The organism is Pantoea sp. X-Soil-YNGN-844 (genome assembly GCF_059730595.1).
In genome coordinates this window covers 115,344-346,029 of the sequence record NZ_AP036007.1, presented here as the reverse complement: position 1 = coordinate 346,029, position 230,686 = coordinate 115,344, and the positions used below count along the sequence as shown (strand labels likewise).

The window sequence follows — 230,686 nt, the reverse complement described above, 5'->3', positions numbered from 1 at the left end:
GCACTTCCAGCTCTTCCAGCAGCCACAGCACCCGATGCGAGCGCGATTTCTCAAGATGGTGAACGGTGATCATCATGATTCCCTGTGTGTTGACCTTCACCAAGTATAGACGTCACTCTACAGGCGGATGTTTATCATCCTGTTCCGGGTCAAGCAGCACTGCACCCGAGCCCTGCTGACCCAGCCGGTCGCCAGGATTGCGCAGCGGACAGTCGCGCATCGACAGGCAGCCGCAGCCGATACAGCCATCCAGGTCATTGCGCAGGCGAGTCAGGGTTTCAATGCGCTTATCCAGCTCTTCGCGCCAGTGCCGGGTCAGTGCATCCCATTCCGTCGTCGACATGCGCTTATCGGGCGGAATGTGGTCAAGACTGTCACTGACCGTCGCCAGCGGGATGCCAATGCGCTGCGCAATCTTGATGATCGCCACGCGTCGCAGCACGTCGCGGCTGTATCGGCGCTGATTACCGCTGTTACGGGTGCTGAAAATGAGGCCTTTGGTTTCATAAAAGTGCAGCGCTGAGACCGCCACACCGCTGCGGCGCGCCACTTCACCGGGTGTTAAAACCGGTTTTGGATAGTTGCGTTCTTTTTTCATCAGACCCTTTACCTCAAGTTAACTTGAGGAATTATACTCCTTCTCCATTGAAACCCCTAAACTCCCATTACCCCTTATTAAGCACCAGAAGGATGAGGCCATGATGCAAGAAGAGATCATTCATTCCCTGACGGACTGGATTGACCAGAACCTCGATAAGAGCCTGTCGATTGATGAGGTTGCGGCAAAATCAGGCTATTCGAAATGGCACCTGCAGCGTATGTTCCGTTCCGTGACGAAACAGACGCTGGGTGGCTATATTCGTGAGCGCCGCCTGACGCTGGCCGCAGAAGCACTATCGCAGACACAGCGTCCGGTGTTTGATATCGCGATGCAATATGGCTATGACTCGCAGCAGACCTTCTCCAGGGTGTTTCGTCGTCAGTTTTCACAGACCCCGACCGCTTACCGCCACACCATGCGCCGCCAGGCGATTCAGCGCCCTCGCCTGCTGAGTTTTGGCTTTAACGATCCGATCAACAGCTTTACTCAGCGCACCACCGGCGAGTGCTGCCCGGTCCGTTAATTCTTTGCTGCGCCCGCTCCGGGCGCATCTGCCTGATTTCCGCGCCGTTCTTCTTCTGCTGCTCACTTTTTCTGCACGCCACTACCATACAAGAGTCAAATTTTGTTCAAAATTTAAAATCGGGTGATATAATGTGACACAAGTCACACTTTGAACCTGGGTTGACGGCAAAAAAGTCCTACCTGACACACTTTTTTGTCGCCGGTGATGTCCGCAGATTGTCAGGAATACTTACTGATATTGAGGTCCGGCCGATGGCTACGTTAACCGCCAGTTTTCTTGTTATGCGTTGGGAACTGCTGAGCGCAATCATGATGTTTTTTGCCAGCACCCTGAAAACCAAACTTCGTCAGGACAGCCGTCACGTGATGGCCTTTATGTGTGGCGGGATTGGTTTAGGCATGACCTGCTGGTTTGTTACCGGTCTGATGGGCATTACCCTGAGCATGGAAAACGTGCATAACTTCGTGGAAATCTCAAAGCACGCCTTTATTGATGCGATGAGCCAGGCGCCTGCTGACTGGCCGATGCCCTGATTTTTACGCATAAAAAACCCCGCTAAGCGGGGTTTTTTATATTGCTGTGTGAACTTAAATTTTCTTCAATATGGCAGGGATATTAACATCCTGCACTGTAACGCCCGGGCTCTGCGTTCCGCGGCGGTCCTGAATCCACATATCTCCCATCATCTGGTTTAAACCACGATCCAATCCGGTAACCAGCCCTGCACCTGGGGTGAAGGTCAGCTCGCCAAAGTAGATATGCTCGTCATGGATATACCAGTCCACACGCACGTAGTCGAAATCACTGGCCAGCTTTTTGCTCAGTTCGAGCGCATGTTCCAGTGACGGCATAATCGGTGAAACATCCAGACCGGTATCGCGAATCTTGTGATAGGCCTCATTGAGGTTATTCACGTAGAAATTCATCGACAGCAGCGGCTGACAGCGGTTGTAGATCACCTGCAGCACATATTCGAACCGGCCATCACGCTTGTTGAACATATGGAACTTGTAATCGATCGGTGCACTTTTGCCATCACCAATGTACTTCTCAACCAGGATGCGTGGCTTGATGTAGCGGTAGTGAATCTCGCGCGCTTCGTTGGCGAAGTCGGTCTTCAGCCAGCGATAGCAGTCATGAATGATCTGCTGCTTACGCAACGCGTCCGGCTCTTCCAGCAGAATTTCTACCATGTTGGAAGCGTGGTTCGGCTTGATCACCGTTCCCTTCCAGCAAGGCAGGCTGTTCAGCGTGGTCGGGTCAGTGGTTTCGTGTACCAGCGGGATCAGGTATTCATTACCGATTTTTTCAGCAATGAATTCGCGCACCGAGTACTTATCTGACAGACGACCGTAGTTCTGGTAATCGCCGAAGATAAACTTACGGTACAACACCTTCTCGTTGAACACTTTTGGCTGACGCAGATTGGGCAGCTTTCTGAACTTATGGAAGTAGTAGATGCGGTCCTGATAAGCCCAGGGCATCTTCTTGATAAAGTACTGCACACTTTTTCTGAGTTCTTCTTTCAACTTGAGCATATCTGACCTCATTTGTATGTTTTGTAGTTGAGTGAGGAAACCTGAATCTTTTGAATGACGCCGTTTTTAAAGAAGTAATTCATTACGGTCAGGGACAAAAGTTCTGAAAGGAAAACGCTCCACGCGGCCCCCATGATGCCGTGACCCTGGATCAACCACCAGGAGAGCGGCAGACTGATGACCATCAGGCAGATGATTTTCCTCAGCAAATAGTTAAATCCTCCCTCTTTGACCATGTAGCGATACGCTACGGTCCCCATTGCCGAAAAGCTGGTCGCTATCGACAGCAACGTAATGAGACTTCCTGACTGTGTGTATTCCGGTCCGTACAACGCGATGATGATCTGCTCGCCGTAAAGCGAAATGACCAGCAGCATCAGCAATGAAACTGCCATAACGTAGCCATTGAGCCGGGCAGCCAGCTTAATAGCCACCTCGCCGCGCTCCCTGAAGATTTCAGTGAAGCAGGAGGTGATCAGCGCAACCGGGATAAAAATCCAGGAGGCGGAAATGGTATTCGCCGCCGCAAACAGACCGAGGTCGCGCGCAGGCGCCGTACCTGCCAGGAACATCTGTGCCGCTTTAACCTGCACCGAGATAAAGATGCTGGAGATCGCCAGCGGCAAACCGGCGTACATCAGATAGCGCAGATAGGCGGTGCGCTTTTCGCGCGGCGGCATCTGATCCTGATGGTCCTGATAGAAGTTGTGACGCTTGATCAGGTAAGGCACCAGCGTCACGGCCACAATCGACAGCGTCAGCCAGAGCGGATTAAGACGCAGCCAGGCGACGGTAAAGCTGATGCCGAAACTCAGCAGCATGCCCACAGCGTTAGCAATGGTGTTGAGACGCGAGGCAAGACGCGCGTTGTTATAAACGCTGAAAGTGTCCTGGGTGACAAAAACCGAGGCAACAAATGAGGCCAGTGCAAACGCCAGGAAGTTTTCCTGCATGTTGTACCAGACCCAAATTAAGACTGGCACCGACGTGACCAGCAATAGCACCATGCGCAGCGTACGGGCGATGGACATCAGGCGCAGGCCTTTCGACGCATTTTTGCTGACGCGCTTAAACAGAATGGTTTCGGTGCCAAAGATTGCGACGGTTTGCACCATGGCAAATAGTGAAGTAGAAAACGCCATCTGGCCAAACACCGTTGGACCAAAGGATTTAGCCACGTAAGACGTCACAAAAATGACGCCAAAAACGGAGATGATCTTCTCAGACATCATCCAGGCGGCATTAGACATTACGCTCAATTTCATCGACTCTTCCTTAGTATTACTCAACTACAACCGCTTCGGTACAACATCCCTGTAACGAATTAATAAGCGCTCAGTGGGCCTGGCGAAAATGTAAGACTTCAGACCAAACTGGTCCGAAAATTGAGATGTAAATCATGATCCGGAGAGTGAATTCAGGATAATTCTTATTATAAATGGCGCGAATCACTTCTGATGGAAACGATTTCAGGCTGAAAATAAAACAACCTTAAAGAGCTACACCGGCATATTAATCAAGTCGGCGAAGCTAAATATCCAGTGTACGTAGAATTTTTTCGTATTTTGGATGCGATGAATTTATAACAAAAAACCGCCTCCAGGAAGGCACGCCCCCCGGATAAGAATAAAATAAGATTTATCCCATGATGATATTTCTTCTAAATATCTTAATTTAGGCTTCGCAATTCAATTCGCGCACTTTAATACTGCCTTAATAAAATCTTACAGTGCCAGAAATTATTAAAGTCATTCTCATCCATTAATCGATAAGAAAGGTAAGAGCATTTATGAGAAAGTCACGATACAGCGAAGATCAAATCACAAATGCCATTAAAGCTTCTGAATCGGGCGTGAAAGTCAGAGAGATTTGTGAAGAGTTAGGCATCTCTGAAGCCACGTTCTATAGCTGGAAAAAGAAGTTTTCTGGGTTGTCTTCGGAAGAAGGCAGAAAAATCAAGGAGCTGGAAGAAAAGCTGCAGAATGTCACACGTGAACTGCAGACGCTCAACTCGGACAAAGAGATGCTGCAGAGCGTTCTGAAGCACTTCTTTACGACTAATGAAAAACGACAGGCTGTGGATTTCCTGCAGACTACCTTCGACATTGGCACCCGTCGCAGCTGCCGCTTATTAGATATCAGCCGCAGCGTATACCACTATCCGTCAGGCACGGAGAATCGCTAAACCTAATGCTACCGCGCTTTTTAGACTTAACGCTGAGATTTGTTCTTACCAGAAGAGATGAAGATCATTTAACAGGACAATTGCGGCACCCTTTTCCGCTCCATTTATAACTAATGAATGGCTTCACGGCTAAGCTTCTTTTTTTGCGGTAAAATTGATTCACAACAGCAAAAGTCTCGCATTCCACGCCTTATCTTCCCCTCCCAATCCCGTTTACGCGGGATTGGGCCTTCCCTTTTTTAGTTTAGTCCTGCTAATCGTCGGAACTAAATCGTCTCAATATCATTAAGCCGCTTTAAACATCGCACAAACAATAATCACCGTAAATTTGAGTTAATGGTGGACCTGCCTGAAATTTTGCGGCTGCGCTTTAATTCCCGATGATGGGTTTATTGCATTAACTTACTCCAGGATTAATCCGGGTTAAATAGTTTATTGCTCCTTATCACTAACGTTATGGGTCTATCTTTTCACTCTCTTCATTGCGCATCATTGATGCCAGAGATTAATCTTTATTTATTAACGCAGCGGCGGAATTCTCTTACTCATTTAACACTGAGTGAAGTTAATGGTGGTTTTTAGTCCCCTTTTCTCAGGACCCTAACGCAATAAACAGCAGTGGGTAAAAGCGTAACGTCCATAATGCTGCGCTATTTTTCCTGATTAATGACCGATATCTGACCAGTGAAAGGTTGCCAGCGCTGGAACAGGCCACTTTCAGGTGCCAGAAAGGGCCGTTTTTTTACTGACAAAGGGAGGATGAAGGAGGTTATCGGGGGATACCGGACAACAGTGCGGAACCATGAAATCGATTTCGCGGTATAAATCTGCCGGAGAGCGAGCAAATCAGGATAGGGTTTAATCTTAAAAAGCCGCGCGGCGTGTTGTCCGCGCGGTAAAGGCATTCAGGTGAGCTTTACGGTTTACTCTTTAATCGCGACGACCTGAGGTTGCGGTTTGATGCGCATTGCCCAGATCACACCCGCCATCAGACAAACAATGCCCATCAGCGTGAGCTGCGGCGGCCAGCGTTGATACCAGAGAAAAGTCCATAACAGGCCAAAGAGTATTTCGAAAACGATCAGCGGCCCCATCAGTACGGTAGGCAGACGCTGGCTGGCAGCATTCCAGCATAAGGTGCCAAGCCAGGAACAGAGCAGGCCAATCGTCAGCATCAATGCGATGAATACCGTGGGGCGCGGCCCGAACGGCAGCGAAAAATCGGGCTGTTGCCAGGCGAGCTGAACGCTGACCAGCACGTACAGGATCAGTGCCATCGGCAGCGTCACCAGTCCCTGCGCGGTAGCCCAGGTTGAGGGGCGCAGTTCAGGATGCGTGCGCAGCCAGCGGGCATTACGCAGCGGGTACCAGGTCCAGCAGACTACCGCCAATAGTGCCAGCACGATACCGGTCAGATAACGACTGAGATCCAGCGTGGCACCCTGACTCTGCAGTTCCGCCGCGTTCACGCAAAGCAAGCCAGCCGCCATCATGACCAGTGCCGGGAACAACCGCCGCCACGGCAGTCGTCCTTCAAGATGGCCATAACAAAGATTAGCCGTGACGGCGATCACCACCGGCAGCGTGCCGATAATCATGGTGGAGACCGGCCCGCCGGTACGCTGAATGGCGTTCGCCAGAAACGCATAGTAGAAGAGGTTTCCCACCAGCGAGAGCTTTACGGCCTCAAGCCAGTCAGCGCGTGACAGCTGACGCAGACGACGACGGCTGTGCCAGGCCAGCGGCAGCGCAATCAGCCCAAACGCCACATAACGTCCCGCCGATTGCAGCGCGCCAGGATAGTCCGGCACCAGCAGCGGCCCGACAAAGATCAGCCCCCACATCAGCCCGGCGGTGACGGCAAACATAATTCCCGCAAACATGATTTCTTCCTTATACAGACTTTTGGCAGAGTGTGGCGGGTTCGGGCGGGAAATGCTTGTAGCAGATTGCGGTGGTATCAGGGCTGGCGAACCTGCTTTTGATAGCGGCCCGGCGTAATGCCATAACGGTGAGCAAAGGCGCGGGTAAGATGAGCCTGATCGGTTAATCCGACCGCCGCCGCGACGCTGGCGGCCGCTTCACCCTGAGCCAGCCTTTGCTTGGCGTCATAAAGCCGGAAAGCCATCAGCATCTGATGCGGCGTAACGTGATAGTGCTGGCGAAAAGCGCGTAAGAAGTGCCACGGCGACAGTGAAGCCAGCGCCGCCAGCTCCTCCAGCCGCACCGGTTCTGCGAGGTTTGCGCGCAGAAAATCTCTGACCTGGTCGAAACGATGCCGGGCATCGGGTCTGCTCTGTGAAGACATACGCGCCAGCGGACGGATTTGCAGCAGCAGCTCAGCAATCAGGCTCTGGCGCGCCAGTTCAGACTCTGCCTGCCAGAGTGCGGCAAGCAGGCGGGAGAGCGGCTGCGCCACGCGCGTATCGGTCAGCAGCGCCTCGTTAAACCACCAGCCGCGGTCGCCGGTCAGTTCATCCATCAGCTGCGGCTGAATGTAGATCATCTGATAGCGCCAGCCCTCTTCGCACGCTGACTCACCCGTGTGCAGCTCATCCGGGTTCATCATGACCAGTGAGTTCTCCGGCGCAGTATATTCGGTGCCGCGATAGCGAAAGCGCTGTGCGCCCGCTTCAATGGTGCCGATCCCAAAGGCTTCGTGGGTATGGGGTTCAAAGGCGTAGCGGGAGATGTGGGCCTGATAGAGTTCCACACCGGGCAGCTCTGCGAGTTGCCGGAACCGGGCGCGATCTTTCTCACAGGGGAAACTTGCCGGAACACCGTCCACTTCTCTCTCCTTATTTAACCAGTCTGCTAAGCATGCCTGTGACCGGGTCTGAAATGCAAAAGATTGCTATCCGCAATGCCACAGGTAACACTGTTTTTTTCAGACGGATGGGGTTAAGCATGGCACAGCGTGTGGCAGTGGTTATCGATATGCAGAATGGGGTCTTCAGCTCGCCGCGCTTCGACCAGGCGGGACGGGTGGCGCAGATTAACCGGCTGACTGAACGCGCCGATATCACCATTTTTATCCAGCACCGCGAAGGCGCAATGTGCGAGGGGAATGAGGCTTTTAATCTGCTGCCGGAACTGGTTCAGCCTCCTGGCGCACATTACGTGACAAAAACCGCCTGCGACAGCTTCTGGCAGACTGAGCTGGCCGCACTGTTAAAGAAGCTGGCGGTGGAGGAGTTTGTGGCGTGCGGTTGTGCCACTGACTACTGTCTGGATACCACCATAAAAGTGGGTGCCAGTGCGGGCTATGCCATTACCGTGGCTGCTGATGCGCATACTACCGCCGATCGTCGCTGGGTCAGCGCTGAAGCGTTGATAAACCAGCACAATGAGGTCTGGTCCTCATTGTCGATTCCCGGCCACGTGCCGCGCGTGTTGAGCACAGATCAGATTGTGGCGGAATGGTCGTAACCGCCCGCGAAAGACGCACATAAAAAAGCCCGCATAAGCGGGCTTTTTTGCACTCTCTGTCCAGCGGGATCAGAACGGAATATCGTCGTCGAAATCCATTGGTGGTTCGTTGTTGTTGCTGGCCGGTGCGCTCTGTGGCTGCTGCTGCGGACGGGACTGCGCGCCGCCACTGAACTGGTTGTTGTTGCCCTGCGGCTGCTGCGGCTGACCCCAGCCATTGTTGTTGCCACCGCCCTGCGCGCCACCACCTGCTGGTGCACCCGCGTTGCCGCCCTGCTGACGGCCACCCAGCATCTGCATGGTGCCGCCAACGTTGACCACGACTTCGGTGGTGTAACGTTCCTGGCCGCCCTGATCCTGCCATTTACGGGTACGCAGCTGACCTTCGATGTAGACCTGCGATCCTTTTTTCAGGTATTCGCCTGCGACTTCAGCCAGTTTGCCAAACAGCACCACACGGTGCCATTCAGTGATCTCTTTGTTTTCACCGGTCTGCTTGTCGCGCCAGCTTTCCGACGTAGCCAGCGTAATGTTGGCAACCGCGCCACCATTGGGCATGTAACGTACTTCCGGATCCTGACCCAGATTCCCGACAAGAATCACTTTGTTAACGCCACGACTGGCCATGTTGCTGTCTCCCGATGAGTTAATGCATACAGTCTAATCCATCAATTCTAACACGTCCTGCGGACTGTTTCCCACTTTCGAGCGGGGTTCCAGTTTTAATCCCTCTCCGCTTCCAGACCCGAGAGTACTGGATATATATTCAGTCTATTTTTTGTGCCATAATGACACGTTTATTCTGGCCGTGTCGGCAAGGCACGGTGAGTGCAGCTAATCCGGGAAAGGTGAATGGATAAGATCGAAGTTCGTGGTGCCCGCACCCATAATTTGAAAAACATCAACCTGACCATCCCACGCGACAAACTCATTGTGGTAACCGGCCTGTCAGGGTCCGGTAAATCCTCACTGGCGTTTGATACGCTGTATGCGGAAGGTCAGCGCCGCTATGTGGAGTCGCTCTCTGCATATGCGCGCCAGTTTCTTTCGTTAATGGAGAAGCCGGACGTCGATCATATCGAAGGTTTGTCGCCCGCCATTTCTATTGAGCAGAAATCCACCTCGCACAACCCACGCTCGACGGTGGGAACCATCACCGAGATCCACGACTACCTGCGTCTGCTGTTTGCCCGCGTAGGCGAACCGCGCTGCCCGGATCATGACGTGCCGCTGGCGGCGCAGACCGTGAGCCAGATGGTGGATCAGGTGCTCTCGCAGCCGGAAGGCCGTCGCCTGATGCTGCTGGCCCCGGTGGTGAAAGATCGTAAGGGTGAGCACACCAAGACGCTGGAGAATCTGGCGACGCAGGGCTACATCCGTGCGCGTATCGATGGCGAAGTGTGTGACCTCTCCGATCCGCCGAAGCTTGAGCTGCAGAAGAAGCACACCATTGAGGTGGTCATTGACCGCTTCAAAGTGCGTGAAGACCTGGCAACCCGTCTGGCAGAGTCGTTTGAAACCACGCTGGAGCTTTCCGGCGGCACGGCTATCGTGGCGGACATGGATGACAGCGACGCAGAAGAGCTGCTCTTCTCGGCTAACTTCGCCTGTCCGATTTGTGGCTACAGCATGAGTGAGCTGGAGCCGCGCCTGTTCTCATTTAACAACCCGGCGGGCGCGTGCCCGACCTGCGACGGCCTGGGCGTACAGCAATATTTTGATCCTGACCGCGTGGTGCAGAACCCTGAACTTTCGCTGGCGGGCGGCGCCATTCGCGGCTGGGATCGTCGTAACTTTTACTATTTCCAGATGCTGCGTTCGCTGGCGGAACACCTCGATTTTGATATCGAAGCATCATTCGGCAGCCTGCCAGACAATGTGCAGAAAGTGATTCTGTATGGCTCAGGCAAAGAGAGCATCGAATTTAAGTACATCAACGATCGCGGCGATACCTCGGTTCGTCGTCATCCGTTTGAAGGCGTGCTCAATAATATGGAGCGCCGCTATAAAGAGACGGAATCCTCTGCGGTTCGCGAAGAGCTGGCGAAGTTTATCAGCAACCGCGCCTGTGCCAGCTGTGAAGGCACCCGTCTGCGTCGTGAAGCGCGCCACGTCTTCGTGGAGAACACCACGCTGCCGACCATCTCTGAGATGAGCATCGGCCATGCGATGTCCTTCTTTGAAAACATGAAACTCAGCGGCCAGCGTGCGCAGATCGCCGAGAAAATTTTGAAAGAGATTGGCGATCGCCTGAGCTTCCTGGTCAACGTCGGCTTGAACTATCTGTCGATGTCACGCTCTGCGGAAACTCTGTCCGGGGGGGAAGCACAGCGTATCCGTCTGGCCAGCCAGATCGGTGCCGGTCTGGTCGGCGTGATGTATGTGCTGGATGAGCCTTCTATTGGCCTGCACCAGCGTGACAACGAACGGCTGCTCGGCACCCTGATTCATCTGCGCGACCTCGGCAACACCGTGATTGTGGTTGAGCATGATGAAGATGCGATTCGTGCCGCAGACCATGTGATCGACATCGGCCCGGGTGCAGGTGTGCATGGCGGTCAGGTGGTCGCAGAAGGTACCGTTGATCAGATTATGGCGCAGGAAGAATCGCTGACCGGTCAGTACCTGAGTGGCAAGCGTGGCATTGTGGTGCCAGAGGAGCGCGTCAAAGGCGATCCGGCCAAAGTACTGAAGATTACTGGCGCACGCGGCAACAACCTTAAGGATGTTACGCTGACGCTGCCGGTCGGGCTGTTCACCTGTATTACCGGTGTGTCCGGTTCGGGTAAATCGACCCTGATCAACGATACGCTGTTCCCGATTGCTCAGCGGGCGCTGAACGGTGCGACCATTGCCGAACCGGCACCTTACCGTGACGTGGCAGGCCTGGAGCACTTCGACAAAGTGATCGACATCGACCAGAGCCCGATTGGTCGTACACCGCGCTCCAACCCGGCCACGTATACCGGCATCTTCACGCCAGTGCGTGAACTCTTTGCGGGCGTGCCGGAAGCGCGTTCGCGCGGCTACAATCCGGGTCGCTTCAGTTTCAACGTGCGGGGCGGACGCTGTGAAGCCTGTCAGGGCGATGGCGTGCTGAAAGTCGAAATGCACTTCCTGCCGGACATTTATGTGCCGTGCGACCAGTGCAAAGGCAAACGCTATAACCGTGAAACGCTGGAAGTGAAGTACAAAGGCAAGAGCATTCACGAAGTGCTGGAGATGACGATCGAAGAGGCGCGTGAGTTCTTCGATGCCGTGCCAGCGCTGGCGCGTAAGCTGCAGACGCTGATCGATGTGGGTCTCACCTATATCCGCCTCGGTCAGTCCGCCACCACCCTTTCCGGCGGTGAAGCCCAGCGTGTGAAGCTGGCGCGTGAGCTGTCGAAGCGTGGCACCGGTCAGACGCTCTACATTCTGGATGAGCCGACCACCGGCCTGCACTTTGCCGATATCCAGCAGCTGCTGGAAGTGCTGCATAAGCTGCGCGATCAGGGCAATACTATCGTGGTGATTGAGCACAACCTCGATGTGGTCAAAACCGCAGACTGGATTGTCGATCTTGGTCCGGAAGGCGGCAGCGGCGGCGGTGAAATCCTGGTGGCGGGTACGCCAGAAACCGTAGCGGAGTGTGAGAAATCCCACACCGCGCGCTTCCTGAAGCCCCTGTTGCAGAAGTAATTCTCTCAGGCCCGCCGCGTGCGGGCCTTTTTTATCCCCTGCCGATTCAGCCAGAAAAATGCAGAATCAGGCAAGATTCAGACATGTATAGGCATATACGCTTTTCCTCACGCTGACTATCCTTAAGCGGTTCCTCTTTGGCACGCCCCTGGCGTCGCCCTGTTTTCGCAGCACATCCACGCTGCTGCACATCATCAAAAAACACTCACGACACATCGAAACTGGAGACACCATGAATATTACGCATGCGTATGCTGCTCAGGATGCAAAATCCAAACTGGCACCGTTCGATTTTAAGCCGCGTGAGCTGCGCGCCCATGACGTTCAGCTTGAGGTGCTGTTCTGTGGCGTTTGCCACTCAGACCTGCATCAGGCCCGTAATGAGTGGAAAAACACCATTTTTCCCGTCGTTCCGGGGCATGAAATTGTGGGTCGCGTAACTGCTGTTGGTCCACAGACGCAGAAATACAAAGTCGGCGATCTGGTTGGCGTCGGCTGTATGGTCGATTCCTGCCGCAGCTGTCCGAGCTGTCAGCAGGGTCTGGAGCAGTACTGCGAAAACGGCTTTGTCGGCACCTATAACGGCGAAGATCGCGAAACCGGCGCCATTACCTACGGCGGCTACTCAACGTCGATGGTGGTTGATGAAAGCTTTGTGCTGCGGATCCCGGAAAACCTGGAGCTGGCGGGCGTGGCACCGCTGCTGTGTGCCGGTATCACCACCTATTCGCCGCTGCGTCACTGGAATGTCGGTCCTGGCAAGAAAGTGGGTATCGTAGGCTTAGGCGGCCTGGGCCATATGGGCGTGAAGATTGCGCATGCCATGGGCGCACATGTGGTGCTATTCACCACTTCGCCATCCAAAATTGAAGATGGCAAACGTCTGGGTGCCGATGAAGTGGTGATCTCCAAAGATGCGGATCAGATGGCGCAGCACGCGAACAGCTTTGACTTCATCCTGAACACCGTGGCGGCTCAGCACGATCTCAATCCGTTCATCACCCTGCTGAAGCTGGATGGCAACATGACGCTGGTGGGCGCACCGGAGCACGATCATCCGGCACCGCAGGTCTTCAACCTGATCTTTAAACGTCGCAGCATCGCCGGTTCACTGATTGGCGGCATCGCGGAAACCCAGGAGATGCTCGATTTCTGTGGCGAGCACGGGATTACGTCAGACATTGAGCTGATCGCGATGGACCAGATTAACGAAGCCTATGAGCGCATGCTGAAAAGCGATGTGAAGTATCGCTTTGTTATTGATATTAACACCCTGCGCGATCAGTCTGCCGCGTAAGCGGTCTGATCTGAAACCCTCCTGCTCAGGTAAGAGGGTTTTTTATTGCCGTTTAACGGGCAGCCGCCGCCTGCTGGTATGAGGCATCGACCAGATAGTAGATCTGTGAATCTTTCAGCGAACCGTCGAGGAACAGCGTGCTCCAGTGAGACTTATTCAGATGCTCGCTGGGAATGATGTCGCTGTGCTCTTCGCGCAGCAATTCGGCCAGCGCTGGCGTCGATTTCAGCGAGACGGCGGGCCGCCCTTTTACCTCGTGCACCATTGCAAACAGCACGCCGTTACTTTTAATCTGTGTAGCCTTCCAGTCATTGTGGACGCTCTGCTCCGCGCCCGGCTTGCTCATGCAATAGGTCAGTAAGTCTGAGTTATTCATTACGACTCCCCTTGTAAAGTGGCGACAATCCGCCTGGCACCGCCATCAATGCGATGCTCGCCCAGCCAGATACCCTGCCAGGTGCCCAGCACCAGACGTCCCCGCTGAACCGGTAATAACAACGAAACCCCTAAGGTCGATGATTTGATGTGCGCTGGCATATCATCACGTCCTTCGTAGTCGTGCTGATAAGGCGCATTCTCCGGCACGTGCCGCATGAAATGCTGCTCCATGTCGCTGCGCACCGTCGGGTCGCAATTCTCGTTTAAGGTTAACGACGCCGAAGTGTGCTGCAACAGCAGATGCAGCAGTCCGGTTTTGATATCACGCAGTCCGGAAAGCGAATTTACGACCTCATCGGTGACCAGATGAAACCCGCGCGACTTCGCACTCAGCGTTATAGTTTGTTGATGCCACATAGCTTATTCCTGAAACGGTTATCCCGTTTAAGTGTGCAGCATGTCGCCGAAAGGTAAACCCTGACCCATAAAAAAACCGCCAGAGAAAACCCTGGCGGTCTTGTTTACAGCCTGGCTGCTGTTACATCACGGCGGCAAACGCTTCCGCTACCTGATGCACATTTTTGCTGTTCAGACCGGCCACACACATGCGGCCGCTGCCCACCAGATAGATGCCAAATTCGTTACGCAGGCGATCAACCTGCTGCACACTCAGGCCGGTGTAGCTGAACATGCCGCGCTGCTTCAGCAGGTAGTCGAAGTTTTTACCTGGCAGCGCGGTGCTCAGCACGTCCACCAGCGACTGGCGCATCGCGAGAATGCGCAGACGCATCGCCTCCACTTCAGCCAGCCAGCTGGCCTTCAGCGCCTCATCGTTGAGGACGCGTGCGACAACCTGCGCACCGAAATTCGGCGGGCTGGAGTAGTTACGGCGAACGGTAGCTTTTAGCTGGCCCAGCACGCGTGCTGACTCTTCGGCACTGTCACAGACGATAGAGAGACCGCCTACGCGCTCGCCATAGAGCGAGAAGATTTTGGAGAAGGAGTTGCTGACCAGCGCAGGCAGGCCCGCCGCCGCGACCGCGCGCAGGGCATACGCATCCTGCTCCATACCGGCACCAAAGCCCTGATAGGCGATATCCAGGAAAGGAATCAGCTGCTGTGCTTTCAGCACCTCGACGGTCTGATCCCACTGCGCATCAGTCAGGTCAGCGCCGGTCGGGTTATGACAGCAGGGATGCAGCAACACGATGCTCTGCGCGGGCAGGGTTTTCAGGGTGCTGATAAAGGCATCAAACCGCACACCGTGGGTTTCGGCGTCATACCAGGGATAGGTATTTACCTCTAAACCTGCGCCGTTAAAAATCGCGATGTGGTTTTCCCAGGTCGGATCGCTGACCCAGACGGCAGACTGCGGGAAGTAGCGCTTGAGGAAATCCGCGCCGACTTTCAGCGCGCCAGAACCACCCAGGGTCTGAATCGACGCAATACGGCCCGCCTTTAACACCGGATGATCGGCACCAAACAGCAGCGGTGCAATCGCACTACGGTAGCTGTTCAGTCCTTCCATTGGCAGATAGAGCGATGCCTGATGCGGCTCGGCATAGATCTGCTCTTCGGCAGCCGCTACAGCCTTCAGCTGCGGGATAATGTTCTGTTCGTCGTAATAGAGCCCGATACTCAGGTTAACTTTGTGTTCGCGTGGGTCTTGTTTGAAAGCTTCCATCAACGACAGAATCGGATCGCCAGCATAGGCATCAACGTTTTGAAACACGGTGTAGGTCTCCATGATTGGTCCGTAAGCGGCGGATTAAACCCGATAGCGTCCCGGACGGTGGTTCATTGCAATAATCAGGTTCAGGATCACCGCACCCGCAATCGACGCGAGCAGGATGGGGCCACTCACCACAAATAGTGACGCCAGCACGACGCAGGTATCGACTGCCATCTGCAGTTTACCCGCGCGGATCCCAAAGCGATCCTGTAGCCACAGCGCCAGAATATTGATGCCGCCCAGGCTCGCCTTATGACGAAATAACACTATAAACCCGATTCCCATGATGACGTTACCGAACAGTGTCGCATAGAAGGGGTTAAGGTCAGAAAAGTGAACGAACAGCGGGTGCAGCTGGGTGAAGAGCGACACCAGCCCGACGGCGCAGAAGGTTTTCAGGGTAAATTCCCAGCCCATGCGTTTTACCGCCAGCCAGTAAAACGGGATGTTGATCAGGAAAAACGCGCTGCCGAACGAGAGCGGCGAGAGATAGCTGATCAGAAAGGCGATACCTGCGGTGCTGCCGGTCAGCGCGCCCGCCTGTTTCAGCATAATGACGCCGAACGAGACCATCAGGGTGCCGAGCACCATCGCCAGCGCATCTTCAATGCGCGAATGCGGGACGCGGGTGGGTTCTGCGATGTTATCCATGGGGGGTTTCTCAGTGCAAATGATGCGGTTCCGATGCAAAAAACGCACCATCGTCACAGCACTGAACGGCTGTGAAGCGGATGCCAGCGATATCCCATTGATATCTAAGGCGCTTTATAACGGAACTTTGTGCATGAATCTCGACTGATTCCGTCAACCTATGCGCCAAAGCCATCTTAAATGCGCGTTATTTGCATTAACTGCCGCCAGTGTGCACCAAAATCGCACAGCACGCACTCTTTTAGCGCGTCTTCTCTCCGGGGATCATCATCAGCCCGTTCTCTTTCATTCGCCCAAGCACTACCGAGGTTTTCACATGAGAAACGCTCTGGTGACCGGCAACCAACTGGCTGATTAACGCACTGAGGGAGTTGAGATCGGCCACCGCCACTTTGAGGAGATAGTCTGCATCACCCGTGGTTTTGTAGGCATCCACGATCGCCTGCTCCTGCTCCACCATGCGGTGAAAGCTCTCAACATATTCCGCGGTGTGGTTAATCAGGCGCACCTCTATTAATCCCACCATGCCAAGCCCGATGGCATCGGGTGACAGCCGGGCGTGATAACCCAGAATGAGGTTAGCCTGTTCCAGATTGATACGGCGGCGGGAACATTGAGAGGCAGAAAGGCCGACCAGATCGCTGAGTTCCTGATTGGTCAGCCGGCCGTTAGATTGTAATAAAGTCAGGATTTTAAGGTCGTAATCGTCTACGTGAGTCATTCCGTTTCCACAGCGTAATGGGCGTCGCTTTGTTACAGATAACCCGATAACCCGAGAGGTTGTCCAACACTATTTTCTGATGATGAGGGCTGCCATGCACAGATCGTGCATGACAGCACAAAGCAGAGATTATTCATCGTCGTATTGCGGACCCGCGTAGTTGTCGAAGCGTGACCACTGGCCATTAAAGGTCAGGCGCACTGTACCGATCGGGCCATTACGCTGTTTACCCAGGATGATCTCGGCGATCCCTTTCAGATCGCTGTTCTCGTGGTAAACCTCATCGCGATAGATAAACATGATCAAATCCGCATCCTGCTCGATCGAACCCGATTCACGCAGATCCGAGTTGACCGGCCGTTTGTCAGCACGCTGCTCCAGTGAACGGTTAAGCTGCGACAGCGCCACCACCGGCACATTCAGCTCTTTGGCCAGTGCTTTCAGCGAGCGGGAGATCTCCGCAATCTCCAGCGTACGGTTGTCCGACAGCGCCGGCACGCGCATCAGCTGCAAATAGTCGATCATGATCATACTTAAGCCGCCGTTTTCCCGGTAGATACGCCGGGCGCGCGAACGCACCTCGGTGGGCGTCAGGCCAGAAGAGTCATCAATGTACATGTTCTTCTTCTCCAGCAGGATGCCCATGGTGCCGGAGATGCGCGCCCAGTCCTCATCATCCAGCTGTCCGGTTCGGATGCGGGTCTGATCGACGCGGGAAAGTGACGCCAGCATACGCATCATGATCTGCTCGCTGGGCATCTCCAGACTGAAGATCAGCACCGGCTTCTCCTGCAGCATGGCGGCGTTTTCGCACAGGTTCATCGCAAAGGTGGTTTTACCCATCGAAGGACGGGCGGCAACTATAATCAGGTCAGAGCCCTGCAGGCCGGCAGTTTTTTTATTGAGGTCCTGATAGCCGGTATCCACGCCGGTGACGCCGTCATGCGGTGTCTGATAGAGCGATTCGATACGGGAGACGGTTGATTCCAGAATCTGCTCGATGTTTTTCGGGCCAGCATCTTTATCCGCACGCGCTTCCGCAATTTTAAAGACGTTCGACTCTGCGAAGTCGAGCAGCTCTTCGCTGTTACGTCCCTGCGGATCGTAGCCGGCATCAGCAATCTGGTTGGCGACGGAGATCATCTCACGCACCACTGCGCGTTCGCGCACAATGTCGGCATAAGCGCCGATGTTCGCCGCACTCGGGGTATTTTTCGCCAGCTCAGCCAAATAGGCGAAGCCACCGGCCATCTCCAGTTCGCCACGGGTTTCCAGCGATTCAGAGAGCGTAATCAGGTCGATGGGTTTGCTGTTTTCCAGCAGCCGCTGCATCTCGGAAAAAATCAGCCGATGCGAGCGGTTGAAAAAATCATTCGCGACGACGCGCTCAGAGACGTTATCCCAACGCTCGTTATCCAGCATTAACCCACCGAGCACCGACTGCTCCGCTTCCAGAGAATGCGGGGGCATTTTCACGCCTGCGAGCTGGCGATCCTGCGTTTCGTTCGATTTGTTGGTGGGTTTATTTCCTGCCATAGTGAATGCATTACCGATCTTCTGTGGGGACGCGCAAGTATACCTTAGTTGGGGTGCGCGCCTCACCCTCATGATGAAACAATCACAGGAGTCAGAATGGCAAAGCGTATTCAGTTCAGCGCGCATGGCGGCCCGGACGTCTTAGAGTGGACAGATTTTGAACCTGCTGACCCGGCTGAACATGAAGTGCAGGTTGAGCATCGCGCTATCGGGATTAATTACATCGATACCTATGTTCGCAGCGGGCTCTATCCGGTTGCCGCTTTTCCCTCTGGCCTGGGAACGGAAGCCGCAGGTGTGGTGTCGCGGGTTGGCCGTGGCGTGACTCTGTTTAAACCCGGCGATCGCGTAGTCTACTGTCTGGCATCGATGGGAGCCTATAGTGAAGTGCACAACGTAGCGGAAGATCGCCTGATGCATCTTCCGGAGGCGATCAGCTTTGAACAGGGTGCAGCAAGCTATCTGAAAGGGCTGACTACACAATATCTGCTGCGTCAGACCTATAAAATCAGCGCCGGTGAGACCTTCCTGTTTCATGCCGCGGCGGGCGGCGTCGGGTTAATCGCCTGTCAGTGGGCAAAAGCGCTGGGTGCGCATTTGATCGGCACCGTGGGTTCAGCAGAAAAAGCCACCATGGCGAAAAACGCCGGTGCCTGGGCCACCATTAACTACCGCGAAGAGAATATTGCACAGCGCGTCAGCGAACTGACGGAAGGGAAAAAAGTGGGTGTGGTGTATGACTCCGTGGGTAAAGATACCTGGGAAGCATCGCTGGATTCGCTGCGCCGTCACGGTCTGATGGTCAGTTTCGGTAATGCATCGGGTCCGGTGACCGGCATCGATCTGGGCATTCTGAATAAGAAAGGCTCGTTGTTTGTAACCCGACCTTCCCTGTTTGGCTATATCACCAATCGCCAGGAGCTGGAAACCGCCAGTGCCGAGCTGTTCTCCCTGCTGGCGAGCGGCGCGATCAAGGTTGATGTGCCGGAGCAGCAGAAGTTTGCGCTGAAAGAGGCCAGCCAGGCGCACCAGATGCTGGAGAGCCGTGCCACGCAGGGATCCTGCCTGTTAATCCCGTAACAGCCAGCACCCCGTAAGCAGCAAAAAGGGCTTCCCGTGGGAAGCCCTCTTCTTTTTTTTATTTTTTGTTCGCGCTGGTGTAGGGACAGCGGCGATGAATTCATGTCGAGTCGATGGCACATCGATTTGACGACAGGCATCCTGCCAGAAAACATAAGTAAAAAATATGTTTAATTGCAGATCAGCGCCGAACAATCTCTCACACTGTGATCGCTACCGCATTTAGCGCCAGCCTTTGCGATCTAACCTGTTGATCTTACGTCTCAGCTTACGGCGCGCGCGTTCATCGCTATCGCCAAAAAAGGCACGATGCAGCCATACAGCGATGACCGCCAGCACCAGCCACGGCAACACCTTGATAACAATTGCGAACAGTCCACCGACAAACATCACGAGGGTTGCGACCACCAGTGCTGCCAGCACGCCCAGCAGTGAAACGCCGGTCAGCAACAGCATCAGGAAAAACCCTAATACGAATAAAATTTCCACGTCAGCGCTCCTTTTTGAAATCAGTTGTTATAGCTATTACAAAAAGCGTGCCAACTGATAACTTATTGATTTAACGCTGATAAGGATTAAAAAAAGTGTAGCGACCTGGTGAGAAAAACCACATTCTGGCGTAAAAAAACCAGCTGATCAGAGCTGGTTTTTCAGGGTTACGATTAGGGATCAGGCTTCCTGTGGGATCTTATCCGCCACCAGCGCCAGCGCGGCTTCCAGTACGCGAACATCCGCCCCCGGCTTGTGAGCGTTTTCACTCAGGTGACGTCGCCACTGGCGGGCGCCCGGGATCCCCTGGAACAGTCCCAGCATATGGCGCGTGACGTGTCCCAGATATGTGCCCTTCGCCAGTTCCACTTCGATATAGGGATACATGGCGCGCACCACTTCCACCGGGTTTGCCGCCGGGTGCTGACGACCAAACAGCGTCTGATCGACCTGGGCCAGAATGCCGGGGTTTTGATAGGCTTCGCGTCCCATCATCACACCGTCCAGGTGCTGCAGGTGGGTCTGGGCTTCTTCCAGCGTTTTTACGCCGCCATTAAGCGCGATCGTCAGATGCGGGAAATCGCGTTTCAGCTGATAGACGCGTGGATAGTCCAGCGGGGGAATTTCGCGGTTCTCTTTGGGGCTGAGGCCAGAGAGCCAGGCTTTGCGCGCATGGATGATAAACGTCTCACACTCACCGCGACCTGCCACCGTGCCGATAAAGTCCGTCAGGAATTCATAGCTGTCCAGCTCATCAATCCCGATGCGGGTTTTCACCGTCACCGGAATCGATACCACATCGCGCATCGCTTTAATCGCATCCGCGACCAGATTCGCCTCGGCCATCAGGCAGGCACCAAAACGACCATTCTGAACCCGATCCGAAGGACAGCCGACATTCAGGTTTACTTCATCGTAGCCGCGCTGCTCTGCCAGCTTCGCACACTGCGCCAGCGCCGCCGGATCGCTACCGCCAAGCTGCAACGCGACCGGATGTTCCGCCTCGCTGTATGCCAGGTAATCCCCTTTGCCATGAATGATCGCGCCTGTGGTCACCATTTCGGTGTAGAGCAGCGTGTCACCGGTCAGCTGACGATGAAAATAGCGACAGTGACGATCGGTCCAGTCGAGCATGGGGGCGATAGAGAAACGTTGCGAAGAGAAATTAGGCATGAAGCGCAGACAATCCGGTAATTAAGGGTGATGGAATTCTGTGCAAGGATAACACAAGGGCGGGCGATAGTGCATCGCCCGCCCCCGAACAGCCGGAATAACGTGCTTAGAAGTTAAAGCCCAGCTGCATCATCGCGCCCCAGGTGTTGTTAGCCCCCACCGAGCCAGCCAGATCCAGATGGACAGCTTTGTTAAACGGTGACAGACCAAAACCTGCGGTGGCAACATTTTCGTCGTTAGACCGCATGTCCGCCCGATAACCGGCACGCAGTTGCAACCAGTCAAGCACGCGGTACTCCGCGCCCACTGCCGCATACTGGCTGTTATCCTGGGTTTTGAAGCGTTTGGTTTCAGTCAGATCCACATCGCCTGTCACGGTAAACGGCCCTTTATCCCAGGATAGTCCGGTGGTGACCAGCGGGCGAATCTGGTAGGTATCGCGGAACCCGTTGACCTCTTTGGTCTGCAGATCGCGCGAAACCAGGTTCTGTCCGGTCACGCCCAGCGTCCAGTTTTCAGCAAAGGTGGTCGCCAGACCGGCATCAACGTTAAAGCCGGTGTCGGTGCTGCGATACTGGCTATTGTTGATGTCGTTCTTGTCGTAGTTATAGATGCTGGCAGTGTAGTTATAGAGCGAGGTTTTCTGCACTTTCGGCGTTACGCCCACCGAGACCGGCTGACCGGCGATGGTGAACTCATGCGCGACCGCCACACCATAATCAATGGTCAGTGCCGCTAAGCCATTTGCACTGGAGCGAAGGTTATTTTGATCGCCTGGACGTGGCAGCACCGTTCCGTTAGCAACACCGCGCAGGTAGTCGATATCACCCTGGACCACGTTGGCACGGACGTGCGCCGTACCGTAGGCTTTGGTAATAAACGCAAAAGGCAGGGTCTCATTAGGGATCGTGACGGCCACGGCCACGCCTGCACTGCCGTCCGCTTTGTTACCGCGCAAATCGCTGAGCTTGTCAGCGACGTCGCCGGAGGCAGCACGCAGTTCAGGGTAGCCACGCAGATAATCCGCAAAAGTCAGGTTACCAATCACGTCGCGATAGCGATCCACGGTGTCGGTAATATCATCGACTTTATCGATCAGCTTATCTTTGTCAGTAACCTGAATACCTGCCGAGGGAATAATAATGCTGACGTTATCGTCAGATTTAGCACGCGTCATTAATGCCGGGTTCGCCAGCACTGCTGAGCCATAAACAGAAGATGCTACGCCGGTGCCACCCATGGCGTCATTACGTGCATCATACCAGGTCCCTGCCGCCATGGCGGAAGAAGAAAGGAAAAGCGCGGTCGCTGCAGCGGAATAATTCAGCGCTGAACGTTGAGCGGATTTTTTCACCATTTGCCTGCCATCACCTGAGAAATTGTCATTGAAACATTCAACGACTGAATAGTTTGTTAGCCCTATTGTGAACCCTGGCTAACGCGTTATTGCTGTGAATTCAAAGGAAACAGTGTCTTAATTCAAAGGATTGGACGTTTTCCAATCAAAAAACCGTTGTAATTGTTCAGACTGTGTCGGGTTATTTCAAATACTGCCAGACTTTCCTTAAGTCTTTCTGAACATTACTTCTTAACTCAGTGAGATGCAAAGCAAAATGCCAACAAATTCCGCTTCATGTCGATTGAGAATGGATCTGATTTCTCGTCAGATTTGAGATAGATAGCGGCTGAAATTCTTAAAATGCTGCTTTATCAGGCAAATAATGCTGTTTTAACAGGCGAAAACGAACATCGGCGCCGCAAAACTATGTGTGATAAAATAACATCACTTATCCAGCGGAGAATTTTTCATGACAAACATGACGTCGCAGCAAATTTTGATTCAGGCTGAAAAAATGTGCCTGCAGCGCGGTGTACGTCTGACTTCGCAGCGTGCTGAGGTATTGCGCCTGATGGCCGAACAGCCAGGCTCGATCAGCGCTTACGATCTGCTGGATCAACTCCGCATCAACGAACCGCAGGCCAAGCCCCCCACCGTATATCGGGCACTCGATTTCCTGCTGGAGCAGGGTTTCATTCATCGGGTGGAGTCCAACAATAGCTACGTCATGTGTCACCACTTTGAGGCACCGGCGCATACCTCAGTGATGCTGGTCTGCGACCGCTGTGCAGCGGTAACGGAGAAACAGGCGCAGGGCGTGGAGAAGATTATCGCGACGCTGGCGGGTGAAGCGCAGTTCGCTTTACGCCACAGTGTGATTGAAGCGCATGGCCTGTGTGAAAATTGTGCTGCAGTAGAAGCCTGTACGCACCATGAAAGCTGCGAACACGATCATCAGGATGAGGGTAAAAAGCGGGGAAAACGCGGGTAACTGGCGCATCTTTGTGTGGTTCCGGTGCGGGTGCACCGGAACGTGTTAACTGATCAGCGCTGCATTACCAGCGGTGGTCTTTATTCTGGCCTTCCCAGTCCGTCACTTCACGCTCTGCTTCATCTTTCGCATAGCCATAACGTTCCTGGATTTTGCCGACCAGCTGATCGCGTTTGCCTTCGATAACCTGCATGTCATCGTCGGTCAGCTTGCCCCATTTCTCTTTCATTTTGCCTTTAAACTGCTTCCAGTTGCCGCTCGCTTCATCTTTATTCATGGCAGACCTCCAATCCTCGGGGTTTAATGATTATCTTGTTACTTAACAAAATAACGATATAAAGCGCTGGTTAACTGCGCCGGATAAAGTTAATTGTAGTAGCCAGATTCACAAACCCGGAATAATACGGAATAATCTGTATCAGCCTGTACAGCGTCAGGCATCAAACCAGCTGTTCTGACGCCAGTGCCTGCGCCAGATGAGCCACAGTGACAGACCGCGCAGCGCCAGGAAAACCGTTACCGCCAGCCACAGTCCGTGATTGCCCAGCGCCGGTACGCTCAGCAGCGTCAGAAAGTAGCCTGCTGCTGCTACCACCATGCTGTTACGCATCTCACGTCCGCGCGTCGCGCCGATAAACATCCCATCCAGCAGATAACACCAGACACCGATCAGCGGCATAACGATCTGCCAGACCAGATAGCGGTCAGCACTTTGTTGCAGCGAAGGAAGGGAGGTCAACAGGGTAACAATCTGCGGGCCAGCAATGGCATAGATCAGCGAGAAGAACAGCGCCACCACCACCGCCTGCCGACAGGCAGAGTGCCAGACGCGCCGCAGTTTGCCGCCATCTTTTGCACCATGCGCCTCGCCGGCAAACGCTTCAACCGCGTAGGCGAAGCCATCCAGCGCATAGGCCGTGAACGTGATGAACATCAGCAATACCGCGTTAACTGCCACCACATCCGGGCCCAGCCGCGCGCCCAGCACGGTCAGCGAGGCGAAACAGAGTTGCAGCATCAGTGAGCGCAGCATGATATCCCGGTTCAGCCGCAGCAGCCGGCCGCTGTCACCGCGCCAGCTCTGCTTCAGCAGGCTCAGGGGAATACCACGCAGCTTCAGGACCCGCCAGACCATGATGCTGCCGACACCCAGCGTAATGTACTCCGCCAGCGCCGTGGCGGTTGCCGCACCCGCGACACCCCAGTGCAGGCCTATGACCAGCCAGAGATCGAGTACGATATTAACCACATTGCCCACCACCAGCAGGATCACCGGCGCGCGCGCATACTGCACGCCCAGCAGCCAGCCCAGAATGACCAGATTTGCCAGCGTAGCAGGCGCACTGAGCCAGCGAATCTGAATAAACAGCGCCGCCTGTTCCAGTACCGCGGGATTACCGCCAACCAGATGGGTCGCCAGCTGAATAATCGGATAACGTAAAGCGATGAACAGTACACCTGCCAGCAGCGCAATGATCAGCGGCTGCGTCAGTGCGCGTGCCAGCGCGGTTTTATCGTCCGCACCAAACGCCTGCGCCGTAAGGCCAGTCGTACTCATTCTAAGGAAAAGCAGCAGCATAAAGAGGAAGCTGGTCACCGTGGTCCCGACCGCAACCCCGCCAAGATAGACAGGGCTGTCGAGATGACCAATAACTGCAGTATCGACCACTCCCAGTAAGGGAACGGTGATATTTGAAAGGATCATCGGCAGCGCAAGCCGCCAGAGATTTTTATCGGTTGCCGTGATAAAGCGCATTCGCCGTTCCGTGCTCGGTGTCGCTGCGCAAAACAGTCAGCGACAAAATTAGGGCAGACAGAATAGCATCAGAAAAGGCGAATGCACGCAGGCCTAAAATCAGAGCCACTCGCCGTTGCGCACCACGCCAACCGCCAAACCTTCAATGGTCAGGGACTGTGCACGGGTATCGACAACAATCGGGTCAAAATCACTGTTTTCAGGCAGCAGATGCACGATAGCACCCTGCTTTTTCCAGCGCTTAACGGTGACTTCATCATCGATGCGGGCAACGACAACCTGGCCGTTGCGCACATCCTGGGTTTTATGTACCGCGAGCAGGTCGCCATCCATAATCCCGATATCTTTCATCGACATTCCGCTGACGCGCAGCAGGAAGTCGGCAGACGGCTTAAACAGGCCCGGATCGACCTTGTAGTGGGTTTCGATATGTTCCTGCGCCATGATCGGCTCACCGGCAGCAACCCGGCCAATCAACGGTATGCCTTCTGAGGCTTCTTCTTCCATTAACAGACGAATGCCGCGCGATGCACCCGAAACGATCTCAATGACACCTTTACGCGCCAGCGCTTTCAGGTGCTCTTCTGCCGCATTCGGTGAGCGGAAGCCCAGTTGTGCAGCAATCTCTGCGCGCGTAGGCGGCATGCCTGTTGAAGAAATATGGTCGCGAATCAGGTCATAGACCTGCTGCTGCCTGCTGGTTAATGCTTTCATCCCGCCCCCTGGTTGTTTATACAGTCGCTGTGAGTATATACAGGTATTGGCGAAATGGAAACCGATTGTCAGGCAAAACGCGGCTTCCGGCGCGATATGGAACGCTTATCGCAAATGTGTCCAGAGCAGCGCGATCCAGACAAACAGTGCCAGTAAGATGCTGATCAGTACCGCCGCAGAGCCCATATCTTTGGCCCGGCCCGCCAGCGGATGATGCTCCTGACCGATGCGGTCAACGACCGCTTCAATGGCGCTATTAAGGATTTCAACAATGACGACCAGCACCACTGCCCCGATCATCAGGATGCGTGAGACCACATCGACATCCAGCCAGCAGGCGATAATAATGGCGACCAGCGCAGCCAGGGCTTCCTGACGAAACGCCGCTTCATGTTGCCAGGCGGCACGCAGTCCCTGCCAGGAGTAACCTGCGGCTTTAACTATTCTGATAAGTCCGGTGGCATTATTTGCCATGATGTGGGAACCCTTTTATCGGATTGACGTCAATGTCTGGGCTGCGTGCAATTGGCACCACCACAGATCTTCGCTGCACTTTCTGGTATGCTTGCGGCGCTTTGCTAACAAGAGGCTTCATGTTGTCTATGTCAGGTTGGCGTAAACTCTATTACAAATTGCTTAATTTACCACTGTCGTTTTTGGTAAAAAGTAAGGCCATTCCGGCCGATCCCGTGTCTGAACATGGTCTGGATCCGACCCGACCTATTATGTATGTTTTGCCTTACGATTCGAAGGCCGACTTACTGACTTTACGCGCGCAGTGTCTGCGGCATCATCTGCCTGACCCGCTCTCTCCGCTGGAGATTGATGGTTCACTGCTGCCGCGCCACGTATTTATCCACGATGGCCCGCGCGTCTTCCCCTATTTTGTGCCCAGCGTGGAATCGGTGAAAATCTTTCACGATTACCTCGATCTGCATCGCAATAATCCTACGCTGGATATCCAGATGCTGCCGGTAACGGTGATGTTTGGTCGCGCACCAGGACGTGAAGTTCAGGGCGAAGCCACGCCACACCTGCGGGTGCTGAACGGCGTACAGAAATTCTTTGCGGTGATCTGGCACGGACGCGACAGTTTTGTTCGCTTCTCGCCGACCGTTTCGCTGCGCCGCATGGCCACGGAACACGGTACGGATAAGTCGATTGCCCAGAAACTGGCTCGCGTGGCGCGCATCCATTTTGCCCGTCAGCGGCTGGCGGCGATTGGCCCGCGGTTACCGGCGCGTCAGGATCTGTTTAACCGTCTGCTGCAATCCAAAGCGATTGAAAAAGCCGTCGAAGATGAAGCACGCAGCAAAAAAATCTCCCATGAGAAAGCGCAGCAGAATGCTGTCGAGATGATGGAAGAAATTGCCGCCAACTTCTCTTATGAAGCGATTCGCGTTACCGACCGCGTGATGGGCTGGCTCTGGAGTCGTCTCTATCAGGGCATCAACGTCAATGGCGGCGAAAAAGTGCGCCAGCTGGCGCAGGATGGCCACGAGATTGTCTATGTGCCGTGCCATCGCAGCCACATGGATTATCTGCTGCTCTCCTACGTGCTCTATCATCAGGGCCTGGTCCCGCCACACATTGCTGCCGGTATCAACCTCAACTTCTGGCCAGCCGGCCCGATTTTCCGTCGTCTGGGCGCATTCTTTATTCGTCGTACTTTTAAAGGCAACAAGCTCTACGCCACGGTGTTCCGTGAATATCTCGGCGAGCTGTTTACCCGCGGCTATTCGGTTGAGTACTTTGTCGAGGGTGGTCGTTCTCGTACCGGCCGCCTGCTGGACCCGAAAACCGGCACCTTAGCCATGACATTGCAGGCGATGCTGCGCGGCGGTAACCGCCCGATCACGCTGGTGCCGATCTACATCGGCTATGAGCACGTGATGGAAGTGGGTACTTACGCCAAAGAACTGCGCGGCGCGGCGAAAGAGAAAGAGGGCTTCATGCAGATGGTGCGTGGCTTGCGCAAGCTGCGCAATCTCGGTCAGGGTTATGTTAACTTTGGCGAGCCGCTGCCGCTGGTCAACTATCTCAATAAGCAGGTGCCGGAATGGCGCGATGCCATCGATCCGATTGAGCCGCAGCGTCCGAGCTGGTTAACACCGACGGTCAATGATATCGCGGCCAGTCTGATGGTGCGTATCAATGAAGCGGGCGCGGCCAATGCCATGAACCTCTGTGTTACCGCTTTGCTGGCGTCACGTCAGCGCTCACTCACCCGTGAACAGCTGATTGAACAGCTGGAGTGCTATACCCAGTTGCTGCGCAATGTGCCTTATTCACCTAACGCGACCGTACCCGATCTTTCAGCGGAAGCGCTGCTGGATCACGCCATGGGTATGAATAAGTTTGAGAGTGAAAAGGACAGTATTGGCGACATCATCATTCTGCCGCGTGAGCAGGCGGTGCTGATGACCTACTATCGCAACAATATTCATCACATGCTGGTGATGCCGTCGCTGATTGCCGCCATAGTTCAGCAGCATCAGACGCTGACTGAAGCCGAACTGCTGCGTCAGGTGAGCCTGATCTACCCGATGCTGAAGAGCGAACTGTTCCTGCGCTGGCAGACCGATGAGCTGCCGCAACTGCTGACCGATATCAGTCAGGAGCTGGCGCGTCAGGGCCTGATTACCTTCGAAGCCGGTGAGTTGCGCTTTACTGCGGCACGCTACCGCACGCTGCAACTGCTGGCTGCCGGTGTGCGCGAAACGCTGCAGCGTTATGCCATTACCTTCTCTATTCTCAGCGCCAAGCCGACGATTAACCGTGGCACGCTGGAGAAAGAGAGCCGGACGCTGGCGCAGCGTCTGTCGGTACTGCACGGTATCAACGCGCCGGAGTTCTTCGACAAAGCGGTCTTTACCTCACTGGTGCTGACGCTGCGTGACGAAGGGTATATCAGCGACAGCGGTGATGCCGATGTCGCGCAGACCCTGGCGACCTGGCATATCCTGGCTGACCTGGTCACCAGTGATGTCCGCATGACGATTGAAACCGCGGTGGCGCACGACTGACACCCGCGCCCAGTAAAAAGGCGACCTCATGAGGTCGCCTTTTTTATAGACCAGGTCTGGTCCGATTCGCTGTAAGACGGTGCCTGCTCAGGGAACATGGTCAGATCGGAAAGACGCAAAAGCGTCATCCCTGACTGCTCGGCCCGCGCCGTCCCTGGCGCGGGACGCTTTCCTCTTCTGCCCATGTTCCCTGCTCGTTGAGCTTATCCATTGCTGCCAGATTCACCCTCATCAGGTTTGGCGACTTCCCGGATCGCCTTTTTATGTCTGGAATCTCTCTATCAGAACAGCTGGCTGAACGGCGGAGAATTCATCAGCACACCGAGGAACAGCACCATCCCGACATAGTTATTATTGAGAAAAGCCTGGAAACAGGGCTGGCGCTCGCGTCCGGCGATCAGCTTCTGCTGATAAACAAACAGCGCAGCCGCCAGCAGCAGCGTCCAGTAGAAGGCGCCGTTCAGATGCAGCATCATGCCCACCAGCGCCATCAGCAGCAGGGTTGCCAGTTGCAGCAACCCGATGATCAGCTTGTCGAAACGACCAAATAAAATCGCCGTCGACTTTACGCCAATCTTGAGGTCATCATCCCGATCAACCATCGCATACTGGGTGTCGTAAGCGACCGTCCAGCAAATGTTGGCAATAAACACCAGCCAGCAGACCAGAGGTAAGGACTCACTAACTGCGGACCAGGCCATAGGAATCGCCCAGCCAAACGCGGCCCCCAGCACCACCTGCGGCAGGTGGGTGTAGCGCTTCATAAAGGGATAGACCCAGGCCAGCGCCAGTCCCACGACGGAGAGCATGATCGTCATCAGGTTCATGGTCAGCACCAGCGCAAAAGCCACCAGCGCCAGGATCACGAACAGCAGCTTCGCCTCTTTTGCACTCACCGCGCCGCTGGCCAGTGGCCGGTGCTTCGTACGCTCCACATGACCATCAACTTTGCGGTCGGCGTAGTCATTGATCACACAACCCGCCGCGCGCATCACAAACACCCCGGCAACGAATACCACCAGCACCGGCAGTGGCGGGATCGCCCTGTCAGCCAGCCATAATGCCCAGAGCGTGGGCCACATCAGCAGCAGCGTCCCGATCGGTTTGTCGATACGCATCAGGCGAGCGTAGGCCCGCCATTTATTCATACTTAAGCTCGTTTGCACCACAAAATCCTCAGACCAGATCGCGATAAAGCGGCGATGCCGGTAAAAACAGTTCAGTCAGCAGCAGCGGTTTGCCGGAGAGACGCAGACGGGAACGTCGTCCCCACAATCCCTCCACCTGCCCCGGCTCAATAAAATCGCGGGTCAGCGTCGACGACGAAAAAAGATAGCGCCCAAGAGGACGGGTGCCGAGCTGTTGCAGCATTGCCTCTGGCCCGTTAAGGGTGCTTTCCGGCACCAGCGTGCGGCCAGCCAGCCAGGGCTGATCGTCGCCGGACAGCAGCACTTCGCGCAGCCAGAAGCGTTCATCACCTGGCAACAACGCCCTTTCCTCACCTAACTCGCTGGCGTCGATAAAGCCTTCACGCAGCGGCTGAACCGTGACCCGCTGACAGTGCTGCTCAAAGCGGCGCGTCATCGAATCCTCCTCCATCAGCCAGTCGAGCAAGGGCGGCGCAAGGGTGGCCTGCGACGGAGAAAGCCAGTTGAGCGAACGTAATAAGCTGAGTGCGTCTTGCGACATGGCACCACTCCCGATAATTTTCAGGACGCTAGTTTAGCGCAGAGCGGCGATGCGAACACCTGCCGTCGTGTCAGACGGCAGGGGGATTACTCGCGTTTCAGCCGGTTACTGTTGGCCAGCCACAGCGTGACAACCAGAATCAGAATCGCCGCTGAGTAGCAGAGGGTATCGAAGGGATTTTTATGGTCGACGATAATCAGGCGGATAATGGCCGTGATACCGATATAGACAAAGTAGCGCAGGGGAAAGTGATAGCCCGACTGAAAGTACTTAACAATCAGGGCAATAAATTCGAAGTAGAGGAAATAGATAACAATTCCCTCAATCAGCAGGTATGAAGAGGCCTGCTCGCCGGTGTTAAACAGGACGTTTGCCAGATGAATAGTCTCTTTGCCTAAAAAGACGATCAGGATGATCGCCAGACTCAGCAGACCCAGATTCAGCACCCATTGCAGAACCGTTGCAAGGTGGCGGGCCAAAGGATTTTTGTCACTCATGTTGCGCCTTTAAAAAGGAGTTATCAGCGCGCAACATCATGCGTGAGTGTGATGCAAATCACAATAACCCTAAGCCTCCACATCCACACAGAGCGCGTCGTACCGCCAGTATTCACAGTCGCAATCAATCACCTCTTTTTGCTGATTGCGGTTAATACGGGTGATCAGCAGACCGGGGCTGCCCGGCGCGACATTCAGCGTAGGTGCAGCAATCTCCGGCAACGGGCCGGGCAGAATCGTGAAGCGCGCGCCGCCGTAGCGAATGCCGTAGCGCTGGTCATAAAGATCGGTCAGGGAGCGGGTCAGATCTTCATTGAGCAGGCCAGGGAAAAAACGCGGATTAAGGTAGTGTTCTACATAGAGCACCGCACGCCCATCAATGCGCCGCAGGCGGCGAATACAGTAAACCGACGAACCTGGAGCCAGACGCAGCGCGGCTGCTACGCTGTCGTGCGCCGCAACCTGTTCTGCGGCGATGACTTCGGTGGTCGCCTGCCGTCCCTGCTCCCTCGCCATGGCATGAAAGTGGCTGTGATGCAGCGGGTTGTAAATCAGACGTGGTGGCGCGATAAACCAGCCGCGACGCAGTTCCCGGTAGATCATCCCCTGGGCCTCCAGCTTACCCAGCGCTTCCCGCAGGGTAATCCGCGTGGTGCTGAAAGCCTCGCTTAAGGCACGTTCCGCTGGCAGTCGCCCGCCGCTGAACTCACCGGCCTGGATGCGCGTCAGCAGTGCGCTGGCAATCGCATCCGCCGTTTTGAGTGCTATCGACTCCACAACAGTAGCCTCATTTTGGTGCGACTTCGCACTCTTACTGTTCAGGTAAACGCGCCTGAGGTGGGCGAACGGTCCGCGTCTTTTGTCGTCCCTTCCCCGCACCGCGCCGCCTTGTCATAAATCGTTCATATAGAGGAGCTACATTGGCTCGGTTCTTGCTGGACTAGTCCAGCCAGGCCCATCAACTTACACCCGGAGCAACTGAGATGAAAGCGTTTATCGCCTCTGTAGTAGCCAGTGCTGTAGTCCTCACCCTGCCCGTTGCGCAGGCCGCCGATAACGACCTCGCCGCACTCGAAAAAGCCGCGCGCAGTGAAGGTCAGGTCAACAGCGTCGGGATGCCGGATAGCTGGGCCAACTGGAAAGATACCTGGAACGACATCAGCAGCAAATATGGCCTTAAGCACAGCGATACCGATATGTCATCGGCGCAGGAGCTGGCGAAATTCGATGCAGAGAAAGAGAACGCCAGCGCTGATATCGGTGACGTGGGCGCCGCCTTTGGCCCGATTGCCGTCGCCAAAGGGGTAACCCAGCCTTACAAACCGACGCACTGGGATCAGATTCCGGCCTGGGCCAAAGATAAAGACGGTCACTGGGCGCTGGCCTACACCGGCACCATTGCCTTTCTGATCGACAAGCAGCAGGTGAAAGATATTCCCCACAGCTGGGCCGATCTGAAGAAAGGTAAGTATGTGGTTACTATCGGCGACGTCGGTGTGGCAGCTCAGGCGGCTAATGGCGTACTGGCTGCAAACTACGCCTTAGGCGGCGATGAAAAGAACCTGAAACCGGCGCTGGCGTTCTTTGCCGATCTGGCCAAACAGGGTCGTCTTGGCGTGACCGATCCGGTAATCGCTAACATCGAAAAAGGCGAAGTGCAGATGGCGGTGGTATGGGACTTTAACGCCCTGAACTACCGTGACCAGATCGACAAAAATCGCTATGAAGTGGTAATCCCGTCTGACGGCTCCGTCACTTCCGGCTACACCACTATCATCAACAAATATGCGAAACACCCTGCCGCCGCAAAACTGACGCGCGAATATATCTTCTCAGACCAGGGACAGATCAATCTGGCGAAGGGCTATGCGCGCCCGATTCGTGCCGAGCATCTGACACTGCCAGCGGACGTTCAGGCTCGCCTGCTGCCGCAGTCCGAATATAAAAATGCCCGTCCGGTTAAGGATCAGGCTGCCTGGGATAAATCGTCGAAAATGCTGCCGCGCCTGTGGCAGGAAAACGTCATCATCAACATGCAGCAGTAATTCACGGCAGGGAGAACGGAATGAAAACCATCCTGGTGGTACTGGACGGACTGAGCAATCAGGTCGCACAACATGCAATGGGTTACCTGCATGCCGAGTGTTCGCAGGGCAACGGGTTCTATTACCGTATGACCTGTGAATTACCGTCGCTGTCGCGCCCGCTTTATGAGTGCATTCTGACCGGCGTTCCTCCGGTGAGAAGCGGCATTATTCATAATGGCGTCAGCCGGTTAAGTCGCGAACGCAGCGTGTTTCACTTTGCGCGCGCGGCAGGGCTGACGACAGCGGCGGCGGCCTACCACTGGGTAAGTGAGCTTTATAACCGCACACCGTTCGTTCCGGCGCGCGATCGTCACACCGACGCGCCAGACCTGCCGATTCAGTACGGCCATTTTTATTCTGACGATAGCTATCCCGACTCACATCTGTTCGAAGATGCAGAGAGCCTGCGGCTGCGTCACGATCCCGATTTCCTGCTAATCCACCCGATGAATATCGACGATGCCGGTCATAAGTCGGGGCTCTCCTCGCCGCAGTACCGCAACCGGGCACGCATTGCCGACGGCCTGCTGTCGCAGTGGATGCCGCTGTGGCTGGCCGAAGGCTACCAGGTGATGGTGACGGCCGATCACGGCATGAATGACGATCGCTCCCACGGCGGAATTCTGCCGGAGGAGACCACGGTGCCGCTGTTTGTCTTTGGCCACGCTTTCTCGCTGCAGCCTGACCTTGCGCCGCAGCAGACCGATCTGTGCGGCACGCTGTGTGAACTGCTGGAAGTGGCGCATGACAAGCCGGTCTGTCGCGGGCTGCTGGCGGAGCCGCAAAGATGAAGGGAAAAGGATTCGCACTGCTGCTGCTGTTGCCTTTCACCCTGTTCTGGGTCGCCATTCAGCTGGCCCCGCTGCTGTGGATCGCCATCAACAGCTTCTGGAGTGACATGAACAGCCAGTGGGGCTGGGATAACTATCACGACATCCTCACCTCACCGTTCTACCAGCAGGCATTTCGCTTCTCACTGGATATCTCGCTCTGGTCCAGCGTCTGGGGACTGCTGATTGCGCTCATCACTGGCTATTCGCTGCATCAGCTCGGCGGCGGACGACTGCAGCGCTTTCTTATCTCTTTTACCAACATGACCAGCAACTTTGCCGGTGTCCCGCTGGCGTTTGCCTTTGTGATTCTGCTGGGGCTGAACGGCTGCCTGACGCTGCTGCTGCGCCATTATGGTGTGATTGAGAGCTTCCGACTCTTCTCGCGCAACGGCATGGTGCTGGTTTACACCTGGTTTCAGATCCCGCTGGGCGTATTGCTGCTCTTCCCGGCGTTCGACGGGCTGAAAAAAGAGTGGCAGGAGTCCGCTGCGCTGCTGGGTGCCAGCCGCTGGCGCTACGTCTGGCACATCGCTCTGCCGATTCTGTTCCCGGCGCTGCTCGGAACCTTTGTGATCCTGCTGGCGAATGCGCTGGGCGCTTACGCCACGATTTATGCGCTGACCACCGGTAATTTCAACGTGGTGCCGGTGCGCATCGCCGCGCTGGTCTCCGGTGATATTTCGCTCGATCCCAACACCGGCAGCGCGCTGGCGATGCTGCTGGTGGCAATCATGGCGCTGATCACCCTGGTGCAGCAGTATCTGGTGCGCCGCAGCTATCTCAATGCGAAACAGCCATGAAAGGAGCCGTCATGTCACGTGCTGAGCATCTCTATCACCGGATCATGGTCGGGTTACTCTTTACTCTGCTGGCGCTGCCGTTGCTGGCGACGCTGCTCTATGCGATTTCGTCCGACTGGAGCAATACCATTCTGCCGCAGGGCTATAGCCTGAAGTGGTTCATCCAGCTCTGGAGCGATCCACGTTTTCTGACGGCGCTGGGCCATTCGCTGCTGATTTGCTTTGGTGCGCTGCTCTTCTCGCTGGTGCTGGTGCTGCCTGCCATGTTTGTAATCGCTTACTACTTTCCCCGACTGGATTCGGTGATGAACATCCTGATCCTGATGCCTTTTGCCGTGCCGCCGGTGGTGTCATCCGTGGGATTACTCCAGCTCTACTCTTCGTCACCGCTGATGCTGACCGGCACGCCGTGGATCTTAATCGGCTGCTACTTCACCATCGCACTGCCCTTTATCTATCGGGCGCTGGCGAACAATATGCAGGCGATCAACCTTAAAGAGCTGATTGATGCTGCACAGCTGCTGGGTGCCAGCACCTGGCAGGCGGCGCTGTGGGTGGTGCTGCCTAACCTGCGCAAGGGGATGCTGATTGCCGTGCTGCTCTCGTTCTCCTTTCTGATTGGTGAGTTTGTCTTCGCTAACCTGCTGGTCGGCAACCGCTATGAAACCCTGCAGGTTTACCTGTTCAATATGCGGAACGGCAGCGGTCACTTCACCAGCGCGCTGGTGATCTCCTACTTCTTTGTGGTGTTGCTGGTCACCTGGCTGGCCAACGCCCTGAATCCTGAACGAGGCTGAATATGAGTTACCTTGAGGTCAGAGAGCTGAACAAGTCCTATGGACCGACGCCGATTTTTGAGCAGATCGATTTCAGCGCCGCCGAAGGAGAGTTCGTCACCCTGCTCGGCCCCAGCGGCTGCGGCAAATCGACGCTGCTGCGCTGTCTGGCGGGATTAACCAGCGTCGACAGCGGTGAAATCAGGCTGGAGGGCAAAGATATCGTGCCGCTGGCCCCACAGAAACGCGCCATTGGCATGGTGTTCCAGAGCTATGCGCTTTTTCCCAACATGACGGTGGAGAAGAACGTCGCGTTTGGCCTGAAGATGCAGAAGCTGCCCGAGGCACAGATCCGCCAGCGGGTGCTGGAGGTGCTGGAACTGGTGGAACTCAGTGAGTATGCGCGTCGTTATCCGCATCAGCTGTCAGGCGGCCAGTGTCAGCGCGTGGCGCTGGCGCGTTCGCTGGTGACGCGTCCGCGTCTGCTGCTGTTGGATGAGCCGCTGTCGGCGCTGGATGCGCGCATCCGTCGCCATCTGCGCGATCAAATCCGGCGCATTCAGCGCGAGCTGAATCTCACCACCCTCTTCGTCACCCACGATCAGGAGGAGGCGCTGACGCTCTCCGACCGCATTGTGCTGATGAACCGGGGCAAAATCGTGCAGAACGGCGATGCCGAAGCGCTCTATACCCAGCCGGTCGATCTCTTTGTCGCCGGATTTATTGGCAATTACAACCTGCTGAGTGCCGAGCAGGCGACGCGGCTGACCGGCCAGCCTTTCCACAGCCAGGTCGCCATTCGCCCGGAATCGATGCTGTTTACCGCGCCGGGCCAGGGTATTCCTGCGGAAATCCTCAGCCACAGCCTGCTGGGCAACGTCATCCGCTACCGTATCCGGGCGCATGACGTGGAGCTTTCGGTCGATGTGCTTAACCGATCGGCGGCGGATTTGCACCCCGCTGGCAGGCAGATTGGTCTACAATTAGAGCTGTCGACTTTGCGCCAGGTGGCTTAAAACACAGGAAAAAATCACGCATAGCACGGCAATCCCCTTCACAGATTGCTCTTGCTGTCAGGCTGGCAGTCTGTGCTGTTTGAAGCCTGACAAACGAGGAGCGATACCCCGTGTTAACTCTGCTTAATCTGCTTTCTGCAGTGGCCCTGCTGGTCTGGGGCACACATATCGTGCGAACCGGCATCATGCGGGTTTACGGTGCCGATCTGCGCCGCGTGCTGAGCCGCAGTATAGAAAAAAAACCAATGGCGTTTCTGGCGGGTCTCGGCGTGACTACGCTGGTACAGAGCAGCAATGCCACGACATTGCTGGTCACCTCGTTTGTGGCACAGAATCTGGTCAGCCTGACGCCCGCGCTGGTGGTGATCCTGGGCGCGGATGTCGGTACCGCTATCATGGCGCGCATCCTGACCTTTGACCTCTCCTGGCTCTCACCGCTGTTTATCTTCTTTGGCGTGGTGTTCTTCCTCAGCCGCAAACAGACCCGCGCCGGTCAGTTAGGCCGTGCCAGTATCGGCCTGGGCCTGATATTGCTGGCGCTGCAGCTGATTGTCGAAGCGGCGCGTCCGATTACCCAGGCCGCCGGTGTGCAGGTGCTCTTCTCCAGCCTGACCGGCGACGTGATGCTTGATGCGCTGCTGGGCGCAGTGTTTGCCATTATCAGTTACTCCAGTCTGGCCGCTGTGCTGATTACCGCGACACTGACTGCCACCGGCGTGATTTCGTTCAAGGTCGCGCTCTGTCTGGTGATTGGTGCCAATCTCGGTAGCGGTCTGCTGGCGATGATCAACGCCAGCGGCTCGAATGCCGCGGGCAAACGCGTAGCGCTCGGCAGCCTGCTGTTCAAGTTCATTGGCTGCGTCCTGATTCTGCCGTTTGTCGATATTGTGGCGACCTGGCTCGATAAGCTGCCGGTCAACGATGAAGAGTTAGTGATTTTCTTCCATGTGTTTTACAACCTGATCCGCTGCGTGGCGATGGTGCCGTTTGCTGACCTGATGGCGCGCCTCTGCCGTCGGCTCATTGCCGACGACGTCGACAACGCGCTGCAGCTTAAGCCAAAGCATCTCGATCGCAGCGCGCTGGATACCCCGGCGCTGGCGCTGGTGAATGCCGCCCGCGAAGCGCTGCGAATAGGTGACGTGCTGGAGCAGATGCTGGAAGCGTTTAATAAAGTCGTGCATGGCGAGTCCCGCGAGGAGCGCACGGTGCGTCGGCTGGATGATGATGTCGATGTGCTCTATACCGCCATCAAACTTTATCTCGCGCGGATGCCCAAAGAGGATTTGCCCGAAGAGGATTCGCGCCGCTGGGGTGAAATTATTGAGATGTCGCTGAATCTGGAGCAGGCCGGTGACATTATTGAGCGGATGAGCGGCGATGTCGCTGACAAGTCGCTGGCAGCGGGCCGCGCGTTTTCTGCCGAGGGATTAAAGGAGCTGCAGGAGTTGCAGGAACTGTTGATCGCCAACCTCAGAATGAGCCTGTCAGTCTTTCTTTCGCACGATGTCACCAGCGCCAGACGTCTGCGCCGCGCAAAACATCGCTTCCGCCTGATGATTCGTCGCTACTCTCACGCCCACGTTGATCGCCTGCATCAGCAGAACGTGCAGAGCATTGAAACCAGCTCGCTGCACCTCGGTTTACTCGGCGACATGAAGCGCCTGAATTCCCTGTTCTGCAGCGTGGCCTATACCGTACTGGACCAGCCCGACGATGAACGAGATTATGAATAAGGGGTGTGAACAGACAATTACGCCGGAGCACTCGTCCGGCGCAACAGCAGTGAGAAGCGGCGCATCGCAATAATGCGCCGCCACAGTTACTTCTTCTTAATCGGCTTACCGGACCAGTAACCCGCCAGCAGCGAACCTGACAGGTTGTGCCACACCGAGAAGAGTGCGCCCGGCAATGCCGCCAGCGGCGAGAAGTAGAGTTTGCCCAGCGTCGCCGCCAGACCGGAGTTCTGCATGCCGACCTCCAGCGCCAGCGTACGGCAGGTTGACTCATCAAAGCCAAACAGTTTGCCGCCCCAGTAACCGCCAAGCAGACCAATCGCGTTATGCAGGATCACCGCCGCGATCACCATCAATCCTACCGATCCGATGAAGCCCTGACTGCCCGCCACCACCGCGCTGATGATCAGCAGAATGCAGACCATCGAAAACGCAGGCAGCCACGGCTCCACCCGGCGAACCACGCTGTTCATGCTGTGATGAATGATCAGTCCGAGGCTGATTGGGATCACCACGATCTTCACGATGCTCAGCAGCATGCCCACCACATCAACCTGAATGTGGGTATCCACATAAAAGCGGGTTAACAGCGGCGTAGCGAACACGCCCACTAACGCAGAGACGGAAGAAATGGTTACCGACAGCGCCACATCGCCTTTCGCCAGATAGATCATCACGTTGCTGGCGGTGCCGCTGGCAACTGAGCCGACCAGAATCATACCGGCGGCCAGATCGGGCGGCATATGAAACAGTTTTGCCAGCCCCCAGGCGGCTAACGGCATCACCAGATAGTGCAGAAAAGTGCCGGCAATCACCGGTGCAGGCCGGGTCAGCACCCGTTTGAAATCGTCGATATTCAGGGTCACGCCCATGCCGAACATAATCAGCATCAGCAGATAAGTGACCCAGGGGCCGATGCCGAGAAAGGTACCTGGAGAGTAATAAGCGGCGACAGACAGCAGCACGGCCCAGAGCGGGAACAGGCGGGTTAACGTGGCGAGCATAGCCAGACTTCCTTATAAGAATGTTATGTTTAGTGCAGATTTGCCATAGAGCGTCATCATGCAGGAACGACTGCCGTGACGAGGCCGGGATCATAACACTTCATTATCATGGCGTAAGGCGAAGATGGGGCGAGGCAGGAAAATGCGGATCGACTGCTGCCGATCCGCTGAATATCGACGAAATTACGCTGCTTTATCCTCTAAACCGCGGTAGATCAAACCACCAATCACGGCGCCGATAATCGGCATCAACCAGAACATCCACAGCTGAGCGATCGCCCAGTCCCCCTGGAAGAGGGCTGCTGCGGTGCTGCGTGCCGGGTTAACAGAAGTGTTAGTCACCGGAATGCTGATCAGGTGGATCAGGGTTAACGCCAGACCAATCGCGATCGGCGCAAAGCCTTTTGGCGCGCGTTCGCTGGTCGCGCCCATGATCACAATCAGGAAGATAGCCGTCATCACGACCTCAGTGATCATGCCTGCCTGCAAACTGAAGCCGCCCGGCGAGTGTTCGCCGTAACCGTTCGCCGCAAAGCCGCTGGCCGCTGCGCTGAAGTCGCCTTTACCGCTGGCGATCAGATAAAGCACCGCGCCAGCAGCAATGCCGCCCACCAGTTGTGCGATGATGTAAGGAATGGCCTGCGAGGCGGAGAAACGTCCGCCTGCCACTAATCCCAGAGTGACCGCCGGATTAAAATGACCGCCTGAGATATGACCAACTGCATACGCCATGACCAGTACGCTCAGACCGAAAGCCAGCGCGACGCCCATGAAGCCAATGCCCAGTTCCGGGAACGCCGCTGACAGTACGGCACTACCACAACCGCCTGCGACCAGTACAAAAGTCCCCAGCGCCTCTGCGACTAACCTTTTCATGATATTTCCTAAATTTGGGTGAATTGATTCAGCGGCGGGATTATAAATCTGAGGAAAGAGAGCGCAACGCCGGTACACGAAATGCGCAAAGAAAGGGGTTGCCATTTGGCAATAGTGGGCAATAAGACGTTGGATTAATTGAATTATCTGGGAGAAAGAAACCAGCGGAGGATCAGAACGAAGTGAAGTTTTTTTGCCGCTGTTCAGGCCGCGCAGACGCGGCCTGAACAGCAGATAAATTTACTCGAACAGATTGCGGTGCAGCGTACGGACTACGCTTTCCGCGTCGTTGCCCGGCACCAGGAAGCAGAGATTGTAGCTGCTGGCCCCATAGCAAATCATCCGCAGGTTGAACGGGTCGAGCACACCAAACACCTCTTTGCCGACACCGCAGGCTTTTGACAGCTCATTGCCGATAATCGCCACCAGCGCCAGATCTTCCTCCACTTCTACCCGGCACAGCGACGAGAGTTCAGTCAGCAGCGCCTGGGTCAGCAGACTGGCGCTGGTTGAGGTCGATCCGGTGGTGTCCAGCGTCAGCGCCACGCTCACTTCGGAGGTGGTGATCAGGTCAACGGAGACGTTATGACGCGCCAGAATGTTAAACAGTTCGGCGAGGAAACCAAACGTATGCAGCATGTTAAGGCTGTGCAGCGTTAACAGCGTCTGCTTACGACGCAACGCCAGCGCCCGGAACAGCGGCGGATTGCGGGTTTCGTTGCAGACGCGGGTACCGCCTGCGGCCGGATCCTTGCTGGAACCGACGAAGACCGGAATACCCCGGCGCACGGCGGGCAGCAGCGTCGCCGGATGCAATACTTTGGCACCAAACGTCGCCATCTCAGCGGCTTCTTCGAAGGTGATTTCATCGATACGCTTCGCCGTCGGCACGACGCGCGGATCGGTGGTATAGATACCCGGCACATCCGTCCAGATATCGACTCGCGCCGCATTCAGCGCTTCGCCCAGCAGCGCGGCGGTGTAATCACTGCCGCCACGCCCTAAAGTGGTGGTACGCCCTTCGCTTTCACTGCCGATAAAGCCCTGGGTAATCACCAGCGCCTGCTCAATGCGCGGCTGCAACTGCGCCGTCGCCTGCTCCGCCAGCACCTGGACATCCGGGACTGCGCGGCCAAAATGATCGTCGGTGCGCATCACTTTGCGAACATCAAACCACTCTGCATTCACCTGACGTTCACGCAGAATTTCAACAAACAGCAGTGAAGACATCAGCTCGCCGTGGCTGACCAGTTCATCGGTCAGGGCATTTGAGGTGGCGAGTGACGCCGCTTCTGAGAGCATGCTGATATTGTCGATCATCCGATCAATTTCATCGCGGATCACGTCCGGACGCTGCAGGCGATCGACGATGGCGTACTGGATACGGCGGATATCATCAAGCAGAGCAGCGCGCTGGGGTGCCTGCTGGCCTTCAGCCAGCGCAACCAGAAGATTGGTAATGCCTGCCGAGGCAGAGAGCACCACCAGACGCGTGCTGGCGTCCTGCAACACCACATCGGCGCTGCGGTTCATCGCTTCAAAATCGGCTACGCTGGTGCCGCCAAATTTTGCCACTATCAGAGTTTGAGACATGTAGGACCTCGTGTCAGGTTATCTTGTTCTCGCCGATGAAAGGGTCGAGAAACATGCTTTCAGCCAGGCACAAGGAAAGAGCAGAAACGGGCGGACAAGATCGGATAGACGAGTCACCCAGAAGCGCCCCACCTTGCAAAACGTCGACTGCAGACGTTTCTGGTGACAACCCAGAGGATTCAGCCCCTGTAGCCGACAGGCAACACACCGCGTGCTGACCCACCTCGGCGTCGCTCCCCATGATGTGTTTTCACCGGATACGGTTCCTCCAACACACTGCCTGGGCGACGCGCCTCTTCTGGCTTGCACACAGGTGCGCAAGTAGGCGCATAGATCTAGCCTTTTCTGGACCTGCTGTCAATGTCAGCGATGGCCGGAGAGCCGCATTAGAAAACAAATGACCCTGCGCCGCAGGGGCTACAGTGCTTAATGGGTTCAGCCCCTGCAACAATCCCTGACACGGCACAACGTTTTGCGCAGACTTTCGCGTCACACTTTAGCGCGTGATACTGCGGCCATCCGCAGGCTGTTCGCGCCAGTGAATGCTGACGTCAGATCGCAGCGTTCACCTCGCCTGCGCGGCGTGCGCTGACAAAATTTTTCCTTTCAGTTACAAGTGTGGTCATACTGAAACGCTAAACGGGCATGATGTGCCTCCGATGGAATGACGGTTCTTAATATCAACAAGAGTGTTGCCATGAAAAATATCAATCCGACACAAACCGCAGCCTGGAAAGCGCTGCAACAGCATTTTGAGCAGATGAAATCGGTAGAAATTGCCGATCTGTTCGCTCAGGATGCCGATCGTTTTGCCAAATTCTCTGCCACCTTTGATGATCAGATGCTGGTGGATTTCTCCAAAAACCGCATCACCCAGGAAACCCTCGATAAGTTACAGGCGCTGGCCAAAGAGACCGATCTCAGCGGTGCCATTAAGTCTATGTTCTCGGGTGAGAAGATTAACCGCACCGAAGATCGTGCGGTGCTGCACGTCGCACTGCGTAACCGGAGTAACACGCCGATTCTGGTGGATGGCAAAGATGTGATGCCAGAGGTCAACGCGGTGCTGGACAAGATGAAAGGCTTCTCAGAGCGCATCATCAGCGGCGAATGGAAAGGCTATACCGGTAAAGCGATCACCGACGTAGTGAACATCGGTATCGGCGGCTCCGACCTCGGCCCGTTTATGGTGACGGAAGCACTGCGCCCGTACAAAAACCATCTAAATATGCATTTTGTCTCCAACGTTGACGGCACCCACATCGCCGAAACGCTGAAAGATCTCAGCCCGGAAACCACCCTGTTCCTGGTTGCATCGAAGACCTTCACGACTCAGGAAACCATGACCAACGCCCACAGCGCGCGCGACTGGTTCCTGAAAACCGCAGGCGATCAGCAGCATGTAGCGAAACACTTTGCTGCACTGTCGACCAATGCCAAAGCGGTGGGTGAATTCGGTATCGACACCAATAACATGTTTGAATTCTGGGACTGGGTTGGCGGCCGCTATTCACTGTGGTCAGCGATCGGCCTGTCGATCATTCTCTCGATTGGTTTCGATAACTTCGAGCAGCTGCTGAGCGGCGCACATGCCATGGACCAGCACTTCGCCTCTACCCCGGCGGAGCAGAACCTGCCGGTGCTGCTGGCGCTGATTGGTATCTGGTACAACAACTTCTTTGGTGCCGAAACCGAAGCGATTCTGCCTTACGACCAGTACATGCACCGCTTTGCCGCCTATTTCCAGCAGGGAAATATGGAGTCAAACGGCAAATATGTGGATCGCGACGGTCACCCGGTGGACTACCAGACTGGCCCTATTATCTGGGGCGAACCCGGCACTAACGGTCAGCATGCGTTTTATCAGCTGATCCATCAGGGTACCAAACTGGTTCCGTGTGACTTTATTGCGCCGGCTATTACTCATAACGCGCTGGCGGACCACCATCCAAAACTGCTCTCTAACTTCTTTGCCCAGACCGAAGCGCTGGCGTTTGGTAAGTCACGCGACGTCGTGGAGAAAGAGTTTACCGATGCCGGCAAATCTGCAGAATCTGTGGCCCACATTGTGCCGTTCAAGGTGTTTGAAGGTAATCGCCCGACTAACTCCATCCTGCTGCGTGAGATTACGCCGTACAGCCTGGGCGCGCTGATTGCGCTGTACGAGCACAAAATCTTCACGCAGGGTACCATCCTGAATATCTTCACCTTTGATCAGTGGGGTGTGGAATTAGGTAAGCAGCTGGCGAACCGTATTCTGCCGGAACTGGAAAATGAGGACGAAATTACCTCTCATGACAGTTCCACTAATGCTTTAATTAACCGCTATAAATCCTGGCGTTAATCGGCGTTAATTTCATCGGGCGGCAACGTTGCCGCCCTTTTTTTGTCTCTTTTTCCATCTGGATGACCTGATTATCGATTCTGTCATTCACGCCAGCGCGGGAAAAGTCTTAAAATACCCTAAGATAATTCTGAACATCTGGTGACAAAACAGAGTGTAATCCAGTATAAAATGGATCTGAAAACAGGCGGTACGCAGGGTTAGCTGTTGATTTATAGTCATATTTAATTTAAGCCCTTCTGAGTAAATTCTGATTATTCTTATTCCGTACCAGATATAACTAAAAAAGAACATTCCGCTTTGCATTTGCCTTACCCGTAGCGAAATATAGGGTATCAACCGGAAAAACTCCGATATAAAAAGTAGTTATCCCCAATCCAGCTGATTAAATCACGCAATCACCCCGCTATTTGCCCTGGTTTTTATGGCACTGAACTCTGATATTTTGTTGCCCTATAATGAACGCGCCCGCAATGGGACTGTCCGTCGCTCTGGTTGCAGCCTGTCTGTATTGCCATTGTCGCCGGTCAGAGATCCTTCATTCACTCAATGCAGGAAACGTTGTTATGAAAAAAACTATGGTTGCCGGTGCAGCCCTGATCCTCGTTGCCGCTTCTTCCAGCGCATTTGCTGCGCCGCAGGAAGCAGGTGAAGCAGGTACTGCAGCTGGCGCGCAGGCGGGAGCAATCTCTGCTGGCACGTCCACAGCTGTGGGTATCGGCGCACTTGGCGCGCTGGTCGGGCTCGGCATTGCTGCTTCTGGCGGTGGTGACGGCGCAAATACCGGTACAACAACCACGACCACGACGAGCACCACTCGTTGATGGATGCCCGACTCCCGTCTGATTGCTGATGTGCAGCAAACGGGCCGAGGCTGAATCACTGACTCAGTTAAGTGATGACGCTGAGCCTTGTAACCTGTATCTCTGCAGCCAGCCGTGACGGGCAGAGCACCTTTAAACATAACCACACGCCTGTGTGGTTATTTTTTACTTTGGCATGACTTATCAGGGACACACAGTGCGCCGACTTCCTCTGCTGCTCGCTTGCCTGCTGCTGCAGGCCTGTACACAAACGCAAAAAGGTCTTGAACAGACCCTGCTGCTCGCGGTTAACGGTCCGGATGACGTGACCGTCACCGATCAACAGGTCAACAATCTTCCCTATGCCAGTCTCTATGCTCGTCTGAATGACGGTCCGCGCATTTTTGTGGTGCTGGGCTACAGCGAGAAGGGGCAGCAGAAATGGGTGACGCAGGATCAGGCGATGCTGGTGACACAGCACGGCCGCCTGGTTAAAACCCTGGGCTTACCGGATAACCTGCTGAGCGTCAGCAATCTGCAACAGGATCCGCTTGCTGACAGCCTGCATATCAGCAGTGGCGCAGGCTGGACCCGCATCGTGCAGTGGACCGAGCAGGGCAAGGTTCGCGGCGCGACCGTGCGTTCCACCTTCCAGCGCGGCACCGACGACGTGCTGACCGTGGCGGGCAACCGTATCCCGTGCCGTGTCTGGCATGAGCAGGTAAGCATCGACAGCAGTAACCGCGAGTGGGAAAACACCTTCTGGATCGACAACAGCAGCGGTGATGTGGTGCAGGCCCATCAGATGCTGGCGGCCGATGCCTTCCCTGTCGATATCACTATTCTGAAGCCGGCGAAATCATGAAAAAAATCACTATTTTGCTGGCCGGGCTGAGCCTGCTCAGCGCCGCAGAAGCGCAGGCGACTGCGCAGGTTATCGTTCATGCACCGCACAACGGCGGTCAGGCTGAGCTGAACCAGATCGCGGATCTCTCTCAGTTGGTGACACTGCCTCCGCTGCAGGCCAACACGGACTGGCGCCGTACCGTTATTGCCGAGCGCGGTGCCAGCGCCGTCGCACAGCAGCAATATCAACAGACGATGGGGGCTTTACGTGCCTGGCGTGCTGACAGCAGCGGCGATCGGGCGGCGGCCATTGATGAGGTCATTCGCCAGCTGAGCGCCATCAACGTGACAGGTCGCCAGTTCACCCCGCTTGACCCGGACTGGATCCGTCTCCATCCGGCGGACAACCGTCGGCTTGAAGGCAGCTATGACCTCTGGCTGCAGACGCCATCCGATTCAGTGCTGCTGCTCGGCGCACTAAGCGGCGCAGGCAAAGTGAGCTGGCAGCCGGGTAAATCAGTACGCGACTATCTGGAGGGTCACCCGTCACTCTCCGGCGCAGAACGCAATTTTGTCACGGTGATTTCGCCTTCCGGCGCCACACAGCAGGTGCCGGTTGCTTACTGGAATCATCGCCACGCGGAAGTGGAGCCAGGCAGCGTTATCTGGCTCGGCTTTTCCTCATGGAGCCTGCCAGGCAGCTATGAAGATCTGAACGATCGCATTCTTTCCGTACTGACTCACCGGATACCAGACTGATGAAAAAACGTTATCTCTTCAGCCTGTTGGCTGTTTCCGTGGCGGCAGCCTGTCAGGCCCAGGCCGACACCTTCCCCGCGCCGGTGGGCCCGTCACAATCTGATTTCGGTGGTGTGGGCCTGATGCAGGTGCCGACGGCGCGCATGGCCAAAGAAGGCGAGTTCAGCCTCAATGCGCGCGATAACGATCAGTACCGCTATTACTCTGCGTCACTGCAGCTCTTTCCCTGGCTGGAGACGACCGTGCGTTATACCGACGTGCGCACCCGGCAGTACAGTGCAGTGTCAGAATTCAGTGGCACGCAGAGCTATAAGGATAAAGCCTTCGACCTGAAACTGCGTCTGTGGCAGGAAGGCTTCTGGCTGCCGGAAGTGGCGGTGGGAACGCGCGATCTCGGCGGTACCGGCCTGTTTGACAGTGAATATGTGGTGGGAACCAAAGCCTGGGGACCGTTCGACTTCACCCTGGGCCTCGGCTGGGGCTATCTCGGCAACAGCGGCACCGTGAAGAACCCGTTCTGCTCCTATAGCGACAGCTATTGCCAGCGTCCACGGGTGGGCGAAGCGGGTTCCATCAATGGCTCGCAGATGTTCCACGGTCCGACAGCATTTTTCGGCGGCGTGGAGTATCAGACGCCCTGGCAGCCGCTGCGTCTCAAGATGGAGTATGAGGGCAACGACTACCAGAATGACTTTGCTGGCCGCCTTGATCAGCGCAGCAAGCTCAATGTCGGCGCGATTTATCGTGTGACCGACTGGGCTGACATCAACGCCAGCTACGAGCGCGGCAACACCTTTATGTTTGGTGTCACCATCCGTACCAACTTCAACGATCTGCGTCAGGCGCACATCGACAGCGAGAAGCCGGCCTACAATCCGCAGCCGCAGCCTCAGTTGCTGGAACCGACGGTAGTCGGAACTCAGCTGACCGATCTGAAATACAACGCAGGTCTTGATGGTCCGCGGATTCAGACTCAGGGCCACACGTTGTATGTGTCAGGCGAGCAGACGAAGTATCGTGATACCCGTGAAGGCGTTGATCGCGCTAACCGCATCATCATGAACCACCTGCCGGACGGCATCGACACCATCAATGTGACCGAGTCGCGCTTTAACATGCCGCAGGTGACTACTGAGACGAAAGTTGCCAGTCTGCGTAACGATCTGGAAGGCTACCCGCTGGGCCATGAGCAGCGGCTGCAACAAACCCGCAAAGAACCGGTCGATCCGGGTAACACCGAGCAGGGGATGTTTATCCGCCAGGATCGCCTGAACTATAGCCTCTCACCGGTGCTGAATCAGTCGGTGGGCGGCCCGGAAAGCTTCTACATGTATCAGGTTGGCGTGATGGCCAGCGCGGATTACTGGCTGACGGATCACCTGCTGGTGGGCGGCAGTCTGTTTGGTAACCTCGCTAACAACTACGACAAATTCAACTACAACGGCGCACCGGCGGACTCTTCGCTGCCGCGCGTGCGTACCCATATCCGCGACTACGTTGAGAACAACGTCTACGTTAACGATCTGCAGGCGAACTATATGGGCCACCTCGGTAACGGCTTCTATGGTCAGGTCTACGGCGGCTATCTGGAGACGATGTACGGCGGCGTGGGCGGCGAGTTGCTTTATCGTCCGGTCGATGCGAACTGGGCGGTGGGCGTCGATGCCAACTACGTCCGTCAGCGTGACTGGGACAATATGATGCAGTTTAACCGCTACAAAGCGTCAACCGGCAACCTGACCGGTTACTGGCGTCCGTGGTTCATGCAGGATGTGCTGGTGAAAACCAGCGTCGGTCAGTATCTGGCGAAAGATAAAGGTGTGACGGTCGATGTGTCGAAGCGCTTCGACAGCGGCGTGATGGTCGGTGTTTATGCCACCAAAACCAACGTGTCGTCTGAAGAGTATGGCGAAGGCGACTTCACCAAAGGCTTCTATATCTCCATCCCGATGGATCTGTTCACCGTGACGCCAACACGCGGTCGCGCGCAGGTGAACTGGGTACCGCTGACGCGTGATGGCGGTCAGATGCTGGGTCGTAAATACCAGCTGTATGATCTGACGTCGGATCGCGACGCTCGCTTCAACTAAGCAGAGGCGGCCTCCGGGCCGCTCAACACTGTTTACAGACGCAGGCTCAGGGTAAATCTGGCCGCAACACCTAAGCTCAATGCGCAGGGAACACGGTCAGAAGAGGAAAGCGTCCCGCGCCAGGACGGCGCGGGCCGAGCGTGTCATGGATGACGGCTTTTGCGTCTTTCCGATCTGACCGTGTTTCCTGCGCTGGCTCGATATCACAGCTGACAGGCCCCGAGTTGATTCCCCTCCCTTCAAGCAGCCTTCTGCCCGCTTTTTTTATTTAATCCGCATCGTAGCCGAGATTGGGTGCCAGCCAGCGCTCCACTTCGCTGACCGACATGCCTTTGCGTGCCCCATAATCCTCTACCTGATCACGCTGAATCTGCGCCACGGCGAAATAGCGGCTGTCAGGATGGCTGAAGTACCAGCCGGACACCGCCGCACCCGGCCACATGGCAAAGGATTCGGTCAGTTTCATGCCGGTCTGCTCTTCAACCGCCAGCAGACGCCAGATGGCAGCTTTTTCAGTGTGATCAGGGCAGGCCGGATAGCCTGGCGCCGGACGTACCCCCTGATAATTTTCGCGAATCAGCTCTTCATTGCTGAGGTTTTCGTTGGGCGCAAAGCCCCAGATCACCTTACGCACCCGCTCGTGCAGGTATTCAGCAAAAGCTTCCGCCAGACGGTCAGCCAGCGCTTTCACCATGATCTTGTTGTAGTCATCGTGCTGACGATCATAGGCCTCCGCCAGCGCATCCTCTTCCAGTCCGCCGGTCACCGCGAACGCGCCAAGGTAATCCGCTTTTCCCGCTGACTTCGGGGCAACGAAATCCGCCAGACAGTAGTTGGCGAAGTCGGTTTTCTCTGTCTGCTGACGTAAGTGATGACTCACACACAAAATTTCATCGCGTCGCTCGTCGCGGTAAATATGGATATCATCGCCAACCCGGTTAGCCGGGAAAATACCGACCACGCCACGCGGCTTCAGTAGTGACTCCTCACTTAATCTGTCGAGCATCGCACTGGCATCGGCAAACAGACGCTGCGCCTCTTCACCCACCACCTCATCTTCAAGAATGCGGGGATATTTACCCGCCAGCGACCATGTCATAAAGAACGGCGTCCAGTCGATGTAGTTGCGTAGCGTCGCAATGCTGGCCTCCACCTGACTGACACCAGCGCGATGCGGCACCGGCGGCGTGTAGCTTTCCCAGTCAATCGACGTGGCGTTGTCGCGCGCCGCCTGCAACGAGACCGGCGGCGTGCGTGGCTTTTTACGTGCATGCTGGATGCGCACGGTCTCATACTCTTTGCGGGTTCGGGCAACGAAGTCGTCTTTCAGCGTGGCGGAAAGCAGCGACGACACCACGCCAACGGTGCGAGAGGCGTTCTGCACATAGACCGTCGGGCCGCTGTAGTGCTGTTCAATTTTGACGGCAGTATGCGCCTTCGAGGTGGTCGCGCCGCCAATCAGCAGCGGTAAGGTAAAACCCTGCCGCTCCATCTCTTTCGCCATATTGACCATCTCATCCAGCGACGGCGTAATCAGGCCAGACAAGCCGATAATGTCCGCCTTCACTTCACGCGCCGTTTTGAGGATTTTCTCGCCCGGCACCATCACGCCAAGGTCGATAATTTCGTAGTTATTACACTGCAGCACTACGCCGACGATATTCTTGCCGATGTCATGCACGTCGCCTTTAACCGTGGCCAGCACGATTTTACCGTTGCTGCGCCCCGCCTCTTTGCTGGCTTCGATAAACGGCTCCAGATACGCCACCGCCTGCTTCATCACGCGCGCCGATTTCACCACCTGTGGCAGGAACATTTTGCCTTCGCCGAACAGGTCGCCGACCACGTTCATCCCGGACATCAGCGGCCCTTCAATCACCTCTATCGGGCGTGGCACCTGCTGACGCGCCTCTTCGGTATCCTGCTCGATGAACTCCGTGATGCCTTTGACCAGCGAATATTCCAGCCGCTTCACCACGTCCCAGCTGCGCCACTCGGCGAGCTGCTTGTCCTGCGTACCGTCACTTTTGCCGCCACGGTATTTTTCCGCCAGCGCCAGCAGCCGCTCAGTACCATCATCCCGTCGGTTGAGGATCACATCCTCCACCGCCTCGCGCAGTTCTGCCGGCAGATCGTCATAGATGGCCAGCTGGCCTGCGTTGACGATGCCCATGTCCATGCCGTTACGGATGGCGTAGTAGAGAAACACCGCATGTATCGCTTCACGCACCGGGTCGTTGCCACGGAATGAAAACGACACGTTAGAGACGCCGCCGGAGATCAGCACATGGGGCAGTTCACGCTTGATGTCTTCACAGGCACCGATGAAATCCATCGCGTAGTTGTTGTGCTCGTCGATGCCCGTAGCGACCGCAAAGATGTTGGGATCGAAAATGATATCTTCCGGCGGGAAGCCGACCTGTTCGGTCAGGATCCGGTAAGCGCGGCGACAGATTTCGATTTTACGGGCGCGGGTATCCGCCTGGCCCACTTCGTCAAACGCCATGACCACCATCGCCGCGCCGTAACGCCGCACCTGGCGCGCATGGTGGATAAAGGCCGCTTCACCCTCTTTCATAGAAATCGAGTTCACAATACCTTTGCCCTGAATGCACTGCAGCCCTTTCTCAATCACCTCCCATTTCGAGGAGTCGATCATAATCGGCACGCGGGCAATATCGGGTTCGCCCGCAATCAGATTCAGAAACCGCACCATCGCCGCTTCGGCGTCGAGCATTCCTTCATCCATATTGATGTCGATAATCTGCGCGCCGCTCTGCACCTGCTGCAGCGCCACTTCCAGCGCGTCGTTGTACTTCTCTTCTTTGATCAGCCGCTTAAATTTTGCTGAGCCGGTGACGTTGGTGCGCTCACCAACGTTAACAAACAGCGACTCTGCGGTGATGTTCAGCGGCTCCAGACCGGAGAGGCGACAGGCCACCGGAATCACTGGCAACCTGCGCGGCGCGACGCCTTCAACCGCCGCGACCATAGCCGCAATATGTTGCGGCGTAGTGCCACAGCAGCCGCCAATAATGTTCAGGAAGCCCGAGGTAGCCCATTCACCAATCTGCTCCGCCATCAGTTCTGCATCGAGATCGTATTCGCCAAAGGCGTTCGGCAGACCGGCGTTGGGATGGGCAGTGACGTATCCCTCGGCGATGCGCGAAAGCTCCGCCACATACTGACGCAGCTCATCCGGCCCCAGCGCGCAGTTCAGGCCAAAAGAGAGCGGTTCGGCATGACGCAACGAGTTGTAAAACGCTTCCGTGGTCTGGCCGGAGAGCGTCCGGCCGGACGCATCGGTGATGGTGCCGGAGATCATCAGCGGCAGTTTCACACCCAGCGCGTCCATCTCGGTCTTCACCGCATAAATGGCCGCTTTGGCATTCAGCGTATCGAACACCGTTTCAATCATGATGAGGTCAGCACCGCCCTCCACCAGCGCACGGGTCGATTCACGGTAGGCTTCCACCAGCTGATTGAAGGTGACGTTGCGGTAAGCAGGATCGTTGACGTCGGGTGAGATCGAGCAGGTACGGTTGGTCGGGCCGAGTACACCCGCGACATAACGCGGGCGATCCGGCGTTTTCGCCGTCCACGCATCGGCGCAGGCGCGCGCCAGCCGGGCCGCTTCGAAATTGATCTCCGCCGACAAGCTTTCCATCTGGTAATCCGCCATCGCAATCGACGTGGCGTTGAAGGTGTTGGTTTCCAGGATATCTGCACCGGCAGCCAGATAGGCGTCGTGGATCTCGCGGATCACCTCGGGTTTACTCAGCACCAGCAGATCGTTGTTGCCTTTGAGATCGCAGGGCCAGTCAGCAAAACGGCTGCCGCGATAATCCTCTTCCTCCAGCCGGTAGCTCTGGATCATGGTGCCCATGCCGCCATCTAACACCATAATGCGTTGTGCGAGCTGCTGATGTAGCGCGTCGATTTTAGTGCTCACTGTTGCCCCATTCACGTCAGTCTGCTGGCGGAAAACCCTGTTTTTCATTCTGGCACAAGCCTGTCTGGCGACAAAGTAACCTCTTCTGCGACAGGTTCCAGCCATGGTCATACAGGTCTGACCAGAAAACCAGCGTTTGCAAACGGTGTGATTAAAACGAAAATGATTTCCACAATGCAAAAGGAGAGACAACGATGGCAACGCCCGTTCCTGTTAAGCGCGGTAAGAAACCCCGCGGCACCCCTGTCGCCGCACCGGCGGGCGGTCAGGTTCAATCGCTGACGCGCGGCCTGACCCTGCTGGAGCTGATTGCGGATTCTCATGGCAGCGTGGCGCTGACCGAGCTGGCACAGCAGGCGGGCCTGCCTAACTCCACCACGCATCGCCTGCTCAGCACCATGCAACAGCAGGGCTTTGTCCGTCAGGTGGGCGATCTCGGGCTGTGGACAATCGGCGCGCACGCCTTTGTGGTCGGCAGCAGTTTCCTGCAAAGCCGCAATCTGCTGGCGCTGGTCCACCCGGTGCTGCGTAGCCTGATGGAACAGTCCGGTGAGACGGTGAATCTGGCGGTGCTGGATCTCAGCGACCACCAGGCGGTGATCATTGATCAGGTGCAGTGCACCCAGCTGATGAGGATGTCTGCGCCGATTGGCGGCAAACTGCCGATGCACGCGTCAGGCGCAGGCAAAGCCTTTCTGGCCCATCTGGGTGATGAGCAGATCACCGCCCTGCTGCATCAGAAAGGATTGCACTACTACACGCCGAAGACCCTGATGTCGCCGCAGAGCCTGAAAGAGAATCTGGCCCAGGTGCGCAAAGCCGGCTTTTCACTGGATGATGAAGAGCATGCGCTCGGACTGCGCTGTGTCGCCGCGCCCATTTATGATGAACATGGCGAAGCGTTTGCCGCGCTCTCTATCTCCGGTCCCATCGCGCGCATGACAGACGATCGGATTACGGAATTAGGTGCGCTGGTCATCCGCGAAGCGCGTCAGGTTACGCTGGCGTATAGCGGCCGTTGACCGTCTCTGCCGCATAGCGGACGCTGAAACGCTGCGTCTGCCGCCAGGCGATCACCTCTTCCACATGACCCAGAGCGAGGCGCTGCTGCTGCGCGCGCCACCAGCGGGCGTCGAATATCTCCGGATGCAGTTGCAGCAGCAAGGCACCGGTCGCAGCTTCACTGCATAACGCATAGCGGAAGGTTTCCGGGAAGACATCGTCCGGCCCGACGCTGTACCACGGTTCGGCGCTGAGTTCATCCTCCTCATAGCGCGCCGCAGGCACCTCGCGAAAATTCAGCTCCTGCATCGGGCGGATCTCATCGTAGTCGTAGAAAATCACGCGCCCATGGCGGGTTATGCCGAAGTTCTTAAACAGCATGTCGCCAGGAAAGATGTTGGCGGCTGCCAGCTGTTTAATGGCATTGCCATACTCCTCAATGGCGTGTCGTCGCTCAGCGTCGCTGGCCTGCGCCAGATAGAGATTAAGCGGCTGCATACGACGCTCCAGCCACAGATGACGGATGATCAGGCGATCGCCTTCGATATGCAGCTTTTCTGCCACGCAGGCGTGGAGTTCCGCCAGCAGCGCCGGTGAGATACGCGACAACGGCAGCGCAAACTGCTCGAACGCCTGCGTATCCGCCATCCGTCCCACGCGATCGTGCTCTTTGACCTGCTGATAACAGGCGCGGACCTGCGCTTCCGTCACCTCTTTTTGCGGTGCGAAGCGATCTTTGATGACCTTGAACACCCAGTCAAAGCCCGGCAGCGTGAAGACCAGCATCACCATGCCGCGCACGCCGGGCGCGATCTCAAAAGCGGTGTCACCCTCTGCCAGCGCCTGAAGATATTCACGATAGCTTTCAGTTTTACCGTGCTTCTGGCAGCCAATCGCCATATAGCGCTCCGCCAGCGTTTTGCCAGGCAGAATCGGTTGCAGCCAGGCGACCAGCGCCGCAGGCACCGGGGCATACACCATGAAATAGGCACGGGCAAAACCAAAGACAATGCTGGCGTCATTCACATCAGTCAGGCAGCTGTCGATCCACAGCTCGCCGCTGTCAGTGCGCTGGATCGGCAGCAGACAGGGAAAAATGCCTTCCGGCTGATGCAGGCGCGCCACCAGCCAGGCGGTTTTGTTGCGATAGAAGAGTTCACTGTTAACCTCAAGCCAGCCCTGATCCAGCCGGGGGAAATGCGACTGCAGGTGGCGGACAATCCAGCCGACATCACGCGCGCGGTGCTGCCAGGGCAGCGTCAGCGGTAAATCTCCCAGCACCTGATCCACCAATGCCTGCCAGCCCCGCTCCGGCTGATAATGGCGCGACAACGGTCGCAAAGGTGCCACCGGCGCAGTCCGGGACTGAGAGCTGAAAATAAACAGCCGGTCAGGCTGCAGGTCGGTATGTCCATGCAGCCGGCAGTAAACCGAGTTAAAGAAGCTTTCAGCAATTTCATGCCGGGGATAGCCGGGCAGCAGACTTTGATAATGATCCTTGACCCGCAGCCAGAAAATCTCATCCCAGCTGGCCGCGCCATTCAGCACCCGCAGTTGATCGGCGACCAGACTGACGTGATGATCATAGAGATGAATACGGGCCTTCATCGCATGCTGCACTGCCTGCCATTCTGCCTGCTCGAACCGCTGCTGCGCCCCGGCGGTAATATCCAGAAAACGGCCATACTGAGCATCAAAACCCTGCAGGATAGTGTGGGCGATCAGGGATTCACGTGGCGGCATAGTCAGCTCCGGTCAATGCCCGCCCGCGTGGTGCGGGCGGGGAATCCGTCATAGCAGAAGCGTCAGAACTGATGCTCTTCAGTCGAACCGGTGAGCGCGGTGACCGAAGACTTACCGCCCTGAATGATGTTGGTCACCTGATCGAAATAGCCGGTGCCGACTTCCTGCTGATGTGACGAGAAGCTGTAACCGCGATCGCGGGCAGCGAACTCAGGCTGCTGAACCTTTTCAACGTAGTGACGCATCCCTTCGCCCTGGGCATAGGCATGCGCCAGATCGAACATGTTGAACCACATGCTGTGGATGCCCGCCAGCGTGATGAACTGGAAGCGATAGCCCATGTCGCTAAGCGCCTGCTGGAACTTCGCGATGGTGCGGTCGTCGAGGTTCTTCTTCCAGTTGAACGATGGCGAGCAGTTGTAGGCCAGCAGTTTGCCGGGGAAGCGCGCATGGATGGCGTCGGCAAAGCGCTGCGCCATCGCCAGATCCGGCGTCGAGGTTTCGCACCACAGGATGTCAGCATAAGGGGCATAGGCCAGCCCGCGGCTGATCGCCTGTTCAATGCCAGCGTGTGTGCGGAAGAAGCCTTCTGCCGTCCGGTCGCCACGGATAAAAGGACGATCGTATTCATCGCAGTCTGAGGTAATCAGATCCGCGGCGTCGGCATCGGTGCGGGCCAGCAGTACCGTTGGCACGTCCATGACATCCGCAGCCAGCCGCGCCGCCACCAGTTTCTGAATCGCTTCCTGAGTCGGTACCAGCACTTTGCCGCCCATGTGACCGCATTTTTTTACCGCCGCCAGCTGATCTTCGAAGTGAACCGCAGCCGCGCCCGCCTGAATCATCGCCTTCATCAGCTCATACGCATTGAGTACTCCGCCAAAACCGGCTTCCGCATCAGCGACAATCGGCAGAAAGAAATCGGTATACCGGCTATCACCCTTTTCGATACCGCTGGACCACTGAATCTGATCGGCGCGCTGAAAGGTCTGATTGATGCGGGTCACCACTTCCGGCACCGAGTTCACTGGATAGAGCGACTGATCGGGATACATCTGCCCGGCTACGTTGGCATCCGCAGCCACCTGCCAGCCAGAAAGGTAAATTGCTTCAATACCCGCTTTGGCCTGCTGCAGTGCCTGCCCGCCGCTGAGCGCCCCCAGACTGTTGATGTACCCTTTCTTCGCTTCGCCGTTCAGCAGCGCCCATAACTTCTCCGAACCGCGCTCCGCCAGCGTACAGGCGGGCAGGACTGAACCGCGCAGATTGACGACCTCTGCGGCGCTATAAGGGCGGGTAATGCCCTGCCAGCGTGCGGTCTGCCAGAGTTGTTCCAGTTGTTCTATCTGTTGAGTTCGTGTCATGGCAATAGCTCCTCTGTTCAGGGGATCAGGCGGTAGCCTGGCAGGGTAAGAAAGGAAACCAGCTCGCGCTCGGTAGTGATCTGCGCCATCAGCTGCGCCGCGTCGTCATAGCGACCGGCACTAAAGCGGGCTTCGCCCAGCGCGTTTTGCAGCAGATGCAGCTCTTCGTTCAGCCAGCGCAGAAACAGTTCGGCCGTGACCTGCTGACCACTGTTCAGCATTTGCTGATGACGAATCCATTGCCAGATTGAGGTGCGTGCAATCTCAGCAGTAGCGGCATCCTCCATCAGCCCGTCAATCGGCACACAGCCGTTACCACTTATCCAGGCTTCAAGGTATTGCAGCGCGACGCGGATGTTGGCGCGCATCCCCGCTTCGGTGCGCTCACCCTGACAGGGTGCGATTAACTGCTCCGCCGTGATCGGGGCATCTTCTTCACGCATGACATGCAGCTGGTTGGGTCGGTCGCCCAGCACGGCATTGAAGACTGCCATTGCGGTATCTGCCAGGCCCGGATGCGCAATCCAGGTGCCGTCATGCCCGTTGCCCGCCTCCCGTTGTTTATCTTCCGTTACGCGCTGCAATACCCAGGCATTGCGCGTCGGGTCTTTAGCGGGGATCAGGGCTGACATTCCGCCCATCGCGAATGCTCCCCGGCGATGACAGGTTTTAATCAGCAGACGCGAGTAAGCATCCAGAAACGGCTGAGACATGGTGACGGACTGGCGATCCGGCAGGACGCGATCCGGATGCTGTTTCAGGGTTTTGATGTAGCTGAAGATGTAATCCCAGCGGCCACAGTTGAGTCCAACGATGTGATCGCGCAGATTCCACAGGATCTCATCCATCTGAAACACGGCGGGTAAGGTTTCAATCAGCACTGTTGCTTTGATCGTGCCGCGCGGCAGATCGAACTGATCCTCGCTGAAGCTGAAGATCTCACGCCACCATGCGATCTCCTGCCAGCTCTCGGTCTTAGGCAGATAGAAGTAAGGTCCGCTGCCCTTAGCCAGCAAAGGCCGGACGTTGTGGAAGAAATAGAGCGCGAAATCAAACAGTCCGCCCGGAATCGCCTCACCCTGCCAGCTGACATGTTTTTCTGACAAATGCAGGCCGCGAACCCGGCACATCAGCACCGCTGGATTAGCGCCGAGCTGATAAATTTTGCCCGTGTCGCTGGTGTAACTCAGGGTGCCCTGCACCGCTTCGCGCAGTGTCAGCTGCCCGTCAATCAGCTTTGACCACTCCGGCGACAGCGAATCCTCAAAGTCGGCCATAAAAACTTTTACGTTTGCGTTCAGGGCATTAATCACCATTTTTCGCTCGGGTGGCCCCGTAATCTCGACCCGACGATCTTCTAAGTCTGCCGGAATGGGTTGAATATGCCACTCACTGGCTCTTATGGAAGCGGTTTCCATATCGAAGCCTGGCAGATAGCCCTGGTCATATTGCTGCTGACGCTGCTGGCGATCTGATAACAGCACGTCGCGTTGCGGTGCAAAGCGCGCAACCAGCGCCTCCAGAAAAGAGACGGCCTCGGGAGTTAACAACTGCTGTTCAGCATGGTTAAAGGGCTGGCTGAAAGAGAGGGTATGGCTGATCACTGAGTCTGTCATGCTGGCTTTCTCCTGTATTCAAAGGATCGAATGCAGCGGATCCACATGGTGTTCGTTTTGTGAGCGACAGGATCAGAGCATAATCATTTATTTTTCTAAATCAAAAACTATTTCCATTTTTATATATAAATAATTCTATCCCAATGTTTTACATGCAATTAAATTTATTTTTATTAAAGGAACGGATTTCATTAGCGTTTTACAGACGAAAAAAAACCGTGTTGCCTTTGGCTAACACGGTTCAGTTGATCGTCAGGTGGGACTATTCCAGCGTTGGATTCATGCGGCGCAGATCGAACGGGGTGATCTGGTAAACATAGTAGTTAAGCCAGTTCGAGAACAGCAGATTGCCGTGACTTCGCCAGGTGGCGCGCGGTGGCAGAGCCGGATTATCCTGCGGGAAGTAGTTATACGGGACTTCCGGGCTTACTCCCGCTTCATAATCACGATGATACTCACCCGACAACGTCAGCGCATCATACTCCGGGTGACCGGTAACAAACACCAGACGTTTGTCTTTACTCGCCATCAGATAGGCGCCGGTTTGTTCCGATTCAGCAAACAGCTCAAGATCGGTGTAATCCGTGATCAGCTGAGTAGGAAAATCAGCATAGCGTGAGTGTGGCGCAAGGAAATTATCATCAAAACCCCGGGTCAGTAACGCATGGGGATGCAGAATCTGGTGCTCATAGACGCCAGACAGCTTGTTATGCCGGGTTTGCTTGGGAATGCCATACAGAATATTAAGCGCAGCCTGCACAGCCCAGCAGACAAACAGGGTGGAGGTGACGTGCTCATTGGCCCAGTGCAGTACGCGCTGAATCTGGGGCCAGTAGGCGACATCATTAAAATCAACCAGTCCCAGTGGTGCACCTGTCACGATTAAGCCATCGTAGTTGTCGTGCTGGATATCTTCAAAATTGCAGTAAAAATTGTTGAGGTGCTCCGTGGGCGTATTACGTGACTCGCGGCTGTCGATGCGCAGCAGCTGAATATCGATCTGTAAGGGCGAGTTGGAAAGCAGACGCAGAAACTGATTCTCCGTTTCGATCTTTTTCGGCATCAGATTCAGTATAAGCACTTTAAGCGGTCGGATCTCCTGAACACTGGCGCGCGACGATGTCATGACAAAGACATTTTCGTCGCGCAAAAAATTCACTGCCGGTAATTCGTCGGGAACCCTGATTGGCATAACCTGCTCACCTCTCGCAACCATATAAACGTTTAGACATCTGGATGCCCAACATTAGCCTGATCGTTGTAAGATGTCGAGGTTTCATGCAGAAAATGAAAAGGTTTCAGCTTAAAGTGGCAAACAACAGACGTAAAAAAGCCCCGCACTCGCGTGCGGGGCTTCTTCACTTATTTAATGCCTGGCAGTTCCCTACTCTCGCATGGGGAGGCCCCACACTACCATCGGCGCTACGGCGTTTCACTTCTGAGTTCGGCATGGGGTCAGGTGGGACCACCGCGCTAAAGCCGCCAGGCAAATTCTTTGTGCACGAAACGAATCTTTCACGCCATGACCGCGTTGCCATCGCTCGGCCGCACCGGTCACATACTTCAGTATGCTCCCGCTGACGTCCTCGCTCTGCGCCTTGTCACGCCGCAAAATCTTTCGTTTCCGCTAATTTTTATCCGGTACAGGCTGAAAATCGTGTCTCTCAAAAACGCCTCTGGCGTTGTAAGGTTAAGCCTCACGGGTCATTAGTACCGGTTAGCTCAACGCATCGCTGCGCTTACACACCCGGCCTATCAACGTCGTAGTCTTCAACGTCCCTTCAGGACTCTCAAGGAGTCAGGGAGAACTCATCTCGGGGCAAGTTTCGTGCTTAGATGCTTTCAGCACTTATCTTTTCCGCACTTAGCTACCGGGCAATGCCATTGGCATGACAACCCGAACACCAGTGGTGCGTTCACTCCGGTCCTCTCGTACTAGGAGCAACCCCCCTCAATTCTCCAGCGCCCACGGCAGATAGGGACCGAACTGTCTCACGACGTTCTAAACCCAGCTCGCGTACCACTTTAAACGGCGAACAGCCGTACCCTTGGGACCTACTTCAGCCCCAGGATGTGATGAGCCGACATCGAGGTGCCAAACACCGCCGTCGATATGAACTCTTGGGCGGTATCAGCCTGTTATCCCCGGAGTACCTTTTATCCGTTGAGCGATGGCCCTTCCATTCAGAACCACCGGATCACTATGACCTGCTTTCGCACCTGCTCGAGCCGTCACTCTCGCAGTCAAGCCAGCTTATGCCATTGCACTAACCTCACGATGTCCGACCGTGATTAGCTGACCTTCGTGCTCCTCCGTTACTCTTTAGGAGGAGACCGCCCCAGTCAAACTACCCACCAGACACTGTCCGCAGCCCGGATTACGGGCCTACGTTAGAACATCAAACATTAAAGGGTGGTATTTCAAGGTTGGCTCCACGCAGACTGGCGTCCGCGCTTCAAAGCCTCCCACCTATCCTACACATCAAGGCTCAATGTTCAGTGTCAAGCTGTAGTAAAGGTTCACGGGGTCTTTCCGTCTTGCCGCGGGTACACTGCATCTTCACAGCGAGTTCAATTTCACTGAGTCTCGGGTGGAGACAGCCTGGCCATCATTACGCCATTCGTGCAGGTCGGAACTTACCCGACAAGGAATTTCGCTACCTTAGGACCGTTATAGTTACGGCCGCCGTTTACCGGGGCTTCGATCAAGAGCTTCTCCTTGCGGATAACCCCATCAATTAACCTTCCGGCACCGGGCAGGCGTCACACCGTATACGTCCACTTTCGTGTTTGCACAGTGCTGTGTTTTTAATAAACAGTTGCAGCCAGCTGGTATCTTCGACTGGCTTCGGCTCGGGGAGTAAATCCCTCCACCTACGCGCCAGCGTGCCTTCTCCCGAAGTTACGGCACCATTTTGCCTAGTTCCTTCACCCGAGTTCTCTCAAGCGCCTTGGTATTCTCTACCTGACCACCTGTGTCGGTTTGGGGTACGATTCTGTGTTACCTGATGCTTAGAGGCTTTTCCTGGAAGCTGGGCATTTATCACTTCAGCACCGTAGTGCCTCGTCGTCACGCCTCAGCGTTGATAAGGGACCGGATTTACCTGGACCCTCCGCCTACACGCTTAAACCGGGACAACCGTCGCCCGGCTGATATAGCCTTCTCCGTCCCCCCTTCGCAGTAACACCGAGTACAGGAATATTAACCTGTTTCCCATCGACTACGCCTTTCGGCCTCGCCTTAGGGGTCGACTCACCCTGCTCCGATTAACGTTGAACAGGAACCCTTGGTCTTCCGGCGAGCGGGCTTTTCACCCGCTTTATCGTTACTTATGTCAGCATTCGCACTTCTGATACCTCCAGCATGCCTCACAGCACACCTTCGACGGCTTACAGAACGCTCCCCTACCCAACAACACATAGTGTCGCTGCCGCAGCTTCGGTGCATGGTTTAGCCCCGTTACATCTTCCGCGCAGGCCGACTCGACCAGTGAGCTATTACGCTTTCTTTAAATGATGGCTGCTTCTAAGCCAACATCCTGGCTGTCTGTGCCTTCCCACATCGTTTCCCACTTAACCATGACTTTGGGACCTTAGCTGGCGGTCTGGGTTGTTTCCCTCTTCACGACGGACGTTAGCACCCGCCGTGTGTCTCCCGTGATAACATTCTCCGGTATTCGCAGTTTGCATCGGGTTGGTAAGCCGGGATGGCCCCCTAGCCGAAACAGTGCTCTACCCCCGGAGATGAGTTCACGAGGCGCTACCTAAATAGCTTTCGGGGAGAACCAGCTATCTCCCGGTTTGATTGGCCTTTCACCCCCAGCCACAGGTCATCCGCTAATTTTTCAACATTAGTCGGTTCGGTCCTCCAGTTAGTGTTACCCAACCTTCAACCTGCCCATGGCTAGATCACCGGGTTTCGGGTCTATACCCTGCAACTTAACGCCCAGTTAAGACTCGGTTTCCCTGCGGCTCCCCTATACGGTTAACCTTGCTACAGAATATAAGTCGCTGACCCATTATACAAAAGGTACGCAGTCACCCCATAAAGAGGCTCCCACTGCTTGTACGTACACGGTTTCAGGTTCTGTTTCACTCCCCTCGCCGGGGTTCTTTTCGCCTTTCCCTCACGGTACTGGTTCACTATCGGTCAGTCAGGAGTATTTAGCCTTGGAGGATGGTCCCCCCATATTCAGACAGGATACCACGTGTCCCGCCTTACTCATCGAGCTCACAGCACGTGTGCTTTTGTGTACGGGAGTATCACCCTGTACCCTGCGACTTTCCAGACGCTTCCACTAACACACATGCTGATTCAGGCTCTGGGCTGCTCCCCGTTCGCTCGCCGCTACTGGGGGAATCTCGGTTGATTTCTTTTCCTCGGGGTACTTAGATGTTTCAGTTCCCCCGGTTCGCCTTGCAGCACTATGTATTCATGCTGCAATGATGCACAGAGTGCACCGGGTTTCCCCATTCGGACATCGACGGCTGTAGCGGTTCATATCACCTTACCGTCGCTTTACGCAGATTAGCACGTCCTTCATCGCCTCTGACTGCCTGGGCATCCACCGTGTACGCTTAGTCGCTTAACCTCACAACCCACAGGCGTTTTTCAACGCTGTAGGTCACGAGCATTTGAGAGACTCGAACGCATCGCTCTGTCATTCCTTATTACGGAGGAATGACGCGCTGCGTCGTTTCAATTTTCAGCTTGTTCCGGATTGTTAAAGAGCAATATCTTAAACATGACTCGTAAGTCATCTTTAAGATATGTGGGCAACATCTTTCACCTGTCACCAAGCTTTGGCGTCCCCTAGGGGATTCGAACCCCTGTTACCGCCGTGAAAGGGCGGTGTCCTGGGCCTCTAGACGAAGGGGACAATTAAGTCTGTCTTCGAAAGACACTTTGCTCGTTATTTTCTATCAGACAATCTGTGTGGACACTGCGCGGGAAGGTATCTTCAGGTAAGGAGGTGATCCAACCGCAGGTTCCCCTACGGTTACCTTGTTACGACTTCACCCCAGTCATGAATCACAAAGTGGTAAGCGCCCTCCCGAAGGTTAAGCTACCTACTTCTTTTGCAACCCACTCCCATGGTGTGACGGGCGGTGTGTACAAGGCCCGGGAACGTATTCACCGTGGCATTCTGATCCACGATTACTAGCGATTCCGACTTCACGGAGTCGAGTTGCAGACTCCGATCCGGACTACGACGCACTTTGTGAGGTCCGCTTGCTCTCGCGAGGTCGCTTCTCTTTGTATGCGCCATTGTAGCACGTGTGTAGCCCTACTCGTAAGGGCCATGATGACTTGACGTCATCCCCACCTTCCTCCGGTTTATCACCGGCAGTCTCCTTTGAGTTCCCGACCGAATCGCTGGCAACAAAGGATAAGGGTTGCGCTCGTTGCGGGACTTAACCCAACATTTCACAACACGAGCTGACGACAGCCATGCAGCACCTGTCTCACGGTTCCCGAAGGCACTAAGGCATCTCTGCCGAATTCCGTGGATGTCAAGAGTAGGTAAGGTTCTTCGCGTTGCATCGAATTAAACCACATGCTCCACCGCTTGTGCGGGCCCCCGTCAATTCATTTGAGTTTTAACCTTGCGGCCGTACTCCCCAGGCGGTCGACTTAACGCGTTAGCTCCGGAAGCCACGCCTCAAGGGCACAACCTCCAAGTCGACATCGTTTACGGCGTGGACTACCAGGGTATCTAATCCTGTTTGCTCCCCACGCTTTCGCACCTGAGCGTCAGTCTTTGTCCAGGGGGCCGCCTTCGCCACCGGTATTCCTCCAGATCTCTACGCATTTCACCGCTACACCTGGAATTCTACCCCCCTCTACAAGACTCAAGCCTGCCAGTTTCAAATGCAGTTCCCAGGTTAAGCCCGGGGATTTCACATCTGACTTAACAGACCGCCTGCGTGCGCTTTACGCCCAGTAATTCCGATTAACGCTTGCACCCTCCGTATTACCGCGGCTGCTGGCACGGAGTTAGCCGGTGCTTCTTCTGCGGGTAACGTCAATCGATGCGGTTATTAACCGCACCGCCTTCCTCCCCGCTGAAAGTACTTTACAACCCGAAGGCCTTCTTCATACACGCGGCATGGCTGCATCAGGCTTGCGCCCATTGTGCAATATTCCCCACTGCTGCCTCCCGTAGGAGTCTGGACCGTGTCTCAGTTCCAGTGTGGCTGGTCATCCTCTCAGACCAGCTAGGGATCGTCGCCTAGGTGGGCCATTACCCCGCCTACTAGCTAATCCCATCTGGGTTCATCCGATAGTGAGAGGCCTGAAGGTCCCCCTCTTTGGTCTTGCGACGTTATGCGGTATTAGCCACCGTTTCCAGTGGTTATCCCCCTCTATCGGGCAGATCCCCAGACATTACTCACCCGTCCGCCACTCGTCACCCAAGAGCAAGCTCTCTGTGCTACCGTCCGACTTGCATGTGTTAGGCCTGCCGCCAGCGTTCAATCTGAGCCATGATCAAACTCTTCAATTTAAGTTTGATTTGCTTAAACAAGTTAAGCGGTGCTCATCTGTAAAACGTCATAATGAATTTCATTATGTGTTCACTCGTGAGGCTTTGATATTTTGCTGCGTCCGGAGACGCTGATATCAATCCTGCGAGTGCCCACACAGATTGTCTGATAAATTGTTAAAGAGCAGTGCGAACAGTGCGTTAGCGTCCTGTCGCGAGGTGGCGTATATTACGCTTTCCTCCTGCAGAGTCAACTTCTTTCTCAGAAGTTTTTCTCCGGCGGCGCAGTCTCCTGTGCCTCTCAACCCGTTTCCCGTTGCCGGTGTTCCGTGTCGATGGAGGCGCATTATAGGGAGTTCGCGCAGAGGCGCAACCCATAAAATGCATAAAAAAGCGCGTTCGCTGCATTCCACAGCAAAAGCCGCTGTTATACGCAGTTACGCACAATGTTATCCACACAGAGCGGGCTAATCGAATTTAGGCGAGCATCACGCAAACGTTTTCGCTACAATGCCGGGCAATATTCCGGACCCCCTTATCGGGGCGTTACCTGAGGTTTTTGATCTTTTCTTCTTATATAGAAGAGAAAACCGCGATAAAACCTGATGTAACGCTCTTATATACGCGAAACAAAGCCAAGGGATAAACCACCATGCAACAACCTCGTCCTGTACGCCGCGCATTGCTCAGTGTCTCTGACAAAGCCGGTATCCTCGAATTTGCTCAGGCGCTCTCCCAGCGCGGTGTCGAACTGCTCTCCACAGGTGGAACCGCTCGCCTGCTGGCGGATGCGGGCCTGGCTGTCACCGAAGTCTCTGACTACACCGGTTTCCCGGAAATGATGGATGGACGCGTCAAAACCCTGCATCCGAAAGTGCATGGCGGCATTTTAGGTCGTCGCGGCCAGGATGATGCCATCATGGCGCAGCACGACATCAGCCCAATCGACATGGTGGTCGTTAACCTCTATCCCTTTGCACAGACGGTCGCCCGTGAAGGATGTTCACTGGAAGATGCGGTGGAAAACATCGATATCGGTGGCCCGACCATGGTGCGCTCTGCTGCCAAGAACCATAAAGATGTCGCCATTGTGGTCAGCAGCAGCGACTACAACGCCATCATTGCTGAAATGGACGCTCACGAGAACGCGCTGACACTCGAGACCCGTTTCGATCTGGCCATCAAGGCCTTCGAACACACCGCCGCGTATGACAGCATGATCGCTAACTACTTCGGTACCCTGGTGCCTGCCTATCACGGCGAACGCAATCAGCCCGCCGGCCGTTTCCCACGGACGCTGAATCTGAACTTCATCAAGAAGCAGGATATGCGTTACGGCGAGAACAGCCATCAGGATGCTGCCTTCTATATAGAAGAGAATATCACTGAAGCCTCAGTAGCGACCGCGCAGCAGGTTCAGGGCAAAGCGCTCTCCTATAACAATATTGCTGACACAGATGCGGCACTGGAGTGTGTGAAAGAGTTCAGTGAACCCGCGTGCGTCATCGTTAAGCATGCCAACCCTTGTGGTGTCGCAACCGGTGACGATCTGCTGGCAGCCTACGAGCGTGCTTACCAGACCGACCCCACTTCCGCGTTTGGCGGCATCATTGCCTTTAACCGCGAGCTGGATGAAGCAACGGCGCAGGCCATTATCAGCCGCCAGTTTGTTGAGGTGATCATCGCGCCCGCCGTTTCCGAAGCCGCGCTGAAAATTACCGCTGCGAAGCAGAATGTCCGTGTCCTGATCTGCGGCCAATGGCAAAACCGTACCGCCGCGCTGGATTTCAAACGCGTCAACGGCGGCCTGCTGGTCCAGGATCGCGATCTTGGCATGGTGGAAGCCAGCCAGCTGCGTGTCGTCAGCAAGCGCCAGCCAACCGGGCAGGAACTGCGCGATGCACTGTTCTGCTGGAAAGTCGCGAAGTTCGTTAAGTCCAATGCCATTGTGTATGCACGCGACAACATGACTATCGGCATTGGTGCGGGTCAGATGAGCCGCGTTTACTCCGCAAAAATTGCAGGTATTAAAGCAGCCGATGAAGGTCTGGAAGTGAAAGGCTCAGCCATGGCGTCAGATGCCTTCTTCCCGTTCCGCGATGGTATTGATGCTGCCGCCGCGGCAGGCGTGAGCTGCGTTATCCAGCCAGGCGGCTCCATCCGCGATGAAGAAGTGATTGCGGCAGCGGATGAGCATAACATTGCGATGATCTTCACCGACATGCGTCACTTCCGCCATTAATCGATTCGGAGAGTAACAGATGAAAATTTTAGTAATCGGCAACGGCGGACGTGAACATGCTCTGGCCTGGAAAGCGGCCCAGTCGCCACTGGCGGAAACCGTATTTGTCGCGCCGGGTAATGCGGGCACGGCATTAGAGCCTGCGCTGCAGAATGTCGCAATCGGAGCCACCGACATCCCTGCTCTGCTTGAGTTTGCTCAGCGTGAAAAGATCGATCTGACGATTGTCGGACCGGAAGCGCCGCTGGTGATTGGCGTCGTAGATGCCTTCCGTGAAGCGGGGCTGGCTATCTTTGGTCCGACGCAGGCCGCGGCACAGCTGGAAGGCTCTAAAGCCTTTACCAAAGATTTCCTGGCGCGTCACCAGATCCCCAGCGCAGCGTATCAGAACTTTACCGATGTTGAGCCTGCTCTTGCGTATCTGCGTGAGAAAGGCGCGCCCATCGTTATCAAAGCCGACGGCCTGGCCGCAGGTAAAGGCGTCATTGTCGCGATGACGCTGCAGGAAGCTGAAGATGCGGTTCAGGATATGCTGGCCGGTAACGCCTTTGGCGATGCCGGACACCGTATTGTGATTGAAGAGTTTCTGGATGGCGAAGAAGCCAGCTTCATCGTGATGGTGGACGGCGAGAATGTGCTGCCTATGGCCACCAGCCAGGATCATAAACGTGTCGGCGATGGCGATACCGGTCCGAACACCGGTGGCATGGGCGCTTACTCACCGGCACCGGTGGTCACCGATGAGATCCACCAGCGCGTGATGGATCAGGTTATCTGGCCGACCGTGCGTGGCATGGCGGCTGAAGGCAACGTCTACACCGGTTTTCTCTATGCCGGCCTGATGATCGATCACACCGGGCAGCCGAAAGTGATCGAATTTAACTGCCGCTTCGGCGACCCGGAAACGCAGCCGATCATGCTGCGCCTGCAGTCGGATCTGGTCGATCTTTGCCTGGCTGCCTGCGACGGCAAGCTGGATCAGAAAACGTCACAATGGGATCCCCGCCCTGCGCTGGGTGTGGTACTGGCGGCCGGCGGTTATCCGGGTGATTACGCTCAGGGCGATCAGATTCATGGCCTGCCACTGGAAGAAGTGGCTGACGGCAAGGTTTTCCACGCCGGAACACGTCTGGAAGAGGATCGGGTGTTGACGAACGGTGGCCGCGTGCTGTGCGTCACCGCACTGGGTGACGATGTGGCTGCGGCACAAAAGCGGGCTTACGAGCTGACAAAGCCGATCTCCTGGCAGGGCAGATTCTGTCGCCGCGATATCGGCTATCGCGCTATTAATCGCAAATAAGCAAAGGGGGCACATGGTGCCCCCTCTTCAATTCACATATCGTCTTCTGTCGGCTGCTGTGAGCAGTCATCCTGCTGGCTGACCCGCAACAACTGTATCCCTTCAGGCGCTTCAAGCCATGACACCATCAGCGGTGCCGATGCGCTACGCTGCTGCTGTATCAGCATCTGCAGATCGTCAGCATCAAAAGCGGGTCTGACCTGCTGGCCTTCACAACTCTCCAGCACATTATTTCCCAGCCAGTGTCCCTGTTTCAGAAACACCTGACCGCTTAACAGCGCATCGCTGAGGTTACGCATGCGCTGAGCATCAAACTTATAGAGTTCAACTGCATCCGGGCTGACCGCTTCACGTCGGCCTGCAAGCTGGCGCTGCATGAAGTTGAGACCACCTGCCTGGTCAAAACGCAGGGTCACATCGTCAGGTTGCTTGCCCTTTACCTGACGCTGAATGCTGACCAATGACTCTTCCAGCCAGACATAGTCAGTCACTTCACCTTCCCCGCCACTGAACGGCGTATAGAGGGTGCGAATATGAACCGACTGATGGTCGCTATTTTTGCGCCAGATACGCACAACACCACGATCGGCAAGATAGCCACTGGCAGAAAAGGGAGGAATATCCGGAGTCGAGCTGCAGCCGAAAAGAAACAGAGAGAGAAACAGAACAGATAAACGCGGTAACAGCGAAGTCATGATGGCTGGCCTCTTAAAAACAAAAGGGGCGAAACGCCCCCTGTTTTAAAGCTTAACCGCAGTGCGACGTCTTACTTAACGGCGTCTTTCAGCGCTTTACCAGACACGAATGCCGGTACGTTTGCTGCAGCGATTTTGATCTCTTTGCCAGTCTGCGGGTTACGACCGGTACGCTCAGCGCGGTGGTTCACTTTAAAAGTACCAAAACCAACCAGTTGTACAGCATCACCATCTTTCAGAGACTCAGTGATCGCAGCCAGAGTAGATTCCAGCGCTGCCTTTGCCTGGGTTTTAGACAGGTCAGCTTTTTCTGCGATCACATCAATCAGTTGAGTCTTGTTCATAAGTTATCCTTAAAGTGTATTTATCGCTTGCTAAGCAACGAGTGCGAGGGAAAAGCCATATTCTGGCACTCTTCTGCCTGCACGCACCGATAGCCACAATTTTCAGCCCCCCAAATGTAGACCAGACAGGGGGCCAATGTGAAGCCTTCAGGCGCGCTAATTCGGGCCTGAAGTCACGTTTTATCGCCTTACTGCTGGAAATTTATACCGATGTTGCTAATTCCCGCTTCACGCAGGTCAGATCGCAGACCTTTAATCAATTCAAGGTCGCGCTCTTCACACTCCGCCAGCAGACGGAAAATCTCCCACTGGAGGTCCCACTCATCGATGATAGCCGGGTTTTCACGCAGCTCTTCATCGGTCATTTCGCGTCCAGCCTGGGTCATCTCCAGCATAGCGACAGTGGTAATTGAGGTCTCGCTGACTTCAATAGCATGCTCAAGCGTTTCGCCGCTCAGCTGCGCATGGACGACTTCGCTTAATGCCACACAGGCATCGATAGCCGGATAAACGCCGTAAACCTCAAATGCATCGCCATCAGGAATGGCGGCTTCGAGTTTTTCCAGCTGGCTGTCGAAGTTAATCTTCGCATCTTTAACCGTCAGGTTTTCCCAGATCAGATCAAGAATCCGGCGATAGAGTGCCGGATCGGCAAATTCAGTCTGCTCGCAGAATGCGCGATAGTTGGGATACATGCGTTCGCACAGGCAGGCCATAAAAGTCAGGTGCTGCCAGCTTTCCAGCTTCGCCAGACGCAGATGAACGGGGTTCTGTAACATAAAGGTGGCTCTTATTCGTTTCTCTGGCCGCAGTGTAACTGCAAAACCGCAGCACAAACAGTGTTAAAGCGCGTTTTGCCAGCGCTGGAAAGCGGTTCGGTTAGAGGCAACCGCATCGGCCCAGCGGGTCGGTTCCGGCAACCGGTAACCGCGCGTACAGTTTTCGACCCACTGCAGCGCCGTATCCAGGCTGACACGATGACCGGTGGCGACAAACAGCGGATTACAACGCAGCTTGCTGCGCCATACCCAGCCTATCTGCTCACCTTTGTCGATCAGCGGCTGACGGCTGCCAGGCTGCGCATCCAGATCGTCAAAACGACCGCAGAGACGACTTTTCGCAACGCCAATCGTGGGCACATCCACCAGCAGGCCAAAATGCGATGCAACGCCCAGTCGTCTTGGATGCGAAATACCGTGTCCATCCACAAACAGCAGATCAGGCTTTTGCTCCAGCATCTGCCAGGCAGCCATCAGCGCCGGATATTCACGGAAGGAGAGAAAGCCCGGAATATAGGGCATGGTGGTCTCAACGCGAGCGATGCGATGCTCCACCAGCTTTAACGAGGGATATTCCAGTATCACCATCGCCGCCCGCGTGATGGTGCCGTCCTGCTCAAATCCAACGTCTGCCCCGCCAATAAAGCGGGGCGGCAGCACGTCAAAGTCATCTTCACGCACCACGTCAGCGGCGCGTTGTAACTGCTCAGCGCGAAGTGCGGCAATGTCCATGATTACTCCTGATGCCAGGGACGTGATAAACGATGCACAGCCTCAACAAAGACACCGGCATTTTCGGGCGGAACATCCTGATGAATGCCATGCCCCAGATTAAAGACGTGACCAGTGCCTGAGCCAAAACGCTCCAGAATACCAGCCACCTCCTGTTCGATACGTTCAGGTGCCGCATAGAGCATAGAGGGATCCATGTTGCCCTGCAGCGCAACTTTGTCGCCTACGCGACGGCGCGCATCATCAATATCGGTGGTCCAGTCGAGACCCAGCGCATCACAACCGGTGGCTGCCATCGCTTCCAGCCACTGTCCGCCGCCTTTGGTAAAGAGCGTCACCGGCACGCGGCGGCCGTCGTTTTCACGCAGCAGGCCATCGACAATCTTGTGCATGTAGTGCAGGGAGAATTCGCGATAGTCACGACCGGTCAGCACGCCGCCCCAGGTATCAAAGACCATGACGGACTGCGCACCTGCGCGGATCTGAGCGTTGAGATAGAGGATGACACTGTCGGCCAGCTTATCCAGCATCGCGTGCAGCGTCGCGGGATCGGCATACATCATCTTCTTAATTTTGGTAAACGCCTTGCTGCTGCCGCCTTCCACCATGTAGGTGGCCAGCGTCCACGGACTGCCGGAGAAGCCAATCAGCGGCAGATCGCCATTCAGGTTTTTACGGATGGTGCGGACCGCATTCATCACATAGCCCAGCTCCATTTCAGGATCGGGCACCGGCAAACGCTCAACGTCGGCGCGACAGGTGACAGGGTTAGAGAAACGCGGGCCTTCGCCAGTTTCAAAGTAGAGACCCAGTCCCATCGCATCCGGAATGGTCAGGATGTCACTGAAGAGGATGGCGGCATCCAGCGGATAACGGCGCAGCGGCTGCAGGGTCACTTCACAGGCCAGCTCGGCGTTTTTACACAGCGACATAAAGTCACCCGCCTGGGCGCGTGTCGCTTTGTACTCCGGCAAATAGCGCCCGGCTTGTCGCATCATCCATACCGGCGTGACATCGACCGGCTGACGTAACAGGGCACGCAAATAACGATCATTCTTCAGTTCACTCATCTCAACACTCTCTCAATAACAGGCGTGTAGTGTAGCACTTTCACGCTTCGGCGCGGCACAGGGCGACGGTATCTTCAATCAGGCGGCGTGCCACGGTGCCTGGCGGTGGCAGCAAAGGCAGCGCATCAAAACGGAACCAGGCGGCATCCAGCAGCTCTTTACCGTCGTGTTGCAGATCGCCACTGTCATACTCCGCCATAAAAGCGGTCATTAGCGATTGCGGGAAGGGCCACGGCTGGGAGGTCACGTAACGGACGTTTTTGACGCGGATATTGCTCTCTTCCATCACTTCCCGGGCAACGGCCTGCTCCAGCGTCTCGCCGACCTCTACAAAACCGGCCAGCACGGTGTAGACCTTGTTGCGATGGCGGGCATGATTCGCCAGCAGGATTTCATCGCCGCGACGGATAGCCACAATGATGCAGGGCGCGATCTGCGGATAGTAACGCTCACGGCAATGGCTGCAGAGACAGGCAAATTCATGTTTGCTGTGGTGCATCTCATGGCCGCAATAGCCGCACCAGCGATGAGAACGGTAGAACTCCGCCAGCTGTACACCGCGACCCACCAGCTGAAACAGCTCCACATCCTGATCGATCAGCTGTCGCACGGAGAACATATCGGAAGAACGCGGCTCACAAATCAACCAGACTTTTTCGCCCTGCCATTCACCAATGGTCCGGGCCTTACTGCCGGTTAAACCAAATTTTTCGGCGTTTCCGTGGGGTAAATCACCTTGTGGCAACCAAAGTTTCTGTTCATGGCTGACAATCCACCATCCAGCGTCTACGCTTGAGATTTCGCATTGCATTTATTTCGTCATCCTTAGCGTCAACCCGCACGCTGAAGCCCTGATGTTAAGTGTGTAGATAAACAACTATAACTCACATGGAGTTAGATATGCTTAACCAGTTAGACGTCCTGGCTGAACGCGTAGGTGGCAGTAATGAACTGGTCGATTCGTGGCTTGAAGCGCGCCGCCAGCTACTGGTGACCTATTATCACCTGGTCGGTCTTAAACCTAAAAAAGAGGCGCTGACGCGTCTTGACGAGCAGGCGCTCGACAACTTCTGTCACGGCCTGGTCGACTATCTTTCTGCCGGTCACTTCAGTATCTATGAGCGCGTAATCAGCGAAATGAGTGGCGACAGCCCGATGATCGCTGCCGCGCAGATCTACCCTCCGCTGGAAGCGAATACTGAGCGTCTGATGCAGCTGTATGACGGTCACCTGCAGCAGGCGATTGACGATGAAAACTGCATGACCTTCCAGCAGGCACTCTCCGAAGTGGGCGAAGTGCTGGAATCACGCTTTACGCTGGAAGATAAGCTGATCCAGCTGGCCTGGGATAACCAGCTTGCTACGCCGCCAGTGGCGAATGACAGCCATATCGCGCGTCCGGCTTGATGGTTAACAACGGCAAAGGGCTTGAGATTATCCCGTAGCCCTTTTATGCTGAACAGGTTCTGAGGAGTACTTTCCAAAGAACCTTTTTTATTTTAGCGTTGAAATGTAAGGTTTTTACGCCCGGGTCTGTTATCAGACACCCGCGTAAAAACTGCTTCTTGTCGGAGTGCCCAGTTGGGCTGAGACCGTTAATTCGGGATCCGCGGAACCTGACCAGGTTAGAACCTGCGTAGGGAACAAGAGTAAAAATTCTCTGTATGCCAGCATGCCTGTGCTGTCTATACGGTTACTCCTTCCGAACTCCGGACAAGCATCGTTCCCCCTTAACAGGAAGATTGCTATGTCTGACCCAAAAATGACCCGTCGTGAACAACGTGCCCAGGCGCAGGAATTTATCGATTCCCTGCAAAGCGGCAGTGCTTTTCCCCAGTCCCGTCGCATCTGGATTACCGGCAGCCGGGAAGATATTCGCGTGCCGATGCGTGAAATCACCCTAAGCCCGACCCACATCGGCGGCAGCAAAGAACAACCTCTCTATGAGAAAAATGAAGCGGTGCCGGTCTATGACACGGCGGGTGCTTATGGTGATACCGCGGCGCAGATCGATGTGCATCGTGGTCTGGAAAAGCTGCGCGCTCGCTGGATTGCTGAGCGCGACGACAGTGAGCTTCTCGAACAGAACAGCTCGGGCTATACCCAGCAGCGGCTGGCTGACGAGGGGCTGGATCATCTGCGCTTCGATCACCTGCCGACACCGCGCCGCGCCCGTGCAGGCCGTCGTGTCACGCAACTGCACTATGCCCGTCAGGGCACGATTACCCCGGAGATGGAGTTCATCGCCCTGCGGGAAAACATGGGCCGTGAGCGAATCCGCAGTGAGGTACTGCTGCAACAGCATCCGGGGCACAGTTTTGGCGCACATCTGCCCGCCGACATCACCCCCGAGTTTGTCCGTCAGGAGGTCGCTGCCGGACGCGCCATCATCCCTGCCAATATCAATCACCCGGAATCGGAGCCGATGATCATTGGTCGTAACTTCCTGGTTAAGGTCAACGCTAATATCGGTAACTCGGCAGTCACCTCTTCTATCGAGGAAGAAGTGGAAAAGCTGGTCTGGTCGACCCGCTGGGGTGCCGATACGGTGATGGATCTCTCTACCGGTCGCTATATTCATGAAACGCGAGAATGGATTTTGCGAAACAGCCCGGTGCCCATCGGTACCGTGCCGATTTATCAGGCGCTGGAAAAAGTGAATGGCGTGGCTGAGGCGCTGAACTGGGAAATATTCCGGGACACGCTGCTGGAGCAGGCGGAACAGGGCGTCGATTACTTCACTATCCACGCGGGCGTGCTGCTGCGTTATGTCCCGATGACGGCGAAACGTCTCACCGGGATTGTGTCGCGGGGGGGATCGATTATGGCGAAATGGTGCCTGTCGCATCATCAGGAGAGCTTCCTGTATGAGCACTTCCGGGAGATTTGTGAAATCTGCGCCGCTTACGATGTCTCCCTGTCGCTGGGTGATGGTCTGCGTCCGGGTTCCATTCAGGATGCCAACGATGAGGCGCAGTTTGCCGAACTACGAACCCTGGGTGAACTGACGCGTATTGCCTGGGAGTATGACGTTCAGGTGATGATTGAAGGTCCGGGACATGTGCCGATGCATATGATCCGCCGTAATATGACCGAACAGCTCGACCTGTGCGATGAAGCCCCCTTCTACACGCTTGGCCCGCTGACCACTGATATCGCGCCCGGCTACGACCATTTCACCTCGGGTATCGGTGCCGCCATGATTGGCTGGTTTGGTTGCGCCATGCTGTGCTACGTCACGCCCAAAGAGCATCTGGGTCTGCCGAACAAAGAGGACGTGAAGCAGGGATTGATCACCTACAAAATCGCGGCGCATGCTGCCGATCTGGCGAAAGGCCACCCCGGTGCGCAGATCCGTGATAACGCCATGTCCAAAGCGCGCTTTGAATTCCGCTGGGAAGATCAGTTTAACCTGGCGCTGGATCCCCATACGGCAAGGGCAATGCATGATGAAACCCTGCCGCAGGAGTCGGGCAAGGTGGCCCATTTCTGCTCGATGTGCGGCCCCAAATTCTGCTCGATGAAAATTTCCCAGGAAGTGCGCGAGTTTGCAGCACGTCAGGATGCCCGCACCGAACCGGTAGAGGTAGGCATGGCGCAGATGTCAGACCGTTTTCGCAGCCACGGCGGTGAACTGTATCACCCCGCCGATGCCCTTAAGGAGGAGTAATGATGCCTGCATTCCCTGCAACCGCCCAACGCCTGGGACTTTATCCGGTGGTTGATAGCCCCGAGTGGATTGAACGCCTGCTGGAGATGGGCGTTCGCACGCTGCAGCTGCGCATCAAAGATCAGCCTGATGAGGTCGCCGAACCCGCTATTGCTCAGGCAATTGCGTTGGGCAAACGCTATGACGCGCGCCTGTTTATCAATGACTACTGGCAGCTGGCGATTAAACATCAGGCTTATGGCGTACATCTGGGTCAGGAGGATCTGGATGTCGCCGATCTTGCCCGCATTTATCAGGCCGGATTGCGTCTCGGACTCTCTACCCACGACGATGCGGAACTGGATCGCGCACTGGCAATCCAGCCCTCTTACATCGCACTTGGGCATATTTTCCCGACGCAGACCAAAGAGATGCCTTCTGCACCGCAAGGCATTGCACAGCTGAAGCGGCACCTGACACGTCTGTCGCATATTCCCACCGTGGCGATTGGCGGTATCTCGATTGCGCGCGCACCCGAAGTGCTGGCCACCGGCGTCGGCAGCATTGCGGTGGTGAGTGCCATTACTCAGGCAGATGACTGGCGTGCCGCAACGCGCACCCTTCTGGCGCTGGCAGGACCAGGCGATTAAGCATTTATGGAACCTGCCGCGCATATTGGCTGCAAAATCGGTAACGCCAGCGTTCTTCCGGGAAAGCAGCGCGCAAAGGTGCATGTTGCCGCTGGCGTGCTGTGATCCAAAACCTTAACGTGGCATCCGTCAGGTTAAGGTTATCTGACCAGGGCCGGTTCCCTCCTCTTGCCGGCCCTGCTTCTTCTCTTCGCTACGCGAGCGTAGAGGCTGAAGTCTGGGTCTCATGCTGGCACGAGAGCATGGCACGTTCGACGGCCGCACCCACCAGCGCCAGCGCCTGTTCAGTCTGCTCGTTGATCGGCAGCCCGTAGTTTAAGCGCAGACAGTTACGATATTTCCCCGACGCTGAAAACAGGGAGCCTACAGCAATCTGAATTTTTGACTCGCGCAGTTCGCGGTTAAGCCGGACCGCATCAAACGCTTCGGGGAGTTCTATCCACATCAGAAAGCCGCCCTGAGGACGGGAAACGCAGATGCCGCAGGGAAAATAGTGGCGTACCCAGCAGCTAAAAGTTTCATAGTTGCGGTGGTAGAGTTGCCGCATCCGGCGCAGATGAGGCTGATAATGACCCTGGCGGACAAACTCGGAAACCGCATGCTGAGGCTGCGTGGCGGTGGAGCCGGTGACGATATATTTCATGTGCAGCACGCGATCGCGATAGCGGCCTGGTGCAACCCAGCCGACGCGCAGACCCGGCGCCAGCGTTTTGGAAAAGGAGCTGCACAGCAGCACCCGGCCATCGAGATCCAGCGCTTTAATGGTGGTCGGACGCGGATATTCCCAGGCTAACTCACCGTAGACATCATCTTCAATCACCGCCGCATCAAACCTTTGCGCCAGCGCCAGTAGTGCCCGCTTACGCGGCTCAGGCATGATAAATCCCAGCGGGTTATTGCAGTTCGGCACGACAACGACGGCTTTAATGGGCCATTGATCAAAGGCCAGCTCCAGCGCTTCCAGACTGATGCCGGTGACTGCATCGGTCGGGATCTCAATGGCACGAATGCCAAAGCCGCGCAGGGTTTGCATAATGCCGTGAAACGACGGTGATTCAACAGCAATGATATCGCCCGGCTCACAGACCGCGCGTACGGCGACCGATAACGCTTCGTGGCAGCCTGTCGTAATGACAATGTCATCGGCCGTGAGCTGACAGCCGCTGTCTATCGCCAGCCGTGCAACCTGTTGCCGCAGCGCGAGCACACCATAAAGGTTGTCATAATTCAGCAGCGCCATGTCCTGCTTCTGCGCCTGGCGGCTGAAAGCTTTCCACAGTGGCTTAAGCGTCGGCTGGGTCAAATCGGGCATGCCACTGCCCAGCTGCAACACATCATCTTCCAGACGGCCGTTAATCAGTTCCAGCACCGCATCCCACTGTGTCACCTCAACCGGCCGCTGTGCGGGACGGGTCAGCGCAGGGATCGGCGGCGTTGCTTTGCGTGACGCCACAAAATAGCCCGAGCGCGACTGTGGCGTAATCATCTGCTTCTCTTCCAGCAGATGATAAGCCTGCTGCACGGTACTGATACTGACGCCATGCTCCGTACTCAGACTGCGTACTGAAGGCAGGCGCTCACCGCTGCGATATAAGCCTTGTTCGATACGCTGAGCCAGCAGCGTAGCCAGATGTTCATAGCGGGTCATTGTATCTCCAGAGGCTCACATGCTGAGCAGTAACCAGTACAGTTCCGTCTCTTTTTTACCATTCAGATCGTCCTGACGGCAATCTGTATGTTAAATAAAAGTGATTTTTGCGTCTGTATCATACAGAGCAATCTACTGAAAATGGTCCTCAGACACTTCACTGAGGGCACTATCATGGGATATGACGAGAATCGCGCAGCTAAACCGTTTACAGGCACGCCTTACCACCTGGTTCGTTATCTGTGGCGCAGTTACAAACGCTGGCAGCTGCGGCGTGAGACACGCCTCATCCTGTCGAAGTTAAGCGATAGTCAGCTGAAAGATATTGGTATCAGCCGCAGTGACTGGAATGGCTGAATCTGAGACAAAAAAAACCCTGCCGAGGCAGGGTTTTTATCAGGCAAAGGACGATTAATCGTCTTTGTTGCCGCCGAGACCGGCGTTCAACAGTTCAGCCAGACTGGCTGAGGCTTCATCCGCAGTCACCTGCGGTGCAACCGGAACTTCACCTGCCGCTTTGCGGCGCATACGATCCTGATGGTACGCATAACCGGTACCGGCCGGGATCAGACGACCCACGATCACGTTCTCTTTCAGGCCGCGCAGTTCGTCACGCTTGCCTGCTACTGCTGCTTCGGTCAGGACACGTGTGGTCTCCTGGAACGAGGCTGCAGAGATGAACGATTCGGTAGCCAGTGACGCTTTGGTAATACCCAGCAGGTCACGCATGAAGGTTGCGCCGACTTTTCCGTTCGCTTCCAGATCACGGTTAGAGATCTTGATGCGAGAGAATTCAGCCTGCTCACCTTCCAGGAAGTCTGCACTTCCTGCGCTCACGATGGTTGCTTTACGCAGCATCTGACGAACGATGACTTCGATGTGCTTATCGTTAATCTTAACGCCCTGCAGACGGTAAACTTCCTGCACTTCGTTAGTGATGTAACGGGTCACCGCATGCACGCCACGCAAGCGCAGGATGTCATGTGGAGACTCTGGGCCATCGGAAACCACGTCACCGCGCTCAACACGTTCACCTTCGAACACGTTCAGCTGACGCCATTTCGGAATCATCTCTTCGTATGGCTCACTGCCATCCAGCGGAGTAATGACCAGACGACGCTTACCTTTGGTCTCTTTACCGAAGGAGATGATGCCGCTGATCTCCGCCAGAATAGCTGGCTCTTTCGGACGACGCGCTTCGAACAGGTCAGCAACGCGTGGCAGACCACCGGTAATATCCTTGGTACCGCCAGATTCCTGCGGAACACGCGCTAACGTATCACCGGCACTGATCTTAACGCCATCTTCCAGCTGAACAATCGCTTTACCTGGCAGGAAGTACTGAGCCGGCATGTCGGTGCCCGGGATCAGAACGTCGTTGCCGTTGGCATCAACAATTTTCAGCGCAGGACGCAGATCTTTACCGCCTGCAGTACGTTCAGCACTGTCCAGAACCACCAGCGAAGACAGACCGGTTAAGTCATCTGTCTGACGGGTAATCGTCTGGCCATCAACCATATCCGTGAAGCGAATGAAACCACCCACTTCGGTGATGACTGGCATGGTATGCGGATCCCAGTTTGCGACGGTTTCGCCCGCTGCAACCTGCTCACCATCACCTTTCGCCATGGTAGAACCGTAAGGAACTTTATAGCTCTCTTTGGTACGACCAAATTCGTCGATCATTTTCAGTTCAACGTTACGCGAGGTGATCACCAGCTTGCCTGCCGAGTTCGTTACCGACTTGGCGTTGGTCAGCTTGATGGTACCTTTGTTCTTCACCTGGATGCTGGATTCAGCAGCCGCACGTGATGCCGCACCACCGATGTGGAACGTACGCATCGTCAGCTGTGTACCTGGCTCACCGATGGACTGTGCCGCGATAACACCGATCGCTTCACCTTTGTTGATGATGTGACCACGTGCCAGGTCGCGACCGTAGCAATGCGCACACACACCAAAGTCGGTTTCACAACCTACTACCGAGCGGACTTTCAGGCTGTCGACTGAGTTCAGTTCCAGCACGTCACACCAGTGCTCATCGAGCAGCGTGTTGCGTGGGACCAGAATATCAGCAGTACCCGGCTTCAGAACGTCTTCAGCAGTCACACGACCCAGTACACGTTCACGCAGTGGCTCTTTAACGTCACCACCTTCGATGACAGGCGTCATCATGATGCCTTCGTGTGTACCACAGTCATCTTCGGTAACCACCAGATCCTGAGCAACGTCAACCAGACGACGCGTCAGATAACCGGAGTTCGCTGTTTTCAGTGCGGTATCCGCAAGACCTTTACGTGCACCGTGGGTTGAGATGAAGTACTGAAGTACGTTCAACCCTTCACGGAAGTTCGCCGTGATTGGTGTTTCGATGATGGAGCCATCTGGCTTCGCCATCAGACCACGCATACCGGCCAGCTGACGAATCTGTGCAGCAGAACCACGCGCACCGGAGTCAGCCATCATAAAGATGCTGTTAAAGGAAACCTGGCGCTCTTCTTCGCCGTCACGGTTAATGACGACTTCGGTAGAGAGGTTTTCCATCATCGCCTTGGCAACACGTTCGTTGGCTGCGGCCCAGATATCGATGACTTTGTTATAACGTTCGCCTGCGGTTACCAGACCAGACTGGAACTGCTCCTGAATCTCAGCCACTTCAGCTTCCGCTTCGGTGATGATTTCCACTTTCTTCTCTGGAATAACCATGTCGTCGATGCCGACAGACGCGCCTGAACGGGCAGCGTAAGCGAAACCGGTGTACATGGTCTGGTCAGCAAAGATAACGGTCGGCTTCAGGCCCAGAATGCGGTAACAGGTGTTCAGCATTTTGGAGATAGCTTTTTTGCCCAGCGCCTGGTTAACGATGGAGAAAGGCAGACCTTTTGGCACGATCATCCACAGGATGGCACGGCCAATCGTGGTATCGATGATGCTGGTTTTAGCAACCCATTCATCCTGCTCATTCTTCTCGTGTTCGGTGATACGCACCTTAACGCGAGCATGCAGAGAGGCGAGACCGGCGCGATAAATACGCTCAGCTTCTTTCGGGCCAGTCAGCACCATGCCTTCGCCTTTGGCGTTAACACAGTCACGGGTCATGTAATACAGACCCAGTACAACGTCCTGAGATGGAACGATGATTGGCTCGCCGTTCGCAGGTGACAGGATGTTGTTGGTCGACATCATCAGCGCACGCGCTTCCAGCTGGGCTTCCAGCGTCAGCGGTACGTGAACAGCCATCTGGTCACCATCGAAGTCGGCGTTATAAGCCGCACAAACCAGCGGGTGAAGCTGGATCGCTTTACCTTCGATCAGAACCGGTTCAAAGGCCTGAATACCCAGACGGTGCAGCGTAGGCGCACGGTTCAGCAGAACCGGGTGCTCACGGATCACTTCGTCGAGGATATCCCAGACAACCGCTTCTTCACGCTCAACCATTTTCTTCGCGGCTTTGATGGTGGTGGCCAGGCCACGCAGTTCCAGCTTGCCGTAAATGAACGGTTTGAACAGTTCGAGTGCCATTTTCTTCGGCAGACCGCACTGATGCAGACGCAGGTATGGACCAACGGTGATAACCGAACGACCAGAATAGTCGACACGTTTACCCAGCAGGTTCTGACGGAAACGACCCTGCTTACCTTTGATCATGTCAGCCAGCGATTTCAGCGGACGCTTGTTGGAACCGGTGATCGCACGACCGCGACGACCGTTGTCCAGCAGTGCATCGACCGCTTCCTGCAACATACGCTTTTCGTTGCGCACGATGATGTCTGGCGCAGCCAGATCCAGCAGGCGCTTCAGACGGTTGTTACGGTTGATCACGCGACGATACAGATCGTTCAGATCCGACGTAGCGAAACGACCACCATCCAGCGGTACCAGCGGACGCAGATCCGGTGGCAGAACAGGCAGCACGGTCAGGATCATCCACTCTGGCTTGTTGCCAGACTGGACGAACGCTTCCAGTAGCTTGATGCGCTTAGTCAGTTTTTTACGTTTGGTTTCAGAGTTAGTTTCGTTCAGCTCTTCACGCAGCTGCTCGCACTCCTGCTCCAGATCCATGTTTTTCAACAGGGCCTGGATCGCTTCGGCGCCCATTTTGGCGTCGAACTCGTCACCGAACTCTTCCAGAGCGTCAAGGTACTGCTCTTCAGTCAGGATCTGACGCTTCTCGAGGTTGGTCATGCCACCTTCGATTACCACGTAAGATTCAAAGTAGAGCACGCGCTCGATGTCACGCAGTGGCATATCCAGCAGTAAGCCGATACGCGATGGCAGTGACTTCAGGAACCAGATGTGCGCAGTCGGCGACGCCAGTTCGATGTGGCCCATACGCTCACGGCGTACTTTAGTCTGGGTCACTTCAACGCCGCACTTCTCACAAATCACACCACGGTGTTTGAGGCGCTTATACTTGCCGCACAGGCACTCATAGTCTTTTACCGGCCCGAAGATACGGGCACAGAACAGACCATCGCGCTCTGGCTTAAAAGTACGGTAGTTAATGGTTTCTGGCTTTTTCACTTCACCAAAAGACCAGGAACGGATCATGTCTGGCGAAGCCAGCGCAATTTTGATCGCATCAAACTCTTCGGTCTTAGTTTGCGCTTTCAGAAACTTAAGTAAGTCTTTCACGGATTAGCTCCCGTCGGAGTGAGACTCAGGGGGCGTCCAACCGAAATTGAACGCCCCGTAACCAGTACAATTGCGAGCGCTTTAAACCCTGCGCTTTCAGGCGGCGGCGAACCGTAGCCTGAAAAGGGGTTACTCGTCTTCCAGCTCGATGTTGATACCCAGCGAGCGAATCTCTTTCAACAGTACGTTGAAGGATTCCGGCATGCCCGGTTCCATCTGATGGTTACCGTCAACGATGTTTTTATACATCTTGGTACGGCCGTTGACGTCATCAGACTTAACGGTAAGCATTTCCTGCAGGGTATACGCGGCACCGTATGCTTCCAGTGCCCATACTTCCATCTCACCAAAGCGCTGACCACCGAACTGCGCCTTACCACCCAGCGGCTGCTGAGTAACCAGGCTGTAGGAACCGGTAGAACGTGCATGCATCTTGTCATCAACCAGGTGGTTAAGTTTCAGCATGTACATGTAGCCAACGGTTACCTGACGTTCGAACTGCTCACCGGTACGGCCGTCAAACAGGGTAATCTGACCGGAAGAAGGCAGGCCGCCGAGCTGCAGCAGCTCTTTGATCTCGCTCTCTTTCGCACCATCAAACACCGGCGTGGCGATTGGCATACCTTTCTTCAGGTTCTCAGCCAGACGCAGTACTTCGTCATCGGAGAAGGTGTTCAGATCAACTCGCTGACGCAGATCGGTACCCAGATCATAAGCGCGCTGGATGAATTCGCGCAGTTTCGCGACTTCTTCCTGCTTCTTCAACATGGCGTTAATTTTCTCGCCGATGCCTTTCGCTGCCATACCCAAGTGGGTTTCCAGAATCTGACCGATGTTCATACGCGATGGTACGCCCAGCGGGTTCAGAACGATGTCAACCGGCGTGCCGTTTTCATCGTAAGGCATATCTTCGATCGGGTTGATCTTGGAGATAACACCTTTGTTACCGTGACGGCCTGCCATTTTGTCACCCGGCTGAATCTGACGCTTAACTGCCAGATAAACCTTAACGATTTTCAGCACGCCTGGTGCCAGATCATCGCCCTGGGTGATCTTACGACGCTTACCTTCGAGTTTTTTCTCGAACTCGTGCTTAAGTTCGTCGTACTGCTCTGCCAGCTGCTCCAGCTGGTTTTGCTTGGCTTCATCAGTCAGACCCAGTTCCAGCCAGCGCTCGCGCGGCAGCTTGTCCAGTTTGTCTGCTTCAACGCCACCCGAAATCAGTACGTTCTGGATACGGCTGAACAGGCCCGCTTCCAGGATCTGCAGTTCTTCAGACAGGTCTTTTTTGGCCTGCTTCAGCTGCATCTCTTCGATTTCCAGCGCGCGTTTGTCTTTTTCCACGCCATCGCGGGTAAAGACCTGAACGTCGATCACGGTACCTGACACGCCATTCGGCACGCGCAGTGACGAATCTTTTACGTCAGAGGCTTTTTCACCGAAGATAGCGCGCAGCAGTTTTTCTTCTGGCGTCAGCTGGGTTTCACCTTTAGGCGTTACCTTACCAACCAGAATGTCGCCACCGGTCACTTCAGCACCGATGTAGACGATGCCTGACTCATCCAGTTTAGAGAGTGCAGCTTCACCCACGTTCGGGATATCAGCAGTGATCTCTTCCGGCCCCAGTTTGGTGTCACGCGACACGCAAGCCAGTTCCTGAATGTGGATAGTCGTAAAGCGATCTTCCTGAACCACGCGCTCGGAGACCAGGATGGAGTCTTCGAAGTTGTAGCCGTTCCACGGCATGAACGCCACGCGCATGTTCTGGCCCAGTGCCAGTTCACCCAGATCGGTGGACGGGCCATCTGCCAGCACGTCGCCGCGCTCAACCGGCTCACCCAGAGAAACACATGGCATCTGGTTGATGCAGGTGTTCTGGTTAGAACGGGTATATTTGGTCAGGTTGTAAATGTCGATACCGGCTTCGCCAGCATGCATTTCGTCTTCGTTAACTTTGATAACGATACGTGATGCGTCAACGTACTGTACGGTACCGCCACGTTTCGCCACGGCTGTTACACCGGAGTCAACGGCAACAGCACGTTCCATGCCGGTACCAACCAGCGGCTTATCAGCACGCAGAGTCGGAACGGCCTGACGTTGCATGTTCGCACCCATCAGGGCGCGGTTGGCGTCATCGTGTTCCAGGAACGGGATCAGGGATGCACCGACAGAAACCACCTGCTGGGTGGAAACGTCCATGTAGTCAACCTGATCGCGGCTGAACAGACTTGATTCGCCTTTGCTACGGCAGGTGACCAGGTCATCAACAAACGCGCCGTTGTCATCCAGAGGGGCGTTCGCCTGAGCGATAACGTAGTTACCCTCTTCGATAGCAGAGAGGTAGTGAATCTCGTCAGAAACCAGACCGTCGATAACACGGCGATAAGGTGTCTCAAGGAAACCGTACTCATTGGTCTGTGCATAGACAGACAAGGAGTTGATCAGACCGATGTTCGGACCTTCAGGGGTTTCGATTGGGCAGACACGACCGTAGTGCGTTGGGTGTACGTCACGCACTTCGAAGCCGGCACGCTCACGCGTCAAACCACCCGGGCCGAGAGCAGAGATACGACGTTTGTGCGTAATCTCTGACAGCGGGTTGTTCTGATCCATAAACTGAGAAAGCTGGCTTGAACCAAAGAACTCTTTCACCGCAGCAGAAATCGGCTTCGCGTTGATCATGTCCTGTGGCATCAGCGTATCAAGGTCGCCCAGAGACAGACGCTCTTTAACCGCACGCTCAACACGCACCAGACCTACACGGAACTGGTTCTCAGCCATTTCACCCACTGAACGAATACGACGGTTACCGAGGTGGTCGATATCGTCCACTTCGCCTTTACCGTTACGGATGTCGATCAGCTTCTTCATCACTTCGATGATGTCATCTTTGCTCAGGATGCCTGAACCTTCGATTTCATCACGCAGCAATGAGCGGTTAAACTTCATACGACCGACCGCAGAAAGATCGTAACGATCTTCTGAGAAGAACAGGTTCTCAAACAGGTTCTCTGCAGCTTCGCGTGTTGGCGGCTCACCAGGACGCATCATGCGGTAGATCTCAACCAGTGCGCTCAGGCGATCGCTGGTTGGGTCGACACGCAGGGTCTCGGACATATATGGACCGTGGTCCAGATCGTTGGTGAACAGCGTTTCGATGCGCTTGTGACCGGACTGGCTCAGTTTAGCCAGCAGATCCAGTGACAGTTCCATGTTCGCTGCAACAATCAGCTCACCGGTGCTCTCATCGATGTAATCTTTAGCGACCACTTTGCCCGCGATATATTCAACCGGGACTTCGATGTGCTGAATGCCATCTTTTTCCAGCTGACGAATATGGCGCGCAGTAATGCGGCGACCTTTTTCGACGTAGACGGTGCCGTTCGCTTCGATATCGAAGGTAGCGGTTTCACCGCGCAGGCGCTCAGGCACCAGCTCCATCTGCAGCTTGTTGTCACGGATTTCAAACACCACTTTCTCGAAGAAGATATCGAGGATCTGAGGTGTCGTGAACTGTAACGCGCGCAGGATGATAGTGGCCGGCAGCTTACGACGACGGTCAATACGGACAAACAGGTTATCTTTCGGGTCAAACTCAAAGTCGAGCCATGAACCGCGGTAAGGGATGATACGTGCGTTGTACAGCACTTTACCCGATGAGTGGGTTTTACCCTTATCGCTATCAAAGAACACGCCGGGACTACGGTGCAGCTGAGAAACGATAACGCGCTCGGTACCATTGATAACAAAGGTACCGTTGTCGGTCATGAGCGGAATCTCGCCCATGTAGACTTCTTGTTCTTTAATGTCTTTTACGGTGCCTTCTGGCGCTTCACGCTCATAGATCACCAGACGCAGTTTAACGCGCAGCGGTGCCGAATAGGTCACGCCACGGATCTGACACTCTTTCACGTCAAAGACAGGTTCACCCAGGCGGTAGCTGACATACTGCAACTCAGAGTTGCCGCTGTAGCTCGCAATAGGGAATACAGAGCGGAATGCAGCTTCCAGTCCGTACTGACCTTCTGGATCTTGCTCGATAAACTTCTGGAACGAGTCGAGCTGGATGGAAAGGAGATAAGGTATGTCCAGTACTTGCGGACGTTTACCAAAATCCTTACGAATACGTTTTTTCTCGGTATAGGAGTAAACCATAGGGTTCCTCAGCTAGCTGACAAGTCGACCCACGCTGTCCGTCCTGACAGGACAGTTCATGCAACACGATTTTGTTTGATTCACTGGCTGCGCGGCAGCAGTGCAATACCTCTTTCTATCACGCTTAAATCATTTCATCGCTTTTGTGAAGGCAGGGAACCCGCACAGGAAAGCGGTATATTAAGTCGTCGATAGAGAAAGATATTGAAGAGTAACAATGGACAAACAGTGTGAAACCCCATTGAAACCCTGTAGCGCAAAAAGGCTGGTGACCAAAAAGTCACCAGCCATCAGTCTGAAACTACTCAGACTGCAACCCGAAGGCTGTCTTACTTAACTTCAACTTCAGCGCCAGCTTCTTTCAGAGCAGCTTCAAGTGCAGCTGCGTCATCTTTGCTGATGCCTTCTTTGATTACGCCAGTTGCTTCAACCAGGTCTTTCGCTTCTTTCAGGCCCAGACCAGTTGCAGTACGTACGGCTTTGATAACTGCTACTTTGTTCGCGCCAACAGCTTTCAGTACGACGTCGAATTCAGTTTTTTCTTCAACAGCTTCAGCCGGGCCCGCAGCAACAGCTACAGCAGCAGCAGCAGAAACGCCGAATTTTTCTTCCATAGCAGAAACCAGCTCAACAACTTCCATTACGGACATCGCTGCAACAGCTTCCAGAATTTGGTCTTTAGTGATAGACATGACAATTGTTCCTAAGAATCAGAAAAAGTTTATACGTAAGCAGGTACGAAGAAAAGAATAAGGCCTTAAGCCGCTTCTTTTGCATCGCGTACAGCAGCCAGAGTGCGGACCAGTTTGCCGGCAGCGGCTTCTTTCATGGTCGACATCAGACGTGCCAGTGCTTCTTCGTAGGTCGGCAGCGTTGCCAGACGGTCAATATTGGCCGCCGTGATCAGCTCACCTTCAAAGGCTGCAGCTTTGACCTCAAATTTTGCATTCGCTTTCGCGAAATCTTTGAACAGACGAGCAGCAGCGCCCGGGTGTTCCATAGAATATGCAATCAGGGTCGGACCAACAAACGTGTCTTTCAGGCACTCAAACTGAGTACCTTCAACGACGCGGCGCAGCAGGGTGTTACGAACAACACGCATGTAAACGCCAGCTTCACGGCCTGCTTTACGCAGTTCGGTCATTTTATCAACGGTAACGCCACGGGAATCCGCAACAACCGCTGAAAGCGCACCTTTGGCTACTTCGCTGACTTCAGCAACAATCGCTTGTTTGTCTTGAAGATTTAATGCCATTAGCTTTTGCTCCTGGATTTGACCGGGAAAGGATTTCCCCGGAACTCACTTCACTTACTCACCCCGAAGGGTAATAAGCGCTCGAACACGGTGAGCAGAATCCAGCTAAGAAAAAATTCTTTTGGTTCTGTCACCGTCTACGCAGGGGATTAAGCGGAATATCCGGAGATAAACAGCGCCTGCGGTCTTGGACGGAGGCCAGGATAAGGCCTGGCTCCAACCTAAATTCTGTGCGACGCAGCAGAGTCAGAGGGAATGGCGATAAACGCAACAGTCGGTTCTGGCTCTCTGGTGTCCTGTTCTGCTAATAACAGAACAACGGGCGTAAGATTCTAGGTGAATTTTTCGCCCGTTTCAAGCAGCAATTAGTTTGCTGTTGCGTTCAGACCAGCCTGGTCAACGGCAACGCCGGCGCCCATGGTGGTTGAAAGGCTGACTTTCTTGATGTACACACCTTTAGCCTGTGATGGTTTAGCTTTTTTCAGCGCAACCAGCAGGGATTCCAGGTTTTCTTTCAGTTTGTCAGCGTCAAAGTCCACTTTACCGATGGTAGTGTGGATGATGCCGTTTTTGTCGTTACGATAACGAACCTGACCTGCTTTAGCATTCTTAACCGCTTCAGCAACGTTAGGGGTTACAGTACCGACTTTCGGGTTTGGCATCAGGCCACGTGGCCCCAGAATCTGGCCCAGCTGGCCAACAACGCGCATTGCATCCGGAGAAGCAATAACAACGTCAAAATTCATTTCGCCTTTCTTGATCTGATCAGCCAGGTCTTCCATGCCTACCAGCTCTGCGCCAGCTGCTTTAGCAGCTTCAGCGTTAGCGCCCTGGGCGAAGACAGCAACACGTACTGAACGACCAGTACCGTGTGGCAGAACGGTCGCGCCGCGAACATTCTGATCAGATTTACGTGCATCAATGCCGAGGTTGACAGCAACGTCAACGCTTTCAACGAACTTGGCAGTTGCCAGTTCTTTCAGCAGAGCAACAGCTTCAGCAATGTCATACTGCTTGGTCGCGTCAACTTTGTCGCGAATTACGGTCATGCGCTTGGTCAGCTTAGCCATTTCTTAGTCCTCTACTACCAGGCCCATGGAACGAGCAGTACCTTCGATTGAGCGAGTCATCGCTTCAACGTCAGAACCAGTCATGTCCGCAGCTTTGGTTTCTGCGATTTCACGTACCTGAGCACGAGTCACTTTACCGACTTTATCTTTGTTCGGCTTACCAGAACCAGACTTGATGCCCGCTGCTTTTTTCAGCAGTACGGCAGCCGGAGGCGTTTTGGTAATGAAGGTGAAAGAACGGTCGCTGTATACGGTGATAACAACAGGAGTCGGCAGACCTTTTTCCAGAGATTCGGTCTTAGCGTTGAACGCTTTACAGAATTCCATGATGTTAACACCCTGCTGACCCAGAGCTGGACCAACCGGTGGACTTGGGTTCGCCATACCAGCTGCAACCTGCAGCTTGACGTAGGCTTGGACTTTCTTAGCCATGATATTTCCTCAATTGGGTTATAGCGCCTGTAAAGGCTCCCCGTGATAACGATTTATGCGCTGGCAACAGCACATAAAAACAAAAGGCGCGAAATTGTAGTTAAATTTCGCGCCTGCTGCAACAGCTAATTTGTGAGCGGAAAGAGGTTAACCTTTCTCCACCTGACCGAAGTCGAGCTCAACCGGTGTTGCACGACCAAAGATGGAAACGGATACCGTCAGGCGGCTCTTCTCGTAATCCACATCTTCAACCACACCGTTAAAGTCAGCGAACGGACCGTCATTAACACGAACCATTTCACCTGGTTCAAACAGCGTTTTAGGACGAGGCTTGTCGCCAACCTGCTGCAGACGATTCATGATCGCATCAACTTCTTTATCGCTGATAGGTGCAGGACGGTCAGAGGTACCGCCGATGAAACCCATCACGCGCGGGACGCTGCGTACTAAATGCCAGCTGGCGTCATTCATCACCATCTGAACCAGTACGTATCCCGGGAAAAACTTGCGCTCGCTCTTACGACGCTGGCCACCACGGATTTCAACGACTTCTTCAGTCGGAACCATGACTTCACCAAACAGCTCTTCCATGTTGTGCAATTTGATATGCTCGCGCAGCGATTGGGCTACGCGGCCTTCAAAACCGGAAAACGCCTGTACGACGTACCAGCGTTTCTTTGGAGCTTCAGACATCTCAGAACCTCAGGCCAGTGATAAACGATACCAGACGGACCAGAATACCATCCAGCCCCCACAAAATCAGTGACATCACGGCAGTAACCGCGGCAACGATTAACGTGGTGTGCAGCGTTTCCTGGCGGGTTGGCCAGATAACCTTACGCATTTCTGTTCTTGCTTCACGAGCAAAAGCCACGGTCGCTTTGCCTTTGGTCGTTAAAAGCGCAATGCCGCCAGCCGCTGCAATCAGTACAACTACGGCTAATGCGCGCAGTGGCAGTGACACATCACGATAGAGGTAGTTACCTACAATCGCTGCAAGCAGCAGTAATATAACACCTACCCACTTTACCGCTTCCAGGCCACGCCCGCTCCCTTGAGCTTCGGTATTCGCACTCATAAACCAACCTGCCACAATAATTCAGAAACTATTCTGCCCCGCAGTGCGAGGCGTCCAAACCGAATGAGCTTTTGGGGCGTAACTCGGTATCCAACGCCGCATAACAGAGCCTGTCTCAGCAATGATTATGATTCAAAAAATCACTGATGAGCCAGGTTCTATGAAACAGCGTGCAAAAAGGGCATCAAATGATGCCCTTTCCGTGTGCATTGCGTCAAACGTTATCGGTAATTATGCGATAACTTTAGCAACAACACCCGCGCCAACGGTACGGCCACCTTCGCGGATTGCGAAGCGCAGACCTTCGTCCATTGCGATTGGGTGGATCAGGGTAACAACCATTTTGATGTTGTCGCCTGGCATGACCATTTCAACGCCTTCTGGCAGCTCTACTGAACCGGTTACGTCAGTTGTACGGAAGTAGAACTGTGGACGATAGCCTTTGAAGAACGGAGTATGGCGGCCACCTTCGTCTTTAGACAGAACGTAAACTTCTGACTCGAACTGGGTGTGTGGCTTGATTGAGCCTGGCTTAGCCAGAACCTGGCCACGCTGGATGTCTTCACGCTTGATACCGCGCAGCAGAACACCACAGTTTTCGCCTGCCTGACCCTGGTCCAGCAGCTTACGGAACATCTCAACACCGGTACAGGTTGATTTTGCAGTATCTTTGATACCCACGATTTCAACTTCGTCGCCGACTTTAACGATGCCGCGCTCAACACGACCGGTAACAACGGTACCACGGCCAGAGATTGAGAATACGTCTTCGATTGGCAGCAGGAACGGCATGTCGATCGCACGGACTGGATCCGGGATGTAGTTGTCCAGGTGTTCAGCCAGCTCAATGATTTTCGCTTCCCACTCAGGAACGCCTTCCAGCGCTTTCAGAGCAGAACCACGAACGATTGGCGTGTCGTCGCCTGGGAAGTCGTACTGTGACAGCAGGTCACGTACTTCCATCTCTACCAGCTCCAGCAGCTCTTCATCATCAACCATGTCGCACTTGTTCAGGAACACGATGATGTAAGGAACGCCAACCTGACGACCCAGCAGGATGTGCTCACGGGTCTGTGGCATCGGGCCATCAGTCGCAGCAACAACCAGGATCGCGCCGTCCATCTGCGCAGCACCGGTGATCATGTTTTTCACATAGTCGGCGTGGCCTGGGCAGTCAACGTGAGCGTAGTGACGTGCAGCAGTCTCATACTCAACGTGAGCGGTGTTGATGGTGATACCGCGGGCTTTTTCTTCAGGCGTGCTGTCGATCTGGTCGAATGCACGAGCCTGGCCGCCGTTGGTTTTAGCCAGTACGGTAGTGATAGCTGCAGTCAGGGTGGTTTTACCGTGGTCAACGTGACCGATGGTGCCCACGTTTACGTGCAGTTTGTTACGTTGAAATTGCTCTTTAGCCATCGCTAGTCCCTCTAAGACACGGATATATCAATGATATCATCACATTAACCAGGCAATGCCTGACTGCAAGGAAGTTACAGAGAAAATCAGGAGGGAGATTAAAGGAAGTGGTGCTGATACCCAGAGTCGAACTGGGGACCTCACCCTTACCAAGGGTGCGCTCTACCAACTGAGCCATATCAGCACATCTGGAGCGGGCAGCGGGAATCGAACCCGCATCATCAGCTTGGAAGGCTGAGGTAATAGCCATTATACGATGCCCGCATCCTGGAACTCGGCTACCTGTTCTTTCTGTAGCTTGCAGAAAACAGAGAATGACTCTCTGTTATCTACTGCCTGCCAGCGAAGCTGACCGGCTTTGACTTCGCTAACGCTCAGTCTGAATTCAGGGTGATAAATGACTCACCTGACAGATAAACAGGCCGTTTATCTGTACTCAACCGCGAGGCTGAGATGGTGGTGGGAGAAGGATTCGAACCTTCGAAGTCTGTGACGGCAGATTTACAGTCTGCTCCCTTTGGCCGCTCGGGAATCCCACCTACTTGATTGGTGCCGGCTACCGGAATCGAACTGGTGACCTACTGATTACAAGTCAGTTGCTCTACCAACTGAGCTAAGCCGGCATCAAGTGGTGCGCATTCTAGGAAGGTCGGGCGTCGGATGCAACTAAAAAATCGCATATTTTTTTCTATCGCTTACTATTTGTGCAAATTGTCGCATTTTAACGTTTTTATGCAGATTATTTGTGCAATCTGGCTCTTTTTTCACTGGACCCGCGAGACTGCACTAGCGCCTGATATCTCTCTGCACACTTTATTTCAGAGGATAAATGATCCGCCAGCCGCTTTTTTTATTTTATGCTTCTGTACTGAATGATGATTTTTTAACCCGCCTTGTGTCATTTTTGTCAGGCACAAGTTTCAGGTGGCGCGGCGATGCCCCCAAATAAGACCGCTAAATGCCTTTCTAAGGCGCGTCATTTTTCGAAGTTACTCAGGTGACACATTAAATGTGTACCCTATCCGCCGCGCTATACGCTCTTATAGCAGCATTATGTTATTCAGCCGTCGGTGGAATGTTCAGAACCGTTAAAAGCGCACATTTGCTTTGATGGGCTGTAACATCATAAACAACGAGAATGCTGCCATAATTGAAGGTATCGTGACGTTTTGTGGGTATGCCGACGAAAGCGCAATCGCGTTTATCTTTTTACTTCTGTTAAAAGCCATACTGGTGATACCCTCCAGCCCATTGTTCTCACTGATAAACCAGCGATTCGTGATTCACTTCACCCGTGCTGTCCTGCTTATCGGCTAATACGCGGTTGATAGTAATGAATTTGCGGTCAGATGCATGCTTATGGATAAAACAACCCCCCTGACAACGCCTTATCTGGAGTTCACTCGTGAGCAGTGGGCTGCATTACGTGATTCTGTACCTATGACGCTGTCAGAGGAAGAGATCGCGCAGCTCAAGGGCATCAACGAAGATCTTTCGCTGGAGGAAGTCGCAGAAATTTATCTGCCACTTTCGCGTCTGCTTAATTTCTATATCAGCTCTAACGTTCGTCGGCAGGCTGTACTGGAGCAATTTCTGGGCACTAATAGCCAGAAAATCCCCTATATCATCAGTATCGCGGGGAGCGTCGCGGTCGGTAAAAGTACGACTGCGCGTGTACTGCAGGCGTTGCTCAGCCGCTGGCCTGAACATCGTAAAGTGGAATTGATCACGACGGATGGCTTCCTTCACCCTAATGCCGTGCTGAAAGAGCGTGGCTTAATGAAGAAAAAAGGCTTCCCGCAATCTTATGATATGCACCGGCTGGTCAATTTCGTCTCCGATTTAAAATCTGGCGCCAGTCAGGTGACCGCCCCGGTCTATTCGCACCTGATTTATGATGTCATCCCTGATGGCGATAAAGTGATACAGCAGCCAGATATTCTTATTCTGGAAGGTCTGAACGTATTACAGAGTGGCATGGACTATCCCCATGACCCCCATCATGTCTTTGTTTCGGACTTCGTTGACTTCTCTATCTATGTAGATGCAGAGGAAGACCTTCTGCAAAGCTGGTATATCAATCGATTCCTGAAATTCCGTCAGGGTGCCTTTACCGATCCAGACTCCTACTTCCACCATTACGCTCAGCTCTCAGAGGCAGAAGCGGTTGAGATAGCAGGTAATTTATGGAAAGAGATTAACTGGCTCAACCTGCAGGAAAATATCCTGCCGACGCGTGAAAGGGCCAGCCTGATCATGACCAAAAGTGGCGATCATGCGGTCGATAAGGTTCGCCTGCGTAAATAACAGCGGTCATAAAAAAGCCTGCATCAGTGCAGGCTTTTTTAATCAAACAGGACGCAGTGATATTTCCCCCCCCACCCAGGCTTTTATTTCACCATCCTGCTCCAGTAATAAACCACCCTGGCTGTCGACACCCCGTGCAATACCATGCACTTCTCGTTCACCGATGAGCAACTTAACGGGCCGGTTAATAAAATTGTCCAGTGCCGCCCAGCGCGAGATGAAGGCAGTTAATCCCTCCTGCTCAAACAGCGGCAGTGCCTCGCGCAGGCTGTTGATCAGACGGGCTGCCAGCTCATTGCGGTTCACGCTTACTCCGGCCTCCTGCAGGTTAATCCAGCCCTGATTAATCTGTGAAGCATCCGCTGTCCGCATCGCCAGGTTGATGCCAGCTCCCATCACGATCTGCGCAGCATCACCGGTTTTCCCGGTCAGTTCGACCAGAATACCTGCCAGTTTCCGATCGTTGAGGTAAATATCATTGGGCCACTTTACCCGGACATCATCGGCCCCGAGTGCACGTAATGTTTCAGCCATGACAATGCCAATGACCAGGCTAAGACCCATCGCCGCAGCCGGACCCTGCTCAAGGCGCCAGTACATTGACATGTAGAGGTTGGCACCAAAAGGAGAGAACCATTGACGACCACGACGGCCACGACCTGCCTGCTGATATTCAGCGATACAGGCGGCACCAGACGGCATGTCATGCATGCGTTCCAGCAGATACTGATTTGTGGAATCAATCACCGGGATAACCGAGACATTGCCCTGCTTCACCTGTGACAGAATTGCCTGCTCATCCAGCAGCTGTATCGGGGCAGAGAGACTGTAGCCTTTCCCTGTCACGGTATAGACGTCCAGACCCCAGCTTTTTAGTGTCTGGATGTGCTTGTTGATGGCGGCACGACTCATGCCCAGAGTGTCGCCCAGCTGCTCGCCAGAATGAAACTCACCATCAGATAAAATATCGACCAGTTTTAGCGGGACGCTGTGGTCTTTCATGCGATCACCCCGACAGCATTGCACTCACCCTGCGCCTGAATAAAGCGGACTTCGGGCTCAAGCCAGACATCAAATTTTTCACCCACCCGGGCGCGCACAGTTTTTGCCAGCGCAACGATATCCTCAGGCGTGGCATGGTCAGAGTTAATCAGCACCAGAGCCTGTTGCTGGTGAACGGCGGCGCCTCCAATGCGATACCCTTTCAGCTGACACTGATCGATAAGCCACCCTGCGGCCAGCTTGGTTTCTCCATCTGGCATCAGATAGTGTGGCATAGTGGGAAATTGGGCCAGCAGGGAGCTACACTGCGCCTCAGTGACGACCGGGTTTTTAAAGAAGCTGCCGACATTGCCGGTGATTTTCGGATCCGGTAATTTGCTCTGCCGCATCTGGCAAACCGCGTGATAGACATCCCATGCATTAGCTGTCACCGGATTAAGCGTTTTCAGATCGCCATAGGTTAATACCGGCTGCCATTGCTTAGGCAGGATCACCCCGACGGCGACGATGACATAGCCTGACTGGTAGCGATGTTTAAAAATGCTGTCACGATACCCAAACTCACAGGCTTCACGATCGAGGCGTTCTGTCTCACCACTGTGCAGATTAAGTACATCCACGTATTCGCAGACATCTTTTAATTCCACACCATAGGCACCAATGTTCTGAATCGGTGCCGAACCCGTCATTCCAGGGATCAACGCCAGGTTTTCCAGGCCAGTGATCCCTTTTTCCAGCGTACTCTTAACCAGCTGATGCCAGTTCTCACCTGCCCCGACATGCAACTTCCAGCACTCAAATTCATCCTGAATTTTGATGCCTTTAATGCGATTCAGGACCACGGTACCGGCAAAATCCTCCAGGAAGAGGACGTTACTGCCTTCCCCGAGCACAAGGAAAGGTGACTGATTACACTGGCTATCCTGCCATGCGGCCAGAATGGCGGCTGGCGTCTCTGCGACGATGCGTTTTTGTGTGTGTACCTCAAGCCCAAGCGTGTTGTCGGCTTTTAAGGAGGGATGCTGGCTGGACATTTGACGGCCTTTACTGAGTTATCTGGCCGTAGTTTACCGTATCAGAGAGGGGTTCTCAGGCTGTTTTCGGAGTTTATGGTGCGGTTTTTCACGATCTGCAGACGTAAAAAAGCCCCGCACTCTCGTGCGGGGCTTCTTCACTTATTTAATGCCTGGCAGTTCCCTACTCTCGCATGGGGAGGCCCCACACTACCATCGGCGCTACGGCGTTTCACTTCTGAGTTCGGCATGGGGTCAGGTGGGACCACCGCGCTAAAGCCGCCAGGCAAATTCTGTCTCCGCGCCGCCACAGGGGCCGCGCAGAATATCCGGTAACAAAGCTGAAAATCGTGTCTCTCAAAAACGCCTCTGGCGTTGTAAGGTTAAGCCTCACGGGTCATTAGTACCGGTTAGCTCAACGCATCGCTGCGCTTACACACCCGGCCTATCAACGTCGTCGTCTTCAACGTCCCTTCAGGACCCTCAAGGGGTCAGGGAGAACTCATCTCGGGGCAAGTTTCGTGCTTAGATGCTTTCAGCACTTATCTTTTCCGCACTTAGCTACCGGGCAATGCCATTGGCATGACAACCCGAACACCAGTGGTGCGTTCACTCCGGTCCTCTCGTACTAGGAGCAACCCCCCTCAATTCTCCAGCGCCCACGGCAGATAGGGACCGAACTGTCTCACGACGTTCTAAACCCAGCTCGCGTACCACTTTAAACGGCGAACAGCCGTACCCTTGGGACCTACTTCAGCCCCAGGATGTGATGAGCCGACATCGAGGTGCCAAACACCGCCGTCGATATGAACTCTTGGGCGGTATCAGCCTGTTATCCCCGGAGTACCTTTTATCCGTTGAGCGATGGCCCTTCCATTCAGAACCACCGGATCACTATGACCTGCTTTCGCACCTGCTCGAGCCGTCACTCTCGCAGTCAAGCCAGCTTATGCCATTGCACTAACCTCACGATGTCCGACCGTGATTAGCTGACCTTCGTGCTCCTCCGTTACTCTTTAGGAGGAGACCGCCCCAGTCAAACTACCCACCAGACACTGTCCGCAGCCCGGATCACGGGCCTACGTTAGAACATCAAACATTAAAGGGTGGTATTTCAAGGTTGGCTCCACGCAGACTGGCGTCCGCGCTTCAAAGCCTCCCACCTATCCTACACATCAAGGCTCAATGTTCAGTGTCAAGCTGTAGTAAAGGTTCACGGGGTCTTTCCGTCTTGCCGCGGGTACACTGCATCTTCACAGCGAGTTCAATTTCACTGAGTCTCGGGTGGAGACAGCCTGGCCATCATTACGCCATTCGTGCAGGTCGGAACTTACCCGACAAGGAATTTCGCTACCTTAGGACCGTTATAGTTACGGCCGCCGTTTACCGGGGCTTCGATCAAGAGCTTCTCCTTGCGGATAACCCCATCAATTAACCTTCCGGCACCGGGCAGGCGTCACACCGTATACGTCCACTTTCGTGTTTGCACAGTGCTGTGTTTTTAATAAACAGTTGCAGCCAGCTGGTATCTTCGACTGGCTTCGGCTCGGGGAGTAAATCCCTCCACCTACGCGCCAGCGTGCCTTCTCCCGAAGTTACGGCACCATTTTGCCTAGTTCCTTCACCCGAGTTCTCTCAAGCGCCTTGGTATTCTCTACCTGACCACCTGTGTCGGTTTGGGGTACGATTCTGTGTTACCTGATGCTTAGAGGCTTTTCCTGGAAGCTGGGCATTTATCACTTCAGCACCGTAGTGCCTCGTCGTCACGCCTCAGCGTTAATAAGGGACCGGATTTACCTGGACCCTCCGCCTACACGCTTAAACCGGGACAACCGTCGCCCGGCTGATATAGCCTTCTCCGTCCCCCCTTCGCAGTAACACCGAGTACAGGAATATTAACCTGTTTCCCATCGACTACGCCTTTCGGCCTCGCCTTAGGGGTCGACTCACCCTGCTCCGATTAACGTTGAACAGGAACCCTTGGTCTTCCGGCGAGCGGGCTTTTCACCCGCTTTATCGTTACTTATGTCAGCATTCGCACTTCTGATACCTCCAGCATGCCTCACAGCACACCTTCGACGGCTTACAGAACGCTCCCCTACCCAACAACACATAGTGTCGCTGCCGCAGCTTCGGTGCATGGTTTAGCCCCGTTACATCTTCCGCGCAGGCCGACTCGACCAGTGAGCTATTACGCTTTCTTTAAATGATGGCTGCTTCTAAGCCAACATCCTGGCTGTCTGTGCCTTCCCACATCGTTTCCCACTTAACCATGACTTTGGGACCTTAGCTGGCGGTCTGGGTTGTTTCCCTCTTCACGACGGACGTTAGCACCCGCCGTGTGTCTCCCGTGATAACATTCCTCGGTATTCGCAGTTTGCATCGGGTTGGTAAGCCGGGATGGCCCCCTAGCCGAAACAGTGCTCTACCCCCGAGGATGAGTTCACGAGGCGCTACCTAAATAGCTTTCGGGGAGAACCAGCTATCTCCCGGTTTGATTGGCCTTTCACCCCCAGCCACAGGTCATCCGCTAATTTTTCAACATTAGTCGGTTCGGTCCTCCAGTTAGTGTTACCCAACCTTCAACCTGCCCATGGCTAGATCACCGGGTTTCGGGTCTATACCCTGCAACTTAACGCCCAGTTAAGACTCGGTTTCCCTGCGGCTCCCCTATACGGTTAACCTTGCTACAGAATATAAGTCGCTGACCCATTATACAAAAGGTACGCAGTCACCCCCATAAAGAAGGCTCCCACTGCTTGTACGTACACGGTTTCAGGTTCTGTTTCACTCCCCTCGCCGGGGTTCTTTTCGCCTTTCCCTCACGGTACTGGTTCACTATCGGTCAGTCAGGAGTATTTAGCCTTGGAGGATGGTCCCCCCATATTCAGACAGGATACCACGTGTCCCGCCTTACTCATCGAGCTCACAGCACGTGTGCTTTTGTGTACGGGAGTATCACCCTGTACCCTGCGACTTTCCAGACGCTTCCACTAACACACATGCTGATTCAGGCTCTGGGCTGCTCCCCGTTCGCTCGCCGCTACTGGGGGAATCTCGGTTGATTTCTTTTCCTCGGGGTACTTAGATGTTTCAGTTCCCCCGGTTCGCCTTGCAGCACTATGTATTCATGCTGCAATGATGCACAGAGTGCACCGGGTTTCCCCATTCGGACATCGACGGCTGTAGCGGTTCATATCACCTTACCGTCGCTTTACGCAGATTAGCACGTCCTTCATCGCCTCTGACTGCCTGGGCATCCACCGTGTACGCTTAGTCGCTTAACCTCACAACCCACAGGCGTTTTTCAACGCTGCAAGCTGCAAGCATTTGAGAGACTCGAACGCATCGTATTTTTCATTCTTATTACGGAGAATGAAAACGACACGTCGTTTCAATTTTCAGCTTGTTCCGGATTGTTAAAGAGCATAATACTTCGCAGCACACCGTTGCCGGTACGCTCTGAAGTATTCAGAAAAAACAGTTAAAACGGTATGGTGGAGCTAAGCGGGATCGAACCGCTGACCTCCTGCGTGCAAGGCAGGCGCTCTCCCAGCTGAGCTATAGCCCCATACAGTTACTGCAGAGACCACTACTACCACTCAACCGAGTACACTTCGTGAGAAATGCAATTCGTGCTCAGGCAAGGCATGTCTTCGCGAAGCATAGTGAACTATGCGAGCCGGAGACATAACGCAGCGTGAGTGCGAATTTGGTAGGCCTGAGTGGACTTGAACCACCGACCTCACCCTTATCAGGGGTGCGCTCTAACCACCTGAGCTACAAGCCTGTAGAGGTTTTTTCTGCTCGTTACTTTTTATCAGACAATCTGTGTGAGCACTGCGCGGGAAGGTATCTTCAGGTAAGGAGGTGATCCAACCGCAGGTTCCCCTACGGTTACCTTGTTACGACTTCACCCCAGTCATGAATCACAAAGTGGTAAGCGCCCTCCCGAAGGTTAAGCTACCTACTTCTTTTGCAACCCACTCCCATGGTGTGACGGGCGGTGTGTACAAGGCCCGGGAACGTATTCACCGTGGCATTCTGATCCACGATTACTAGCGATTCCGACTTCACGGAGTCGAGTTGCAGACTCCGATCCGGACTACGACGCACTTTGTGAGGTCCGCTTGCTCTCGCGAGGTCGCTTCTCTTTGTATGCGCCATTGTAGCACGTGTGTAGCCCTACTCGTAAGGGCCATGATGACTTGACGTCATCCCCACCTTCCTCCGGTTTATCACCGGCAGTCTCCTTTGAGTTCCCGACCGAATCGCTGGCAACAAAGGATAAGGGTTGCGCTCGTTGCGGGACTTAACCCAACATTTCACAACACGAGCTGACGACAGCCATGCAGCACCTGTCTCACGGTTCCCGAAGGCACTAAGGCATCTCTGCCAAATTCCGTGGATGTCAAGAGTAGGTAAGGTTCTTCGCGTTGCATCGAATTAAACCACATGCTCCACCGCTTGTGCGGGCCCCCGTCAATTCATTTGAGTTTTAACCTTGCGGCCGTACTCCCCAGGCGGTCGACTTAACGCGTTAGCTCCGGAAGCCACTCCTCAAGGGAACAACCTCCAAGTCGACATCGTTTACGGCGTGGACTACCAGGGTATCTAATCCTGTTTGCTCCCCACGCTTTCGCACCTGAGCGTCAGTCTTTGTCCAGGGGGCCGCCTTCGCCACCGGTATTCCTCCAGATCTCTACGCATTTCACCGCTACACCTGGAATTCTACCCCCCTCTACAAGACTCAAGCCTGCCAGTTTCAAATGCAGTTCCCAGGTTAAGCCCGGGGATTTCACATCTGACTTAACAGACCGCCTGCGTGCGCTTTACGCCCAGTAATTCCGATTAACGCTTGCACCCTCCGTATTACCGCGGCTGCTGGCACGGAGTTAGCCGGTGCTTCTTCTGCGGGTAACGTCAATCGGTGCGGTTATTAACCGCACCGCCTTCCTCCCCGCTGAAAGTACTTTACAACCCGAAGGCCTTCTTCATACACGCGGCATGGCTGCATCAGGCTTGCGCCCATTGTGCAATATTCCCCACTGCTGCCTCCCGTAGGAGTCTGGACCGTGTCTCAGTTCCAGTGTGGCTGGTCATCCTCTCAGACCAGCTAGGGATCGTCGCCTAGGTGGGCCATTACCCCGCCTACTAGCTAATCCCATCTGGGTTCATCCGATAGTGAGAGGCCCGAAGGTCCCCCTCTTTGGTCTTGCGACGTTATGCGGTATTAGCCACCGTTTCCAGTGGTTATCCCCCTCTATCGGGCAGATCCCCAGACATTACTCACCCGTCCGCCACTCGTCACCCAAGAGCAAGCTCTCTGTGCTACCGTCCGACTTGCATGTGTTAGGCCTGCCGCCAGCGTTCAATCTGAGCCATGATCAAACTCTTCAATTTAAGTTTGATTTGCTGCAACAAGTGCAGCGATGCTCATCTGTAAAACGTCATAATGAATTTCATTATGTGTTCACTCGTGAGGCTTTGATATTTTGCTGCGTCCGGAGACGCTGATATCAATCCTGCGAGTGCCCACACAGATTGTCTGATAAATTGTTAAAGAGCAGTGCGAACAGTGCGTTAGCGTCCTGTCGCGAGGTGGCGTATATTACGCTTTCCTCCTGCAGAGTCAACTTCTTTCTCAGAAGTTTTTCTCCGGCGGCGCAGTCTCCTGTGCCTCTCAACCCGTTTCCCGTTGCCGGTGTTCCGTGTCGATGGAGGCGCATTATAGGGAGTTCGCGCGGGCTGACAAGTGTTTATTACGAAAAGATTATCGTTCGCAGTAATTTTCATCAAATCGCGCTATTTCGCTACGATTTGCCTGGTAACTGTGCAAAATCATTGGCAAAAGTGCGTACCTGCTGCCAGTCCGTGTATTCCACTTCTTTCGTTGAATCTGTCTCACCACCGGTCATACGCATAATCAGCTGAATCATGACGCGATCGAACCAGCGATAGCGCGGATAATAAAGTGCGCCCGCGAACACGGCACAGCAATCGGGTTGCCACGGCGAGCTGGCCAGGAACTTCTGCGTATAGGCGTTAGTTTCAGGCGAACGTTTCTCCGGTTTCCGCGCCGTCAGGTTCACCGAAAAGAAACCGCTGGTACGCTGCTGCAATTCCTTGAGGTGCTGCTTAACGAACTTATCGACGACCGGCTGGAAATGGCCGTAGCGGATCGAGGCGCCAATCAGCACGCGATCATACTGCGCCCAGTCCGGCAGAGTGGCATCCTGGATGTCCAGCACATCACATGGTTGCTGCTGACGGATCACCTCAGCAATAGAAGAGGCAATCTTCTTTGTTTGTCCGTCGCGAGTGGAATAGAGAATCAGCGCTTTCATGTCAGCATCCTTATTAATTATTCACGCCAGAAAGTAGGCGTGAACAGTACCAGCAAGGTAAATACCTCGAGACGCCCGAACAACATGGTAGAAATAAGAATCCATTTCGCCACGTCATTCATTGAAGTGAAGTTATCGGCCACAACCCCTAAACCCGGCCCGAGGTTGTTGAGCGTCGCGGCAACCGCAGCAAAAGCCGAGAAGTCATCGACACCGGTGGCGATGATCGCCAGCATGCTGACCAGGAACACCAGTGCATAGGCCGAGAAGAATCCCCAGACGGCTTCAAGGATACGTTCCGGAAGCGCCCGATTACCCAGCTTAATGGTGTAGACCGCATTCGGGTGAACCAGACGCTTAAGCTCACGGTTACCCTGCTTGCATAACAGCAGAATGCGAATCACCTTCAGGCCACCGCCGGTTGAACCGGCACAGCCGCCAATAAAGGCTGAGCACAACAGCAGCACCGGCAGGAACAATGGCCAGCGTGCGATGCTGTCGGTCGTGAATCCCGCCGTCGTTGCCATGGAAACGACCTGAAAGAAGGCCTGATTCAGCGTCTGCCAGCCGCTGGCATAGACATTGTGGAACCAGAGCACCAGCGTGCAGATCAACACCAGCGTCAGCTGAACGCTAATGAACATGCGGAATTCCGGGTCGCGCCAGTACACGCGCAAATTACGTCCGCTTAACATGGCAAAGTGCAGGCCGTAATTACAGCCTGAGATCAGCAGAAACACCGCCACGATGGTATTGATAGTGCCACTATGAAAATAGCCGATGCTGGCATCGTGGGTAGAAAAGCCGCCAATGGCGATGGTTGAGAAGCTGTGACCGATAGCATCAAACGCCGGCATGCCCGCCAGCCACAATGCTAGCGCACAGGCCACCGTCAGCAGAACGTAGATCAGCCAGAGTGTCTTGGCCGTCTCGGCGATACGTGGCCGCATCTTGTTATCTTTTAACGGACCCGGCATTTCAGCGCGATAGAGCTGCATGCCCCCGACGCCCAGAATCGGCAGTATCGCCACCGCTAACACGATAATCCCCATACCGCCCAGCCACTGGAGCATCTGCCGATAGAAGAGAATCGCCTTGGGCAACGAGTCCAGCCCCACTAGCGTGGTGGCACCGGTCGTTGTCAGGCCCGAGAACGATTCAAAGAACGCATCCGTCACCGAAAGGTGCGGCTGCTCGGCAAAGATAAAGGGCATGGCCCCTACGCTGCCCAGCACCGTCCAGAAGAGGACGACGATCAGGAACCCTTCGCGCGGTTTGAGTTCGGTTTTCTTTTTACGATTCGGCCACCACAGCAGCGAGCCAATCACCAGCGCCATCATAAAGGTCTGGCTAAACGCCCGCCCCGCCCCATCGCGATAAATGAGGGCGACCAGACCGGGCAAAATCATCGTCACTGAAAAGAGGATCACCAGCAGACCGACTATGCGGGTAATGGCGCGAAAGTGCATTCAGCCGTTCCTTTAAATAATAGAGATGAACATCAGGGTGTGAGCGGGATCAGCGATAACGCGCCCCGACTAAAGTCTGACAGATTTTTTTTGAATCCGTCGATTTGTCCGTAAGGTACAGCCAGCGTCAATGCAATGCGATCCTGAAACTGACTGTCGGTCACCTTACCGTCGAAACGCTGAACCAGCCGTTCAATATCGCTGAGCTGTGGATAGTCGCATTGCAAGGTGAATAGCTTCATCGGTACTTTGCGCTGCCGTGGCAGCAGCTTAAGTCCCTGCTGGACCCCACCGCCATAGGCTTTTACTAAGCCGCCGGTTCCCAGCATGATGCCGCCGTAATAACGCACGACGACGGCGGTAATCTCGCCAATATCTGCGCCCATCAGCTGCGCAAGCATCGGTTTGCCGGCCGTGCCCGAGGGTTCCCCATCATCAGAGAAGCCAAGCTGCTGGGAATCATTCGGTGCGCCCGCGACCCACGCCCAGCAGTGATGCCGGGCAGCGGGATGGTCGCTTTTCACCTGCTGGACAAACGCGCGTGCCGCCTCAGCGCCTTCGGTGTGTGCCAGAAGCGTAATGAAGCGACTCTTTTTGATCGTCTCCTCACTGCTGCTGACTGGCACAGCCGGAATATCAAAAGCGTCCATCAGGCCAGATGCAGATCGCGCGTCATATTCTCAACGCGATGCGCATGGATCACCACGTTGTCCTCGATACGAATCCCGCCATAAGGCCGAAGCGCATCGATAGCCTGCCAGTTAAAGTGCTGACTGAAACGGCCCGCACGCAGCGGCGCCAGTAATGAGTCAATAATATAGAAGCCCGGCTCGATGGTTAAGACCATGCCCGGTTGCAGCACGCGGGTGCAGCGAAGATAAGGATATTGCGCGGGCGCGGCCAGATGGGTGCCCTGATCATCCTGCATAAAGCCAGCCACGTCATGCACCTGCAGACCCAGCGGATGTCCCAGACCATGTGGCATAAACGGACCGGTCAGATCTTCAGCCACCAGCGCTTCTTCGCTAATCCCCTGCACCAGCTCAAACTTCAGCAACATCTTCGCAATACGCTGGTGCATCTGAAGATGATAATCGGTGTAGCGCACGCCCGCTTTCAGCGTAGCGATCAGCGCCAGCTCTTCCGCGTTCATCGCCTCAACCATTCTGGCATAGAGCGAACTGCTCTGCGCCGCATAGCTGCGGGTTAAATCGGCGGCATAGCCAAGATACTCAGCACCGGCATCAATCAAAAAGCTGTGGCGTTTCGCCGGTGGCTGATGATCCAGCCGGGTGTAGTGCAGCACCGCAGCGTGTTCATTCAGCGCGATGATATTGCCGTAAGGCACATCAGTATCGCGATGCCCGGTTGCGGTCAGATAGGCCTGGTTGATATCGAACTCGCTTAAGCCTGCAGAGAATGCCTCTTTCGCTGCGCGATGACCCGCAACCGCCAGCTTCTGCGCCTGGCGCAGGCAGGCAAGTTCATAATCTGTTTTGATGCTGCGATGGAAATGCAGGAAGTCAATCACCGCTTTCGGATTGATATTGCCGGAAGTGATACCGAGCTGAGCCGCACGTGCGTTAACCGGGCCGATATAGGCGACGTTATCGCGCTGTGCAGGCAGCAGTTGCGCAATCTCATCGGCATTTTTCAGGCCGATAACCTCAACATCTCCGGTCCAGAAGCTGTCCGGCAACGGTTCAACGTTGTGCCAGTAATCCACCGGAGAGTAGAACCACAGTTTCGGTTTGTTCACCCCGTCAATCCACAGCCAGCAGTTGGGCACCTGCGTTACCGGCACCCAGGCCTTGAACTGCGGATTTACCTTAAACGGATAGGTGTGGTCATCCAGAAACACCGTCAACAATTCACCGGAATGGATCAACATCGCATCCAGTTTATTGCGTGCCAGCACCTGCTGCGCCCGTTGTTGCAACGTGGCGATATGCGCGTGATACAAGGTCTTCAGTGAATCCATTGACGTCTCTCCAGTGTCGCGAAATGGCCGCAAGTTTAGCATACCCCTTGTGCAGATGCCGAAGTCGGCGCAGCTGTGATCTTGTTAGCAAATAAGCAAAGAGCAGTTTGCAAATAATTAACATCGCTCCCACACTCACGATCATCTGGTATGACCAGATCACCTTTCGCGGTTTCAGGAGACGCACATGCTCTACCAAGGCGCTAACCTTACTCTTCACTGGCTGGACGATGGCATCGCCGAGCTGGTTTTTGACGCTACAGGCTCGGTCAATAAGCTCGATACGCAAACGGTCGCCAGTCTGGGCGAGGCGATTGCGGTGCTGGAACAGCAGCCAGAACTGCGCGGCCTGCTGCTGAGCTCCGCTAAACCTGCTTTTATTGTGGGCGCGGATATCACCGAGTTCCTTTCTCTGTTTGATGCACCCACCGAAAAACTGAGTCAGTGGCTGAGCTACGCCAACAGCATCTTCAACCGTCTTGAAGATTTACCGGTGCCAACCCTGGCCGCTATTGACGGCTATGCGCTGGGTGGTGGATGCGAATGTGTACTGGCAACCGATCTGCGTATCGCCACCGCTGACGCGCGCATTGGCCTGCCGGAAACAAAACTCGGCATCATGCCCGGATTTGGCGGCAGCGTGCGACTACCGCGCCTGCTGGGTGCCGACAGCGCGCTGGAAATTATTGCAGCGGGTAAAGATGTGGATGGCAATGCCGCCCTGAAACTCGGTCTGGTCGATGCGGTCGTGGCGCGTGAGAAATTGCGCGAGGCGGGGATCACCATGCTTAAGGCCGCTGCCGCAGATGACAGCTGGCGCGCACGCCGTGCACCGAAACTGGCACCGCTGAAACTCAGCCCGATTGAAGCGGCGATGAGCTTCACGATTGCGAAAGCGATGGTGCTGCAGACCGCAGGTAAACACTATCCCGCTCCGCTGATGGCCGTAAAAACGATTGAAGCGGCGGCCAGCCTGGGTCGTGATGATGCGCTGAAACTTGAAACGGCGGCGTTTGTGCCGCTGGCGCAGTCTGATGAAGCCCGCGCACTGGTCGGCATCTTCCTCAACGACCAGTACGTTAAAAGTCTGGCGAAAAAGCGCGGCAGCGAAAGCGGCGTACCGGCTCAGGCAGCCGTACTGGGCGCGGGCATTATGGGTGGCGGCATCAGCTATCAGTCGGCCTGGAAAGGTGTGCCGGTCAGAATGAAAGACATTAATCCGCAGGCGTTAACGCTGGGGATGAATGAAGCCAGCAAGCTGCTCAATAAGCTGCTGGAGCGCGGCAAAATCGACGGCAGTAAACTCGCCAGTGTGATCGCCACTATTCAGCCCACCCTGGATTACGCCGGTTTTGACCAGGCCGATGTGGTGGTGGAAGCCGTGGTCGAGAATCCGCTGATCAAGGCCAAAGTGCTGGCGGAAACCGAACAGCATCTGCGTCAGGATGCGATTCTGGCTTCCAATACCTCAACCATTCCTATCACCCAGCTGGCGCAGGCGCTGCAGCGCCCGGAAAACTTCTGTGGCATGCACTTCTTCAATCCGGTGCCGCGTATGCCGCTGGTTGAAGTCGTTCGTGGCGAGAAAACCAGTGAAGCGACACTGAGTAAAGTGGTGGCATGGGCCAGCAAAATGGGCAAAACGCCTATCGTGGTGAATGACTGCCCCGGCTTCTTTGTGAACCGGGTACTGTTCCCCTACTTCGCTGCTTTCAGCCTGCTGCTGCGCGACGGCGCTGATTTCCGTCAGATTGATAAAGTGATGGAAAAACAGTTCGGCTGGCCGATGGGGCCGTCATGGTTGCTGGATGTGGTGGGCATCGATACCGCGCACCACGCACAAAGCGTGATGGCCGATGGTTTCCCGGATCGTATGAAGCATGACTATCGCGATGCGATAGACCTGCTGTTTGATGCCGGTCGTTTTGGTCAGAAAAATGGCAAAGGCTTCTGGCGCTGGGAAGAGGATAAAAAGGGCAAGCTGAAGAAAGTGCCGGATGCTGAAGTGGATACGCTGCTGCAACAGGTCTGTCAGCCCGCGCGGGCCTTCAGTGATGAAGAGATCCTGAACCGTATGATGCTGCCGATGCTGAATGAAGTCGTGCGCTGCCTGGAAGAGAAGATTATCGCCTCGCCAGCAGAAGCGGATATGGCGCTGGTCTATGGTCTCGGCTTCCCGCCGTTCCGTGGCGGCGCTTTCCGCTACCTTGATACCCTGGGCAACAGCAATGTGGTCGATCAGGCCCGGCGCTACAGCGCACTTGGTGGCCTGTATGCCCTGCCTGCGCTGTTGGTGCAGAAAACCCATCAGCATGAAAGCTGGTATCCCGCCGCCAAACCGATTGATGAAGCCGCGCTGAAAAGCGCCTGAGGGCAAGAAGATGGAAAATGTGGTGATTGTTGATGCGGTGCGCACGCCAATGGGACGTTCAAAAGGCGGAGCCTTTCGGAACGTGCGCGCTGAAGATCTTTCTGCGCACCTGATGCGCGAAATCCTGAGCCGCAACCCGGCGGTAAACCCGGCATCCCTCGACGATATCGTCTGGGGCTGCGTACAGCAGACGCTGGAACAGGGATTTAATATCGCGCGTAACGCCGCGCTGCTGGCCGAAATCCCGCACTCTGTGCCGGCCACGACCGTTAACCGGCTGTGTGGTTCGTCAATGCAGGCGCTGCACGATGCGGCCCGCGCCATTATGGTCGGCGATGCGCAGTGCTGCCTGATTGGCGGTGTGGAGCATATGGGACACGTGCCGATGAATCACGGCGTCGACTTTCATCCCGGCCTGGGTCGCACCGTCGCTAAAGCTGCGGGCATGATGGGCTTAACCGCCGAGATGCTGGCGCGTATGCATCATATCAGCCGTGAGCAGCAGGATGCGTTCGCCCTGCGTTCGCACCAGCGCGCATGGCAGGCCACACAGCGCGGGGACTTCGCAACGGAAATTGTCGCCACCTATGGTCACGACAGCGACGGCATTCTTAAGCGCTATGATTTCGATGAGGTGATCCGCGAGGAGACCAGCGCCAAAGGTCTGGCGGCACTCAAACCCGCCTTCGATCCGGTGAATGGCACCGTCACAGCGGGTACGTCGTCGGCCCTGTCCGATGGCGCGGCTGCCATGCTGATTATGAGTGAATCACGCGCCCGTGAACTAGGGCTGACGCCACATGCACGTATCCGCAGCATGGCAGTGGTCGGCTGTGATCCGTCGATCATGGGCTACGGACCGGTTCCGGCCAGCAGACTGGCATTGAAACGGGCGGGACTGAGCGTCAGTGATATCGACGTGTTTGAGCTGAATGAAGCCTTTGCCGCGCAGACCCTGCCCTGTATTAAAGACTTAGGTTTGCTGGAACTGATGGATGAGAAGGTCAATCTGAATGGCGGCGCGATTGCTTTAGGTCATCCGCTGGGCTGTTCCGGCGCACGCATCAGCACCACATTACTGAACATCATGGAACGCCGCGATGCCCGTTTTGGCCTTGCCACCATGTGCATCGGACTGGGCCAGGGGATCGCGACCGTATTCGAGCGTCTTTAATACGTTGAGTCTTACTTTGTCAGATTTACCCGCCGTTGATCGGCGGGTTTTTTCTGGCTGCTACCTGGAATCAGATAAAGGCAAATGCATCACCATACATCTGTGATTCTACGGCGCCACGCTCGGCACAGAAACGATCGCGGGCAATCTTCGCCATCTCAAAACGTCCGGCGATGTAGATCTCATGCTCACTCAGCGTGCTGAAGTCCTGCATCACTGCGGTCAGTACCGTACCAGAACGGCCCTGCCAGCCTGCTTCAGGCTGCTCGACTACCGGGATCACCTTCAGGTTCGGGTGCTTCACGGCCAGCGCATCCAGCTCATCCATATCGTACAGATGCTTAAGCTCACGTCCGCCCCAGTAAATGGCGATGTCGCGCTCTGGCTGTTCCGCCAGTGCGGTCAGCAGAATCGAACGGGCATAGGAGAAACCGGTGCCGCCTGCAATCAGGATCAGCGGTTTGGTGCTCTCTTCACGCAGCCAGGCATCGCCATGCGGCATATCAACCGTGATCTGGCGATCGTTACGGATGCGGTCCATTACGGCCATGGCATAGAGATTCAGATCGGACGCGCCGATATGCAGCTCGATAATATCTTTTTCCATCGGCGTTGAGGCCAGCGAGAACGGACGCTTGTCGCGCTCATCCATCACTACCATCAGATACTGTCCCGCGCGAAAACTGAATTCCGCTTCAGGGATCAGGCGAACGCGATAGACCGTGTCGGTAATCGCCTCAACCGAAGTTACTTTACAGCTTAACGTTGTCATGCGTTCCCTCTGTCGGGTCGTCTTTATGGTTGTGCTCGCCATCAACGCTGTGGCGGCTGATCAAAAATACCTAGCTCATCCCAGATAGCATCAATGCGCGCGGTGACCGCCGGATCTTTAACGATGGGTGAGCCCCATTCACGCTGCGTTTCACCTGGCCACTTATTGGTCGCATCCATCCCCATTTTCGACCCCAGCCCGGAAACAGGCGAGGCGAAATCGAGATAATCGATCGGGGTATTTTCCACTAAAACCGTATCCCGGGCCGGATCCATACGGGTGGTAATGGCCCAGATCACGTCGTTCCAGTCACGCGCATTAACATCATCGTCACACACAATAACAAATTTGGTGTACATGAACTGCCGTAAAAACGACCAGACGCCAAACATGACACGTTTGGCATGCCCGGCGTACTGCTTTTTAATCGTTACGACCGCCAGCCGGTATGAGCAACCTTCCGGTGGCAGATAGAAGTCCACGATCTCCGGGAACTGCTTCACCAGGATTGGCACCAGCACTTCATTCAGCGCTACACCCAACACCGCAGGCTCATCCGGCGGCCGGCCGGTGTAGGTGGAGTGATAGATAGGCTTATGGCGCTGCGTAATATGTGTCACGGTAAACACCGGGAAGCTATCTACTTCATTGTAGTAGCCGGTGTGGTCGCCGTAAGGTCCTTCTGGCGCCATATCGCCCGCTTCGATATACCCTTCCAGTACGATTTCCGCACTGGCCGGCACTTCGAGATCGTTCGACAGGCACTTTACCACTTCGGTTTTATTGCCGCGCAGCAACCCGGCAAACGCATATTCTGACAGCGTGTCAGGCACCGGCGTGACGGCACCGAGAATGGTGGCGGGATCGGCACCCAGCGCTACCGAGACCGGAAAACGCTCACCCGGATGCGCTTTCGTCCACTCCAGATAATCGAGCGCGCCACCACGGTGCGACAGCCAGCGCATAATCAGACGGTTTTTGCCGATCACCTGCTGTCGATAAATGCCAAGATTCTGCCGCTCTTTATGCGGGCCGCGCGTCACTGTCAATCCCCAGGTAATCAGCGGTGCCGCATCGCCAGGCCAGCACTTCATCACCGGAATGCGCGTCAGATCGACTTCATCGCCGCTGAACACCTCTTCCTGACAGGGTGCATTGCGCAGGCGTTTGGTCGGCATGTTCAGGACCTGCTTAAACTGCGGCATCTTATCGAACAGATCGCGGAAGCCTTTTGGCGGCTCCGGCTCTTTCAGGAAGGCCAGTAGTTTACCCACTTCACGCAGTGCGCTGACTTCCTCCTGGCCCATGCCCATGGCCACGCGCTTTGGCGTGCCGAACAGATTGCACAGCACCGGCATGTCGTACCCTTTCGGGTTCTCAAACAGCAGAGCGGGGCCACTGGCACGCAGGGTGCGGTCGGCAATTTCGGTCATTTCCAGTTCAGGATCGATCGACTGGGTAATGCGCTTTAGCTCACCGCGCTGTTCGAGCAGCGCGAGAAAGTCTCTTAAATCGTGATATTTCATGCGGCTTTAGCTTTCCGGCCAGAGTGAGTCGGCCATTATAGGTCTGATTACACGGAGTTGCTGAGGTTTATACGGCCGCCTCATACGCACTGAAAGGGAACCAGCGGTTGTAACGCACGGGCATCGTGATACCCCTGAATCGGCTTGTCATGGCGAAACAGTTTAAAATCTTCGTTACGCACGCTGTGATAACGCAGCTGGTTGTCATGCAGGTGCAGAAAACTGCCTTCACGCAGCGCAATGACCGACTCGGCAGGGTTAACTGCACAGAACTCCGCCAGGCGTTCATCGCGGGTTTCGCCCATATGGCCGCTGACGCTGGCATCCAGATAGTGGGGATTGATCTGCACCGGAAAGAGGCCCAGCGCAGGTAACACCACGCTGCTGCGTACCGGCATATCGTTAGTGGTACGGATTGAGGGCGTTGCCACGTTGCAGCCTGCGCTCCAGCCGACATAGGGTACCTGCCGCTCCCGCACCGCGCGCTGAATCGCTCCGATCAGACCCTGTTCATGCAGCATCTGATTCAGAAACCAGGTGTTGCCACCGCTGACTAAAATCAGCTCTGCCTGGGCAATTGCATCAGCTGGCGAAGCGAATGCCTGAACCCGCTCCACCTGAATTCCCAGAGAAGCGCTGAGCTCGGCAGCACGTTGCTGCTGGTCGCCACGAATAATTGCGTAGGGGATCAGTACCGCCGAGCGGATAGCGCGTCGGGCGATCATGGCGTGCAGCTGTGGCTGCGCATAGCCCAGCAGCGGCGCATCATCGGCCAGCCTGCCATTGCTCAACAGAAAGAGTTCCATCAGAGGATCCTTGTGCAGATGTGATGGTCATCGAGTCTGATACAGAGCAATAGCCGACGTCAATTACCCATCTATGCTTTTACCGCCATCCGGCAGGTTAGGAAAAGTCTCAGTTTATTTTCGCTGGGGGGCGCTTTACCCTGCCCCTGCGCTATAACTCTGGCAGCAGGTTTGCTATTCTTAGCGTCCATTCAATGGGAGCCGTTATGGAAGCCTGGTACTTACTCTATTGCAAACGTGGACAGCTATTGCGCGCGAAGGAGCATCTGGAGCGGCAGGAAGTGCATTGCCTCAGTCCAATGATCGCTCTGGAAAAAATCGTGCGCGGCAAACGCACCACGGTGAGTGAGCCACTGTTCCCAAATTATCTGTTTATCGAATTCGATCCGGAAGCGATTCACACCACGACGATTAGCAGTACACGCGGTGTCAGTCACTTCGTGCGCTTTGGCACCACGCCCGCAACCGTGCCATCGGCGGTGATAGAAGCGCTGGAAACCGACGTTCCGCAAATCCTGCTTGACCCTGAGACACCACAAAGCGGCGATGAAGTCGTCATCACCGAAGGGACGTTTGAAGGGCTGCGCGCCATTTTTGCCGAGCCGGATGGTGAAACGCGCTCGATTCTGTTGCTGAATCTGCTGAATAAGCAGGTGATGCGCAGCGTCGACAACAAGCAGTTCCGTAAGATTTAAGCCAGTCTGAACAATGTCCGCGCATTCTGATCGATGCGGGTCGCCAGTTCCTCAGCACTCTCGCCCCGCCATGTCGCCACCTGATTAACAATATGCGGTAAAAAGCAGGGTTCGTTCCGGCGTGAGGTCGGGCGCGGACGCATGTCGCGTGGCAGCAAATAAGGCGCATCCGTTTCCAGCAGCAGCCGATCAGCCGGAATCAGCGGCAGCAGCTCGCGCAATTCCAGCCCACGACGCTCATCGCAAACCCAGCCGGTAATCCCCACCGATAATCCCATCGCCAGACAGGCTTCCAGCTCATCACGCGTGCCGGTAAAGCAGTGGATCACCGCACCAGCCAGTTTCGGCAGCCAGGGTTCAAGTACCGCGGCGAAACGGGCATGGGCTTCACGGCAGTGCAGAAATACCGGCATGTTGAGTTCGGCCGCCAGCGCCAGCTGCGCGTCAAACGCATACTCCTGCTGCTCATGCGCCGACAGGTTGCGGTTGAAATCGAGCCCGCACTCACCGATAGCTACCACTTCCGGTTTTTCAGCCAGGCGACGCAGGGTACTGGCGATTTCCGTGGACCATTCGCTGGCATGGTGAGGATGAACGCCCGCAGTAGACCAGCAGAAGCCGGATTGAGCTTCAGCCAGTCGCTGAGCCTGCTGGCTCTCCAGCGCGTTAGTGCCGGTAATAAGCATGCCGGTGACGCCCGCATCACGCGCGCGTTTAACCACCTTTTGCCGGTCGGAGGCGAATTGCGTGCTGGTCAGGTTTACACCGATATCAAACATAATATTTCCCACTGTTTATAAACAAAAACCGCCCATCAGGGCGGTTTGGAGTGAACGCTTCCCGCCAGTGCGGGTAAGGCTGTCAGCATCAGGCGTCGGTGTTCTCTTCCCCATCCTGTAAGCGTCGGCCTTTACCCACGTAGTACCGGGAAAAGAATACGCCGACTTCAAACAGGCAGTACATCGGAATAGCGAGCAAAGTTTGGGAAAAAACATCCGGCGGAGTGAGCAACATCCCGACCACGAAGGCACCCACCAGAATATAAGGGCGCTTCTTCTTCAACTCTTCCGGGCTGGTGATCCCGGTCCAGCACAGCAACACAATCGCTACCGGCACTTCGAACGCCACGCCAAATGCCATAAACAGCGTCATGACAAAATCGAGGTACTTAGAGATATCCGTTGCGACGGTGACGCCAATCGGTGCGGTCTTGGTGAAAAAACCAAATGCCAGTGGGAAGACCACGAAATAGGCAAAGGCCACGCCGAAATAGAACAGGAAGGTGCTGGAAAAGAGCAGCGGCATAACCAGCTTACGCTCATGCCGGTAGAGCGCCGGGGCGACAAACGCCCAGACCTGATAGAGGATCACCGGCACCGCAAGAAACACCGACACAATAATGGTCAGTTTAATCGGGGTGAAAAACGGTGAGGCCACATCGGTCGCGATCATGCTGGAGCCAACCGGCATCTGGCTGATCAACGGTGCCGCGACCAGCTGATAGATGTCATTGGCGAAGTAAACCAGCACCAGGAAAATCGCTAATACAGCGAGAATGCAATTCAGTAGTCGCTTACGCAGCTCAATCAGATGACTGATGAGCGGTTGAGTATCTTCAACGGCCATTATCGTTCATCACTTGCAGAAGGGGAGGCTGCGGGATTACGCGCAGAATCTGCCGGTCTGGCAACATCACTCGCAGGCGCCTGAGCCGGAGCGCTGGCCACAGCGGCAGGTGCGGCAGAGGATTGCACAGCCGGAGCGGATGAAACCGCGGATGGAGCCTGTGCCGGAGCCGTGGCGACTGCGGCAGGTGCCGCAGAAGGTTGCACGGCCGGACCTGAATCGGAAACCGCAGCGGGAGCCTGTGCCGGGGCACTGGCCTGATGTTCTGCGCTAGCCGGCGTTGCCGAAGGCTCAACCGGGCCAGGTTCAGATGCCTGCACCGTCTCAGAAGCCGCCTGAGGTACATGCCTGTGCTGAGCCGAATGAATGGTGTTCGCCTCGTCTTCCTCTTTTTCAATGTCGATGCTCTGACTGACCGAGCGTTTCATTGAATCCGCGGTTTTACGCAACTCTTCCATTGACTCTTTCAGTTCAGGGGAGAGCGTGCCGCGGCCCGCTTCTTCCACCTTTTTCAGGCTCTCCTGCAACTCCTGCAGCTTGAGCTCCTGCGCCAGTTCATGTTGTACATTGGCTGCCAGCGAGCGAATCGCCCTGATCCAGCCGACCACGGTTTTCACCGCAACCGGTAAACGTTGCGGGCCGAGAACAATCAGCCCGATAACGAACACCAATACCAGTTCACTAAAACCAATATCGAACACGGTTTACACCTGCTTGTCGTTCTTGGCTTCTTCTTTGTTAGCCGACGTTTGCTGTTTGTCCGCCAGTGTTTTGGCCGCGAAGTCAGCGTCCTGCTCTTTCGGCTGATCCTTTTTGTCATCCTCGTCACTCATGGCTTTTTTGAAGCCACGAATCGAAGAACCTAAATCTGAACCCAGATTACGTAATTTGTTGGTACCGAACAGAAGAACAACAATCACGGCAATGATTAACAATTGCCAGATACTGATACCGCCCATGAGATAGCCTCTAATATTCTGTGAAAACGATAAGGTAATGCAGGACAGAGTGCCCTTTTTAACCGGGCTTTAGCCAGCGACATTACCTTTTTTTAAACAGACGTGACAATCAGTTTGTCTTACGCCAGCCGATTAACCAGGAGACGATTCCCGCTGCCATCAGCACCGCCGGGAAGAAGTCCCAGTCCGGTCGGGTGAGCAGCACCGCCGTTCCACTTAACAGCAACGTTGCACCGACGCCAAACAGGTATCGCGCCTGATGGTGACGGACGCGTTGCGCGTTCATGTCGCCCACTAACTTATCGACGCTGTGCCGTAAGAGTTTGTGCTGGCGCATGCTGTCGTAAAAGAGTTCTGGCAACTCAGGTAACTTTTCAGCCCAGAATGGCGCTTTCTCTTTGACCGCACGAATAATAGCGGGCAAACCGACCTGATCCTTAATCCAGTCTTCCAGGAACGGTTTAGCCGTCTTCCACAGGTCGAGCTGCGGATAGAGCTGACGGCCAATACCCTCCACATAGAGCAGCGTTTTTTGCAGTAATACCAGCTGCGGCTGCACTTCCATATTAAAGCGACGTGCGGTGTTAAACAGATTCAGCAGCACATGGCCGAAGGAGATCTCAGCCAGCGGTTTTTCAAAAATCGGCTCACAGACCGTACGGATCGCAAACTCGAAATCTTCAACGTTGGTATCGGGCGGCACCCAGCCTGAGTCAACGTGCAGCTCCGCGACCTTACGGTAGTCACGGTTGAAGAAGGCGATGAAGTTTTCCGCCAGATAACGCTTATCTTCTTTGTTCAATGAACCCACGATACCGCAGTCGATGCCGATATATTGCGGGTCTTCCGGATGCTCATAGCTGACAAAAATGTTGCCCGGATGCATATCCGCATGGAAGAAGCTGTCGCGGAAAACCTGGGTGAAGAAGACCTGCACGCCACGCTCTGCCAGCAGCTTCATGTTCACACCATGACGCTCCAGCGTCGCTACGTCTGAAATCGGAATGCCGTAGATGCGCTCCATCACCATCATGGTTTCGCTGCAGTAATCTGAATAGACTTCCGGCACATAGAGCATGCGGCTATCTTCAAAGTTCCGGCGCAGCTGAATGGCATTGGCGGCTTCGCGTAACAGATTCAGTTCATCAAGCAGGGTTTTCTCATAATCGCGCACCACCTCGACCGGACGCAGACGACGGCCATCCGGCAGCAGACGCGGAACCCAGCGTGCCAGCCGATAGATAAGCTTCATGTCCGCTCTGATGACCGGCAAAATATCGGGGCGAATGACTTTGATGACCACTTTCTTACCGGTCGATTTCAGCGTGGCGGTGTGCACCTGCGCAATGGATGCCGACGCCAGCGGCTTGATATCAAAATCATCAAACCAGGTTTCAATCGGCGCGCCCATTGAGGCTTCAATCTGCGCTTTGGCTTTGACGCCATCAAACGGCGCAACGCGGTCCTGCAGGATTGCCAGTTGATCGGCGATCAGCGGCGGGAAAAGATCGCGACGCGTCGACAGCATCTGGCCAAACTTGATCCAGACCGGCCCAAGTTGCTCCATCGCCATGCGCATGCGTGCGCCAATCGGTTCATGCTTATACAGATTCGGGATCCAGAAAACAGAGCGACGCCACAGGCGAAACAGGAAAGTGAGGCGTGTCTGAGGGATCAGTTCATCAAGGCCATAGGTCAGAAAGACCTTCATGATCAGATATAAACGGCGGATCTCTCCAAAACTCATTTTGCCTCCAGCTGCGCCAGACGCGCATCAAGCGCCTCAAGCGAACGTTCCATCGCGTCGACCTCCTCAGAAAACCAGGCTAACTCCAGCGAGCCAGGCGCAACACGCCACTCTTCGGTAATGGCCTGTCCGAGATAATCCTGGCGACGCTGCACTTCACCTTTGAAAAAGCGTAATGCCTGTTGTGAGTGCTGACTGATGCCCTGAGCGGCGATATCGCCGACCCAGGGAGCCAGATATTCTGCCGGATCCAGCTCAGCCAGATCCATTAGCGCGGAGAACTGCTGCACCACCTGCAGGTCACCTTCAACCTGCAGCCCACCGCTGCGGATCAGCGGCGTCAGCTGCTGGCGATCGCGCAGCTTAGGCAGCGTTTTCAGCGAGGTGATCACCGTGCAGTCACTGCGATCCTGCCAGTCCGCTAATACGTCGAGCTGCTGCTCACTGAAAACCAGCACCAGCGGATGCGAAAACTCACTCAGGCGCAGCGTCAGCACTTTGCCATTCAGGCGTTGCCGCGCCGCTTTCAGGCCACGATCGCGATAGAGGATACGGTTCAGCGCCGTTTCCAGACCCGCGGTAATCAAGGGCGTCAGGTTCATTACCATCTCACTCAGAACTTAAATCCGCGATGCAGCGCAACAATGCCGCCGGTCATATTGGAGTAAGTGGTATTTTCAAAACCGACATCGTTCATCATCGCTTTCAGGGTCTCCTGATCGGGATGCATGCGGATTGATTCGGCCAGATAGCGATAGCTCTCTGCATCCTGCGCTACCAGCTGTCCGATGCGCGGCAGAATGTGGAACGAGTAAGCGTCATACGCTTTGCTCAGCGGATCCAGAACAGGCTTAGAGAACTCCAACACCAGCAGGCGTCCGCCCGGCTTAAGGACACGGAACATGGAGGCCAGCGCCTTCTCTTTTTCCGTGACGTTGCGCAGACCAAAGGAGATGGTGATGCAGTCGAAATAGTTATCGGGGAAAGGCAGCGCTTCTGCGTTGGCCTGGACGTAACTCACGTTGCCCACCACGCCCTGATTGCGCAGTTTTTCGCGGCCCATCTTCAGCATGGAGCTGTTGATATCCGCCAGGACAACCTGACCGGTTTCGCCCACCAGGCGAGAGAATTTGGCGGTGAGATCGCCGGTACCACCCGCCAGATCTAACACGCGCTGACCGCGACGTACGCCGCTGCTGTCAATGGTAAAACGCTTCCAGATACGATGGACGCCAAACGACATCAAATCGTTCATCAGGTCATATTTTGCCGCTACGGAGTGAAACACGTCCGCGACTTTGTCAGCTTTTTCGCTTTTGGCGACCGTCTGAAAGCCAAAATGGGTAGTTTCCTGCTGTGATTCATCTGCCATCGGTTTTACCTGCTCCACAAACAATACTTCCCGAAGTGTATCAGAGTCACGGAAGTCAGGCACGCTGCGCCCATACTATTCGTGGAGGCGTCTCACACGACTCTCACTTTCATCCGCATCCCTGTCGTCATCTGCGTCGTCAGCCGCCCGGTTTTCCGGCATGGCCCGCTCGGCCAGCTGGGGATTGATGGGTCGTTTGATCTCCACGCCCAGCGCACGAAATCCTTCCGTCTGCGCAATCAGGTTGCCGCGCCCTTCTGCCAGCTTTTTCATCGCTTCGCGATAGCTGTTCTGCGCCTTATCCAGGCTGTGACCAATGCCGCTCATGTCATCGACAAACAGTCGCATCTTGTCATACAGCCGCGTGGCCCGGTCAGCAATACGCTGCGCATTGCGGCTCTGATGCTCGTAGCGCCAGAGATTGTTAATGGTACGCAGCGCTACCAGCAGCGTGGTAGGACTGACCAGCATGATGTTCTGCTGCAGCGCCTCGCCAATCAGCTCAGGCTGTCGGTCAATCGCCAGCAAAAAGGCCGGCTCGACCGGAATGAACATCAACACATAATCCAGCGACCGTAAACCGGGCAATTGTTGATAATCTTTTCGTCCCAGCAGACGAATATGCGCCCGCATGGCCGCGACATGCTCCTGGATCGCCTGCTCACGTTCGATCTCATCATCCGCATTGAAGTAGCGTTCATAGGCCACCAGCGTCATTTTGGCGTCCACCACCACATCTTTGCCCTGCGGCAGACGCACAATGACATCCGGCTGCATCCTGCCCTGCTGTTCTGACTGGATGCTGACCTGAGTTTCATATTCGTAGCCTTCACGCAGCCCGGAGGCTTCCAGTACCCGGCTCAGCACCACTTCACCCCAGTTACCCTGGATTTTATTGTCGCCCTTGAGCGCTTTGGTCAGGTTAAGCGCCTCCTGCGCCATCTGTGCATTCAGCTGCTGTAACTGCCGGATTTCATGAGTCAGGGTGTGCCGTTCACGTGCCTCGGCGCCAAAGCTTTCATGCACCTGACGACGGAAGCCATCCAGCTGTTCACGCAGCGGGCCAATCAGCCCGTCCAGACTCTGGCGGTTCTGTTCATCGACGCGACGGCCACTGTTTTCGAAAATACGGTTGGCGAGGTTTTCAAACTGGGCGCTCAGGCGTTGTTCGCTGTTGGTCAGCAGGCGCTGTTTCTCTTCAGCGGCAAAACGGGTCTCTTCAAGGCGGATGGTCACTTCGCGCAGCTCTGCTTCCTGCGCGCTGTTCACCTCCAGCTGATTGCGCAGTTCACGATTAAGCTGTTCGCTTTCATTGCGCCAGTAATCGAGCTGTTGCAGGCGCTCATTCGCCCCGCTCAGCGCGCCATGAAGCTGACGCAGCTCCTGCTCACGCTGCTGCGTCTGCTGCTGAAGCTGTTCGATTTGCTGCTGCTGACGCTGTTGCGCCTCTTCCTGCAGACGGCGCTCGGTCTGAAAACTGGCGACCTGATGGCCGGCACGTAACTGTGCCAGCATCCAGCCAATCCCCAACCCGGCAAGCGCCAGACAGGCGCTGATAATGATGTGCTGATCCATGATTTCCCCGCGACTCAGGCTGCTGAGGAAAAAGGTAGAGTCGCACTGTATGAATGTCCAGATAAATTTACCGGCATTCAGCGCCTTACAGGGCCTCTACCGTCAGCTTTCCAGCCTGCCACTCATCAATCAGGAAGAATGGCATCGGCAATAGCCACTCGCCGTTTTTGACCTGCGCCAGATAATGCCAGGTTGTCTCGCCGGAGGTGATCGCAACGCGCTGTCTGCTGCCCTCAGGGGCGCTGGATTTACCGGTCATACTGGCAAAGCCGGCATTGCTGCCAACGTGGAAATGCGGCGTCTGCCAGCGCACGGGCGCATGATCAGGCCACGCCCGGGCCTGATGAAAACTGAACAGCTCATCATGGCTCAGGAGGCTTTCACGCACTGTCGGCCATAACGCCACTTTGAGGAAATATTGATCGGTGAAGCGCTGACTGCCCTGATACCGGGCAATGAAATCACGCATCGCCTGCTCCACGTTGTGAAAGACGCCGTGACAGCCGCCCCACATTCCCGCCAGCAGCAGTTCGGTATGAGAGAAGTAGTCGCGCATATGGTGGAACCAGTAAGGCGACGCCAGCCAGGCGTTAACCGCGGCCGCTTCGCGCTCCGAAAGCAGCGAGTCGGCATCGCGCACAATAAAGCGCTTCACCATCGGATCGTCGAGCACCAGAAAACGCCACAGGGTCGGGAACAGCGTTTTCTCGTGAGACATATCGACCAGCTGGACATGTGGCTGGTCCAGGCGCTGCCAGACATGCTGCGGCACGCTGTCATCAAGGTAGATGCGGCAAACCCAGCCGGGATAGAACTCAGGCGCCACCTCAACGTTTTTAATCAGCGTTTCGCAATAGCGTGGCTGATCGCCATACAGGCAGAAGGCGATGACATTCTGATGTGGCTGGCTGAGATCGACAGGCTCAGGTTGCGGAGCAGGAAACGCGGCACGCTGTCCCTGACTGAAACGCGCATCAGAGCGCATCAGCGACGCCAGACCGAAACGTGCCACCTCTTCCTTTTTATCCAGCCAGCCGCACACTTCGGTTAAGCCATCCAGCCAGGTTTCAGAAGCCGTGGCCTGCACCGCGGGCGGTGACTGATAAATCTTCTGGTAGATTTTGTACGATTTATTGTACTGACCCAGACGCAGCAGGCAGAGCGCGTAGTCGCTCAGCACCTGCATCTGATTGGGCATTGAGCGCAAGACGTCTTCGCAGCACCGGGCAGCCAGCGCGTGGTCACCCTCCTGCATGGCAGCGCGAAAACGTTCGGCGCTGCGTTCCAGCCGGGCATTGATTGCCGCAGGATTAGCGCCAGGGACAGGACGTCGGACAGGAATCGTATTGCGCATAAACACTCTCAGGTTTCACTGATGTTACGCGCCGTTAACTACCGGCAACAGGTTTTGAGTCCGGACAAAAAACCTGCTGCCAGACGCGGGCGTTATAATAAACGACGCGCCGCTTCGACCACAATCTTCACTGCGTCACTTTCTGTCTGCTTCATGGTGACCGCATCCGGAATCTCTTTCTGAGTACGGTTCACAATCACGCCCGCGACCATGCCGGCCCGCAGACCCTGGCTGGCGCACATGGTTAACAGCGTTGCAGATTCCATCTCATAGTTGAGAACGCCCATCTCCTGCCACTCTTTCATCGATCCTTTGAAACGACTGACGACGCGGCCTGAAACAGTGTCGTAGCGCTCCTGGCCCGGATAGAAGGTGTCAGAAGAGGCGGTGATGCCAATGTGGGTTTTCGCGCCACAGGCTTCAGCGGCGGCAACCAGCGCGGTGGTGCAGGCGAAGTCAGCGACAGCCGGGAATTCCATCGGGGCAAAATGCAGGCTTGCTCCGTCCAGGCGAACGGACGCGGTGGTCACCAGCACATCGCCGACGTTGATGTGTGGCTGGATAGCACCTGTGGTACCGACACGCAGGAAGGTACGCACGCCAAGCTGCGCCAGCTCTTCGACCGCAATCGATGTAGAAGGACCGCCGATGCCTGTTGAGCAGACCACGACCGGCTTACCATCAAGTTTTGCCAGCCAGGAGGTAAATTCACGGTGTGAGGCGAGATGCGTGGCATCTTCCATCAGTCCGGCAATTTTCTTCACACGCTCCGGGTCGCCCGGCACAATCGCCAGGGTCGCGCCCTGCAGATCGGCTTTTGTCAGGCCAAGATGGAAAACGTCAGACTGTGTCATTTTCAGACTCCTGTTAAGGGAAGGTAGCGCGCCACTCTACGCCAGCACGCTCGATAAATATGTGACAACATTCACTTAAGAAAATGAAAGTTACATTTCCCGGAAGATAAAATGTGATTTTAATCACACAATTACGTCTTATTCGTCCGGATAGCCCTTAGCGAGGCTGTGTCAGGGTCGGCGCAATGTTAAAGAGGTGGATGATTTTATTCGCTGCTGATTCTGTTACCCGACACCTGGACGCAGACGCTTTACGGCCAGGCTATAGTTACGTGATTGCGCAAATGCTTGCACGGAGAGAATAATGAAACCCAGTGACACTATGGCACAAAAACCGGCGACGGGCGGCTTTGCCCCTGCCGTGCAGCCCACCGCCTCTACCACCATTATTACCGAAAGCCCGGCCATTCACTCAGGTGAAACCTCAGTGCCCAGCCAGGGCGAAAACATGCCGGCATTCTTTGCAAAACCGCACTCAGCAGAAGGCCCACTGCCTGTGGTGCTGGTTGTGCAGGAGATCTTTGGCGTCCATGAACACATCCGGGACATCTGCCGCCGTCTGGCGCTGGAAGGCTATCTGGCGATTGCGCCTGAGCTCTATTTCCGCGAAGGCGACCCGACTGAGTATAACGATATCCCGACGCTGTTCAGCGAACTGGTCAGCAAAGTGCCGGATACGCAGGTGCTGGCCGATCTCGATCATGCCGCTAACTGGGCAGCACGTAATGGCGGTGATATCCGTCGCATGGGCATCACCGGTTTTTGCTGGGGTGGCCGTATTACCTGGCTCTACGCCGCGCATAACCCACAGCTACGCGCCGCGGTTGCCTGGTATGGACGATTAATCGGTGAGCGAACGCTGAAGCAGCAGAAGCATCCAATTGATGTTGCGGTCGATCTGAGTGCGCCGGTGTTAGGTTTGTATGGTGGTCAGGATGACGGTATTCCATTGGAGAGCGTCGAGCAGATGCGTCAGGCGCTGCATGCCGCCAATGCGACCGCCGAGATCATCGTCTATCCCGAGGCGGGGCATGCGTTTAATGCTGATTACCGCCCGAGCTACCATGCTGAATCAGCCAATGATGGCTGGCAGCGGATGCTGGCCTGGTTCAGGCAGTATGGCGTTGCAGCAAAATAAAGGTATTGCTTCAAAATAGATGAAAACAGGGGTGCTTCTGCGCCCCTGTTTTTGGCCACCAGGCTCGTTTCCTACGCCGTCTCACCACGCAGTTTCTTTGCCGCCGTCACCATATTCGCCAGCGCCTGACGCGTCTCCGTCCAGCCACGCGTTTTCAGACCGCAGTCCGGGTTCACCCACAACCGCGTTTCCGGAATCCGTTTCGCCGCCTTCAGCAACAGCGCCTCTATCCACGCCACGCTGGGAATATTAGGCGAGTGAATGTCATAGACGCCGGGGCCGATTTCATTCGGGTAGTCGAAGTGTTCGAACGACTCCAGCAGGTCCATGTCAGAGCGCGAAGTTTCGATGGTAATCACATCCGCATCCAGCGCCGCGATGGCGTCCATGATGTCGTTAAACTCGCAGTAACACATATGCGTATGAATCTGGGTTTCATCCTGCGCCACCGCCGCATTCAGCCGGAACGCCTCCACCGCCCAGTTCAGATAGTCCGCCCACTCAGACTGATGCAGTGGCAGACCTTCACGCAGTGCAGGCTCATCGATCTGAATAATACCAATGCCTGCTTTCTCCAGATCTTCCACCTCATCCCGCAGCGCCAGCGCGATCTGCTTCGCGATGGTTTCCCGTGACACATCTTCACGCGGGAATGACCAGCACAGAATCGTCACCGGGCCGGTCAGCATTCCTTTTACCGGCTTGTCGGTCAGCGACTGCGCATACTTCGCCCACTCAACGGTGATCGCCTCTGGACGACTGACATCGCCGATGATCACAGGCGGTTTCACACAGCGGGAACCATAGCTCTGCACCCAGCCATTCTGGGTAAAGACAAATCCCTCCAGATGCTCGCCGAAGTACTCAACCATGTCGTTACGTTCCGCTTCACCGTGTACCAGCACATCCAGTCCCAGCCGCTCCTGTTCGGTAATCGCCTGTCTGATGTGCTCCGCGATGCCGGTGCGGTAATGGTTGCTGTCGAGACGGCCCTGTTTAAAGTCGAGGCGCAGACCGCGTATTTCAGTGGTCTGTGGAAATGAGCCGATGGTGGTAGTGGGCCAGGCGGGCAGATTGAAACGCTGACGCTGCAGCGCTGCCCGCACCGGGTAGGCGTTCTGGCGCTCACTGTGCTGCGGCGTAATGGCCTGCAGCCGCTGTCCCACCGCCGCATTATGCACGCGGCGGGAGTGAGCACGGGCACGTACCGGTGCGCTCCAGGCGTCCAGCAGCGTCGCATCATTGTTATTCAGTGCCTGACTCAGCAGTGAAAGCTCAGCACATTTCTGCAGCGCAAAGGCGAACCAGCTTTTGACCTCATCATCCAGCCGGGTCTCGACGCTGAGATCGATCGGACTGTGCAGCAGCGAGCAGGAAGATCCGATCCACAGCTGTTGACGCTCTTTGAGCAGCGGTTGCAGACGGCTGAACCAGCGGCTCAGATCGGCACGCCAGACGTTACGACCATTAATCACGCCCAGCGACAGCAGCCAGCTGGCGGGCAGTTGCTGATTCAGCTGCTCAATATCATCGCGGCCATGGACCAGATCGACATGCAAACCCTGTACCGGCAGCTCACGAATAACATCAAGGTTCTGGCCGATGCTGTCAAAATAGGTGGTCAGCAGCAGCTTACTGTGACCCTGCAGGGCGTCATACGCCGGTTTAAACGCATCGCGCCACGTCTGCGGCAGCTCCAGCGCCAGGGCGGGTTCATCGATCTGAACCCATTCGATGCCGCGCTTCGCCAGTTCTGCCAGCACCTGCTGGTAGATCGGCAGAATCCTTTCCAGCAGCGACAGACGTTCAAACGGCTCACCTTTAACTTTACCCAGCCACAGATACGTCACCGGTCCCAGCAGTACCGGTTTGATGTTATGGCCCAGCGCCAGCGCCTCATCCACCTCGTCCAGTAGCTGAGTCCAGGTCAGTTTAAAGGTCTGGTCCTGAGTAAATTCCGGCACCATGTAGTGATAGTTGGTGTTAAACCATTTCGTCATTTCTGCCGCCGCCGCAGGCTCGCCAGTCGGCGCACGACCGCGCCCCAGACGAAACAGCGTGTCGAGATCAACGGTCCCTTCTTTGTTCTGATGACGCGCGGGCACGTTGCCCAGCAGCAGGCTGGTGGTCAGCACATGATCATACCAGGCGAAATCGCCGACCGGCACCAGATCGACACCCGCCTCTTTCTGTTGTTGCCAGTGTCGGGCGCGCAGCTCGCGGCCCGTTGCCAGTAACGCCAGCTGCGTGCTGTCGCCCGCCCAGTAACTCTCCAGAGCTTTTTTCAGTTCACGACGCAGGCCAATTCGGGGAAAGCCGAGGGTATGGTTCAGGATAGTCATATGCTGTTCTCCAGATAATCTTTCACTTTGGCTTAAATGGGCAGCCAAAGATGTTTAGCCGTCCAGATGTTTACACTGCTATACTCTGCGGGTACTGTATGTTGCTCAAGCGCAATATGTTCATTTTCGATGTGAAGGACTCTCATGATCGAACTCAAGCACCTGCGGACGCTTCAGGCTCTGCGCAATACCGGATCGCTGGCGGCGGCGGCGGCCCAGCTTCATCAGACGCAATCGGCGTTGTCTCACCAGTTCAGCGATCTGGAGCAGCGGCTGGGATTCCGCCTATTCGTGCGTAAAAGTCAGCCACTGCGTTTTACGCCGCAGGGCGATATTCTGCTGCAGCTGGCGGAACAGGTGCTGCCGCAGATTCAGCAGGCGTTGCAGGCCTGCCATGAGCCGCATCAGACCACGCTGCGGGTAGCGATTGAGTGTCACAGCTGCATTCAGTGGCTGACGCCCGCGCTGGATAAATTCCGGCAGAGCTGGCCGCAGGTGGTGATGGATTTTAAATCGGGCGTGACCTTTGATCCCCAGCCCGCTCTGCAACAGGGTGAGCTGGATGTGGTACTGACCTCCGACATTCTGGCGCGCTCGGGCCTGTTCTACTCGCCGATGTTTGATTATGAAGTGCGGCTGGTGCTGGCGACGGATCATCCGCTGGCGCAGGTTGAGCAGATTTCACCGGAAGATTTAGCCGATGAAGTACTGATGATCTATCCGGTGCAGCGTCAGCGTCTGGATATCTGGCGTCACTTCCTGCAGCCCGCTGGCGTCAGTCCGGCCCTGAAAAGTGTGGATAACACCCTGCTGATGATTCAGATGGTGTCGGCACGCATGGGGATTGCCGCACTGCCGCACTGGGTGGTGGAGAGTTTTGAGAAGCAGGGTCTGGTCGTCACGCGCACGCTGGGTGAGGGTCTGTGGAGCCGTCTTTATGCCGCCGTGCGTGAAGGTGAGCAGCGTCAGCCGGTGCTGGAAGCGTTTATCCGTTTTGCCCGTCAGCACGCCTGTGAGCATCTGCCATTTGTGCGCGATGCCGCGCTGCCCGGTACGGTGTTGCAACGGTAATCCGGCCAGCACAAACCTGCGCGAACGCGGGCAAAATCCCCTATAATGCGCAGCCTGTCGACTGACCATGAGAAGATCTCACCATGACTAACAACGATATTCTGCGCAGCGTGCGCTACATGCTCAACCTGAGCGATGCCAAAATGGTGGAGATTTTTGCGCTGGCAGAATGTGACGTGCCGCAGACAGATATTCAGGCGTGGCTGAAAAAAGATGACGATGCGGCGTTCCGTCCCTGCCCCGATGTGCTGATGGGTTATTTCCTGAATGGCCTGATCTTTTACCGTCGCGGCAAGAGTGAAGATGCGCCCGCACCATCGATTGAACGCAAAATGACTAACAACATCTTCATGAAAAAACTGCGTATCGCTTTTGATCTGAAAACCACCGACATTCCTGATGTACTGAAGCGCGTGAATTTTACCGTTTCACAGGCTGAGATTGGTGCGATTTTCCGCAAACCTGATCATAAGAACTATCGCGAATGCGGCGATCAGATTCTGCGTAACTTCCTGAAAGGGCTGGCGATGATTCAGCGCCCTAAGAGTGAGAAGCCTGCTTAACGTCTGTGGCTGATCGCTTCGGGTACCTGCGTGGTCAGAAGTGGCGCATCTGATCGCAAAGAAAGCCTGCATCCATGCAGCACGGCCTCGCCATCCCTGGCTCGGACGCTTTGCTCCTCAGTTGCGCCACCTCTTCCCTCAAGCTTCTTCATGGCTTTTTAATCAGCAACACCAGGCCAGCCCTGGGGAGTGAAAGCGGGTCATCGGTGGAGCGTTCGTCGCACGGGAAAAAGCGCCGGGGGCATTTCTGAACCATCCTGTAAGATTCCTTCGCAATCGCACACGCCAGCTCCAACGCGAATGCTCTACGTTTCAGCGCTCCATCCCCTCCTTCATATTCGCTCTGAGCCATTAATAATCGCGATGATGCTGTTAAGTCTCCAGGGCTGGCGCGTCTGAAGAGCGAAGCGTCCGGGCCAGGGATGGCCCGGCCGATCCACAGGGATGTGAGATTCCTTAGCGATCGGACGCGCCAGCCCGGGAGGCCGCACCCATGCAACAGCCCTGTTTATGATAGGTCACCGCGCCCCACCACCCAGCGCTTATGCACCCACAGCGAGGCGATGATCACCAGCGCGCCCGCAATAAAGCTCGGCCAGTGCGGTTTCTGCTGCCAGATAGCCAGATTCACCAGCAGCCCGGCAGGGACGTGCATGTTATTCATGATGCCCAGCGTACCGGCATCGACCTGCGTCGCACCGTAGTTCCACATAAAATAGCCGAGACCGGAAGCCGCAACGCCCAGCCAGACCAGAATGCCCCACTGCAATGAGGTGGTCGGCAACTTCTGTGGATTGCCCCAGGCACACCAGGCAATCACCGCAATCAACACCGCCCCCAGATAGAACCATGAGAAGGCCGTATGCTGCGGCATGGGACGGGTTTCCTGCAGACGCTTATAACCCACCATGCCTGCCGCGAAGCAGATGTTTGCCAGTTGCACTAACAGCAGACCAAACCAGAAATGATCGCTGACTTTGTCATAACGAATAATCGCCGCACCCGCCACCGCCAGTAACGCACTGAAGATATAGCCGATGCGCAGCGGACGACGGCTGATCAGATCGTAAATCAGCGTCACATAGAGCGGCGTCATCACCGTAAATAGCAGGAATTCTGACACGCTAAGGTAGAGATAGGCTTCGAAGCTCAGCAGATACATCACGCCCAGTTGCAGCATCCCCACCAGCATATACAGCAGTAGCGTGGAAGGGCGATAACCCCGCCAGCGCAGGAAAGGTATGAATACCAGCGCAGCCAGCGCCAGCCGCATCAGCACAGAGAACCAGCTATCCACCTGCCCGGCGAGGTATTCGCCAATCAGGCTGAACGAAAAGGCCCACAGAATGGTGGTAATAATCAATAAAAACACGGCAACGACCCCGAAATTAACAGGCCGACAGTGTAAACAATGTGCCGCCGTCAGGCTGTGAAATCTGGTTGACATCTGATTATAAACCAGGCGATTAAACAGCTGACCGGATAGCCTGCTTACACTTCCTGATACATCAATCGACAGAATAGGTTTTCAGCCAGATAAAATGCGCGAAATGATCCATCAGATGATCACTTCCGCTCCTGACTGTAATAAAACTGTAACAAATGTGTCATTCATCACAGTAACGTTGCGCAACTAACACTATTCTTTGCGCGAAATGGAACATTCTGCATCCATTTTTTTCTGCACTTTCCTGCTCCAACCTGCCGGGAATGAAAAACCATAATGTGCCCTGGAGGGCCTCACTGATGCTGAGCATTTTTAAACCTGCACCACGTCAGCCGCAGGTGGCGGCGGATCACGTTGATCCGCTCTACCGTCGTCTGCGCTGGCAAATTTTCATCGGGATCTTCTTTGGTTATGCTGCCTACTACCTGGTCAGAAAAAACTTCGCACTCGCCATGCCCTATCTGGTCGAGCAGGGTTTTTCACGTGGCGATCTCGGGTTTGCCCTGTCCGGCATATCCATTGCCTACGGCTTTTCAAAATTCATCATGGGCTCGGTCTCTGACCGATCAAACCCGCGCGTCTTCTTACCAGCCGGTCTGATTCTGGCCGCAGCAGTGATGCTGATCATGGGATTCGTCCCCTGGGCGACCTCCAGCATCATGGTGATGTTCGTACTGCTGTTTATCTGCGGCTGGTTCCAGGGTATGGGCTGGCCACCCTGTGGGCGCACCATGGTTCACTGGTGGTCGCAGAAGGAGCGCGGCAGGATCGTTTCGGTCTGGAACTGTGCGCATAACGTGGGCGGTGGTATTCCGCCACTACTCTTCCTGCTCGGCATGGCGTGGTTCAACGACTGGAAAGCGGCACTCTATATGCCTGCGTTTGGTGCCATTGCTATTGCGATTATTGCCTTTGCGCTGATGCGTGACACGCCGCAATCCTGTGGCCTGCCACCGATTGAAGCGTATAAAAACGACTACCCGCCCGACTACGATGCCAGCCACGAAGAGGAGCTGACGGCAAAACAGATTTTCATGAAGTATGTGTTGCCGAACAAGCTGCTGTGGTACATCGCGCTGGCCAACGTCTTTGTCTATCTGCTGCGCTACGGCATCCTCGACTGGTCACCCACCTATCTGCGCGAAGTCAAACACTTCACGCTGGATAAATCGTCGTGGGCCTACTTCCTGTATGAGTATGCGGGGATTCCGGGAACGCTGCTGTGTGGCTGGATGTCGGACAAAGTTTTCCGGGGCAATCGTGGTGCGACCGGCGTGTTCTTTATGACGCTGGTGACCATTGCGACCGTGATCTACTGGCTGAACCCGGCGGGCAATCCTGGCGTCGACATGGCCTGCATGATCGTGATTGGCTTCCTGATCTACGGTCCGGTGATGCTGATTGGTCTGCATGCGCTGGAGCTGGCACCGAAAAAAGCAGCAGGGACGGCGGCGGGCTTTACCGGCCTGTTCGGTTACCTGGGTGGCTCGGTCGCGGCCAGCGCCATTGTCGGTTACACCGTTGATTACTTCGGCTGGGACGGCGGCTTTATGGTGATGATTGCGGGCTGTGTGCTGGCGGTTATTCTGCTGTTACTGACCATGGTCAGCGAACACAAACACAAAAAGACCCTCGTCTGACGGTAATAAACAAGGGCCGGCTATCCGGCCCTTGTTTACGCTGACGGCTTAAGCCAGATAGAGCGTGCGCAGCGTCTGCGGCACCGCATCATCGGCATTCGAACCAATCACATCCAGCTCCGGCAGCGTATCTTTCAACCGCTGATGGGCGTTCTGCATGATATAGCCCTTACCTGCCATGCTCAGCATCTCCACATCATTCATACCGTCGCCAAAGGCAATGCAGCTCTCCAGCGAATGACCCAGCGTTTTCGCGACCGCTTCCAGCGCATGTCCTTTCGACACGCCGCCCGCCATCACTTCCAGGCAGGTTGGCAGCGAGAAACTGACGTTAACCCGATCGCCCCAGCGCGCTTCAATCGCCTGCTCCATTGGGATCAGATGCTCAGGGTTTTCGCAGGTAAAAAAGACCTTGCTGATGTTGCTGGTTGGCAGCAGGCCCGGCTCATAGACCTGATAGTTGAAGACTGACTCACGAAAATAGTCCTGCTCAGCCGGGCTTGAACGGCTAACAAACCACTCATCGTCGCGGTAAACGTGCGTCAGAATATCGCTGTGATGATACTGCAGGCCAAACAGGTCGCTGGCGATATCCTCATCCAGATTATGACTGAACACCAGTTCGCCCTCTGCGTTATGCACGCGCGCGCCGTTCGAGGTGATCATATAGGCCGGAATCGCCAGGCTGTCGCGCATCTGTCCGACATCAATATGATGACGGCCGGTGGCGAAGACAAAGTGAATATCCTTAGCGACCAGCTGCTGCAGCGTTTCACGTGCAAAAGGGGTCAGGCGATGTTCGGGAGAAAGCAGCGTGCCATCCAGATCGGATGCAACGATGTGATACATGAAAACCTCGGGTATCTGGTTCTGCCGGTTTTTACCGGTCGGATAAATAACGTCAGTGGTGCGATGAAAAAAAGTCGACCACTGCATTGAGTGCTTCGGCACGCATCTCATCTTTTTCAAACAGGATCTCGTGACGCGCGCCATCGATCACCCGTGGCTGATTACCTTCACACGGATGACCCGCCGCCGCCATCGCCGCACAAAACAGGTCCTGCGAACGATTGTCGACCACCCGATCGTCGCTGGCCTGTAACAGCAGCAGCGGCGTAGTGATCTTATCCACCTGACTGATGATGTTGCGCCCCGCATGGATGCCTTCGCGTACCCAATGGTAGGTCGGTCCGCCCACACGAATCGCCGGATCGTCCGCATAAAAACGCAGGCTACGCCGGTAACGCTCGGCGCTATGGGTCAGCCGGTTAATGCCAAACGGATGCGCGCGCCAGCGTCCGGTGCCGAGCGCATAGCCATCGCGTAAGGCTGGACGTTTCTCCGCCCAGTCCAGGATACGATGAGCCAGAAAAGAGGGCAACGGTAAGGCGATGCCAAACATCGGTGCCACCAGCGCAACGGCATGAAACGCCTGCGGCTGGCGCGCCAGAAACAGCGTTAAAATCGCGCCACCCATCGAGTGAGCCAGCGCATAGCGCTGCTGATAATGGCCGCTGACGATCTCTTTCAGATAGAGCGTTTCAAGATCATCAACGTAATGCGTGAATTCTGCCACGTGACCGCGGTGTGAATCTTCCAGCAGCCGATCGGAGCGCCCCTGACCGCGATGGTCCAGGATCACCACATCAAATCCGCAGTGAAACAGATCGTACGCAAGCTCAGGATATTTTATGTAACTCTCGATGCGTCCCGGCACAATCAGGATCACACGCTTGTGTTGCGGCGATGTGAAGCGGACATAGCGCAGCGTCAGATTACCCACGCCGGTAAACTCAAGCTCCTCCCGACGGTGCCAGAAATCGAGCAGCGGCCCGGTGGCGAAGGCTGCAAAGGCTTTTTCCCGTCGCAGCCAGCTGGCTTTGTGTTGATTCATTCGCCCTCCTGATGACCGGATACAGAGTCCTGAACGCCCTGCGCAGGCCGTAGCGCCGCGCTTATTTCTGGCGTATTGTGTCACAAATCCGCGACTAAAGAGAGCCTGACCCATGACCATCGAATGGTGGCTGACCTACCTGCTTACCACCACAATCCTGAGCCTGTCGCCGGGTTCCGGTGCAATCAATACCATGAGTACCGGGATCAGCCACGGTTATCGCGGCACGGTGGCTTCTATCTCTGGCCTGCAGGTCGGCCTGGCATTGCACATTGTGCTGGTCGGTATCGGGCTGGGCGCACTGTTTTCGCAGTCGCTGCTGGCGTTTGAAATTCTGAAATGGGCCGGTGCAGCCTATCTGGTCTGGCTGGGTATTCAGCAGTGGCGCTCAGCAGGCGGCATCGATCTGGATGCGGTCGCCAGAGCGATGCCGCGTCGTCGCCTGTTCAAACGTGCCGTGCTGGTTAATCTCACCAACCCGAAAAGTATCGTTTTTCTGGCGGCGCTGTTCCCGCAGTTTATCCAGCCGCATCAGCCGCTGTTTATGCAGTATCTGGTGCTGGGCGTGACCACCGTGGTGGTCGATATCATCGTGATGATTGGCTACGCCACGCTGGCAACGCGCATTGCTGGCTGGATTAAAGGGCCAAAGCAGATGAAGTTAATGAACCGCATTTTTGGTGGGCTGTTTATGGCGGTGGGCGCGCTGCTGGCCAGCGCCAGAAAAATCGCATAACACCTGACGCGCCGAATCCGGCGCGCAATTTCTTCCTTACCGCTGCTACGGTGCGCTCAGTGGCACCGCACGCAACACAATCATGCCCGGCTTCGACTGCATATATTCCCTGAACGGCGTATCGACAACCCTGCGATTAACGGCCAGTGATGAGGCGTTCCTGAACCACAACTGGCCATCATGCCGAACGGCAATTCCGGCATGCGTCACATCCAGCCCCTGCGCGGGGGTGTACACCCCGATATAATCGCCAGTCTGGATTTGCGCCAGCACCTTTGGTGTGATCGCCCGGGCCGGAATGTAGGTGATGCGGCGAGGAATGATACCCAGACCGGGCACCTGTTCTTTTCCACGAGCCTGATGATTGAGCTGCTTCACTACCGTCACCGCATCCGGGCTGAGGGTGCCGGTGACATCATCGGCATTGCGCGGGTTCTCAGCGAACCAGTCGGAAAAGAAGTGGCGGCGCTTCAGAAAGCTGACCTCACCGCCAGCGTAGCGGGTCCGAATCAGGCTAGCCTCAAAGCTGGCGCGGTCATGGCTTCGGCTCAGCGCCTGGACATAATCAAGCAGCGTGAAACAATCCACCCCCTTGAAATTGATCACCAGCGCTTCCGGGATATCAGGCGAGCCGATCAGCGTATGCGCCTGGTAAGGTGTCCCGAGAAACGCGGCAGAAATCTGGCTAATCCTTTCGCCTTGCGGCTGCTCTGACGCCGGGCGTGCCTGCGACAGGATAGCTGACACGCTATCTACTTCTGCTGTTTCAGAGACGCGATTATGGGCAGCATCAGGGGAAGCGCAGGCGCTGACACAGGCCGCGATAAACAATAGTAAAAGGGGTTTTACTCGCATCATCGTCTCCATGAAAATAGTCCGTCGATACGACCATACCGGAGGTGATGGTTTCATTAATTAACGAAGGGTGACTTTTTGTCAGCGATGACAGCAGAAAGACGTCAGCAGGCCTGGATTGTGATATCCGTCACCCAGGTGAAGTTCAGAAAGAGGCAACAGGAGGTGAAATGACTGCCGGATGCGCAGCACGCTCTCCGGCATTAGGGCTTAACGCGAAATAATCAGGTGGATACCAAAACCGGCGAACAGCACGCCAGCCATACCATCTACCCACTTCGCCAGCCGCTGATAACGGGCGCGGATCCACGGCAGCGCAAAGATAGCCGCCACCAGCGTAAACCACGCAAAGGTTTCACCAACAATCAGCAGGAACAGACCCCAGCGCTCTGCTGAACCGACATCGTCACCGACTAACAGCGAGAAGACGCTGCCGAAGTAAATAATCGCTTTAGGATTCGACAGGTTGGTCAGCAGGCCCTTGAGAAAGCTCATGCCGCGTTTCGGCAGCTCTACCACCGGCTCATCCTGCTGCGGCTGCTTATGACGCTGGCGCGCCGAGCGCATCAGTTGCCAGCCCATCCACAGCAGATAGAGGCCACCGCCGACCATGATGATCTGGTGCAGCCAGGCCATTTTTTCCAGAATCAGATGCAGGCCCATCAGCGCCACGCCTGCCCAGACCACAATGCCCAGGGTAATGCCCAGCACACCCATCATCGCCTCTTTGCGCGAGCGACTGGCGGCGGTCTGTGACACGAAAAAGAAGTCGGGGCCGGGGCTCATCAGCGCCACCAGATGTACCAGCGCCACGGTTGCGAATAACATCAGCATGATTAGTGTCCTTTACTCTTCATCATCAAGATGCTCTTTGATCATCACCAGGAAGGGTTTGCCAAAGCGCTCCAGTTTGCGGTGACCCACGCCGTTGACGCTAAGCATCTCGGACGCGCTGACCGGCATCTGTTCTGCCATCTCTATCAGCGTGGCGTCATTGAACACCACGTAAGGCGGAATATTCTCTTCGTCGGCGATCGCTTTTCGCAGCTTACGCAGCTTAGCGAACAGTTTGCGATCGTAGTTGCCACCGTGAAACTTCGCCGGACCGCTGCTCTTTGTTTTCGCGGTGATTAAACGCGGCACCGCCAGCATCAGTGGCACTTCACCGCGCAGCACCGGCCGCGCCGCTTCGGTGAGCTGCAGTGCCGAGTGCATAGCGATGTTCTGCGTCACCAGCCCCAGATGGATTAACTGACGTAACACGCTGACCCAGTGTTCGTGGCTCTGATCTTTGCCCAGTCCATAGACCGGCAGCTTGTCATGACCCTGTTCACGGATGCGCTGGTTGTTGGACCCGCGCAGGACCTCAACGATATAGCCCATACCGAACCGCTGGCCGACGCGATAGATGCCGGAGAGCGCTTTTTGCGCTTCAACCAGGCCGTCATACCGTTTCGGCGGATCAAGGCAGATATCGCAGTTGTCGCACGGCTGCTGGCGACCCTCGCCAAAATAATTCAGCAGCACCAGGCGGCGGCAGGTCTGTGCTTCAGCAAACGCGCCCATGGCGTTGAGCTTGTGGCGCTCAATATCCTGCAAGGGACCCGGCACTTTCTCTTCCAGGCATTTACGCAGCCAGGCCATATCAGCCGGATCATAAAGCATCATCGCTTCGGCGGGCAGACCGTCACGACCGGCTCGTCCGGTTTCCTGATAGTAGGACTCGATGTTGCGCGGAATATCGAAGTGAACCACGAAACGGACGTTGGGCTTGTTAATACCCATGCCAAAAGCCACGGTCGCCACCACGATTTGCAGGTCGTCACGCTGGAACGCTTCCTGCACGCGGGCACGCTGTTCGCTGTCGATGCCGGCATGATACGCCCCGACGCTGAATCCACGGCTTTGCAGTCGCGCGGCCGTGTCTTCCACCTTCGCCCGGCTGTTGCAGTAGATAATGCCGCATTTGCCGCGCTGATCCTGAACGTAGCGCAGCAGCTGATCGGTGGGTTTGAATTTTTCCACCAGCGTGTAGCGAATATTGGGACGGTCAAAGCTGCTGATCTGAATCAGCGGATCCTGCATGTGCAGCAGGTTAACGATGTCGTTGCGGGTGGTTTCGTCCGCAGTCGCCGTCAATGCCATGACCGGTAATTCCGGGAAGCGCTGACGCATCTTCCCGAGTGCACCATATTCCGGACGGAAATCGTGGCCCCACTGTGAAATACAGTGCGCCTCATCTACCGCCAGCATCGCCGGTTGCCAGTGCGCCAGACTTTCCAGGAAGTTATCCATCATCAGGCGTTCAGGGGCGATGTAGAGCAGCTTAACCCGGCCGGTACGGCAGTCAGCCATCACCGTCTGCTGCTGATCGCGCGTCATGGTGGAGTTAAGATAGGCTGCCGCCACGCCGTTCGCCAGCAGTTGATCGACCTGATCTTTCATCAGTGAGATCAGCGGCGACACCACCAGTGTCAGCCCTTCGCGCACCAGCGCCGGGATCTGATAACAGAGCGATTTACCGCCGCCGGTGGGCATCACCACCAGACAGTCGCGTCCGCTCAGCGCCTGATTAATGATCGTCTGCTGACCGGGACGAAACTGCTGGTAGCCGAAGGTATCCTGCAATACCTGCTGAGCCAGCGCTTCCTGATTAAGAACTGCCGAGGTTGCCACGCGATTCCTGTCTTACGTTAGGGATTAGAACAAGTCGTTAAGCGTTACACCCACACCCAGACGCGTCTGGCGATGGTTGTAATCGATCAGTGATTCACCGTAGCCGCTAAACACCTGAGTATAGAAGCGGACGTGCTCGCTGATAGGGTAGCTCCAGCCCATTGTCGCGCCGCCATAACCGCTGTTCCAGTTATAGTTGCCCTCTACGCTGAAGATACTGTCGCCGAACTTATAGCCCAGTCGGGTGCGGTAGTAACCCATATATTTGGTGATGTCGGGATTATCATCGCTGCTCGCCCCTTCAGGGATGCGATACCAGGGTTTGATTTCCGCCAGGAAGTTACCGTTCTCCGCCATCAGACGCGCATAGACACGGTTCCAGCTGCGTGAGGTCGGGTCACTTCGTCCGTTAGATTGGTGATTCAGACCCAGTTCGACATCACGCAGCGTCCAGCCACCCAGCGAGTAGTCGGTCGCCCAGCCGAGAAAAATCTGCGGCTCATAGTTGGTCTCACGGAAAGGTGATGACTCAGCACTATTCGACAGCTGCCACCAGGAGCGCTGGGTATAAGAGGCTGCGAGCACCGAGTTGTCACCCAGAATACCGCGCCACAGCGGAAACGCCAGGCTGAGCTGGAATTTCACTTCATCTTTGCGGGCGTTTTCACCCCAGTTATAAGAGGAGATCGCCTCTTTATTGAGGTCACTGGTATAGGTGTAAAGCAGATAGTTGTTCTCGTAAGGATAGAGAACAAACGGGTTATCATGCTTCTCCAGCAGGTTAGCAATAATGCTGCCCTGAACCTGTGGCGCGTCATGAACCTCTTTAATCCGGGCTTCATCCGCCTGCGCCAGCGCAGGAAATATCAACATTGCCGCCAGCAAGGCGCGATGCTTACGCATAAAATTCTCCGGTGAGCAGCTGCGTATCAGAATAACTGAAAGGGTGTTGTAAAAAGCAGGCCATTCTACACGCAAATGGCAGTGAGCATGAGTGCTGATTTCTTAAACTGGAAACACCCTCGCAGGCGGCATAGAATACACAACTCATTCATGTTCCGCGCCCCTCTGGCACGATTTTTTCAGGACTCATCATCATGTCATCACCCGTGCTGACACCGCAGGACGCTCGCCAGCTGGTCGGCGAAATTTTTGTTTATCACATGCCATTTAATCAGGCGTTAGGCCTGGAGCTGATGCGTCTTGACGCAGACTACGCAGAGATCAGCTTCAACAATAAATCCATGCTGGTGGGCAATCAGGCGCAGCAGATTCTGCACGGTGGTGTTATCGCGTCCGTCCTCGATGTGGCCGCAGGCATGGTCTGCGTCAGCAATGCGTTAACCCGTCAGGAGAGCATCAGCGAAGCGGATCTGCGTCAGCGTCTGTCACGCATGGGCACCATCGACATGCGCGTTGACTATCTGCGTCCCGGGCGCGGCGAGCGCTTCACCGCCACCAGCAGCCTGCTGCGGGCCGGTAACAAAGTCGCCGTGGCGCGCGTGGAACTGCACAATCAACAGGGCGATTATATCGCCACGGCTACCGCCACCTATCTTATCGGCTAACCACGCCACTGAATGGATCGCATATGGATACGCAACAAACCCGCCAGGGCGTTGGCTTTGCACTGGGTGCCTACTTTATCTGGGGCATTGCGCCCGCCTATTTCAAGCTGGTCAAACAGGTTCCCGCCACAGAAATCATGACGCACCGGGTGATCTGGTCGGCACTCTTTATGCTGTTGCTGATTACCCTGAGCCGCAGCTGGCCGGGCGTGCGCAGCGTATTGCGCCAGCCTAAAAAAGTGCTGTTGCTGGCGATCACGGCGCTGACGATTGGCGGCAACTGGCTGCTGTTTATCTGGGCGGTCAACAATCAGCATATGCTGGAAGCCAGCCTGGGTTACTTTATTAACCCACTGATCAACGTGGTGTTCGGCATGCTGTTTCTGCGCGAACGTTTTCGCCGTCTGCAATGGCTGGCCGTGCTGCTGGCCACCGTCGGCGTGCTGGTACAGCTGTGGCAGTTTGGATCGTTGCCGGTTATCGCACTCGGCCTGGCCCTGAGCTTTGCCGTTTATGGTCTGATGCGCAAAAAGATCCAGGTTGATGCACAGAGCGGCATGCTGATTGAGACCCTTTGGCTGTTTCCACTGGCAGCCATTTATCTGTTTGGCTTTGCCGACAGCGCCACCAGCCATTTATCAGCGAACCCGCTGAGTCTCAACCTGAAACTGATTGCAGCAGGTATTGTGACCACCATTCCACTGATGCTGTTTGCGGCGGCCTGCAGCCGGCTGCGCCTCTCAACGGTCGGTTTCTTTCAGTATCTCGGCCCGACGCTGATGTTTGTGCTGGCGGTGGTGTTTTACGGTGAAACTATCACGCCAGACAAGATGGTGACCTTCGGCTTTATCTGGCTGGCGCTACTCGTGTTTGTCTGCGATGCGGTGGCGTTTTCATTCCGTTCCCGCGCGCGCATAGCGTGAAATAAAGCGCGCTAAAGCCGGGCCGGTCAGCAGGATGGTAAAGAGACGCAACGTCTGCATCGCCATCACAAATGCCATGTTGACCTGGGTTCCCGCAGCAATAATCGCCACCGTGTCCAGCCCGCCTGGACTGGTGGCGAGATAGGCCGTCATCAGATCGATATCCAGCATGCGCGTCAGTATCCACGCCAGCCCGCCACACAACAGCATCAGCCCGAAAATTGAGGCCAGCATCTGCGGCAGCGTGCGCAGTGCCAGCAGAAAGATCGGGCGGGTAAAACGTAAACCCACGCTCCAGCCAATCAGCGCATAGGCTACGGCCAGCAGCCATTCCGGCACCTGTAGCACTGCGATTTCGCTGCTGTTCAGTATCGCGCCCGCCAGCGCGGGAAGCAGTAATGCGCCAGAGGGAATGCGCAGTCGTGTGCCCAGCCACGCGCCCGTCAGCATCACCACCAGCGTAATCGCAAAGCCATAATTCAGCGTGGGAAACCAGAGCAGCGAGATGCTGTGCGCTTCATCGCCCAGCCCGATACGCGCGACCAGCGCGGCGGCCGAGGCGACAAACAGCACCCGCAGATACTGCATAAACGCCACCAGCCGTACATCAGCGCCGAAGTCACCTGCCATCGCCACCATGGCCGAAGCACCGCCCGGCGACGAGCCCCAGGCGCCGGTTGGGCCGGGCAGATGGCTGAAGCGCACCAGCAGAAAGCCGGACAGGCCGCTGGCCGCCAGCGTCAGCAGCAGCACCGCCAGCACGATTGGCCACTCCTGAATCAGCGGTGTCAGAATCGAAGGCGAAAGGCTCTGGGCAATCATGCAACCCAGCACCGCCTGGGCAAGCAGGAAGAATCGTTTATCAATCCGCAGCCTGGCACCCGACAGGCCCATCACTACACCCACCATCATCGGTCCCAGTAGCAGCGCGGCAGGCACGTGAAAATAGTGCAGCACCGCCCCCAGTAGTACCGAGATCAGCAGCAGCAGCGCCCACTGCGTGCGCAACGAAAAAGCATCCATAAGAAGTTAATTATTTGTAAAAACAGGAGGGTCAGAGTACGCAGAAATCGGGACGGGAGCCAGCAGAACGGATGCTGCTAACCTAAGTCTGCTCCAGCTAGCTGTGAAATCGTGCCGGCGCAGGTAATACGGTCAGATCGGAAAGACGCTAAAGCCATCCGTGGCCCGCTCGGCCCGCGCCTTCCATGCGGTAAAATTCACCCTGATTTGGGTTCATCAACAGTCAGACGGGCCATCTGAGATGACCCGCTCGTGTTTTAAAGCCAGTTTTTGCGCTTGAAGTAGAGATAAGGCGCCAGTCCGGCCAGAATCATCAGGCCGATAGCCGCAGGATAACCGAAGCTCCACTTCAGTTCCGGCATAAACTCGAAGTTCATTCCGTAGCTGGAAGCGACCAGCGTCGGCGGCAGAAACACTACCGAGACCACCGAGAAGATCTTGATAATACGGTTCTGTTCGATGTTGATAAAACCCATCGCCGCCTGCATCAGGAAGTTGACCTTCTGGAACAGTGATTCGTTATGCGGCAGCAGCGATTCGATATCGCGCAGAATTTCCCGCGCCTGCTCCAGCTGATTGCCCGGCAACCGCGCTTTACGCACCAGGAAGTTCAGCGCGCGCTGGGTATCCATCAGGCAGAGACGTACCTTCCAGCCGATATCTTCCAGTTCCGCTAAGCGTGAAAGCGCCTGATCGTACTCTTCGCCCTGCTGACCTTCCATGATCACCCGGCTGAGTTTCTCCAGCGCGCTGTAGATGTTCTCGATTTCATCCGCCAGCTGTTCGATTTTGGTTTCAAACAGGTCCAGCAGCAGCTCAAAGGCGTTGCCGTCGATCAGTGTCTGGTTACGGGCACGCATGCGATAGAGGCGGAAAGCGGGCAGTTCACGTTCACGCAGCGTATAAAGGCGGCCTTCACGAATGGTGAATGCCACGGTGGAGTTACCGGCGTGATCGTCAGCATCTTCATAGAAGAAGAAGGAGTGGATATGCAGACCATCTTCATCTTCGAAGAAGCGTGCCGAGGCCTCGATATCTTCCAGCTCTGGCCGTGTTGCCAGGCTCTGGCCCAGCTCGGTCTGCACCCGGTCACGTTCGCCCTCTTCCGGCTCGATCAGATCGACCCAGACGGAGGTGGTCAGTTTGTCGTTTTCGTCTTCCAGCTCCAGTCGCGTCAGGCGGCTGTGATCCAGTTTAAATGCGCTCAGCATAGCAATACTCCCCATTGCAGACTAAATGGGACAAAGCGGTCCGCCGTTCCTTTAAAAAGAACAGGCAGCCTGAACACGGAAACAGAGTTTCAAAGATAAATCAGTGCTGACTCGCGCGACGGAATCAAAAAGGGAGGTCGCTGATAACCGCTAAGGCTACCCGCGTAAAGAGGTAGCCTTAGATGTTATGCCTGATATCCAGGTCATTGAGCCAGCATCGACTGGGCGTGTCCAAGGCATTGTCCTCTCATGATAATAGTGGGCGCATGTTACGCTGAGACGAAAAAGCCGTCAACCGCGCGCTAAAGCGTTTCCAGCTTCGCGTAAGCCGCCACCAGCCACTTGATTCCCTGCCCCTGAAACGCCACCTGCAGGCGGCTGTGCTCACCGCTGCCTTCCAGATTAATGATGGTGCCTTCGCCAAATTTTGCATGATGAACACGCTGGCCCAGCGCGAATCCACTGTCATTTTTGGTCACCGGCGCACCCATCCGCTGATGGTTGACCGGACGGCTGACGCTGGCGCGCAGACGCACTTCTTCAATGCAGGTCTCGGGCAGTTCGCCGATAAAACGGGAAGGCCGGTGATACACTTCCTTACCATAGAGTCGGCGGGTTTCAGCGTAGGTCAGCGTCAGCTTGAGCATCGCGCGGGTCACACCGACGTACGCCAGACGACGCTCCTCTTCCAGCCGTCCACCTTCATCCAGCGACATCTGGCTCGGGAACATCCCCTCTTCCATACCGACGATAAAGACCTGACTAAATTCCAGCCCTTTGGCCGAGTGCAGCGTCATCAGCTGAACCGCATCCTGCCATTTGTCTGCCTGACCTTCGCCCGCTTCAAGGGCGGCATGGGATAAGAAGGCCTGCAGCGGCATCAGATCTTCATCTTCATCCTGATAGCTGAACTGACGCGTTGCCGTCACCAGCTCCTCAAGGTTTTCGATACGCGCCTGACCCTTTTCGCCTTTTTCCTGCTCATACATCAGCCACAGGCCGGAGTCTTTGATAACCCGGTCGGTCTGAACATGCAGCGGTAATTCGGCGGTTTCGGTAGCCAGTGAATCGACCAACTCACAGAAGCGTTGCAGCGCAGACGCGGCGCGGCCAGCCAGTGCGCGACTTTGCAGCAGTTCGCGCGTAGCCTGCCACAGCGTCATCTGACGTTCACGCGCCGTCTGACGCACCACGTCGAGCGTGCGATCGCCCACGCCGCGCGTCGGGGTATTCACTACGCGCTCAAAGGCGGCGTCGTCATTGCGGTTCGCCATCAGACGCAGATAGGAGAGCGCATCTTTGATCTCCTGACGTTCGAAGAAGCGCATGCCGCCATAAATACGGTACGGCATGCTGCTCTGCAGCAGCGCCTCTTCCAGCACGCGCGACTGGGCGTTGCTGCGATAGAGAATGGCGCAGTCGTTGAGCGCACCGCCGTTCTCCATCCAGACCTTGATGCGGTTGACCACGAAGCGCGCTTCATCCAGCTCATTAAAGGCGCAGTAGATAGAGATCGGTTCGCCATCGCTGCCCTCGGTCCAGAGCTCTTTACCCAGACGGCCATTGTTATTGGCGATCAGGGCGTTAGCCGCTTTCAGAATGTTATTGGTTGAGCGGTAGTTCTGCTCCAGACGGATCGTTTCTGCACCAGGGAAATCCTGCAGGAAGCGCTGAATATTCTCGACCTGTGCGCCGCGCCAGCCGTAGATCGACTGGTCATCATCGCCCACGATGATCACCCGACCGCTGTCGCCCGCCAGCATCCGAATCCAGGCATACTGAATATTGTTGGTATCCTGAAACTCATCCACCAGCACGTTGGTAAAGCGTTCGCGGTAGTGATTCAGGATGTGCGGCTTGTTGAGCCAGAGTTCATGGGCGCGCAGCAGCAGCTCGGCGAAATCGACTAAACCGGCGCGATCGCAGGCTTCCTGATAGGCCTGATAGATGCGCAGCCAGGTCTGCTCAATCGGATTGCCGTAGCTTTCAATGTGCTTTGGCCGCAGGCCTTCATCTTTTTTGCCGTTGATGTACCACATGCCCTGGCGCGCAGGCCACTGCTTGTCATCAAGGTTCATTGATTTGATCAGGCGCTTGAGCAGACGCAGCTGGTCTTCGCTGTCGAGGATCTGAAAATCCTGCGGCAGACCGGCGTCAAGATGGTGGGCACGCAGTAAGCGGTGCGCCAGACCGTGGAAGGTGCCGATCCACATCCCGCCCTGGCTGGTGCCGATCAGATGTTCGATACGGTGACGCATCTCTGCTGCCGCTTTGTTGGTAAAGGTCACCGCCATAATGGAATAGGGTGAGCAGTTCTCTACTGACATCAGCCACGCAATGCGATGCACCAGCACCCGCGTTTTACCACTGCCCGCGCCTGCCAGCACCAGCAGGTTACTGCGCGGAGCCGCAACGGCCGCGCGCTGATTGTCATTCAAACCGTCGAGCAGTTCAGAAACGTCCATAAGCACCGTTTACCAGAGAAAAAGCGTCGTCGTCGCGTTGTTTATTCCGCCTGCCGCAAGGCAGTGTCGCGGCCAGTCAGGCGGCGACACAGATGCCGGATAAGGGACGGCGGCAACGCAGAGAAGAGGAGACGACTGGATAAATTTACAGCCATTATAGCAGTGAGGTGAGTGATGCCAACCGCGAAATTTCGACATGCGGCAACAGGCGCGCATCCGGGATATGCATCAGGTTACCCTGTCGCAGGTTAATCCAGCAGGCCTGCATGCCGCAGCGCAGTGAGCCGGCGACATCGGTAGTCAGGTCGTCTCCCACATGCAGAATGTGGTGTGGCGCGATATCAAGGCGTTGCGCGGCAAGCTGATACATATCCTGCCACGGCTTGGCGCGCCCGTCAGGTCCGGCCCGCAGCGTAAAGCGAAAGTATTCAGCGATACCCATTTTTTCCGGGCTGGCGTTGCCGTTAGTGACCGCCACCAGCGGGATTTTTTCCGCCAGCGCCTTCAGCGTCTGATGCGTCTCATCCGGCATCTCGACCTGACTCCGCCACTGATGGAACACCGCCATGACCTCTGCCGCGCCCGCGGTCGCTTCCGCAGCAGAGAGGCCGATATTGAGCATCGCCAGCTCTATCGAACGGCGTCGCCACTCCGAAACGTCATGATAGATCTCAGGCTCGCGCTGCAGCAGTTCATCGCGCAGCTGCTGATAATCCTGCGGCGTGAAGTCACTCAGCGCCGGATGAAAAGCCTGCAAAGCGGCGTGAGACTCCAGCGTGGTGCGACGGATCACCGGGTAGTTATCGTAGAGCGTGTCATCAAGATCGAAGGTCATGGCTTTAATGGCCGACAGCGGACGATAAAACTTCATTCGTTCTTTCCTCGTTTGGCGCGGGGATGCGCAGCGTCATACACCGAAGCCAGATGCTGGAAGTCGAGATGGGTGTAGATCTGGGTCGTCGAGAGGTTTGCATGACCCAGTAACTCCTGCACGGCACGCAGGTCGCCGCTGGACTCCAGCAGATGCGTAGCAAAAGAGTGTCGCAGCTTATGCGGATGGATATGACTCGCCACGCCCTGTCTGATGCCCCATTCGGCAAAGCGTTTCTGCACGTTACGGGGCGAGATGCGGTTGCCGCGCGTCGACAGGAACAGCGCATCATCCTGGCCGCCAAAGTTTTCACGCAACGGCAGCCAGTGCTGGATCCAGGTGACCGCCGTGCGGCCAATCGGCACCCGCCGCTCTTTGCTGCCCTTGCCCACGACCCACACTTCGCCGGAATCGAGGTCGACGTGGCGGCAATCCATATTCACCAGCTCGGAGAGACGCAGCCCGCCACCATACATCACTTCCAGCATTGCGCGGTCGCGCACCGCCAGCGGATCGTTAAGGTCGATCTCCAGCAGCTGATTCACTTCATCCACATCGATATTCTTAGGCAGATGGCGCGCTTTACGCGGCGTCATCACCCCTTTGGCCGGATTAGCAGAGAGCAACCCCTGGCTCACCTGCCAGTCGAGAAAACTGCGCAGGGCGGAGAGGCGCAGCGCAAGGCTGCTGGCAGAAAGTCCGGCGCGACGGCTGCGCGCCGCCATGCTGCGCACCTGTGCCGGTTCCAGCTGCGCCCAACTGCCGAGCTTCATCTCATCCGCAATTGCCACCAGCGCGGCAAGCTGGCGCGCATAGCTGCTCTGGGTTAACGGACTCAGCTGGCGCTCCACTTTCAGGTAGCGCAGAAATCCGTCGACGGCCTCCTGCAGCGCGCTGCTCATGCGCGCTCAACCCAGCGGGAAAGCAGGCCAGGCATCATCTGTGAAAGATGCTGTAACAGCAGCGTTCCCATGCCCGACTGATAGTGCTGGCTGTCACGGCTGCTGAACACCAGCACGCCGAGATCGCCTGCTTCGCCCATCAGCGACATCGCAACCGATCCAATTGCTTTGGCCTGCGGCAGCAGCAGCAGCAGTTCAGGCCCATTGATATTACCGAGATAGTGATGCTGGTTGCCGAAGCGCTGAATACGCAGCGGCTCAAACGCCTGACGCGACAGGCTCAGCTGAAAGAAATCGGAGGGGGCACCCAGCAGCCATTTGTCGCTGAACAGCCGCACATTGGCACCCGCCAGGCCCAGCTCACGCGCCCAGCGATGCAGGCGGTTGAGCATATCCTGCAGCGAATCAGCCGCGGCCAGATGACTTTCCAGCGACAGCAGACGGTCAAACAGCTCATGGTTCGCGCTGGCCTGCTCCATCAGCAGTGTGATCTCTTCTTCCAGCCGCTGAATGTGGTTGCGTTGCCGCGCCATATGCCACTCGACCAGTGACACGCTGCCGCGCACCGGATGCGGCACCGCCATCTGTTCAACTTCACGGGCATTACGGATGAAGAAATCGGGATTCTGCCGCAGATAATCACTGACGGCCTGATCGTCCAGCAGAACCGAACTGTCAGCCTGCTCTTCGATATTTTTCATAGATGAATAAACCCATCGTAGACGTGTGTCGCAGGCCCGGTCATATAGAGCGGCTGACCGGCGCCTTTCCAGGAGATATGCAGCGTCCCGCCAGGCAGATCGACACGCACTTTCGGTGCCAGAATGCCCTGCTGAATGCCACATGCAACGGCAGCACAGGCGCCGCTGCCGCACGCCTGCGTTTCACCCGCTCCGCGTTCGTAGACGCGCAGCCGGATATGTTCGGGATTAATGATCTCCATAAAACCGACATTGACGCGATCCGGGAAGCGCTCGTGGCTCTCCAGAATCGGGCCAAGCAGTTCAACCTGCGCGGTTTTAACACTTTCAACCTGGATGACGCAGTGAGGATTCCCCATCGACACCGCACCCAGCATCACCGTCTGTTCGGCCACGCGCAGCAGATAGAGATTCTCAGCTTTGTTAGCGCGGAACGGCACCTGCTGAGGCTCAAAGTTGGGCTCGCCCATGTTCACGCGCACGTGATCGTCAGGCGTCACGGTTAACACCATGCGGCCATTCTGGGTACTGACCCGGATATCGCTTTTGTTGGTCAGCCCTTTCAGCTGAACAAAGCGGGCAAAACAGCGCGCACCGTTACCGCACTGGGCCACCTCACTGCCGTCAGCGTTGAAAATGCGATAGTGAAAATCGAGATCGGGATCGTAAGGCGGTTCAACAATCAGCAGCTGATCAAAACCGATCCCCAGATGACGATCGGCCAGCCGGCGGATCAGTTCCGGCGAAAAGAAGACGTTTTGTGTCACCGCATCCACAACCATAAAATCGTTGCCGAGACCGTGCATTTTGGAGAACTGCATTTTTTGCTCCGCCGGATAAGCCATCAGATTAGTTCGCTTTTACGCCTGAATTGCCGGTCACCAGCCCGCCGACATCGGCTTTAGTGGCATCCGCTTTCTGGCGTTCAGTTGGGGCTTGTTGTTTCTTCGGCTGGTCCTTCGGCGGGAAGTAGAGCGGTCCTTTCAGACCACAACCTGCAAGGCTGATTACTGCCAGTGTCATGGCCAACAGGCTTATTACTTTCTTCATTCTTTATGCTCTTAATGTCCTTTACCTGGATGCTTATCATCGCAGTTGAAGGTGGAAAAGCAACAGGAAATCCCCGCAAATAGCGTGAACCGGGTGACAGGCCAGGAAGATAGCGGCCACCTGCAGAGCGCAGGCAGCCCGTCAGCATCAATGCACCTGATAGCGCGGTTGATAATCGCTGTTGTCGTTGTCAGGCTGCGTTGTACAGAGCTGCGTCAGCGTCTGACTCCGGAACGGAATCACCTGGAATCGCTCACCGGTGTTCACAATCTGGTAGAACTGCGGCAGGTTGAAGTTGATAAAGCTCGAGCCATAGGTAAAGCGATCGTGTGACGAGGAGTAGAAGCGGCTGACGTCGCGCACCAGCTCCTCTTTGCTGCCTTCACAGTGATGATAAACCTCAACCCGATTGCTCTCATCGAGGATATAGATGTTGAAGCCGCGCTCATCCGTGGTGTTTTCAAAGAAGAACTGAATGATGCCTTCGCTGGCATAGCCGTTCACCACCGGTGGCAGCGGCGTCTGATTCGTTTCGACTTTGATCGACAACCCATGCAGCTTGTTATTGGAGATCGCGCCATAAAATTCTACCGCGTTTTCCAGCTTCTGCACCGAGACGCTCATGCGTTCAAAGAACAGACCCCAGGTCTCACCCGCCATGCGCAGCGCTTTAAAGCGGCCTGGCTCCTGACGCGTGCTGGAGAGGCGCAGCTCAATGCATTCTGAGACCAGTTGCTGGACGCGCGTGCGAATCAGCCCGCGAAGATGCTGGCTGTAGCAGAACACTTCTACCGTATCCGGCGGTGCGGCATCCTGATGCATCTTGCCGAGAATAGTTTTCAGCCCTTCGATCATCGCCTGTTCACCGCTGAAGTGCAGCGTACGCACTTCATTCCAGGAGTTGCGATAGAGCAGATCGATGCTGCCAATCAGGCACTGCTGCTGCTGACCAAAGCTAAAGACATCCAGTTTGCGGAAGTCGAAGTGCACCACCTGATTGCGGAAGGCCGCCGTCGGATCGTGCTCAAGGTTAACAATAATCGCGAGGTGCCGGATTTCACACGGGCTGTAGAGCGCTTTTGGCGTCGGTGCAGGCAGGCGCAGCGGGAAATGGCTGGAAACATCGTTGACCAGCTCCTGCAGACGCGCCAGGTCGCAAATCTCATTGCCTTTAATATGCAGCCGGGTTTTGCGGGTCAGCAGGCCATTGAACCACGCCCACGCCACCAGCTTGTTCAGGTAGCGGTTATATTCCAGCGGCTGATGGCTGATGATCGAATCCATGTCTGGTGCCTGGTTATAGAGATACCATCCGGAACGGTTGGCGCGGCCAGGCGGCACATGAATAAAGGTCAGATTCGGCTCAGAAAGATCGGGCGAAATCTGTGGATTCACCAGCGTCACTTTGCCCGGCAGCGCTTCAAACGCGGCATACAGTTTACGGGTCAACACACCGATATCCTGCGGGCTGGCGCTGACGCTTAAGTTATTGCGACGGGCAAAGCGGATCAGGTTGCGATAACTCTGCATCATCGCATCCAGCAATTCGTTATGGGCTTCGCGCACCCGCTCGATTTTCCACCCGGCACGGTTGTCCAGGATGGCGATCTTCTCTTCGTTCCAGCCCCACTCTTTCACCAGCTGCGATAAGATCTCGCGACGCCAGCCGGTGCGTTGCTGATGATCGTCGGTGCTGAGCTTTTCACAGACTTTGAGATAGAAGCAGCGACGCACCAGGTCAAGACGCGGCTGATCGTCAACGCTGGTGAGGTAGTGCGTAACGCGCTCCAGCATCATGCAGTAAGGATCAAGTCCGAAGCAGATGATTTCGCCGTCGTGCAGGCGCTGTTTAATATCCATCGCCAGCAGCTGCGTGTTCGGGTATTCCCAGCTGTAGGCTTCCAGCAGCAACGTTTTCAGTACGGCTTTGTAAGGCGAGTCGATACTTTTATAGAGCTGCCACAGGCTGGCACCGAAATACTCTTCTGCTGACAGCGTACCGAGGCCACCCAGGTCAAGCCACTCATTGGGTGTCAGCACGCCTTTGGCATACAGCGACATCACGTAGTCGTCGTAATGATGCTCTTCTTCGCCCGGCACCATATTCCACAGGATGCGTTTGCCCGCCATACGAACCGCGGTACGGTAAAACTCATCCAGCAGTAAAATGTGCTGGGTTGAACCGCAATCTTCACCGCCCAGGCTGCCGCTTTCGTTGTGACGGAAGCGGTTCTCGTCAATCAGGAAGAAACTGACTTCCACGCCCATTGAGACGCACCACTTCTGTAACAGCGTACATTTGCGCTGCAGATTCAGGCGCTCTTCATTATCGAGCCAGGATTGATGGCAGACCCAGATATCAAGATCGGAGATGCTGTTCTGGCCGACAGACGAGGTGCTGCCCATAGAGTAGATAGCGGTGATCGGCATTTCGCCTTTCGGCGCATCGGCATGGCGCAGATCGCTGTCGCCGGTGAGGTCGGCCAGCAGCTGGCGTTGATTTTCATCAGGCGTGAAGAAGCTGATGCCATGTGGAACGCTACCTTCAAGGTAACCCGGCATCTGCGGATGTTGATAATGTAATAAGGTTGGCAGCAGACTGTAGACGCGCTGAAAAGCGGGTCCCATGGCAGCCAGCGCACGATCAACGCGCAGCTGGTTGATTGCATCCAGTCTCTGTTTCAGTGTCTCAATGTAGAGGTACAAGACGTTTCGCCTGATTGTCCCAGTGTTTAAGCACCCTGTTTCCACGCTCTGCCGCTTATTAAAAGTAAAAAAGTGGGCAGATAATTGCTGGAAACGTGATCAATCTATCACTCGGCAGATTGACCGTAAAGAAAGTTGCGCTACTTAACAGTTTAGCACGTTCTTACCCGCTTCCCGCCTTTTCGGCACTGGTTGCCACGCTATGGCTTGATAAACCGGGCCTGAAACCGCACACAGGCCGTTTTCAATCCGTTGAAACTGACAGTATTCACCCAGAGATGATAGGATATTCAGTGAACGATAAAAATGGTTAACAGCATGTTAGACAAAATTTTCAGAATTGCTACAAGACAAAGCCCGCTCGCATTATGGCAGGCACATTATGTACAGCAACGACTCATGAGTGCCCATCCGGGACTGCGCGTTGAGCTGGTGCCTATGGTCACCAAAGGTGACATCATTCTTGATACGCCGCTGGCAAAAGTCGGTGGCAAAGGGCTGTTTGTCAAAGAGCTTGAGCTGGCAATGCAGGATGGCCGTGCCGATATGGCAGTACACTCTATGAAAGATGTGCCGGTCAGTTTCCCTGAAGGTTTGGGCCTGGTGACCATCTGCGAGCGCGACGATCCGCGCGATGCGTTCGTTTCTCATCATTATGACTCCATTGATTCACTGCCACAGGGCGCCATTGTCGGCACCTCCAGCCTGCGTCGTCAGTGCCAGATTAGCGCGCGCCGTCCGGATCTGGTGATCCGCTCGCTGCGTGGCAACGTCGGCACCCGCCTCGGCAAACTTGATGCCGGCGAGTATGACGCGATCATTCTTGCCGTCGCCGGGCTGAAGCGTCTGGGGCTGGAAGATCGCATTCGCCAGGCATTGCCTGCCGAAGTCTCCCTGCCCGCCGTGGGTCAAGGTGCAGTCGGCATTGAATGCCGTCTGGACGACACCACCTTAATCAGCCTGTTACAGGCGCTGAATCACGATGACACCGAAGTCTGTGTCAGAGCAGAACGTGCCATGAATACGCGCTTAGAGGGTGGCTGTCAGGTGCCCATCGGCAGCTTCGCGGTGCTGGAAGGCGATGAGCTCTGGCTGCGCGGCATGGTCGGCGCGCCCGATGGGCGGGTTATGGTTAGCGGAGAACGTCGTGGGCCCCGCGCGCAGGCTGAACAGATGGGCATTTCACTGGCCGATGAGCTACTGAATGGCGGCGCACGTGAAATCCTGAAAGAGGTCTACCAGGGGCAGCCGCCGGCATGACCATCCTGGTGACGCGCCCGGAACCCGCAGCGGCAGAGCTGGTGTCACGCCTGCATGCCCTTGGCAAACAGGCGTGGAGCCTGCCGCTGATCGAGTTTGCGCCGGGCGCTGACCTCGCCACTCTGCCCCAGAAGCTCGCCGGACTTCGTACCGGCGACCTCGTCTTTATTCTTTCTCAGCAGGTTATTCACTACGCGCAACACACGATCAAAGCATGGCCCACAGAGCTGGACTATTATGCAATTGGTCGTAGCACCGCGCTGGCGTTTCACACCGTCAGCGGGCAGCAGGTGACCTGGCCTCATGCTCATGAAACCAGTGAGGAATTGATCCAGATAAACACGCTTCAGCAGGTTGCCGGTAAACGTGCGCTGATCCTGCGTGGCGATCCCGGTCGCGAATTGCTGGCAGAGACATTAACCCGGCGAGGTGCTGAGGTAACGTTTGCTGCCTGCTACCAGCGCTGCCAGAAGCATTATGACGGGCCGGTTGAAGGCCGCCGCTGGCGCGATCGCGGCGTCTCTGTGCTGGTGGTGACCAGCGGTGAAATGTTACAACAGCTTTTTTCGCTATTCCCCGCGGTTGATCGCGAGGAATGGCTGCTCAACTGCCGACTGATCGTCGTCAGTGAACGTTTGGCTACCCTGGCCGCAGGATTGGGTTGGCAGGATATTCAGGTAGCCGATGGTGCCGATAACGATGCGCTGCTGCGCGCGTTACGCTGAACTTTAACAATGGGATGTGCCACATATGACGGAACAAAAAGACTCCTCCGCCATGGTTGAAGAAACCACCCCAGCGGTCGACCGCTCTCCTTCCAGCAACAGCACACCACCGCGTAATGCGAAAAAGGGTGGCATGGTGTTGGGTGCAGTTGCGATTGTCATCGCGCTGGCGATGGGTGCGGGTTTATACCTTAACGGGAAACATCAGGCTGATTTACAGGCACAAACCAATCAGAAGCTGAGCGAGCAGTTAAGCGTGTTGCAGCAGCAGGCCAGCAGCGATAAACAGCAGCTGACACAGCAACTGAGTGGTGCTGAAACTGCCCTGCAAACGGCACAGCAGCAGCAGACCGCGTCAGCAAAAGAGCTGGAAACGCTGCGTGAAAAAGTGGCGGTGATCTCTGGCAACGACGTGCGTAGCTGGCTGCTGGCACAGGCGGACTATCTGGTGAAACTGGCTGGCCGCAAACTCTGGAGCGATCAGGATGTCACCACCGCCGCGGCACTGCTGAAAAGCGCCGATGCCAGCCTGGCTGACATGAACGATCCCAGCGTGATGAATGTGCGTCGTGCGCTGACCCAGGATATCAGTAACCTCTCTTCCGTTACGCAGGTCGACTACGACGGCGTGATCCTCAAGCTGAATCAGCTGTCGAATAACGTTGATAATCTGCGTCTGGCCGATAACGATAGTGATGATGCACCGATGGACAGCGATGGCGGCGAACTCTCAGGTTCAGTGCGCGAATGGCGTCAGAATCTGGTGAAAAGCTGGCATAACTTTATGGATGATTTTATTACCATCCGCCGCCGCGATAACACCGCACAGCCGCTGCTGGCTCCGAATCAGGATGTTTATCTGCGTGAGAATATCCGCTCGCGTCTGTTGATCGCTGCGCAGGCCGTACCGCGTCATCAGGATGAGATTTATAAACAATCTATCGACACCGTGTCCGCCTGGGTTCGCGCCTGGTACGACACCAATGATGCCGCTACCAAAGCCTTCCTTGCCCAGCTGGATGAGCTGAGCCAGCAGAACATCAATATGGATCTGCCGGAAAACCTGGAAAGTCAGCCGTTGCTTGAACAGCTGATGCAGACCCGCGTGCGGAACCTGTTGGCGCAACCGTCTGCCGCTGCTAATCAGCAGGGAGGCTAAGCATGCTTAAGGTATTTATCCTCTTTATCCTGCTGATTGCGGGCGTGGTGCTGGGACCGATGATTGCCGGTCATCAGGGCTACGTGCTGATTCAGACCGATAACTGGAATATCGAAACCAGCGTCACCGGCCTGGTGATTATCCTTATTATCAGCCTGCTGGTGATTCTGGCGGTGGAATGGCTGCTGCGTCGTGTGCTGCACACAGGGGCGCGTACCCGCGGCTGGTTTACCGGCCGTAAGCGCCGTCGCGCCCAGCGTCATACTCAGTCGGCGCTGATGAAGCTGGCAGAAGGCGACCACCGTCAGGTGGAGAAACTGCTGTCTAAAGATGCCGATCACGCCGATGTGCCGGTAGCCAACTACCTGCTGGCCGCGGAAGCCGCCCAGCAGCGTGGCGATGAGATCCGTGCCAATCAGCATCTTGAACGTGCTGCTGAGCTGTCCGAAAGCAATACCATTCCGGTTGAAATTGCCCGCGCTCGTATTCAGCTGGCCCGTAACGAAGATCATGCGGCGCGGCACAGCATTGACCGTCTGCTGGAAGTGGCTCCGCGTCACCCTGAAGTGCTGCGCCTGGCCGAACAGGCGTACGTCCGTACGGGTGCCTGGAGTGCATTGCTGGATATTCTGCCTGCTATGCAGAAGGCGCAGGTCGGTGATGAGCTGCATCGTGATGCGTTACAGCAGCAGGCCTGGCTGGGTCTGATGAATCAGGCAATGGCCGATCAGGGCAGTGATGGCCTGAAGCGCTGGTGGAGCACGCTGAGCCGCAAAACCCGTCAGGATACGACCCTGCAGGTGGCAATGGCGGATCATCTGATTGAATGCAACGATCACGACACTGCACAGTCGATCGTGCTGGAAGGCCTCAAGCGTCATTATGACGATCGTCTGGTGCTTCTGATGCCGCGCATCAAAAGCGGTAATCCGGAAGCGCTGGAGAAGGCATTACGCCAGCAGATCAAACAGCATGGCGCAACGCCGTTGTTGCACAGTACGCTGGGACAGCTGCTGATGCGTCATGGTGAGTGGCAGCAGGCGGCTGAAGCGCTGCAGCAGGCGCTGGCACAGCGTCCGGATGCGTTTGATTATGCGTGGCTGGCGGATGTCTATGATCGTCTGCATCGTCCGGAAGAGGCCGCGAAAATGCGCCGTGAAGGATTGCTGCTGACGCTGAAGAATAACCCCAACGTCTGATGTCGTTGTCAGACAGTATAAAGCCGGGCTTGCCCGGCTTTTTTGTGCCCGCAATCTGCCACCGCTTTCCCGCAGGCAAAAAAAACACCTGCCATTGGCAGGTGTAAGATCAGGTCGGTAAGACAACCGGGAGGTACCTGACTCAACGTGGTGTCTGTTAACCCTGTAAGGCTTACGCGATACAGGCAGGCAGACAACAGGTACCTAAAATTGGCTCTGCATCATTCCCAGGTTTATGTAGCATCAGCAGACATAAGAGGTGGAATGAGCATCTACAGCAGAAGTATTGCACAAGCCGTGCCAGGTTAAGGTTTATTTTTAAATATATTTATAAATCAATGCCTTAATCAGATCGGCAGGTCAGGTTTTAGCGAGATACATGAGGAAGTGTCGGTATCAGGCGACAGCTGGCATTTTCTCTGTCTCTGAATGGAGACAGCGAGATCAATCTCTCTCTGAACGTAATAATAACAATGGTTTATTTGTCGGCGATTCACGACGCTATTGATTTTGCTAATACTGCGTGCGGAATCAAAGCAGAGTGATTCAGCAGCAATGAAGAAGCCCAACGCGTAGGGAACACGGTCAGAGGAGGAAAGCGTCCCACGCCAGGGACGGCGTGGGCCGAGCGGCCATGGATGGCTTAAGCGCCTTTCCGATCTGACCGTGTTCCTTTCGCCAGCGCGCACTCACCGCAGTGCGGGCTTCAGGGAGCATACGCCTTTCGCAAAGACGCAAAAGACGCCATCCCTGGCGGGCTCAGCGCGGGCGATTACGCACCTCATCCCTGAGGTGCGCCCGTTACCGGGCCAACGCTTTGCGTTGTTCAAAAACGCTCCCGGCGTTTTTGTCCCTGGCCCGCGATGCTTTGCTACAGGCGTATGCTCCCTTCGCTTCAAGTCTGGCAGACGCATCAGGAACTTACATGGACGCTTCAGACTGGTGAAAGATCTAAAGCCGGATTCATCTGACCGTGTTCCCTTCGCAGGCTCGAACTCACAGCAACATTGTTCCACAGTACCTAACCCGGCCCTGGCCCATATCTTCCGCAGAAATTCAAATCCACTTTTCTACAGACGAAAAAAAACCTGTCTTTTCAGACAGGTTTCTAAAAATGGTCGGCGAGAGAGGATTCGAACCTCCGACCCACTGGTCCCAAACCAGTTGCGCTACCAAGCTGCGCTACTCGCCGATTTTTTTAACTGTTTTGCCTGGTGCGAAGAGAGGGACTTGAACCCTCACGTCCGTTAGGACACTAACACCTGAAGCTAGCGCGTCTACCAATTCCGCCACCTTCGCGTTTCCCAGCAAAATCTGGGGTGGCTAATGGGACTCGAACCCACGACAACTGGAATCACAATCCAGGGCTCTACCAACTGAGCTATAGCCACCACTATTCTTAATGTTACAGATTTAAAACCTGCAGCATTTAAATCTCTACTGCCAACCGCGGTAAATCAACCACCGAAGCTCATGCGCACAAACGATATGGCGCGCCCGACAGGATTCGAACCTGAGACCTCTGCCTCCGGAGGGCAGCGCTCTATCCAGCTGAGCTACGGGCGCGTAGCGCCGTTGCGGATGTGCATACTAGAGATAAGCGCCCATCGTGTCTAGTGCTTTTTAAATAAAAAGACGCGTTTGATTACGCTTTGTGCATTTCGTCGACAAATAGTACATTTCCACTCTCGTAATGCCTGAAAATGCGGCATTTATCAGCAATATCAGAGATCGCCGCGCAAGTGATAGCGCAAATATTTAAGCAGTTTTAATTGCCTGCGCAGGCGGCTCGGCTGCCGAATCAGACGGTAAAGCCACTCCAGCCCCAGCCGCTGCCAGATTTTGGGCGCGCGCTTCACATGGCCGGTGAAAACATCGTAGGTTCCGCCTACGCCCATATAGAGGGCATCCGGCCAGTATGCACGGCACGCCAGCATCAGCAGCTCCTGACGTGGCGAGCCCAGCGCGACAGTCACCAGCTTCGCACCGCTGGCCGCAATCCGGGCAAACAGCGCATCCTGATCGGCTGGCGCAAAATAGCCATCCTGCGCCCCGACAATATTTACATTCCACTGACGACGTAACTTATCGCAGGTTTCATCCAGCACCTGCTGGCGACCGCCGATAAGAAACACCGGCGTCCCTTCCCGCCCGGCGCGCTCCATCAGCGCTTCCCATAAATCTGCCCCCGCAATGCGCTGCACCGACGCCTGCGGATACTTTTTACGAATCGAACGCACAATGCTGATGCCATCGGCATACGCATATTCCGCCTGCGCTAACAGCGTGCGCAATCCTTCATCCTGCTCAGCGGTCAGAATCTTCTCCGCATTGATCGCCACTAAAATACCGCTGCGAACGCTCTGCGGCGGCATCAGAAAATTCACTGCCGACGGCATGTTTTCGAAGCCATACAAATCAACGCCGCGAATACGGTACTGCGGCGTCTCAGTTAACGTTGTCATATCTTCCGTCAATCCCAGAGGTTAATCAGAGCGGGCTGTGCAACACCCGCCTGCTGCGGTCGCGAATCAAACCTGCGCGATCCAGTAACCAGAAAAGTAATTTAGCCATGCCCAGACAGGCAGCAAAAATGAGGCAGAAAAACACCACGCGAGAGCCGAACGCATCGAGACCCTCGCGTGCCAGTACGATCATGTTAAACACCGCGCCAAAACAGAAGCTTTGCAGGATGGCACCGGTATAGCGGTTGGTCTCAAGGCAGCCACGCTGATAGATCGCATCAAAGGCTTTAATGATCATCCCTACTGCAACAGCACCAACTGGAATGGCCCAGACGCCGCCCATTACCACCAGGGAGCCGATCAGCGTGGGGGAAATCGCCAGGCCCGAATGGTTATTCAGTACTTCCCATGTGAAGTAGTTGGCACTGTTCAACACTGCCAGCGGCCGATCCGGCCAGAGCCAGGTCGGAATAAACACGTAGAAATCACGCCACAGAGGTGCCAGCCCCTGAAACTCAATTTTGTCGTAGTTATCCAGCAGCATGGCGAGATTCTCCCACGGCGAGAAGGTATCACGCGTCAGATACAGGAAGGTATAGAACGCTTCATCGCCCATCACGTCGAGGTTATAGCGGCGCAGCGCCAGCCAGAACATCCCCCCAATCGCCATCACACCCGCCGTTGCCAGCATCCACAGGGTGATCCAGCCACGGGTAATCCCGATAAACAGGAACAGGGCAAACGCAATAATGATATTGGCGCGGGTTCCGCCCACCAGTGCATAGGTCAGTAGACCAAAGGCCACAGTCACCACCAGGAACAGCAGCCAGTTGCGGCGGGTCGGTCGTAAAAAGTAGGGGATCAGCATCGCCGGAATAAAGAAATAGAAGAAGCGCTTAAGCGCCACGCCCGATACTTCGCTGGAGAAAATCTGGTTATAGGCGGTCAGGCGGAACAGCAGAAAACCGTTGTGAATGAAGAACACCGTCACGGTACCCAGCGCGACCAGCGCCAGAATCACACAGGTCAGGTGGGTTTCAACCCGATTCATCTGCAGCCAAGGCTTCGCCGGAGGCGCCCCAGCCGGTTTCAGCCGCACTTTATAGCTGACGTAATAAATGACATAAAACGCCGTGGCCGACAGTAGCGCCTCCAGCAGATTCTCAACCGGCATTACGTCCACGTTGAAGCGAAACACCAGCACGGAGGTCAGCGGGAAGCCGAAGTAAAAGGTCAGCAGAAACAGCAGCGTAAAGAACAAGTGGAAGTTAAAACGGACGCGCTTAAACTCCCGCCAGGTCAGCGTCAGAATAAAAACCAGCGACAGCAGATAGACCACCAGCAGGCCGCCAAACTGCATAAGACTCATGACAACTCCCCTTCGCTGAGCTGTAACGCTGCGCGCCAGCCTGCCAGATAACCGGGCGCAAAGAAGGCGATCGCCTGTTTATCACAGCGCATCAGCTGCCGGCGTGCCTCGGTGATGACTGCAGGCGACAGCGTATCTTCGCTGAACAGTACCGGAAGCTGCTGCTCTGCCACATCACGCCAGAATGGATTTTTGCGGGTCAGAACAAACGGCACGCTGGCCTGGATCAGCAGGCAGAGTGTTCCCACCCCCTGCTGGCGTTCAAACATAAAATAGCCGACATGGCAGCGCGCCAGCAGGGCTAAGTAATCATCAAACGCCAGATTTTTACGCAGCAGATTAACCTGCCCGTTCGGGAACAGCGCCTCTGCTGCGGCCTGAATCTGGCTGATGTACGCCTCATTGCCCGGCGGATAACCTAATGGGACTTCAATGCGCACCTGCTCGCCAAACTGTGCGTGAATCGCCTTTAAGCCTTCAATATGTCGGTTACTGGGATCGCCCGAATTGCCCAGCAGCAGCGTAAACGGCTCTGACGGCGCCGACTCAACGGCAGCATCGGGCATTCTGGTCGGGAAATAGAGCAGTGAACCAGGCACGCGGCGATGACGCTGCTGATAGTGATGCAGGTCGCCACGGGTCGCAAAAACCTGTGCAACACGCCCCTGCGCTATCCGTCGAACCAGATAAAACAGGCGAAACTTCAGGCTGCGCGAATCTTCATAGAGATCGGCACCCCAGACATGCCAGAACATCTGATATCGGCGCAGCTTACCGCTGAGTAATGCCAGCCAGATCCACGGGTTAAACTGACCGTGACAGAAAAAACGCTGCTGACGATCTCTGGCCCGCTGCAGCAGCGTCTGCGCCAGCGCTTTCTTGCTGGCAAAACACTCGATCTGTAACGCACTGAACGGAGCCAGGCTCTCTGGCTGCTGCGTCACGACCATAAAATGGCGTGGCGAAGCCGCAGGCTGCTCAACGCTGAGAACGTCGTTGAAAAAGCGCAGCACCGTAAGATTGTGGTGGGGAATGTCCGATCCCAAAACGTGAATTAAAGTCATTTTTTCCGGCAGTAAACAATGAAAGCGCCACAACACAGGGCAAAGTAAGCCATATAGGTAAACATATAGGCCTGCGCCGCACCCGTCGCGCCCTGTAACGGGATCAGCCAGCGTGAGAACAGGGTCAGTAACAGAAACTGGCTGATCTCAGTCAGAACATAAAAGCGCAGCGAGGCTTTGGCGATAACCAGATATCCGAAAACATAGGCACCGACTTTAAAAACATCGCCGCACAGCTGCCAGACAAAGAGATTGCGCATTCCGCGAAAAGCCTCAGAGAACAGCAGGCTGATGGCGAAGTCACGCAGTACCCAAACGCCAAAGCTGGCAACCGCCACAGCGGGCAGGACAAAGCGCAGTGCACGGCCAATCTCACGCGCGATGTCGCGTTTGTTGTCGAGCCGCGCCAGCGTCGGCAGCAGCCAGACGCTAAACGTTGCGGTGATAAACTGCAGGTAGGCATCGGAAATGCTGGTGACGCCCTGCCACAATCCGACCTGCGCCCAGCCCTCCTGCTCTGCCAGCAGGTTACGCATCATTACCCAGGCAACCGGCAGGGTCACGGCCGTGATTAGCGCCATCAGCGTATATTTTGCCAGATTACGCGCCAGCTCAGGGTGCCACTGTGGCCGCAGCCAGCTTAGCGGCAGCGGCGCGCGGCGTTTCAGCATCAGTAGCGCAGGCAGCAGCAGCAAGGCTGGCACCAGCGCCAGGCCGATCAATGCGCCCTGATAGCCGCCCAGCCACCAGCAGAGCAGATAGCCCGCCACGCCAGTCAGACTTCCGAGAATCAGCGCCAGCGCATTACCACGCGCGTCGCGATAGCCCTTCAGCAGCGCCAGCGTAAAGTTGGCCCAGGCGATGCCGAGCTGAAGAAAAGCGACGACGCGGATGACGCCCTGATAGCGGTCGTGACCAAACAGCGCGGTGCTGATAGGTGCCGCCGCCAGCAGAAACAGCAGCGCCAGCACACCGGAAAAGCCCAGCACCATAGCCGATGCCGTGCCCACCATCGCCCGCAATTGTCCGGGCTGCTGCTGATACTGCGCGACATAGGTGGTAACGCCGTTGAAGATGCCCGCGCCCGCCAGCACACCCAGCACGGTGATCAACTGGCGGAAGTTACCCGCCTGGCCGACACCTTCAGGGCCGAAGCTGACCGCCAGCAGTTTGACCACCAGCAGACCAGACACAATTTTTACCAGCGTGGACGACGCAGTCCACACTGAAGCTCTGGCTAATGACATCAGGAAAAGAAGCTCAGCAGTGAGCTGATAACCGTGCTCTGATTGTTATCGGACAGGTTATAGAACAGCGGCAGGCGCAGCAGACGTTCACTTTCCTGCGTGGTAAAGCGATCGTCGCCGATAAACTGAGAGAAACGCTCACCCGCTGGCGAGCTGTGCAGCGGAATATAGTGGAACACCGTCAAAATCTCGGCTTCTTTCATCCAGTTGATCAGCGCCTGGCGATCGTCCTGATCGCGCAGTTTGATGTAAAACATGTGTGCATTGTGTTCACAGCTGGCAGGGATCACCGGCAGACTGATGCGGCCCTGGGGGGCCAGCGTCTGGAGTGCGTCATAATAACGCTGCCAGATGCGTAACCGCTGCTGGTTAATGCGCTCAGCGGCTTCCAGCTGCGCCCAGAGATAGGCTGCCTGCAGATCGGCCATCAGGTAGCTCGATCCCATGTCGCGCCAGGTATATTTATCGACCTGACCCCGGAAGAACTGGCTGCGGTTGGTGCCTTTTTCCCGCACGATCTCGGCGCGCTCGACCAGGCTGGCGTCGTTGATCAGCGTCGCGCCACCTTCGCCACCGGCGGTGTAGTTCTTGGTTTCGTGGAAACTGAAGCAGCCAATATGACCGATGGTGCCCAGCGCGCGACCTTTGTAGCGTGACATCACACCCTGCGCCGCATCTTCGATCACAAACAGCTTATGCTTTGCCGCCAGCGCCATAATGGTATCCATTTCACAGGCCACGCCTGCGTAATGGACCGGCACAATGGCGCGGGTTTTTTCAGTGATGGCGGCTTCAATCAGCGTTTCATCGATGTTCATGGTGTCCGGGCGCACATCGACAAAAACGATGCGCGCGCCGCGCAGCACAAAGGCGTTGGCGGTAGAGACAAAGGTGTAACTCGGCATGATCACTTCATCGCCGGGCTGCAGATCGATTAACAGCGCCGCCATCTCCAGCGAAGCGGTACAGGAGGGCGTCAGCAGCACTTTTTTGCTGCCAAAACGCTGCTCCATCCACTGCTGACAGCGACGGGTAAAGCCGCCATCGCCGCACAGCTTGCCGCTGTTCATCGCCGACTGCATATACTCGATTTCTGTGCCCACAATCGGGGGCGCATTAAATGGAATCATGACCTTTCCTGTAAAACCAATAGGCAGTGCTGTCGAGCCGGGCACCGCTGCGTAAATAGAGGCGCATCGCCGTGAGATTACTGAGCTGGGTAGCCACCCGAAGCTGAGCCAGCTGTCTTACCCGCGCCCAGTCCGCCGCCGCCAGCAGTAGTCGCTGACCCAGTCCCTGGCTCTGCGCGTCAGGCAGCACGCCCAGCAGACCAATACGGGCATCGCCGTCCACCGCGCGCAGCGAAACAAAACCCTGCAGCTGACCTGTGGCGTCACTGGCCACCAGGCATTGATCGTCAAACGTTCCACGCACCGCATTCTCAATCCATTGCGCATAAAAACGGCCGCTGGCGTCTGGTGCATACCAGGGCGCGCGAAAACGACTCTGGCTGAAGAGCTGAGACGCTGCATCACGCAGCTGCGGGATTTGTGCTTCGCGCGCAATGCGAATCCCCGCCTGACGTTCCGTCTCGTTAACCGCCAGCATCAGGTCCGCCTCGCCTTCTGCCAGCTGGAACTGATGCTGCTGCAACGTATCAATCAGCGCCGTCTCGCTGGCAGCGACTTTCATCTGCATCAGCGCACAGGGATGACGCAGCGCCTGCTCCAGCGGAATGTCACCTTCCAGCTCCAGCCGCACGGTCTCAACACCGAAGAATGCACTTTCCCAGCTAAGGGGATTAATACTGACGTGGACGGGCATGTAATAAATCCAGCAGGTATTGGCCGTAGCCGGTTTTTGTCAGCGCGTCACCAGCAGCACGCAGCTGGTCATCACTGAGCCAGCTGTTACGCCAGGCGATCTCTTCCAGGCAGGCAATTTTAAAGCCCTGCCGTTTTTCCACCGTCTGCACAAACATGCTGGCTTCCACCAGGCTGTCATGGGTGCCGGTATCCAGCCAGGCAAAGCCGCGTCCCAGTAGTTCGACTGTCAGCTCACCGCGCTCCAGATACATCTGGTTAATGGCGGTAATTTCCAGCTCGCCCCGCGAAGAAGGCTTAACCTGTTTCGCGAATTCGATAACCTGGTTGTCATAGAAATAGAGTCCGGTGACCGCCCAGCGCGATTTCGGCTGCTGTGGCTTCTCTTCAATCGATATCGCTTTGAAGTTATCGTCAAACTCCACTACACCGAAACGCTCCGGATCCATAACCTGATAGCCGAATACCGTTGCGCCACAATTCTGTTCGACGACTTTCCGCAGCTTGGGACTGAAACCCTGACCGAAATAGAGATTGTCACCCAGCACCAGGCAGCAATTGTCATTGCCGATAAAGGATTCGCCGATGATAAAGGCCTGCGCCAGCCCATCAGGACTGGGCTGCACCGCATAGCTCAGGCGTATCCCAAATTCACTGCCATCACCCAGCAGGCGTTCAAACTGTGCCCGATCTTCCGGCGTGGTGATCAACAGAATGTCGCGAATCCCCGCCAGCATCAGCACGGAAAGCGGATAGTAGATCATCGGTTTGTCGTAGACCGGCAGAAGTTGCTTTGAAACTGCCCGGGTTATCGGGTGTAATCGCGTGCCCGATCCTCCCGCTAAAATGATGCCTTTCATCGCTGCTCCTTACTCCGGTTTATTGCGATAAGCCGAGGCGTTCGCCCTGATAGCGGCCATCCAGAATGGCCTGCCACCAGGCGGGATTAGCCAGATACCATGCCACGGTTTTGCGCATGCCGCTTTCAAAGGTTTCCTGCGGCACCCAGCCAAGTTCATGCGCAATTTTACTGGCATCAATGGCGTAGCGCTGATCGTGACCGGGCCGGTCAGTGACATAGGTAATCAGGTCGCGATAATGCGCCAGCCCCGCAGGTTTCTGATCTGCGGCCAGCTCTTCAAGCAGGCTGCAGATGGTTTCGACTACCTCAATATTGCGGCGCTCGTTATGGCCGCCAATATTATAGGTTTCGCCTGGCTTGCCCTGACTGACAACCTGATAGAGTGCGCGAGCGTGATCTTCAACGTAGAGCCAGTCACGAATCTGCTGGCCGTTGCCGTAAACCGGTAAGGCTTTGCCGGCCAGCGCATTGATGATGGTCAGTGGGATCAGCTTCTCCGGGAAATGGCAGGGACCGTAGTTGTTCGAGCAGTTGGTAACCAGCGTGGGCAGACCGTAGGTTCGCAGCCAGGCCCGCACTAAATGGTCGCTGCTGGCCTTAGAGGCGGCGTAAGGACTGCTTGGCGCATAAGGGGTGGTTTCGGTGAAGTAAGCCTGGCTGTCATGCAGGTCGCCAAACACTTCATCGGTCGAGATATGGTGGAACAGAAAAGCCGTCTTGCGCACGTCATCCAGGTTTTGCCAGTAAAAACGCGCGGCTTCCAGCAACTGATAAGTCCCGACAATATTGGTCTCGATAAAGGCCACCGGTCCATCAATCGAGCGATCAACATGACTTTCAGCCGCAAGATGCATTACGCAGTCTGGCTGATGACGGGCAAAAACCTGATCAAGCGCCGCACGATCACAGATGTCCACCTGCTCAAAGCAGAATCGGGGCGAATCGGCCACGCTGGCGAGTGACGCCAGATTTCCGGCGTAGCTGAGTTTATCGACCACCACGACCTGATGTCCGGTTTCTGCAATCAGAAAGCGCACCAGAGCCGAGCCGATAAAACCGGCACCGCCCGTGATTAGAAAGCGCTTCATCGCCAGACACCTTTGGTGTCGACAAGCCAGTTCTGCTGAACGTCGGCGGCATCAATGGCGCGGAAGGCGCGGTGATCGACCAGCATCACCAGAATATCGGCCTGTGCCAGCGCCTGCTCGCAGGAGACCAGCTCTGCTTTGTCAGCCAGCGAGTCAGCAAGCTGCTCAATGTGCGGTTCAACTACCCAGGTCTTGCCGCTGTGCCACTCAGCAATTTTCTGTGTCACACCGACGGCCGGGCTTTCGCGCAGGTCGTCGATATTCGGTTTAAAGGCCAGGCCAAAGCAGGCGATGGTGGTGTCGCTGGCGCGCTTGCCGGTCTGGGTCAGGCAGTCCGCCAGCGCGGTTTTCACCTGGTCCAGCACCCACTGCGGCTTGGCGTCATTCACCTCGCGCGCGGTGCGGATCAGGCGGGCTAATTCGGGATTCTGCGCCACGATAAACCAGGGATCGACGGCGATACAGTGACCGCCGACGCCCGGACCTGGCTGCAGAATGTTGACGCGCGGATGGCGATTCGCCAGCGCAATCAGCTCCCAGACGTTAATTCCCTGGTCGGCACAAATCAGCGACAGCTCATTGGCAAAGGCGATATTCACGTCACGGAAGCTGTTTTCGGTCAGCTTGCACATCTCGGCGGTACGGGCGTTGGTTTCAACGCATTCGCCTTTTAAAAACAGCCGATAGAGCTCGCTGGCGCGGGCAGAACAGGCAGGCGTCATGCCGCCAATCACCCGGTCATTGTTAATCAGCTCAACCATCACCTGACCGGGCAGCACGCGCTCCGGGCAGTAGGCGACAAAAATATCGGGCGTCTCAGCGTGCTGCGGAAAACGCAGGTCGGGACGCGCCGCAGCCAGCCAGTCGGCCATCTGTTCGGTGCTGCCCACCGGTGAGGTCGATTCCAGAATCACCAGATCGCCCTTTTTAAGAACCGGCGCGATCGACTCCGCCGCGGCTTTCACAAAGCGCAGGTCGGGCTGATGATCATCTTTGAATGGCGTCGGTACGGCGATCAGAAAGGCGTCGGCGGCTTCAGGCTGCGTGGTGGCGCGCAGGTCGCCACGCGTCACGGCCGCATGCACCACCTGATCTAAATCGGGTTCCACAATGTGGATCGCGCCACGATTGATGGTTTCTACGGCGCGCGCGTTGATATCCACGCCCACCACTTTTTTTCCCTTTGAGGCAAAAACGGCTGCCGTCGGCAGCCCAATGTATCCCAGTCCAATCACGGAGATGGTTTCAAAACTCATAATTCGGCTCGGTTATCTTTTAAGGCTTGTAAAATACGACCACAGGCTTTGCCATCGCCATACGGATTATGGGCGTGGCTCATCGCCTGCCAGGCAGCGTCGTCAGTCAGCAAGGTACTGACCTCCGCCACGATTCTGGCGATATCGGTTCCCACCAGTCTGACGGTTCCGGCATCGACGGCTTCAGGACGCTCGGTGGTGTCGCGCATCACCAGCACCGGCTTGCCCAGTGAAGGCGCTTCCTCCTGGATGCCGCCGGAATCGGTAAGAATCAGCCAGGCGCGGTTCATCAGCCAGACAAAAGGCAGATACTCCTGCGGTTCAATCAGAATGATATTCTCAATGCCGCTGAGTATCCGGTTAACCGGCTCGCTGACATTGGGATTGAGATGCACCGGATAGACAATCTGCGCCTCGGGATGCTGACAGGCAATCTGCGCCAGCGCGCTGCAGATACGTTCAAAACCGCCGCCAAAACTTTCACGCCGGTGACCGGTGACCAGCACCAGTTTCTTATTCGGGTCGAGAAACGGATAGCGCGCCGCCAGCTGTGCGTTCAGATTACTGTCGTCCAGCACCCGATCGCGAACCCACAGCAGCGCATCAATGACCGTATTACCGGTGACGACGATGCGCGTATCGGGCAGATTCTCCTGCAACAGGTTCTGACGCGAGCGGGTGGTAGGCGTGAAGTGCAGGCGGGCAAGATGGCCAGTGAGCTTACGGTTACCCTCTTCCGGCCACGGCGAGGCGAGATCGCCGGTACGCAGTCCTGCCTCCACATGCCCGACGGGGATTTGCTGATAAAAAGCCGCCAGGCTCGCCGCCAGCGTCGTGGTGGTGTCACCATGCACCAACACGATATCCGGTCTGAAGTCGAGCAGGACGGTTTTCATGCCCTCTAAAATGCGGCAGGTGATCTCGGTCAGTCCCTGTTCAGGACGCATAATGTTGAGATCATAGTCCGGTTCCAGCTTGAACAGCCGCAGCACCTGATCGAGCATTTCGCGATGCTGAGCGGTCACGCACAGTCGTGATTCAAAAGCGGGATCCTGCGACAGCGCCTGCACCAGCGGCGCCATTTTAATCGCCTCCGGACGAGTACCAAATACGGTCAGAACTTTCACACTGTTTCTCTCAATCATGCGCGTCTGACATCAGACGCGGACGACGTGCCAGCGCCACACCCGCGCCTGTTAATGCCCCAACGGCACCCCACATAATCATCATGAACAGACGTCGCGGACTGTCACGTGATACCGGCTCTTCCGGCGTACGCAGATAACGGTAGGTCTGGAACTGGCTGTTCAGTTTTGGTCCGGTCTGCAGCGTGGTCAGCATTGCTCTGTTCTGATCATAGCTGATATCAAACCCTGGACCGGTGGCACGCAGGGTATCAAGCTGTCCCTGTAAAACGGGCTGGCCCAGCAGAAACAGATCGCTGTCCGCCAGATTCTCACCCGCTTCGCGCGTCTGTTTCTCGTTGATGCCCTGCTGGCTGGCGACTTTCAGCGCCTGCTCCAGCCGATGCTGCTGGCGCTGGAAGACTGCGTTAGCCACATCCTCCTGACGTTTCACCTGCGCCTGCAGCTGATCGGTACGCGCACGCCAGGCCCCTTTTAACTCATCATTCAGATGACGCGCGGCGCGCTCACTGGCGTAAGCGATGTACTGACGCAGCAGATTATTGGCGTCGCCCGCGGTTTCCGCTTTAAGTTTAACGTTATCGGGCAGGTTATGTGCTGCGTCAGCGGGCGTGAACAGAATGTTGCCGATCAAATCGTCGAGCAGTGCGGCATCGTTATGCGCATTGCCGGTTTTACGGCTTTTGAAGTAATCCGTCTGCTGCCAGAACTCACGACGCGTATCCCACGAGGCGAGTTGCATGATGAACTCCTGATAAACCTGATCCATCACCGTCGGTGACGGCGCAGCCAGCGTCAGGGCATTGTTGCGCACATCCAGATTGGTCAGAAACTGCTGCTGTGCATAGTAAGAGCCCAGCATGTTCACCGTCGGGCGATCGGTAATCGCCGTGGTGCTCCAGACCTGTTTCAGCAGCAGTGTCGCCAGCCAGGCGATCAGAGCAAACAGCAGCGCCAGCCCGACAATCCAGCGTTTGCCACGCCATAAACGGCAGCTCAGGCCGCGAATATCCAGTTCGTTGTCCACAACGTCAGCAGGCATGGCAGAGGTATCCTTTTTCAGCATCGGGTTCATTTATTTTTTGCTTCGCGATGTTGGCTCAGACGACGCTTGATACGCCGGACGCGTCGCGCCACGCGCCACGCATGCTTCAGGCAGTAGCCATAAACCATAAAAGCGCCCAGGAACAGCAGCAGCATCACCCACTCCGGGATGAACGCCAGATATTCACCCAGTACACCGATACCGGCGAGGATGGCCGCCGCAACGGTAATCAGGACAAAGGCCTGACGCGAGGTAAAACCGGCACGCATAATCAGATGGTGGATGTGCTGACGATCGGCCGAAAACGGGCTCATGCCTTTGCGCAGGCGACGATACATAATCGCCACCATATCCATCAGCGGAATGGCGATCAGCCAGAGTGCGGTAACGGGTGTAATGGGATGGCTCAGGCCCTGCGTCGTTTCCAGCAGAATCCAGATAATGGTGAAGCCGATCATGGTGCTGCCGGCATCGCCCATAAAGACTTTGAAGCGACGGCCAAGGAAGCCCAGGTTAAGCAGGATATAGGGCAGCGTGGCGGCAATCATCGCAAAGCACCACATCGCAAGGCTGGTCTGGCCGTCGAAGTAGAGGATGATGCCCATTGCGGCAAAGGTGACCGAGGAGAGTCCGCCCAGCAGACCATCGATCCCGTCTACCATATTAAAGGCGTTGATCGCAGCCCAGACGGCAAAGAGCGTCAGGACATAGCCGAAGGGCCCCACGATAAGCTCGAACGGACCGACAATAAAGCCCAGGCTGAGCAGATAGAGTTTTGCGCCAAACATCATCACCAGCGCGACGATGGCCTGCACGACTGCGCGAATTTTAACGCTGATATCGAATCGGTCATCCAGTGCGCCAACCAGCACCAGAACCCCGGCGCAGCCCAGATAGAGCAGCGCGTGTGGCAGATAGTAGTTAGTGATGGCAAACGTAAAGCAGATACCTGCGAACACGGAAATGCCGCCCACCAACGGAATCGCGCCATGATGACGTTTACGTGAGTTAGGCTTATCAACTAAACCAATTTTTTTAGCTGCTTTTCGAGCAAAAAAGAGGAAAGCCAGGGAAAAGAGAAAAATTAAACCAAGCTCAGTACTCATAGTGAGTAAATTCACGTTAAACGCTCTCAGCTAACATCCCGCACCACAATACGCAAAAAAGCGCGCCTGGTGCTGTGTCGGATTCCGAATTCTGCATAAAGAGACAGACGAACGGTCATAAATTCGCCATCACTACCACAGTCATTATAAATGCTCCTGCCAGTGTTCAATCCTATAGCTCACAAATGAAAAACGCCACGTTGAGACGTGGCGTAAGGTCGATTTTCTGCGCATTTGAACTAAAAAAGCCGAATCTGTGGTCCGGCCTGGCAGTATCGGATTATGAACGCTTCATCATATCGAAGAATTCATCATTGGTTTTGGTCATCGCCAGCTTGTTGATGAGGAATTCCATTGCGTCGATTTCGCCCATCGGGTGAATAATCTTACGCAGGATCCACATCTTCTGCAGCTCTTCCTGAGAGGTGAGCAGCTCTTCTTTACGCGTACCAGAACGGTTGTAATCAATCGCCGGGAAGACGCGTTTTTCAGCAATTTTACGAGCGAGATGCAGTTCCATGTTACCGGTGCCTTTAAACTCTTCGTAAATGACTTCATCCATCTTCGAACCGGTATCAACCAGCGCGGTCGCGATGATGGTCAGGCTTCCGCCCTCTTCCACATTACGTGCAGCACCAAAGAAACGCTTTGGACGATGCAGGGCGTTGGCATCCACACCACCGGTCAGGACTTTACCTGAAGCAGGCACCACGGTGTTGTAGGCACGCGCCAGACGTGTGATGGAATCGAGCAGGATGATGACATCTTTTTTATGCTCAACCAGACGCTTGGCCTTCTCGATCACCATTTCAGCAACCTGAACGTGGCGCGAAGCGGGCTCATCGAAGGTTGAGGCGATAACTTCGCCTTTCACCAGACGCTGCATCTCGGTCACTTCTTCCGGACGCTCGTCAATAAGCAGCACCATCAGCACGCAATCCGGGTAGTTGTACGCCAGACTCTGCGCGATGTTCTGCAGCAGCATGGTTTTACCGGCTTTCGGCGGTGCCACGATCAGACCACGCTGGCCGCGACCGATCGGCGATGCCAGATCGAGTACGCGAGCGGTTAAATCTTCCGTTGAGCCATTACCCCGCTCCATACGCAGACGTTTATTTGCGTGCAGCGGCGTGAGGTTTTCGAACAGAATCTTATTACGCGCGTTTTCCGGCTTGTCGTAGTTAACTTCGTTAACTTTCAGCAGCGCAAAATAACGTTCACCTTCTTTTGGTGGACGGATTTTGCCAGAGATGGTGTCACCAGTGCGGAGGTTAAAGCGGCGGATTTGGCTGGGGGAAACGTAGATATCATCAGGGCCGGCGAGGTAGGAGCTGTCTCCGGAACGGAGGAATCCAAATCCATCCTGAAGAATCTCCAGCACGCCATCACCAAAGATGTCTTCGCCGCTTTTCGCGTGCTGCTTCAGGATGGAAAAGATAATGTCCTGCTTGCGCATGCGAGCCTGATTTTCCAGCCCCATATTTTCGCCGAGAGTAATCAGCTCAGCAACCGGCGTATTCTTTAATTCGGTAAGATTCATAGTGATGGGTTCTTAAACTCGGGGTAATACTCGGAATGTTTGTCGTGAGTGGTATGGCAATTAATCCATGCCGTTAATGGCTCTTTTCGGCTCTTCCCGACGATCATCGTATGAAATGGCGATCGGTATGCAGGCAGATGTCCGAATGTGATGCCAGAGTTGGAGCTAACCGTAAGATTGCTGAACCGTTCTATCTTTATAAGGTACAGGGCGACAGGGTTCAACAAGGGAAAACTTTAAGATGCAAACTACAAGGTAAGTTCGTAATGCAGTATTGGTAACTTAGCACGCCCGAAAGCGAACGTCCAGCAGCAGGAGATAAATTCACCACTGCCAGACGTTCAGCCCTGAATTACGCCAGGTTGGCGTTCAGGAACTCTTTCAGCTGGCCTTTAGACAGCGCGCCCACTTTGGTCGCGGCGACTTCGCCATTTTTAAACAGCAGCAGCGTCGGGATACCACGAATGCCGTATTTCGGTGCCGTGCCTGGGTTATCATCAATATTCAGCTTAGCGATGGTCAGCTTGCCATCATACTCTTCTGCAACTTCATCAAGGATGGGCGCGATCATTTTGCAAGGACCACACCATTCAGCCCAGAAATCTACCAGTGTAACGCCGTCGGCTTTCAGCACGTCGGTGTCGAAACTGTCATCAGTCAGATGAACGATTTTATCGCTGCTCATGTTTTACTCCAAAGATTATGCCTGGCGAATTGGCGTAATATATACCAATGTTGGTTGACTTTATTTCATCGGATACGCTTTCGTAAAGCGATAGTAAGCTGATATTCTACCACACTATGAGCAAAACACACTTAACTGAACAGAAGTTTTCCGACTTCGCCCTGCACCCAAAAGTGGTGGAAGCCCTTGATAGTAAAGGCTTTCAATACTGCACGCCAATTCAGGCGTTAGCTCTGCCTTTTACGCTTTCAGGGCGTGATGTTGCAGGCCAGGCGCAAACCGGTACCGGCAAAACGATGGCGTTTCTGACGTCAACGTTTCATCATCTTCTCTCTCATCCTGCGGCGGAAGGTCGTCAGGTTAACCAGCCACGGGCTTTAATTCTTGCGCCGACGCGTGAACTTGCTGTGCAGATTCATGCGGATGCCGAACCCCTTACCGCCTCAACCGGCCTGAAACTGGGTCTCGCCTATGGCGGAGATGGTTATGACAAACAGCTGAAAGTGCTGGAACAGGGCGTTGATATTCTGGTGGCAACCACCGGCCGCCTGATCGATTACGCGAAGCAGAATCATGTCAATCTCGGTGCCATTCAGGTCATGGTGCTGGACGAAGCCGATCGCATGTTCGATCTCGGCTTTATTAAAGATATCCGCTGGCTGTTCCGTCGCATGCCGCCCGCTACGCAGCGTCTGAGCATGCTGTTCTCGGCGACGCTCTCTTACCGCGTCCGTGAACTGGCGTTTGAGCACATGAACAGCGCTGAATATGTCGAAGTGGAACCGGAACAAAAAACCGGCCATCGCATTCAGGAAGAGCTTTTCTATCCGTCTAACGAAGAGAAAATGCGCCTGCTGCAGACCCTGCTGGAAGAAGAGTGGCCCGATCGCGCCATTGTATTCGCCAACACCAAGCACCGCTGTGAAGATATCTGGGGCCATCTGGCCGCCGATGGCCACCGTGTTGGTCTGCTGACTGGCGACGTGGCTCAGAAGAAGCGCCTGCGCATTCTGGATGACTTCACCAAAGGTGATGTGGATATTCTGGTCGCCACCGATGTGGCCGCTCGTGGTCTGCACATTCCGGCTGTGACGCACGTCTTTAACTACGATCTGCCAGATGACTGTGAAGATTACGTTCACCGTATTGGCCGTACCGGTCGTGCCGGCGCCAGCGGACACTCTATCAGCCTGGCCTGTGAAGAGTACGCACTGAACCTGCCTTCAATTGAAGAGTACATTGGCCACAGCATTCCGGTCAGCAAGTACAGCAGCGAGGCGTTGTTAACCGATTTACCGCCGCCTAAGCGTCTGCAACGCAGTCGTACCGGCAATGGCCAGCGTCGCGGAGGGAATAACGCCAATCGTCGCGGTGCTCCACGCAACAACAACCGCAAACGTTCAGGTTAGGCCACCATGCTCAGCGCGTCGTCACTTTATGCAGCGATCGATTTAGGGTCTAACAGCTTTCATATGTTGGTGGTGCGCGAAGTCTCTGGCAGTATTCAGACCGTCGCAAAAATTAAGCGCAAGGTTCGCCTTGCTGCCGGTCTGGATAAAAATAACCTGTTGTCAGCCGACGCGATGTCGCGTGGCTGGCAATGCCTCAGACTCTTCTCTGAACAACTGCAGGATATTCCCCCCGATCAGATTCGCGTGGTGGCGACCGCCACCCTGCGTCTGGCTGCCAATGCGCAGACCTTCCTCGACACCGCCCAGCAGATTCTCGGCTGTACCATTAACGTCATCAGCGGTGAAGAAGAGGCGCGCCTGATTTATCAGGGCGTGGCCCACACTACCGGCGGTTCCGACAAGCGTTTAGTGGTCGATATCGGCGGCGGCAGTACCGAACTGGCTACCGGCGACGGCTCACACGCATCCGTGTTGTTCAGCCTGTCGATGGGCTGTGTGACGTGGCTGGAGCGCTTCTTCAGCGATCGTCATCTGGCAAAAGAGAACTTCGACCAGGCTGAGCAGGCGGCCCGTGAGATGATCCAGCCGATTGCCGCGCAGCTGCGTGCGCAGGGCTGGCAGGCCTGTGTCGGTGCATCCGGCACGGTTCAGGCGCTGCAGGAGATCATGGTGGCGCAGGGTATGGATGAGCGCATCACGCTGAATAAACTGCAGCAGCTGAAGCAGCGCGCCATTCAGTGCGGCAAACTGGAAGAGCTGGAAATTGAAGGACTGACGCTGGAACGGGCACTGGTGTTCCCCAGCGGCCTGTCGATCCTGATCGCTATCTTCCAGACGCTCAGCATCGATAGCATGACGCTGGCCGGCGGCGCACTGCGTGAAGGACTGGTTTATGGCATGCTGCATCTGCCCATCGACCGCGATATCCGGACCCGCACGCTGCACAACGTCCAGCGCCGTTTCAGCATTGATGTCGAACAGGCAGACCGCGTGCGTCAGCTGGCTGAGAGCTTTTTCCGTCAGGTTTCCACGCCGTGGAAGCTGGATCAGCGCTGTCGTGAGCTGCTGCTCAGCGCCTGCGCGATCCACGAAATTGGCCTGAGCGTCGACTTCCGTCATGCGCCGCAGCATGCGGCGTATCTGGTGCGTCACCTCGATCTGCCTGGCTTCACACCGGCGCAGAAGAAGCTGCTGGCCTGTTTACTGCAAAACCAGAGCGGCAGCATCGATCTGGCATTGCTGACTCAGCAAAATGCGCTGCCGCCGCGCCTGGCGGAACGGATGTGCCGTCTGCTGCGGCTGGCGATTATTTTCTCCACCCGCCGTCGCGATGACACCCTGCCTGCAGTGCGGCTACTGGCAGACGATGATGCCCTGCATCTGACCCTCCCCGCAGGCTGGCTGGAGGCGCATCCGCTGCGCAGCGAACTGCTGGAGCAGGAAAGCCACTATCAGTCTTACGTCCACTGGTTGTTAACCCTGTCGTAATAGCACCCGCGTGAGGCGAATTTCCTTCGCCTCACGCGAGGTTTAACTCTTCTTCGCCTTATCCAGCATCGCTCTCAATCCGGCGACCCGACTCTGCCCGGTTTTCATCCGCTCTTCCGCACTGACCACTTTGCGCTCGGTCTCCCATTGCAGATCGTCCTGCGGCAATTCCAGCAAGAAACGACTCGGTTCAGGCCGGATTAACTCGCCATACTGCCGGCGTTCGCGACACAGGGTAAAGGTCAGTTCTTTCTGCGCCCGCGTGATCCCCACGTAAGCCAGGCGACGCTCCTCTTCGATGTTGTTCTCATCAATGCTGCTCTGATGCGGCAGCAGTCCCTCTTCCATGCCCACCAGGAACACATAGGGGAACTCCAGACCTTTAGAGGCGTGCAGCGTCATCAGTTGCACCTGATCCAGCTCTTCATCGCTTTCACCGCGCTCCATCATGTCGCGCAGGGTAAAGCGTGTCACCACCTGCGCCAGCGTCATTGGCTCATCGATATCGCTGCCTTCCAGCATTTCAGTCATCCACTGAAACAGCGTGTTGACGTTTTTCATCCGCATTTCGGCGGCTTTCGGGCTGCCGGAGGTTTCGAACAGCCAGCTTTCGTAGTCGATGCCGCGAATCAAATCGCGGACGGCATTCACCGGTTCACGTTCGCTCAGCTGGATAATCTCATTCAGCCAGTGGGTGAAGCGCTGCAGATGCTCCAGACCACGGCCGCTCAGCGTCTGCCCCAGACCGACATCAAAGCTGGCGTTAAACAGACTCTTGCTGCGCAGGTTGGCCCATTCACCGAGCTTCTGCAACGTGGCCGGGCCAATCTCGCGGCGCGGCGTATTAACGATGCGCAGAAACGCGCTGTCATCCTCAGGATTGGTGAGCACACGCAGATAGGCGAGCAGATCTTTAATCTCCGGCCGGGAGAAGAAGGAGGTGCCGCCAGAGATGCGATAAGGGATGCGGTTCTGCATCAGAAACTTTTCAAAGGTCCGTGACTGATGGTTACCGCGATACAGAATCGCGTAATCTTTGTATTGCGTGCGGTTAATAAAGTGATGCGCGATCAGTTCACCGGTGACCCGCTCCGCTTCGTGCTCTTCGCTGTTGGCGGTCAGCACTTTCAGCTCGCTGCCCTGCCCCAGCTCCGAAAAGAGCCGCTTCTCAAAGACGTGCGGATTATTGGCAATCAGAATATTGGCCGCCTTCAGGATGCGCTGCGAAGAGCGGTAGTTCTGCTCCAGCTTCACAACCTCCAGCGCCGGGAAATCCTGATTCAGCAGCACCAGATTCTGCGGCCGTGCGCCGCGCCAGGAGTAGATCGACTGGTCATCGTCGCCGACGACCGTGAAGCGCGCGCGTGCGCCAACCAGCAGCTTAACCAGTTCATACTGGCTGGTGTTGGTGTCCTGATACTCATCCACCAGCAGATAGCGGATACGCTGCTGCCAGCGCTCACGCACTTCCTGATTACGCTGCAGCAGCAGCGTCGGCAGGAGGATCAGGTCATCGAAGTCCAGCACGTTGCACGCCTTAAGATGCTGACTGTAGAGGGCATAGCAGTGGGCAAATATATTATCCTGCTGTGATTTCGCCTGCGCAGCAGCGCCCTGCGGATCGATCAGATCGTTTTTCCAGTTAGAGATGGTGGAGATAAGCTGCTGCAACAGCGTCTTATCCTCTTCCAGCCACTCTTTGGTCAGCTCTTTCAGCAGGGCGAGCTGATCCTGATCGTCGAACAGCGAGAAGTTCGACTTCATGCCCAGCGCCGCCGTTTCGCGCTTGATGATCTCCAGTCCCAGCGTATGGAAGGTTGAGATCAGCAGGCCGCGCGCCTCTTTGCGGCCCAGCGTCTGCGCCACACGCTCTTTCATTTCGCGCGAGGCTTTATTGGTAAAAGTTACCGCGGCGATGTGGCGCGCCTGATAGCCACATTCACGAATCAGATGGGCGATTTTGTTGGTAATCACGCGGGTTTTACCCGATCCCGCGCCCGCCAGCACCAGACAGGGACCGGTAACAAATTCGACGGCACGTTGTTGGCTGGGGTTTAAACGCATAAAAGAAATCGCCTGATTGAATCAAAAGAAAGGGGTTTATACTGGGCGGCAATTATACACAACCGAGATACCAACATGGCGAAAACCGCGGCGGCTTTACACATCCTGGTCAAAGAGGAAGCGCTGGCAAAAGAGATTCTGGCGAAACTGGCGAAAGGCGGCAATTTTCAGGAGCTGGCAAAGAAGCACTCAACCTGTCCTTCCGGCCGTAAGGGGGGCGATCTGGGCGAGTTCCGGCAGGGACAGATGGTGCCGGCCTTTGATAAAGCGGTCTTTACCTGCCCGCTGCTGACGCCTTACGGGCCGGTAAAGACCGGCTTTGGTTATCACATTATCAAAGTGCTCTACCGCAACTAGTTACTTCTTCGCCTTCATCTGCTGCAGGACGGTGCTGCACTGGTTGTCTTCGTTATCACTTGGCGAGATCATGGCCAGCAGCGCCGCTGCCGGACCGACGACTGCACCCAGTGCCACGGCAGCGGCACCGCGGGCCAGCAGTGGCCCCGCTTTCACGCCTGCATCCGGATTTTTAAAGGTGCCACGCACGTAGAGCGGGGAGCGCAGCGTCACGATGCGGATACCCTTGCTCTCCGGATTCACCGACAGATCCAGCCGCTCACTGGCGAAGTTCGCATTACCTGACACATTGATAATCGCGTTCTCGGTATCAAACACAAACAGGTTAGGCGTCGCCACACCGTTCTGCAGTTTAAGATCGGTCGCGGCGCAGTTGATACGCACCTGGTCATCGCCAAACAGCTTGCCCACCACGTAGTTACCGACGTTGAGTCCGGCAATCTCCATCAGGCTGCGGCTGATCAGCCCATCATTCATCAGCAGCTTAAGCTGACCGTTGCTGGTCGCCAGCAGATCGGCCACGGAGTTACCGGTGCCGGTAAAGCTGGCATCGCCATTGAGCTGACCACGGCTGTTCTTCATTGCGTCCACCGTCGGGAAGAGCTGGCGCAGCTGCAGCTTACGGACATGAAGGTCAACCCGGCCACGCATCGGCGAGCGATCGCCCTCCAGCCGGATGGTGCTGTTGAGATTGCCGCCTGCCACACCAAAACGCAGCGGATCCAGCAGCAGATCGCCGCTTTTCAGCTGTAAGTGGGTGTAGAGATCGCTTAACGGCAGGGAATTACTGTGTTCGATTCGTTTGCCGCTGAACTTCACATCGGCATCCATCACGTCCCAGTTTTTGGTCTCAAATTTATCGTGCGGCAGCACGCGGTCAGCGGGCTGATTCGATTTCTCACCGCGACGGGCTTTAGCCTGCGCGGTTTTTTCACTGCCTTTGCCGGAGTCCACGCCAATCAGCGGCCCCAGATCGGCCATGCGCAGCTGCTCAGAAGTCAGCTCACCGGTCAGCGTCGGACGGGGTTTACCCTGCGTGTAAATCAGCGAGCCATGAATATCGCTGTCGCCAATGTGTCCGTTAAATTTCTCATAGCGGTAGACCGCACCCTTTTCGCCATTGAATTTCGCAATCAGATGGCCATCAGTTTCATAAGGCGGTGTGTCAGGCAACAGGACGCCGGTCAGACCATAGAGATTCGCCAGCGTATCGCCTGCGAAGCGCAGCCGCACGTTAAGCCCGCCGAGGTTCATCGGATCCTGTAACCCGCCCGTCACCTGCACGCGCGTGGAGCCGTTGCGCACATCGGCCTGGATCGGGAACGGGGTGTTCTGGCTGCGCAGCGACAGCATGCCGCCGATTTTGCCGTCGCCACTGAGATTCTCGTTGTTATAGGTGCCACTGGCTTTCCAGCCAAAGACAAAATTGCCCGCGCCCTTCTGCTGGTCGTTGCCGCCGGCAATCTGCGTGTAAGGCACTGGTTTACCCAGCGGATTGACCTGTACCGTCACATCCGCACGGTTAACGGCATCGCGATAACGGATTTGTCCCTGATCGAACAGAATATTATCCAGACGGAAGGACCACGCAGACGGCGCGGCATTCTTCTCGTCTTTGTCACTATTGGCCAGGGTAAAGGTCCAGTTGTTCTTTTTATCTGCGGTCTGGATCAGCCGGGCATCAGGCCGCTGCAGCTTAATCCACGGAATAAACAGCTCTTTATGCAGCAACGACAGCGGTGACAGCGTGGCATCCACTCGTTGCAGATGCACCATCGTGACGTCAGAAATGTCTGGCGGATTGCCCAGCATAATATCTTCCGCGTGCACCTGCGGCCACGGCACCCAGCGCCGCCAGCCTGCCTCGTCGCGATTTCTTGCCCAGTCGATACCCAAATCTCCCCGTATCGCAAAGGGACGGTTTAATTCGGCAGAAACTTTCTGATTGATGGTGGGCTTCAGGCGATTCCAGTCAAAGGTGGCGATGACAACGATAATCACCACGATTAATAACACCAGAATTCCTGCTACCCAGCTGACTATTTTCCCGGTACGCGACATTACGCTTTCTCCTTGCACATTCACGGTCTGCGTTAAAGATAGTCGAGACGGCGAGCAACGGCATCAGGGAAGCTGGATAGTGAGATGATTCAGTTCAGAAAATGGGACAGGCCGCGAAAAGTAGTAGCCCTGGGCCGCGATAGCGGGGGATGCTTTAACCTGCTGCCACTGCGCTTCCGTCTCCACCCCTTCAACAATGACGCCGTTACAGTAGCGATTGATCAGCGCCAGCAGCATCGAAAACAGGCTGCGCCCTTCATCGGTGGTGCCCAGCAAAACAAACAGATCGCGCGAGAGCTTGATGTAATCATAGTTGAGCTGGGTCAGCGCCGAAAAATTGGCCATACCCGAACCGAAATCATCCAGCCACAGCGCCCCCAGCTCAGGAATTTTCGCTACTTTCTCCTCCTGCGGCAGCGCCTGGTGCTCGGTGAGTTCAAAGCGTAACCAGGGCAGTCGGGCTATAAGCTGGCGAATAGCAGGTCGATGCTGAATGGCGAGCAGTGAGGGGCCGTCTATGTTGACCGAGGCGACCACATCATTACGTTCAAAAAATGCCGTCCATTCTGCGAGGAGTTCAAGCTGCTCATACACGACGTTCAGGCGCTGAGCGATGTCGAGTCCGGCAAACCAGGCTTCAGGCGAGAGATTCCGTTCCGGTGCCATGGGATGATAAACGGCGGTCAGCAGTTCAATGGCGAGTAACCGACCGGTTACCCGATAGATCGGCTGAAACCGATAGCGTCGATGACATTGTTGCCAGAAGAGCGGCGTTTCCGTATGGAGATTAAGGTCGGTTGAAGACGGCAGCCATTGGCTAATACTCTCCATCACCATGCTATTTTCCTGGTTGATAACACGTCCCCAAAACGGGAGACTGAAGCGATTATTGTAAATGCCTGTGATAATGAGATGAATGGAGCGGCCGTATGAAAACGGGGAGTTTATCAGCCGATTCGTTAGCATAATCGGCAAAACAGGCCGAAATTAGCCGCTCTTATCGCCCGGATCGGGGCCTTTCAGCGCCTTAAGTTAAATTAAAACACTGTTTTAAAACCATTGACGTCTGCCATACCAGACGCGAGACTAAGGCGATATTTCACTACAGGTCTGAAACCATGACGCAGAAGAAAATCGCCATCATCGGCGAATGCATGATTGAGCTGTCCGAAAAGGGTGAGAACATTAAGCGGGGCTTTGGCGGCGATACCCTTAACACGGCCGTTTATCTCGCCCGCCAGGTTGATGAGCAGCAGTTACGGGTCGATTATGTTACCGCGCTGGGCACGGATTCGTTCAGCAATCAGATGATCGCCGCCTGGCAGCAGGAGAAGGTGAATACGGACCTGATTCAGCGCCTCGATAATAAGATGCCGGGCCTGTATGTGATTGAAACCGATGCCGACGGCGAGCGTACCTTCTGGTACTGGCGCAGTGATGCCGCCGCCCGTTACTGGCTCGACAGCCCGCAATCCGCAGAGATAGCCCAACAGCTGTCGCACTACGATTATCTCTACCTTAGCGGCATCAGTCTGGCGATTCTGCCGCCGGCAAGCCGTGAGAAGCTGATGGCGCTGCTGGCCCGCTGCCGGGCGAATGGCGGCAGGGTGATTTTTGATAACAATTACCGCCCGCGTTTATGGGCCGATCGCGCCAGCGCGCAGGCTGCATATCGCGCCATGCTCAACTGCACCGATATCGCTTTCCTGACGCTGGATGATGAACATCTGCTGTGGGGCGAGCAGCCGCTTGATGGCGTTATTGCGCGTACCCGTCAGGCCGGTGCCAGCGAAATCGTCATTAAGCGGGGTGCAGACTCCTGTCTGGTCGCTATCGGCGATGCGCCGCTGATCGAGGTGCCTGCGGTACATCTGGCGAAAGAGAAAGTGATCGATACGACAGCCGCTGGCGATTCATTCAGTGCCGGATATCTGGCGCGCCGTCTGACTGGCGCGTCTGCAGAGGCCGCCGCGCAGCGCGGACACCTGACCGCCAGCACCGTGATTCAGCATCGCGGCGCGATTATTCCGGCAGCGGCGATGCCTGAGTGATGCTGTAGCAGTTAGCGTCGTAAGGATCGAGCTGCGAATGTAGATGACGAAAAATGCGCCCCTGGGCGCATTTTTAGCTGTTGGCATTCATACCTCTTACGCACAAAGCGGCTGACTGAACTGCATCTGATAGAGCCGCGCATACGCGCCGTTCTGTTGCAGCAGTTGCTGATGCGAACCGCGCTCCACAATTTTCCCCTCTTCTATCAGCAGAATTTCATCTGCCTTTTCAATGGTTGAGAGCCGGTGAGCGATGATCAGCGTGGTCCGGTTCTGCTGTAGTGTTTCCAGCGCAGACTGAATCGCGCGTTCAGACTCGGTGTCCAGGGCCGAGGTCGCTTCGTCGAGGATCAGAATCGGGCTGTCGCGCAACAGGGCGCGGGCAATCGCGATGCGCTGGCGCTGTCCACCCGACAGCAGCACCCCATTTTCCCCAATCACCGTATCCAGTCCGTTATCCATTTTATTAATGAATTCCATGGCATGAGCCATCTCTGCCGCCTTTTCAATTTCCTTGCGGCGGAAAACATCGGTGCGGGCATAAGCAATGTTGTTGGCGACCGTGTCGTTGAACAGGTGAACATGCTGAGAAACCAGTGCCATCTGCTCGCGCAGCGAGGCAAGGGTGTAATCACGCAGGTCATGCCCATCCAGCAAAATCTCACCGCTGTCGATGTCGTAAAAGCGCGTCAGCAGGCTGGCGAGGGTCGATTTCCCCGAACCGGAACGGCCGACCAGCGCTACGGTTTTACCGGCGGGAAGGGTCAGATTGATATGCTGCAGCGCAGGCGTTTCCGATCCCGGATAGGTAAAGGTGACGTCGCGAAACTCAATGTTGCCGGTGGCGCGCTTAACTACGCGTGTACCTTCGTCTTTCTCCTGCTCCGTATCCAGAATCGCAAACAGCGTCTGACAGGCCGCCATGCCGCGCTGGAACTGGGCGTTGACGTTGGTCAGTGATTTTAACGGACGCATTAGCATCAGCATGGCGGAAAACACCGCGCTGATGGAGCCCGCCGTCAGCGTGGCCATCACCGAGGGGAAGCTGGCCGCATAAAGCACAAAGGCGAGTGCCGAGGAGGCGAGCAGCTGAATAATCGGATCGGAGAGCGAGGTCGCCGAGACCATTTTCATTCCCTGGTGACGCATTTTGTTGCTGACCTGGCCGAAGCGGTCGGTCTCAACCTGCTGACCGCCGAACATCAGCACCTCTTTATGCCCTTTCAGCATCTGCTCTGCATGAGAGGTCACCTGCCCCATGGTGTTCTGCATATTTTTGCTGATGCGGCGGAAGCGCCGGGAGACGATGCTGATCGCCAGCGACACAATCGGTGCCAGTACCAGCAGGATCAGGGAAAGCTGCCAGCTGTAGTAGAACATCATCGCAAACAGGCCAAGAATCGAGGCCCCTTCACGTACTACCGTGACCAGCGACCCGGACGAGGAAGACGCGACCTGTTCGCAGTCGTAGCTGATACGGGAGAGCAGCGTGCCGGTTGATTGCTGATCAAAGAACGATACCGGCATGCCCATCATGTGACTGAACAGCCGACGCCGCAGGGTCATGACCACTTTGCCTGACACCCAGGAGATGCAGTAGCTGGAGATATAACCGCTGACGCCGCGGATCAGGATCAGCCCGATAATCACCAGCGGCATCCAGACCAGAATGCCGTGGTTATTTTTGCCAATCACATCGTCCAGCAGCGTCTTCAGTAACGTCAGCATAAACGGGTCTATAGCAGCATTGACGATCAGGGCAACACCCGCAACCAGCAGTCCCAGCCTGAAAGGAGAAATTGTCGGCCACAGGCGACCAAAGGTTTGTCTGGTGGAGAGATCGGTATCAAACATGAGATGCATCTTACCGTTGTGAACAGACGGATGATGTTATGTTAAACCGCATCAACCAACAGGAAACTGCCTCGTGGTAAATGATGCTGACCATTCCCAAATGAGACTGGCACATTAATCTCAGCATCGAGGCGGAGATCACTCTGTCATTAAAAGCATTATGTCGTCTTAACAGCAAACAGCGTGATATCCGGTAAATTGCGGCTAACAAAGCGGCCCGTGCCAGCCATTTACCTTAAGCTGAAAATTAGTGGTTAATAACAGACACCCTGCGGCAATCCCCGTTAATCCCTCTTATAATTTATTGATTAAAATTAATCATTTACGCAGACAGTTCTCACTCCAGGCATAGTCCGAATCTGGTCATATTCGCCCTTTTCGGATGGACGACCGCCTGAAAAAAGACCATCTTTTAATCAAAAGACAGCAGGACGCTGTTCTCTCCGGCCGCGAACAAAACAATTAAAATATTCCCCGCATCAGGATCTATTTATGCACACAGAAATTATTAATATCTGGCCACACGGTGATGCGCCAGGCGCCAGCGACTCCCGCGCCGAACCGCAGATTGTCGATATGGCAAAAGAGTATGAGCCTTACGATCGCGCCGCTACCGGCGTGCGTTGCCCGGAGATGGCGATCTGGCATCCGGTCGAATCCAACGGCATTACCCTGCTGGTTGCACCGGGCGGTGGCTATCAGCGTGTAATGATCGATCGTGAAGGCAGCGCGCTGGCGACCTTCTTTACCTCCATGGGCTACACCCTGGCGGTCATGACCTATCGCCTGCCCTACGACGGGCATCACGAAGGCCCTGACGCGCCGCTGGCCGATGCACAGCGCGCGGTTCGCGTCCTGCGCGATCGGGCACAGCGTGGCCTGAACGGTAAATACATTGTGATGATGGGCTTTTCGGCGGGTGGCCACGTGGCAGCCAGTCTGGGAACGCGTTTCGCAGAGAAACTCTATCCGGTGCAGGATGGCGCTGAAAACTTCTCGCCGCGTCCGGATGCGATGGTACTGGTCTATCCCCTGATCAGCATGCGTGACGGCATCGCCCATGAAGGTGCCAGAACCCGCCTGCTGGGTGCGTGGCCGGATCAGAAAACGATTGAAGCCTACTCAATGGAAACCCGTGTTCATCCGCTGGTGCCGCCGACGCTGTTAATCCACGCCGCCGACGATGATGATGTCTCCGTGAATCACAGCATGGCGTTTTTCGGCGCGCTGCGTGAGCATAAGGTCCCGGCAGAGGTGCATTTCTATCAGAAAGGCGGACACGGATTTGGTATCCGTGGCGTGGCAGATTTGCCCCTCGCCAGCTGGCCGATGTTAGTGACCGAGTGGCTCAGGGCAAAAACCTGACGTTACGCGGCGGGCGGAACGTCTTTGACGTTGCTATCCGGCGGACTGGCTTCATTGCTGGTCGCCGGTGCTGCTGATGGTGACATCACTTTGTCCCAGCTGTTTTGCAGGCTCTTCACGTTGGTTTCTGCTTCGCCTTCCGGCTGAATCAGAACCATCATCAGCTCCTGCGTCAGCTGCTGGCGCAGCTCCTGGTTCAGCTGTTCACGGGTCAGGCCGGCCAGGAAAGTCTGACGCAGCTTCTGATACTGCTCAGGCGCGATATCGACCACGGCGTTCTGCTGCGAGCGCAGGCGCTGACTCATCAGCACATCGGTGTCGGTGCGGGCATACGTGGTAAACAGCTTGTTCAGCTCCAGCAGCTTCTGCGCCATCAGCGCATCAAACTCCTCCTGCGGTAAACCTTTATCACGCACGTTTGCCAGCTCACGCGCCACGAGATTCATATTCTGCGCCAGATTTTCATTGCGCCCATCCAGGTTGATGGAACACTGCGCACGCTGATAAAGCACACGGCAGTCAAATCCGACCTGGATGCCCTGTGCCTTACTGTCGCTGAGTGCACGCTGCACATGCCAGAACAGCGCTTCACGGGCCAGATCGCCCTGCCAGTAACGCTGCAGATTCTGAGAGTCACGAATCGGCTGCCACGGCGTATCCCACACCAGTGAGAGACGATCCTGGGTCATGTTGCTGCTGACCAGATTCACCGGCTCGTGCGGCAGCGGCGACAGGGTGGGCAGTGGCGCAGGGGTTTCACGTTTGCCGGTTAACGCCGAGAAGGTTTTGTTGATTTGTTCAGAGAGGTTACGGCTGTCGACGTTGCCTACCACGTAGAGCGTCATCGCGTCCGGGGTGTACCACTGATGATAAAAATCGCTGAGCTGGGTTAAATCAACCGGCGCACGGGGCTGCGCAGCGGGATCGTGCGCCAGCAGCGCGGAGCCTTTCAGGCGGTAGCGCCACCAGACATCCTGCGGATCTTTCGGCCAGGTCGCCACCGGATCGGAAGCGGCCAGCGCGGTGTTAACCACCTCTTCAGTGATCGCCATATTGCCTGCCGTGGCCGCCAGCCAGTTCAGCGCTTCTTTCAGCAGCTCGGGGCGGTTATTCGGCAGACTCAGATTATATTGGGTGGAATCATAGGAGGCGATGACGGGCGGCAGCGGATGCTGAGGATCCATCGCCTGTTGCCATAGCGCGCGCTGCTGCTGCGTATCGAGCGCCGTGTTATGCACCATCGCCAGACGCGACAGCAGATGGCTGAAGCCGGTCTGTTGCGCACTTTCCACCAGCGAACCGGTGTTCACCACCAGCCGCAGTTCAATGCGGTCACTGGGGCGCTGCGGTGTGGCCAGTAACTGCCAGTTAAATCCATTATCCAGCTTGCCTTCCTGCCAGGCCGGATCCGGTTGCAGCGTTTCTGCCTGGAGACCAAAGCTGCCTGCCAGCACTAATCCACCAACCAAAAGCCGAATTCTGGTGCCCTGCATGTGAACCCCTACTCAAATAATTCAAATATCGTTATCACTGGCGCATATTGCCGCTGTTATTAACGAATCGGCTGGCGCCGAATCGCGCTGTTATCCAACAACAGAGTGTTTGACCACAGGAAGCTCAGGATGTCGCGCAACGAAGTGAAAAACGTCAAAAAAACAAGTGGGGTTCATTATGCAAATGCCCGCTGTCAGGGCAAGCGACAGCGGGCATTTGTGAGAATTTAAGTGAAATTCAATGATTAAATTGAAGATTCAGACGCTTTATTCTCCTTATTACGGCCTGCCAGCGTGTCGGTCAGCTGTTTATGATCCAGCTGATCGACCCACTTCGCGACCACCACGGTCGCCACACCGTTACCGATCAGGTTAGTCAGCGCACGGGCTTCGGACATAAAGCGGTCAATACCGAGTATCAGCGCCAGACCCGCCACCGGCAGATGTCCTACCGCAGAGAGCGTCGCCGCCAGTACGATAAATCCGCTTCCGGTTACCCCCGCTGCGCCTTTCGAGGAGAGCAGCAGCACCACCAGCAGCGTAATCTGATGGAAGATATCCATGTGCGCATTGGTCGCCTGAGCGATAAATACCGCCGCCATGGTCAGGTAAATCGAGGTGCCGTCGAGGTTAAAGGAGTAACCGGTGGGGATCACCAGCCCGACCACTGATTTCTTACAGCCCAGTTTCTCCATCTTATCCAGCATACGCGGCAGCGCAGACTCGGAAGAGGAGGTCCCCAGCACAATCAGCAGCTCTTCTTTGATGTAGGCAATGAACTTAAAGATGCTGAATCCGGCAAACAGACGCGCAATCAGCCCCAGCACGATCACCACAAACAGCATGCAGGTGATGTAGAAGCAGATAATCAGCTGGCCGAGCTGCACCAGTGATCCCACGCCATACTTACCGATAGTGAACGCCATTGCGCCAAATGCCCCTATCGGTGCCAGACGCATGATCATGTTGATGATGCCGAAAATCACTTTTGAGAAATTTTCAATCACGTTGAAAATCAGCGTGCCGGTGTTACCCAGGCGATGCAGGGCAAAACCAAACAGAATGGCGAACAGCAATACCTGCAGAATGTTGCCGCTGGCAAAGGCACCAATCACGCTGTTAGGAATAATATCCAGCAGGAAAGGAACGATGCCCTGCTGTTCTGCCTGCTGGGCGTACATCGCCACGGCTTTGGCGTCCAGCGTGGCAGGATCAACGTTCATCCCGGCACCTGGCTGCACGACGTTCACCACGATCAGGCCGATAATCAGCGCGATGGTGCTGACAATTTCAAAATAGAGCAGGGCTACTGCGCCGGTCCGCCCTACCGCTTTCATGCTTTCCATGCCAGCGATGCCGGTCACCACGGTACAGAAAATCACCGGGGCGATAATCATCTTGATTAATTTAACAAAGCCATCTCCCAGCGGCTTCATCTGAGTCCCTAACTCCGGGTAAAAATGGCCTAACAAAACGCCGATGCCAATCGCCATCAGCACCTGGAAGTAAAGGCTTTTAAAAAGTGAGGTTTTCATAAACAGGTGTCCACTAACGCCGTGAGGTGATGTTGTCGGATTCGTTATTGTGACTGGCGGGCAACAGAGGTGGCGCCTGACAGTAACCCGAAAATAACACTCTGTTTACGTGATTAATACAGGGTGACAAACGCCCAGGAAACCCTGGGATCGTAATTCTGAACTGAAACGCTTCAGCAAGGGGTTTTGTAACTAAAATTCTCGCAAAATCAATGAATCAGGCAATTATTGCGGCAGTGAGGAGTTTTTGATCCACGTCTGGTTGAATCGGCTCACCGGCAGCGCTTCCGCATAGAGATAGCCCTGACCGATAGCGATACCGCGCGCAAGCAGCCAGTCGCGCTGCTCCGCCGTTTCCACGCCTTCAGCAATCACCTCAAGATGGATAATCTCGGCGATGGCCGCCACGATGCGGACCATGGTGTCGTCATGCGGCAGTGCCGCCACAAAGCTGCGATCCATCTTCAGTTTGTTAACCGGCAACGCTTTCAGCTGATGGAGATAGTTCAGGTTGGAATAGCCCATGCCGAAATCGTCCAGCGCCACCGCCACGCCGGTCTGCTGCAACAGTCGCAGCATCGACATCGCCTGTTCCGCATCGTCAAGCTGAGCCGTCTCTGTCACTTCCAGCACCAGGGTGCCAGGTGCGATGCGGTGGCGTGCCAGCAGGGATTGCAGATGAGAAACTACGCCGGTATCCCGCAGCTGCACCGCGGAAATATTCACACTCAGCGGCAGCATAATGCCCTGTCGCTGCCAGCCAGCCAGAATACGGCACGCCTCTTCAAACACCCAGCGGCCAATCGCGCTAATCACGCCAATCTCTTCGGCACTGGCAATAAATTCTTCGGTCAGACCGTAACTGCCATCTGGCTGGCGCATACGCAGCAGCGCTTCTGCGCCGGTTAACGTGCCGGTGCGCATATCCACCTGAGGTTGCAGGTAGAGGGCGAACTGCTCATCGTGCAGCCCCTGCAGAATGTCATGCTCCTGCGTCAGACGCTTCTGGGCACGCTCGGTCAGCGCGGCGTCAAAGAACAGGATCTGATTTTTGCCCTGATGACGGGCCGACATCATCGCCGAGGTCGCGCGGTCAAGCAGCTCATTCGCGCTCAGCGGCTTATCGTCGCGCAGCGCCAGACCAATACTGACGTTAGGACGCAGCTGCAGCTGATGCAGGTTGACCGGCTGATTCAGGCGAATCATCAGGTTACGCGCCAGGCGCAGCGCACGGAACGGATTGCTGGCGCGCTTCATTAACAACACGAAGTCGCTGACACCGGTCTGCGCCAGCAGGGTATGGTCATCCAGCGTATGCCGGATTTTCTCCACCAGCGTCAGCATCAGCGTATCGCGCTGCTCATCGCTCAGTACGCCGTTAGCTTCCTGCAGCGTTTCAATGCGGATCACCATCAGACCCAGTGACTGTTCAGGGTTGCACATGAACTGTTCGACCAGCGCCAGAAACAGCGTACGGTTAGGCAGATCGGTGACGGCAAAATGGGTGGTCAGCCGACTCATCTCGTCATGAATCGACTCCAGCACCTGCTGATTGCGGTTGTAGCTGCGGATCAGCATGCCGATTTCGTCATCGCGGTGGCTCTGCGGCAGGGTCAGTTTATGCGTCAGAATCGACTGCGGTGGCAGCTCCTGCAACTCCCGTGAGAGATTGCGTAGCGGATGCACCACCAGCCGGTTGATGCACCAGCTGATCGCCACGGATAGGATCAGCGCCAGTAGCAGGTAGGTGATGATCATGGTCGAGAGCGTGCTGAGGATAAACTGATAGACGCGCGTCGAGTTAGCCTGCAACACCAGATAGGCCAGCGGCTTCGGCATCCCGGTATTTTCCACCGAATAGAGCGGCAGGGTAATCTGCACCGGCAGCTCAAACAGGCGGGCCACCAGAAGCGGCACCGGTTTTTCCGTCTCAAAGTCGGCGTGCAGGGCCTGGAACGCATTCGGCAGCACCACATCAGCGCGCGATAAAATACCGGCTGGCTTCAGTGAATGAAGAATGCGTTCGGCCTGAGAAATATCGGCACGCAGCACCGCTTCCGACAGCGGCTGGCGGACGGTGTGTGCGATATTCTCCATCTGCTGGGCATAGTCAATCCTGCGCTGCTGCACAAAATGAAACAGTTGGATGACGATAAAGATACTGATGGTGATAACCGCAACCAGCGAAACTGTCGCCATCTGCTTTATCGTAAGTGACCGGCTTACGCGCAAAAAATTCTCTCCCGACGATGAAAAAAGCCCAGATAGCAGACAGGACAATGCCCGCCAGTATATCCCATAAACTGACTTTTTTACCGTCTGAAAAATCCTGCTTTTTCCCGTTCCGTGTTATTTAAAATCTGCGTAAGGGATCAGCGGCTGTGGCGGCATATCGAGATCGCCTTCCCAGCCGCCGGCAGCATAGCGCACATAGAGCAGACCATGACTCGGGGTGTAATCCTTCGCCTGCTGAATATCGACACCCGCACCAATAAACCAGCTTGACGTCAGCCGTCGCTCAATCACTGCCTGCAGCGTATAGCCCGTACCGCCGCCGGAACTGCTGGCAGAAGACGGATTACTGGCCAGGGTATAACCCGGATTAACCGGATAGCGCTGCTGCGCACTGGTTTTCGAATGGGACCAGGAGACAGAACCGCCCAGGTCAAACGACCAGTTCTCTGTCCGCTGCCGCCAGGTCACTGGCACGGAAAAGGAGAGATACTGCTGCGGACTGTAGTAACCGCCCTGGCCGAAGGTGTAATCGCTGAGATCCTTCTGATAGTGCCAGAGCATGCTGTTCAGCCCGACGGTCGCACGGCGGTTGTCGCTGTTGATGAGCTTGTAGTAGTAGCCGCCCATCAGCCGCTCGCGGCTGTTATCGGCGACATTTTTACCGGTGATCTGATGCGCACTGATGTCGCCCCAGAGGCCATGCGCGCCGCCCTGATCGTAACTCAGCCCGATGCTGCCGCCCGTGGCCACCACGCCGCCCCAACTTTTGCCGCCATTGGAGGCGGGATCGCGCGTCCCGGCATAGGAGAGTAGCGAACTGGCGATCGGCCTGCGTGAGGCGGTAAGTGTGACACCGAGCTGTTTCACATCGGTTTTCCAGCTCAGCCCGCCGGTCCAGTTCGTGACTTCAAAACCCAGCGGCGTGGTACCGAGATCAGCCGACCAGGTCGCGTTATGCCAGCCAGCGGCCAGCGCCGTACCCTCATCGCGCTGGCGGGTCTGACGACTGCAGCCGCCTGAGTTCGCATCGTCACAGCTGCCAAACAGGGCGTCGATGCTGCCGTTTTGGGTAGCAAATGTTCCTGCGGAGACATCCACCCGATCAAGACGGAAAAAGCCACGGCCATCGGCAAACGGATGTTCCGCCTGCAGCATGGTGGTGTGCGCCGTAAAATCAGAGATGCCACCGGTGCCGCTGTTGCGTGAATAGTCCTGCTGCACCGTCAGCGTGGTCTGCTGCTGACGGTAAAGATCGGCCGTGTCGCTGCGCAGGCTGCGCTTCAGCCAGTCATCCTGGGGATCGTTGCGGGTTGCGCGGCTGATATTGCCACTGCTATCGATACCGCTGGCCGTCATCGCCTGACGATAGTCTGCCAGTGCCTGTTCAGGCTGCTGCTGCGCACCCTCCAGCCGTGCCGCATCACGAAACACCAGCGCCTTATCCTGCGAAGGCGGCAGCGCGGCGGCGCGCTGTTTCAGATCGGTAAACTGCGCAGCAGCCCGCGTGGTTTCACCCACCGCCTGCCACGCCAGCGCAACACGGCGATCCGCATTGACACTCGCCTGTACGGGCGGCTGTTGCGCCAGGGCCTGTCGGGCTTCGCTGTTGCGCTGCAGGGCAACCAACGCTTCGATTCGTCCCAGCGCCGCATCGCCGTTATCCGGCTGGCGCGACAGCACCTGATGATATTCCGCCAGCGCCTGCGGCGCTTCACCGCGTTCCAGCGCCCAGTCGGCCAGCATCAGGTCGCGCCGGGTAGAAACCGGCTGCTGCTCAAGCAGCGTCACCGCTGCCTGCTCCTGCCCGGCGGCGCGCAGCGCCTCAGCCTGGGCAAAGATCTGATCCTGCTTCAGGCGGTCAGCCAGCTCGCGCATATCGCTGCTCCACTGCGCGTCGGGCAGCCGATGCAGCGTGGCCATCGCCTCGCTGTTGTTATCATTGCCTGAGAACCAGAGTGCGGTCGCATAAAGCGCGGTGGCGTCCTGCGGCAGTGCGCGCATTACCGCATCCGCCTGCTGTCCGGCTCCGCTGTTACGCAGTGCGCCCGCCAGCCGGTAACTGAGCCAGACGTCATCCGGTGACAGCTCGCGCGCCTGGCGATATTTCTCTGCGGCCTGCGACCAGCGCGCCTGCTGCGCCAGGGCATCCGCTTCCGCGCGCAGGCTGTCGCTGCGCAGCGTTCGGATTGTATCGGCCAGTGCGCGCTGCTGTGCAGCGGGCAAGGTATTGATGAATTCCATCTCGCGGGCGGGCGACACCGTCTGATACAGTCCCGCCAGCCGACGCACTGCGGTAATATTGGTGCCATCCAGCCGTCGCGCGCGCTGCCAGAACTGTTCAGCCACCGCCGTCTCTTTGCGCGCCATCGCCACATCGCCCAGGCCAATCAGGGCATAGCTGTCGCTGCTGTCATACGTTTGCGCCGCACGATAGTGCTTTTCGGCAGCATCAATATCGTGCTGTGCCAGCGCTTTATCGCCCTGCTCAATCGCCAGCCAGTAGCGATTGCTCTGCAACAGTGACTGCCATTTGCCGATCAGCGTGCTCTGCTGGCCCGCTTTGATGGCGCGTTCCAGCCAGAGAATGGCGGCATCACGATGGCCCGCGCGGGCCTGGGTCTGTCCCATTGCGCCCATTAATTCGGCATCGTCGGGATTCGCTTTCAGCGCCCGGTTAAGGGTCGTCATCGCGTTATTCACGTCGCCTGCGTCAACCAGCGCCAGCGCCCGCATCCGTTCCCGATAAGCGGGATCGGCCAGCGTCGTCTGCTGCTTCGCGAGCGCCTCTGCGCCCTGCTGGTACGCCTCGCCCTCAGTGAACACGGCCAGATAGGCTTTAAGCTGTGCCACGCTGCTGTCGCTGATCGGCTGACTGGTGATCTGCTGCAGCCAGAGGTCGGCGGCAGCGGCACGCCCGCCATTGCTGTTTGCCAGCTTTTTCAGCTGCGCTATCGCCTTTTCTGGCTGCTGCTGATTAAACGCCATGCGTGCAATTTGTAGCTCAACCCCGATATTGCCCGGATAGCGCTGTTCCAGTGCCTGAAGCTGCTGATAAGCCACACCCTCCTGGCCGGGAAGGCGCGCCAGCAGCCGCCAATACTCCAGGGCGGTATTGGGATCGGGGAAGACGCCGTTAAACAGCGCATCATAAGCGCTTTTCGCCTCGGTCAGTCGCCCCGAGGTGGCAAGCAGACGCGCCTGCTGCAGTTGCTGCCGTCCATCGGATGAGGTCAGCGCCAGGCCGACAGCGGATTCGCGCGTCTCTGCCGAATCAGGTGCAACCTTTTTCAGTTGATCCAGCAGCAATTGCGCGCTGGCGATATCGCCCTGATGCAGCGCCAGCCGCAGACGTGCCGCCAGCACCTGGGGATTATCGGGATCGATTTTCTCCAGCCGATAGAGCGATTGCTGTACCAGATCGTATTTGTTGGTCGACTCGCCGGTACGGACCTGGGTCAGCAGCCAGTCGACCGGCGAGACTTCCGATCCGTCAGCGGACGCGGCCATTCCCGGCAGCGCACTTAGCGCGCCGAGCAGCATGCCTGTCCGCAATAACTGAGCGTTATTCATCTTCATCCAGTAAACGACGACGGGTAATAATTCGCATCAGACGCCATGTCATCAGCGCGAACAGCACCACCACTAAGAACGCACAGAGTGCCAGCCAGAAGGGATGTGAAGAGAGCAGTGACCAGAGACGTTCCCACCACGGCAGATGGCCGACAAAGTAAGTCTCTCCAACGCGCAGGCTGTTGACGCCCGACTCACGGATAATCGCCGTGGAGCCTGAGATCGCCTGGCGTTTGCCGCTGTCAGCCAGCGCCTCATCAAGCAACTGCCAGCTGCGCGGACTGCCATCGGCGAGCAGTGCCACCACACTGCGCTGATCGTAAAACGGCGACTGGAAACCGATCACGGTCGCCAGCGGGCCGCGTGAACCAATGGCTGTGGTACTTTCCGCTGCTCTTTCAGCCTCACTCAGCGGCTGAACAGGCTGAGAAACCTTTCGCGCCGGGGTTTTCAGCCAACTGGCGGTAGCATCGACCAGCGCCGTGATCCGACGGTCATCCTGAAGATCTTTGGGGATGTCGCCGATCATCAGCAGATCCGCATCCTGTTTTTTCGCCGTACCCCAGTCATCGGTAAGCTGCACGCGCAGCGCCGGATAGCCGGTCTGCGCGCCCATATTGCCCAGCGCATTCAGCAGCGTACTGACCTGCTGTGCATCGGGATTGGGCTGGACCAGCACCAGCGTCTGGGCCAGATCGGCGTAGCGACTGAACGGGAAGCCCGCATTCGCCCAGCTCTGCAATGAGGGCATTTCGATGTAGTGACGATAGCCAGAGAAGTCGATGCTGGAACTGTCGTCCACCACCACATGATGTCCTACCGGCGTCACGGTTTCACAACGCCCGTCGGCGATGCCGCCCATAAAAGTGTTGGCATAGTCAAAATCAAAGCGCAGCTGGTTTACTACGCCCAGCCGCAGCGCCGGGATCAGCAGCTCATGATTCTTGTCCATCATTCCCTGAATCAGCGGAATATGCAGCAGTTGCTGCCCGGCGGTGTTTTTCGGCACCAGCGGGTAGTCCTGAATAAACTGATTATTCAGGTTAACGGCCAGCCGGGAACCATCCGGGTGAACAGGCGAAGTGTAGCGATAGCTCAGATCCATATCGATACCGCGCGCGCGCACCAGGAAGAGATCGGGTGGCAGGTTCAGCGTCAGGCTGATCGGGTTGGGCTGCAGACCGTCAGACTGTAACTGGTTTTCATACTGCGTCAGCTCAGCAAAAGTGGTGCGGCGATCGGTCCGCACCCAGTTTGGCGCATCATAGGGCTGACGCGGAGCCAGCAGTGTGACACGGTCGACGGTCGCGCTGTCGCCGCGTAACAGCAGCTCGCCCTGCGCAATCCCCTGCACCGCCGTCAGCAGATCGTCGTCGTTGCGTCCCAGGATTAGCAGCATTTTTTCATAGGGGCTGTCAGGCTGGCTTACCATCGCCACGGTCGGCTTCATCACCGGCGGCAAATTTTTCAGAAAATCCGGGCGTGCATCGTTGGTGGCAAACACCACCGCATGCTGCTGTTGCGGCAGCTGATTGTAGAGCACCGGAAAATGCTGTCCGCGCCAGGCGGCTTTGCTGCCGAACCAGGAGGCCAGGATCGCGGCGGCACGCTGCTGGTTAACGTCTGGCCGGGCAGCAAACACCATCGGCAGGGTCAGCGGTCGCGTGTCGCGCGTATCAAGAAAGGGCTCCGGGAAATGAGACAGGTCATTTTTCAGCGGCAGCTTTTGTAGCGTCAGATCCAGACCGCTCTCTTTGCCGATATCGAGCCAGATGGTGCTGTTGGCCGGATTTTCACAGATGTTGGCGTAGTGACCGACCAGCTCAAAGCGCACGCGGTTAAAGTCGGTGATAAAACGGGGATCGATCGCCAGCTGCATCTGATTCTGTTTGCCAATCTGTTCCGGCGTCAGGGTGATCAGGCTCACCAGCTCATCATTGAGATAGACTTTCAGCTGCGACAGCGTGGGCAGCAGCGCAGGCGACGGCCGGTAGCTGAGGTTAAGCAGCGCACGTGTCACTACCTCATCACTGCGCACCCCGAACTCGATCTGCCCGCTGGGACGCGTTCCGCTCAGCGTCATGCTGCCCGGCGGCGGTGCCAGCTTAACAAAGCTGAGCTGACTGCTACGCAGCGGCGCGGCAGGCTGCTGCGGCAACGATTGCACCGCCGTTTCTCCGGTAGCCATGACCGGTGCACTCTCCTGCGCCACGGCACAGCTCAGCGTTGCCGAGCCCAGCAGCAGCGCAGCGACCCACCTGTTTATTCCTGTTGTCGTCATATCATCAACTCAATGCAGATTTTTTGAAGCGGGCACGCGTCCGATGCCTTGCGGCAACAGCGAAGCCAGCCAGCTTACCCCAGCGGTAAGCAGGTTAAACAACCGACGTAACTGCGGCGGGCCATATTCCGCCAGGCGCAGATAACCTTTAAAACCGAGGATCATGATGTCGGCCAGACTCTGCACTGGCTTATCCTCCGGAAAACCGTCCTGCCACAGTGCCCAGGTATCAGCACGGGCGAAGGTGCACTGGATAAAATCAATCTGTTGCTGGGTGGTCAGCTGATGCAGACGGACACCTGCCCGACAGCCAAAGACACGCTGAACCTGGCACGGAAAACTGAACTCCTGCTGCCCACGACGCAGCAGCAGCCAGACTTTTTCATTCTCCCGTAGCATATCCGGTTCGCGCATCTCCAGTCCCACACCGCCGTCAGAGTAGTCACGCAGCGTACAGGGCAGCATATGACCATCTTCACGTGCGATGGCAGCGGGCATGGCAATCTCTACCCGATGCGCCTCGCGGATCTGTCGTGCTTCAACCGACACCGCCACCGCGCCACCGAGAATAATCATGTTGTAGATGACCCAAATCAGGCTCACGCATACGGTCAGTATCTCGTTTGCCGGGCCATGCTGTATGCGCCAGAACGCCATCAGCACACCCGCCAGATTGAGCAGCACCAGCAGCATGTAGGGCTTGGTGATCACCCAGTCCAGATGCTGCTCCTCGACCAGTCCGCCTTTGGCGGTAACGTTAAACTTGCCTTTGTGGGGATTGAACAGCGCTACGGTGGTCGGGCGGGCGATATACCAGGCCAGCACCGTCTCGTAGACTTCGCTCCAGAAAGAGTGACGCCAGCGCCCCTGGATACGCGAGTTGGTGAGGCTGGTATGCAGCATGTGAGGTAAAACGTAAATCGCGATCGCCAGCGCAGGCGCGTAGATGATGTAGGCATGGCAGAGTAAAAATGCCAGCGGTGCCAGCAGGAAGACCAGCCGTGGAATGCCGGACAGAAAGTGCAGCATGGCGTTGGCATAACAGAGCCGCTGCACCCACTTCAGCCCTTTACCAAACAGCGGATTATCCAGGCGGAAAATCTGCACCATGCCGCGTGCCCAGCGGATACGCTGTCCGATATGCGCTGACAGGCTTTCGGTGGCCAGTCCGGCCGCCTGAGGAATGCGGATGTAGGCTGAGGTGTAGCCACGCCGGTGCAGACGCAGCGAGGTATGAGCATCTTCAGTCACGGTTTCTACGGCAATACCGCCAATCTCTTCCAGCGCGGTACGACGCAGAATGGCGCAGGAGCCGCAGAAGAAGGTGGCGTCCCAGGTATCATTACCGTCCTGCACCAGCCCGTAAAACAGCGACCCCTCATTCGGCGTACGGCGAAACCGCCCGAGATTGCGCTCAAACGGATCGGGCGAAAAAAAGTGATGCGGCGTCTGCAGCATCGCCAGCCGGGGATCCTTGATAAACCAGCCCATGGCCATCTGTAAAAATGAGCGAGTTGGCACATGGTCGCAGTCAAAGATCGAGACGAAGTCGCTGCGGCAGTACTTTTTCAGCGCGTGGTTGATGTTGCCCGCCTTGGCATGTTCGTTAGAAGGACGCACCACATAGTTAATGCCAATGCTGGTGGCAAACTCGCGGAATTCCGGTCGGTTGCCGTCGTCGAGCAGATAGATAGTCAGGCGATCTTTCGGCCAGTCGATGCCCAGCGCAGCATAGAGCGTCGGTCTGACAACGCTGAGCGGTTCGTTATAGGTCGGCACCAGCAGGTCCACCGAGGGCCACTGCGAACGGTCCGCCGGCATAGAAACCGGCTGGCGGTTAAGCGGCCAGAGCGTCTGGAAATAGCCCAGCACCAGCACCACCCAGGCGTAGGTCTCTGCTGCAATCAGCAGCAGACCAAAGCTCAGGCTCAGCGGATCGTCCCAGTTCAGCGTCGAGGTATAGCGCCACCAGAGGTAGCGGCACGACACGGTCAGCGACAGCACGATGAGCATCATCGTGGGGAAACGCCCCGGTATGCGCCGTACCAGCATCGCCAGCCCCCAGAGCAGTACGACAAAAATAAACTGGGTCATCAGACCAAAGGGCTGACTGATACAGAGCAGCGCCAGCAGTGTGGCAAAGAGGGCAACGACGACGAAAAGGCTGCGTCGCATCAGCGGTGACAGGCGCTTCAGCCGCTGTTCAAGACGTGTATCAATGCTGTGGGTTTGCGAGCGGGCGACAAGATTATCCAGCCAGCGATAACCGTGGTGTCGCCAGCCAGTCAGCACGCTCAGGCGATTAACGCCGTCGCGGCCGCCCGCACCCGGTAGCCGGATCACAATCAGCCAGAGTGTCTGAATCAGATAACGCAAAATATCCAGCGGACGCGGACGCTCTGGTGAAATGTGCGGATAAAGGCGGCGGCGCTGCTGAATAACACGCTGCCAGGCCGGGCTTTCGAAACGGAGCAGCATCAGCCCCAGAACAGACCAGAACAGGTGGAGTGCACTGGCGAAGCGGGAAGCGCCGTTGCCACGTGCGGTGGTATAACCGCTGTGCAGCGATTGCCAGGCGGGGGCAGTCAACAGCCAGCGCAACGGGTTCACGACCTCACCCCATTCAGATTGAGCAGCAGCCAGTTTGCCAGCGTGACGATCTCTTCGCTGACTAACGCATGTGGCCGATATTCACCAACCGGCTGCTTCATCATCAGCGATTCAGCCAGCGCCTCATCGCGGTGGATCAGCAATGGTATCAGCTCTGTCAGCGAAGCCATCCAGAGCTGATGGAGGTCCTGCTGCAGACGGCTGTTGGCATTGAACTGATTGATGATAAAGCGGGTACGTGCCGGAAAATGGCGCTGGCTCAGACGTAAATGACAATTCGCATCTGGCTGAGTCACGCACAGTATACCGTCCAGTGCCGGATAGAGCGTTTCGTGCCACGGCAGAGGATCGGCGGGCAGATCGAAAATAATCCACTGATAGCGCGCCTGCAGGTCCGGCAATGCCTGGAGCAGCGGCGCGGCCACCGCTTCATTCTGGTGGGCAATAGTCAACGCATGCTGATGAGAAAGCACACCATGTGGAAGCAAATCAGGTCCATTGGGATAGCGAAGCGCGGCATGCTGCCACTCCCCGTCATCGCACAGCGCCTGCATCCAGCCACTCTCCTGCTGAGCGGGCAGATTAAAATGCACGCCGAGTTGACTGATCGGCGAGCCGTCGATCAGCAAGACCCGTTCGCCGAGGGTCGCGAGCGCCCAGCCGAGTCCGGCACAAAGAGAGGTTGTGCCAACGCCGCCCCGCACGCCCTGAAGCGCTATCAGCGGCATCAGTCAGATTGCTCAGACTGGCTGGGGAGCGTTTCCGCTAACAGCGGCCAGCGCGACACAATCTCTTTCAGGCGCTCTTCACGTGCAATGTCGACATAGCGAAAAGAGTGCAAAGAAAAGGCGTCACGCAAAGCGCTAATATCATCCTGACGATCGCCGGCAGTGGCGACAGGGGTATAAAGATTTTGGTTTTTCATTACTTTTCGCCAAAAATAAAACAATGTCAGACTCAGAATGACCGTCTGCGCGTAAAAAAGGGCATTGAAAAAAAATTTCCTGAAACGCGGCATTTGCAGAACATTGTGAGTCAGCCTGTCATTAGCAATGTTCAAATTTCTCAGGTTACATCCAAGCCTGTCTATAATAAGCTAGCCTGGACTGGAAAAATAACGAATTCAATATGAAAAATTCTTTTTCGCTAGGGCTGTTGCATGTTCAGCCTGAATTAACGGCATTGCAAACCCCTGGCTGTTATTGGGTCACTTGTGCACGGCAGGATGACGCCCGCACTTTTATTCGACAGGTGATTTCACATCAGCAGGCCGTCACGCTGATCAGCGCTGATCAGCCGCCGCGTGATTTACTGACGCCTGACCCGGTCGGCGGTCCTGACCGTATCCCGCTGTTTTCTCTTCCCAAAAGCAAACGAAGTCTGTTGCAGCTGGAAAGTGATTTTCTGCGCACGCTCGGCAGCAAAAACGGCCTGGTAATATTTAACAGCAGCGCAGCGCAATGGGATAAGCTCGATGACGCCGAATTAACGCGGTGGATAAAGGGTATGCGCCACACGCTGCATAAAAGAAAACTCACGCTGTTAATCGTGACGTCCGGCTCCACTATAATAAACCTGAGTAATAATCTTCAGCGTTATTTTCGTCAGCTGGATGGCGTGGCGCATTTGGGTTTTCAGCAGGATAGCTGGCAGTATCGAATTAACTGGTGGTATGCCGCAGAACGCCTGCTGGCCGATCGTGCAATACGCCTGGGCTGTGAAGACGATCGTTTCTTTACGTTAAATGAAAACCAGGAACCGCTGAGCCTTAATGACGAGCAGCATTATCTTGCGGACAAAATCGTGCTTGAGGGCGCACCGCCACTTTCACGCCAGTGGCAACTCTTCGATGATAATGAGCAGGTCTGGTTACGGGCTCAACAGGCCAATGCCGCAACGGTTATTTTCAGCCTGACCCGAAGCGACCTGATCAACGAACTGGCGAAGTTTGTACACAGCCTGCGACGCGGACGCGGCAACGGCCTGAAAATTGTGGTACGCGAGATGGGTGCCAGCCTGCGTTACAGCGACGAGCGTCTGCTGCTGGCCTGCGGGGTAAACGTAATTGTGCCGACCAACGCGCCCATGTCGCGGTTTCTGACCACGCTGGAAGGCGTTCAGGGACAGGTGTTTAACCGTCGCGTTCCCGCCAGTCTTGAGGCGTTAACTGCCTCATTGCAGCCTCTGCATGAAAAAGGCTACCTGCGGCTTGACGCCTTCTGCCAGTCAGTCAGCCAGTTGATCAGTAATACTTTGCTGCCGGAAAATGATAAAGGCCTGCTGGTGGCGTTGCGGCCGGTGCCACAGCTTAAACCGCAGCAGATCCTGACACTTTGTAAGCCGCGCCGCTTTGGCGATCTGGTCACGGTACTGGAAGATCGCGTCATTCTGTTTCTCTCCTCCTGCCGCTATAACGATCTTGATAAAGCATTGAAATATATATTTTCACTGCCTCACGACGAGCTGTTTGCAAACCGAATGGTCTGGTTCGAGGATAATCAGATCCTTGCGGAAGTCAGCAATATTAAGAAACTGACGCCCATGGCGATTCAGGATCTGACGCCGGTATCCGAGACAACACGTGCCGCCGTGGAGCGTCGGCATGAAGCACAGGAACGCTCAGCCCCCCTGCCCATCACTTTACTGCCGGAGAATGAATCCCGATGAACCTGATGGATTGGGTACAGATTGCGCTGCTGGTCGTTGTTATTTTGCTGACTTTAAAGCCGATCTGGCATCAGTGGCTGCCGCGTCGCTGGAACGGCCTGCTGAATCGGCTATTGCCTGCTCGCGCGCTGAAGTCTGAAGGTCACTGGCAGCGTCAATCTCCAAAAACGGATGCAAAAATTAATGAAAAATGATCAACCCGCTGCGGCCCACTCTTCCCGTTTGTGGTCCTGCTGGCGCGGACTGGGCGGCTGGAACTTCTACTTTTTAGTCAAATTCGCCCTGCTGTGGTACGGCTACCTCAACTTTCACGCCCTGAGCAATCTGGTGTTTCTCGCCTGGCTGCTTTTCCCGCTGCCGTCGGTACGCCTGCATCGCCTGCGCCACTGGGTCTCGATCCCGGTTGGCTTCGCGCTGTTCTGGCATGATACCTGGTTGCCGGGACTCAGCAGCATTCTCAGCCAGGGCGATCAGCTGGCGGGCTTCTCGGGTGCGTACCTGCTCGATCTGGCTGACCGTTTTATCAACTGGCAAATGGTGGGTGCCCTGTTTGTTCTGCTGGTGCTCTATCTGTTTATTTCGCAGTGGGTTCGCATCACCGTGCTGGTTTCGCTGATGCTGATCTGGCTCAACGTACTGACCATTGCGGGTCCAGCGATGTCGCTGCTGCCGACCCGCGCGACGACCCCGCAGGTGGTGCTGAATCAGACACCGGCAGCTGCCAGCCAGGCGGCGGCGGTGCCGGATGGCCTCGATCAGTCAACTGCGCCCACCAGCGCCAGCCTGACCGCCTGGCTCAGCCGTTTTTATGAGAGTGAGCGCAAGCGCGTCACCCATTTCCCTGACAGTCTGCCGGCCGATTCACAGCCGTTCGACATCCTGGTGATCAACATCTGTTCACTCGCCTGGTCCGACATGGATGCCTCCCAGTTGCGTAATCATCCGCTGTGGCAGCATTTCGACATCATGCTGACCAACTATAACTCCGCCACCAGCTACAGCGGACCGGCGGGGATCCGTCTGCTGCGTGCCAGCTGCGGTCAGACTTCGCACAGCGAACTCTACAAACCCACCGATTCACGCTGTTATCTGTTCGATAATCTGGCGAAGCTGGGCTTTAAAGAGCAGCTGATGATGGATCACACCGGCGTGTTCGGTAACTATCTCAAGGAACTGCGCGAGGGTGGCGATATTCAGGCACCGCTGATGTCGCAGGCGGGCATTGCCCCGGAGCTGACCTCATTCGACGGCTCGCCGGTGCTTAACGATGCCCAGCTGATGCAGCGCTGGCTTGACGATCGCAGCAAGAGCAGCGATGCACGCAGCGCCACCTTCTACAACCTGATCCCGCTGCACGACGGCACCCGTGAGCTGGGCAGCACCCAGACCGCCCCGTGGAAACCGCGCGCTCAGCTGCTGTTTGATCAAATTGACGCCTTCCTCACCCAGCTGGAGAAGTCGGGCCGCCGGGTGATGGTGCTGGTGGTGCCGGAGCATGGCGCCGCACTTGAGGGCGATAAGATGCAGATGTCAGGCCTGCGGGATATTCCCAGCCCTGCTATTACGCATGTGCCGGTGGGGATCAAGTTTGTCGGCATGAAGGCCCCGCATCAGGGACAATCCCTCAATATTGATGCGCCGACCAGCCTGCTGGCGATCTCAGAAATTGTGTCGCGGGTGGTAGACGGACAGGTATTTAATGCGCCGAATGTGAATATGTCGGTATTGACCGACAAGCTGCCGCAGACGCCGGTGGTGTCGGAAAACGACGGGGCGGTGGTGATGATGTATCAGGGCAAACCCTGGATCAGGCTCAACGGCGGCGACTGGGTGCCCTATCCGCAGTAACGCATTATTGCCGGATAGCAGAAGTGTGTGTCAGGCACGGCTCAGCGCCTGACATACCGGGTTATCAGCCACAGAACGGCGGCCAGCGCCGCCGTTCTGCGATTGATCAGCGCTTCTCCTGAAACGCCTGCCAGGTCAGCAGCTGCAGGCTGGCAGAGAAGTAGTTCTGATCGGCAGCCAGCTTATCGCTCAGATAGCCGGTCTCATTCAGCGTCAGGTCACGCACCGCCAGCAGACCGCCCTCAAGGTGGTAAGGAGCTGGTGCATTCGCCAGCACATCGAACCAGGCAGGGGTCAGCATGCGGCTGTAACCCTGCCAGACGCGCTGAAACGGCACCAGTGCCAGACTGTGCGGGTCATACCACCAGATGTTCAGCGGCACGCGAATCGCGTCGTAGCTGAAGCGGTTTGAGTAACCCACCGCTGGCGCAAGCGACCCATCCGCATTCAGCGCGACCCAGTCCAGCGGCAGGCCGGTTTTGCCAAAGCTCAGCTTACCCAGCAGATCAAAACCATCGTTAATCAGCTTATCCCAGACCTGCAGATGACTGCGCTCGCCAAACTCCCGCCACGCCTGAAACAGGAAGTACGAGGGATTCAGCACCACATAGCTGGTTTTATTGAAGCCCTGCGCGCCCGGCAGCAGGACGGTATGGCCGCCAAAGCTCGTGACATCCAGCTTGATGATCGCGCGCTGAATGCGGTCAGACTCCTGCTGATAGCTCTCCACCTGCCATTTCTGCGCGGCGCGCTGTAGCGCCCATGCCAGCAGCACATCGCCATCCGAGGCGTTATTTTTGTCGGCAACCGGGTTGTCACTGTCCGGCACATAGCGCCAGTAGAAGAGATCGGTCTGCGGATTACGCAGCTGAGTGCGTGTCCACTGCCACAGCCGATCGAAGGTGGCGCGATCGTTGTTGGCCACCGCCAGCAACATGCCATATCCCTGACCTTCGGTGTGACTGACATTGTTATTGGCGGTATCCGTGATCCGCCCTTCGGCGGTCAGAAAACGACTTTTAAAGGTATCCCAGCCGCTGGCATTGGCCTGCGCGCTGCAGGCCAGCAGTAAAACAGAGCAGATCCAGCCCATCCAGAATGGCTTACGTTTCATTTCTGATCCTATTGATATCGATAGTGCAGCGTGCTGCCATCGTTGAGTTCAAGCGTCACCGGCACCATTCTGCTGCCGCCCTGGCCCTGCAACCAGCCTGAAAAAAGCCCCGCGATGACCGCACCAAACGCCGCCTGCCAGTCAGCCGGAGAATGGCGATTGTCGCCTGCCGGTGAGGCGTGATACGCAATCATCAGCGCCTTTTCTTCCGGCTGAAGCTGCACAAAGCCCCAGTTAAACCGTGCCAGTTGCAGGTTGGCCTCGCGCTCCAGATCCTGCACGGTGCGCGACTCTGGCAAAGGATAGCGGGTCGCCAGCGATTCACCCATCCTGTAGAGAAAAGCTTCCGCCTCCTGCTGACCGGCGTTGGCGATCATCCCGTCAATCAGCACGCTGAGCAGGTCAAACCAGCCCGGCTGATAAGGATGTGATATCCCCGTATGCTCACTCATTACTTCTCTCCGAACAGGTAACGGACATAGAGCCGGGCGCTGCTTTCGTTGTAGTCACCAAAGGTGTCATAACCCAGCTGGCCGCCAATCGTCACATCTTTATTGAGTTTGTAGTCCGCCCCGGCGTGCAGGTTATAGCCGATGCCGTTTTTACTGCCGCCAGAGTAGTACGCGTCTTTCACGCTGCCGCTGGCAGCAAGAGATTCCAGCTCTGACTGCAGGCTGGCATCCGCCGGGAAGTACGCACTCTTATCCTGACTGTAGGTCTGATAACCGGCTGCCCCGCCGATATTAACGTTTAAATCGTCAAATTTGCGGGTGAACTCTATCGGGAACGAGACCGACGCGTAGTTCTGCGGGCTGAAGTAGCCGCCCTGCCCGTAGCTGAAGTAGCTGAGGTTTTTTGAGAAGTCCATCCACGCCAGACTCATGCCCACTTTCAGCTCGCGGTCGTCACTGTGGAACGGACGAACATATGCCCCGGCGGTGGCCTGCAGGTTGTTGTTGCTGGCAACATTCTCACCAAGATAGCTGTACGCGCCGCCGCCAGCGTAGAAGCCCGCATCGCCATTATCGTAGCTTAACAGGGCGTTCGCGCCGTTCTTCGTGACGCGTCCCCAGCGTTTGCCGCTGGTTTTATCTTCTGCGCCGACGTAAGAGAGCAGGCTGTCGGTAATCGCGCGACGCTCACCGGTCAGGATCAGCGTCAGGAAGTCGGTGAGTTTCGGTGACCACTGCACACCCCCGACCAGCGTACTGAGATCCTGGCCTAGCGGCGTACTGCCGATATCCACTTTGTAGCTGTCGCCCTTCAGCGCCAGATTCAGCTCGACGCCAGAAGCGGTCTGCGAATCGGTGGTCGCGTTGGGCAGGTCATTCACCGTCGCGCCGCCTGCGGCCACAACGCGGCCCTGGCTCAGCGCATTGGTGCCAAAACGACGCCAGGCATCGGCGGCGCCACTGCCCGCCGTGAGTGAGACCGGCGTGGCGGTAAAGTCGAGGCGCGCCGTTTCAAACGGCACGGTGGAGAAGGTCAGCGGCGCTTTGGCTTCCGTCAGTTTGCTCAGGCCCGACTCGCCGTCGCGCCCGCGCACCTGCACCATGCCCTGACTCCAGGTAGCCGTTTTCTCCTGCAGCGAATCCATCATGGTGTTGACGTCATGCAGAACCTGTGACTGCTGAGAAACCGTTGTGCTGCCCGCAGCCGGTTCGCCCTGTGATGTCACGCCAGCAGTCTGACCTGCCGGTGCGGCCTGCCACGGCAGCACGGTGCCGTAGCTGGACGGTGAGCGTCCCACCGGCGAGGTGGTGCGGTTGATAAACGGATTGTCCGCCAGCGCCAGGCCGCCCACGGTCGGTACGCTGCCAGGCTGCGCGCCCTGCAGGCCAGTCAGCTGCCCGCGCGCGGAACGCAGATACGCCATCGCCTGTGAATGGTTGCCATTGGCTTCGGCGACACGTGCCAGCAACAGCAGGCGATCCGGCGTCTGTGTGGTGGTGTTAAGGCCGCGGCTCAGCTCGTTAGCACGCGGCGCATTGTTCTGCGCCAGCGCAACGTTGATGGCCCCGACGCGCGCATCCTGGGTCGGCGTATCCTGGGTCATCAGGTAGTCATAGACTACGCCCGCATCCCGGTTCATTTTGCCGTCCTGATAGAGACGGGCCATCGCGAACATCAGGTCGCGGTTCTGCGGATCCTGCTGCAGCGCGCCAATCAGCTTGTCATAGGCCACCGCATACTGCCGCTGCTGCCGCAGGCGATCCACTTCGTTAATCAGATAACCGTTGCGGATACCGGCGAGCTGCGTCGGGGTACTGCGCGCCTGCAGCTCCGGGTTGCTGAGGAAGCGCTGCGCCTCACCGCCGAGGCCCGCCTGATTCAGCACCGCCATCTGCGCGGCATAATCGCCCGCATTGCCCTGCACGCCACGCTGCAGGTTCGTCCGCACCACCGACACCGCGCTGGTGAGATCGCCCGCCTTAGCCAGCTTCTGCGCCAGGTTTCCGGCATCCACCGGATTAGCGGGCGGCGTGACCGTGAGCGCTTTCAGGGTATTGGCGGCGGCGGCCGTCGCGCCCTGCACCAGGTACTGATCGGCGGTGCTCATCTGCAGATTGAAATTCACCCGCTGCGCCAGCTCACGCATCGCCACCGTCTGTGCGTTGGCGGGAATGCGTGCCAGCAACGCGCTGGCCTGCTGCCAGCCACCGCTTTCGCTGGCGTTCAGCGCACCGGCATAGAGCTCGCTGGTGCTGGCCTTGTTGCGCATTACCGGCTGCATCACGTTGGCCGCCAGCAGCGTATCGCCCTGCTGACGATAGAGCCGGGCTAAATCGAGCCGCAGCCAGCCGTCAGAGGGATAGCGCTGAATGCCCTGCTGCAGCGTCGCGATGGCAGCGGCGTTGTTACCGGCCGCCAGCTGACGCTTCGCCTGCTGACGCAGCGCATCCGCTTCATTGGCCCGTGGCGTGACGCTCTGACGAACGCTGTCCGGCAGTGCCCCCAGCAGCGTACTGGCTTCGGCACTGCGGTTCTGCTGACGCAGAACGTAGAACAGCCCTTCTTTGGCGCTGCGGTTATCCGCATCACTTTGCAGAATGGTGCGATAGATCTGCTCCGCCTGCTCAGGCTGATTGGTGCGGCGCAGCACGTCGGCGCGGAACAGCCTGGCGGCCAGCCCTTTTTCACCGTCAGCCTGGACCAGCGGTTCGCTTAAGGTCAGCGCCTGCGCGCTGTCGCCGTTTTTCAGCGCCTGCTGCGCGCTGGTCAGTTGCGCATAAAAGCGGGCATCGTCGGCCTGCTGCTGACGCGAGGAACCCTGATCGCCGCCCTGCTGAGCAGAGCGCTGCAGATAATCAGCCGCCTCCTGATAACGTCCGGCTCGCTGAGCCACATAGCCCATGCCCGCTAACGCATCGGCATCCTGGGGATTGGCTCCCAGTACTTTTTCAAAGCTGGTCTGTGCTCCGCCGACGTCACCGCTGTTCAGCGCGCTGAATCCGGCTCCTTTTTCTGCGCCACCGACATTTTTACGGTAGTAGTCGATGACGGCGGAGTCCTGCGGATGACGCTGCTGCCAGGTCTGATAGAGTGCCGCATCTGACGGCTGCGGACCGAGCCACAACAGCGCCTGGCGCAGTGAACGATCGGCATCCTGATTACCACTCGCCAGCGAACTCAGCACCTCAATGCCTTCGCGACGGGTCGGTTCCTGCCAGGTCAGCGCTTTACCCAGCGCCAGCCGTGCGCCGGTGTCCTGCGGATGCTGAGCCGCAAACTGCCGCAGCGCCTCAACCGCCTGCGGCAGCAGCGTACGGTCACCCGCCATCGTAAGATAATATTCTGCCGCGACGCTCGGTGGCGGCTCATTACCGCTGAAGGTGTTGCGCCAGGTCTGTAACGCCGCCGGAATGTTGCCGCTGCGCGCCTGCTGACGCGCCAGCGAAAGCTGCGCCTGCGGAATGGTCTGCATCTGGCGCGCATTATCCAGCTCGCTCAGGTGCGGATCGCTGGGGGAGACCTGGCTGAGACGAGCGCGATACTCCGTTGCGGCAGCCGTGTCGCCACCCTGCTGTGAATAGAGGGCCAGCAGATAAAGCGCCTGGGTGTTGCCGGGTTCAACCATCAGCACCTTTTGCAGCGAGGCTTTCGCCAGGTCGTCATGCGCTTTCTGATGCCAGTAGGAAGCCTGGTCGAACAGGGCCTGCAACGCCGGATTGGCGCTTTCCGCCGCCAGCAGCGGCGGTGACAGGGCCAGCGCGCTGCCCAGCAGCAACGCATGGCGGATACCGGCACTTAACAGATTTTTTTTCATTATTATTTTCCTTACTTCCTGCCGGAATCATGGCTCTGTCTGGGGTTCAGACGTCGCCAGGCATGACGCTTCAGCATCACCCAGGCCGTACTGCCCACCAACGCAGAGAGCAGCATCGCCGCCACCGCCAGCAGCACCGAGTGCTGGTTGGCATACCACACCACCATCATGTACCAGGGCATTTCGCCGCTGGGGAACTGTGCACCGACGCGGAAACTACGAATGCCGTTTTCATCGGTGATAATCGCGGTGTCGCCGCGCACTGCGGCGTTAATCTGCGCCGAACTCAAATCGTTGTGCAGTCGCAACAGCTGATCGTCGCTGGTTGCCACCGTCATCACCACCAGCCGATCGCGATTCCACGGTGACCGGTAGCTGAGAAAGCCCCGCCACGCTTCGTTGGAGGAGAAGTAACGATCCGCATCCAGCTGCTGACGACTCCAGTCGCCGGTCAGCCAGCCGCGTAATTTTTCCAGCGTGTCAGGCTCTTTCACCCCAAAGGTGCTGCTGGTGGCATCATAAGGTGACGCCGCCAGCATCGCCTGATTAAAGGCCGTGTTACCTGTCGTGCTGACCGCCAGCAGATCGCTCTGTTGTATGCGCGCCAGATGGGTGCCGCCCGTGGGCAGACCAAACAGCACCTGATTCTGCGTCAGCGCCACGCCGGTCGCGGTTCCGGCCCGCGCCGCCAGATCCAGCAGCGTCGACAGCTCGGCATTGCTGGGCGTTTCCGGCAGCAGCAGCGTGGTCTGGCCAAAATCAGCCAGCCGCGAGAACGGGAACGAGGCACCGACAAAGTAAGAGAGGTTCGGCAACATGCTGAAGTGGCGGGTATGGCTCAGATCGATCCACGAGTCCTCTTCAATCCGGCTCTTGATGTTGTTATTCAGGAGCACGCCGCAGGGCGCATCGGCGCGCGGTTTGATATTGAAGTAGAGCGCCAGCTGGTTATCGCCATAGATCAGATAAGGCTCGAGATTCAGCTGATACTGCTCCTGACGCGCATCACCGCCTAAACGATGCCAGGCGTTCTCCAGCAGGCCAACTTTGTTGACCGTCAGGTTGCGCAGGAAGGTGCCGTTGAGCATGACATTAAGGAACGAGTTGTCCTCATCAATCCAGCTTTCAGACGGGAAGCGATAGTGCAGATTAACCGGCACCGTGTCGCCATCCCACAGGAACAGATCAGGCGCGGCGCGGAAGTTAACCCGCAGCGCGTCATGCCAGATGCCGCTGCTGGTCAGGCTCTGGTCTTTACGCAGCAGTTCGCTCAGGCGGACCGGGCGGTCAGTGTTAATCCAGCGTGGCGCATCGTAAGGTTTGCGGTTGCCAATGGTCTGTACAGGAACCTGCAGCTGGCTCTCATCGGTAGTGAATGGCTGGGTCGTCAGACGGTTCGCCGCCTGACGCAACTGATCGTCATTGTTACCACTGACCAGCAGTAATTTGTAAACCGGGTTACTGGGGTTATCCACCATCTGCAGCATCGGGCCATTACTGGCCGGGAACGTCAGGGTGCCGATTCGATCGCCAGGATGACCAAACAGGATGCCGTTGTTTTCCGGCAGTTCGCCGCGCACCACCGGGAACCGGATGCCGCGATAATCACTCTGAATGCCGAGCCAGGAAGCGACCAGTGCCGCCGCGCTGACCGCATCAGGTGAGACGTTACTGGCAAAGCCCATCGTGATGGTGGACGCCGTCATCCGCTGCGGATCCAGGAAGGGACGCGGGAAGTTGCGCAGACGGGTGCCGATATTGAGCTTCTGCCCTTCAAGGTGCAGCGTGGTATTCGGCAGAATGGTGACCTGATACTGCTGCGCGCTCTCTTTCTCACACAGCAGCTTGTCCGCATCGTTGATTTTAAAACTGAGGTTGTTGTTCGACACCACCATCGCCGCCGGAATATCCAGCTCATAATCGCTGACGTCGCTGTCCGTAGCACCCAGCGGCAGCGTGCCGAGCGGCTGACCATTCAGCATCAGCTGCAGCGAGGTATTGCGTGCTGCCAGCGCGGCTGAGACGCGCAGCGTCAGATTGAGCCGCGCATTGGTCATCACTTCATCGCCGGGCAGGGTAAAGGTGATGCCCGACTGCAACTGACCGCCGGTCAGCGTAATACCGCGTGACTGGCCCATCTGGGCTACGGAGATGACGCTGCTGATCGGCTGATTGATAGCCGCCGTAATCGGCATCTGCGGTTCTGCAACCGGCGCAGTCGTCTGGCCTGGCGCGTAGGGCAGCGCACTGGCGGCCGCCTCCAGCGCGGGATCGGCACTGCTCAGCCCCTGCGGCAGCGGCACCGCGGAGAGCGCGCTGCTGTCCTGCGTCACAGCGCCGCTGCTCGTCACCGGTGCGGTGGCCGGCGCGGCGGGTGAAGCTTCACCGGTTACTGACGCCTGAGGTGCGGCGGCGGCTTCTGCAGCCGGAGCATAAGATGGGGTCGCAGATGTCTGTGAGGCATCCGGTACTGCACTCTGTGGCGCAGAGGCCGGTACAGATTCTGCAGACTGAGTCGCCGTCGCCGCGGATGGCACTGACGGCGTTGCTGACCCGCCAACACTCACCGGGGCCGTCACCTGCGCTGAACCGGCATCCGGTGTGGCAGCATTATTAACAGGCGTTGCAGGTGGCGTCGCCGGAGCCACACCGCTGGCCGGCGCCTGGTTTTCTGCTGGCGCACTGACAGTGGCATCGGCTGACTGTGTGGTTGCAGCAGCCTCAGGCGGCATCGGTGCCGCGCTGTTTACCGGCGCACTGACGGCGGCATTAGCAGATTGTGAGGTTCCAGCGGCCTCAGACGACGCCGGAGCCGCGCTGTTTACCGGCGCACTGACGGCGGCACCCGCTGGCTGGCTGGTTGCAGCAGCTTCAGGCGGCATCGGTGCCGCACTGTTTACCGGCGCGGCACTGCTGTTATCAATGGCTGTCGGCGTTTCCGCGCCGGCGGGCGTCAGCCATAACGCGGCGGTCAGTGAACTGGCCAGCAACGTGTGCGTCAGGATCTTCATGCCGCACCATCCTCTTTCGCCGCCGCGGCAACCGGGTCGACTTTTTTACGTTTATCATGGCGACCTTTCCAGGTCAGCCAGAACAGCTCAAATACGGTACGGATAATGGTGCCCAGCGAAATCAGCGGGTTGTCCTGCTTATATTCCGGCTGGATCCAGGCATCCGCACGCGCCAGCACGACACGCACCAGTTCGCGACGACGCGCCAGCGGCATCGCCTCAAAGCGCAGACGGATAGTCTCGTCATCGCCGGAAATCTTACTCACCGGGATCGTGATCGCGCCGGATTTCAGCAGCAGATCAATCTCTTCAATTTCATCCGTTTCATGACGGCCATCCGGCGCATCAAGCTGTGCACCGCCCATCGACAGGTTGCTGGTCAGGGTGCGTGATGAAATGCCGCTGGCGTAGTGAATAATCGCCGGGATTTGTACGTCAACGCGGATGGTTTTACGCACCTGTTTGGTTTCGCGCGCTACGGCAATCGCCGCCATCAGAATGATCAGGCTGAAAATCGCCCAGCCGACGTTAAGCGCAATAACATAAGGGTCGACGCCAAAATAGTCATGCATCACCGCACGTACCACGCCCGCGACAATCCCGATGCCCAGCAGCAGCGCCACAATGACGTGCGGACGCACGATGTGGAAATCGAAGAAGCCCTGATCCAGCACGCCGCCTTTATCGGTCACGTTAAACTTGCCATGTTTCGGCGACAGCAGCGTCAGGATGGTCGGGATCACCAGATGGAAGCACATTACCGTCTCATAAATCTCACCCCAGAAGGTGTAACGGAAGCGGCCATTCATGCGCGAGTTAACGTAAAGCGACATCACCAGGTGCGGCAGCACATAGGCAAAAATCAGCGACGCTGAAGAGTGAATAATATTCAGGTTAAACAGCAGGTAAGCCAGCGGCGCGGTCAGGAAGGCGACGCGTGGCAGGCCGAACTGGAAGTGGAGCATGGCGTTGAGGTAGCAAAGACGCTGCTGCCACTTCAGGCCACGGCCAAACAGCGGGTTATCGACGCGGAAAATCTGCGTCATGCCGCGCGCCCAGCGGGTTCGCTGGATGATATGCAGACCCAGACGTTCGGTCGCCAGACCGGCCGCGAGCGGGATCGACAGGAACGCTGAGCCCCAGCCCAGGCGCTGCATTTTCAGGGCGGTGTGTGCATCTTCAGTGACCGTTTCAACGGCAAAGCCGCCAATCTCTTCCAGCGCCGAACGACGGATTACCGCACAGGAGCCGCAGAAGAAGGTGGCGTTCCAGTTATCGTTACCCTGCTGTACCGGGCCATAAAACAGCGCGCCTTCGTTGGGAATGCTGCGCGCAGCGCGCAGGTTACGCTCAAAGGGATCGGGCGAATAGAAGTAGTGCGGCGTCTGCAGGAGCGCCAGCTTCGGATCTTTCAGAAACGGTCCCACCGTCGCCTGCAGGAAGGTGCGGGTCGCCACGTGGTCACAGTCGAAGATGCAAATCAGCTCACCTTTGGTGATTTTCATCGCATGGTTGAGGTTACCCGCTTTGGCATGTTTGTTGTCGTCGCGGGTGATATACCCTACCCCGACATCCGCCGCAAAGCGGGCAAATTCGCTGCGCTTGCCATCATCCAGCAGATAGATTTTGAGTTTGTCACGCGGGTAGTCGATACACTGCGCCGCCAGCACGGTATCGCGCACCACATCCAGGCTTTCGTTGTAAGACGGCACATAAATATCGACCGTCGGCCACAGACGGGTATCGTCCGGCAACGGTTCAATGGTGCGCTTTAATGGCCAGGTGGTTTGCAGGAAGCCGAGAATTAAGATCAGCCAGACGTAAAGCTCCGCCAGATATAAGCCAATCCCTAATATCGCCTCAACTTCGGAATTAAAGTGCAGCGTCTCAGTGGTACGCCACCAGATATAACGGCTGGACATCAGGGCAGAGAGAATCACCATCACCACGGTTATTTTGCGGCTCTTGCTGAAACCCAATAAAAACATCATGCCGATGCTGATCAGACCAAAAATATACTGTTTCTGGCTGTCCATCGGCGTAATGATGATCACCGCGGCAACGGGTGCAAGCACCAGCAGCAGCAGGTAAAACCCGATTTTACTCATGATTCACCCTGAGAAGAGCTGTTTAAGTCAGTCGCCTGCAGTAGCCGACTAAAAATGATTTGTGCGGATGGGAGCCTGAACTTCGCCATTTCCCACGGTGATATTCAGAATGCTGCTGACCCGTTTGGCGATCAGTTCAATATCAAATGCCGCTGCTGAGGCAGGGCTGAAATCATATACGGACTGCTGGGAAGCATTGGCTTCACCCACACTTTCATCACGGTGAACCACGCCCAGTAAATTATCGCCCAGACGCTGCTGCATAAATGCAGTGACATCACGATTAATATTCCGGCGGTTATCGCACTGGTTCAGGATAAAATAGTGTCCCTGCTTATTATTGAGCGGTTTCCCGGTCATCCGGTTCTCTTCAATCTGCGGTAATAACGACACAGAGGCGGTATCCGCTAACATCACCACTAAATGCATATCGGCCAGCGTCGTCATTGCTTTAAGGGCCGGACCCGGACCAGGCGGAAAATCAGCGACAATGACCAGACCGGGATAATTAAGTACCGTATCCAGACCACGCTTAATAAAGTGAGGATCTTTCATCAGGTTCTCTTCGAACCGTTCGCGCTGTGGCTCGGTGACGTCGCCATAAGGCAGGACAAAAATATTGCCGCCAGTGGTGAGGATCGACTGGCTCCAGTCCGCCTGCTCTTCTGAGCGCGCCACATATCCGCGACCATCATGTAGCGGCACGCCAAAGTGAAGACGCAGTGCATTCTGCACATCAAAATCAATGGCCAGAACTTTGCTACCGGAACGCGCCAGACTCCAGGCCAGATTCGCCGCCAGCGTGGTTTTCCCCACGCCTCCCTTTGGCGAGCACACACAAACTAACGGCATAGCGCAATCTTCTCCAGTAACGGTTTGAGTAAGGTTTCTTTCGGCAGATTCGACGGTTCGCTGTCGCGTGAGCGGAACAACGCACCAAACCGTTCCGGTTCAGAATGGGGTGTGGCAGGCGTGATGGCGGGCTTCAAATCCATCACCATGGCGGGCCGGACGGGCTCAGGATGTGATACAGCAACAGGCTCAGCCGCACCCCGTTTTTGCGGCGGCGGCGGTGGCGGAAACAGTGATGAAGGGTCACGTTCAGCCGTGCGGGCTGCGGGCAGGCTGCTGCCTGACAGACTATCGAGAATTGAGCTGCGGGCTGAGGTCGTCGGTTGCGCACTGAGTGTGGCGGGCCTTGCCGGTGCCTCAGGCGGCGCGGTGAATTCATCCCCGCGCAGCGGCTGAGGCTGCGGCAGGTCGATTCGCTGACCGCCACCCAGTGAGGTCTGATGCTCCTCTTTCGCCAGCTGGCGAATCAAAGCCCATTTACTGTGTTCCGCCGCTTCCTGCGCCTGGCCAGACATATCTTTAAAGTCGATGTCGAGCGTTTGCGTTTTCTCTTTAAAACGCTGCAAATCATCGTAATTATTCTTCATTGGCCGTGGCCTGCAACAAGGGAGGAATTTTCCTGGAATATAACACATCCCTTTAATGTCAGTCAGAAAAACCTGATTACAAATAAAGCAGATTCAATAAAATAGTTTAATCATAAAGATTCACTTACGGCGGAATAAAGCCAATATAAGATGATTAGCCCCTATAATTAATAAGTGATGTTTAAGTTAAATTAATCTGCGATGTTTCAATAATTTTTAAGACTTAGCCGCTCTGATAACCACTGGCACAACCAGGCAAGACACGATAAGCGCAATATTAAGCCGCAATCGGGCTGCCTCAGGCGCAAAAAAGCCTGATCGCTGTCATAAGGGATTGAGAGTGTTTATCTTTTTTCGCTGCAAATATCGCCAGCAGAAAAACAGGTTAAATCTGATAACGGAAAAAGACGGGAAATAACCGAAACGTGATGGCTGGTCCGCCAGCGGTGCTGGTTTACAGCGGAATTGAGATAAAAAAAAGCGCCAGAAAGGCGCCTTTGGCTGAGAAGAGAGGTGAGGATGCCTGGAGTATGACACTACTCAATCAGAAGCACGGACGGTTAACCCTCTTCAGGAGAGGGAAGCATACGCCTGGAGCAAAGCAACGCGGGCTACGGAAGCGTTTTGCGTCTTTGCGAAGGGCGTATGCTCCCTGAGCTATCACCGAATCAACGGCCTGAGCCGACCATCCTCAGCTGACCTTTTCTGCCACACCCACCGGCTGGTTCTCATCCTGATCGACCGCGAAGCAGGCAATCTCCTGGCCACCGTAGTTTTTCAGCTTCGGCTGTAACTGGACGCAGGTGCCAAAACGTCGGTGGCAGCGCGCATTGAAAGCACAGCCTGGCGGCGGATTAAGCGGGCTGGGCAGCTCGCCGGTCAGCTTAATACGCTCACGACGGTCGTCCGGATTCAGACGCGGCGTCGCTGACAGCAAAGCCTGGGTATAAGGATGGCGCGGGTTAGCAAAAATAGCCTCTTTACTGCCCTTCTCGACGCAACGGCCGAGATACATCACCATCACCTCATCGGCAATGTGTTCTACCACCGACAAATCGTGCGAGATAAAGACGTAGGAGAGCCCCATATCCTGCTGCAGATCCATCATCAGGTTCAGCACCTGAGCACGCACGGAAACGTCGAGCGCCGAAACCGGCTCATCGGCAATCAGCACGTCCGGATCGAGCATCAGCCCACGCGCGATGGCGATACGCTGACGCTGACCGCCTGAGAACATGTGCGGGTAGCGGTCATAGTGCTCGGTTTTCAGGCCCACTTTCGCCATCATCTCCAGCGTCTTCTCGCGGCGTTCCGCTTTGGTCAGCTGGGTATTGATGACCAGCGGCTCTTCCAGAATCTGGCTGACTTTTTTACGCGGATTGAGTGAGCCATACGGGTTCTGGAATACGATCTGGATTTTCTGACGACGCAGCTTCTGCGCCTGGGGATCGTGCTTCAGCAGATCCTGACCGTGCCAGTAAAGCTGCCCTTCTGTCGGGGTTTCAATCATCGTCAGCAACCGGCCCAGCGTGGATTTACCACAGCCTGACTCGCCGACGACCGCCAGCGTTTTGCCGCGCTCCAGATTAAAAGAGACGCCATCCAGCGCTTTGACCAGACGCTCCTGACCAAACAGCCCCTTCTTCACCGGGTAGTGTTTTTTCAGATCAATCGCCTGCAGCAGGAACTGATCTTTCGTAGTTTCATGATTCATAAGTGGGTCTCCCGGCATCATCCAGCGGATAGTGACACTTGGACTGACGTCCTGGAATGGTGCGCAGTTCCGGTTCTTCCTGGCGACACAGGTCAGTCGCATAAGGGCAGCGTGGGTTAAGCAGACAGCCAGCCGGGCGGTCATATTTGCCCGGCACTACGCCAGGCAGTGACGCCAGACGCGCTTTATCGGCCGCAAACTCCGGCAGCGCGCGCAGCAGCGCCTGGGTATAAGGATGGCGCGGCGCTTTGAAGATATCGGTCGCTTTCCCGCTCTCCACCACCTGTCCGGCATACATCACGATAATGTGGTGCGCCGCTTCTGCCACTAACGCCAGATCGTGTGTAATCAGGATCAGCGCCATGTTCTCCTGCCGCTGCAGATCCAGCAGCAGTTCGATGATCTGCGCCTGAATGGTCACGTCGAGCGCCGTCGTCGGCTCATCGGCGATCAGCAGCTTAGGCCGGCAGGCGATCGCCATGGCAATCATCACACGCTGGCTCATACCGCCCGACAGCTGGTGCGGATAGACATCAAGCCGTGACGCCGGATCGGGAATACCGACCTGATTCAGCAGGTCGATTGCCCGCTGACGCCGGGTACGTTTGTTGCCGCCCTGATGCACCTTGATCGCTTCCATAATCTGGAAGCCTACGGTGTAGCAGGGATTCAGGCTGGTCATCGGGTCCTGAAAAATCATCGCCACTTCTGCGCCCACCAGCTGGCGGCGCTCGCGTTCAGAGATGCGTTTCAGATCGCGCTGGTTGAACTCCAGCTTCTCCGCCATCACTTTGCCGGGGAAGTCGATCAGCCCCATGATCGCCAGTGAACTCACGGATTTACCGGAGCCGGACTCGCCCACGATACCGACGACCTGGCCCTGCTCAACCTGATAACTGATGCGGTCAACCGCACGGAACGGTGCTTTATCGTCGCCGAAATGCACCGATAGTTTGTCTACATTTAATAACGCCATCTCGGTGCCTCTTTACTGCTTGAGTTTCGGGTCGAGGGCATCACGCAAACCGTCGCCCATCAGGTTAAATGCCAGCACGGTAAGCAGAATGACCAATCCAGGGAAGGTCACGACCCACCAGGCACTTTGCGCATACTGCAGAACGTCGGAGAGCATGGTGCCCCACTCCGGCGTTGGCGGTTGCGCACCCATACCGAGAAAGCCCAACGCCGCCATATCGAGAATGGCGTTGGAGAAACCTAATGACGCCTGCACGATGAGCGGTGCCAGGCAGTTAGGCAGAATATTCACAAACATCTGGCGCAGCATACCGGCACCGGCCACGCCGGAGGCGGTCACATAGTCGCGGTTCACTTCCACCAGTACCGCGGCGCGGGTCAGACGGATATAGTGCGGCAGCGCCACAAAGGTCAGCGCGATGGAGGCGTTAACAATTGAGGGGCCAAAGATGGCGACCAGCACCAGCGCCAGCAGCAGGCTTGGCAGCGCCAGCATGATATCGACCACGCGCATGATAATGGCATCGACCACGCCGCCGAGATAACCGGCCAGCAGGCCGAAGATCACGCCGAAAATCAGCGACAGCACCACCACCAGACAGCCGACCAGCAGCGACAGGCGCGCACCGTACATCAGACGCGACAGCACATCGCGGCCCACGTCGTCGGTGCCCAGAATGTAGCTCCAGTTTCCGCCTTCCTGCCAGACCGGCGGATGCAGCAGCGCATCGCGGAACTGCTCAGCAGGCGCATGTGGGGCCAGCACATCGGCGAAAATAGCGCACAGCAGCACAATGATGATGTAGACCAGGCCCACGACGGCGCCTTTGTTACGTTTGAAGTAGTGCCAGAATTCCTGAAACGGGGTCATCGGCTTGGGTGCAACGGTAACGCTGCCGGGATCAACAACAGACATGATGCCCCCTTATTTCTTGTGACGTATGCGCGGGTTAACCACGCCATACAGCAGATCAACCAGCAGGTTGACCACAATAATCAGTACCGCGGTCAGCAGCACACCGCCCTGCACCACCGGATAGTCACGGCGCTGTAACGCTTCAATCAGCCAGCGCCCCAGACCCGGCCACGAGAAGATGGTTTCGGTCAGAATCGCCCCGGCCAGCAACGTGCCGACCTGCAGGCCGATGACCGTAACCACCGGCAGCATGGCGTTGCGCAGTGCATGCACCACGATTACGCGCATCCGCGTCAGTCCTTTGGCGCGCGCCGTACGGATGTAATCTTCACCCAGTACTTCGAGCATTGCCGAACGCGTCATTCGTACAATTACCGCCAGCGGAATGGTGCCGAGCACGATGGCGGGCAGGATCATGTGCATCACCGCATCGTGGAAGTCGCCCGGCTCACCCCAGAAGAAGGTGTCGATCAGCATAAAGCCGGTCAGCGGCATGCTGTCATCCAGGAAGACGGTGTCGCCGACTCGCCCGGAAACCGGTGTCAGGTTGAGCTGCACCGAGACCAGCATGATCAGCATGATGCCCCACCAGAAGATTGGCATGGAGTAGCCGGTTAGTGAGATGCCCACGGCGGTGTGATCGAAAATTGAACCGCGTTTTACCGCCGCCAGCACCCCAACCGGGATACCAATGGCCACGGCAAATATCATGGCGCAGATACCAAGTTCCAGCGTCGCTTTGAAGCGCGGAACAAACTCATCCCAGACAGGGATGCGGCTCTTCAGTGAAATGCCCAGGTCGCCATGTAATACGCCGTTAATGTAGTTCAGGTACTGTTTCCACAGCGGCTGATCCAGACCTAACAGCGCCATTAACTGTGCATGACGTTCAGGAGAAATACCGCGCTCGCCCGCCATGATCAGCACCGGATCGCCGGGGATCATGTGAACAAACGCGAAGGTGAGTAATGTAATACCGATAAACGTTGGGATGACAAGGCCCAGACGTCGGAGTATGAACTGCAGCATAATCCGGGTTCTCTCTTGTCCGCGCGACCGTCGCCGCGAGGGTTGTTATTGCTTACATCTGACGATCGGGTAGGCCCGACCGCGACGCAGACAGGCTGCGCCTCTACCGTTTCCAGTAAAACAGGGAGATAAAGCCGGGGCGACGCGCAGTCGCCCCGGAAAAGGCGACAATTATTCTTTAATGTCTACCTGAGCAAAGTAGTGTCCGCCTAGCGGATCGACTTTGTAACCGGAGACTTTTTTGCTGACCGGTTCGTATACCGTTGAGTGCGCGATCATCAGCGCCGGTGCCTGGTCATGCATCACAACCTGAGCCTGCTTGTAGTACTCGATACGCTTCGCCTGATCGGCGGTGGCGCGAGCTGGCTGAATCTGATCCTCGAAGGATTTATCACACCAGCGCGAGTAGTTAGAGCCATCTTTGGCCGCTGAACAGCTGAACAGGGTGGCCAGGAAGTTATCCGGATCCCCATTGTCGCCGGTCCAGCCCATCATGACGGTCTGGTGCTCGCCCGCTTTGGCGCGCTTCAGGTATTCGCCCCACTCGTAGGTGACGATTTTGGCTTTGACGCCAATCTTCGCCCAGTCGCTCTGAATCATCTCAGCCATGCGGCGTGCGTTCGGGTTGTACGGACGCTGAACCGGCATTGCCCACAGGTCGATGGAGAAACCGTCTGCCATGCCCGCTTCTTTCAGCAGCGCTTTGGCTTTCTCAGGATCGTAGGCGTAATCTTTTACGTCGTCGTTATAGCCCCACATCGTTGGTGGGATCAGGTTTTTAGCCGGCTGGCCTGCACCCTGATAAACGGCGTCGATAATCGCTTTTTTGTTGACCGCCATGGTCAGTGCCTGACGCACTTTCAGGTTATCCAGCGGTTTTTTCTCAACGTTGTACGACAGGTAGCCGACGTTCAGGCCAGCCTGCTCATACAGGTTGATGTTTTTGTCCTGCTTCATACGCGCGATGTCGGCCGGGTTCGGATATGGCATGACCTGACATTCGCCCTTCTGCAGCTTGGCGTAGCGCACCGACGCATCCGGGGTAATGGAGAAGACTAAGCGATCGATTTTTGGCTTGGTGCCCCAGTAATCCGGGTTAGCTTTGTAAAGGATGCGCGAATCTTTCTGGTATTGCAGCAGCTGGAACGGGCCAGTACCGACCGGGTTCAGGTCAACGTTTTGCGGGGTGCCCGCTTTCAGCATGTTGTCAGCGTACTCTTTCGACAGAATCGAGGCGAAGTCCATGCCGAGGTCAGCAAGGAACGGCGATTCAGGACGCGTCAGCACAAAGCGAACGGTATTCTCGTCCACTTTTTCGATTTTGCTGATCAGCTTCGGCATGTCCATGCCTTCGAAGTATTCGTAGCTGCCGCCGGAGACGCCGTGATAGGCGTTGTTTTTATCCAGCTGGCGCTCAAAGGTGAACACCACATCATCCGCATTGAAGTCGCGCGTCGGTTTGAAATCTTTGGTGGTCTGCCACTTCACACCTTTACGCAGGTGGAAGGTGTAGGTTTTACCGTCTTCGCTGACATCCCACTTCTCTGCCAGCGCAGCGTGCAGTTCGGTGGTGCCGATAGTGAACTCAACCAGTCGGTTGTAGATCTGACGTGAGCTGGCATCGTAGGTGGTGCCCGAGGTGAACAACTGCGGGTTAAAGCCTTCCGGAGAACCTTCAGAACAGTAAACGAGGGTTTTTGCCTGAACACCGGCGGCGACAGTCATAGCAATCAGGCTCAGACCGACCTTCAGCATCCCGGATTTAGCCAGGGAGTTGATCATGCTTTTGCTCCATTGTGATGTGATGTTGTGTGTATTGCCCGACCTCTGATTTTTTTATGCGGTTCAGGCGTACCACCGAACAGGTGGTTAACGCGCGCTGCGTTTTTTATGTTTTTTCTGACACAGATTGTGTATTCAGAAAATTCCGTAACTGCGCGTTTATTGACGCATCAATTTGTCAACAGTTGCAAAGAACGTCAATACAACGGTTACTTATTTACACAGAGTGTGAGGAATAGCATGCAACGGTAATAAAAACCGTTTCTGTCTGAAAGCCATACAATGCACAGCGTAGCTGGCCTGAATTCCGTGCATTGTGCTGGATAGCGGCTCTATCGCTAGTGATTCTCACCGCTAAAAAACTTAAAACTTTAACCGGCAAATGTTGAATAACTGAACGATTCACCGTGCGTTATGACGTTCAACCAGCGGAATATGCTGGGAAAGAAGCATAAGAAATCAGCATGTTGCCGCTTTCGGTCATAAGAAGAATGTGTCGCGAATTATGATCGCAACTCCTGTCTGGCAAGGCCTGCCAGCGGAAAAGGGGTGATAATAACAGCGGGTAAGTGAAATACACGGTGGATGGGGTTTACTGGAACTTTTTGGAAGGTTATAGCCAGAGGCTGAAAACGGGAAAGGTTCAGGGAAGAGGGTTTGCTATCAATTGCGGTCAGATCGAGACTGCTTTGGGAACACGGGCAGATCGGAAAGTCGCTTAAACCATCCCTGGACGCTCGGCCCACGCCGTCCATGGCGTGGGACGCTTTCCTCCTCTGCCCGTGTTCCCTCCGCCTTGAGTTTATGCCTGCGGTCAGATGCACCTGACTTTGGATCTCCCAGCCGTCCGAAATGCTCATGTGAGTATCCGATGAGTCTGCCAGACGTGAAGCGAAGGGAGCATACGCCTGTAGCAAAGCATCGCGGGCCATGGACAAAAACGCCGGGACCGTTTTTGAACAACGCAACGCGTTGGCCCGGCTACGGGCGCACCTCAGGGATGAGGTGCGTAAGCGCCCGCGCTGAGCATGCCAGGGATGGCATCTTTTGCGTCTTTGCGGAAGGCGTATGCTCCCTGAAGCCTGCTCAGCGGTAAGTCTTTCCCTTTTCTACAGACGAAAAAAAACCTGTCTTTTCAGACAGGTTTCTTAAATATGGTCGGCGAGAGAGGATTACTCTGCTCTGCGAGCAGCGCCCTTCGGGCCGTTGCTGAAGCAACGTTGTCTCGCTACGCTCGGCTCAAACCTCCTTCGGAGGTTCTCATCCTCTTTTCTACAGACGAAAAAAAACCTGTCTTTTCAGACAGGTTTCTTAAATATGGTCGGCGAGAGAGGATTCGAACCTCCGACCCACTGGTCCCAAACCAGTTGCGCTACCAAGCTGCGCTACTCGCCGATGGGGGCGCATGTTACTGCTACCCCCGATCAGCGTCAACCGCTTTTTATGCTTTTGCCGTCAATCGCCTGGAAAGCACGCGGTTAACGAAAATCAACCGCCTGCATGTCCCTTTCAGACGACTATTACAGCGCTTTAGCCTGACTTTTAGCCGGTGCCTGACACCAGTTGTTAGCCGGGTTAATGCCGCCATCTGGCGAGGTATAACCCAGACAGCCCAGAATGGTATCGAACAACTCAACGTGACGATGAGTCCGGCCCACACGCTGCTGCGCCTGCAGGCGTTCGAAGTTACTACGGTTCTGACTGTCTTCCAGATACTTATCTGACGCCCAGACCATCATCGGTACGCGGAACTGCTCCGGCGGTGCCATCTCACGCGGCGTGCCGTGCAGATGCATATTCTCGCTGATCGACTCGCCGTGGTCGGCAGCATAGAAAACGATCGCCTTCTTATCACGCAGCTGATCCAGCACGCTATCCAGCATGCTATCGACATAGAGCACAGAGTTATCATAAGCGTTGATCAGCTGCGCTTTACTGCAGGTCTCGTCGACGCCCATACACTCCGGCTGATACTTCGCGAAACTACGCGGATAACGCTGTGAATAAAGATAGTGCGAACCTTTGGTGTGCAGCACCACCAGATGCTTACCTTTAGGGAAACGATCCAGTGACGCTTTCATCTCCGGCACCAGCAGCATGTCATCTACCGCTTTGCCCTGATTACGCTTCTCTGAACCAATCTGCTCACGGAAAGCAAAGTTGTTGGCATTGATGTTGTCGTAGAACCAGACTTCGCTCTGCATCGCAAACAGCTCAGAGGTGAAGCCCAGCTCTTTCATCACCGCAAACACATTCTGCTCTTTCAGCGTGCGGCCTGGGTTATCCATGGTGCCGCCTTCGCGCACAAACATGCAGCGCAGCGACAGCTTGGTCGCGGTGTCGCAGGATTCACCCCGGAATGCGACCAGATTCTTCTCTTTCGACAGCTTAGGCGTCGTGTCGCGCTCATAACCCAGCATTCCCATGTGATCCCAGCGGGTGGTTTCGCCAATCACAAACACCACATAGGTATCATCCAGCCCGGCAGGCGCAACGTAGGTAAACTTCTTCGCCGGATCCAGCAGCTCCTCGCTATTCAGCGACTCATCCACGCGGGTCCAGGCAAACAGACCTACAGCCGCCAGCCAGTTGGAAGGCAGATACGAGTGGGCGACCACACCGCCGTAGCTCGGCAGATCGATGTTAGTAATCTCTTCATTGTGCTTCTGCAGCTTGTCGAAATAACGGATAGGCAGCCAGACCAGGGCTACGCAGAGCAGCATAATCAGGGTCGGTTTCAGGCGCTGTCCCGGCGTACGGAGCTGCTCATTCAGCGTCATGCTCAGCCTGTTGCGCCAGATCATCAGCAGCGGCAGCGCGCTGACCAGCACCATCCACAGGATGAAATGGTAGCCAACCACTTCTTTAGAAAGATCGGTATCGGTCGTCATCACCGACGCCACGATACCGTAGCCAATGACGACGTTAAAAAACGCCATGTAATAGGCGGCGGCAACAGAGATCAGAACAATCATCGTGGCCAGCACGCGATAAAACCACTTTCCGCCCAGCGACAGCAGACGCATCAGGAAGAAGGTCAGCAGCACAATGGCAATCACCTCGGTGACGGCAGTGAGCCAGTTCGTTACCGTGGATTGCCTGAGAAAACCGTCAAAACGACGATAGAAAATCGGTAAGTTCAGCAAAATACCGAGGTAGAGCGCCAGCAATAGCGATAACTTCTGCTGAGTCAGGGTTTTAATATAATTCATGAAAAAAGGGGTTTCTCCGGTGTGAAGCGCTTGACCAAATCTTTTATGTGACTGCCGAAACGCGGCAGAGTTCGCTGAATAAGCGGACCGGACAAGATGAAGGAAAATTCTGAACGGATTTACTGGCTATAACGCGAGGTGGCTCAGTAAAACATGGCAGCGATGGATAGACCAGAAAATAATCGTTGTCGACCGGATTAGCACATTTTTTGTACACTGCGGAGAGCAGAGACCGGACGTACTGGCGCAGAGAGTATGGAGTGAAAGGATTTATTGAAGGGATAAAGTGCGGGCCTGATGGTTTCAGGCCCGCAGCACGCTTAGCGAATGATGTTCAGCGTGACGTCGATGTTATTGCGGGTAGCGTTTGAGTAAGGACAAACGATATGCGCCGCATCAACCAGCTTCTGCGCTTCGGCTTCATCCATCTCTGGCAGATGGATGTTCAGCGTTGCTTCGATACCAAAGCCATCAGGGATAGGACCGATACCGACTTCACCTTCAATCCACGCATCTTTTGGCATCGCGATTTTGTCGCGGCCAGCAACAAACTTCATCGCGCCCAGGAAGCAGGCAGAGTAGCCTGCAGCAAACAGCTGCTCAGGGTTAGTCACTTCGCCGCCTGCACCGCCCATCTCTTTTGGCACGCCCAGTTTAACGTCCAGTACACCGTCAGAAGAGGTTGCACGACCATCACGACCACCGGTTGCTTTGGCTTTGGCGCGGTAAACCACTTGTTCTAAAGACATGACATTTCTCCGTTACACTATTTAATCGCCCGCTACTTATTTAACCGTAATCAGGCGGTGAGGTTCAACGGGTGCAGCGCACCCGTCGGCAATAATTATCGTGATTGATTCAGGTTATCACGTAACCCATCGAGCTGTAATTTCAGCGCCAGCAGGGCGTCATCGTCACAAGCCGTAGCACATTTAACCGCTTCAGGAATGGACTCCGCTTTATGCTGCAGCGTTCGTCCCGCCTCTGTCAGCGTTACCGCAACCTGGCGTTCATCCTGACGGGTACGCTGGCGGTTGATCAGACCTGCGCTTTCCAGCCGCTTCAGCAGTGGCGTCAATGTTGCCGAGTCTAAAAAGAGCTGCTCGCCAATCTCTGACACCGTGACATCATCTTTCTGCCATAACACCAGCATCACCAGATACTGCGGATAGGTAATGTCGAGCTGGCTCAGCAACTGTCGATAGACTTTACTCATCGCCAGATTGGCAGAATAAAGCGCAAAACAGAGTTGCTGATCGACCAACAGTGGCATCGTTTTCACTTTTTTGTCATCTTGATCACAGTTCATGGTGATTAATATAGATAGCGCGCTAGATAATTGCAAGCAAACTTTTTGTCAGGAGAAAAAGCATGCAGGATTCACTGGAAGAACAGGCGCGTCGTTTCGCCACTGAGGCACATGCCCGTGCCGGTCAGCGCCGCAAATATACCGATGAGCCTTACATTGTTCATCCGGCTGCGGTAGTGGAGCTGGTGCGCAGCGTCACTCATGACGATGCCATGTTAGCCGCCGCCTGGCTGCACGATACCGTAGAAGATACCTCTGCCACGCAAGGGGATATCGAAGCCCAGTTTGGTGCGCGCGTGGCCAGCCTGGTGGAGATGCTGACCGACAGCACACCCACAGCGGCAAAAAATCGGGCGGCCCGTAAACTGGCGCACTTCCGCCATACGGCCAGCGCCAGTCCTGAGGCGCAGACAATCAAACTGGCTGACATCATCGACAATACCCGCGCGATTGTGCGTTTTGATCCTGACTTTGCGCGGGTCTATCTGGTGGAAAAACAGATACAGATTGCGCTGCTGAAAGAGGGCGATGCGCAGTTATGGCAACAGGCGTCAACGATCATTGAAAGCGGCCTTGCCCGGCTGCGGGAGCCTCCGTACAACGTGCCAGAGAGCTGGTTTGTGAAACAGGCCGCTAAATACAGCGAAATGCGCGCATAAAAAAACCCGCCAGCGGCGGGTTCTTCTCGTGATGCCTGATTATTCAAGCAACTGCCGTCCCAGATAGGGATTGGCATGCAATAACTTCATTAATTTCTGCGCAGTCGCGGAAGGACGGGTACGCCGTGCTTCCCAGCTTTTTACGGAAGAGACGCTCACGCCCATCACTTTTGCAAATTCATCAACCTGCATGCCGGTCATTTCACGCAGACGCTGCGGCTCTGGCTGGGCGGGTTGCTGACGCTGAATAAGTAACTCGGCGGAGCGATCATCACGTGTCAAAACAATCTGCTCAAGGCTGCTGAGCAATTCAAACATCGGGTCTTTTAATTCCATAGAGAACTCCTTAAAACTCACTATGAAGCACGTGAAAGTAGAGAGGTACGAGCCTGAAGTCAGGACTCTGAAACCGGGCCTGTTTCAGGCTGGATCCCGCAAGGGTTTATTTTTGTTATGAGAAAAACCATTACGGGACACAGCCTGCGGTGCACTGCTTTAATGATGTCAGGTCAATGCAACAAATGCCGGGAGACTAAGTATGGATAGAGACCTGACTATTTGCCGCGCAATTTATAATTATTTTTTTCACTATGGTTTGCCGGAAATGTTCCAGCACCTCTAACCTGCTGAGGCAGTTGATTTTTGTGCTGGCACAGCGTGCAAAAAAATCAAATGGTGTTTGCGATTTATGTGGATGCCATCAAGCTTTTCTCTGGCATATTCTCATTTCTGTGAAGCACTACACCTCTTCACCTTGTGAGTGCAAAATATACGCCAATGGTTTACTTCCTGAACACTTATATTCACGGCTCTGATTAATTTAAGAATAGTCCTGGTTAGCGCCTGAACCCTGGCGCGCGGCGGCTCACAGTGCAGTGCGGAGAAATCTTTTACTCTTAATGCCCCCCTATCGTCAGATGAATCAAAAGTCATCCTAACGAAACGGCTGATGCCTCATAACGGTGCAGCTGGCGGCTGAAAACGAGCCCTTTGCGCGCTAAACGTGCAGCGGTGGAATCACGTGCTGATGACGTGAAAATTCACTCCTGACCTCTTTAAGGAAAAGCGATGCGTGAAACAGATTTTAACGTCGGCTATCCCTCTCATCGCGTGCCGATGATGGGCCGCAATGCCGTCGCAACCTCGCAACCGCTGGCGGCACAGGCGGGTTTACGGATGCTGCAACAGGGCGGGAACGCCGTGGATGCGGCTATCGCTACCGCCATCGCCTTAACCGTGCTGGAGCCGACCGGAAACGGCATCGGCAGTGATGCGTTTGCGATTGTCTGGGACGGCAGCGAACTGCATGGCTTAAACGCTTCAGGCCGGGCACCCGCCGCCTGGCATCCCGAACGCTTTGCCGCTCTGAGCGCGATGCCTGAAACCGGCTGGGAGTCTGTCACTGTGCCGGGCGCTGTCTCGGCGTGGGTGACGCTGGCGCAGCGCTTCGGCACCTTACCGCTGACCACCCTGGCGCAACCGGCAATTGACTATGCGCGCGACGGCTTTCCGGTCTCTCCGCTGATTGGTCAGCTGTGGCAGCGTGGCTATGACAAGCTGCGGGATCAGCCTGGCTTCAGCAGCTGCTTTGCGCCACAGGGTCGTCCGCCGCGTACGGGCGAGCTGTTCCGCAACCCGGCGCAGGCCCGCACCCTGCAGGAGATCGCTGAGACTGAAGGTGAAAGTTTTTATCGCGGCGCACTGGCGCAGAAAATGGCGGCCTTCGCCCGCGAACATGGCGCGGCGCTGACGCTGGAGGATTTAAAAAACCATCGCGCCAACTGGGTGACCCTGCTGTCGCATCCGTTTGCCGGGGGATCGGTGCAGGAGCTGCCGCCGAATGGTCAGGGGATCGCGACCTTAATTGCGCTCGGCATTCTGGAAGCGTGGGAGATCAATCGCTATGCACCCGATTCACCGCAGTGGCTGCATCTTTCTATTGAGGCGATGAAACTGGCGCTGGTTGATCTGGACCGTTATGTCACTGACGAGGATCACCTCGAATTTCCGGCTGAATTACTCCTGAGCAAAGAGTACATCCGCCAGCGGGCAGCATTAATCGACCCTGATAAAGCGGGAGATTTCCGCTTTGGATCACCGCAGCAAAGCGGCACGGTGTATGTCGCGGCAGCGGATGCCAGCGGCATGATGGTTTCTTTCATCCAGTCCAATTACATGGGCTTTGGCTCTGGCGTGGTCGTACCCGATACCGGCATCAGCCTGCAGAACCGTGGCGCAGGCTTTTCACTCGACCCGGAGCATCCCAACGTCGTGGCGGGCGGTAAGCGGCCGTTCCATACCATTATTCCGGCCTTTGCGCTGGATCAGCAGGGCCAGCCGCTGATGGCGTTTGGCGTGATGGGCGGCCCGATGCAGGCGCAGGGACATGTTCAGCTGGCGCTGCGGATTATGCTGCATCGGCAGAATCCACAGGCCGCGATTGATGCGCCGCGCTGGCGCGTGGTACAGGGACGTGAGGTGGTGTTTGAATCCACTCTCGATCGCAATACCCTGAGCACCCTGCGCCGTATGGGGCACAATGTGGTGCTGGAAGATCCGCTGAGCAATTACAACTTTGGTGGCGCACAGGTAATCGTACGCGATCCACAGGGCTTCTATATCGTAGCCAGCGAGAGTCGCAAAGATGGTCAGGCGGTAGTGTTTTAAGGCCGCGCCAGGCCGCTACACGCCTCTTTAATCGACGCGCTGAAGCCAGCGATGGCAGGGACCTTAGCCCCTTATGACACGCAGACAATCCCGTGCTTTAACCGGCGTTTCAGAAAGCGTCTGTTTCGCAGGTGGTTTCACATTGTGCCGTGATGCGGGTTTGTTCTATTCTTTAGACCATTCTTACCTGGACATCCGACAGTATCACCGACAGGAGTTGAACCCATGGCTTCAGGACTTACACGCCTTATGGCACGCGGCGGCATGATGCTCGCTGGCGCGCTGATTGTGCTGCAACTCACCGCGTGCGGTGATAAAGAAGGCGAGCAGCGCAAAGCATTTATCGATTTCCTCCAGAACACCGTCATGCGCAGCGGCGAGCATCTGCCCAGCCTCAGCGAGAACCAGAAGCAGAGCTTTGGCAACTTCGCCAGCGATTACGCCATCATGTATGGCTTCTCGCAGCAGGCGAATAAGGCCGTTGAGCAGGGTATGCGTCCGGTGGTGGATGAGCTTTCAGCCATTCGCGTTCCGCAGGATTATCTGAGCCGTCGTGATTCCCTGCGTCAGGCGAACAGCGCACTGGTGATCGTGACCCAGCAGATTGAAAGCGCAAAAATGCAGGCGGACAGCAGCAAAGCGGCCCTGAAGCAGCCGGATGATTTGAAAAAAGCCTATGACACCGCCTACAACAAAGTGGTCACGGTGCCCGCTAATCAACTGATTCCGCTGCTGCCAAAACTCCAGGCGCTGAGCCAGGGTGCCGTACAGGCCGGCGATTTCCTGCAAACGCAGGGAACCCGTGTCAGCTTCAATGATGGTGGCGTGCAGTTCCCGACGCAGGATCAGGCTTCACAATATAATGCGCTGATGAGCACTTTATCAGCCAATGCCCAGGCGCTTCCTCAGGCACAGGCTGCCGTCCAGGGTGGTCTGCAGTAAAACCGTTTAACGGGCAGGCGTTATTCGTCTGCCCGGCTCATTCCCCTTTTCATCTCTCTTCCTGTCACCGGAATAATGAAGTGTGATCTGGCGCATTTTCGACCAAAAATAGTTTGTGATCTAAGTCACATTTATATAACAAATACCCTGCCGCTAAGTGTGATTCATCTCACAGATAGCCTGCCAGCCCGGCCAGAATCCAGGCAAAACAAGCCTTAACACCGGTAAAAATGTGATCGAAGTCACGCAAATTACCCCTGCCACCACCCTGAATCAGTGACACAGATCACACTTGATCCATGCGCTACGCAGCGTCAAATTCGCGTGATAGAGTCCGCGTGCATACAGTAATACCACCGGCTTCGCGTCGGGGTGGCTAAACAAAAACAAGCGCGCTCTCCTATTGCAGCGCGTCTCAATAAGGGGTGGGTTTATGTCCTCATCAGTGAAGGTCAAAGTACAGAGCTTTGGTCGCTTTCTGAGTAATATGGTGATGCCGAACATCGGGGCGTTTATCGCCTGGGGTATCATCACCGCACTGTTTATTCCAACTGGCTGGATCCCTAACGAAACGCTGGCCAAACTGGTCGGCCCGATGATCACCTACCTGCTGCCTCTGCTGATCGGTTTTACCGGTGGGCGTCTGGTGGGTGGCGATCGCGGCGGCGTGGTTGGCGCGATTACGACCATGGGTGTGATTGTCGGTGCAGATATGCCGATGTTCCTCGGTGCGATGATTGCCGGTCCGCTGGGCGGCTGGGCAATTAAGTCGTTTGACCGGGCGATTGACGGCAAAATCAAAAGCGGCTTCGAGATGCTGGTTAACAACTTCTCGGCCGGTATTATCGGGATGATCCTGGCACTGCTGGCGTTCCTGGCAATCGGTCCGTTGGTTGAAGGTCTGTCACACATTCTCGCCGCGGGCGTGAATCTGATGGTGCAGAACAATCTGCTGCCACTGACTTCCATCTTCG

General features: G+C 55.9%; 181 protein-coding genes, 12 tRNA genes, 6 rRNA genes, 1 other RNA gene and 2 riboswitches (2 of these 202 only partly in view). Of the genes, 54 read left to right on the top strand and 146 right to left on the bottom strand.

Going from position 1 to position 230,686, the window contains the following annotated elements; genetic code table 11:
- Positions 1-73: the 5' portion of a glutathione S-transferase family protein gene (locus AC6I8C_RS01495; protein WP_497823293.1), read on the bottom strand. 593 nt of this gene lie to the left of the window's left edge; 73 of the gene's 666 nt are visible here — the first part of the coding sequence; it begins with the start codon at positions 71-73; its stop codon lies beyond the left edge, outside the window.
- Between the two features lie 39 nt (positions 74-112).
- A complete protein-coding gene (gene soxR, locus AC6I8C_RS01490) occupies positions 113-598 on the bottom strand; it encodes a redox-sensitive transcriptional activator SoxR (protein ID WP_013359798.1) in 486 nt (161 codons plus the stop codon).
- Positions 599-698: 100 nt separating this feature from the next.
- On the opposite strand from soxR, the gene soxS reads away from it, so the two are divergent.
- Positions 699-1,124 carry a superoxide response transcriptional regulator SoxS gene (gene soxS, locus AC6I8C_RS01485; protein WP_497821404.1) on the top strand — a complete coding sequence of 142 codons (426 nt, stop codon included), beginning with the start codon at positions 699-701 and terminating at the stop codon, positions 1,122-1,124.
- Positions 1,125-1,378: 254 nt separating this feature from the next.
- Complete coding sequence (locus AC6I8C_RS01480) at positions 1,379-1,660, top strand: YjcB family protein (protein WP_013359796.1); 282 nt, start codon at positions 1,379-1,381, stop codon at positions 1,658-1,660.
- Between the two features lie 54 nt (positions 1,661-1,714).
- Here the strand turns inward: AC6I8C_RS01480 and AC6I8C_RS01475 are convergent, their stop codons facing one another.
- Both AC6I8C_RS01475 and AC6I8C_RS01470 read right to left on the bottom strand, forming a co-directional pair.
- The gene (locus tag AC6I8C_RS01475; protein WP_497821403.1) at positions 1,715-2,665 is read right to left on the bottom strand and encodes an ATP-grasp fold amidoligase family protein; all 951 of its coding nucleotides are present in this window, start codon (positions 2,663-2,665) and stop codon (positions 1,715-1,717) included.
- An 8-nt stretch (positions 2,666-2,673) separates the two neighbouring features.
- Complete coding sequence (locus AC6I8C_RS01470; RefSeq protein ID WP_497821402.1) at positions 2,674-3,930, bottom strand: oligosaccharide flippase family protein; 1,257 nt, start codon at positions 3,928-3,930, stop codon at positions 2,674-2,676.
- A 524-nt stretch (positions 3,931-4,454) separates the two neighbouring features.
- Here AC6I8C_RS01470 and AC6I8C_RS01465 point away from each other — a divergent pair.
- Positions 4,455-4,850: a transposase gene (locus AC6I8C_RS01465; RefSeq protein WP_013359793.1), complete on the top strand. Its 396-nt coding sequence runs from the start codon at positions 4,455-4,457 to the stop codon at positions 4,848-4,850.
- 923 nt (positions 4,851-5,773) lie between these two features.
- Here the strand turns inward: AC6I8C_RS01465 and AC6I8C_RS01460 are convergent.
- Together AC6I8C_RS01460 and AC6I8C_RS01455 are read right to left on the bottom strand one after the other, a co-directional pair.
- A complete protein-coding gene (locus tag AC6I8C_RS01460) occupies positions 5,774-6,733 on the bottom strand; it encodes a DMT family transporter (RefSeq protein ID WP_497821401.1) in 960 nt (319 codons plus the stop codon).
- A 77-nt stretch (positions 6,734-6,810) separates the two neighbouring features.
- Positions 6,811-7,638 (bottom strand): AraC family transcriptional regulator, encoded by an 828-nt coding sequence (locus AC6I8C_RS01455; RefSeq protein WP_497821400.1) that lies wholly within the window; start codon positions 7,636-7,638, stop codon positions 6,811-6,813.
- A gap of 119 nt (positions 7,639-7,757) precedes the next feature.
- On the opposite strand from AC6I8C_RS01455, the gene AC6I8C_RS01450 reads away from it, so the two are divergent.
- Positions 7,758-8,279 (top strand): isochorismatase family protein, encoded by a 522-nt coding sequence (locus AC6I8C_RS01450; RefSeq protein WP_497821399.1) that lies wholly within the window; start codon positions 7,758-7,760, stop codon positions 8,277-8,279.
- A 69-nt stretch (positions 8,280-8,348) separates the two neighbouring features.
- On the opposite strand, the gene ssb1 is transcribed toward AC6I8C_RS01450, so the two are convergent.
- Positions 8,349-8,906: a single-stranded DNA-binding protein SSB1 gene (gene ssb1 / locus AC6I8C_RS01445; protein WP_033734905.1), complete on the bottom strand. Its 558-nt coding sequence runs from the start codon at positions 8,904-8,906 to the stop codon at positions 8,349-8,351.
- A 225-nt stretch (positions 8,907-9,131) separates the two neighbouring features.
- On the opposite strand from ssb1, the gene uvrA reads away from it, so the two are divergent.
- Both uvrA and AC6I8C_RS01435 read left to right on the top strand, forming a co-directional pair.
- Positions 9,132-11,960: an excinuclease ABC subunit UvrA gene (gene uvrA / locus AC6I8C_RS01440; protein WP_033784472.1), complete on the top strand. Its 2,829-nt coding sequence runs from the start codon at positions 9,132-9,134 to the stop codon at positions 11,958-11,960.
- 232 nt (positions 11,961-12,192) lie between these two features.
- Entirely contained in the window at positions 12,193-13,257 is a 1,065-nt protein-coding gene (locus AC6I8C_RS01435; RefSeq protein ID WP_013359787.1) for an NAD(P)-dependent alcohol dehydrogenase, read from the top strand.
- A gap of 52 nt (positions 13,258-13,309) precedes the next feature.
- On the opposite strand, the gene AC6I8C_RS01430 is transcribed toward AC6I8C_RS01435, so the two are convergent.
- The 6 genes from AC6I8C_RS01430 to dnaB form a co-directional block, all read right to left on the bottom strand.
- Positions 13,310-13,633 (bottom strand): MmcQ/YjbR family DNA-binding protein, encoded by a 324-nt coding sequence (locus AC6I8C_RS01430; protein WP_033734902.1) that lies wholly within the window; start codon positions 13,631-13,633, stop codon positions 13,310-13,312.
- Positions 13,633-14,052, bottom strand: coding sequence for a secondary thiamine-phosphate synthase enzyme YjbQ (locus AC6I8C_RS01425; RefSeq protein ID WP_013359785.1), 420 nt, complete (start codon positions 14,050-14,052; stop codon positions 13,633-13,635). The genes AC6I8C_RS01430 and AC6I8C_RS01425 overlap by 1 nt, the downstream gene beginning before the upstream one ends.
- Before the next feature lie 121 nt (positions 14,053-14,173).
- Positions 14,174-15,367 carry an amino acid aminotransferase gene (locus AC6I8C_RS01420; protein ID WP_497823292.1) on the bottom strand — a complete coding sequence of 398 codons (1,194 nt, stop codon included), beginning with the start codon at positions 15,365-15,367 and terminating at the stop codon, positions 14,174-14,176.
- Positions 15,368-15,403: 36 nt separating this feature from the next.
- Entirely contained in the window at positions 15,404-16,018 is a 615-nt protein-coding gene (locus AC6I8C_RS01415) for a YitT family protein (protein ID WP_033734896.1), read from the bottom strand.
- Positions 16,019-16,259: 241 nt separating this feature from the next.
- Complete coding sequence (locus AC6I8C_RS01410; protein ID WP_003855753.1) at positions 16,260-16,739, bottom strand: Lrp/AsnC family transcriptional regulator; 480 nt, start codon at positions 16,737-16,739, stop codon at positions 16,260-16,262.
- Positions 16,740-16,868: 129 nt separating this feature from the next.
- Complete coding sequence (gene dnaB, locus AC6I8C_RS01405; RefSeq protein ID WP_497821398.1) at positions 16,869-18,275, bottom strand: replicative DNA helicase; 1,407 nt, start codon at positions 18,273-18,275, stop codon at positions 16,869-16,871.
- A 96-nt stretch (positions 18,276-18,371) separates the two neighbouring features.
- Here dnaB and AC6I8C_RS01400 point away from each other — a divergent pair, with 96 nt between their 5' ends.
- Complete coding sequence (locus AC6I8C_RS01400; protein WP_110331195.1) at positions 18,372-19,355, top strand: quinone oxidoreductase; 984 nt, start codon at positions 18,372-18,374, stop codon at positions 19,353-19,355.
- 222 nt (positions 19,356-19,577) lie between these two features.
- Here AC6I8C_RS01400 and pspG read toward each other — a convergent pair whose 3' ends face one another.
- From pspG to AC6I8C_RS01385, 3 genes are all read right to left on the bottom strand, one after another.
- Positions 19,578-19,844 carry an envelope stress response protein PspG gene (gene pspG / locus AC6I8C_RS01395; RefSeq protein WP_497821397.1) on the bottom strand — a complete coding sequence of 89 codons (267 nt, stop codon included), beginning with the start codon at positions 19,842-19,844 and terminating at the stop codon, positions 19,578-19,580.
- Between the two features lie 180 nt (positions 19,845-20,024).
- Positions 20,025-21,017, bottom strand: a complete 993-nt coding sequence (gene dusA / locus AC6I8C_RS01390) for a tRNA dihydrouridine(20/20a) synthase DusA (protein ID WP_497821396.1) — start codon at positions 21,015-21,017, stop codon at positions 20,025-20,027.
- 106 nt (positions 21,018-21,123) lie between these two features.
- Positions 21,124-22,374, bottom strand: a complete 1,251-nt coding sequence (locus tag AC6I8C_RS01385) for a conjugal transfer protein TraF (protein ID WP_497821395.1) — start codon at positions 22,372-22,374, stop codon at positions 21,124-21,126.
- 451 nt (positions 22,375-22,825) lie between these two features.
- Between AC6I8C_RS01385 and zur the strand changes: the two genes are divergently transcribed.
- Positions 22,826-23,347 (top strand): zinc uptake transcriptional repressor Zur, encoded by a 522-nt coding sequence (zur, locus tag AC6I8C_RS01380; RefSeq protein ID WP_497821394.1) that lies wholly within the window; start codon positions 22,826-22,828, stop codon positions 23,345-23,347.
- Positions 23,348-23,411: 64 nt separating this feature from the next.
- Here the strand turns inward: zur and AC6I8C_RS01375 are convergent, their stop codons facing one another.
- From AC6I8C_RS01375 to AC6I8C_RS01360, 4 genes are all read right to left on the bottom strand, one after another.
- On the bottom strand, positions 23,412-23,624 hold the full coding sequence (locus AC6I8C_RS01375) for a CsbD family protein (RefSeq protein WP_013359776.1): 213 nt from the start codon (positions 23,622-23,624) through the stop codon (positions 23,412-23,414).
- A 156-nt stretch (positions 23,625-23,780) separates the two neighbouring features.
- Positions 23,781-25,103, bottom strand: coding sequence for an MATE family efflux transporter DinF (gene dinF / locus AC6I8C_RS01370; protein WP_497821393.1), 1,323 nt, complete (start codon positions 25,101-25,103; stop codon positions 23,781-23,783).
- Positions 25,104-25,202: 99 nt separating this feature from the next.
- Entirely contained in the window at positions 25,203-25,817 is a 615-nt protein-coding gene (lexA, locus tag AC6I8C_RS01365) for a transcriptional repressor LexA (RefSeq protein ID WP_013359774.1), read from the bottom strand.
- A gap of 105 nt (positions 25,818-25,922) precedes the next feature.
- Complete coding sequence (locus tag AC6I8C_RS01360) at positions 25,923-26,291, bottom strand: diacylglycerol kinase (RefSeq protein ID WP_107319237.1); 369 nt, start codon at positions 26,289-26,291, stop codon at positions 25,923-25,925.
- Between the two features lie 128 nt (positions 26,292-26,419).
- On the opposite strand from AC6I8C_RS01360, the gene plsB reads away from it, so the two are divergent.
- Positions 26,420-28,843, top strand: a complete 2,424-nt coding sequence (plsB, locus tag AC6I8C_RS01355) for a glycerol-3-phosphate 1-O-acyltransferase PlsB (RefSeq protein ID WP_135910418.1) — start codon at positions 26,420-26,422, stop codon at positions 28,841-28,843.
- Between the two features lie 281 nt (positions 28,844-29,124).
- Here the strand turns inward: plsB and ubiA are convergent, their stop codons facing one another.
- From ubiA to AC6I8C_RS01335, 4 genes are all read right to left on the bottom strand, one after another.
- Positions 29,125-29,991 carry a 4-hydroxybenzoate octaprenyltransferase gene (gene ubiA, locus AC6I8C_RS01350; RefSeq protein WP_497821392.1) on the bottom strand — a complete coding sequence of 289 codons (867 nt, stop codon included), beginning with the start codon at positions 29,989-29,991 and terminating at the stop codon, positions 29,125-29,127.
- A gap of 28 nt (positions 29,992-30,019) precedes the next feature.
- Entirely contained in the window at positions 30,020-30,532 is a 513-nt protein-coding gene (gene ubiC / locus AC6I8C_RS01345; protein WP_497821391.1) for a chorismate lyase, read from the bottom strand.
- Positions 30,533-30,618: 86 nt separating this feature from the next.
- On the bottom strand, positions 30,619-31,029 hold the full coding sequence (gene psiE / locus AC6I8C_RS01340) for a phosphate-starvation-inducible protein PsiE (protein WP_013359769.1): 411 nt from the start codon (positions 31,027-31,029) through the stop codon (positions 30,619-30,621).
- 69 nt (positions 31,030-31,098) lie between these two features.
- Positions 31,099-31,806: a UTRA domain-containing protein gene (locus AC6I8C_RS01335; protein ID WP_497821390.1), complete on the bottom strand. Its 708-nt coding sequence runs from the start codon at positions 31,804-31,806 to the stop codon at positions 31,099-31,101.
- A gap of 206 nt (positions 31,807-32,012) precedes the next feature.
- Between AC6I8C_RS01335 and AC6I8C_RS01330 the strand changes: the two genes are divergently transcribed.
- The 6 genes from AC6I8C_RS01330 (at position 32,013) to AC6I8C_RS01305 (ending at position 38,277) form a co-directional block, all read left to right on the top strand.
- On the top strand, positions 32,013-33,074 hold the full coding sequence (locus AC6I8C_RS01330; protein WP_095706367.1) for an ABC transporter substrate-binding protein: 1,062 nt from the start codon (positions 32,013-32,015) through the stop codon (positions 33,072-33,074).
- A gap of 20 nt (positions 33,075-33,094) precedes the next feature.
- Positions 33,095-33,907 (top strand): alkaline phosphatase family protein, encoded by an 813-nt coding sequence (locus AC6I8C_RS01325; RefSeq protein WP_033784463.1) that lies wholly within the window; start codon positions 33,095-33,097, stop codon positions 33,905-33,907.
- Positions 33,904-34,749 carry an ABC transporter permease gene (locus AC6I8C_RS01320; RefSeq protein WP_497821389.1) on the top strand — a complete coding sequence of 282 codons (846 nt, stop codon included), beginning with the start codon at positions 33,904-33,906 and terminating at the stop codon, positions 34,747-34,749. Before AC6I8C_RS01325 ends, AC6I8C_RS01320 begins: the two co-directional genes overlap by 4 nt.
- Before the next feature lie 11 nt (positions 34,750-34,760).
- Positions 34,761-35,546, top strand: coding sequence for an ABC transporter permease (locus AC6I8C_RS01315; protein WP_061061338.1), 786 nt, complete (start codon positions 34,761-34,763; stop codon positions 35,544-35,546).
- Between the two features lie 2 nt (positions 35,547-35,548).
- Positions 35,549-36,541 carry an ABC transporter ATP-binding protein gene (locus tag AC6I8C_RS01310; protein ID WP_497821388.1) on the top strand — a complete coding sequence of 331 codons (993 nt, stop codon included), beginning with the start codon at positions 35,549-35,551 and terminating at the stop codon, positions 36,539-36,541.
- A gap of 110 nt (positions 36,542-36,651) precedes the next feature.
- A complete protein-coding gene (locus AC6I8C_RS01305) occupies positions 36,652-38,277 on the top strand; it encodes a Na/Pi cotransporter family protein (protein ID WP_370422487.1) in 1,626 nt (541 codons plus the stop codon).
- Between the two features lie 86 nt (positions 38,278-38,363).
- Here AC6I8C_RS01305 and panS read toward each other — a convergent pair whose 3' ends face one another.
- From panS to lysC, 3 genes are all read right to left on the bottom strand, one after another.
- The gene (panS, locus tag AC6I8C_RS01300) at positions 38,364-39,281 is read right to left on the bottom strand and encodes a ketopantoate/pantoate/pantothenate transporter PanS (protein WP_003855809.1); all 918 of its coding nucleotides are present in this window, start codon (positions 39,279-39,281) and stop codon (positions 38,364-38,366) included.
- 183 nt (positions 39,282-39,464) lie between these two features.
- Complete coding sequence (gene aqpZ, locus AC6I8C_RS01295) at positions 39,465-40,157, bottom strand: aquaporin Z (protein ID WP_013359761.1); 693 nt, start codon at positions 40,155-40,157, stop codon at positions 39,465-39,467.
- Between the two features lie 240 nt (positions 40,158-40,397).
- On the bottom strand, positions 40,398-41,750 hold the full coding sequence (lysC, locus tag AC6I8C_RS01290) for a lysine-sensitive aspartokinase 3 (RefSeq protein WP_033734867.1): 1,353 nt from the start codon (positions 41,748-41,750) through the stop codon (positions 40,398-40,400).
- A gap of 113 nt (positions 41,751-41,863) precedes the next feature.
- Positions 41,864-42,056, bottom strand: a riboswitch (Lysine riboswitch).
- 391 nt (positions 42,057-42,447) lie between these two features.
- Here lysC and pgi point away from each other — a divergent pair.
- The 5 genes from pgi (at position 42,448) to AC6I8C_RS01265 (ending at position 48,592) form a co-directional block, all read left to right on the top strand.
- Positions 42,448-44,094, top strand: a complete 1,647-nt coding sequence (gene pgi, locus AC6I8C_RS01285; protein ID WP_497821387.1) for a glucose-6-phosphate isomerase — start codon at positions 42,448-42,450, stop codon at positions 44,092-44,094.
- 566 nt (positions 44,095-44,660) lie between these two features.
- Positions 44,661-44,918 carry an exopolysaccharide production protein YjbE gene (gene yjbE, locus AC6I8C_RS01280; protein ID WP_013359757.1) on the top strand — a complete coding sequence of 86 codons (258 nt, stop codon included), beginning with the start codon at positions 44,661-44,663 and terminating at the stop codon, positions 44,916-44,918.
- A gap of 196 nt (positions 44,919-45,114) precedes the next feature.
- A complete protein-coding gene (locus AC6I8C_RS01275; RefSeq protein ID WP_497821386.1) occupies positions 45,115-45,762 on the top strand; it encodes a YjbF family lipoprotein in 648 nt (215 codons plus the stop codon).
- Positions 45,759-46,502 (top strand): capsule biosynthesis GfcC family protein, encoded by a 744-nt coding sequence (locus tag AC6I8C_RS01270; RefSeq protein WP_497821385.1) that lies wholly within the window; start codon positions 45,759-45,761, stop codon positions 46,500-46,502. Before AC6I8C_RS01275 ends, AC6I8C_RS01270 begins: the two co-directional genes overlap by 4 nt.
- Positions 46,502-48,592: a YjbH domain-containing protein gene (locus AC6I8C_RS01265; RefSeq protein WP_497821384.1), complete on the top strand. Its 2,091-nt coding sequence runs from the start codon at positions 46,502-46,504 to the stop codon at positions 48,590-48,592. Before AC6I8C_RS01270 ends, AC6I8C_RS01265 begins: the two co-directional genes overlap by 1 nt.
- A gap of 268 nt (positions 48,593-48,860) precedes the next feature.
- Here the strand turns inward: AC6I8C_RS01265 and metH are convergent, their stop codons facing one another.
- Positions 48,861-52,496: a methionine synthase gene (gene metH / locus AC6I8C_RS01260; RefSeq protein ID WP_497823291.1), complete on the bottom strand. Its 3,636-nt coding sequence runs from the start codon at positions 52,494-52,496 to the stop codon at positions 48,861-48,863.
- Between the two features lie 242 nt (positions 52,497-52,738).
- On the opposite strand from metH, the gene iclR reads away from it, so the two are divergent.
- Complete coding sequence (gene iclR / locus AC6I8C_RS01255) at positions 52,739-53,566, top strand: glyoxylate bypass operon transcriptional repressor IclR (protein WP_033734860.1); 828 nt, start codon at positions 52,739-52,741, stop codon at positions 53,564-53,566.
- On the opposite strand, the gene aceK is transcribed toward iclR, so the two are convergent.
- The 8 genes from aceK to AC6I8C_RS01215 all read right to left on the bottom strand — a co-directional run bounded on the left by aceK (position 53,541) and on the right by AC6I8C_RS01215 (position 64,775).
- Complete coding sequence (gene aceK, locus AC6I8C_RS01250) at positions 53,541-55,289, bottom strand: bifunctional isocitrate dehydrogenase kinase/phosphatase (RefSeq protein ID WP_497821383.1); 1,749 nt, start codon at positions 55,287-55,289, stop codon at positions 53,541-53,543. The genes iclR and aceK overlap by 26 nt on opposite strands.
- A gap of 62 nt (positions 55,290-55,351) precedes the next feature.
- Positions 55,352-56,653, bottom strand: a complete 1,302-nt coding sequence (gene aceA, locus AC6I8C_RS01245; RefSeq protein WP_497821382.1) for an isocitrate lyase — start codon at positions 56,651-56,653, stop codon at positions 55,352-55,354.
- Positions 56,654-56,670: 17 nt separating this feature from the next.
- The gene (gene aceB / locus AC6I8C_RS01240) at positions 56,671-58,269 is read right to left on the bottom strand and encodes a malate synthase A (RefSeq protein ID WP_497821381.1); all 1,599 of its coding nucleotides are present in this window, start codon (positions 58,267-58,269) and stop codon (positions 56,671-56,673) included.
- Between the two features lie 262 nt (positions 58,270-58,531).
- Positions 58,532-59,461 (bottom strand): homoserine O-acetyltransferase MetA, encoded by a 930-nt coding sequence (gene metA / locus AC6I8C_RS01235; protein ID WP_013359748.1) that lies wholly within the window; start codon positions 59,459-59,461, stop codon positions 58,532-58,534.
- Between the two features lie 179 nt (positions 59,462-59,640).
- Positions 59,641-59,756: ribosomal RNA gene (rrf, locus tag AC6I8C_RS01230) — 5S ribosomal RNA — on the bottom strand.
- Positions 59,757-59,955: 199 nt separating this feature from the next.
- Positions 59,956-62,861, bottom strand: a 23S ribosomal RNA gene (locus AC6I8C_RS01225).
- 212 nt (positions 62,862-63,073) lie between these two features.
- Positions 63,074-63,149 (bottom strand) — tRNA-Glu (locus tag AC6I8C_RS01220).
- Positions 63,150-63,235: 86 nt separating this feature from the next.
- Positions 63,236-64,775: ribosomal RNA gene (locus AC6I8C_RS01215) — 16S ribosomal RNA — on the bottom strand.
- Together the 16S, 23S and 5S rRNA genes with 1 tRNA gene alongside form the textbook arrangement of a ribosomal RNA operon.
- Positions 64,776-65,406: 631 nt before the next feature.
- On the opposite strand from AC6I8C_RS01215, the gene purH reads away from it, so the two are divergent.
- Together purH and purD are read left to right on the top strand one after the other, a co-directional pair.
- Positions 65,407-66,996: a bifunctional phosphoribosylaminoimidazolecarboxamide formyltransferase/IMP cyclohydrolase gene (gene purH / locus AC6I8C_RS01210; protein ID WP_497821380.1), complete on the top strand. Its 1,590-nt coding sequence runs from the start codon at positions 65,407-65,409 to the stop codon at positions 66,994-66,996.
- Positions 66,997-67,015: 19 nt separating this feature from the next.
- Positions 67,016-68,296 (top strand): phosphoribosylamine--glycine ligase, encoded by a 1,281-nt coding sequence (gene purD, locus AC6I8C_RS01205; RefSeq protein WP_497821379.1) that lies wholly within the window; start codon positions 67,016-67,018, stop codon positions 68,294-68,296.
- A gap of 32 nt (positions 68,297-68,328) precedes the next feature.
- On the opposite strand, the gene AC6I8C_RS01200 is transcribed toward purD, so the two are convergent.
- From AC6I8C_RS01200 to nudC, 6 genes are all read right to left on the bottom strand, one after another.
- Entirely contained in the window at positions 68,329-68,991 is a 663-nt protein-coding gene (locus AC6I8C_RS01200; RefSeq protein WP_497821378.1) for a DUF1481 domain-containing protein, read from the bottom strand.
- Between the two features lie 71 nt (positions 68,992-69,062).
- On the bottom strand, positions 69,063-69,335 hold the full coding sequence (hupA, locus tag AC6I8C_RS01195) for a nucleoid-associated protein HU-alpha (protein WP_003850136.1): 273 nt from the start codon (positions 69,333-69,335) through the stop codon (positions 69,063-69,065).
- A 188-nt stretch (positions 69,336-69,523) separates the two neighbouring features.
- Positions 69,524-70,114: a YjaG family protein gene (locus AC6I8C_RS01190; RefSeq protein WP_013359744.1), complete on the bottom strand. Its 591-nt coding sequence runs from the start codon at positions 70,112-70,114 to the stop codon at positions 69,524-69,526.
- 63 nt (positions 70,115-70,177) lie between these two features.
- On the bottom strand, positions 70,178-70,846 hold the full coding sequence (gene nfi / locus AC6I8C_RS01185; RefSeq protein WP_033734853.1) for a deoxyribonuclease V: 669 nt from the start codon (positions 70,844-70,846) through the stop codon (positions 70,178-70,180).
- 2 nt (positions 70,847-70,848) lie between these two features.
- Entirely contained in the window at positions 70,849-71,916 is a 1,068-nt protein-coding gene (hemE, locus tag AC6I8C_RS01180) for a uroporphyrinogen decarboxylase (RefSeq protein ID WP_008927148.1), read from the bottom strand.
- 40 nt (positions 71,917-71,956) lie between these two features.
- Positions 71,957-72,727, bottom strand: coding sequence for an NAD(+) diphosphatase (gene nudC, locus AC6I8C_RS01175; RefSeq protein ID WP_013359741.1), 771 nt, complete (start codon positions 72,725-72,727; stop codon positions 71,957-71,959).
- Between the two features lie 89 nt (positions 72,728-72,816).
- Between nudC and AC6I8C_RS01170 the strand changes: the two genes are divergently transcribed.
- The 3 genes from AC6I8C_RS01170 to thiE all read left to right on the top strand — a co-directional run bounded on the left by AC6I8C_RS01170 (position 72,817) and on the right by thiE (position 76,215).
- Positions 72,817-73,323 carry an Rsd/AlgQ family anti-sigma factor gene (locus AC6I8C_RS01170; protein WP_013359740.1) on the top strand — a complete coding sequence of 169 codons (507 nt, stop codon included), beginning with the start codon at positions 72,817-72,819 and terminating at the stop codon, positions 73,321-73,323.
- A 152-nt stretch (positions 73,324-73,475) separates the two neighbouring features.
- A riboswitch (TPP riboswitch) is annotated at positions 73,476-73,576 on the top strand.
- Positions 73,577-73,663: 87 nt separating this feature from the next.
- A complete protein-coding gene (thiC, locus tag AC6I8C_RS01165; protein WP_497821377.1) occupies positions 73,664-75,586 on the top strand; it encodes a phosphomethylpyrimidine synthase ThiC in 1,923 nt (640 codons plus the stop codon).
- Positions 75,587-75,588: 2 nt separating this feature from the next.
- Positions 75,589-76,215, top strand: a complete 627-nt coding sequence (gene thiE, locus AC6I8C_RS01160) for a thiamine phosphate synthase (protein WP_497823290.1) — start codon at positions 75,589-75,591, stop codon at positions 76,213-76,215.
- Positions 76,216-76,408: 193 nt separating this feature from the next.
- Here the strand turns inward: thiE and AC6I8C_RS01155 are convergent, their stop codons facing one another.
- Positions 76,409-77,863 (bottom strand): aminotransferase-like domain-containing protein, encoded by a 1,455-nt coding sequence (locus tag AC6I8C_RS01155; RefSeq protein ID WP_497821376.1) that lies wholly within the window; start codon positions 77,861-77,863, stop codon positions 76,409-76,411.
- A 174-nt stretch (positions 77,864-78,037) separates the two neighbouring features.
- Here AC6I8C_RS01155 and AC6I8C_RS01150 point away from each other — a divergent pair, with 174 nt between their 5' ends.
- Positions 78,038-78,220 (top strand): DUF1127 domain-containing protein, encoded by a 183-nt coding sequence (locus AC6I8C_RS01150; RefSeq protein WP_033734941.1) that lies wholly within the window; start codon positions 78,038-78,040, stop codon positions 78,218-78,220.
- 54 nt (positions 78,221-78,274) lie between these two features.
- On the opposite strand, the gene rpoC is transcribed toward AC6I8C_RS01150, so the two are convergent.
- The 13 genes from rpoC to AC6I8C_RS01085 all read right to left on the bottom strand — a co-directional run bounded on the left by rpoC (position 78,275) and on the right by AC6I8C_RS01085 (position 92,530).
- A complete protein-coding gene (rpoC, locus tag AC6I8C_RS01145) occupies positions 78,275-82,498 on the bottom strand; it encodes a DNA-directed RNA polymerase subunit beta' (protein ID WP_013359734.1) in 4,224 nt (1,407 codons plus the stop codon).
- Between the two features lie 129 nt (positions 82,499-82,627).
- Positions 82,628-86,656: a DNA-directed RNA polymerase subunit beta gene (gene rpoB, locus AC6I8C_RS01140; RefSeq protein WP_013359733.1), complete on the bottom strand. Its 4,029-nt coding sequence runs from the start codon at positions 86,654-86,656 to the stop codon at positions 82,628-82,630.
- A gap of 329 nt (positions 86,657-86,985) precedes the next feature.
- A complete protein-coding gene (gene rplL, locus AC6I8C_RS01135) occupies positions 86,986-87,348 on the bottom strand; it encodes a 50S ribosomal protein L7/L12 (RefSeq protein ID WP_009092660.1) in 363 nt (120 codons plus the stop codon).
- Positions 87,349-87,413: 65 nt separating this feature from the next.
- The gene (rplJ, locus tag AC6I8C_RS01130) at positions 87,414-87,911 is read right to left on the bottom strand and encodes a 50S ribosomal protein L10 (protein WP_003848098.1); all 498 of its coding nucleotides are present in this window, start codon (positions 87,909-87,911) and stop codon (positions 87,414-87,416) included.
- Positions 87,912-88,276: 365 nt separating this feature from the next.
- Positions 88,277-88,981, bottom strand: a complete 705-nt coding sequence (gene rplA, locus AC6I8C_RS01125) for a 50S ribosomal protein L1 (RefSeq protein ID WP_010261038.1) — start codon at positions 88,979-88,981, stop codon at positions 88,277-88,279.
- A 3-nt stretch (positions 88,982-88,984) separates the two neighbouring features.
- Positions 88,985-89,413, bottom strand: a complete 429-nt coding sequence (gene rplK / locus AC6I8C_RS01120; protein ID WP_006121495.1) for a 50S ribosomal protein L11 — start codon at positions 89,411-89,413, stop codon at positions 88,985-88,987.
- 147 nt (positions 89,414-89,560) lie between these two features.
- On the bottom strand, positions 89,561-90,106 hold the full coding sequence (gene nusG, locus AC6I8C_RS01115) for a transcription termination/antitermination protein NusG (protein ID WP_013359732.1): 546 nt from the start codon (positions 90,104-90,106) through the stop codon (positions 89,561-89,563).
- A 1-nt stretch (position 90,107) separates the two neighbouring features.
- Positions 90,108-90,491, bottom strand: coding sequence for a preprotein translocase subunit SecE (secE, locus tag AC6I8C_RS01110; protein ID WP_135910438.1), 384 nt, complete (start codon positions 90,489-90,491; stop codon positions 90,108-90,110).
- Positions 90,492-90,722: 231 nt separating this feature from the next.
- A complete protein-coding gene (gene tuf / locus AC6I8C_RS01105) occupies positions 90,723-91,907 on the bottom strand; it encodes an elongation factor Tu (RefSeq protein ID WP_013359730.1) in 1,185 nt (394 codons plus the stop codon).
- 108 nt (positions 91,908-92,015) lie between these two features.
- Positions 92,016-92,091 (bottom strand) — tRNA-Thr (locus AC6I8C_RS01100).
- A 5-nt stretch (positions 92,092-92,096) separates the two neighbouring features.
- A tRNA-Gly gene (locus AC6I8C_RS01095) sits at positions 92,097-92,171 on the bottom strand.
- Between the two features lie 190 nt (positions 92,172-92,361).
- Positions 92,362-92,446: transfer RNA gene (locus tag AC6I8C_RS01090), tRNA-Tyr, on the bottom strand.
- Between the two features lie 8 nt (positions 92,447-92,454).
- Positions 92,455-92,530 (bottom strand) — tRNA-Thr (locus tag AC6I8C_RS01085).
- Between the two features lie 736 nt (positions 92,531-93,266).
- Between AC6I8C_RS01085 and coaA the strand changes: the two genes are divergently transcribed.
- Positions 93,267-94,214: a type I pantothenate kinase gene (coaA, locus tag AC6I8C_RS01080; RefSeq protein WP_033784445.1), complete on the top strand. Its 948-nt coding sequence runs from the start codon at positions 93,267-93,269 to the stop codon at positions 94,212-94,214.
- A 42-nt stretch (positions 94,215-94,256) separates the two neighbouring features.
- On the opposite strand, the gene birA is transcribed toward coaA, so the two are convergent.
- The 11 genes from birA to pepQ form a co-directional block, all read right to left on the bottom strand.
- On the bottom strand, positions 94,257-95,216 hold the full coding sequence (gene birA / locus AC6I8C_RS01075) for a bifunctional biotin--[acetyl-CoA-carboxylase] ligase/biotin operon repressor BirA (RefSeq protein ID WP_147790107.1): 960 nt from the start codon (positions 95,214-95,216) through the stop codon (positions 94,257-94,259).
- A complete protein-coding gene (murB, locus tag AC6I8C_RS01070) occupies positions 95,213-96,250 on the bottom strand; it encodes a UDP-N-acetylmuramate dehydrogenase (RefSeq protein ID WP_497821375.1) in 1,038 nt (345 codons plus the stop codon). The genes birA and murB overlap by 4 nt, the downstream gene beginning before the upstream one ends.
- A 150-nt stretch (positions 96,251-96,400) precedes the next feature.
- Positions 96,401-96,516, bottom strand: a 5S ribosomal RNA gene (rrf, locus tag AC6I8C_RS01065).
- A 92-nt stretch (positions 96,517-96,608) separates the two neighbouring features.
- A 23S ribosomal RNA gene (locus AC6I8C_RS01060) occupies positions 96,609-99,516 on the bottom strand.
- 208 nt (positions 99,517-99,724) lie between these two features.
- Positions 99,725-99,800 (bottom strand) — tRNA-Ala (locus tag AC6I8C_RS01055).
- Between the two features lie 142 nt (positions 99,801-99,942).
- Positions 99,943-100,019, bottom strand: a tRNA-Ile gene (locus AC6I8C_RS01050).
- A gap of 73 nt (positions 100,020-100,092) precedes the next feature.
- Positions 100,093-101,632: ribosomal RNA gene (locus AC6I8C_RS01045) — 16S ribosomal RNA — on the bottom strand.
- A 410-nt stretch (positions 101,633-102,042) separates the two neighbouring features.
- Positions 102,043-102,576, bottom strand: a complete 534-nt coding sequence (gene hemG / locus AC6I8C_RS01040; RefSeq protein WP_497821374.1) for a menaquinone-dependent protoporphyrinogen IX dehydrogenase — start codon at positions 102,574-102,576, stop codon at positions 102,043-102,045.
- Between the two features lie 17 nt (positions 102,577-102,593).
- Positions 102,594-104,045 (bottom strand): Trk system potassium transporter TrkH, encoded by a 1,452-nt coding sequence (gene trkH, locus AC6I8C_RS01035; protein WP_497821373.1) that lies wholly within the window; start codon positions 104,043-104,045, stop codon positions 102,594-102,596.
- A 32-nt stretch (positions 104,046-104,077) separates the two neighbouring features.
- On the bottom strand, positions 104,078-104,695 hold the full coding sequence (locus AC6I8C_RS01030) for an IMPACT family protein (protein ID WP_497821372.1): 618 nt from the start codon (positions 104,693-104,695) through the stop codon (positions 104,078-104,080).
- Entirely contained in the window at positions 104,695-106,026 is a 1,332-nt protein-coding gene (pepQ, locus tag AC6I8C_RS01025) for a Xaa-Pro dipeptidase (RefSeq protein WP_033734842.1), read from the bottom strand. The genes AC6I8C_RS01030 and pepQ overlap by 1 nt, the downstream gene beginning before the upstream one ends.
- A 187-nt stretch (positions 106,027-106,213) precedes the next feature.
- Here pepQ and fadB point away from each other — a divergent pair, with 187 nt between their 5' ends.
- Together fadB and fadA are read left to right on the top strand one after the other, a co-directional pair.
- Positions 106,214-108,397: a fatty acid oxidation complex subunit alpha FadB gene (gene fadB / locus AC6I8C_RS01020; protein WP_497821371.1), complete on the top strand. Its 2,184-nt coding sequence runs from the start codon at positions 106,214-106,216 to the stop codon at positions 108,395-108,397.
- 10 nt (positions 108,398-108,407) lie between these two features.
- Entirely contained in the window at positions 108,408-109,571 is a 1,164-nt protein-coding gene (fadA, locus tag AC6I8C_RS01015; RefSeq protein ID WP_497821370.1) for an acetyl-CoA C-acyltransferase FadA, read from the top strand.
- A gap of 70 nt (positions 109,572-109,641) precedes the next feature.
- On the opposite strand, the gene fre is transcribed toward fadA, so the two are convergent.
- The 3 genes from fre to pepE all read right to left on the bottom strand — a co-directional run bounded on the left by fre (position 109,642) and on the right by pepE (position 112,675).
- A complete protein-coding gene (gene fre / locus AC6I8C_RS01010; protein WP_008926461.1) occupies positions 109,642-110,343 on the bottom strand; it encodes an NAD(P)H-flavin reductase in 702 nt (233 codons plus the stop codon).
- A gap of 41 nt (positions 110,344-110,384) precedes the next feature.
- Complete coding sequence (ubiD, locus tag AC6I8C_RS01005; RefSeq protein ID WP_497821369.1) at positions 110,385-111,869, bottom strand: 4-hydroxy-3-polyprenylbenzoate decarboxylase; 1,485 nt, start codon at positions 111,867-111,869, stop codon at positions 110,385-110,387.
- 80 nt (positions 111,870-111,949) lie between these two features.
- Positions 111,950-112,675: a dipeptidase PepE gene (gene pepE / locus AC6I8C_RS01000; RefSeq protein ID WP_497821368.1), complete on the bottom strand. Its 726-nt coding sequence runs from the start codon at positions 112,673-112,675 to the stop codon at positions 111,950-111,952.
- 206 nt (positions 112,676-112,881) lie between these two features.
- On the opposite strand from pepE, the gene rfaH reads away from it, so the two are divergent.
- Positions 112,882-113,370 carry a transcription/translation regulatory transformer protein RfaH gene (rfaH, locus tag AC6I8C_RS00995; RefSeq protein WP_497821367.1) on the top strand — a complete coding sequence of 163 codons (489 nt, stop codon included), beginning with the start codon at positions 112,882-112,884 and terminating at the stop codon, positions 113,368-113,370.
- Here rfaH and tatD read toward each other — a convergent pair.
- From tatD to udp, 10 genes are all read right to left on the bottom strand, one after another.
- Positions 113,367-114,149 (bottom strand): 3'-5' ssDNA/RNA exonuclease TatD, encoded by a 783-nt coding sequence (gene tatD, locus AC6I8C_RS00990; RefSeq protein ID WP_497821366.1) that lies wholly within the window; start codon positions 114,147-114,149, stop codon positions 113,367-113,369. The two genes, rfaH and tatD, sit on opposite strands and share 4 nt — an antisense overlap.
- Before the next feature lie 88 nt (positions 114,150-114,237).
- Positions 114,238-114,996, bottom strand: coding sequence for a Sec-independent protein translocase subunit TatC (gene tatC, locus AC6I8C_RS00985; protein WP_497821365.1), 759 nt, complete (start codon positions 114,994-114,996; stop codon positions 114,238-114,240).
- On the bottom strand, positions 114,996-115,697 hold the full coding sequence (tatB, locus tag AC6I8C_RS00980) for a Sec-independent protein translocase protein TatB (protein WP_370417391.1): 702 nt from the start codon (positions 115,695-115,697) through the stop codon (positions 114,996-114,998). Before tatB ends, tatC begins: the two co-directional genes overlap by 1 nt.
- Before the next feature lie 3 nt (positions 115,698-115,700).
- A complete protein-coding gene (gene tatA, locus AC6I8C_RS00975) occupies positions 115,701-115,955 on the bottom strand; it encodes a Sec-independent protein translocase subunit TatA (protein WP_009088506.1) in 255 nt (84 codons plus the stop codon).
- Between the two features lie 109 nt (positions 115,956-116,064).
- Positions 116,065-117,702: a ubiquinone biosynthesis regulatory protein kinase UbiB gene (gene ubiB, locus AC6I8C_RS00970; RefSeq protein WP_033734835.1), complete on the bottom strand. Its 1,638-nt coding sequence runs from the start codon at positions 117,700-117,702 to the stop codon at positions 116,065-116,067.
- Positions 117,699-118,304 carry a ubiquinone biosynthesis protein UbiJ gene (gene ubiJ / locus AC6I8C_RS00965; RefSeq protein ID WP_497821364.1) on the bottom strand — a complete coding sequence of 202 codons (606 nt, stop codon included), beginning with the start codon at positions 118,302-118,304 and terminating at the stop codon, positions 117,699-117,701. The genes ubiB and ubiJ overlap by 4 nt, the downstream gene beginning before the upstream one ends.
- Before the next feature lie 11 nt (positions 118,305-118,315).
- Positions 118,316-119,074, bottom strand: a complete 759-nt coding sequence (gene ubiE, locus AC6I8C_RS00960) for a bifunctional demethylmenaquinone methyltransferase/2-methoxy-6-polyprenyl-1,4-benzoquinol methylase UbiE (RefSeq protein ID WP_008926452.1) — start codon at positions 119,072-119,074, stop codon at positions 118,316-118,318.
- Between the two features lie 75 nt (positions 119,075-119,149).
- Positions 119,150-120,649: a DNA recombination protein RmuC gene (gene rmuC / locus AC6I8C_RS00955; RefSeq protein ID WP_285722393.1), complete on the bottom strand. Its 1,500-nt coding sequence runs from the start codon at positions 120,647-120,649 to the stop codon at positions 119,150-119,152.
- Between the two features lie 85 nt (positions 120,650-120,734).
- Positions 120,735-122,003, bottom strand: a complete 1,269-nt coding sequence (locus AC6I8C_RS00950; protein WP_497821363.1) for a tetratricopeptide repeat protein — start codon at positions 122,001-122,003, stop codon at positions 120,735-120,737.
- 92 nt (positions 122,004-122,095) lie between these two features.
- The gene (gene udp / locus AC6I8C_RS00945) at positions 122,096-122,857 is read right to left on the bottom strand and encodes a uridine phosphorylase (RefSeq protein WP_033734831.1); all 762 of its coding nucleotides are present in this window, start codon (positions 122,855-122,857) and stop codon (positions 122,096-122,098) included.
- Between the two features lie 304 nt (positions 122,858-123,161).
- Here udp and AC6I8C_RS00940 point away from each other — a divergent pair, with 304 nt between their 5' ends.
- On the top strand, positions 123,162-123,995 hold the full coding sequence (locus AC6I8C_RS00940; RefSeq protein ID WP_013359708.1) for a dienelactone hydrolase family protein: 834 nt from the start codon (positions 123,162-123,164) through the stop codon (positions 123,993-123,995).
- Between the two features lie 71 nt (positions 123,996-124,066).
- Here the strand turns inward: AC6I8C_RS00940 and metE are convergent, their stop codons facing one another.
- Entirely contained in the window at positions 124,067-126,337 is a 2,271-nt protein-coding gene (metE, locus tag AC6I8C_RS00935) for a 5-methyltetrahydropteroyltriglutamate--homocysteine S-methyltransferase (RefSeq protein WP_497821362.1), read from the bottom strand.
- A 144-nt stretch (positions 126,338-126,481) separates the two neighbouring features.
- Here metE and metR point away from each other — a divergent pair, with 144 nt between their 5' ends.
- Positions 126,482-127,408 (top strand): HTH-type transcriptional regulator MetR, encoded by a 927-nt coding sequence (metR, locus tag AC6I8C_RS00930; RefSeq protein ID WP_013359706.1) that lies wholly within the window; start codon positions 126,482-126,484, stop codon positions 127,406-127,408.
- A gap of 83 nt (positions 127,409-127,491) precedes the next feature.
- Positions 127,492-127,971, top strand: a complete 480-nt coding sequence (locus AC6I8C_RS00925; protein WP_497821361.1) for a YehS family protein — start codon at positions 127,492-127,494, stop codon at positions 127,969-127,971.
- A 508-nt stretch (positions 127,972-128,479) separates the two neighbouring features.
- Here the strand turns inward: AC6I8C_RS00925 and AC6I8C_RS00920 are convergent.
- The gene (locus AC6I8C_RS00920; RefSeq protein ID WP_497821360.1) at positions 128,480-129,343 is read right to left on the bottom strand and encodes a carboxylate/amino acid/amine transporter; all 864 of its coding nucleotides are present in this window, start codon (positions 129,341-129,343) and stop codon (positions 128,480-128,482) included.
- A gap of 374 nt (positions 129,344-129,717) precedes the next feature.
- Between AC6I8C_RS00920 and glpT the strand changes: the two genes are divergently transcribed.
- The gene (gene glpT / locus AC6I8C_RS00915; protein WP_497821359.1) at positions 129,718-131,058 is read left to right on the top strand and encodes a glycerol-3-phosphate transporter; all 1,341 of its coding nucleotides are present in this window, start codon (positions 129,718-129,720) and stop codon (positions 131,056-131,058) included.
- A 48-nt stretch (positions 131,059-131,106) separates the two neighbouring features.
- Here glpT and yigL read toward each other — a convergent pair whose 3' ends face one another.
- Positions 131,107-131,907 (bottom strand): sugar/pyridoxal phosphate phosphatase YigL, encoded by an 801-nt coding sequence (yigL, locus tag AC6I8C_RS00910; protein WP_033784698.1) that lies wholly within the window; start codon positions 131,905-131,907, stop codon positions 131,107-131,109.
- A 52-nt stretch (positions 131,908-131,959) separates the two neighbouring features.
- Positions 131,960-132,952 carry a lysophospholipase L2 gene (gene pldB, locus AC6I8C_RS00905; RefSeq protein WP_497821358.1) on the bottom strand — a complete coding sequence of 331 codons (993 nt, stop codon included), beginning with the start codon at positions 132,950-132,952 and terminating at the stop codon, positions 131,960-131,962.
- A gap of 112 nt (positions 132,953-133,064) precedes the next feature.
- Between pldB and rhtB the strand changes: the two genes are divergently transcribed.
- A complete protein-coding gene (rhtB, locus tag AC6I8C_RS00900; RefSeq protein ID WP_010257290.1) occupies positions 133,065-133,688 on the top strand; it encodes a homoserine/homoserine lactone efflux protein in 624 nt (207 codons plus the stop codon).
- Positions 133,689-133,733: 45 nt separating this feature from the next.
- Here rhtB and AC6I8C_RS00895 read toward each other — a convergent pair whose 3' ends face one another.
- From AC6I8C_RS00895 to pldA, 4 genes are all read right to left on the bottom strand, one after another.
- Complete coding sequence (locus tag AC6I8C_RS00895) at positions 133,734-134,543, bottom strand: DUF1460 domain-containing protein (RefSeq protein WP_497823289.1); 810 nt, start codon at positions 134,541-134,543, stop codon at positions 133,734-133,736.
- Positions 134,544-134,753: 210 nt separating this feature from the next.
- Positions 134,754-135,377: a threonine export protein RhtC gene (gene rhtC, locus AC6I8C_RS00890; RefSeq protein ID WP_497821357.1), complete on the bottom strand. Its 624-nt coding sequence runs from the start codon at positions 135,375-135,377 to the stop codon at positions 134,754-134,756.
- Positions 135,378-135,389: 12 nt separating this feature from the next.
- Complete coding sequence (gene recQ / locus AC6I8C_RS00885; protein ID WP_033784428.1) at positions 135,390-137,219, bottom strand: ATP-dependent DNA helicase RecQ; 1,830 nt, start codon at positions 137,217-137,219, stop codon at positions 135,390-135,392.
- A 24-nt stretch (positions 137,220-137,243) separates the two neighbouring features.
- On the bottom strand, positions 137,244-138,122 hold the full coding sequence (gene pldA, locus AC6I8C_RS00880; protein ID WP_061061281.1) for a phospholipase A: 879 nt from the start codon (positions 138,120-138,122) through the stop codon (positions 137,244-137,246).
- A gap of 194 nt (positions 138,123-138,316) precedes the next feature.
- Here pldA and AC6I8C_RS00875 point away from each other — a divergent pair, with 194 nt between their 5' ends.
- Both AC6I8C_RS00875 and rarD read left to right on the top strand, forming a co-directional pair.
- Positions 138,317-138,787 (top strand): thioesterase family protein, encoded by a 471-nt coding sequence (locus tag AC6I8C_RS00875; RefSeq protein WP_033734820.1) that lies wholly within the window; start codon positions 138,317-138,319, stop codon positions 138,785-138,787.
- Between the two features lie 23 nt (positions 138,788-138,810).
- Positions 138,811-139,710, top strand: a complete 900-nt coding sequence (rarD, locus tag AC6I8C_RS00870; RefSeq protein WP_346436720.1) for an EamA family transporter RarD — start codon at positions 138,811-138,813, stop codon at positions 139,708-139,710.
- On the opposite strand, the gene AC6I8C_RS00865 is transcribed toward rarD, so the two are convergent.
- From AC6I8C_RS00865 to AC6I8C_RS00820, 10 genes are all read right to left on the bottom strand, one after another.
- Positions 139,681-140,733: an AbrB family transcriptional regulator gene (locus AC6I8C_RS00865; RefSeq protein ID WP_497821356.1), complete on the bottom strand. Its 1,053-nt coding sequence runs from the start codon at positions 140,731-140,733 to the stop codon at positions 139,681-139,683. The genes rarD and AC6I8C_RS00865 overlap by 30 nt on opposite strands.
- Before the next feature lie 257 nt (positions 140,734-140,990).
- Positions 140,991-141,944: a magnesium/cobalt transporter CorA gene (corA, locus tag AC6I8C_RS00860; RefSeq protein WP_013359692.1), complete on the bottom strand. Its 954-nt coding sequence runs from the start codon at positions 141,942-141,944 to the stop codon at positions 140,991-140,993.
- Positions 141,945-142,122: 178 nt separating this feature from the next.
- Positions 142,123-142,179 carry a YsgD/CorL family protein gene (gene ysgD / locus AC6I8C_RS00855; RefSeq protein ID WP_352230973.1) on the bottom strand — a complete coding sequence of 19 codons (57 nt, stop codon included), beginning with the start codon at positions 142,177-142,179 and terminating at the stop codon, positions 142,123-142,125.
- 67 nt (positions 142,180-142,246) lie between these two features.
- On the bottom strand, positions 142,247-144,409 hold the full coding sequence (gene uvrD / locus AC6I8C_RS00850) for a DNA helicase II (protein WP_033734817.1): 2,163 nt from the start codon (positions 144,407-144,409) through the stop codon (positions 142,247-142,249).
- A gap of 154 nt (positions 144,410-144,563) precedes the next feature.
- A complete protein-coding gene (gene yigB, locus AC6I8C_RS00845; protein ID WP_497821355.1) occupies positions 144,564-145,280 on the bottom strand; it encodes a 5-amino-6-(5-phospho-D-ribitylamino)uracil phosphatase YigB in 717 nt (238 codons plus the stop codon).
- The gene (gene xerC / locus AC6I8C_RS00840; protein WP_497821354.1) at positions 145,277-146,182 is read right to left on the bottom strand and encodes a tyrosine recombinase XerC; all 906 of its coding nucleotides are present in this window, start codon (positions 146,180-146,182) and stop codon (positions 145,277-145,279) included. The genes yigB and xerC overlap by 4 nt, the downstream gene beginning before the upstream one ends.
- Positions 146,179-146,883 carry a DUF484 domain-containing protein gene (locus tag AC6I8C_RS00835; protein ID WP_150013251.1) on the bottom strand — a complete coding sequence of 235 codons (705 nt, stop codon included), beginning with the start codon at positions 146,881-146,883 and terminating at the stop codon, positions 146,179-146,181. The genes xerC and AC6I8C_RS00835 overlap by 4 nt, the downstream gene beginning before the upstream one ends.
- Positions 146,880-147,704, bottom strand: coding sequence for a diaminopimelate epimerase (dapF, locus tag AC6I8C_RS00830; RefSeq protein WP_033734938.1), 825 nt, complete (start codon positions 147,702-147,704; stop codon positions 146,880-146,882). Before dapF ends, AC6I8C_RS00835 begins: the two co-directional genes overlap by 4 nt.
- 28 nt (positions 147,705-147,732) lie before the next feature.
- The gene (lptM, locus tag AC6I8C_RS00825; protein WP_013359686.1) at positions 147,733-147,933 is read right to left on the bottom strand and encodes an LPS translocon maturation chaperone LptM; all 201 of its coding nucleotides are present in this window, start codon (positions 147,931-147,933) and stop codon (positions 147,733-147,735) included.
- A 147-nt stretch (positions 147,934-148,080) separates the two neighbouring features.
- Positions 148,081-150,639, bottom strand: a complete 2,559-nt coding sequence (locus AC6I8C_RS00820) for a class I adenylate cyclase (RefSeq protein WP_278497916.1) — start codon at positions 150,637-150,639, stop codon at positions 148,081-148,083.
- A gap of 318 nt (positions 150,640-150,957) precedes the next feature.
- Between AC6I8C_RS00820 and hemC the strand changes: the two genes are divergently transcribed.
- The 4 genes from hemC to hemY are packed head-to-tail and all read left to right on the top strand — an operon-like array spanning position 150,958 to position 154,982.
- Positions 150,958-151,899: a hydroxymethylbilane synthase gene (gene hemC, locus AC6I8C_RS00815; RefSeq protein WP_497821353.1), complete on the top strand. Its 942-nt coding sequence runs from the start codon at positions 150,958-150,960 to the stop codon at positions 151,897-151,899.
- The gene (gene hemD, locus AC6I8C_RS00810) at positions 151,896-152,624 is read left to right on the top strand and encodes a uroporphyrinogen-III synthase (RefSeq protein ID WP_497821352.1); all 729 of its coding nucleotides are present in this window, start codon (positions 151,896-151,898) and stop codon (positions 152,622-152,624) included. Before hemC ends, hemD begins: the two co-directional genes overlap by 4 nt.
- Before the next feature lie 25 nt (positions 152,625-152,649).
- The gene (hemX, locus tag AC6I8C_RS00805) at positions 152,650-153,783 is read left to right on the top strand and encodes a uroporphyrinogen-III C-methyltransferase (protein ID WP_497821351.1); all 1,134 of its coding nucleotides are present in this window, start codon (positions 152,650-152,652) and stop codon (positions 153,781-153,783) included.
- Positions 153,784-153,785: 2 nt separating this feature from the next.
- A complete protein-coding gene (gene hemY, locus AC6I8C_RS00800) occupies positions 153,786-154,982 on the top strand; it encodes a protoheme IX biogenesis protein HemY (protein WP_497821350.1) in 1,197 nt (398 codons plus the stop codon).
- Between the two features lie 1,115 nt (positions 154,983-156,097).
- Here the strand turns inward: hemY and AC6I8C_RS00795 are convergent.
- The 18 genes from AC6I8C_RS00795 to trxA form a co-directional block, all read right to left on the bottom strand.
- Positions 156,098-156,174 (bottom strand) — tRNA-Pro (locus AC6I8C_RS00795).
- A gap of 20 nt (positions 156,175-156,194) precedes the next feature.
- A tRNA-Leu gene (locus tag AC6I8C_RS00790) sits at positions 156,195-156,281 on the bottom strand.
- Positions 156,282-156,297: 16 nt separating this feature from the next.
- Positions 156,298-156,373 (bottom strand) — tRNA-His (locus tag AC6I8C_RS00785).
- Positions 156,374-156,471: 98 nt separating this feature from the next.
- Positions 156,472-156,548, bottom strand: a tRNA-Arg gene (locus tag AC6I8C_RS00780).
- 158 nt (positions 156,549-156,706) lie between these two features.
- Complete coding sequence (gene wecG / locus AC6I8C_RS00775) at positions 156,707-157,447, bottom strand: lipopolysaccharide N-acetylmannosaminouronosyltransferase (protein ID WP_497821349.1); 741 nt, start codon at positions 157,445-157,447, stop codon at positions 156,707-156,709.
- A 25-nt stretch (positions 157,448-157,472) separates the two neighbouring features.
- Entirely contained in the window at positions 157,473-158,816 is a 1,344-nt protein-coding gene (wzyE, locus tag AC6I8C_RS00770) for an ECA oligosaccharide polymerase (protein ID WP_497821348.1), read from the bottom strand.
- A complete protein-coding gene (gene wecF / locus AC6I8C_RS00765; RefSeq protein ID WP_497821347.1) occupies positions 158,813-159,880 on the bottom strand; it encodes a TDP-N-acetylfucosamine:lipid II N-acetylfucosaminyltransferase in 1,068 nt (355 codons plus the stop codon). The genes wzyE and wecF overlap by 4 nt, the downstream gene beginning before the upstream one ends.
- Complete coding sequence (wzxE, locus tag AC6I8C_RS00760) at positions 159,877-161,127, bottom strand: lipid III flippase WzxE (RefSeq protein ID WP_497821346.1); 1,251 nt, start codon at positions 161,125-161,127, stop codon at positions 159,877-159,879. The genes wecF and wzxE overlap by 4 nt, the downstream gene beginning before the upstream one ends.
- A complete protein-coding gene (gene rffA, locus AC6I8C_RS00755) occupies positions 161,127-162,257 on the bottom strand; it encodes a dTDP-4-amino-4,6-dideoxygalactose transaminase (RefSeq protein ID WP_497821345.1) in 1,131 nt (376 codons plus the stop codon). Before rffA ends, wzxE begins: the two co-directional genes overlap by 1 nt.
- Positions 162,244-162,951, bottom strand: coding sequence for a dTDP-4-amino-4,6-dideoxy-D-galactose acyltransferase (gene rffC, locus AC6I8C_RS00750; RefSeq protein WP_497821344.1), 708 nt, complete (start codon positions 162,949-162,951; stop codon positions 162,244-162,246). Before rffC ends, rffA begins: the two co-directional genes overlap by 14 nt.
- On the bottom strand, positions 162,929-163,810 hold the full coding sequence (gene rfbA / locus AC6I8C_RS00745; RefSeq protein WP_497821343.1) for a glucose-1-phosphate thymidylyltransferase RfbA: 882 nt from the start codon (positions 163,808-163,810) through the stop codon (positions 162,929-162,931). Before rfbA ends, rffC begins: the two co-directional genes overlap by 23 nt.
- Positions 163,811-163,829: 19 nt before the next feature.
- Complete coding sequence (gene rffG / locus AC6I8C_RS00740; protein WP_497821342.1) at positions 163,830-164,900, bottom strand: dTDP-glucose 4,6-dehydratase; 1,071 nt, start codon at positions 164,898-164,900, stop codon at positions 163,830-163,832.
- Positions 164,897-166,156, bottom strand: a complete 1,260-nt coding sequence (gene wecC / locus AC6I8C_RS00735; protein ID WP_497821341.1) for a UDP-N-acetyl-D-mannosamine dehydrogenase — start codon at positions 166,154-166,156, stop codon at positions 164,897-164,899. Before wecC ends, rffG begins: the two co-directional genes overlap by 4 nt.
- Entirely contained in the window at positions 166,153-167,283 is a 1,131-nt protein-coding gene (wecB, locus tag AC6I8C_RS00730) for a non-hydrolyzing UDP-N-acetylglucosamine 2-epimerase (RefSeq protein WP_497821340.1), read from the bottom strand. Before wecB ends, wecC begins: the two co-directional genes overlap by 4 nt.
- Before the next feature lie 10 nt (positions 167,284-167,293).
- Positions 167,294-168,367, bottom strand: a complete 1,074-nt coding sequence (gene wzzE, locus AC6I8C_RS00725; RefSeq protein WP_497823288.1) for an ECA polysaccharide chain length modulation protein — start codon at positions 168,365-168,367, stop codon at positions 167,294-167,296.
- Between the two features lie 5 nt (positions 168,368-168,372).
- Complete coding sequence (wecA, locus tag AC6I8C_RS00720; protein ID WP_033734802.1) at positions 168,373-169,452, bottom strand: UDP-N-acetylglucosamine--undecaprenyl-phosphate N-acetylglucosaminephosphotransferase; 1,080 nt, start codon at positions 169,450-169,452, stop codon at positions 168,373-168,375.
- A 280-nt stretch (positions 169,453-169,732) separates the two neighbouring features.
- Entirely contained in the window at positions 169,733-170,992 is a 1,260-nt protein-coding gene (gene rho / locus AC6I8C_RS00715) for a transcription termination factor Rho (RefSeq protein WP_003851960.1), read from the bottom strand.
- A gap of 352 nt (positions 170,993-171,344) precedes the next feature.
- Positions 171,345-171,677 (bottom strand): thioredoxin TrxA, encoded by a 333-nt coding sequence (gene trxA / locus AC6I8C_RS00710; protein WP_003851963.1) that lies wholly within the window; start codon positions 171,675-171,677, stop codon positions 171,345-171,347.
- 116 nt (positions 171,678-171,793) lie between these two features.
- Here trxA and rhlB point away from each other — a divergent pair, with 116 nt between their 5' ends.
- Positions 171,794-173,086, top strand: a complete 1,293-nt coding sequence (gene rhlB, locus AC6I8C_RS00705) for an ATP-dependent RNA helicase RhlB (protein WP_013359670.1) — start codon at positions 171,794-171,796, stop codon at positions 173,084-173,086.
- 6 nt (positions 173,087-173,092) lie between these two features.
- Positions 173,093-174,577: a guanosine-5'-triphosphate,3'-diphosphate diphosphatase gene (gene gppA / locus AC6I8C_RS00700; protein ID WP_013359669.1), complete on the top strand. Its 1,485-nt coding sequence runs from the start codon at positions 173,093-173,095 to the stop codon at positions 174,575-174,577.
- Positions 174,578-174,619: 42 nt separating this feature from the next.
- Here the strand turns inward: gppA and rep are convergent, their stop codons facing one another.
- Positions 174,620-176,641, bottom strand: a complete 2,022-nt coding sequence (gene rep / locus AC6I8C_RS00695; protein ID WP_497821339.1) for a DNA helicase Rep — start codon at positions 176,639-176,641, stop codon at positions 174,620-174,622.
- 75 nt (positions 176,642-176,716) lie between these two features.
- Between rep and ppiC the strand changes: the two genes are divergently transcribed.
- Positions 176,717-176,998 carry a peptidylprolyl isomerase PpiC gene (gene ppiC, locus AC6I8C_RS00690; RefSeq protein ID WP_008926423.1) on the top strand — a complete coding sequence of 94 codons (282 nt, stop codon included), beginning with the start codon at positions 176,717-176,719 and terminating at the stop codon, positions 176,996-176,998.
- Here the strand turns inward: ppiC and AC6I8C_RS00685 are convergent, their stop codons facing one another.
- Positions 176,999-179,059, bottom strand: coding sequence for an AsmA family protein (locus AC6I8C_RS00685; protein ID WP_497821338.1), 2,061 nt, complete (start codon positions 179,057-179,059; stop codon positions 176,999-177,001). It lies immediately after the preceding gene.
- A 63-nt stretch (positions 179,060-179,122) separates the two neighbouring features.
- A complete protein-coding gene (gene pdeH / locus AC6I8C_RS00680) occupies positions 179,123-179,896 on the bottom strand; it encodes a cyclic-guanylate-specific phosphodiesterase (RefSeq protein WP_497821337.1) in 774 nt (257 codons plus the stop codon).
- 281 nt (positions 179,897-180,177) lie between these two features.
- On the opposite strand from pdeH, the gene kdgK reads away from it, so the two are divergent.
- Positions 180,178-181,110 (top strand): 2-dehydro-3-deoxygluconokinase, encoded by a 933-nt coding sequence (gene kdgK, locus AC6I8C_RS00675; RefSeq protein ID WP_497821336.1) that lies wholly within the window; start codon positions 180,178-180,180, stop codon positions 181,108-181,110.
- 96 nt (positions 181,111-181,206) lie between these two features.
- Here the strand turns inward: kdgK and msbA are convergent, their stop codons facing one another.
- The gene (msbA, locus tag AC6I8C_RS00670) at positions 181,207-182,964 is read right to left on the bottom strand and encodes a lipid A ABC transporter ATP-binding protein/permease MsbA (protein WP_497821335.1); all 1,758 of its coding nucleotides are present in this window, start codon (positions 182,962-182,964) and stop codon (positions 181,207-181,209) included.
- A 492-nt stretch (positions 182,965-183,456) separates the two neighbouring features.
- Between msbA and AC6I8C_RS00665 the strand changes: the two genes are divergently transcribed.
- Positions 183,457-184,329, top strand: a complete 873-nt coding sequence (locus AC6I8C_RS00665) for an alpha/beta hydrolase (RefSeq protein WP_013359660.1) — start codon at positions 183,457-183,459, stop codon at positions 184,327-184,329.
- 2 nt (positions 184,330-184,331) lie between these two features.
- On the opposite strand, the gene AC6I8C_RS00660 is transcribed toward AC6I8C_RS00665, so the two are convergent.
- The 8 genes from AC6I8C_RS00660 to bcsR all read right to left on the bottom strand — a co-directional run bounded on the left by AC6I8C_RS00660 (position 184,332) and on the right by bcsR (position 198,978).
- The gene (locus tag AC6I8C_RS00660) at positions 184,332-185,822 is read right to left on the bottom strand and encodes a M16 family metallopeptidase (RefSeq protein ID WP_033734794.1); all 1,491 of its coding nucleotides are present in this window, start codon (positions 185,820-185,822) and stop codon (positions 184,332-184,334) included.
- 245 nt (positions 185,823-186,067) lie between these two features.
- The gene (locus AC6I8C_RS00655; RefSeq protein ID WP_497821334.1) at positions 186,068-187,357 is read right to left on the bottom strand and encodes a dicarboxylate/amino acid:cation symporter; all 1,290 of its coding nucleotides are present in this window, start codon (positions 187,355-187,357) and stop codon (positions 186,068-186,070) included.
- A 225-nt stretch (positions 187,358-187,582) separates the two neighbouring features.
- Positions 187,583-189,589, bottom strand: coding sequence for a biofilm formation regulator HmsP (hmsP, locus tag AC6I8C_RS00650; RefSeq protein ID WP_497821333.1), 2,007 nt, complete (start codon positions 189,587-189,589; stop codon positions 187,583-187,585).
- A gap of 117 nt (positions 189,590-189,706) precedes the next feature.
- Complete coding sequence (gene bcsC, locus AC6I8C_RS00645) at positions 189,707-193,162, bottom strand: cellulose synthase complex outer membrane protein BcsC (protein WP_497821332.1); 3,456 nt, start codon at positions 193,160-193,162, stop codon at positions 189,707-189,709.
- Complete coding sequence (bcsB, locus tag AC6I8C_RS00640; RefSeq protein WP_497821331.1) at positions 193,155-195,443, bottom strand: cellulose biosynthesis cyclic di-GMP-binding regulatory protein BcsB; 2,289 nt, start codon at positions 195,441-195,443, stop codon at positions 193,155-193,157. The genes bcsC and bcsB (AC6I8C_RS00640) overlap by 8 nt, the downstream gene beginning before the upstream one ends.
- Before the next feature lie 9 nt (positions 195,444-195,452).
- On the bottom strand, positions 195,453-198,053 hold the full coding sequence (bcsA, locus tag AC6I8C_RS00635; protein WP_497821330.1) for a UDP-forming cellulose synthase catalytic subunit: 2,601 nt from the start codon (positions 198,051-198,053) through the stop codon (positions 195,453-195,455).
- Positions 198,050-198,781: a cellulose biosynthesis protein BcsQ gene (gene bcsQ / locus AC6I8C_RS00630; protein WP_497821329.1), complete on the bottom strand. Its 732-nt coding sequence runs from the start codon at positions 198,779-198,781 to the stop codon at positions 198,050-198,052. The genes bcsA (AC6I8C_RS00635) and bcsQ (AC6I8C_RS00630) overlap by 4 nt, the downstream gene beginning before the upstream one ends.
- Positions 198,781-198,978 (bottom strand): cellulose biosynthesis protein BcsR, encoded by a 198-nt coding sequence (gene bcsR, locus AC6I8C_RS00625; protein WP_497821328.1) that lies wholly within the window; start codon positions 198,976-198,978, stop codon positions 198,781-198,783. Before bcsR ends, bcsQ (AC6I8C_RS00630) begins: the two co-directional genes overlap by 1 nt.
- 203 nt (positions 198,979-199,181) lie before the next feature.
- On the opposite strand from bcsR, the gene bcsE reads away from it, so the two are divergent.
- Genes bcsE through bcsG form a run of 3 tightly spaced genes read left to right on the top strand, consistent with a single transcriptional unit; the run spans position 199,182 to position 202,568 of the window.
- Positions 199,182-200,720, top strand: a complete 1,539-nt coding sequence (gene bcsE / locus AC6I8C_RS00620) for a cellulose biosynthesis protein BcsE (RefSeq protein WP_497821327.1) — start codon at positions 199,182-199,184, stop codon at positions 200,718-200,720.
- A complete protein-coding gene (gene bcsF / locus AC6I8C_RS00615; RefSeq protein ID WP_497821326.1) occupies positions 200,717-200,914 on the top strand; it encodes a cellulose biosynthesis protein BcsF in 198 nt (65 codons plus the stop codon). The genes bcsE and bcsF overlap by 4 nt, the downstream gene beginning before the upstream one ends.
- Positions 200,904-202,568 carry a cellulose biosynthesis protein BcsG gene (gene bcsG / locus AC6I8C_RS00610; RefSeq protein ID WP_497821325.1) on the top strand — a complete coding sequence of 555 codons (1,665 nt, stop codon included), beginning with the start codon at positions 200,904-200,906 and terminating at the stop codon, positions 202,566-202,568. The genes bcsF and bcsG overlap by 11 nt, the downstream gene beginning before the upstream one ends.
- A 106-nt stretch (positions 202,569-202,674) precedes the next feature.
- Here the strand turns inward: bcsG and AC6I8C_RS00605 are convergent, their stop codons facing one another.
- From AC6I8C_RS00605 to AC6I8C_RS00525, 17 genes are all read right to left on the bottom strand, one after another.
- A complete protein-coding gene (locus tag AC6I8C_RS00605; protein WP_497821324.1) occupies positions 202,675-203,682 on the bottom strand; it encodes a family 8 glycosyl hydrolase in 1,008 nt (335 codons plus the stop codon).
- Between the two features lie 8 nt (positions 203,683-203,690).
- Positions 203,691-204,134 (bottom strand): cellulose biosynthesis protein BcsD, encoded by a 444-nt coding sequence (bcsD, locus tag AC6I8C_RS00600; protein ID WP_497821323.1) that lies wholly within the window; start codon positions 204,132-204,134, stop codon positions 203,691-203,693.
- Positions 204,134-207,949 (bottom strand): cellulose biosynthesis protein BcsC, encoded by a 3,816-nt coding sequence (locus tag AC6I8C_RS00595; protein ID WP_497821322.1) that lies wholly within the window; start codon positions 207,947-207,949, stop codon positions 204,134-204,136. The genes bcsD and AC6I8C_RS00595 overlap by 1 nt, the downstream gene beginning before the upstream one ends.
- 11 nt (positions 207,950-207,960) lie before the next feature.
- Positions 207,961-210,960 (bottom strand): cellulose biosynthesis cyclic di-GMP-binding regulatory protein BcsB, encoded by a 3,000-nt coding sequence (gene bcsB, locus AC6I8C_RS00590; protein WP_497821321.1) that lies wholly within the window; start codon positions 210,958-210,960, stop codon positions 207,961-207,963.
- Positions 210,957-213,068 (bottom strand): UDP-forming cellulose synthase catalytic subunit, encoded by a 2,112-nt coding sequence (gene bcsA / locus AC6I8C_RS00585; RefSeq protein ID WP_497821320.1) that lies wholly within the window; start codon positions 213,066-213,068, stop codon positions 210,957-210,959. The genes bcsB (AC6I8C_RS00590) and bcsA (AC6I8C_RS00585) overlap by 4 nt, the downstream gene beginning before the upstream one ends.
- Positions 213,069-213,116: 48 nt before the next feature.
- Positions 213,117-213,920 (bottom strand): cellulose biosynthesis protein BcsQ, encoded by an 804-nt coding sequence (gene bcsQ, locus AC6I8C_RS00580; protein ID WP_497821319.1) that lies wholly within the window; start codon positions 213,918-213,920, stop codon positions 213,117-213,119.
- Positions 213,911-214,507: a cellulose biosynthesis protein BcsO gene (bcsO, locus tag AC6I8C_RS00575; RefSeq protein WP_497821318.1), complete on the bottom strand. Its 597-nt coding sequence runs from the start codon at positions 214,505-214,507 to the stop codon at positions 213,911-213,913. The genes bcsQ (AC6I8C_RS00580) and bcsO overlap by 10 nt, the downstream gene beginning before the upstream one ends.
- 691 nt (positions 214,508-215,198) lie before the next feature.
- Positions 215,199-216,221 (bottom strand): dipeptide ABC transporter ATP-binding subunit DppF, encoded by a 1,023-nt coding sequence (dppF, locus tag AC6I8C_RS00570; protein WP_033784397.1) that lies wholly within the window; start codon positions 216,219-216,221, stop codon positions 215,199-215,201.
- Complete coding sequence (gene dppD, locus AC6I8C_RS00565; protein ID WP_033784396.1) at positions 216,211-217,197, bottom strand: dipeptide ABC transporter ATP-binding protein; 987 nt, start codon at positions 217,195-217,197, stop codon at positions 216,211-216,213. Before dppD ends, dppF begins: the two co-directional genes overlap by 11 nt.
- 12 nt (positions 217,198-217,209) lie before the next feature.
- The gene (dppC, locus tag AC6I8C_RS00560; RefSeq protein WP_013359639.1) at positions 217,210-218,112 is read right to left on the bottom strand and encodes a dipeptide ABC transporter permease DppC; all 903 of its coding nucleotides are present in this window, start codon (positions 218,110-218,112) and stop codon (positions 217,210-217,212) included.
- Positions 218,113-218,121: 9 nt separating this feature from the next.
- Complete coding sequence (gene dppB / locus AC6I8C_RS00555) at positions 218,122-219,141, bottom strand: dipeptide ABC transporter permease DppB (protein WP_013359638.1); 1,020 nt, start codon at positions 219,139-219,141, stop codon at positions 218,122-218,124.
- A 171-nt stretch (positions 219,142-219,312) separates the two neighbouring features.
- Positions 219,313-220,923: a dipeptide ABC transporter periplasmic-binding protein DppA gene (gene dppA / locus AC6I8C_RS00550; protein ID WP_013359637.1), complete on the bottom strand. Its 1,611-nt coding sequence runs from the start codon at positions 220,921-220,923 to the stop codon at positions 219,313-219,315.
- 1,155 nt (positions 220,924-222,078) lie between these two features.
- A non-coding RNA gene (locus tag AC6I8C_RS00545) (RtT sRNA) lies at positions 222,079-222,208 on the bottom strand.
- Between the two features lie 33 nt (positions 222,209-222,241).
- A tRNA-Pro gene (locus AC6I8C_RS00540) sits at positions 222,242-222,318 on the bottom strand.
- 125 nt (positions 222,319-222,443) lie between these two features.
- On the bottom strand, positions 222,444-224,135 hold the full coding sequence (gene eptB, locus AC6I8C_RS00535; protein WP_497821317.1) for a kdo(2)-lipid A phosphoethanolamine 7''-transferase: 1,692 nt from the start codon (positions 224,133-224,135) through the stop codon (positions 222,444-222,446).
- A gap of 320 nt (positions 224,136-224,455) precedes the next feature.
- On the bottom strand, positions 224,456-224,884 hold the full coding sequence (locus tag AC6I8C_RS00530; RefSeq protein ID WP_013359635.1) for an organic hydroperoxide resistance protein: 429 nt from the start codon (positions 224,882-224,884) through the stop codon (positions 224,456-224,458).
- Between the two features lie 95 nt (positions 224,885-224,979).
- Positions 224,980-225,444, bottom strand: coding sequence for a MarR family winged helix-turn-helix transcriptional regulator (locus tag AC6I8C_RS00525; protein WP_497821316.1), 465 nt, complete (start codon positions 225,442-225,444; stop codon positions 224,980-224,982).
- 62 nt (positions 225,445-225,506) lie between these two features.
- Here AC6I8C_RS00525 and AC6I8C_RS00520 point away from each other — a divergent pair, with 62 nt between their 5' ends.
- Positions 225,507-226,103, top strand: coding sequence for an HD domain-containing protein (locus tag AC6I8C_RS00520; RefSeq protein WP_497821315.1), 597 nt, complete (start codon positions 225,507-225,509; stop codon positions 226,101-226,103).
- A 39-nt stretch (positions 226,104-226,142) separates the two neighbouring features.
- On the opposite strand, the gene AC6I8C_RS00515 is transcribed toward AC6I8C_RS00520, so the two are convergent.
- Positions 226,143-226,439 carry an HTH-type transcriptional regulator gene (locus AC6I8C_RS00515; RefSeq protein ID WP_497821314.1) on the bottom strand — a complete coding sequence of 99 codons (297 nt, stop codon included), beginning with the start codon at positions 226,437-226,439 and terminating at the stop codon, positions 226,143-226,145.
- Between the two features lie 732 nt (positions 226,440-227,171).
- Here AC6I8C_RS00515 and AC6I8C_RS00510 point away from each other — a divergent pair.
- The 3 genes from AC6I8C_RS00510 to AC6I8C_RS00500 form a co-directional block, all read left to right on the top strand.
- A complete protein-coding gene (locus AC6I8C_RS00510; protein ID WP_497821313.1) occupies positions 227,172-228,770 on the top strand; it encodes a gamma-glutamyltransferase family protein in 1,599 nt (532 codons plus the stop codon).
- A 225-nt stretch (positions 228,771-228,995) separates the two neighbouring features.
- Entirely contained in the window at positions 228,996-229,712 is a 717-nt protein-coding gene (locus AC6I8C_RS00505) for a DUF3053 domain-containing protein (protein WP_497821312.1), read from the top strand.
- 433 nt (positions 229,713-230,145) lie between these two features.
- Positions 230,146-230,686, top strand: partial view of a PTS mannitol transporter subunit IICBA gene (locus AC6I8C_RS00500; protein ID WP_497821311.1) — the 5' portion only. 1,394 nt of this gene lie beyond the right edge of the window; only the first 541 of its 1,935 coding nucleotides appear in the window; the start codon lies at positions 230,146-230,148; its stop codon lies beyond the right edge, outside the window.

What these genes read in the sequence shown, in the direction of transcription:
- bcsQ (WP_497821319.1), bottom strand. Translation starts at nt 213,920, where the DNA reads ATGCCGTTAGTTTGTGTGTGCTCGCCAAAGGGAGGCGTGGGGAAAACC.
- wecF (WP_497821347.1), bottom strand. Translation starts at nt 159,880, where the DNA reads ATGACTTTAATTCACGTTTTGGGATCGGACATTCCCCACCACAATCTT.
- AC6I8C_RS00925 (WP_497821361.1), top strand. Translation starts at nt 127,492, where the DNA reads ATGACTAACAACGATATTCTGCGCAGCGTGCGCTACATGCTCAACCTG.
- rplA (WP_010261038.1), bottom strand. Translation starts at nt 88,981, where the DNA reads ATGGCTAAGCTGACCAAGCGCATGACCGTAATTCGCGACAAAGTTGAC.
- AC6I8C_RS01330 (WP_095706367.1), top strand. Translation starts at nt 32,013, where the DNA reads ATGAAAGCGTTTATCGCCTCTGTAGTAGCCAGTGCTGTAGTCCTCACC.
- rpoB (WP_013359733.1), bottom strand. Translation starts at nt 86,656, where the DNA reads ATGGTTTACTCCTATACCGAGAAAAAACGTATTCGTAAGGATTTTGGT.
- fre (WP_008926461.1), bottom strand. Translation starts at nt 110,343, where the DNA reads ATGACAACGTTAAGCTGTAAAGTAACTTCGGTTGAGGCGATTACCGAC.
- kdgK (WP_497821336.1), top strand. Translation starts at nt 180,178, where the DNA reads ATGACGCAGAAGAAAATCGCCATCATCGGCGAATGCATGATTGAGCTG.
- birA (WP_147790107.1), bottom strand. Translation starts at nt 95,216, where the DNA reads ATGAAAGACCACAGCGTCCCGCTAAAACTGGTCGATATTTTATCTGAT.
- psiE (WP_013359769.1), bottom strand. Translation starts at nt 31,029, where the DNA reads ATGAGTGACAAAAATCCTTTGGCCCGCCACCTTGCAACGGTTCTGCAA.
- dapF (WP_033734938.1), bottom strand. Translation starts at nt 147,704, where the DNA reads ATGCAGTTCTCCAAAATGCACGGTCTCGGCAACGATTTTATGGTTGTG.
- eptB (WP_497821317.1), bottom strand. Translation starts at nt 224,135, where the DNA reads ATGAATTATATTAAAACCCTGACTCAGCAGAAGTTATCGCTATTGCTG.
- wecC (WP_497821341.1), bottom strand. Translation starts at nt 166,156, where the DNA reads ATGAGTTTTGAAACCATCTCCGTGATTGGACTGGGATACATTGGGCTG.
- yigB (WP_497821355.1), bottom strand. Translation starts at nt 145,280, where the DNA reads ATGAAGTTTTATCGTCCGCTGTCGGCCATTAAAGCCATGACCTTCGAT.
- secE (WP_135910438.1), bottom strand. Translation starts at nt 90,491, where the DNA reads ATGAGTGCGAATACCGAAGCTCAAGGGAGCGGGCGTGGCCTGGAAGCG.
- aqpZ (WP_013359761.1), bottom strand. Translation starts at nt 40,157, where the DNA reads ATGAAAAGGTTAGTCGCAGAGGCGCTGGGGACTTTTGTACTGGTCGCA.
- pepQ (WP_033734842.1), bottom strand. Translation starts at nt 106,026, where the DNA reads ATGGATTCACTGAAGACCTTGTATCACGCGCATATCGCCACGTTGCAA.
- wzxE (WP_497821346.1), bottom strand. Translation starts at nt 161,127, where the DNA reads ATGTCATTAGCCAGAGCTTCAGTGTGGACTGCGTCGTCCACGCTGGTA.
- AC6I8C_RS01265 (WP_497821384.1), top strand. Translation starts at nt 46,502, where the DNA reads ATGAAAAAACGTTATCTCTTCAGCCTGTTGGCTGTTTCCGTGGCGGCA.
- bcsC (WP_497821332.1), bottom strand. Translation starts at nt 193,162, where the DNA reads ATGAATAACGCTCAGTTATTGCGGACAGGCATGCTGCTCGGCGCGCTA.
- rplL (WP_009092660.1), bottom strand. Translation starts at nt 87,348, where the DNA reads ATGTCTATCACTAAAGACCAAATTCTGGAAGCTGTTGCAGCGATGTCC.
- udp (WP_033734831.1), bottom strand. Translation starts at nt 122,857, where the DNA reads ATGACACAGTCTGACGTTTTCCATCTTGGCCTGACAAAAGCCGATCTG.
- AC6I8C_RS01415 (WP_033734896.1), bottom strand. Translation starts at nt 16,018, where the DNA reads ATGGATAACATCGCAGAACCCACCCGCGTCCCGCATTCGCGCATTGAA.
- AC6I8C_RS00595 (WP_497821322.1), bottom strand. Translation starts at nt 207,949, where the DNA reads ATGAAAAAAAATCTGTTAAGTGCCGGTATCCGCCATGCGTTGCTGCTG.
- lptM (WP_013359686.1), bottom strand. Translation starts at nt 147,933, where the DNA reads ATGAAGAAAGTAATAAGCCTGTTGGCCATGACACTGGCAGTAATCAGC.
- AC6I8C_RS01170 (WP_013359740.1), top strand. Translation starts at nt 72,817, where the DNA reads ATGCTTAACCAGTTAGACGTCCTGGCTGAACGCGTAGGTGGCAGTAAT.
- lysC (WP_033734867.1), bottom strand. Translation starts at nt 41,750, where the DNA reads ATGTCTCAAACTCTGATAGTGGCAAAATTTGGCGGCACCAGCGTAGCC.
- ubiD (WP_497821369.1), bottom strand. Translation starts at nt 111,869, where the DNA reads ATGAAATATCACGATTTAAGAGACTTTCTCGCGCTGCTCGAACAGCGC.
- pgi (WP_497821387.1), top strand. Translation starts at nt 42,448, where the DNA reads ATGAAAAATATCAATCCGACACAAACCGCAGCCTGGAAAGCGCTGCAA.
- metR (WP_013359706.1), top strand. Translation starts at nt 126,482, where the DNA reads ATGATCGAACTCAAGCACCTGCGGACGCTTCAGGCTCTGCGCAATACC.
- AC6I8C_RS01320 (WP_497821389.1), top strand. Translation starts at nt 33,904, where the DNA reads ATGAAGGGAAAAGGATTCGCACTGCTGCTGCTGTTGCCTTTCACCCTG.
- hemY (WP_497821350.1), top strand. Translation starts at nt 153,786, where the DNA reads ATGCTTAAGGTATTTATCCTCTTTATCCTGCTGATTGCGGGCGTGGTG.
- bcsB (WP_497821331.1), bottom strand. Translation starts at nt 195,443, where the DNA reads ATGACGACAACAGGAATAAACAGGTGGGTCGCTGCGCTGCTGCTGGGC.
- pdeH (WP_497821337.1), bottom strand. Translation starts at nt 179,896, where the DNA reads ATGGTGATGGAGAGTATTAGCCAATGGCTGCCGTCTTCAACCGACCTT.
- wzzE (WP_497823288.1), bottom strand. Translation starts at nt 168,367, where the DNA reads ATGCTGAAAAAGGATACCTCTGCCATGCCTGCTGACGTTGTGGACAAC.
- pepE (WP_497821368.1), bottom strand. Translation starts at nt 112,675, where the DNA reads ATGGAACTCTTTCTGTTGAGCAATGGCAGGCTGGCCGATGATGCGCCG.
- AC6I8C_RS01315 (WP_061061338.1), top strand. Translation starts at nt 34,761, where the DNA reads ATGTCACGTGCTGAGCATCTCTATCACCGGATCATGGTCGGGTTACTC.
- rhtC (WP_497821357.1), bottom strand. Translation starts at nt 135,377, where the DNA reads ATGCTGATGTTATTCGCAACCGTGGCGCTGGTACATCTGGTGGCGCTG.
- dusA (WP_497821396.1), bottom strand. Translation starts at nt 21,017, where the DNA reads ATGCCTAATTTCTCTTCGCAACGTTTCTCTATCGCCCCCATGCTCGAC.
- AC6I8C_RS01375 (WP_013359776.1), bottom strand. Translation starts at nt 23,624, where the DNA reads ATGAATAAAGATGAAGCGAGCGGCAACTGGAAGCAGTTTAAAGGCAAA.
- AC6I8C_RS00865 (WP_497821356.1), bottom strand. Translation starts at nt 140,733, where the DNA reads ATGGATGCTTTTTCGTTGCGCACGCAGTGGGCGCTGCTGCTGCTGATC.
- AC6I8C_RS01270 (WP_497821385.1), top strand. Translation starts at nt 45,759, where the DNA reads ATGAAAAAAATCACTATTTTGCTGGCCGGGCTGAGCCTGCTCAGCGCC.
- coaA (WP_033784445.1), top strand. Translation starts at nt 93,267, where the DNA reads ATGGATAAAACAACCCCCCTGACAACGCCTTATCTGGAGTTCACTCGT.
- rfaH (WP_497821367.1), top strand. Translation starts at nt 112,882, where the DNA reads ATGGAAGCCTGGTACTTACTCTATTGCAAACGTGGACAGCTATTGCGC.
- dppB (WP_013359638.1), bottom strand. Translation starts at nt 219,141, where the DNA reads ATGCTGCAGTTCATACTCCGACGTCTGGGCCTTGTCATCCCAACGTTT.
- rplK (WP_006121495.1), bottom strand. Translation starts at nt 89,413, where the DNA reads ATGGCTAAGAAAGTCCAAGCCTACGTCAAGCTGCAGGTTGCAGCTGGT.
- aceA (WP_497821382.1), bottom strand. Translation starts at nt 56,653, where the DNA reads ATGACACGAACTCAACAGATAGAACAACTGGAACAACTCTGGCAGACC.
- tatD (WP_497821366.1), bottom strand. Translation starts at nt 114,149, where the DNA reads ATGTTTGATATCGGTGTAAACCTGACCAGCACGCAATTCGCCTCCGAC.
- ssb1 (WP_033734905.1), bottom strand. Translation starts at nt 8,906, where the DNA reads ATGGCCAGTCGTGGCGTTAACAAAGTGATTCTTGTCGGGAATCTGGGT.
- wecA (WP_033734802.1), bottom strand. Translation starts at nt 169,452, where the DNA reads ATGAGTACTGAGCTTGGTTTAATTTTTCTCTTTTCCCTGGCTTTCCTC.
- soxR (WP_013359798.1), bottom strand. Translation starts at nt 598, where the DNA reads ATGAAAAAAGAACGCAACTATCCAAAACCGGTTTTAACACCCGGTGAA.
- AC6I8C_RS00685 (WP_497821338.1), bottom strand. Translation starts at nt 179,059, where the DNA reads ATGTCGCGTACCGGGAAAATAGTCAGCTGGGTAGCAGGAATTCTGGTG.
- AC6I8C_RS01385 (WP_497821395.1), bottom strand. Translation starts at nt 22,374, where the DNA reads ATGGTGAAAAAATCCGCTCAACGTTCAGCGCTGAATTATTCCGCTGCA.
- ubiB (WP_033734835.1), bottom strand. Translation starts at nt 117,702, where the DNA reads ATGAGTTTTGGAGAGATCCGCCGTTTATATCTGATCATGAAGGTCTTT.
- AC6I8C_RS01325 (WP_033784463.1), top strand. Translation starts at nt 33,095, where the DNA reads ATGAAAACCATCCTGGTGGTACTGGACGGACTGAGCAATCAGGTCGCA.
- wecG (WP_497821349.1), bottom strand. Translation starts at nt 157,447, where the DNA reads ATGACAACGTTAACTGAGACGCCGCAGTACCGTATTCGCGGCGTTGAT.
- dppF (WP_033784397.1), bottom strand. Translation starts at nt 216,221, where the DNA reads ATGAATCATGAAACTACGAAAGATCAGTTCCTGCTGCAGGCGATTGAT.
- yjbE (WP_013359757.1), top strand. Translation starts at nt 44,661, where the DNA reads ATGAAAAAAACTATGGTTGCCGGTGCAGCCCTGATCCTCGTTGCCGCT.
- dppA (WP_013359637.1), bottom strand. Translation starts at nt 220,923, where the DNA reads ATGATCAACTCCCTGGCTAAATCCGGGATGCTGAAGGTCGGTCTGAGC.
- msbA (WP_497821335.1), bottom strand. Translation starts at nt 182,964, where the DNA reads ATGTTTGATACCGATCTCTCCACCAGACAAACCTTTGGTCGCCTGTGG.
- metA (WP_013359748.1), bottom strand. Translation starts at nt 59,461, where the DNA reads ATGCCAATCAGGGTTCCCGACGAATTACCGGCAGTGAATTTTTTGCGC.
- dnaB (WP_497821398.1), bottom strand. Translation starts at nt 18,275, where the DNA reads ATGGCAGGAAATAAACCCACCAACAAATCGAACGAAACGCAGGATCGC.
- rhtB (WP_010257290.1), top strand. Translation starts at nt 133,065, where the DNA reads ATGACCATCGAATGGTGGCTGACCTACCTGCTTACCACCACAATCCTG.
- purD (WP_497821379.1), top strand. Translation starts at nt 67,016, where the DNA reads ATGAAAATTTTAGTAATCGGCAACGGCGGACGTGAACATGCTCTGGCC.
- thiC (WP_497821377.1), top strand. Translation starts at nt 73,664, where the DNA reads ATGTCTGACCCAAAAATGACCCGTCGTGAACAACGTGCCCAGGCGCAG.
- bcsD (WP_497821323.1), bottom strand. Translation starts at nt 204,134, where the DNA reads ATGAGTGAGCATACGGGGATATCACATCCTTATCAGCCGGGCTGGTTT.
- AC6I8C_RS01410 (WP_003855753.1), bottom strand. Translation starts at nt 16,739, where the DNA reads ATGACTCACGTAGACGATTACGACCTTAAAATCCTGACTTTATTACAA.
- soxS (WP_497821404.1), top strand. Translation starts at nt 699, where the DNA reads ATGATGCAAGAAGAGATCATTCATTCCCTGACGGACTGGATTGACCAG.
- gppA (WP_013359669.1), top strand. Translation starts at nt 173,093, where the DNA reads ATGCTCAGCGCGTCGTCACTTTATGCAGCGATCGATTTAGGGTCTAAC.
- uvrD (WP_033734817.1), bottom strand. Translation starts at nt 144,409, where the DNA reads ATGGACGTTTCTGAACTGCTCGACGGTTTGAATGACAATCAGCGCGCG.
- trkH (WP_497821373.1), bottom strand. Translation starts at nt 104,045, where the DNA reads ATGCACTTTCGCGCCATTACCCGCATAGTCGGTCTGCTGGTGATCCTC.
- AC6I8C_RS01480 (WP_013359796.1), top strand. Translation starts at nt 1,379, where the DNA reads ATGGCTACGTTAACCGCCAGTTTTCTTGTTATGCGTTGGGAACTGCTG.
- bcsA (WP_497821320.1), bottom strand. Translation starts at nt 213,068, where the DNA reads ATGAGTAAAATCGGGTTTTACCTGCTGCTGCTGGTGCTTGCACCCGTT.
- bcsB (WP_497821321.1), bottom strand. Translation starts at nt 210,960, where the DNA reads ATGAAGATCCTGACGCACACGTTGCTGGCCAGTTCACTGACCGCCGCG.
- nusG (WP_013359732.1), bottom strand. Translation starts at nt 90,106, where the DNA reads ATGTCTGAAGCTCCAAAGAAACGCTGGTACGTCGTACAGGCGTTTTCC.
- ubiC (WP_497821391.1), bottom strand. Translation starts at nt 30,532, where the DNA reads ATGTCGCAAGACGCACTCAGCTTATTACGTTCGCTCAACTGGCTTTCT.
- AC6I8C_RS01425 (WP_013359785.1), bottom strand. Translation starts at nt 14,052, where the DNA reads ATGTGGCATCAACAAACTATAACGCTGAGTGCGAAGTCGCGCGGGTTT.
- trxA (WP_003851963.1), bottom strand. Translation starts at nt 171,677, where the DNA reads ATGAGCAGCGATAAAATCGTTCATCTGACTGATGACAGTTTCGACACC.
- AC6I8C_RS00875 (WP_033734820.1), top strand. Translation starts at nt 138,317, where the DNA reads ATGTCATCACCCGTGCTGACACCGCAGGACGCTCGCCAGCTGGTCGGC.
- AC6I8C_RS01150 (WP_033734941.1), top strand. Translation starts at nt 78,038, where the DNA reads ATGGGATATGACGAGAATCGCGCAGCTAAACCGTTTACAGGCACGCCT.
- pldA (WP_061061281.1), bottom strand. Translation starts at nt 138,122, where the DNA reads ATGCGTAAGCATCGCGCCTTGCTGGCGGCAATGTTGATATTTCCTGCG.
- nudC (WP_013359741.1), bottom strand. Translation starts at nt 72,727, where the DNA reads ATGCAATGCGAAATCTCAAGCGTAGACGCTGGATGGTGGATTGTCAGC.
- lexA (WP_013359774.1), bottom strand. Translation starts at nt 25,817, where the DNA reads ATGAAAGCATTAACCAGCAGGCAGCAGCAGGTCTATGACCTGATTCGC.
- corA (WP_013359692.1), bottom strand. Translation starts at nt 141,944, where the DNA reads ATGCTGAGCGCATTTAAACTGGATCACAGCCGCCTGACGCGACTGGAG.
- hupA (WP_003850136.1), bottom strand. Translation starts at nt 69,335, where the DNA reads ATGAACAAGACTCAACTGATTGATGTGATCGCAGAAAAAGCTGACCTG.
- AC6I8C_RS00510 (WP_497821313.1), top strand. Translation starts at nt 227,172, where the DNA reads ATGCGTGAAACAGATTTTAACGTCGGCTATCCCTCTCATCGCGTGCCG.
- AC6I8C_RS01190 (WP_013359744.1), bottom strand. Translation starts at nt 70,114, where the DNA reads ATGTTACAGAACCCCGTTCATCTGCGTCTGGCGAAGCTGGAAAGCTGG.
- AC6I8C_RS00940 (WP_013359708.1), top strand. Translation starts at nt 123,162, where the DNA reads ATGAAACCCAGTGACACTATGGCACAAAAACCGGCGACGGGCGGCTTT.
- AC6I8C_RS01360 (WP_107319237.1), bottom strand. Translation starts at nt 26,291, where the DNA reads ATGGCAAATAATGCCACCGGACTTATCAGAATAGTTAAAGCCGCAGGT.
- nfi (WP_033734853.1), bottom strand. Translation starts at nt 70,846, where the DNA reads ATGGACATTGCCGCACTTCGCGCTGAGCAGTTACAACGCGCCGCTGAC.
- metH (WP_497823291.1), bottom strand. Translation starts at nt 52,496, where the DNA reads ATGGTGTTAGATGGCGGCATGGGCACCATGATCCAGAGCTACCGGCTG.
- rhlB (WP_013359670.1), top strand. Translation starts at nt 171,794, where the DNA reads ATGAGCAAAACACACTTAACTGAACAGAAGTTTTCCGACTTCGCCCTG.
- wzyE (WP_497821348.1), bottom strand. Translation starts at nt 158,816, where the DNA reads ATGAGTCTTATGCAGTTTGGCGGCCTGCTGGTGGTCTATCTGCTGTCG.
- AC6I8C_RS01475 (WP_497821403.1), bottom strand. Translation starts at nt 2,665, where the DNA reads ATGCTCAAGTTGAAAGAAGAACTCAGAAAAAGTGTGCAGTACTTTATC.
- AC6I8C_RS00505 (WP_497821312.1), top strand. Translation starts at nt 228,996, where the DNA reads ATGGCTTCAGGACTTACACGCCTTATGGCACGCGGCGGCATGATGCTC.
- ubiA (WP_497821392.1), bottom strand. Translation starts at nt 29,991, where the DNA reads ATGAATAAATGGCGGGCCTACGCTCGCCTGATGCGTATCGACAAACCG.
- glpT (WP_497821359.1), top strand. Translation starts at nt 129,718, where the DNA reads ATGCTGAGCATTTTTAAACCTGCACCACGTCAGCCGCAGGTGGCGGCG.
- bcsQ (WP_497821329.1), bottom strand. Translation starts at nt 198,781, where the DNA reads ATGCCGCTGATAGCGCTTCAGGGCGTGCGGGGCGGCGTTGGCACAACC.
- metE (WP_497821362.1), bottom strand. Translation starts at nt 126,337, where the DNA reads ATGACTATCCTGAACCATACCCTCGGCTTTCCCCGAATTGGCCTGCGT.
- hemX (WP_497821351.1), top strand. Translation starts at nt 152,650, where the DNA reads ATGACGGAACAAAAAGACTCCTCCGCCATGGTTGAAGAAACCACCCCA.
- rarD (WP_346436720.1), top strand. Translation starts at nt 138,811, where the DNA reads ATGGATACGCAACAAACCCGCCAGGGCGTTGGCTTTGCACTGGGTGCC.
- rffA (WP_497821345.1), bottom strand. Translation starts at nt 162,257, where the DNA reads ATGATTCCATTTAATGCGCCCCCGATTGTGGGCACAGAAATCGAGTAT.
- tatC (WP_497821365.1), bottom strand. Translation starts at nt 114,996, where the DNA reads ATGGCCGTTGAAGATACTCAACCGCTCATCAGTCATCTGATTGAGCTG.
- AC6I8C_RS01465 (WP_013359793.1), top strand. Translation starts at nt 4,455, where the DNA reads ATGAGAAAGTCACGATACAGCGAAGATCAAATCACAAATGCCATTAAA.
- AC6I8C_RS01460 (WP_497821401.1), bottom strand. Translation starts at nt 6,733, where the DNA reads ATGTTTGCGGGAATTATGTTTGCCGTCACCGCCGGGCTGATGTGGGGG.
- AC6I8C_RS01430 (WP_033734902.1), bottom strand. Translation starts at nt 13,633, where the DNA reads ATGAATAACTCAGACTTACTGACCTATTGCATGAGCAAGCCGGGCGCG.
- AC6I8C_RS01470 (WP_497821402.1), bottom strand. Translation starts at nt 3,930, where the DNA reads ATGAAATTGAGCGTAATGTCTAATGCCGCCTGGATGATGTCTGAGAAG.
- xerC (WP_497821354.1), bottom strand. Translation starts at nt 146,182, where the DNA reads ATGAGCAGCGCGCTGCAGGAGGCCGTCGACGGATTTCTGCGCTACCTG.
- hemG (WP_497821374.1), bottom strand. Translation starts at nt 102,576, where the DNA reads ATGAAAGCGCTGATTCTCTATTCCACTCGCGACGGACAAACAAAGAAG.
- AC6I8C_RS00520 (WP_497821315.1), top strand. Translation starts at nt 225,507, where the DNA reads ATGCAGGATTCACTGGAAGAACAGGCGCGTCGTTTCGCCACTGAGGCA.
- rffC (WP_497821344.1), bottom strand. Translation starts at nt 162,951, where the DNA reads ATGCCCGTCCACGTCAGTATTAATCCCCTTAGCTGGGAAAGTGCATTC.
- rffG (WP_497821342.1), bottom strand. Translation starts at nt 164,900, where the DNA reads ATGAAGCGCTTTCTAATCACGGGCGGTGCCGGTTTTATCGGCTCGGCT.
- AC6I8C_RS00835 (WP_150013251.1), bottom strand. Translation starts at nt 146,883, where the DNA reads ATGAAAAATATCGAAGAGCAGGCTGACAGTTCGGTTCTGCTGGACGAT.
- AC6I8C_RS00655 (WP_497821334.1), bottom strand. Translation starts at nt 187,357, where the DNA reads ATGAAAACCTCACTTTTTAAAAGCCTTTACTTCCAGGTGCTGATGGCG.
- ubiJ (WP_497821364.1), bottom strand. Translation starts at nt 118,304, where the DNA reads ATGAACCTGACGCCCTTGATTACCGCGGGTCTGGAAACGGCGCTGAAC.
- rho (WP_003851960.1), bottom strand. Translation starts at nt 170,992, where the DNA reads ATGAATCTTACCGAATTAAAGAATACGCCGGTTGCTGAGCTGATTACT.
- iclR (WP_033734860.1), top strand. Translation starts at nt 52,739, where the DNA reads ATGGCAACGCCCGTTCCTGTTAAGCGCGGTAAGAAACCCCGCGGCACC.
- bcsO (WP_497821318.1), bottom strand. Translation starts at nt 214,507, where the DNA reads ATGAAGAATAATTACGATGATTTGCAGCGTTTTAAAGAGAAAACGCAA.
- AC6I8C_RS00605 (WP_497821324.1), bottom strand. Translation starts at nt 203,682, where the DNA reads ATGAAACGTAAGCCATTCTGGATGGGCTGGATCTGCTCTGTTTTACTG.
- AC6I8C_RS01450 (WP_497821399.1), top strand. Translation starts at nt 7,758, where the DNA reads ATGGCACAGCGTGTGGCAGTGGTTATCGATATGCAGAATGGGGTCTTC.
- hemD (WP_497821352.1), top strand. Translation starts at nt 151,896, where the DNA reads ATGACCATCCTGGTGACGCGCCCGGAACCCGCAGCGGCAGAGCTGGTG.
- AC6I8C_RS00530 (WP_013359635.1), bottom strand. Translation starts at nt 224,884, where the DNA reads ATGTCTTTAGAACAAGTGGTTTACCGCGCCAAAGCCAAAGCAACCGGT.
- dppD (WP_033784396.1), bottom strand. Translation starts at nt 217,197, where the DNA reads ATGGCGTTATTAAATGTAGACAAACTATCGGTGCATTTCGGCGACGAT.
- uvrA (WP_033784472.1), top strand. Translation starts at nt 9,132, where the DNA reads ATGGATAAGATCGAAGTTCGTGGTGCCCGCACCCATAATTTGAAAAAC.
- AC6I8C_RS00525 (WP_497821316.1), bottom strand. Translation starts at nt 225,444, where the DNA reads ATGAACTGTGATCAAGATGACAAAAAAGTGAAAACGATGCCACTGTTG.
- tuf (WP_013359730.1), bottom strand. Translation starts at nt 91,907, where the DNA reads ATGGCTAAAGAGCAATTTCAACGTAACAAACTGCACGTAAACGTGGGC.
- rfbA (WP_497821343.1), bottom strand. Translation starts at nt 163,810, where the DNA reads ATGAAAGGCATCATTTTAGCGGGAGGATCGGGCACGCGATTACACCCG.
- zur (WP_497821394.1), top strand. Translation starts at nt 22,826, where the DNA reads ATGACAAACATGACGTCGCAGCAAATTTTGATTCAGGCTGAAAAAATG.
- panS (WP_003855809.1), bottom strand. Translation starts at nt 39,281, where the DNA reads ATGCTCGCCACGTTAACCCGCCTGTTCCCGCTCTGGGCCGTGCTGCTG.
- fadB (WP_497821371.1), top strand. Translation starts at nt 106,214, where the DNA reads ATGCTCTACCAAGGCGCTAACCTTACTCTTCACTGGCTGGACGATGGC.
- AC6I8C_RS00515 (WP_497821314.1), bottom strand. Translation starts at nt 226,439, where the DNA reads ATGGAATTAAAAGACCCGATGTTTGAATTGCTCAGCAGCCTTGAGCAG.
- AC6I8C_RS00665 (WP_013359660.1), top strand. Translation starts at nt 183,457, where the DNA reads ATGCACACAGAAATTATTAATATCTGGCCACACGGTGATGCGCCAGGC.
- AC6I8C_RS01435 (WP_013359787.1), top strand. Translation starts at nt 12,193, where the DNA reads ATGAATATTACGCATGCGTATGCTGCTCAGGATGCAAAATCCAAACTG.
- rmuC (WP_285722393.1), bottom strand. Translation starts at nt 120,649, where the DNA reads ATGGATCAGCACATCATTATCAGCGCCTGTCTGGCGCTTGCCGGGTTG.
- bcsF (WP_497821326.1), top strand. Translation starts at nt 200,717, where the DNA reads ATGAACCTGATGGATTGGGTACAGATTGCGCTGCTGGTCGTTGTTATT.
- rep (WP_497821339.1), bottom strand. Translation starts at nt 176,641, where the DNA reads ATGCGTTTAAACCCCAGCCAACAACGTGCCGTCGAATTTGTTACCGGT.
- bcsR (WP_497821328.1), bottom strand. Translation starts at nt 198,978, where the DNA reads ATGAAAAACCAAAATCTTTATACCCCTGTCGCCACTGCCGGCGATCGT.
- AC6I8C_RS01200 (WP_497821378.1), bottom strand. Translation starts at nt 68,991, where the DNA reads ATGACTTCGCTGTTACCGCGTTTATCTGTTCTGTTTCTCTCTCTGTTT.
- hemE (WP_008927148.1), bottom strand. Translation starts at nt 71,916, where the DNA reads ATGAGTGAACTGAAGAATGATCGTTATTTGCGTGCCCTGTTACGTCAG.
- ubiE (WP_008926452.1), bottom strand. Translation starts at nt 119,074, where the DNA reads ATGGCAGATGAATCACAGCAGGAAACTACCCATTTTGGCTTTCAGACG.
- AC6I8C_RS00660 (WP_033734794.1), bottom strand. Translation starts at nt 185,822, where the DNA reads ATGCAGGGCACCAGAATTCGGCTTTTGGTTGGTGGATTAGTGCTGGCA.
- yigL (WP_033784698.1), bottom strand. Translation starts at nt 131,907, where the DNA reads ATGTATCACATCGTTGCATCCGATCTGGATGGCACGCTGCTTTCTCCC.
- AC6I8C_RS01030 (WP_497821372.1), bottom strand. Translation starts at nt 104,695, where the DNA reads ATGGACGCTTTTGATATTCCGGCTGTGCCAGTCAGCAGCAGTGAGGAG.
- thiE (WP_497823290.1), top strand. Translation starts at nt 75,589, where the DNA reads ATGCCTGCATTCCCTGCAACCGCCCAACGCCTGGGACTTTATCCGGTG.
- dppC (WP_013359639.1), bottom strand. Translation starts at nt 218,112, where the DNA reads ATGTCTGTTGTTGATCCCGGCAGCGTTACCGTTGCACCCAAGCCGATG.
- tatA (WP_009088506.1), bottom strand. Translation starts at nt 115,955, where the DNA reads ATGGGCGGTATCAGTATCTGGCAATTGTTAATCATTGCCGTGATTGTT.
- bcsG (WP_497821325.1), top strand. Translation starts at nt 200,904, where the DNA reads ATGAAAAATGATCAACCCGCTGCGGCCCACTCTTCCCGTTTGTGGTCC.
- murB (WP_497821375.1), bottom strand. Translation starts at nt 96,250, where the DNA reads ATGTCCAGCCAGCATCCCTCCTTAAAAGCCGACAACACGCTTGGGCTT.
- plsB (WP_135910418.1), top strand. Translation starts at nt 26,420, where the DNA reads ATGTCAGGTTGGCGTAAACTCTATTACAAATTGCTTAATTTACCACTG.
- purH (WP_497821380.1), top strand. Translation starts at nt 65,407, where the DNA reads ATGCAACAACCTCGTCCTGTACGCCGCGCATTGCTCAGTGTCTCTGAC.
- aceB (WP_497821381.1), bottom strand. Translation starts at nt 58,269, where the DNA reads ATGACAGACTCAGTGATCAGCCATACCCTCTCTTTCAGCCAGCCCTTT.
- AC6I8C_RS01400 (WP_110331195.1), top strand. Translation starts at nt 18,372, where the DNA reads ATGGCAAAGCGTATTCAGTTCAGCGCGCATGGCGGCCCGGACGTCTTA.
- ppiC (WP_008926423.1), top strand. Translation starts at nt 176,717, where the DNA reads ATGGCGAAAACCGCGGCGGCTTTACACATCCTGGTCAAAGAGGAAGCG.
- rplJ (WP_003848098.1), bottom strand. Translation starts at nt 87,911, where the DNA reads ATGGCATTAAATCTTCAAGACAAACAAGCGATTGTTGCTGAAGTCAGC.
- AC6I8C_RS00895 (WP_497823289.1), bottom strand. Translation starts at nt 134,543, where the DNA reads ATGCGAGTAAAACCCCTTTTACTATTGTTTATCGCGGCCTGTGTCAGC.
- AC6I8C_RS00950 (WP_497821363.1), bottom strand. Translation starts at nt 122,003, where the DNA reads ATGCGCAATACGATTCCTGTCCGACGTCCTGTCCCTGGCGCTAATCCT.
- aceK (WP_497821383.1), bottom strand. Translation starts at nt 55,289, where the DNA reads ATGCCGCCACGTGAATCCCTGATCGCCCACACTATCCTGCAGGGTTTT.
- dinF (WP_497821393.1), bottom strand. Translation starts at nt 25,103, where the DNA reads ATGCGCTTTATCACGGCAACCGATAAAAATCTCTGGCGGCTTGCGCTG.
- hemC (WP_497821353.1), top strand. Translation starts at nt 150,958, where the DNA reads ATGTTAGACAAAATTTTCAGAATTGCTACAAGACAAAGCCCGCTCGCA.
- pldB (WP_497821358.1), bottom strand. Translation starts at nt 132,952, where the DNA reads ATGAATCAACACAAAGCCAGCTGGCTGCGACGGGAAAAAGCCTTTGCA.
- bcsE (WP_497821327.1), top strand. Translation starts at nt 199,182, where the DNA reads ATGAAAAATTCTTTTTCGCTAGGGCTGTTGCATGTTCAGCCTGAATTA.
- fadA (WP_497821370.1), top strand. Translation starts at nt 108,408, where the DNA reads ATGGAAAATGTGGTGATTGTTGATGCGGTGCGCACGCCAATGGGACGT.
- AC6I8C_RS01155 (WP_497821376.1), bottom strand. Translation starts at nt 77,863, where the DNA reads ATGACCCGCTATGAACATCTGGCTACGCTGCTGGCTCAGCGTATCGAA.
- AC6I8C_RS01310 (WP_497821388.1), top strand. Translation starts at nt 35,549, where the DNA reads ATGAGTTACCTTGAGGTCAGAGAGCTGAACAAGTCCTATGGACCGACG.